A 230,686-nucleotide genomic window follows, 5' to 3' on the forward strand; every position below is an offset into this window, starting at 1 on the left:
GCTCGCGCGCTGTACGCCGAAATCGCCTCGGTCGAGGAGCAACATGTGACCCAGTACGGTTCGTTGCAGGACCCCAGCGAAACCTTCATGGAAAAGTGGCTGGTGCATGAGGCGATGGAGGTCTACACCTACGCCAGTTGCGCCGAGCAGGAAGAAAATCCGCGCATCAAGGCGCTCTGGGAACGCTTCGTCGACTATGAATTGGGACACCTGAACCTGGCCTGCGAGTTATTCAAGCAATATGAACGCCGCGATCCCGCCGAGGTATTGGCCGGCCCGCTGCCGCGCATGATCGAGTTCAAGAGCCAGCGCGATTTCGTGCGCGAGACCTTGTCTCGCGAGGTCGACCTGCGCGCCCATGGTATCAATTACTTACCAAAGGAAAGGGAAGGGCAGGCGTCTCTGGATCAACGCGCACGCCTTAACAGTGAGGGCGTTCCAGCCAACGTGGTGTCAGCTGGCTACGCCTTCAAACCGGGCACCGAACTCAACCCAGCGGGAGAACAGCAATGAGCGAACGTCAAGTGATCATCGGCACCAACCGCACCGGCGCGCAGATGTCGCCTGAAGGCACTGCACGCCAATTGGAAGCTACGCGCATGTTTCCCGCCGATGTCCCGGGCGACATGGGCGCCTACACCGCCGCGCGCGAGAGTGCTATTCGCGAAGCCGACCTGATCGGTTCGGTGCCGTCTCCAGGTAGCGCTAAGGGTGTGGTCAAGACTGCGCTGGACAAAACTATAGGCAAGGCGCCTGAAGTGCTGCTCGACAAGCTCGGCGAGCGCCTGGCTTTCGAGCGCACTGGCGTACGTTTATATGAAGCGATGGTGGCCAAGGCCATGTCCGCACCGGGCGCCAACCCCGCATTGGTGGGCACCCTGCGCCAGATCCAGGCCGAAGAACTAGAGCACATGGACCTGGTGCGCGAAGCCATCGAAACCCTGGGCGCCGACCCCACCGCCATGACGCCGTGCGCGGACGTGGCCGGGGTCAAGGCCATGGGTGTTCTGCAGGTACTGACTGACCCACGCACGACTGTGTCGCAGTCGATGAGTGCGATCCTGACCATTGAATTGGAGGACAACGCGGCGTGGGATTTGTTGATTGAGCTCGCCCGCGCAGGTGGCCATCCGCTGATTGCGAAGCGCTTCGAGCATGCGTTGCAGCAGGAGGAAACACACTTAGCGACGGTTAGCCAATTCATTCGCGACGACCTGCTTGCCCAAGTGAGCTGACGGTTTGCGCGATGCGTAGTTTCGCGCCGGACATGGGCGTGAAACTACGCGCACTGCCTCAGGGTTCATCGGATAGGTCAGTAGAAACGACGGGTCGAGCTCGCCTTTCTGGATGTGCTCAAACAGCATGGGTGCGCAACGCTGCCCTTGGTTGCTGCCCGTCTTCAGGGTTTATATCTTATTTGGAGCAGGAGGGCCGCATTTGACTCCCAGTTCACGAACGGCGCTACATTTGCAGGGAAATTGCGGAACCCAGTCCCACGCGCTTCGAGCCAAAAGATGACTTCTTGAGACATCTCCTCCATTCCAGCGCTGACTCCGGTGTGTCTGAATCAATGTTCCCTGCCAATGTGTGCGCTTCACTTTGTCTGCCAAATCGCCTTATGCTCACGCTGGTTGATTTGCCAGCGCCACGCGTCGTAGAGCATTTGCTCCAGTGAAAAGCGCGCTTGCCAGCCCAGCTCGTCGATGGACTTTTGGGGGTCGGCCCAGCAGCAGGCTATGTCGCCTGGGCGACGCGCTTCGAAATTCAGCGGGATCCTGACGCCGCTCACCTTTTCAAAGGCGTTGATCACATCCAGCACCGAATACCCGCGCCCCGTTCCCAGGTTCCAAATACTGACGCCACAGCGTTCGCGCAACGCTTCTAGCGCGCTGATATGCCCCAACGCTAGATCGACGACATGGATGTAATCGCGAACGCCGGTGCCGTCCGGGGTCGGGTAGTCCTTGCCGTACACTGACAACGCTTGCCGCTCGCCACTGGCAACCTGAAGCAGATAGGGCAATAGATTGTTCGGTGTGCTGGTCGGCGCTTCGCCCAGCAGGCCGGAGGCATGGGCACCGATTGGGTTAAAGTAGCGCAGCAGGCCTATCGACCAGCGCGGGTCAGAGCTAGCCACGCTTTTCATAACGTTTTCACACATCAGCTTCGACATCCCGTACGGGTTGGTCGGTTGCCCGGTGGCGCACGCTTCGTTGATTGGCATGCGGGTGCAATCCCCATACACCGTTGCGGATGAGCTGAACACCAACCGGAATACGCCGGCCTTTGCCATGGCCTGGCAAAGCACCACGCTGCCGCCGACATTGGTGTCGTAGTAGCGCAATGGCTCGCGCACGCTCTCGCCGACGGCTTTCAACCCCGCGCAATGCACTACGGCGTCGATGGGGTAGTCACGCAGCAGCCTGTCGAGCAACCGTCGATTACGCACGTCGCCATAAATGAACTCCGGCCGCTTGCCCGCCAAGGCGCTTACCCGGTCGATCGTCGAGCGACGGCTATTGCACAAATTATCCAGTATCAACACTTCTTCGCCTCGGACCATCAATTCCAATGCGACGTGCGCACCGATGTATCCCGCACCGCCCGTAATCAAAATCATGCGCTCGCCCTCGTTCGCCTGGCATCTACCCGATGCCTGTTTCCTCAGTTCGGTCAGCGCTGTTTGTGCAGCTGACTGTTCAAGGTAGGGGTCGCTTTCTAGGAGGAGTTCAAGCCGTTTGACTGATCGGTATATGCAGTTCATCGGCTGCGCTGATTCTTGCACTGAACGACCTGCGACGACCGTGCTTCCAACTTTCAAGAGCCGAATAGCCTGGATAAAGACTGTTGTGCACTTGCCGTATCGACACGGTATGGCCAAAGGGCTCGATGCATGAGCCGTCATCTTTTCGCTTGATAAGGACGTTGATATGAACCTTTCGGAACAGCCCGTGCCGTTTGCCCAAGTAAGTGGGCTAAGTCCTGTTGAATCCGCCAGCCAGGCCCGTCCTACGCTGGTGTGCCTATCCCATTTGCGCTGGGAGTTCGTCTACCAGCGTCCGCAGCATGTGATGTCGCGCCTGGCGAAAGACTACGACGTGATCTTCTTCGAAGAACCGGTGGTAGGCGGTGGCGAGCCTCCTCGCCTGGAAACGTCGAGCCCGGCGGCGGGCATCCGGGTGGTCGTCCCGCACCTGCCTGAGGGCCTGGGTGAGCAGGCGATGATCGAGGCGCAGCGACGGTTGCTGGATGAGCGTCTTGCCAAGGCCGTGCAAGGTGATCTTCTGCTCTGGTATTTCACGCCCATGAGCCTGGCGTTTACCGACCACCTCCAGGCGCGGGTCACGGTGTTCGACTGCATGGATGAGCTGTCTGCGTTCAAGGGCGCGCCGGCCCAACTGGTGCACATGGAGCGGCTGCTCATGGACAAGGCCGACGTGGTGTTCACTGGCGGTTTCAGCATCTGGGAGGTCAAGCAGCACCAGCACGGCAATGCGCACCCTGTGCCTAGCAGCGTCGACATTGGCCATTTTGCGCAGGCACGAAACGCGTTGGCGGACCCTGCCGACCAGGCGCCGGTCGCGCGGCCACGCCTAGGCTTTTTCGGTGTGATCGATGAGCGCTTCGACATCGAGCTGGTTGACCATGTGGCGGCGTTGCGTCCCGACTGGCAGATCGTATTGGTTGGGCCAGTGGTCAAGATCGATCCGCAGACCCTGCCGCGACGCCCCAATATTCATTATCTGGGCGGGCGGCAATACGCCGAGCTGCCAGCTTACCTGAACGGCTGGGACGCGGCCCTGATGCCGTTCGCGCTCAATGCGTCCACCCGTTTCATCAGCCCAACCAAGACCCCCGAGTACCTAGCCGGCGGCTGCCCCGTGGTCTCGACGCCGATACGCGATGTAGTCAATGGCTACGGCCAAAGCGGTGCCGTATTTATCGCCGACACTGCCGACGCGTTTGTCAGCGCCATCGAAGGCGCTCTGCGCCTGAAAGGCACGCCCGATTTCCTAAAACGTGCCGATGCGGCGCTTGAGGGGATGTCTTGGGACAACACGTGCCGCTTTATGAAGGAGCAGATCGAATGCCTCAGATAAACCTTGAAACCGCCAAGTCCGGACCGTCCTGCCAACCCGGGCGCGGGGTCTATGACTACCTGGTCGTCGGTGCCGGGTTTGCCGGCAGCGTCATCGCCGAACGGCTGGCCCAGGGGCTGGGGCGCAACGTGCTGTTGATCGACCGACGCGCGCATATCGCCGGCAACGCATACGATCACCCGGATGCGGCGGGGGTACTGGTGCATCGTTACGGTCCGCACATCTTTCACACCAACGCGCAGCGGATCGTCGACTACCTGTCGCGCTTTACCGAGTGGCGGCCCTATGAGCACCGTGTGCTGGCGCAGGTCGATGGGCAACTGGTGCCGATCCCCATCAATCTCACCACGCTTAACAAACTGTACGGTTTGTCGATGACGTCCGAGCAAGCCGAAGTGTTCTTGGCCGAGCGCGCGGAGCCGGTGGCCACGATTCGCACGTCGGAGGACGTGGTGGTCAATCAGATCGGGCGCACGCTCTACGAGAAATTCTTCCGTGGCTACACCCGCAAGCAATGGGGCCTGGACCCTTCCGCGCTGGACAAGTCGGTGACCTCGCGGATCCCCACGCGCACCAATGAAGACGACCGCTATTTCACCGACACCTTCCAGATGATGCCCCGCGATGGCTACACGCGCATGTTCGAGCAGATGCTCGATCACCCCCGGATCGACGTGCTGCTGGATACCGACTTCAAGGACGTGCGCGATGAGGTGAAATTCAACCACGTGATCTATTGCGGCCCGATCGACGAGTACTTTGATTTCCAGTTGGGACGCTTGCCCTACCGTTCGTTGCGGTTCGAGCACCAGACGCTCGAGCAGGAGCGCTATCAGCCGGTGGCGGTGGTCAACTTCCCGGACCCGGAGGTGCCCTACACGCGCATCACCGAGTACAAGCACCTGACCGGTCAGGTCCACCCCTGCACCAGCATTACTCGCGAGTTTCCCTGCGATGAGGGCGACCCTTATTACCCGGTTCCACGCGCCGAAAACGTCGAGCTGTACAAGCGGTACAAGGCCCTCGCGGAGCAGACGCCGAATGTGACGTTTCTCGGGCGCCTGGGTACTTACAAGTACTACAACATGGACCAAGTGGTGGGCCAGGCGCTTGCGTTGTACCGCGACATTGAAGCCGCGAGCAGCGAAGCCACCGTTGCAGCCGGGCTCGATGTGTTATGAGCGCGCCGCCGGAGCAGAGCCAGAGGGAGCCCCGCGAGCGCGGTCATCACGCGCTCTTCAACAGCTTCGTGATGGCGGGCTATGAGTGCTCCAGCCAGCGCCGCCAGGATGGTCGGCGCCTGGACTTGCTGGCCGCCACCGGGCACGCGCGCTGGGCACACAAGGACTACGCGCAACTGGCGGGCCTGAATGTGCGTTGCGCCCGTGACGGCCTGCGTTGGCACCTGATCGAGCGCAGCTCCGGTCGCTACGACTGGAGCAGTTTCCTGCCGATGCTCAGGGCTGCGCGCGATCACCAGGTGCAAGTGATCTGGGACCTTTGCCATTACGGGTATCCGGATGACCTGGACGTCTGGCGCCCGTCGTTTGTCGACCGGTTCGCACGTTTTGCCGGCGCGGTGGCAGGGCTGATGGCGGATGAAGGTATCAGCGTTCCGATCTATTCGCCGGTCAACGAGATATCGTTCTGGAGCTGGGCGGGGGGCGACGTCGGTTATTTCAACCCCAATGCCCACGGGCGCGGCCAGGAGCTCAAGCACCAGTTGGTGCGCGCCAGCATCGCCGCGATCGAGGCGATTCGCGAGCGCGCGCCGGCTGCGCGTTTCGTGCAGTGCGACCCGCTGATCAACGTGGTCTCCGAGTCGCAGCGCAGCGAGGACATTGAAAACGCCGAACGCTACCGGGTGGCCCAATTCGAGGCCTGGGACATGCTGATCGGGCGCCAGTGGCCGGGCCTGGGCGGGCAGGAGGATTACCTGGATATCATCGGCGCGAATTTCTATCCGCATAATCAGTGGTATTTCCACGGCGGGCGCATTGCGCTGGGTGAGTCGGATTACCGCCCACTCGCCGGTATGCTCAAAGAGTTGCACCAACGCTATCAGCGGCCGCTGCTGATCTCCGAAACCGGGGCGGAGGACCAGGAGCGTTTGCCCTGGTTGAGCTATGTCGTGGACCAGGTGCTGATGTCGCTGGAACGGGGGGTGCCGGTGCAAGGCATTTGTTGGTACCCGTTTCTCGATTACCCCGGCTGGGATGATGGCCGTTATTGCCCCACCGGCGTGTTTGGCTACGCCGACGGAGAGGGCGAACGCGCGCCTTTCCACCCGTTGCACCTGCAGCTCAAAGCCCTGCCCGAGCGTATCGAGGCACGCTTGCGCGAGCTTGATGCAAGGCGGGCGCAGAGGCTGCGCACATGATCTTCCAGCGCTTGCGCGACGAGCCTTTGCCGACGACAGCCAGCGCGTTTTTATGGCGCTACGTGAGGGTGCGCCCGCTGCATTTCAGCGCGATGTTGTCACTGGTGATCGGCGCGGCCTGCTGCGCGGTGGCGGTGCAGTACGGCATGAAGTTGCTGGTGGACGCCATGGCCGGAGAGTCGCAGGCCGACCAGGTGTGGCATGCGTTCAGTCTGTTCATTGGGTTGATCGTGTTGGAAAACGTGCTGTGGCGGTTGGGCGGTTGGGTCGGCTGCCATACCGTGGTGGGCAGTTGCGCCGACCTGCGCGTTGACCTTTTTCATCACCTGACCGGTCATCCGATGCGCTATTTCAACCGGCATTTCGCCGGCTCGCTGGCTAATCGAGTGTCGGCGGCCGGTGCCGCCGCCAACACGGTATACGGCGGCCTGGCCTGGCGCATCGTACCGCCGTGCGTGGATTTTATCGGTGCCGTAGTGGTGTTGTTCGCCGTGCGCGGCTCAATGGCATTGGCCCTGATCGCGTGTGTGGTGCTGGTGGCCGCGTTGATCACTGTGGTCGGCGTGCGTGGCAGGAACCGGCATATCGCCTTCGCCTCGCAGTCGGCGCAGGTCGGGGGCGAGATTGTCGACCTGGTGTCCAATGTCTGGACGATCAAGGCGTTCTCCGGGCGCGAGCGCGAGCGCGTCAGGCTGGAGCGGGAGATAGGCGTCGAGGCGGGCGCGCATCGGCGCAGTTGGATCTACCTGGAAAAGGCACGCGTGCTCCACGATATCTGCCTGTCCATCATGGCCGGGTCAATGCTGGGCTGGGCGATCCTGCTGTGGCGCCAGGGCCAGGTTACGGCGGGCGATGTGGTCATGGTCAGCGCGTTGACGTTTCGTATCCTCCACGGCTCGCGCGAATTGGCGCTGGCGCTGGTGGAAGCCAGCCAGCAGATGGGCGTCATCACCGAAACGCTCGGCATCATCGCGCAGCCGCACGAACTCAGCGATGCGCCGGAAGAACTCGCGCCGACCCGGGGCAGCATCAAATTGCTGGACGTCAGCTATGCATACCCCGGCGGGCGCCAGGTGTTCAACCATTTATTCCTGGACATTCCTGCGGGCCAGAGCGTCGGGATTGCCGGTACCTCGGGTTCGGGAAAATCCACGCTGCTCAGCTTGCTCCAGCGTCTGGACGATGTGCACAACGGCGCGATCCTGATCGACGACCGGGACATCCGCTCGGTCAGCCAGGACAGCCTGCGCCGGCAAATCGCCGTGGTACCCCAGGAGCCGGCGCTGTTCAATCGCAGCATCCTGGAAAACATCGGCTACGGCCAGCCGCGCGCGACTGAGCAACAGATTATTGATGCCGCCCGGCGAGCCTACTGCGATGAGTTCGTGCAGGCGCTGCCTGATGGTTATCACACGCTTGTGGGGGAACGTGGCGTGACGCTTTCCGGCGGGCAACGCCAGCGCCTGGGGCTGGCGCGGGCGTTCCTGAAGAACGCGCCAATCTTGATCCTCGACGAGGCGACCTCCGCACTGGATTCCGATTCCGAGGCCATCATCCAGTGCGCGCTGATGGACCTGATGCGCGGCAGGACGGTACTTGCGGTGGCTCACCGACTCTCGACCATCGCCAGCTTCGACCGGGTGCTGGTGCTGGAAGAGGGGAAGGTGGTTCAGGACGGTGCACCCGATGAACTGCGTCGCCGCCAGGGACGTTTCCGCACGCTCTGGCAGATGCAGACGATGGTCCAGGACCACTGATGCCTGAGCGTGCTCGGAGCGGAGTACGCCGTTGATCGGCCTGCGCCGTTTGCCGAACGAACGCGTGAGAATAGCCTCGGTTCGAACCTTACATGGCCGTTGACGCCCTTGGGCGAGCCTACTTTTCAGGACAGAAGAGGAATTGACCATGCTGGTACAGGTAGACAGTAATCATATTGAAGGCAGTGCCGATCTTCAGGCGTGGGTAGGCAGTACAGTGGTTGACGAGGTCGAGCGCTACAGCTCGATGCTGACGCGCGTGGAAATCCACGTGGGCGACGTGAATGCGCAGAAGTCCGGTCCGCAAGACAAACGTTGCCAGATCGAAGTGCGCCCCAAGGGCCACAGCTCGTTGTCCGTTACGCATCAGGCGGAAAGCCTGGAGCTGGCCGTCGCTGGCGCCGCGCGCAAAATCCACCACGCGCTGGAACATCTGATGGGACGCTTGTCGCCCAAAGTCGAATCCACCGGGCATCTGACGGCGCCTCCGGTCCAGGAAGAATCGCCGGCGCAAATCGACGCGCTGCTCGAAGACGATTTCCTGGCCAGGCAGGCTGATCTGGACAAACACTGAGGAGGCTCCCCATGGTCCACGTTCAAACCTTTACCCGCGACACTCTGGACACGCTTCTGGCCCTGGCGGATCGCACCAACCTGAGTGTCTACATGCCCGCCCAGCAGACGTTTCCCGAGCGCACGCAAAACCCGATTCGTTTGAAGAACCTCATCAAAGACCTCGAAGGCCTGCTGGCTGATCAGGCGCAGGCCGAGACGCTGCTTGCACCGTTTCATGACCTGGTGGCCGACACCGAATTCTGGAATAGCTGCCCGCCTTCGATCGCGATCTTTGGCGGCGCCGAGTATTTTCTGGTGGTGGGGTTGCATCGGATGGTCCAAGAAACCGCCATCGTCAACCGCCACCCCTATCTCAGGCCGCTGCTGCGCCAGGCGCCAATGACCGAACGCTACCAGGCGCTGTGCCTGACGCGGGACAGCGTGCGGGTTTACGAGGGTGCCGCGCAGACACTGCAGCAAGTCGAATTGCCGGAGGCGGTGCCCACTTCCCAGGCCGATGCCTTGGGCGATCAACTGACCTCCCGTGACCAGCAAGGCCACCCCGACGGGTTCAGCGGCGCGGGTGAGCGCGGCGATCCGATGATGCATGAGTCGGGCGGTGGCGGTAAGCAGGACGAAGTGAACCTGGACCGCGAGCGGTTCTTCCGTGCCGTCGACAAAGCGATCACCGAGCACTGTTCGCGCGTCTGCAAACTGCCGTTGGTGCTGGTGGCGCTGCCCGAGAACCAGGCCGTGTTCAGGGCGCTCAGTCACAACCCCTTCCTGCTGGCGGACGGCGTGCGTAAAGACCCCGCCACGCTCTCATCAACCGAGTTGGCGCAGGCCTGCACCGCCGTGATGAGCAAGCGCTACGAGGATTCGCTGAACACCGCGTTTGATCGATTTGGCGTGGCCGTAGGGCAGCGGCTTTATGCCTCGCGGCTGGTGGACATTGAGCATGCGACGCTGGAAGGCCGGGTGGCGTTGTTGCTGGTGGAGGCTGACGGCAGCGAGCCAGGCGCCCAGGTCGCCGAGGAAGACGCTGCGCTGGACGAGCTGATCCTGGCCGTTATCCGCCAGGGCGGCGAAGTGGTGGTGGTGCCTGCCGAGCGCTCGATGCCCACCGACACCCGCGCGGCGGCTGTATTGCGTTACTGAGGCGCACGGGCTTTTTACTCAGCAGGAGCGCGAGCATGGAAAAAAGCGAAAAAGCGATGGAGATTCGGGCCTGGCACCTTTTGCTTGAAGACGATAGCTACCGCCTGGATCAGCTTGACGACTTTTATCGGACCCTCATCAACCGCGCCGACGAGCTGGTGCTGCGCGAGATCATCAGCCTGGAGGAGTGGCAGCGGCTCAAGGACGCCGCAGACGCGGTCTACGCAAAAACGCTGCAAAGCCTTGCAGCCCAGGAACGTGATCGACTCGACACCGTGGCCATCGACCTGTGCATCGATGCGGCGCAGTCGACGTCCTCCCCGAAATAAACCGACCGTCGTGTCTTGGAGGCAACCATGAACAACCCGACACTCAAAGGGGCACTGACTGCCCTGGCCCTGTCGCTGGGCATCCCGCACGCGTATGCCGCCGAAACCAAGCGCGTCGATGTGATGCTGGTGGGGGCGGGATCATGAGTTCGACCCTGGCGGTGTGGCTCAGTGAATTGGAGCCGGGTTGGTCAATGGAGATGGTCGAGCGCCTGGACAAGGTCGCCGAGGAGAGCTCCAACGGCTGGAACAATGCCGGCACCGGCCACTCGGCGCTCGCCGAGCTGAACTACACCCCGGAAAAAGACGGCAAGATCGACATCACCAAGGCCGTGGAAATTAACGAAGCGTTCCAGATCACCCGGCAGTTCCTGGCCTGGCAAGTCAAAACCGGCGTGCTGCACAACCCGCGCTCGTTCATCAACTCCATGCCGCACATGAGTTTCGTGTGGGGCGACGACAACATCCGCTTCCTGAAAAAACGCTACGAGGCGTTGCAGGCCAGCCCGCTGTTCCGGCCGATGCAGTATTCCGAAGACCCGACTCAGATCAAACAATGGGTGCCGTTGATGATGGAGGGCCGCGATCCCTCGCAAAAATCGCCGCGACCTGGACGCCCATCGGCACTGACGTCAACTTCGGCGAGATCACCCGGCAATTCGTCAGCCACCTGCAAACCCGCCAGAACTCCGCCCTCAGGCTGTCGACGGAAGTGCGCGACAGCTAGCTAACTAATCTCCGAATGCTGGCATTAGGGTGGCAAGTAAGCGCTTGTTTGAATCTTCATCAGCGTTTTCATTGAATACATGGCGTTTATGGTCGATGGTATATGTTCGACTATTCATGGACGACCCGATATGTTTGCTAACTACGACGATCACAAGTGCATCAAATGTGATGCACCGCTCGAACTTGGCGAGAGCGAGGTCACCTACATGGTTCCATCCGCATCTGAACAGCGCTGCCCAAAGTGCCGACGCAAGTACTCCGTGCGGGTCATGAACACCGCACTTAGCCAAAGCGTTAAAAGGATGTACATCATGGTGGACAACCGAAAAAATTAGAACGCGTTATAGCTAAGCGCCATCAGTCATCGTGTAGTTGGGTCGCTTTCTCGCTCAAATCTGGTGGGGGCGGTACATATGCTTGGGCGATAAACGGGATATCACCCGACGGACGCCACCTCACGTTTGTAAGGCCGTACCGCTCACCCATTGGCTTGCTGATCCGTTTTATTTTTTCGTTCCGAAACCTAGGGATGATCCCTATCCCTACATCGCACGCTGCCCAGTGCCAAGCTTCCGCATTGTTCATGACCTCCGCTCTTACGATGAAAGATTTAGGTACGTCATGGATTTCGTATTCGATGATATATAAAGAATTTTTCATATCGCTTCTCCCTGAACTTTTTTGTTACTTCATCAGAAAGAAGGTTCAGAATTTTTGTGTTGTACAAAATAGTTCGGGTTGTACAATTCCGTCTCGCTTGTTATTCGCCGTTCGTCGACAGCGACAAATAAAAACTAAACTGACTCTGCATCCTTTGGCTCTCAATACTGAGCCTGTTCGCTCAATCAGTCTCAAGGTATTACTCCTGTTTTGCCCGCACTAAGTGCGGGCTTTTTTTAGGTTTTTATATGATGACTGAATCGTATGAAGTTAATGGCGGGTATCCATCAAGCCAATGCCCCCATCCCTATATCAGAAAGGGCTACTACCTAGGGTTGAGCCCGGATGTATACGTGTGCATGCGCTGCGGAGAACAGCGCAGGCGCGAACACTGGGAAGCTTTCGAACGTCGGCGCATGCCCCCTGCGGGATTACTCAACGTATCGGACGCAACGGTATCCCGCGGCTAACAACGCGAAGTATTCTGATATCGCCGCTTATGTTCAAAAGGCCCCCACACTTTGACCAGGTGCGCGGGCCTTTTTGTTTGCCTGCGTAAACCAGGCCCCGGCAGGCTGGTCTACCATTACCGCTGCGCTTGGTCGAAGCGTGCTTACTAAGGAAGAGCGACGTGTCGCTACCCATCACTGCGCGGCAGATGAATGCGCTAAAGGCGCTTCAGCGGCAGGACCCGGACCTGGGCGAACTGGCCATCGCTATCGCACAGGCCTTCGATGCCGCGAGGGTCGAAAACCCGGAGCTGGCCGTGTTGATCCTGGACAAGACCTGCCGGCGCATGGTCGCCCGTGAACCCGGCAGTCAAGAAGCAATGATCCAGCACCTGGCGACCTTCGGTAAGTTGAATTGCCTGATACCCACCCAGGTCAGCGACTTTACCGATCGAGTCAGGAGGCACGCTTAATCATGAACAACGGATTCAGGAAGAAGCACTGCGCGCCCTGATGGAGGCGGCGCGGTGCGCGATACGCTGGTCAGCCGACAAGAGGAAAAGTGGACGCTGGCTATCCGCCTAGGCGGCTCTGGCAGTAGCTGGTTGGCGGTACGCTCGCGCCGTGAGGCGTTGCGCATTTGGACCAGCCTGACGGCTGTAGGGCGCTTTGCCGATGGGATTGAGTTGCGTAGCTTTAATGTTGAGCTGTGACGGGCGAAAGCTTCAAGGCCAGTTGCAGCATACCCACCACGTCCGGGCCGTCCTCGTTGATCCATGTGCATAGTGCTGGCGGATCATGTGCTATTGGTGTGTCCCATCTGTTCGGCAATCCAGTCGATATAGGAATTGGCCGTGGTCGGCATTGACTGGCGTATGTGTACCGGCATTGGATAAGCCCTTGTGTAGTATCCTTTTGGCCGATTACTGCCGAAAAGTGGTCTATTACAGCCCGCTGCAGGACTTTCTCACACGCCGAGGATGGCTTGGAATGCCTAAACCTACAGGCCTGACAAAACGGAGCCATCAAGCATCCTTACCGCCACAATCCCACGCACCGAAGCCCGGTTCCTTTCTCTCTGGCTATAGCAACCTCGTGCATTACATTCAAGCAGTACGTTCTATCAAAGGTGTTTTTTGAACGTTGCCGCGGTGATAGCAGTTGCTATTCCGACCATCACCGCGCAAGGCAAGTAAATCGCCATGGGATTGAGCGAAAACGGTAGGAATAGGTAGATAATCCAGGGCACGATTAGCAGTGGTAACACTGCTCGCTTAGCACGGTGATAGACAAAACTGCTTTCTTGCCCAGCGCCAAATTTGCGCAGATCACGGCGCATTAATCCATCAACAAAACCAGTGAGCATGCTCAGTAAGAACAGCGGCGTGGCTAAGACCAGAATGGTCAGGCGCACTACGAAGGTGAAGGTAACGTACACCGCGGCCAGCACGAAATCCTCAATACTCACGTAGAGCTGATTGGTCCAGTGCCAGAACCCGTGTCCCTGGCTCGACACCCGGGCCTGATGAGCGAAGTCCGCAAATCCAGTTTTGACCAAAAGCCACTGGGTGAGGATATCCAGTATCTGGACAATCATCTGCCCGGGTTGTTGAAGAATGAGTGAAGATTTGAAGTGCGCGCTAAGCCACCCCAGTTCATTAGTCAGCATGCCTTGGCTGTGCCTCCAGCCTTGATCCCCCCAAAAGAAAAGCAGGCCAGCCCACTCGATCAAGATCGAGAACAGCAATGAGGCAATTAACAAACTGATAGTGCGCAGTACTAAGCCGATCGCCGAGATGAGCAATCCTGAGCGCTGGGTCTGTTGTGGCGGCGTGTTCCGGACGGAAGTCGCCATCGTTCACTCCATTGTGCTTTGCATTTGGTATCGTCACGAAACTTTCTGAATAGCTTGCTGCTGCATCGACTCCTGTGGTGAGACCGGGCTAGCCCACCTGATCCAAATCGAAGTTTGTAGTCGGGCCACCACCGCTAGCCCTCCACCATTGACCCGCCTGCTGGTTGTAAGTCGCCCGCATCATCTGAGTGAGCTCCTGCAGGTCCTTGGGCATGGCGTCGTCGTTAGAAGGTTTCGGTAACGGCATACGAACTTTCCAGAGCTGGCCACCGGCCTGGAAGGAGAACATCTGCCCTTTGGGCAAACTAACGATGTGTGCTGGCTCGATCAGCGGCACACTGGTGCTGCTGACACGGTCCTGTGAGGACGAGGTGAAGTCCGTGTTGGCCCCCGGATCGGAGGTGTCGGTCGCACCCGAGACCAGGGTCTTGGTCAGCACATTAACCTTGGGCAACTGCTGGGTGAGCAGTTCCGCGGTCGCGGTTTCGCGTACCCGTAGCATCTGTAGGGTGTTGAAATTGCCGACCACCTGGCCGGCCTTGGCGCGGTTGCCGATACGTGCTTCGATGTCGCTGAGGGTTTGGGTGTAGGCGGTTACCTGGATACCGGCACCGCCCCCCTTGTTGATCAGCGGAATGAACTCATCGCCCATCAACTCGTTGAACTCATCGGCATGCAGGTTGATTGGCAGTTTGTCACCAGCGTTGCCAGATTGAGGCAGCCCATGGTCAATGCCATGTTTGTAGATATGTCCCGCGACCGAGACCAAGTCGGCGAACATTGAATTGCCCACGGCGGCGGCCACTTCGGCATCAGTCAGCGCATCCAGGCCAACGTAGACGATGCCGCGTTTTCGGATGATCTGCATCCAGTCGAAGATCGGCCGCGGGTCATCCAGGTCGGTGTAGTTGGGAGCCAGTAACTGAGCGGTCTTGCCGGTGGTGAGTTTCTCCAGCAGCGGCAGTAGCGAGGCCACGATTTTGTCGAAGTAAGTGCGGTCGTAGCGCACCGCCGAACGCAGTCCGTCCATTACCGGATCAAATACACGCTTCACCGCCAGGTATTGCTCGATGGCCACCACCCGCTTTTCGCGTCCTATCATATGCCGGGGAATGTTCTTCTCTGTGAGCTTGCCTTCGAGCTGGACGATCACTTCCCACGCCTTCGGGTCGGTCTTGGCGAAAAACTGCTGGGCGTACTCGATGAACAGGGCGTCGATGTTAACCACATGTCGCTGGATCTGCAGGTAGTCCGGGCGCCGGCCCAGCTCGATCAGAGCGCGAGCTATGATGTTGACGAAACGCCAGGCGAACTCACGGAAGGCCGCCGAGTTGCCTTCACCGCTGAGCTGCCCGGCGATGCGCGACGCCACTTCCGAGATGCGCCCGAAACGTCCCACCGCGTTGTAGCGCGCGGAGATTTCTGGCCAGCCAAGATGGAAGACATAAAACTCTTTCTCCCGACCGGCGTGTTTGGCTTCGACGTACATGCGCTTGAGCAAGTCGGCATCGCCCTTCGGGTCGAAGACAATCACTACCTCATGTTCAACGCGGTGAATGTCTTGAGTGATGTATACCTCGGCGAGTCGCGTCTTGCCGACGCGGGTCGTGCCCAGCACCAGGGTGTGACCGACCCGTTCGCCCAGAGGTAGACTGACTTCCGTTTCATCGGGCTCGACCCCATGCAGCAGCGGTGAGCCTCCTACCGGAGGTAAAGGGCGCAATGGATTGAAGGCACTGTCCCAGGCAGTGACACGGGCCAATGTCGAGAGCGGAAACGGTGCCTGCTCAAGGGACCGTTCGAGTCCACGGGCTAGGCGATAACGGGCTGGTTGGTCGACATAATGGGCGACCGCTGGATCCTGAGCCTCGACCAAGCGCTGGGTGTGCAGGCGCGTCCAGCGAAATCCTCTGCCCATAAACAGACGCTTGCGGCTGACCGGGATTTCCCCACTAGTCAGTTCGTATCGGGGCAGTCTGCGAATATTGCGCCGATAGCGCAGTACCTCCCATGCTTGTCGCAGGCGTATCAGGCCGAATAGTGTATAGGCCAGCGCCGCAACCAGCCCGATCTCGGGTGACAGGGCCACAGCCCAGGGCGAGTACACGCACAACACCGCGGCGGCGATGCAGATCGCTACGGTGTACAACTCCACCGCCGGTCGGAGCTTGGACTCCATCGCATGCTCGGCCATGACCTGGACTCACTGTTCCAGTGAGGTGGCGGTGATCAAGACGGGGTAGTGCTCGATCTGCAAGCGGGTGGCGATGTCGTTACCGTTGACCGGCAGGATGGTGATGCCCGGCGCGGCGGCTCGAATCCGGGACAAAGCTTCGGTATCGGTTACTTCAACCGCTAGACCGGCTGCGCCCATTTCCTGCAGTTCAGGCGCGCGTTGACGCAACCAAGCCAGTGAGTGGGTATCCTCACCCACCAGGAAAAATGGCCGTAAGCCTGGCATGTTTAGGGCGCGAGACGTGATTTGGCCGGGGCTCAAGTGAGCGCTGCGAACGGGTAATATCCAGGTTTCATCGGCAAACGTGGATAAGTCCGCATGCATGGCGCGACCAGGCTGGAGATTGTTGTTCATGGGCGGCCTGGCAACTTGAAAATGGGGACGGTTGAAGCCGCCAAACTGGTCCTCTGCAACGGATTGTTTCGACTGGGCGAAAGCAGCCAAGAGCAGGGAGAAGTAATAGGTAATAGGAATTCGTTTCATGGTGGTGTGCCTTGTTCAGCGGAAGCTTGTAGCCGTGCGAGTTGCCGGGAGAATCCATCGCGGTAACGCGCTGCGGGTAAACCTCCCCTAGGGCGGTGATAACGCCCAGCGGCTGAAACCCAATCACCGGTGACCGCGTGATGCTCTTGCAGCAGGGCGGCAGTCACAGCCAGATTGCGGTAGGGTTCGAGAGCTTCGCAGGGACTGGAAAAACGTTGTCCGTGATAACCCAGGTTGGTTTGCCCAAGTCCGGCGTCGACCCGTTTAGCGTCATATTGTTTGAGCGCCTGGAGCAAGGCGTGACATGCGGCCTGGCGAGTGGCGAAACGGTAGGGTGTTCCGGCTATATTTAGGGTCCACGGCCACGGCAGCAGTCGACCACGGACGCGAATACCGCTCTCCTGTAAGGCAATCGCGAACAACACCGTAGACGGGATGTCGGCATCATGCGCCGCCAGTTGATAAGCCGGAGGCGGAAGTTCGTCAGCCCGAACCGCGTGCACTGCCAGTTGGAGCGCAATAGCAATCAATCGAGACTTTGCCATTGTCCATTCACCTGTTGAAATGTGACGGGTAATGGTCTTGGGGCGCCCAGGCTGAACCAGCGACCACGGTCATGGTTCAGGGTGATCTGCCGGCGTTGAACCTTGGCCGGATCAATGTCCGCTTGCCGAGCCCAGCTGCGGACGCGTTCATCCTCGCCTTGGCTGCCCACCAGGTAGATATCGAACGCCGTATCACTGCTTTGCAGACGCTGTGCTTCGGCGGTGCACGCAGAGCAGTGATCTTCGACAAACAGAGCTCGGCGCGGCTCTACCGGTGAGCTAGACGAGGGCGGGGATGCCATACCCTGAACCGGCAACAGCCCCGGAAACAGCTTGGCCCAGGCCGCTGTGTAAGCGTTTTGGTAGGCCAATTCACGCTCGGCGCGCTTGGCTTCCAGTGCTACCTGTAATTCGGCATATCGCTGGCGCTCTTGGTCGGTCTTGGACTCAACCCCGAGGGCGGTTAACGGATCGAGGTTCGGGCTCCAGAAACCGCGTGGACCGGCTTGGATCTGTTCGAAGCGTGTCCATTCCTGCTCGGTCAGGCCCCAACTCGCTGCCTGTTCAGAGTCAGAGCGCCCCAAGGGCGCGACCTGCGTGTCCTGGTTCCTTGACGGTGTCGTGACGGGGTTGCCCATCGCAGCGCCTATGGCCAGTAGCGAAGCGAGACAGACGATGGGGAGTAGTGAGGCTCTGTTCATGATCGCTTCTCAAGGGAGTTGCACTGTCTGGTCTGGCTGAGCAGCCACTGCGAAGATGGCCGCCTTCGGCTCCAGCACTTTCAGTCGCCATGTGCCAAGCTGCTCGCCGGTGTGCAGCAACCGGGTATCGTTGAGCGAGCGACTATCAGGAGGCGCGACCGCCAGAAAGCGCTCGCCACCACGGGACTCGACACTCAACACTGAGAATGGCGGCGGGAGCGGTACAGACTTGGGGCGAGAGGTTTTCTTCGGTTTGGCCGGGGAAGATGTCGGTGGAGGAAGTGTTGGCTGTGGCTTGAGGTCCAGGAGTTGCTGCTCGACGTGCTCAAGTCGTGCGCGTAGCGCGTTCATGTCGGCTGTGGTGGCTCGGTCTGCCAGACCGTCGCGTAGCTCCTGTATCTCTTGTGCCCATTGATCCAACATAGGGCCGAGTGTGTTGGCCTGTTGTTCACCGGAATCCACCATCTGCTTCAGGTCCTTCAGTGCATGCTGCAGCTTCTCCTGCGCGTCTTTGAGATCGCTCGAATCACGTTGCAAGGTTTGCAGGATCTGTAGGTGTTGGGCGTTCGCATTTCCCAGCTCGGTCACGCGTTGATACTGGTCATACAAACCACCACTCAGTCCGGAGACCGCCAGGCAAAGTAAGCCAACAATGATGGTTTGAAACGTCGAGGCTTTCATGGCCGTGCCTCCGTCTGATGGGACGAGTCTGGTTTAGCCGGCACGATGCCGACATCAGCTTTCTGCTGTTCGAAGCAGACCGAACGGCTGACCTCATTGGTCATGAGTTGCCAGGCGGAGCCAGCCAATACCTGTAGTGCGCTGCGTAACGGAACCGGGCCGAGCCGGTAATGGGCTGCAGGCAGAGGTCGAGTGAAAAGTGTCTTTACTGGTTCGGTGGCAGGGCAGAGCGAATAACCCGAGCGCTGCAGCGCGTAGTGCATCGCCTCCTGTACCGAGGGATTAAAGTTGGACGGTATGTTCACATCAATGATTTGAGCGAGAAGATCACGTTGCTCCGTGGTGGGCTCGGTGCTCACCAGCGTATAGCGACCATAACGGATTTCCGCCGGATGGCTTGCTTCGGCTGGGCTCCTTGATAACTGGGTCCGATTGGAACCACTGTCGATCTTTGGATTAGTCGGCAATGGGGTGGGGATTTGCGCGCTGCAGGCACTCAAAAAACCCAGCAGGCAGACAGGCGTAAAAAAACGCTCCATGAAAAAAACCTCATGTCAGATTCAGTGCAGAACCTGACATGAGGTGAAGGAGCGATTCAGTGAGAAAGTCGATTTATGGCGGGTCGTGTTAACGCTAAATGCGTTGCTATTCATCAAAAATGGCGAGCGTGTCCAAGACGGCAGCGTCGGGGTCGAAAATCAACAAGCGCACATCCGCCAATGCCGCCAGATACAGTACGTTGACCAAGGCTGCCGGTGTACCGGCATCGAGTTGCTGTTGCCTCAGCGATGAGTAAGAACAGCCCTCGATTTTGACCAGGTTATCGTCGGTCCAGGGCGTGCCGATCAGCTTACACCCGACGCCATTGCAGTCCTTCAGGGCAAAGGGTTCGAACAGCAGACCGGATGGTCTGGAGTCGAAATTGCCAGCCCGGCGCTCCACGTAACGCAATGCTTCTTCAGTGAGGTGTGTGGTACTGATCTCCCAGATTCGACTGTAGTGTCCTGTCTCGAAGCTCAAGCGACGGATCACAGCTTCGGCATCTTCCAGGGAGTACAGATCGCCGACATGATGCCGCTCGTTGAGCATTTCTCCCATTACGGCGTAGATCACTTGGCGCACCAGTCCGGTGGACTGACAGCGTTCTTCCAACTCATCCGGAATGGATTGACCTTCGCTGATCAAGGCGAAATCTTCATTGAAGATGCAGAGGAACATCTGTAGTTCATCGTCGGGCAAATGGACCTGTGAGTAGTGCAGGGGGCGAAAGCAGGGAGGGTAGTTGTTTTCGTAGGTGATCAGTAGCAGCCGTTCGATATGAAGGTTGTCATAACCGCGAGCAAATGGGTTTGAAGCCGGGAGCAGGGCTAGGGTTTGGTTCATGAGGGTTCTCCAGAATTGAAATGAACAAGGCGCCCGTAGGCGCCTGTGAGGGTTAAATCCAGCCGTATTCGGCAAGGGAGAGCGGGCGACCTTCACCCACGATGAAGTGATCCAGTACGCACACGTCGATCAATGCCAAGGCCTCTTTCAACCGTGCGGTCAAAACACGGTCCGCCTGGCTGGGCTCTGTGCACCCTGAGGGATGGTTGTGAACAAAAATGACGGCTGCAGCGTTATGCGCGAGGGAACGCTTAACGACTTGGCGGGGGTAAACGCTGGCGCCATCAATGCTGCCGTGAAAGAGGATTTCGAACGCCAGCACCCGGTGCTGGGCGTCAAAAAAATCACACCAAAGACTTCATGGTCTTGTTGCGCAAGACGCAGTTTTAGGTAAGCCGCCACGGTGTCAGGCGACGTCAGGATAGGCCCGCGGGCGAAAAACCGACGATCCAGAATATGCAGCGCTTCGTCGATCAGCTGGTTTTCTTGGACAATGCGATCAGCCTCGAAATCCGAGGTCTCAATCAGTGTGAGTTGGGGGCTCATGGCGCTACCTCCGAAGGGAATAATCAGGGGTACACGCCCGAGGGGAGTGGTATCCCCAGGGTGGGTATGGAGTTGCAGGCGTTTGCAGGTGATGCAGGTTTACAGCCGATTGTATCGGTGGCGTTGACCGTGCATAGGTGAACCACAACTGTCGCAAGGCAACGGAGAAAAGGCTCTTATGCCCCAGCCGGTTTCGGGATCGAAGTCGGCACTGATGGGCATTAAGCGAACCAGCCCACGATGTATCGCGGCGATGCGTTGTTCGATCTCATCTGGCGAGTGATACAGCGATAACGTGCTGTAGTCCTCGTAAGCCGCACCGAACAGGCAGTCGTCGCAAAGCCAGAAGCATTCCATATTGGTTCTCCTGTGCTGTTTGAAGAAAAGGCGCTCGATCGAGCGCCTTGATGTAAAAAGCGTGGATTGTTCAGGCGGACTGAACAGCACGTGTGGCGACACGGCGGGCCGTGCGGGGAGTGGTTGGAGATTCAGGTTCAATCCTGGGCTCTGTAGGGGTGTCGGTATCCTCAGCTTTGGCATCAGCCGACGTTGGAGAGGGTTCATTGATCGGCGCTGGCTCAGCAGGTGCTGTTGCTTCCTGCCTGGCGGGCGCTTTGTATTCGAACTTGCCATTGACCTTGATCCAGTCGATGAGCAGCAAACGACCTTTCAGACTGGCGCCCGGTTGGCCTTGTTTCGCGCCTTTCTCATAGAGAAATGGGTCGATCCACAGGTCACCAATACGGAACGACAGCAAGACCTTTTTCTCGGCCTTGACGGCGTCCATATAGAGACGAATCAAGCGGTCAGCTTCGCCACCAGCGACTTTGCAATCAAAGCGGGTGTACTCCACTGCATCGGAGGCACCATGCAAGGCTGCGATATCGCAGGCCATGAATGGCTGACCGCGGCGGACCTGTACTTCACGAACACGGTTGAGGTAGCCGATACCGACGGTGTGCAGGTTGAAGTAAGAGGTCGCTTCTTGGGATTGGTTGGCGTAGGCCATGGTGGTTCTCCAGTTTCAAGGGAAAACGGCGACGCACAGCCCCTGGCAGGGAAGTGAGCCCCGTCAGGGTGGGTAAGATGAAGGCGAGCGATGAACGACTCGCCACCGGCAAGCCGATGACCATCAGAATGAAGCTTCTGGGTGAGTAGCTGTGCAGCAGAGGAGAGTCTGCAGTGGTAACCCGCAGGCATGGAGTAGTCGGCATTCATTACCGCTTAAGCGGCAACCGCGCGAGCTTCCGAACGCTGATCGCACTTGGGTAAACCACCACGAACGTGGCGTAGCCTTGAAGGTTTTGGCTACCTGGGCTGTCAACGACAGCGAACCACGCCCTTTGTATAAGCCTGTCACCGGGGAGCGTCAAGACGCTACAACCCGATTTTTTAAGGCCGGAATACGGTGGTAGCCACTGGAGTTAAGAAAATGAAAAAAAAGAAGAGTGGGCCTGGCGGTGTGCCAGGCGAGGAAGAGAAAAACCACCTTTGACGGTCTTACGCAGTCGACAAGCTCCTCGCAAAACTTGGTTGAACTGCGCAATGATTCGCCAACCGACCCTTGTCGTGGCCTGGGTCGGAACATGCTGGCACGCATCCGCGCACAAAGGGTGCCCCTTGTTTCCCCGGTGGGCTCCGGGACTGAATACGATCGCCGAAGCGGATGACCGCTATTGCCGGGTAGAGGCAACAGTGGTCATCCGCCACCACAATCAGGTCGAGCACAAAACGGGAACGAGATCCCGCAGAAGAGGAGGCTCCGAACTCCGGGAGTCCGACCGAGCTACCCGGAGCGTATCGGTCTTGGGTTGCTGTTAGCGATCATCCGAAGGCACTACAGCAGACCGGGAAGGCTGACGTCAAGGCGTAATCGTCCGACGAACACACCTTCTAGATCTCAACGCTAAGCGCAAGGGTTTCCGCGGAGTTTACCCGATAGCGTCCAGATCAGAAGCGCGAGGGGCAGATAGCCCCAGACTGACTGTCCATCCCTGCCTTGGCCATGATTTGCGCGCGCACCCCTGAGCCAGATCGCTGGCTACAACCTGATAGAAACCTCAGCGACTAGCTTTTAACGTTTCAAGCATCGCCTCGGCGGCCAGAGTGTGGACTTTGCGGGTCGGGTGCCATTCATCCCAGTAGTAGTGGGCATCTGGATTTTTACACACGGGCTTGACGGCCGGATAGGTGGCTTGGCACGGGGTATCCAGATCCTTAAAACCCGCAACATCGGGCGCCGCGCGAAGCTTGTCGCTGAAGGCCAGGTGGTCAAAGTAACTAATACTGACATGATGGGTTTTAGCCAGTGTTGTTAGCACGTTTGGCAGTTTTTGTTCGAGTATCTGTTGGTATTCTGTTGCGCTCTTGACTTGATTGCCCTGCACCACAGCCGGCACATGACTCAAATCTGTAGTTCCCACGACCATCATGTGCTTGGCGCCTGCTGCAATCAGCGTCTCGGCGGCCCTCTGTATGTTCGCCACACTGTTCTGGCTTAACACGTCAATCGACTCTGGGTGCGAGAAGTCGGCCCATTCAAAAAAGTCGTTGGCTGAGATGAAAATGAAATAGAGCGAATTTGGATCCGCTTTGTGTGTTTTAGCGGCTTTCAGATGATCGGAGATTTGACCGAAAATCCCAGTGTCGCGATATTGCTCCATCCAGGCATAGTAGTTGCCGTTGCCGCTCTTGGCACCGCCAATCCCGTAGTCAGTCAAGGGGGTTTTCAAGGCGAGAGCCAAGTCCTCGACGGCGGTAGGGCCATTGCTCCAGCGCCCCTTCCAATACAACGCACCGGGTAACTCCTGCGCATCTTTGACCTTCTGCGTGGCCAATTGGCTAGTGAAGGTTTGACCCGCACCATTGTCAGAGTAGCTGTCACCGAAAGCATAGAGATGATCGTAGCTAGGGGCGCCAAAGGCGGTTGATGCAGTTAGTGTCAATAGAGCGGCTAAGCGAGCGCGTCGAGTCATTGAAAGTCTCCCTGGTTATCGCCTCAGACTACCGGCGGCGACATTCTTTCCTTGCCACGGTTGCGACGTATGTTTAGCCATGTGCGCAAAGACTGTCCTGTTCGCGACTGGTGTTGGCGGGTAGCGACAAGGCTGTCTATCGGCTCAAAGAAGATTCTGCTCACCTGAAAGCGTTTAATGAACTGGAGCAGATATGGGTTTCGACCGGCAATTCGCGTGATCAGTAAAGTGCGTTATGTACGACGCGTGCTTTTGCTGGTTGGCATTGTGCCCTTGCAGTCCGGATAGTCTGAGCATGACCAGAACGGCCCTGTTTTCCCTTTTCGCTTACACATGGAGGCGTTGCATATGGGGCAGGTTGGACCGGCTTCAACAGGCAACGCTAACGTAAGGGAGCTGCAATTTGCGATCAACTGTGCAATCCAACTCGCCTGCTTGGCGACGAACGCATCGAGGCTTAGACGTCCCGCCTCGATTTCATCCAGAGCCTGCTCCCAGATCGCGGTCATACCTGGATCCGTAACTGCAACGGGTACCGCCTCTATTAAGGTATGGGCCGCGGCGGAGGCCATTAAGGTGCGTTTTTTCTTGAGCAAATATCCGCGATCAATCAACCCTTTGATAATCCCGGCGCTTGTAGCTTCAGTACCGATACCGGTGGTGTCCCGAAGTTTCTGTTTCAGGCGTGGGTCGCTGACCAGTTTGGCCACGTTTTTCATCGCTTTGATCAGATCGCCCTCGGTGAGAGGGTTGGGAGCGGCAGTGCGCATGGACTTGAGTTCGACATCGTCCACGGCGCACTGAGTCCCCTGCTGCAAGCCGGGTAAAACTTGGGATTTATGCGTCGGCTCATTATCCTTGGGAGAGTCGGAGAGTATGCCTTTCCATCCCTGAACCAGTATCTGTTTGCCGACAGCGGTCAGCTGTTCTTCGCCACATTCCAGTTCGACTTGGGTTCGATCAAACTCATGATGCGGAAGAAACTGCGCAAGGTAGTGGCCACGGATAAGTTCGTAAACGTGGCGCTCGTGTTCCGACATTCGCGCAAGATTTGCCGGTTCGGTGGTAGGGATTATGGCGTGGTGAGCCGTGACCTTGGCATCGTTCCACGCTCGTGAGTGCAAGGATTGGTCTAGGTTTCCGAGCGCAGACTTTAGTGCGGGATCGGTTTGGCGCAGGGCATCGAATACTGTGCATACCTCGTTGAACATACTCTCTGGCAGATAGCGACAATCGCTGCGCGGATAGCTAGTGGCTTTATGGGTTTCATACAGGGATTGAGCGATGTTCAGGGTTTCCTGAGCGCCGAGTCCCAGTTTGCGTGAGCAGGCTTCTTGCAGAGTACTCAGGTCGAAGGGCAGGGGCGGCGCTTCCCGGAAATGCTCAGTTCGAAGAGAGAGTACTGTCGCGGTCTTGGTACCCGAAATTGCTTCGACGGTCTCACGGGCAAGCGCCTGTTGCAGGCAACGACCAGCATCATCTCGCGCGGAGTGGTGTGGTAGCCACGACGCGATGAATGGTTGCCCTTTTGAGGAAAGGTGCACATCCACTTCCCAGTAAGAAATTGAAACGAAGCTGGCAATCGCACGATCACGATCAACCACCAAACGTAACGTGGGTGTCTGGACACGTCCAACCGACAAGACACCGTCGTAACCCGCCCGCCGACCAAGAAGGGTAAACAAACGACTGAGGTTCATGCCGATCAGCCAGTCGGCACGGCTGCGGGCGAGGGCCGAGTGATAGAGCGGGAAGGTCTCCTGACCCGACTTCAGCGAGGTCAGCGCTTTGCGAATCGACGCCTCATTGAGTGCGGACAGCCAGAGGCGCTGAACAGGGCCTCGATATTGGCAGAGCTCCAGCAACTCGCGTGCAATCATCTCACCTTCGCGGTCGGCGTCGGTTGCGATGACAATGGTGGTAGCTTCGCTGAGCAGGCGTTTTATGATTTTGAACTGCGCGGCAGTCTTGGGTTTGACCTCCACTTGCCACTGCGCCGGAATGATCGGTAGATGATCCAACGACCAATTCTTGTACTGAGTGCCGTAGGCTTCAGGCGGGGCCATCTCCAGTAGGTGGCCGATACACCATGTGACAGTTGTCTCGGGGCCGATCAGGCAACCATCACCGCGCCGAGTGGCTCCGATAACCTTGGCGATGTCACGACCCTGGGAAGGTTTCTCGCAGAGGAAGAGGCGCATATATCTACTCCGGATTGAGTTCGGAGCAGCGTTGTTCGAAGTAGCAGGGGCGAGATATGAGAAACCTGAATGGCAGGTTCCTCATATTAGTCGGTGAGGGCGGCCTTGAATGAGCTGAAGCTGCTACCTTATTGGAGCGTTCGTAGCTGGGTGGGGGGCTTCATGAGCCGCGAGCAATGGCAGGCCTGGAACTTCGCGCAAAGGCGCAATTTTTATGCCTGAAGTCGTCAGGCCTTAGGTGATTGCCCTCTGTGTTTCTTGGGTTTCGACGTCGGCGAGCTGGCCTGCTCAGCATTTTGAGCGGCCGTCGGTTCACTGGAGCGTTCCCGCATGACCACGCTTTGTACCCGGTGAGGCAGGATGCCGACTCGACGGGCCTCGATCTTGAAGGTCACCCGCGCATTGTCTTCGCTGTCCTCCCACTCATCGCGCACCGTACGACCTTCGACCAACACGCGCATGCCTTTCTGGTACAGCGTGCTCCAGTGTTCAGCCTCACGGTGCCAGAGCTCAACCGGCGCCCAATAGCCGCCCCGATCTTCATAGCTGCCCTCGCGTGGGATGGGGTTGTCGAAGTACACATTCAGCCTTAGCAAGCGCCGTGGCTCGTCATTGCCTGAGGCGAACTCCTGGAACTCTGGCGCACTGCCGATATTGCCTTCGCCGACGAAAAAAGTACTCATCGTGTTGCCTCCACTGCGGGTGTGAACTGGCGCAGCAACTGTTCGGCACTGGCCATGTTGATCGCGCAGGTCGTAGCCTGGCGGTAGAGCGAATGCACCACACTCATCTGAAGGTTTAGTGCGATACGCGCGCATTCGAAACGGTGCAATTCATCTCGTACGATCTGCGGCAATGCTTTGTTGGAGATCTGACGTTCCCAAACCGCCACACCCATGCGAGCAAAATCACGGGTGCGCCAACGCAAAAATGTGGTGCCAGCACCGGTCTTCTGCAGTACCAATCGTATATCTAGTAGTGAATACGGCGGCTGCCCGGCTTGCTGCACCACAGCCTCCATCAGGCGACATAACTGCGCCTCGATTTCCCTCGCCACCTGCGCCAGGTGCTCCAACTCCCCCTTACCCTTAAAAGGTTTTAAAAGGCCTTTTAGGGAGGCAGCGTGTTCGAGCTGCCGGTAGGCATTCTGTGTCAACGCTTCGAAGGGCATTGGCTGAATCGGGATCATGGGATTCATACATCAGCCTCCGACTCATCTACGCTCGCAGACGGACCGTCCACTACCTCTGCCAAAGCGTCAGCGTCATCCACTGCTACAGCACCACGGCGAATGATCGGCGGCGCAAACTGAGAACGGCGATGACCCTCAAGGATGTCCATCGGGGGCAATCCATACTTCTCCACGGCCGCCAGGGCGCGGGCATTATTTGCGGCCATATCATCGCGTGTGACGCCGGCATGTCGATAACGTTGCGCCTGACCGAACAGGCTGCGTAGCAGATGGGCGCCGTCGTCGATCCAGGCTTCCATGTCTCTTCGACCGATCAAGGCGGTGTGATGGGCGAGTAGGGTATGGCGTACCAGCGTGTCGTAGTCGGTTAGCAGGTAAACCGCCAGAAAACCCAGTTGGCTGCCGATATACAACGGCAAAGTCACAGGGTGGATGTTGAGGTTGTCCCCCATGTCGATCTGTGTTGGCAGGTCCTGTCTGATTCGGTCCAGCTGTTGGGTCAGTTCTCCCATCCCGGCCTTCGCCTGCATCAATTTTTCTTCGAGCTGCACGATGGCCCAATCAGCATAGGGATCGTCCTGGGCGGCCGTTTGTTTGATCAGGTTGGTGACACTGATGTAACCGGCCATACCCATGATCGAGTGGACGCCTTCGCGTGCGGCTCGACCTTGCCAGATACGGGCTGCATGGTGGGTATGCAGGGTCAGGGTGATGCTGCTGCGCAATGAACCCAGATTGAGTTGATAGTGATCGGCCATGGTGTTGTCCTCGCATAGGCTTGGACGGGAAGTTGCGACAGATGAGGGGCAAGGGCAGCCAAAAAGCTGAACGCGGTCTGTTCGGTTTGATGAGAAAGAGAAATACATAACGTCTACGTTTAGTTGAGTACGTCCCGGTGTTCCTCTAAAAGCTCCATGGCCCGGTACGACATTTCGTAGACTGGAGCTCTATGGATTTGATGCCACTGGCATCAACTCTACTGAGTTCCACCGCGTGCACGCAGTTGGCGCAGCTCATTCAGACACGCTTGGGCGAGGGCTGATGCGGGTTCGCCCTTTTTCCGAGTCGGCCGCGAGGGAGCGGATGGGGGCGGCTCTGCGACGGGTGACGGTTCGACCTGACTTGCCCAAGGACGAAAGTCGCCTTTCAGCGCACGCTGGATCAGGCCCATCAGATAGGCCGCTGGCTTGCGGATACCGCCGGCCTTACAGCGTGCCCCCGCCTCGTTGAGCACAGCCTGCTGATCCGCTGGGTTAAGCTTGATCAGCGCCGCCGCGACGGCCTGACGTTCGCTGGGACTCAGGTGTAGCGCAGTGGGCCAGCGCAGGTTATCCACAGTAGAGGTCGCGCGCGGTACTGTACATTTACTTTCTTTTAATACAGTACAGGCAGCGTTCGGATTCCGAACGGTGCTGGAAACGTTAGGGTTCAAGCCTGATTCGGAATCCGAACGAGAGCCTGCACGATTCCGAACGCGGTGATCTTCCCTCTGTTCGGAATCGTGGAGTGCATCACCGGGTGGCTGATCCAAGCCTTGCTGCGTCCACTGTTCGCCCCAGCTGTCGAGCCGCGTCGGTAACCGACCCTGATCGATATTCGTGTCCTGTCGGACCTCCTCCACAATGTGTTGAGCGACAATCCGCACCGCCTTCGTCGCATGACCGAGGGCATGTCCGACCAGTTCTAGATAATCCTGATCCAGCTCCATGGCTTCGGCGGGGGTTAACGGCTCATCGTGCAGAACATACAAAGAACCTTGTAGCCGCCCGCTGATTTGATCGCGACCGCGGCTAACCAAGCTGAGCCAACGAGTGAGCCTGAGCATCGTCAACACGCGAGCAATGGTTTCACGCGAGGCTGACGCACCGTAGGGCACGCTCGAGAGGTAAGGCTGCAAATCCTCATAGCGCGGCGTGACCACGCCCTGGCCTTGCAGCATGAGTCGAAATACCTGCCAGGCATTTCGCTCCAATGGCGTCAGCCGATTGTCCAATAGCAGCCGACGTGGCACGACCTCGTGTGATTGGCCGCTAAACAGAAAGCCAGCCTGTAGAGCCTGGTTGGAGGGCTGTTCAGTGGTAGGGCGTGCTGGCCAGCGCTCATGCAGCTGCTGTGTGCATTGCTGCAGGACACGTTGCCAGCGACTGGCAGGACCAGCATTCATGTTTTGTTGCTGTACTGGTCGATTTGCTGCCAAACGATGGTCAAGCTGATCTGCTGTTCTTCGGCAAGCATCATCATGGCGTCGAGTTTATCCTCGGTGCCGTCCTCTGTTCGTATTTGTCGCCAACGTTGCCACAACGCATGCTCCTGCGCTTCGCTTAAATGTTGGGGGCGGCCTTTACGGGTTTCTATCTTGAGTAGACGCCGGCGCATGGCTGTTTCCGAATGCGCCAAGCCAAAACACTGGTACATAATGGTGCTGCTGGCGCCGAGTTTGAGCGCTCGGTTGATCAACCGTTCGTTCTGTTCGTCGCGTTCAGCTTGTTCAATCAAACGATGCAGCACTGGCGAGTCAATCTTGACCTCAAGCCAAGGGACTGTGGCATGGGCCAGGCGCGATAACGTGGTCGGTGGTAAGGATTGCAGCACGAAGATGTCATCCTCACTGAGTCCAAGTGCCTTGCAGCGTTGCAGGTTGCCCAGGCGTAGTTCGTGCAGTACCTGGGTTAGCATGGCTTGATTGAGCATATTGAAGGACAGGTTCATCTCAGCTCCTTCGGTAAGTTTTCTTCAGAGGTGAGCGTTAAGTCGATTAGTCTCCGGGCCAAGCGGATCAGGCGAAACAGTTTGATTAGCAGATTGTCAGGCAGTCGCTCCAGCCCCACGTCTGTGACTGGTCGATCTGGTAGAGGGAGTTGATAGACCCCTAACAACAGTTGCCCGAACAGTGCGGAAGGTATTTGCTTGCGATCTTCCCAGTTCACCTCGTCTTGAGCACGTAGCAGGGCCAGGAGCATTAGGTGAACGCCGGTCGAGCGAGGCGCTGAAAGATCGAGTCGCTCAATGTCCAACGCGAAGCCCAAGCCAAGCTTTTGATCAATGATGCACTCGGCATCTCCGGCATAGGCCGCCATTTCACGAGCCAGTCCGGCAATGGCTAAACGCAGTTGCTCGGGGGTATCCATCAGTGGTTTGATGATCCAAAGGTCGTCGATTGGGCAGGTTTCGACTGGGGACGTCGTTTCGGTGGCTATCTCGCGATCGATTTGCTCACGAATCTGTTGAACGCGTGATCGAGGACTGGCCGCTGGTAAAGCATTTGTTTCGGGTTCTGCGAGCAGTTCTTCTGAAATTGGCTCTATCCTGCTCTCGGCCTCGATTGATTTTGATTCCGCATCGGAGGAGGGCGGTTCTGCCGCGGCTTCATGCTCGCTTGGCGGATGACTGCTTTCTGAAGGCGTGGTGACGATAGCCCCAGGCGTGCGGGCGCCCCGTTGGGTATCGCTCAGCTCCAGGGCCAGCATACGGTAGGACTGTCCGAGCAAGCTGCTCATGCGTTCGAGCAGTTCGTCCTGGATCTGCTCAAGATCAAACGAGTCAGGATCACCATCGAAGTAGCCCATGGTTTCCAGCCAGAACTCTGCAAACGCAACTGTGGCAGTTGGATAACGGTTCCAGGTTCGTTCAGCCTGACTACGTAGACCGATCAGACGCTCTATCTGAGGCTTACCCAATCCGGCATACAGAGTTTGTGGAATGGCGGGTAATAAGTGTTCGAGGGTGTCCAGCATGCGGCTGATATGCGACTGCGAAATCGGATAGCCTCCAGCGGCAAGGCGTCGAGCCAGCTCCCGTTGTGAGAGCTCTGGGCCATCCGACTCAAGCATGGTTTTGAGTTTGGCTACCGCCAGAGCCCGTTCGATGAACGTGAGTTGACCGTGCAGATCGCTTTCAGCCAAATGACCGAGTAGGGCGGTGATTTCATTGCTCCAAGGTCGGAACAGGCAGTGGATCCGAAAGAAACGCTCGTCGCGAGTTTCCTGCCACAGCTCGCCGAGAATTGCCAAGCGCGTATTACCGCCGTTGCGGATGATGAAAGAGGTTTCACCCGGCCGGCGGGTAATCGGTGGCGGTTGATCCAGCCCGCGTTCACGGATCGATGCCTTGATATCGTCATAAAGCGGGTTACGTATGAAGCGTGGGTTGTGTTCGTAGGGACGTAACTGTTCCAGAGTGACCAACATGGGAGTGTCGATGACTGGATCGGACAGTCGCTCCAGTCCAGGACCTTGAGTGAAGTGGTCCTGGCGCAGCTTGTCGGTGATTTCCTCCTGACTGAGCTTCTTCATCGGAACCGCCTCGATTAACGCCGGCTACGCAAATGGTCACCGACCTCGAATTTCACGATTTCGGCAGTCCCTGAACCTTCGAAATGTTGGGAGAGTTCTGCGAGGAACCACACCATGGCCGAGCGCCCCCCTTGCAAATGAAAAACCACGGTGCAGTACTCCTCGCAAGCCGCGTCGCTGGGTCGAATGGAAGGCTGAACAACGATAGGAAACTGATCCAACATTAGAAAACTCCTTACCAAGCCCTGTTGGCTTCAAGGTCGATCAAACAAAAGTAATTGGGTGAAATGCTGATTGGGCAATTTGTTTTATTGAGGTTCCGCACACCTCATTACCGATGAGATCGCTTCGCGCCATTCCGGAAATAATTCGATGGCCAGCGCCTGCATGATTTCTAGCGCAGACTGCGAGCGTCGACGTTTACTCGACGGGCGTGTATCTATTCGGTGGACCGGTAAGCCGAGGGAGGCGGCATTGAGATAGGCCACTCGGTCCGGGATTACGGTGTCTAGCACCGAGATATTGGTAGCCTCTGCGAAAGTCTCGCGCAGGCTTCGGATGATCATCCGGGTGTCCACTCGATTGACGTTTACCTGGTTCAGTAAGAGCCGTAAGGGCGGCGGGTCGATGCCCAGGTGGCGAAACGGCTCGAGCTCACTCAATAGCTTCAAGGTGCCACGGCGCATTTCGCGGGCAGCGAGCATTTCTGGCGTGATGGGAGAGAGGGCGAGATCGGAGGCCAGGATGGCCATCTCCAGCAGTACACTGCGTGCTCCCTGAGTATCGATCAAAAGCAGGTCATAATTGAGACACAACTCGTTGAGCAAATTGTGCAGGCGTAGTCGTCCGTCAGGGGCATGCAGCAACAAGGTGCTCAGTCGACCTTGATCGTCGTTGGAGAAAATCAGGTCGAGACCGACGACTGCAGTCCTAGATATTATTCGCTCAGGTATTGTTAGCTTGAGTGCAATGAGTTCGTACGCACCTGCATGAGCTTTTTGGCTCAATGAGTAATAACTGGATAGGGTGGGTTGGCTATCTAGATCCAACAGCAGAACGCGCAAGCCAGCATCGGCCAACAGACCACCGAGATTGGCCGCTACTGTCGTTTTACCTACCCCGCCCTTAGTGGAAACCACCGATATCACGTGCATCCCCTCACTCCTGTTGCGAAAGGCGTTCTGCAATCCAGTGCTCGATTTCCAGTGAGTCCCAGCCAACTGCGCGCAGTCCGATACGCTTCGCCCGCGGAAACTTGCCTTCCTTCATCAGGTTGTAAATGTGCGCACGTTTGAAGCCGGTTTTTTGTTCAACCTCATCACGTCGCATGATGTGGCGTTGGGGTTGAGGTGCTTCAACTGAGGTGACAGATTGGTTGGACATGCTAGTCACTCCTGGCGCCGATTGGCGCGTGGTGGGAAGTGACATGGATTGAATCGCACAAGGCGGGATGAGTCATTGCATTGCAATCAAGCCTATTGCAACGCAATTGACTGGATCAGTTGTTTTTTTTGAGGCTACGATTGGCCACGGCAAACTTTTCATCCAGCGTGCGCTTGCTGAGGCCGGGCACATCTTTGTGACGAGCGACAATGGCATCAACGATGGCTGCTTGATTCGTGAATACCGAAAGAGGTTTTCCGGCGGGCGAATGGTCCAAGAGAAGGCTGACCAATGCCCCAATGATGTTGTGATAGGTCAGTTCGCTGCGCTCGCTGAGTTGACCATTCGTTTTGGCCAAGGCTTTGAGATCATCTCTCTCAAGTCCAATCGACTGGAGTTCTCCCAAGATTTCTTGAATGAGCTGCTGTTGCGCTTTGAACGCTCTCGATAACTCATCTCGATCTGCTTTCAACGAGAGAAAAGTTCCGAGGCTCACCTTTGCAGGTGCATCCTCACCGGACTCGAATAAAAAACTGGGCTTATGGTCGGGATAATGAATCTCCATCCAACGGCGTAAGTCTGAATGGCGGATGGTAAGCTGATAGGGCTCTACATAGCTTCCCAAAGGAACAGAAATGCCGAGGCAACCATAAGGCAGTTCTCCATTTCGTAAAGCATCACCGATCTTTTCTACGGCTGCCTGAAGACTTGGCCATCGACAAAACAGCTGAGGCAGGTTATTTGGCTGCAGCCAAGCGGCTTTCAATATTTCAGACTCATGATGAATAAGATTACACCAGCGCAGAGCCGCTTCTATGGGCCTATAGAAGAGCTTGGTTTGCGGATTAGAAAAGTTAGTAGGCATCTACTGGTAGACCTCCATTTCTGGATGGATGGGCCTCCCGTAGTACCTTCTTACATCGCGAACCTGCTAATAGCTGATTTGCAGCGACGGATTCACTCAAGTTGACTCGGTGAGGTCATTCCATTTGACTGATTATATTGCCGGCGCAGTTTTTATATCCCGATTTGAAAGTATAAGTTAGTTGGAACAGTTGCAGCGAGGATGTCTTATGCGCTACACCTCGGCCGATATCTAAGGGCACCGACCGGTAGCAACTGTTATTACATGCTCTACAGGGGGGTGGCGCATCCTGTGCTTGCATCGAGAAGGTTATTAATTCATAGCATGCGGCGCAACACATTGTTACGAGGGTCGCGGTCGAAGAGTCGGTGCTTGAGCGCACCCGCGATATGCAGCACGATCAACACCAGCAAGGTATAGGCCAGTACCTTGTGTAGCCATTGGAACACGACAAACCAATCGTCATTCTTTGTCAGCAGCTCCGGCAGGTTCACACCGAAAAAGAATACCCCGTCGCTCATGGTGTAGGTGCTTGACATCGAGTACCCCATCAACGGGACGGCCACGATCAGCACGTACATGGAGCGTTGTACAAACCGTGAGAGGAAACGCTCATGCGCCGCCAGTGTTTGCGGTGGCTGCGGAAGGGCGGGGGTGCGAACACGCAAGGCGATCTGTACTAACACCAGCAGAAACGCCAGCACGCCGAACGATTTGTGCCACGGGTAGTAGAGCGTGTATTTACTCACGACTTCATCATCGAGCCCGGTCATGTGCCAGCCGGCCCAGAGCAGCCCGGCTATGACGACGGCACGCACCCAGTGCAGGATGCGCAGGGACACGGGATACCGATCGATTGCCGTTTGTGTTTGGTTGTTCATCGCAGTCTCTTCATTGATCATCAAGGCGTTGAAAACGCACGATTGAATGCCACCCTCCGCGGCCATGGCCGCGAGGATGGCAAGTGCAGTGACTGCTCTCAGGCAGGCAGCAGCACGGTGATCACTTTCTCCTCGGTGTAGACCAGCGCGCCGCTCAGCCCGCCTTCGCGGCCGATGCCGCTGGCCTTGACGCCGCCCCACGGCAGGTTGGCGTCCAGCGGGCTCCAGCAGTTGACGCCGATGGCGCCGACCTTTACCGCTGCGGCCACGCGGTGCGCGCGCGCTAGGTCGGTGGTCCACACCGTGGCGGCCAGGCCGTAGGCGGAGTCGTTAGCCAGTGCCACGGCTTCTTCTTCGCTGTCGAAGGTGATCACCGTGCCGACAGGGCCGAAGATCTCGTCCTGGGCGATCGTCATGTCATTGCGGGCATTGGCGAAAATCGTTGGGCGTACGAACCAGCCCTGGTTAGGGGTGGATACGCCGCCGGCCAGCAGCGAGGCGCCTTGGTCGATACCGAGCTGGATGTAACGGTTGACGCGATCAAATTGCGCTTTCTTGGCCACCGGCCCCATCTGCACGTCAGGCTGGCGAGGATCGCCGACCTTGACCGCGCGCGCGGCGTCGGCCAGTGCACCAGCGAATCTCTCGGCGAGGCTGCGCTGGACCAGGATGCGCGAGCCGGCTGCACAGATCTGCCCCTGGTTGGCGAACAGGCCCAGGGTGCAGCCGAACAGCGCCTCATCGAAAGGCGCATCGTCGAACACGATCTGCGGGCTTTTGCCGCCCAGTTCGAGTGCCACACGCTTGAACAGCACACCCGCGGTGCGCTGGATCTCACGCCCAGCCTCGGGGCTGCCGGTGAAACTGATCTTGGCCACATGCGGGTGTTCGCATAAGGCGCGGCCTACCTGGGCACCGTAACCGGTGACTACGTTAATCACGCCGTCAGGAAATCCCGCTTCCTGCGCCAGCGCCGCCAGATGCAGGGCCGATTGCGGGGTTTCTTCCGAAGGTTTGATAACCACGGTGCAGCCCGCCGACAGCAATGCGGCGAGCTTCCACACGGTGATCATCAGCGGTGAGTTCCACGGCACGATGGCGCCCACGACTCCCACTGGCTCGCGTACGGTGTACGAGAGGGTCTTGCGACCGAAGTAGCCGCCGGTGGGAATGGTGCGTCCTTCAAGCTGGTTGGCCCAGCCGGCGGCGGCGCGCAGGTTGGCGATAGCGTTGGGCAGGTCCATCCGGCGCGGTTCGAGCGGTGAACGGCCGATGGCGTCGGCGTCCATGTCGGCCAGTGATTCGCTGTCGCGCTCCACCAGGTCAGCGAGTTTCGATAACAGCCGGCCGCGCTGGGCGCCGTCAAGCCGGCTCCAGGCGCCACCTTCCAGCTGGGCGCGCGCCGCTGTCACGGCCCGGTCCACATCCTCGGCGGTGCCGCTTGCGCAACTGCCGTACACCTGTTCGGTCACGGGATTGATAAGGGGGATGCGCGCGCCGTCGCTGGCTTCGAAGGGCGCGCCCTGGATAAAGTGGTTCAGGTGCTGAGTCATGTGGATGTCCATGCGTGATTGTTCGGAGGTGACACGCCTCATGCCTTGAGGGAAGCCAGCGCATCACCAAAGATGTCCAATGCCTTGAAGAACAGCGAGCGTGTGATCGTCAGCGAGGGCATCACACGCATCACGTTGCTGTAGCGCCCGCAAGGGATCATCAGTACGCCATGGTTCATCAGGTAGCCCATGAGTTGGCCAATCTTGGCGCCCTCGAGCGGTGTCTTGGTGGCGGCGTCTTCCACCAGCTCGATACCGATCATCAAACCGCGGCCGCGGACTTCGCCAACGAACGGGCTGTTGAACCCACGGATACGTTCCTGCGCTTCCAGCCCCAGGGTGTGGGCGCGATCGAGCAGACCGAGTTCCGGGTCCTGCAAGATACTGATATTGGTCAACGCCACGGCCGCAGACAACGAGTTGGCGGCGAAGGTATTAGGCATCGAGCCGTCGGGAATCTGGGCGGCGAGGTCCGAACGCATGATCAACCCGGCCATTGGCAAGTCGCTGCCAATGCCCTTGCCGAAGGTCAGCATGTCGGGTTTCACACCGGAGTGTTCGACCGCCCACATCTTGCCGGTGCGGCCCGCACCGGACTGTACTTCGTCAACGATCAGCAACGCGCCGGCGCGGTCGCAGGCCTTGCGCAACAGTTGCAGGAACTCGGGGGAGGGCGGCACGTAGCCGCCTTCGCCCTGCACCGGTTCCACAATCACCGCGGCCACGTCATCGGCGGCGGTGTAAGGACTGTTCAGCAGGTAGTCCACATAGTCGCCAGCAATTTGCTCGGCACTTTTTTGCCTGGTGTCGAAGGGAAAGCGGTAGGCGTATGGGTAGGGCGCGTGAATCACGCCGCCCATCATCGGGCCGTAGCCCTTGCGGTAGGCTGTGCCGGTGGTCAGGGCGCCGGAGGCGTTCCACACGCCGTGGTAGCCGCCGTGGAAGGCGAGGATCTGGTGGCGCCCGGTAATGCGTTTGGCGAACTTGATCGCAGCTTCCAGCGCATCGCTGCCGCTTTGCGTGAAGAACGTGATGCAGTCGCCGCGCAGGCCGTCGGGCGCGATCTCGGACATCTTGGCGGCCAGTTCGGTGCGGCGGGTGCTGTTGATTTCCAGGGCATGCATCAGCACTTCGGACTGTTCGCGGATGGCTTGCACGACTTTCGGGTGGCAACGACCGACGCTGCTGACGCCTACGCCCGCAGACAGGTCGATGAAGGTGTTGCCGTCGGGATCCTTGAAGGTCGCGCCGAACGCGCGGTCCATGGCGATAGGCATGCGGCCGCCGCCACGCGCCATTGATTCGGTGCTCGCCGACAACGCCAGGGCCTCGCGGGTCAGGGGGCCGGGCAGGGTGCTGGAAATAATTCGCGGGGCATCCGCGAAGTGCAGGGATTCTAGTTTGGACTCGATCATGACGCACTCTCTGGGGTAGCGGTTTCAGTGTGTGGATCATTCTCATGGAGTGTCCTTGACCGTTAGCCCGAATCGGCAAATAGATGAATCGGCCGTCCGCAGTTTTCGACAAAGGGGATTTGAGAAGAAATTTCGCGGGATTTGAACTTTGTGCGAATATCGCAAAGGAATGCGAACTAAAAACAAAAATTGGCAGAGGCTTTTCGCACATCATGAGAAACCACCACATAAGCCATTTTCGTGATATCCATGCCCATGCGGCCACCGTTCAGGAGTGGAACCAGGATTACAGCCAGTTAACCGCCGGTCTGGCCGAAAGTTCGCTGATGCAGCTGACCACTGCGCGTTGCCACGTTTTCCGCGAGCAGATCAACCAGCGGGTGGTGCAGCGCGGTGTGGCGCCGCGCGGCAAGATGTGCTTCGCCGTGCCGATCAGCGTGCCGGGTTCGACGCGCATGCAGGGGCGCGAAGTGGATGACAGCAGCCTGTTCTTTCTGCAGGGGGGCGAGGAGTTCATGTTCCATATGCCGATGGGCATGGAGCTGCTGTCCATCACTTTCGAACGCGATTGGTTCGAACAGGCGCTGGCGCAGACGGCGTCGGCCAGTGAGATCACTCGGTTGCTGCGCCAGCCAGTGATCCGAGTGTCCGCCCAGCGCTTCACCCAGGCTCGGCTTCGATTGCTCGCGATGCTTTCCCTGGCTGAGATCGATGACGAACTCGACAGCGTGCGCGAGCAGGGGCTGGAACGGGCCTTGCTCGGTGAGTTGTTGCAATTGCTTACCGACCCGGCCTGTGACAAGCAGCAACGCAGTCCGAGTTCCACGCGCAGCTTCATTGTCGAGAAATGCCACCGGCTGACGACTGCCGAAATGATCAACGTGCCCAGCGTTAACGAGTTGTGCCAACGCCTGCAGGTAAGTCGGCGCACCGTGCAAAACAGTTTCCGCTCGGTAGCCGAGACCACGCCGCTGAACTACTTGCGCTCGGTCCGGCTCAACGGTGTGCGCCGCACCCTGATGTGTACCCTCGCGTCCCACCTTTCGATTGGTGATGTCGCCGCTCAATGGGGTTTCTACCACCTCAGCCATTTTGCCGAAGAGTACCAGACGCTGTTTGCAGAGTTGCCGTCCCACACTCCTCGCGCTGCCATCCCCGTCTGCGCGCGCGCCTGAACACCAGCGCGGCGGTGGAGCTGAGCGTACGCCTGGCCGCGCAGTGCGGTCGATGCCCGCTACGTTCTAGGCGCGGAACTGGTCCATCAGTTTCATTTGCTGGTTGGCCCGTTCGTTGAGCTGACTGCTGATCTGCGCCGACTCGGCGGCCTGTTCAGTCAGTGTCTCGGTCACGCCGCGGATGGTCGAGACGTTGCGATTGACCTCCTCGGCCACCGCGCTCTGCTCTTCCGCCGCGCTTGCAATCTGCAGGTTCATGTCATTGATGACCGTAACCGCGTTGCTGATTTTACCGAGCGCCTCCACGGCCTGATGGATCTGGCTGGCGTTGCTCTGGGCTTGAGTCTGGCTTGAGTGCATGGTTGCCACTACGCCACGCGTACTGGTCTGGATACGCTCAATCACCAAACGGATTTCCTCTACCGAATCCTGAGTTCGCTTGGCAAGGTTGCGTACTTCGTCGGCAACCACCGCAAAACCCCGGCCGCTTTCCCCGGCCCGTGCGGCCTCGATCGCGGCGTTGAGGGCGAGCAGATTGGTCTGTTCGGCGATGCTACGGATCACTTCCAGCACCGAGCCGATCTGTTCGCTGTTGATCGCCAGAGCTTCGACTTCAGTTACGGCCTTGCTGACATCACTGGCCAGCGCGTTGATGTCACGGGTGCTTCGCTCAATGATGGTTATGCCTTCTTTGGACGCCTGGTCTGCGCCCCGGGCCGCCAGGGCTGCGTTTGACGCGCTGTTGGCGACTTCGTGCGCAGTAGCGCTCATTTCGTGGGAAGCGGTTGCCAATTGATCAATCTCGCGAAATTGTACCTGCATCCCTTCGCTGGTCTGGCGCGCGATTTCCGAAGACTGGTCGGCGGTGCCGCGCGCTGCGGTGATGCTCTGCTTGAGCTGCGCGATGGTGGGTTGCAGTTTGTCGAGAAACCGGTTGAACCAGTTCACCAGTTCGCCCAGTTCATCTTTCTTGCGGTAATCCAACCGCTGGGTCAGGTCGCCGTCGCCGCTGGCAATCGCCTTGAGCATTCGAGCGACACTGTTGATGGGGCGTGTCACACCGGAGGCGGTGAACCAGATTAGTAGCAGGCCCAACAACCCTGCGCCGATGGCGACCAGCAGCGACTCCAGTATGTCGCGGGTTTGCGTCTGGTCAAGCAAGGCCTGAAGCTTCATTGAGTCCGCCAGCAGGACGCCCTTCGGCAGGTCGATAGCCACTCCCCACGCCGCCGCTTCGGGCATTGGCGCAACGGGGTAGACAGCGCGAATCAGGTCATCACGTGCCAGCACTACCGGCTTTTGTTGTTTCAATGCGGTGAGCACTGCTTTGCCATCCTCTGCCAAAGGAACGCTGATGTTTTTTCCGATCTGACTCGCGTCCGCGCTGTAAGCGGCAAGTACACCACTGTCGGAAACAATCAGCATGCGCCCTGAACCGTTGAACAGCGTACGCTGAGCATCGCTGGCGGCAGCTTGCAGAGCGCCGAGCGCGAGATCGACCCCAAGGGTGCCGACGACCTTGCCATCGGCGATCAGGGGCATCGACAGCGTGGTCATCAGTTGAACCTGTCCGGCCTGGGTGTCGGCATAAGGGGCCATCAGGCAAGTGCTTCGGGTATCTCGTGGGCAGGTGTACCAACTGTTATAAGGCGTGCCGCTGATGCTCAGTTCGGTTTTCTGCAAGTCGCTTTCAGGGATCAGGATATTCATCGCTTCGCCTGCGCCGCGATTCCAGGCGCTGGCAAACCGTCCATCTTCGTTGGAGGCGCGTGCGGCGTCGTTGGCGAACTCACGGTCTTTTCCATCCAGCGCATCAGGTTCGTAAACCAGCCAAAGCCCTAGAACCTGCGGATTGCGTTCGAACGTCGTCTTGAGCGCCAGGTTAAGTTCCTCACGCAATGTAGCGGCCGCCAACCCCCGCTGGGCGGCCATGGTGCGTAAGTTGGCCGCCTGGTCGGAAAAAGCGCTGATGATCTGCAGGCTATTGCCGAAGACTCTTTGCAGGTTCGTTGCCTGCTCCGCGGCCCTGGCCAGCAGCAGGGTTTCGCCGCTTTCGGTCAGCATCCTGCTGCTCGAGGTGCTGATCAACCGGTTGTTCTGGTTACCCTGATAGAGGTTCATGCCGACGATCAGGCCGATCACGCCAAGCAGGCACAAACCGGACAAGAGGACGATTTTCAAGCGGATGGAAAGGGCGTCGAGCATTTGGCTATCTCACAGGTGAACAGCGTGTTGATCGATCATCGGTTGGTTTGGGACCACCGACTTTTTATTGGATGTGTCACTACATCGGCTGCTGTCACCTATTCATGACAACAGTTTACGTGGCCTGACCAGCAGCGCTGCCATTAGCAACAATGCCGCACAGGCCGCCAGCACGGCGACGAAACCTGCGTCGAACGCCGCACGGGCTAACTCGGTCAGCATCGTGACGTGTTCGGGCGAAGACGTCGCGGCAACCACCAGCGCATCGTCGAGGCTCTCGAAGATCATGGGATTCAGGGCCAGCCATGGCGCAATCGTCTGGCTCGCCGAGTACGTGTAGATTGCCGATAACAGGCTGCCCGCCAGCGTCACGCCCGCGGCGCCGCCCAGTTCAAAGGATACTTCCTCAAGGGAGGCGGCCATGCCGGCTTTGTCGGCGGGCACGCTGAGCATGATCGTGCTGGACGCTGCGGTCAGCGCTGCGCCCATCGTAAAGCCCAGCAGCGCAAGGCTGACGATCTGCACTGGCGCTGCGGCGTTGTGCGCCAGCAAATAGGTGAGCATCGCAGCGGCTGAGAGCAGCAGCGTCCAGAACAGCATACGCTGCTCTCCCAGGCGCGGCAGGTAATGCCCGGCAAGCGGTCCGGCGACGAACGAACCCAGCGGCAGCGGCAGGATGAACAGCGCCGCCTCCAGCGGCGACAGGCCCAGCACCAGTTGCAGGCGCTGGCTGAATACCAGTTCCATGCCGATCAAGGCGGCGGCTGATACCACTGCTGAAATCACTGCATTTCTGAAGCCTGACGCGCGGAACAGCGTCAGATCAAGCATCGGCTGATCGGCACGCCGCTGACGTCGAATGAAAAGCGTCAGAAATAACGTGCCCAAGACGAGCGCAATCAGCATGGCTTCGAAGGAGGGGTGCCGTTTACCCAGTTCCTTGACCGCATAAGCTACGCTGATCAAGCCGATCATGACCTGCAGCGAACCCAGCCAGTCCCAGCGTCTTTGCGCATTCCCCGGGTGATCGGGAATCACTGTCGCTGCGAGCAGCAGAGCCAGCAGCACAATCGGTACATTGATGAGAAACACCGAGCCCCACCAGAAATGCTCCAGCAAAAGCCCACCCACTACGGGGCCGAATGCGGCGCCCCCGGAGGCTACTGAGGCCCAGATACCGAACGCCATGGCTTGCTCGCGCGGGTCGGTAAACGTCAAACGCACCAGCGCCAACGTAGCGGGCATCATCATCGCTGCGCCGACCGCGAGGAAACCACGGGCGCCGATCAATACGCTGGCCGACGGCGAGAATGCAGCGATCAGCGAGAACAGGCCGAAAACGCCCAGGCCACCGATAAACAGGCGTTTGTGCCCAAGGCGGTCCCCGAGGGTGCCCATGCCCAACAACAGTCCGGCGGCGACCAGCGCGTAGATATTAATGATCCAGAGCTTTTGTGACGCCGTGGCCCCTAGCTCTCGTGTCAGTGTGGGCAAGGCGGTATACAGCACCGTCATGTCAATGACGATAAGCAGTAATGCGCTGGAGATTATGGCCAGTATCAGCCAGCGGCGCTTGGAGTCAGTAAAGGGCATGGCTGGCATCCAGAATAGGGGGCTGGACCTAGCATGCCTGAATGCAGAGGGGCTCCGTTATCCCAAATCGGTCCTGAAGGCCGGTATCTGTCGGTCTGATGTGACACCGGCGATGTTACCGATTTGGGATAGCGGGTTGTTCGTGGGGGGGCATAGCATCGAATACAGCGTGCAATCCCAAAAACAAAAGCGCTACCTGGTACCGATAGCGCCTTGATCGGACCTACACCACAGCGACTGCCTCATACAATAAGGTTAAGAACATGAGTCTATCTATCCCGGTCAACAGCTCCACGGAGCTCAAGCGTGGCGCCTTGGGTGTCGGCTTTATCATCTTCTTCGTGATTTCGGCGGCGAGTCCGCTCAGCGTCATCGCAGGAGGATTCCCGATTGGCATCATGCTGGGCAATGGTGCCGGTACCCCGGCGTTGTTGTTGCTCGCCTTGCTGGTGCTGGTGGCGTTCTCGGTCGGCTACACCACCATGGCTCGCCACGTCACCAACGCCGGTGGTTTCTACGCCTTTACCTCGCGTGGCTTGGGTGGCCTGGCCGGAGGGGCGGCGGGTGTGCTGGCGATGTTTGCCTATAACATCCTGCAAGTTGGCCTCTATGGCATGTTCGGTGGTGTGGTCAGTGGCACCATGGAGAGCGTGTACGGCTTGGTGTTGCCCTGGTGGTCCTACTCGCTGATGGCGATGGTCAGCATCGCGATCCTCGGCTATCGCAAGATCGATCTGTCGGCCCGCGTATTGTCGGTGGTGGTGATTGCCGAATACCTGGCGATCCTGACCCTGGATGTCGCGATTCTCAAGACCGGCGGCGACAGCGGTGTCAATCTCGACTCCTTCACCAGCCGGCACGTGTTCAGCGGTACTCCGTCGATCGGCCTGCTGTTCTGCTTCGCGGCCTTTATCGGCTTCGAGGCCACTACGATTTACGGCGAAGAAGCGAAAAACCCACACCGCACCATTCCGATTGCCACCTACAGCTCCGTGCTGCTGATCGGCGGGTTCTACGCGCTGTCAGTCTGGTCGATGGTGGTGGGCGTAGGATCGGATAAAATCGTGCCGATGCTGCAAGCCTTGCAGGACCCGACCACCTTCATCTACGGCATGTCGGACCACTTTGTCGGCCCCTATCTGACGCAAATTATCCGCGTGCTGTTCATGGTCAGCATCTACGCCGGGCTGCTGGCGTTTCATAACGCCGCGGCACGCTATTTCTACGCCATCGGCCGGGACGGTCTGCTGCACAGTTTGCTGGGTACCACCCACCGTGTGCACCAAAGCCCGCATATGGGTTCGGCGTTGCAAAGTCTGATCGCCGCAGTCGTGGTGCTGATCTTCGCCGCCATGGATGCGGATCCGATCCTGCAACTGTTCGCCTGGTTCTCCAACCTCGCCACGCTGTGCGTCATTTTGCTCATGGCGATGACTTCGATCTCGGTGTGTGTGTATTTCCACCGGCATCCCGAACTCAACGTCGGCATCTGGCGGGGGCGTATTCTGCCGATTTTCTCCTGCCTGGCCTTGCTGATGGTGCTGGTGCTGGCGGTGGTGCATTTCGATGTGCTTACCGGCGCGAGCCAGCTCTTGTCCTACGCCTTATGCGCAGTCATTCCAGCGGCGCTGCTGGGCGGGGTTTTTCTCGCCGCGCGACTGCGCAAGGTATCGCCGCAGCGTTTTCTGGCGCTGGGCAGCCACAAACTCTGAGGCATTGAGCGATACCGTCTCACTGCACCTTGCACACTATAGACTGTTCGCTTGCCGGTGTCCGGCAAGGCTCGCCAGCGTTAAAGGAAGATGACACATGCACCACTACAAGATGCTTATCAATGGGGTTCAGGTTGCCGGTGAAAACGGACAGTTCGAGGTGATCAATCCGGCCACCGGCGCCGCATTTGCCCAATGCCCGGCCGGCTCGCTGGCTCAACTGGACGATGCGGTGGCCGCCGCCCAGGCGGCTTTCAAGGAATGGCGTCATGTTTCGCATGCTCAGCGCTGCGAGCGTCTGTTGGCGATTGCCGAGGATATCGAGCAGGGCGCCGATGAGTTGGCCCGGTTGATCGTGCGCGAACAAGGTAAGCCGCTGGAGCTGGCATTTTCCGAAGTCATGGGCGCCGCCGCCTGGACCCGCTATGCCGCCGAACAGCAGATTGGCGTGGAACTGGTGGAAGAAACCCCGACCCAGCGCATTGAGCTGCACCGCAAACCCTTGGGTGTGGTGGCTTCCATCACTCCGTGGAACTGGCCGTTCATGATCGCCGTGTGGCACATCATGCCGGCACTGCGCGCCGGCAACTGCGTGATCAGCAAACCGTCGAGCCTGACGCCGCTGAGCACCCTGCGCCTGGTGGAAATCATTGCGCGGCATGTGCCCAACGGTGTGATCAACTGCGTGACCGGCGAGCAGGGGTTCGGCAGTGCGATCACCTCGCACCCGGGGATCCAGAAAATTGTCTTCACCGGTTCCACCGCCACCGGCCAGAGCGTAATGCGCGGCGCGGCCACCAATCTCAAGCGCCTGACCCTTGAACTGGGCGGCAACGACGCCGCGATCGTATTGCCCAGCACCCCGGTGGAGGAGGTGGCCGAGGAGATTTTTCAGGCCGCCTTCCTCAACATGGGCCAGACCTGCGCTGCGCTCAAGCGTTTGTACATTCACGAATCCCAGTACCAGGCCTTTGCCGATGCGCTCACGCTAATTGCTGAACGCCAGGTGGTGGGTGATGGCTTGGAGCCCGGCGTCAACTTTGGGCCGGTGCAGAACCTCGATCAATTGCAACTGGTTGAAGCCTTGGTCGCCGATGCACGGGCCCAGGGCGCACGGGTGTTGTGCGGCGGCGCACGTCTGGACCGTCCTGGGTTCTTTTATCCGCCTACGTTGGTCGCGGATGTGACCGACGGCCAGCGTCTGGTGGACGAGGAGCAATTCGGACCAGTGCTGCCGCTGATCGCTTACAGCGACGTCGAGGATGTGCTGCGCCGTGCCAACGCCGGTGACATGGGCCTGGGCGGCTCGGTATGGGGACCGGAAGTCGAACAGGCCCAGGCCTTGGCCAGTCGCTTGGAAAGCGGCGTGGCCTGGGTCAACTGCCACGCCCGGATCCAACCGAACACGCCGTTCGGCGGCAGCAAGATGTCCGGCTTCGGCGTCGAGTTCGGCCTTGAAGGTCTGTTGGAGTTCACCGGCCAGCAGTTGCTGTTCGTCAATAAGCGCGCGGGCGAGTAACGCCTCGGCGAACCTGGCGCAGCGCGGCTGCGCCCCTGTTATGCCAATTACCTGAGACAGCCTTTAAAGGCGCACTTCAAGGAGCTTCGATCATGCGGTATCCCTCCACTTCATTTCTCAACGGTACATTGGCCTGTACCCTGACGCTCTGCGCCATCAGCCAGGCCCAGGCCTACGAGCTGTACAGCGATGAGAGCCGCCATTTCAACGCAGACATGACCGCCGTATTCGGTATGTTCAACAGCCGCAAGAACTATGACGGCACGTCGGGTGGCTCAACCTGGCGCGAAGGCTTTATCAAATACGGCTTGAGCGGCGACCAGTCCCTGGCGGGCAACGGCACCGCCTATGGTGCGTTCGCCCTGCTCAGCTCCGCCACTTGGGGCGACGGCGACCCGGCCGGCAACACTCTGGGCACCGAACGCACCACCAAAATCGAAGACGCTTACCTAGGGTGGCGCTCCGGCGATCTGTTCCCGGCATTGGGCCAGGACGGTGTGGATATTTCCGGTGGGCGCCAAGTGGTCAAGCTCGGCAGTGGCTTCCTGATCAACGACGACGGGCCGAACCTGGGCAAGGGCCCGGCCGATGGCAAGCTGAACCGGGGCGGTGCTTACTACCTGGCGGCGCGCCATGCTTTCGATCAGACCGCGTTCCTGCGCTTGGGCGGCAAGGATGGCCTGCATGGCAGCCTGTTGTGGCTCAAGTCCGACAACCGCGCCCAGGCTGAAACCGAAGTGGCCGCCGGTACGCTCGATTACACCACCAAGCCCGGCACCCTGGGGTTGACCTGGGTGCGTGGCATTGATGTGAATGATCGCTGGGCGAGTGATTTTCAGCGCCAGCGCAAGGGTATGAATATCTATAGCGTGCGCGGCGAAGGCGATGCGGGCCTGCCGAACGTCAGCCTGGCATTCGAATACGCCTGGCAGGACAAAGACAGCGGACCGGAAAAAGCCTGGTACGGCGAAGCCGGTTATACCTTTGCCGATGTGGCCTGGGCACCGAAGGTTACCTATCGTTATGCCCGCTATTCACAAAAATGGGATTCGCTGTTTACAGGTCTGAGCTCCGGCTACGGCACCTGGCTGCAAGGCGAAGTCGCCGGCAACTATGCCGGGCCGTTCAACAGCAACACGCGCATCCAGCATGTGGGTCTCAAAGCCACGCCGCTGGAAAACCTGACCCTGGGTGCGTTGTACTTCGACTTCGACACGCTGCGCAAAAGCGATGCGCTGAATCTCAGTGCGCGGGAGCTGGACCTGTACGCCGAGTGGGCCGTCAACCCACACTTGATCATCACGCCGCTGATCGGTCTCTACAAGCCAAAACAGGACTCCACTACGGGCGGAAACCAGGCTGTCGGCAATCGCACCAACCTATACAGCCAGGTGACCGTCGCCGTACCGTTCTGATCCACCCTGGCTGTCGCGCCTCAACTTCAGGGCGCGGCGGCGCCCGGCTGATTGCGCATGTTCTCGGCAATCCGTCGCGTGGTGTCCATCACCATCTCGATCACGGTTTCCTGGCGCAGCAGCCTGAAGCTTTGAGTACTGCCGACGGCGGATAAGCTGCCCACCACTTCGTCCATATCCGGCTGGATGATCGGCGCCGCGATGCCGGTCAGGCCCAGGTTGAGTTCATCGTGGGTCAGGCAATAGCCGTCCTTGCGAATCTTCTTCGTGGCCTTTGCAAAGCTTGCCCAGTCATAGGCACTTTCCGGGTCGCCGGCCATATGTTCTTCGAACAGGCGTTGCAAGCGCCGACCTTTCTGATAGGCGATTAACACCTTGGATTGCGCACCGCGAAAAAACGGCAGCGGGTGCCCGCGCCCGAAGGAGAAGTGGTAAGTGTCAGTCGGTTCGGCGATGTAGGTGTTGATGATGCGCCCGTCATAGAAAACGCTGGCGAACACCGCAAGGCCGGTCTGCGTCGACAGTTCATGCATCAGTTCGCGCCCGGCGAGAAGGATGGGGTCGTACTGGCGCATCATCCAGTCCAGCTCGATCACGCGGGGCCCCAGGCCGTAACTGCCGGCGTCCACGCGCGTCAGCAGCCCGGCGTCACACAGGTCCTTGACGTAGCGATACGCCGTGGCGCGCGACAGGCTCATGCGCTCGGCGATGGTGTCCGGGTCGATCTTCAACGTCTGTGGACCGAACAGGTCCAGGACACTCAACAACTTACTCAGACTGCTCATTTCGTTCCTAGAGAAGGGGAGGCGTGCGGGTAAGCACTATAGGCGAAAACGCCCCAGATCCAATGTGGAGCGGGGCTTGCTCGCGAAAACGGTACTTCAGTGACGGCTGTGTGGACTGACATGCCGCTTTCGCGAGCAAGCCCGCCCCCACACGTCATCACTCTATATTGAGAACGTATTAATTGCATATAATCTCAAAATAAGAGATTTAACTTAAATTAAATCTTGTTATGAGTGTCTTTATATGTGATAAATCTCATCAAAGAAAACGCTCAAGTGAGAGGGCTGACAATGAATGGCGCACAACTAATAGTGAATGCGGCAGCGGCAAGTGGTATCGAATACTGCTTCGCCAACCCGGGAACCACCGAGATTCCGCTGGTGGCCGCCATGGCCAGTGCACCCGCCCTCAAGCCGGTGTTGTCGTTGTTCGAAGGGGTGTGCACCGGCGCGGCGGACGGTTACGGTCGTATCGCCGGCAAACCGGCAATGACCCTGACGCACCTGGGCCCGGGCTTTGCCAACGGCATCGCCAACCTGCACAACGCACGGCGCGCCAACACGCCCATCGTCAATGTGATCGGCGACCACGCGTCATGGCACGTCAATTACGACCCGCCTTTGGCCAGCGACATCCAGGCCCTGGCCGGTACTGTTTCCGGTTGGGTACGCACCTCGCGCACCGCGTCCGGTGTGGGCGAGGACTTGCAGGAAGCCATGCGCGCCGCCTGGCAAGCCAAAGGCCAGATCGCCAGCTTGATCCTGCCCATGGACCTGCAATCCAATACGGCGACCCACAATGGGCAGTTCAGCCCGCTACGTGCGCCGGTCCGGCGCTTTGCCGGCGACCGTATCGAAGCCGTGGCCCAGGCGCTGCGCGATGGCCAGCGCCTGGTCTTCATCGTCGGTGACCAAGGCTTGTCAGTGGCCGGCCTGGAAGCGGCGGGGCGCCTGGCGCAACTGCCCGGCGTGCGGATGTTTGCCGAGACTTTCCCGCGCCTGAGCTACCGCGGCGGCGGCTTGCCCGACCTGGATCGCTTGCCGTATTTCCCGGAAGTGGCAATTGAGATCCTCGAGCAATACGACAAGGTTGTGTGCGCCGGTGTCGTGGAGCCCATCAGTTATTTCGGCTACGAAGGTATTCCGTCACGGTTGGCTGAGCGTGAGCGTCTGCTGTCGCTGGCCGAAGTGGGCGACGATGTGGCCGGGGCGCTGACCGCGCTGGCCGATGCGCTGGATGCGCCGGCCTATGTACCGACGCCGCAGGACATCCAGCTGCCGCCGGGCGAGGCGGCTTTGAGCCCGCAGTCGGTGGGGCAAGTGTTGGCCGCCGCGCTGCCGGACGACTGCATTGTCTCGGTGGAGGGCGGCACCTGCGGCTATCCGTTTTTCACCGCTTCTGCCCGTGCCGCGCGGCACCGTGTATTGACCAATACCGGTGGCGCCATCGGCCAGGGCATTCCGGTGGGTTTTGGCGCCGCACTGGCCGAGCCTGGCAACCGGGTGTTTTGCCTGCAATCGGACGGCAGCGCCCAGTACACCATTCAGACCCTGTGGAGCATCGCCCGCGAGCAATTGCCGGTGGTGATCCTGATTGCCGCCAACCACCGCTACGCGATCCTGCAGAACGAACTGCGCCGTTTCGGCATGACCGAGCTCGACCCGCAGGCGCTCAAGCTGACCGTACTCGACAGTCCGCGTATCGATTGGAAGGCCCTGGCCAAAGGGTATGGCGTGCCGTCCTGCACCGTACACACCAACGCCGAATTGCAACGGGCGCTGGCCAACGCCGCCGCCAATGCCGGGCCTTGCCTGATCGAAATGGCGCTGTGAAGGAGTCGACCATGAACCTGCTCCAATTATTGCCTGCCGTCCAGGCGTTCCTGGACCAGCCCGGCCGCCTGTTTATCGGCGGTACCTGGCAGGACGCCGCCGGCGGTCGTCGCTTTGCCGTGGAAAATCCGGCCACTGAACAGACCCTGACTGAAGTCGCCCAGGGCGATGAGCGCGATGTGAATGCGGCCGTGGCAGCTGCCCGCGCAGCCTTCACCGGCGCCTGGGCCTTGCAGTCACCGGCGCAGCGCGGTTTGTTGCTGTTTCGCCTCGCCGATCTGTTGGACCAGCACCGCGAGGAGCTGGCGCAACTGATCACCCTGGAGAACGGCAAGCCGATCGCCAATGCGCGCGGTGAAGCGGCCAGCGCGGCGAACATCATTCGCTACTTCGCCGGCTGGCCCACCAAGATCGAAGGCAGCACGCTGCCCGTCTCGCCGGCCAGCGGCGCGCCGATGCTCAACTACACCCTGCGCGAGCCGGTGGGCGTGTGTGCGCTGATCGTGCCGTGGAACTTCCCGTTGACCATGTGCGTGTGGAAGCTCGGTCCGGCGCTGGCCACCGGTTGCGTGGCGGTGCTCAAGCCCGCCGAGCAGACGCCGCTGGTGGCGATTCGTCTGGTGCAACTGATTGAAGCGGCAGGCTTCCCGGCGGGCGTGGTCAACCTGATCACCGGCCTGGGCGTCGACACCGGCGCGCCACTGGCGCAGCACCCGGACGTCGACAAGATCGCCTTCACCGGCTCGACCCAGGTCGGTCGGCTGATCGCCCAGGCCGCCACCGGCAACATGAAAAAGGTGTCCCTGGAGCTGGGCGGCAAATCGCCGAACATCATCTTGCCCGACGCCGACATCGTGCGCGCCGCCAAGGGCGCCGCCGATGGGATTTTCTACAACCAGGGCCAGGTGTGCACGGCCGGTTCACGCCTGTATGTGCATGCCAGTGTGCTTGATCAGGTGCTCGAAGAACTGCAGCGTCATGCCGCCGCCCACGTACTCGGCGATGGCCTGGACCCGGCCAGCAGCATGGGCCCGCTGGTGTCCGCGCGGCAATTGAACACCGTCAAGGGTTACCTCCAGCGGGGCCAGGAAGAGGGCGCCGAACTGATCTGCGGCGGCGGCCGTCCCGAACACCTGGAGCGTGGTCACTTCATTGCTCCGAGCGTGTTTTTGGACCGCGCCGAGCGCGCCTGCGTGGCCCGCGAAGAAATCTTCGGCCCGGTGCTGACCGTGATGGCCTGGACCGAAATCGACGAACTGGTGCTGCGCGCCAACGACTCGCCCTATGGCCTTGCCGCCGGCCTGTGGACCCGCGACCTGCGCTCGGCGCACCGCGTGGCCGCGCAGCTCAAGGCCGGCTCGGTATGGATCAATTGTTGGAACGTGGTCGATCCGGCCTCGCCGTTCGGCGGCTACAAGCAATCCGGCTGGGGCCGGGAAATGGGCAAGAACGTGATCGACGCCTACACCGAGACCAAAAGCGTCTTCGTCGATCTCGCCTGAATCGAACAATCACAAGAGGAAATGGCAATGGATCTGGAATTGAAAGGCCGTGTGGCAATTGTGACCGGCGGCGGCATGGGCATCGGCAAGGAAGTCGCACGTTTTCTGTCCGAGGAAGGTTGCAAGGTGGTGATCTGCGCGCGGCGCATGGCGTTCCTGCAACTGGCTGCCGAAGAGATCACGGCACAGACCGGTAATGAAGTGCTGCCGCTGTTCTGTGACACCAATGACATGAAGGCCGTGTCGGAGATGGTCGATGCGGCGTACAAGCATTTCGGCCGCATCGACATCCTCGTCAACGGTGCTGCCGCGCCGTCTGGTGTGGTACGCAATGACATCGAGCACGCCGGCGACGAGGAGTTGCTGTCGGACCTCAACACCAAGGTGATCGGCTACTTCCGTTGCGCCAAGGCCGTGACCCCGCACATGAAGGCTGCCGGCTTCGGTCGCATCATCAACATCGGCGGGCTCACCGGGCGCAGCAGCAAAGTGCTCTCGGGCATGCGCAACCTGGCGATTGCCCACATGACCAAAACCCTGTCCGACCAGCTCGGTCCGTCGGGCATCACGGTCAACCTGATTCACCCCGGCGTGGTGGATACCCCGCATATCCAGGAGCTGTACGAGCGCGAAGCGGTCAAGCAAGGCAAGACCGCGGAACAGGTTGAACAGGCCTACATCGACGCGACGCCGATTCGCCGCACCCTGGCACCGATCGAAATGGGCTGGCTGATCGGCTTCCTGGCGTCGCCGAAGGCTGGCGCGGTAACCGGTGAGTCCATCGGCATCGACGGTGGTTTGACCCGTGGCATCTATATCTGAGGAGTATCAGAGATGAGTAACGGAACCCTTTTAGTCGCCACCGTCGGGCAGGCGGTGATTCGCAGTGCCGACGATGGCAAGACCTGGCATCGTCTGGGCCTGGGGCAAGACCTGGAATTCGACGCGATCACCCGCTCCTTGAGCGTGCATCCCGACACGCCCGAGCGAATCTATGCCGGCACCGACGTGGGCTTGTGTGTCAGCCACGACACCGGTGGGCACTGGCAGCGCGTCGATTCGCCGTTCAACGGCGAGACGGTGTGGAAGGTCGCGGTGGACCCGCAGGATGCCCAGCGGATCTTTGTCGGTACCGGTGCGCCCTCGCGCGCTGTGCTGTGGCGCACCCTGGACGGCGGCCTGAGCTGGGATCGCGCGCCGGTGGAGATCCCGGAATTCTGCGACGGCGTCAGTCGCCCACGTTTGCTGGCCTTCGCCTACGACCCCACCGACCGCAATCAGGTGTGGTTCGGCCTGGAGGAGGGTGGGCTGTTCCATTCCCGCGACGGTGGCGACAGCTGGACTCGGGTTGATGACCGCCTGCTGTGGGACTTCAACTCGGATATCCACAACATCCTGGTGCTGCCCAACCATGGCGAAAAAGTCATCGTGGTGGTGTGCGTCAACGCGGTCTACCGCAGCCTTGATGAAGGCTTGACCTGGACCGGCATTGTTGGCCGGGAAGCGTTCGGCCTGTACTACATACGCGCCATGAACGCGCCGCCGGGCACCGAGGACACGCTGTACCTGAGCATTTCCGACGGCACTCCCGGCACCACCAGCAAAATCCTGATTTCCCGTAACGCCGCCCTCAGTTGGGAGGTATTGCCGCTGCCGCAGCAACCCAACTCCTGCGTCTGGGCCATTGCCTTCAACCCGGCCAACCCGCGCCAGATCGTGGCGGGCACCAAGTATGGGCACTTGTTCACTTCTGACAATGGCGGGGACGGCTGGCAGAAGCACTGGCGTGAATTCAGTGAGATCGCGGATGTGCTCTGGACGCCTGCCGTGGCGCAGATCAAGGCCGGGCATCAATCCATCGTCAAGAAAAACTGAGGAAATCGGTGATGAAAGTCAAAATCCTTCGGACTCACTTATCGCTATTTGTGAGTGATCCTGATGTGTCGGCGCGCTGGTATGCCGACATCCTGGGCATGCACGAAAGTGCCCGGGGCGAAAGCTGGGTCATGATGGCGTTTGGCACCAAACATCACGACATCGCCTTGATTCGTGCAGAACCGGGCGCCCATCAGGGCGGCCTGGGCCTGCAGCACTACGGATTGGAAATCGAAGGTGACATGACCACCTTGCGCCAGCTCTACGGCATGTTGCTGAAGAAGGGGGTGGAGGTGGTGAAAATTACCGATCATGAAATCGGCAACGGCCTGTATTTCAACGACCCCGATTGCAATCGCATGGAATTCTTTCTCGAGACAGAGCATGACGATGCGTGCGGCAAGGCCCGCTTCAAGGCCGCCCGTGCGCCGAGTCGCAACATCACGCTTGACCCCCTTGACCCCCTTGACCCGATTTGAACCGAGGTTCACCTGATGAAAACCGCGAATTTTGCCAGCTATCACATCCGCAAATGGTACAGCTTCATCGAAGAAACCCTGGCCAACGAAAGTGGCCAACTGGCCGATGGCGAGCCGCTGTTCAAATACGCCGTGGCTGCCGTGATCGCCAACCCTTATGCCGGGCGCTACAGCGAGGACCTCTCGCAATTGACTGAGCCGTCGCCGCTGCTGGGCGAAGAGTTCGGCCGGCGCATCAAGGCATTGGCCGGCGCACATGAAATTGTCAGCTATGGCAAGGCCATCCTGGTGGGCAGCGCGGGAGAATACGAGCACGGCAACGCGTTCCTCACCAACCCGGCCGCCGATCCGATCCGCGTCGCCCTGGGCGGTGGCAAGTCGTGGGTGCCCTCGACCGGCAAACGCGGCGGGCCGGGTTCGACCATCGACGTACCGCTGGCCCACAAAGACGCGCTGTACGTGCGTTCGCATTACGACAGCTTCTCCCTGACGTTCGGTGACGGCCCTTCGGCTGATGAGGTAGTGGTGATTTGGGCGTTCGCCACCCGCGGCCGTTTGCATGCGCGGTTGGGCGGCCTGAAGGCCGAGGATGTAAAAGGTATTGACGGGCTGCACTGATAAAGGCGCAGCATCAAGCAGTATTGGATCAAAACCACAACAAGAAAGCGGTGAATAGCGATGAAGCAGGAGAAGACCCAGGTTGTCATCGTGGGCGGTGGCCCCAATGGCATCACGGCCGCGCACTATATGGGAATGTACGGTATCGACTGCATCGTCCTTGAACTGGCCGACGGCATCCTGCCTTATCCCCGTGCCGTGGGCATGGACGATGAGGCATTGCGTGTGTTGCAGGGCATCGGTATCGCCGAACTGGCGGTACGCGACATGATTTGCGATGTGCCGCTGCGCTACTACAACGCGCGCGGCGTGTGTTTCGCCGAGGTCAAGCCAAGTGCTGCCCACTACGGCTGGCCGATGCGCAATATTTTCATGCAGCAACTGCTCGAAGGCACCTTGCGTGAGCATCTCGGGCAGCGCGCCAGCGTCGAGTTGCGCCAGGGCCACGAACTGCTCGAACTTGCGCAGGACGATCAGGGCGTGACCCTGCAGGTGCGCGGTGCCGACGGCGAGACCTACCAGCTTCAAGCCGACTATGTGATCGGTGCCGACGGCGGTCGCTCCACGGTGCGTAAAAAACTCGGTATCGAACTGCTGGGGCTGACCCATCCACGCAAATGGGTGGTGGTCGATACAGCCAACGACACGCTGGACGCACCCTACACCGCGTTGCATGCCGATCCGCAGCGGCCTTTCGTGTGCATCTATTTGCCGTACCAGCAGCGGCGCTGGGAATTCATGCTGATGGAGGGCGAGGACGAAGCGAAAATGTGCGAAGAGGCAACGATTCGCAAGCTGATCCACGGGCATATCGGCGATGCCGTAAACGACCTCAATGTCATTCGCATTCGTGCCTATACCCACCACTCGCGCGTCGCGGCGCGCTTTGTCGAAGGGCGTGTGGCGCTGGTGGGTGATGCGGCGCATATTTCTCCGCCCTGGGCCGGGCAAGGCCTTAATTCCGGCCTGCGCGATGTGGCCAACGTGGCCTGGAAGCTCGCGGCGATTATCCAGGGGCGTGCGGCGCCCTCGATCCTGGCCAGTTACGACCAGGAACGCCGTGGTCACGCCACTGAACTGGTAGCCCTGGCCGACAATATGGGCGCCGTCCTTGGCTTGACCAACCCGCTGATGGCAGGCGTGCGCGACTGGCTGTTCCAGGCAGTCAACAGCGTCGACAACCTGCGTTCGCACTTGCTGGAGTTCAAGTTCAAACCCAAGGCGACCATCACCAAAGGGCTGGTCTATCACGAGCGGGCCGAATTGCGTGAGGATGATCTAGTCGGGCAACTGTTCATCCAACCGAATATCGAAGATGCGCAAGGTCAGCGCCGGCGCCTGGACGAAGTCCTCGGCAACAGCTATGCCGTGCTGGGTTACCGCGTGAATCCGCGCGAGCACCTCAGCGAACCGATGGCGGATTATTGGGCACGTTGGGGCACCTGTTTCATCCAGGTCAACCGGTCGCGCAGCGGCGTGGGCCGAAACCAGCCGTTGACGGCCAGCGACGCCGTGAGTGTGGAGGACGTGGATAACCGCCTGGGCGAATGGTTCTCCAAGGTGCGTGACTGCATCGTGGTGGTGCGTCCGGACCGATTTGTCGCGGCGATTACCACTCCGGAGCGGCTTGATGGCGTACTGCGCAAACTGGCGGAGCAACTTTCATGAGTGGCGCCAACGCACTGCTCGGCCAACTGTACGAGGCCTGGCGCACCGCCCAGCCCATTGCACCGTTGCCGCCCGAGGCGCTGGACCGGCTGGAAGGCTACGGTCTGCAGCTTCAGGGGCTGGCACGGCGCCAGGCCGGCGGCGAGCGGCTGAGCGGTTGGAAGGTCGCCTTTGCAGGCCGCGCGGCGCAAGCGCGCTTTGGCCTCGACGAGCCGGTGTATGGCGGCCTCACGGCGGTCATGGAGGTCGAGCCGGGCAGCACGGTGTCATTTGAGCGGTTGATTCAGCCCAAGCTTGAGGTCGAACTGGCGTTTGTGTTCGGGCGCACGCTGGTAGCGGGCGACTACGGGGATGAGGAGATTCTGGCGGCCATCGCCGAGGTGGCGCCGGCGTTCGAGATCGCCGACTGTCGCTGGCAGGGCTGGCATTTCGGGCTTGGCGCGTTCCTGGCCGATAACGCCGCCGCGGCACTGTACTGTGTAGGGCAGCCTGTGCCGTTCGATCCTGTCCGGCATGCGTGCGTGGCGTATCACTTGGAGCATGAGGGTGTGTATCTGGGCAGCGGCGATACCCAGGACCGAGAAGACAGCCCCCTGTTCAACCTGTGCTGGCTGGTGCGGCGCTTGCTGGCCGATGGTCATCGCGTAGAGGCCGGGCAGGTGGTGCTTTCCGGTGCGCTACTGGCGCCGATGGATATTCACCCAGGCACTTATCATCTGCACATGCTTGGCACGGAACTGGCTTTGGTTTTCCAGGCGGACGTTGCGCCTGTGTAACGCCAACCGATGTCACGGATGACTGAGCCACCTTCAGGCCAAAAGCAAGAACCCGGCCGCCGAGGAATGACGAATATGCTCGCTGAAGTCCGAACCTTCAATGACTCTCAACAGCACGCCGGCTCGATCCAGGGTTGGCAGCAGGTCTATGACCAGCTCGGTCGCGGCTGCCTGACCAGTGAGCTGCGGCAACTGACCGGTGATCGCTTCCAGATCTTCCAGGAGGTGCTGGACAAGCGGGTGGTGCAGCATGGCCGTTCGCCCCAGGGCCGCTTGTGCGCAGCCATGTCACTGGGCAACCCTCCGGTGGTCCAGGGGCAACGGGTAAGCGCGCAAAGCGTGGTGCTGCTGCGTGATGCCGAAGAGTTCGTGCTGCATGCGCCGCAAGGCACGCATTTTTTTGCATTCAACGTCGATGCCGTGCGTTTCGCCAAACTGGCGGCTTTCGAGTTATCCAATGATCAGCTCAAGCGTTTGACCAGCGTGCCCGCGCTTAACGTGGATGAACCGTCACTGCTGCGCATTCGTCAGCGCATTCACCTATTGTTTCGTCACTTTCTGGAACACGCGGACGCCATCAGCCCGGCGTCGGAAAAAATCCTGGAAGATGAGCTGCTCGGTGCGTTCCTCGATCTGTTCACCCACGCAGGCGACGAAGTGCGTGGCCGGCGTGGCAATTTCGCGGTCAGCGCCTATTTGGTCAGACGCAGCCAGGAATTGATCATTGCTAGTGGCGATACCCCGCTGAGCATCCTGGACCTTTGCGAGCAGTTGCGCGTCAGTCGCAGAACCCTGCAGAACAGTTTTCAGGCAGTGACCGGTATGCGGCCAGTAGAGTACTTGCGCAATTTGCGTCTCAACGCGGTCAGGCGACGCCTGATCGCAACCTGCCCGAGCAAGAAAAACGTCGGTGAAATCGCCGTGGCCATGGGTTTTTTTCACCTGAGCCATTTCGCCACGCATTACCGCGAGCTGTTCGGCGAATCGCCGTCGGAAACGCGCAGGTCACCGCGCTGAATCCGCCAGGCCTGGGTCCACCCGCTTGCCGATGTCCTTGAGCCGCGCCAGTTGGTCGATCATCGAAGGCGCTTCATCCAGGCAACTGACGAAGGTCCACAGGTAGGTCATCACCGCGTAGATATGCCCGGCTTTCACCGCTGGCGCCAAGGCCAGTTGGGTGATCGCGACCACGAACAGCAGCGCCGCCAGAATGCCAATGGACAGGAACGCCACTGCTTCACGGTCCGATAGCCCGATGCGCAGCCGCGACAGCACCTGATAGTGGCGGTGCAAGGTATGCGCCCCGACCGTTTCCACCAGGCCGATTTCCTTTTCCAGCCGATTGTTCAAGCGCTCATGCAAGCGTTGGTTGCGCCGCGCGAAGCCCGGCATGAGCGTGACGCATAGCAGCAACGCCAGCAGACAGGCCAGGCCGACCCAGGGCTCGATCACCAACAGCATGCCCGCCGCCCCGACGATCGACACCAGCGCGGTGGCGATTGTCGGCACGTGCTTTTCAAAAAAGTCGACGAAGTCGCGCGCCAGCACCACCCGCGCCGCCGCCTTGGAGGTGCTGTGGCGTTGCAGGCGCTGGTTGAGAATTACCGGTACCGCAAGGTCGGCGTAGATGCGCGTAAAGGTGCGCGTATCCAGCGCCCGCCGCGCCGCGCCAACCACCCAGAAGCCCAATACCACGGCGGCATACCACAATGCACTGGCGGCATCGCCGCGGATGATCGAGTCCACGGCAAACCCGGCGAACAGCGGGTAGGCCAGCAGCAGCGCATTTTCCAGTGCGACCAACGATAAGGTGCCGAACAATTTACCGGGATAGGCCCTGGCGATGGCCTTGAGGGTCTGGCTGGCAGATTGCTGTCCCAGTTTTTTACTTTCTTCGAGCAGAATCGGCGGTGTTACGGATGCCATGGTGCACCTGTGTCGCGCGTTGCGCGTTGATGAAAGTCGCGGGAGATGCCGAGCCGATGACGCGCTTCGTCGGTCATCAACAACAGATCGATCTGGACTTCTTCGATGATGATTTCCAGGGTGATCAGGATGCAGATGGTCGGCGCTGTCAGCAGCCAGTGATAATAGGATTGGGTTATCAGCGATGCACATACGCCCAACAGCCACAGGGCCAAGACACAAGAAGGCGCGTACTTTTGCAGGGGAATACAGAAGCGCTGCACCTTTTTGAGTTTGAATGTGTAGAGCGTCAGTGACGCTTCCAGTTGTTTAAGGGCGATAGGCATCCGCGCTGAATGCAGTGTCGGCATAACAGTTATCCACGTTGGAACGTTAAACAAGGGTGCCAGGCATTACACGGTGTGGCTGATCGCTGCCCGGCGTTCAAGGCCTGGCAGCGTTTGATTGAGCCAGGCGAGATTGACTGCTTCGACTTCCATCCATTCACCTCTGTTGGGGATTTCTTCGCAACTCATGAATGCGATACAACGTCCTTGTAGGTCCAGTAAGGCAAAGTGGCGATATTTAATTGCTCTTTTGAATAAAGAGATACGGAGACGCATGCCATCACCTTGGTGGGTGTTAATAGAGCAAACTTCGCTTCAAGGTTGTCAGGGTTCGATATTCAAAAGGGTTGCCGTTGGCCAACTGAGTTCAAATAAAGTGCCGCCATTTACAAGTGTTCGACAGGCCACGGCGCCGCCATGGGCCAGCGCGATCGAACGCACCACGGCCAGGCCCAGGCCACTGCCGCCCTGGGCGCGGGAACGCGAACTGTCGCCACGCTGAAACGCATCGAAAATAAGGGCGGCGAACGGCTCGTCGACACCCGGACCCTCATCCGCGACCCTCAGGAAATTGCCGCGCTCGTCACTGCCGAGCTGAACGCTGACGTTGCCCGGCGTGGCATGCCGGCGGATGTTGTCCAGCAGTGCCAGCAAGGCCTGGCGGATGCGGGCGGGATCGCAGTGCACGGGGCCCTTGCGCAGGTCCAGCAGCAGGACGAAACCGGCACTGTTCAGGCTGGGTTCGAACAACCGCGCTTCGGCCTCCAGCGCGTCGGCCAGCTCGACATGCTTGATTTCCAGCTTCAGGTAGCCGTTATCCCCCATGCCCACCACGCGCAGATCTTCAACCAGGCGCGTCAACCCTTCGACCTGGCTGAGGAGACTATAGAACTGCGAAGTGTCAGGCTTGAATACACCCTCGGCCAGGCCTTGCAGACGGCCGCGCAGGATGGTCAGCGGGGTGCGCAGTTCATGGGCAATCGCGGCGTTCCAGAAGGCTTGTTCTTCGGCCATGCGTTTCAATCGGTTCGCCATGCTATTGAAGTCATTCACCAGGCGGGCAGCTTCGCCCGGAGAAACGTCTGGCGCCACTGCCCGTGCATCCAGGTCGCCGTCGGCCAGGCTGCGCAGACTGGCCGCCACCGAGTTCAGCGGCATGAGAATGCGTCGGGACAATTTGACGGCCACCGCCACGCCGACGCCCAGGCTGACGCAGGTAATCAAGCTCATCCAGGCCCATTCTACGCCACTGGGCAACCATTCATCCGCCTCCAGCTCCAGCTGCGTCGGGGGCGACAGGGTCCAAAGCAATGCATAGAACACATAGGTGCCGACGACCGCGAGTGCGATTACACACAGCACCACGGCGGTCATCGACAAGATGATCTGCCGGCTCATGCTGTTGCTGACGTTCATGCCTGGCTCCCGAACCGGTAGCCGACGCCCCGGATGCTGGCCGGCACGCCGCGCATGCCGAGGTCTTCGATCTTGCGGCGCAATTTGCTGATATGGCTGTCGACCGTACGCTCCAGGCTGTCGCTCTCAGGTGAGCAGAGCACCAGCAGTTCGGCGCGGCTGAACACTCGACGCGGCGACTTTGCCAACTGCGCGAGCAACCTGAATTCGGTCACCGTCAGTTGCAACGGCTGTTTTTGCGTGCCGATGCGCACGCTTACCTCATGGTTGTCGATGTCGATCTCGAATGGGCCGACGCGCAGCACACTGTGGCCGCTGCCATGTCCCTGATCGGCGCATCGGCGCAGTACTGCCTGGACCCTGGCGATGACCTCCGCCGGGTTGAAGGGTTTGACGATGTAGTCATCGGCGCCTATGCGCAGCCCCATGAGCTTGTCCATGTCCTGATCCTGGGCCGTCAGCATGATCACCGGCGTGTTGCCGCGATGACGAACTTCCGCCAGCACCATCCAGCCGTCCAGCTTCGGCATCAGCACATCGAGCAGCACCAGATCGGGCTTGAGCGCCTGATGCAGCTCAAGCGCGCGCCGCCCGTCCTGCGCATGCACGGTTTTAAAGCCGGCGCGCTTGAGATAGGCCGCGAGGATATCGGCAATCTCCGGCTCGTCTTCGGCGATCAGGATCAGCGCCTGGTTGGCGCTCGATGCAAGGGATGATTCAGTCATGGTCTGCTCGGTCGATGTGCTATGCCGTGGCTCAATGCTGCAACGGTGCGCAGTTTTTCAGCAACGGATTGGATGATGCCTCATCAGCATGCACGTTCAGCGTAGGGTTTATGGAGAAATGATGGAGACCGAAACTTAATTTCCCGGCGAGGGAAGGGAGGGCGGGGTTTCAGGCGAAGCTGATGCGCTCGTTATAGGCGTTTCGCAGCATTGTGCGTTGGTATTCGCAGGGCGTTGTACTGACCAGTTTCTTGAAGTCGCGCAGGAAGTGCGACTGATCGGAAAAGCCCAGGTCCAGGGCGAGTTCCGAAAACGATACATCGTGCTGGGTATTCAGGGTTTCCAGAGCCGCCTGGCAGCGGATGATCCGGCAGAAGGTCTTGGGTGACAGGCCAGTGTCCTGGCTGAACTGGCGATGAATGCTACGGCTGGTGTAGCCACTGAGGTGTTCAAGCTGTTGGATGCGCAGGTCGCCGCGGTGGGCGAGCGCCTGTTGAATGACCATGGCCGTCAGCTTTGAGGTCCTGCCCATCAAGCGCGGGATCAGGTAGTCGTTGAACAGCTTCATTTGCTCCTGCAACTGCGGGGCCTGGACGATGCTCTCGAAAATGCGCTGGGCAAATGCAGACACTTCCAGCAGGTCCCATTCCTGTTCGGTCAGGTCCTCGGCCAAGACGTTGATGAAACCCGGAATCACCCCCGGCGAAAAGCGCACGCCGAAGTAATGATGACCCTGCAGCAACTGGACCCGCTGCGCCTCCAACGGCGTGCCACAAATCCTCACGGTGGGGCGCGTGGCATCACAGTCGAACACGATGTCCACACAGCCATCCGGGACCGCCAGCAGGTCGGCCGAGTCGGCAACGTCAAAGGCATAGAAATGCGAAATCGCCGGGTGATCGGAAGGCACTACCGAATACCGCGATGAGTTGAGCACGAACCAGGGTTGTTCGTACGCGGTGTGGTGCCGCAGCGTCGGCGCGCACAGGTTGACCATCATAGCACCTTCAAGTGGAGACATCCGGGAATAATCACGCATTTATCGCGCCAGTACGTGCGCGCGGAATGCACCGTGATGTCCGAAATTTACAATACCGCCGAAATTCGCCCGCTGATACTCAAGGTCGATAGCGTGGGAGCAGCGCCTACCGCAGCGATATTACCTCCAGTCCGAGAATAATTATGTCCATTACTAAAAAAATAGACTTCATCTACCTGTCCGAGCAGGACATGATCCGCGCTGGCGTGACCGACATGCTCGCCTGTGTGAACACCATGGAAGAGATGTTCGGCCTGCTGTATAGCGGCGACTATCGCATGGCCGGGCCGAACAATGATTCCCACGGCGCCATTGTGATATTCCCGAAGGATTCGCCGTTCCCGAACATGCCCAAGCCCACCGCTGACCGGCGCATGATGGCGATGCCGGCCTACCTGGGCGGCAATTTCTGCACTGCGGGCGTCAAATGGTACGGCTCCAATATTGCCAACCGCGAAAAAGGCCTGCCCCGCTCGATTCTGATGTTCACCCTCAACGACCCCGACACCGGCGCGCCGCTGGCGCATATGTCCGCCAACCTGCTGTCGGCCTATCGCACCGGCGCGATCCCCGGCGTGGGCGCGCGGCACCTGGCCCGCAAGGATTCAACGGTGGTCGGTCTGCTCGGCCCGGGTGTGATGGGCAAGACCACGCTCGCCGCATTCATCGCCGTTTGCCCGCAAATCGATACGTTAAAGATCAAGGGCCGAGGCGAGAAAAGCCTGAACGATTTTATCGCCTGGGTGAAGGAAACCTACCCCCAGGTAACCACGATTAAAGTGGTCGATAGCCTCGAAGAAGTGGTCCGTGATTCCGACCTTGTTACTTATTGTAGCTCCGGTAAGACGGGCGACCCCTCAATCTACCCAATCGTTAAACGCGAGTGGGTCAAACCGGGGGCCTTCATGGCGATGCCGGCATCCTGCTCCCTGGATGAAGGGATGGAGCGTGCCGACGTGCGCAAGGTGCTGGACAACACCGGCCTCTACGAAGCCTGGTTCGAAGAATTGCCCAAGCCTGCCCACCACTGCGTGCCGGTGATCGGGGTGCGTTTCATGGACATGATCGCCGAAGGCACGATGCAACCCGAACAGCTTGAAGACATCGGCAAGATCATTGCCGGCGATGCCCCAGGGCGCAGGAACGATGAAGAAATCATCATCATGTCGGTCGGCGGCATGCCCGTGGAAGACGTGGCCTGGGGCACCGTGGTGTACCGCAATGCAATCGAAAGAGGCATCGGCGTGAAACTGAATCTGTGGGAAACCCCGGAGCTGCGCTGAGCCATTTCCTATACAACTGAAGAGACCTTCGACATGACAAAAATCATCAAGCTCAAGACCGGTTCCCCGTTTGAAGACCAAGCCAGCTATTCGCGCCTGGTGGTGGTGGACAACTGGATCTATGTTTCCAACACCGCCGGCCGTAACCCTCAAACCAAATTGATCCCGGAAGACGTCCTCGAGCAGGCGCACCAGGTCTTCGCCAACATCGAAACCGCGCTGGCCGCCGTCGATGCCAGCCTGGCCGATGTGGTGTGCTCGCGCGTGTTCATCCAAGACCCCAAGGATGTGCCGGCGGTGATGGCCTTGATCGGCGAGAAGTTTCGCGGCGTCGATCCGGCCAGCACCGTTACGTGCCCGCCGCTGGGCTCGACGGTCTACAAGGTGGAATTGGAAGTGACGGCTTATCGCAACGCTTCCAAGGCGCAAGTCGACGTCATTCGCCTGTCGCAGTAACCCGTTACGTGGCTGTGCGCGTGCGCGGCTGACCTTAATTGCTTATCGAGTCTTGATCATGGCCCCGACGATTGCGCCCGTGGATACGTCCACCGTGTTTCCCACTGCGACCTGCGTCGTCATTATCGGCGGCGGCATCATCGGCTTGACGGCTGCACTGACGCTGGCCGAACGCAATATTCCGGTGGTGGTGCTGGAAAAAGGCCGTATTGCCGGCGAGCAGTCCTCGCGAAACCTGGGCTGGGTGCGCAAGACCAGCCGGCACGCGCACGATATACCGCTGGCCCTGGCCGCAGACCGCTTGTGGGCGCAAATGCCCGAGCGGGTGGGCGCGGATGTGGGCTATCGGCAAGAAGGCATCATGTTTGTCGCCCGCAACGACACGCAAATGGCCATGCATGAAGGTTGGCTCAAGTCGGTCGAGCATCTGTCCCTTGATTCTCGATTGCTGAGCAAACGCGAGATCGAACAATTGGTGCCGGGCGGCGAGGGCGACTGGGCCGGCGGGATCTACACGCCGTCCGACGCGCGTGCGGAGCCGACCCTGGCCAGCAGTGCGATTGCCAAGGCGGCCATGGCCCTGGGCGTGGTGATCATCGAGCAATGTGCGGTGCGTACGCTGCAGATGTCTGCCGGCAAAGTCAGTGGCGTGGTTACTGAAAAAGGCGAGATCCGCTGCGATCAGGTATTGCTCGCCGGCGGTATGTGGTCGCGGCGTTTTTTGGGCAACCTCGGTGTGTCCTTGCCGACGCTGGCCTTGACCTGCTCGGTGTTGCGTACCCATCCGATGCAGGGCCCTACTGAAATTGCCGTGGGCGCGCCGGACTTTTCGTTTCGCAAACACAAGGACGGCGGCTTCATCATTACCCAGCGTGGCAAGCTGGACGCCTTCCTGACCCTCGATCACCTGTTGCTTGCCAAGCAATACATGCCGCAATTTCGTGCGCAGCGCAGCGTGTTGAACGTGTCGCTGGGCAAGTATTTTTTCAACGACCTGGCGCTGCCCCGGCGTTGGTCGGCCGACAGCATCAGCCCGTTCGAGCGTGTACGCACGCAAGACCCCGCCGCCAACCCGCGGCTGAACAATGATGCGATGAACAACCTCAAGGCGGCCTGGCCGGTATTCGAGCAAGCCCGGATCGCTCAAGCCTGGGCAGGCACCATCGATGTGACCCCGGATTCCAACCCGGTAATAGGCCCGGTCGCGCAAATTCCCGGCCTGACCGTGGCCACCGGTTTTTCCGGGCACGGCTTTGGTACTTCACCGGCGGCGGGTCACCTGGCGGCGGATATTGTCAGCGGGCACGCGCCCATCATCGATCCCAGCCCTTATCGCTTCGATCGTTTCTAAGTCGATCCAGGCCCTGCACTCACGGAGCAAAATCATGTCCCCAGACAGCCGCTTTTTCACCAATCGCGCCGGCTTGCGTTTGCATTTTTTACGTTGGGGCGACCCGAGCGGCGTGCCGCTGGTGCTGTTGCATGGCTTGCGCGCCTATGCACAGACCTGGGAGTCGTTGGTCGAGGCGTTGGGGGGTGGTTATTGCATCTACGCCCTCGACCAGCGCGGTCGCGGGCTGAGTGACTGGGCCCCGGCCGCGAGCTACCACACGCAGTCTTATGTTGAGGATCTTGAGGACCTGATCGCCCATGTGGATCTGCAGCGTTTTGTCTTGCTGGGGCACTCATTGGGTGGGGCTAACGCTCTCGAGTATGCGCGGCAACATCCGGGTCGTTTGGATGGCTTAATCATCGAGGACATTGGCCCCGGCTCCTCAAGCCAAGGCGATGGCGCTGCGCGTATTCGCCGCGAGATGGGCCAGACGCCGTTGCACTTCGACAGTTGGGAGGCGGCCCGCGCATTCTGGAAGGCTTCACGCCCGGGCTTATCGGAGCAGGGCCTAGCGTCGAGGCTGACATATTCGATGCAAAAGTGTGACGGCGTGATTGCCTGGCGCCATGATCAGCAGGGGATCGCCGAGGCACGGCTGAGTATCGAACCGACGGATTTGTGGCCAGCGGTGCGCGCGCTGGATTGCCCAAGCTTGTTCATTCGCGGCAGCTGCTCGGACTTTCTGCCCCCCACGGCGCTGCAGGCGATGAGGGCCAGCAACTCGCACGTGCGGACGGTGGAGGTCGCCGACGCCAGTCACTATGTTCACGACGATCAAGGTGCTGTATTCAATGCGCTAGTTGCAGACTTTCTTGCAAGCCTTGCGCGCTCCGAATGAAGCCCACTTTGCGCTTGGTTGCTCTGCTGGCCTCGCTGACGGCCTTCGTGCCTTTTTCTATCGATACCTACCTGCCCAGCCTGCCGCGGATTGCTGTTGAACTGTCGAGCAGCACTGCTCACGTGCAATATACGATTAGCATTTTCCTCGCTGGCTTGTGCCTGGGCATGTTGTTTTATGGTCCGCTGTCGGACCGCTATGGGCGGCGCCCGTTGCTGCTGGGAAGCCTGGTGCTGTACGGTCTGGCGACGCTGGGTTGCCTGTTTGCTGCAAACATCGAGCAACTCATCGCCTGGCGCTTTATCCAGGCGCTTGGCGGGGCCGGTGCAATGGTGCTGGCCAGGACTGTGGCCAGAGATCTGTACGGCCTGGCGCAGGCCGCGAAGGTGCTGTCCTGGATGCAAATGCTGACGATGATGGCGACGCTGGTCGCACCAATGGTCGGCACCTGGCTGGTACTGATCGATGGTTGGCGCACCATATTCGCCGTGCTATTCCTACTATGTGGGCTGTGCCTGCTGATGGTCAGCGTGGGCTTAGAAGAGAGCCTGTCGCCGCAGGCTCGAAGCACCTCTGTGAAAGCGGCGTTTGCGGCCTATCCGAGTATTCTCCGTCAACCCCGGGCAGTGGCATTGATCCTATGTATGTCACTGACGTTTGGCGGTGTGTTCGCCTTTATCACCGCTTCGCCCTTTGTGTACGTGGAGTACTTCGGTGTGTCGCCGCGCACGTTCAGTGCGCTGTTTGGCCTAAATATTTTAGGCATCATCATGGTGAGCTTTATCAATGCCCACTGGGTCAATCGCCTGGGGCCACCACGTATGCTGGGGTTTGGCGCAGTTGTGGCGGGTGGAGCGGGGCTAGCGTTAATGGTCGCGGGATACACGCAGTGGGTCGGCCTGACCAGTATCGTGTTGTGCCTAATGCTGTACATGGGTGTCACCGGGTTGCTGGGGGCCAATTGCACGGCAAGCCTGATGAATATGTTCCCGACGCAGGCGGGGGCAAGCGTCGCACTGGGGATCTCAATGCAGTTCGCCTTCGGGGGGCTGGCGAGCCTGTGGGTCAGCCGCATAGCGGACGGCACGCCATGGCCGATGTGCCTGGTGGTGGGCTGTTGCGGGCTTGGCTGCCTTTTGGCATACGGCATTGCGCGGTGCGCGCCGGCGATGCCTGCTGACGCCGCATACCCGTTATCTGATCGTTATTGCCGAGATTGCACGGACGAAACCCGGTGCGTTGCTCATCAACACCGCGCACGTCCCGTTGGTGAATGACAACGCGGTGTCCGACGGCCTTGCAGCTGCCAGCGATTGCGCCTACCACGTAGGGCAGGGCGACGACAAAACCCAGAGCTCCACTGGAGATGCCCAGGCTTTTGATGATTTGCGGGAGCCAGATACCGATACCGACCGAGCCCACGATGCAGCAGAAGTTAATGGCCGCGAGCGTGAATACTTTCGGATTGGTCAGGGCTGCCCGCAACGTGTTGCCATGGGAGGCGCCAATTGCTTTTTGCTCTTCAGACAGGCGATTGTTGAGCCAGGTTTTTTCGCGATCCGATAACCACCGAGCCTTCAAGGGAGTGTCTACCAGCAAAAAGAGGCACGCGATGCCCAGAAGTACAGCGGGCAGCGCTTCGGTAATGAGCAGTAGCTGCCAGTTCTGTAACCCCAAAACGCCGTGTTGTTCGAGCAACCAACCCGACAGCGGTGAACCGACGATGTTCGCCACTGGTATGCCGAGCAGGAATGCGGCGGTCGCCTTGGCGCGCCACTTACCCGGGAACCAGTAGGTGAAGTACAGATAAACCCCTGGGGTGAATCCGGCCTCGGCAACCCCCAGCAGGAAGCGTGCAATGCTGAAGCTGATTGGGCCGGTAGCGAACGCCGTAGCCATGGAAATGAGGCCCCAGGTAATCATGATGCGAGCAATCCATATCCGCGCGCCAAAGCGTTGCATCAGGAGGTTGCTGGGGATTTCAAAAATGAAATAGCCAAAGAAGAATAGACCGGCGGCCCATCCAAACATCGTTGCGGTCAGCCCTAGATCCTTGTTCATGCTGATCGCCGCGAACCCTACGTTTGTGCGGTCGAGATAGCTGATGACATAGCAGATAAAAATGAACGGAACGACGCGCCACAGGATGCGGCGCATCAGGCGCTCACCCTCGGCGTCATCAAGCGGCGCAGAGTTGCTCTGATTGTCGTAAGTCATGTTGTCACGTCTCTTATAGTTGTTGTGTGAACTGCACTGCGGATTCAGGCATGGGAGTACATCGGCAATCCGGGTGCGGCGGTTTCGACTTGCAGAATGCTCCCGGTTTCGGACTCGACAATGAACAGCGTCTGACCGTCCTCGCCACCAAACGCCAGGTTGGTATTGCTGATGCCCGCGCAAGAAACGATGCGTTGCAGCGGTTCTGCCACTTTCGAAAGTTTCCAGACGGAACCGAAGCCCGTGTGCGCAATGTAGAGATTGCTTTCTGCATCAAGCGCCAGCCCATCGGGGCCGCCGAGGCCTCCGTGCAACTGGGCGAAGCCCCCGACCTTGCCAACGATTGATCCGTTGCCAAGCGGGATACGCCAAATCTGTTGGGCGCGAGTGACTGCAATCAGCAGGTGATTCAGGTTGGGGTCGTAGACGATGCCGTTGGGGCTCGGGACGGTATTGAGCAGGCAAGTCAGGTTGCCATTGATGTCGAGTTTGTAAACCCGACCGCTCGCATCCTGCAGGCCGGTTTGGCCTTGATCGGTGAAGTACAGGTCACCATTCGGCGCGAAGACGAGGTCATTCACGCCCTTGAACCCTTCGGACCCCGCCGACGCCAGAAATGGCTGAATATCGCCGGTTGTCGGATCGAGCACCATGATCCCGTGCTTGTAATCCGTGATGAAGATGCGCCCGTCCTGGTGGATTTTCAGGCCGTTCGGCCACCCGTCATAAGTGCATACCAGTTCCCATTCGCCGAGAGGGGAAACCCTGAAGATGCGCCCGTTGGGGATATCGGTCACATACAGGCGACCTTCTCGATCAAACGACGGCCCTTCCAGAAACGAATCTATTGCTCGACCTTGGCGGTTGGCATTCGCCCAGGCCGAGGGACGTGCGTTGCGAAAGTGGTCCGGCAGACGCGTGAACACGCTGGTCTGGAGGGTCGGTGGGGCGGCAAAAAAACTCATTTTCGCTCCTGGCGGCGGGATGGGCGTGGTCGCCCATGAATTGTTATTAATCTTGTTTAATGCAATGTCGTTTCAAAATAAAACAATTTCTGACGAAAGGCGATCTGTCTATGTCTAAAAAATAGAATTTAGATCAGGTAAATCCACGAGCTTGACGACGAGTTCGCTTTGTGTGCCATATAAAAAGAAATGGCATTTCAAAAAAACAAAAATAATGAGGTCGTCCGTATGCTCCGTTCGTTCCGGAAAAAGGGTTGTCGCCCTGCGTTATCCGCTTGCTTCGCCTCCATCACTTGCGCGCTTTTAGCTGGCCCCGCATGCGCTCAAACCGAGCAGGATAAAGTCACGCTCGCCATCCAGTACGGCTATGCCTACCTCCCGGTCACGGTCGCCGACAAGCTGGGTATGTTCCAGGCCCATGCCAAAGCCCATGGTCAAGCGCAAACCACCTTTGAAATCAAACGCATCAGCGGTTCGCCAGCTATCAATGATGCCTTGCTCAGCGGCAATGTGGACATCGGAGGTTATGGCCTTTCAGGGACTCTGGTGGCTTGGAGCAAGACCCGTACTTCACTGGATGTCCGCGTGCTCTGTGGCCTTGTGGCGGGTGACAACGGTCTTTTCGTCAATGATCCTTCTATCAAGTCCATTGCGGACTTCAAGCCCGACGACAAGATCGCGGTCAGCTCTCCAAGCGGTCAGCAGGCACTGTTGCTGCAAATGGCTGCGGAGCGCCAATTCGGCCCCGATGGGGTGCACCGATTGGACAACCTCATGGTAAGTCTGCCGCATCCCGATGCGACCTCGAGCTTGCTTAATAGAACAGGGGTCAAGGCTTACATCGGGCCAAACCCTTATAGCTATCAGCTTTCCCAGGACCCGCGTGTCAGCAAGCTTTTCGACTTTTCCACCGAACTGAACCTGCAAATGACCAGTGGCGTGCTGACCAGCACCGGGCGTTTCGTCAAGAAAAACCCAGAGCTTAGCGCTGCGGTAGTGGCCGCCATCAGCGAGGCCAACGATTACATCCGTAAAGAGCCGCGTAAGGCCGCAGAACTGTTTTTAGCCAGTGAGTCTTCAAGTCTTTCAGTTGACCAAGTGGAGGCGATGCTGCGTCAAGTGAGTGGCGAGTGGTCGGTGCAACCTCACGGCGTCATGGCGCTGGCAGACTTCATGGTGCGTTCGGGGGCGCTCAAAACCGCTCCAAGTGACTGGCGACAGGTGTTCTTCGCGCCAGTATCCGAAGGGGAGGGTAGCTGATATGGGGGCTCTCTCATCCCTTTCTCGTCCTGAGGTCGCGACCCGCGCGCTGCTCACCGTCGAGAACGTAACGTTGCAGTACAAGACGCGCGAACAGTTGATCACGGCTACTCATGGGGTATCTTTTAATGTGCAGCGCAATGATCGTTTTGTGCTGCTGGGACCGTCGGGTTGCGGTAAGTCGAGCCTGCTCAAGAGTGTGGGTGGGTTCATCGAGCCCGCCGCCGGGCAGATCTGCCTGGAGGGACAGGTTGTGCGCGAACCCGGTCCGGATCGGATGATGGTGTTTCAAGAGTTCGATCAACTGATGCCATGGAAGACCGTTCTTGACAACATCATGTTCCCGCTTCGGGTATCCGGCCGCTTTCCACGCAATGAGATTGTCGAGCGCGCCACGCGTGCAGCCATAAAGGTGGGGCTTGAAAAATTCAAGGATGCCTACCCGCATCAGCTCTCCGGAGGCATGAAGCAGCGTGTGGCTATTGCCCGAGCCCTGGCGATGGAGCCCGCCGTCTTGTTGATGGACGAGCCGTTTGCAGCGCTTGATGCGCTCACTCGACGGCGCATGCAGGAGGAACTCTTGGCGTTATGGGAGCAGGCGCCCTTCACGCTGATGTTCGTTACCCATTCCATTGACGAGGCCATCGTGCTGGGTTCGCGGATTCTAGTGCTGACCCCGCATCCCGGACAGGTGCGTGCCGAGCTCGACGCAAGTGCATTCGGCTTTGCCGAGCAGGGGTCGCCAGCCTTCGGGGCATTTCAGCAGCGTATCAATCGAATGCTCTTTGGTCACAGCGAGACTGCTCATGAATAAGCAAGTGATTCAAGCACGTCCAGATATCGAGTATGCCCCTGTCAGAACCGGACAGGTCGGTGATATTGCCCGTCGCCTGGGGCTGGTGGAGCGTCTTTACGCCAATGCTGGCGTGCGACGATCACTGGTATTGGTGGTGCTGGCGTTGATTTGGGAGGTCTATGCACGCTACCTGGGTAATTCCCTCATGTTTCCTACATTCAGCGAGACCGCTGTCGCAATGGCGCAGGATTTGGCCAGTGGGGTGTTGCCCTTGGCGGTGGCCAGTTCGCTCAAAGTACTGTTGATCAGCTACGCATTGGCTATTGCGCTGGCTGCTGTGCTCACCACATTGGCGGTCTCGACTCGGCTGGGTACTGACGTGCTGGCGACATTGACGGCCATGTTCAACCCTTTGCCAGCCATCGCCATTCTTCCATTGGCCATGCTGTGGTTTGGCCTGGGGATTCAAAGCTTGATGTTGGTGATCGTCCACTCCGTTCTCTGGGCCGTCTCACTCAATACGTATTCGGGGTTTCAGTCGGTGAGTCAAACGCAGCGCATGGCTGGGCGAAATTACGGTCTGCGTGGTCTGGGCCTTGTCCTCAGGATTCTGATTCCCGCGGCCGTACCTTCAATCCTTGCAGGCTTGAAGATTGGTTGGGCGTTTGCCTGGCGTACGCTGATTGCCGCGGAATTGGTGTTTGGTGTGTCGGGCAATTCAGGCGGGTTGGGCTGGTATGTTTTCCAGCATCGCAATGCATTGGAAACCCCCAACGTATTCGCGGGTTTACTGATGGTGATTGTCATCGGCCTAGTGGTTGAAGGGTTGGTGTTCCGCAGTATCGAAGTCCTCACCGTGCGTCGTTGGGGCATGCAGGGCTAATCAACAATAACGCCATAATAATTAACTCCGGGCGTCCACCAGGCGCTCGTTGGGAGCATTTGCCTTGAAAACCGTAATCACCTTCTCTCGACTGACGGTAGCCTTGTGTTGGGGTCTTGTTGGCGTGCATGCACATGCTGACTTTCTTAGAGATAGTCACGCCGATATGTCAATGCGTAACTTTTACTTCAACAGCGACAACCGGGACGGACCGGCCAAGCCTTCCATGATTGAGGAATGGGCCCAGGGCTTTCTGCTTGACTATCGCTCCGGTTACACACCTGGCGTTGTAGGGTTCGGTGTGGATGCCATGGGTATGCTCGGCATTACATTGGATAGCGGGCGTGGGCGTCATCCGGGCAGTTCGATGATTCCGTCCGATGGCGACGGGGCTGTAAATGAGTGGAGTCGGTTTGGCGCGACGGCCAAGTTGAAAATGAGCGAAACCGAGCTTCGGTATGGTCAGTTGATGCCAAAGATTCCGGTCCTTGTGGCGTCGGACGGCCGTCTGTTGCCGCAAACGTTCCAGGGCGTACAGATACAGTCCAGGGAGCTCAAGGACTTCACATTGATGGGTGGCGCGCTGGATCGTGCAACGGGGCGAGCCCCTACTGACCGCACCGGGCTGGCTGTGAGTGGGGGTACCCAGCAAAGCAACCGTTTTTACTTCGCCGGGGTCGATTATCGCGTTGATAAATCGCTCACGCTCCAGTACTACACCGGGCAGCTCGAGGACTATTACACGCAGAATTTTCTGGGGCTCAACCACAGTTGGAGTCTTGGCGATGTGGGTTCCCTGGCCACTGACCTGCGCTATTTCCGTACTCGCTCCGACGGGGCCAATGGCACCGCTGCCGGCCGCTCTCAAGGCTACGTGACCAGTGGCTACACGGCGGATGGGGACGGCGAGGTTGATAACAGTTTGTGGAGCGCGGCACTCACCTATCGCCTGGGTGGCCACGCTGTAACGCTGGGCTATCAGGATGTATCCGATAACAGCAATTTCGTTCAGATAAACCAGGGTTCCATCGATAAAGGCGCGGGAGGCAGCAGCCTGTATCTGTGGACCGACAAAATGCTGCTCAGTTTTACGCGTGCGGGTGAGCGCACCGGATTTGCGCAATACGCTTACGACTTTGCGGCTGCTGGTGTTCCAGGACTTAAAGCCTCTGTGATGTACCTCAAGGGGGACCATATTCAAACCGGAAGTGGAGCGGAGCAGTCAGAGTGGGAGCGAGACGTGTCGCTGGACTATGTTGTACAGACGGGCACCTTCAAAGGGGTCGGGTTCGCCTGGCGCAACGGTATGGCGCGCAGCGAGGCCGCGCGTAATGGTGATCAGAATCGCCTGATCGTCAACTACACACTGCCGTTATTCTAAACGTCCAGTCCTGGAGTGATCATGCAATCTCCCCATGCACCTGTACGACCGGATTGGCTTGCGCGGGTGCAAGAACCTATCCTCGACCCTGCTCGTTCTATTGTCGATGCGCACCATCATTTGTGGGAACGACCTGGGCAGCGATACTTGGCCGAAGACTATTTGGCCGATGTAACCGGCGGACATCGAGTGGTTGCGTCGGTTTACATTCAGTGTCGTTCGATGCTGTCCGTCGATGACGCTGAACCTGTTCAGACTTTGGGTGAGGTCGAGTACGCCAATGGCGTTGCGGCGCACAGTGCGAGTGGGCTGATGGGGGATTTACGCATGTGTGCAGCCATTGTCGGCGGTGCAAATCTTTTATTGGGTGATGATGTCGCGCCAGTCCTGGAGCTGATGCGGCACAGAGCAGGAAATCGATTCCGGGGTATACGCAATACCACCGCCTGGCATGCTGATCAGCGGCTTGTATCGAACCCGAAACCTGCGCCTCCCGGCTTGCTGCAAGTGCCGGCGTTTCGGCGGGGAGCCGCTCATTTGGCGCGACACGGTCTCAGCCTCGATGTATGGGCTTATCACACTCAGTTGGACGAGGTCGTAGAGTTGGCGAAGGCTTTCCCTGAACTCATCATTGTTGTGGATCACTTGGGCGGGCCGTTGGGCGCGGGCCCCTATGCTGGAAGACGGGATGAGGTCTTTGTTCATTGGGCTTCTATGCTGGTGCGGCTGGCGCGGTATCCGAACATAAGGATGAAACTCGGCGGTCTGGGCATGAGAGTGGCAGGTTTCGATCTGGATGCGCAGCTTGATCCTCCTGGCTCCTCTGAGCTTGCCCAACTCTGGAGACCCTACCTGATGCATGCGATCGAAACGTTCGGTGTCGAGCGCTGCATGTTCGAAAGCAATTTTCCGGTGGATAAAGGGATGTTCAGCTACCTTGTGTTGTGGAATGCCTTTAAGCGAGTGGTTTTCGACTTCACTGACGACCAGAAGGACAGGTTGTTCAGTGGAACGGCTGGCGAGGTGTACCTGGGGGAGGGCAACTGACGGCGGTATTCCAACTAAACGCTCGGTCATGCGTCCGCGACGCTTCACCATCGCACCGATGACGAAGATCAACCTGGCCCACGCATCACGGCATAGGTATTTACACAGCGTTCAAAGGCTGGAAAATCCCTCTGTGGTCAGCGGAAGGCCCCGCAGAAGTGCGGTGATCAGCAGCAGGGTGTTCTCCCCAAACGACTATTCCAGTACGACCAAACCCACCCTTGGCTACGCAATAGTCACGGGGATGGCGAGGAGACTATCGTTGTAAGATAATGGATTTTCCTGCCCTGACAGTTTTTCAGACGGGCCCAGCAATAGAGGTATATTCGATGGTAAAGGCGCGGCCGCGTCCAGCGGTGAACGGTGTGGCTTCGGCTGACCGAGTCTTGACCGTTCTGTCTGCATTTCGAATCGGCGATTCTGCGTTGAGTCTGGTTGAGCTGGTGGCACGAACGGGGCTCATCAAGAGCACGATCATGCGCTTGATGGTTTCGCTTGAAAACCAAGGCTACATCACGCGGATGACCGACGGGCGTTATCAGTTGGCCAGCGAGGTCATGAGGCTTAACGCGGTGTATCAGGAGTCGCTTGATCTTGAGCGTCATGTGATGCCGCGACTGCTGCACCTCTCCGGTCAAACGGGTGAGACCGTTTCTTTCTATGTTCGCCATGGCGCCTATCGGATGTGTCAGTACCGCGTGAATTCTTCACATCGCCTGCGACTCAATATGCAGCCTGGCGATATGCGTCCCATGGACGAGGCAGCTGGAGCCCAGGCGTTGCGGGCACCTTTTCATGTCGGCATTGCACTGGAAAAGCCTTACTATTCTCGCGGTGCGACGGATCCGCATGCGTCCTCTATCGCGCTGCCGATCTACGGGGGGCAGCAAGAGTTGATGGGCGCGCTCGTCATATCAGGGCCTGCCAGCCGACTGACAGAGGAGTGCGCCGATAACTTGAAGGACATTTTCTTCGAGGCTGCGCGCGACCTGATGCGCAGCCTGGGGCTAAAGCCGGCGGACGGCCAAACCGCCGGAGTGGAGTCAGAAGCCGTAAAGTGAGGTGGGGTTGTCGCGCAGAATCAATTCGCGTGTACCTGCGTCCGGAGCCCAGAACGCCAACAGATCCAGGATATTAGCGTCATCAGGTTTCTGGTCTATTGCAAGTGTCGGGTGGGGCCAGTCGCTCCCCCACAGCATACGTTCGGCGTTATGCTTGATCAGCGCGCTGGCTACCTTGCTGACGTCTTCATACCTCGGCGCCCCTGTCTTTGAACGCAAGTAAGGGGCGGACAGTTTGACCCAGGTTTTTTCATTATTCAGCAGCCGGGTGATCGAGGCGAAGGCGGCAGAGTTCAGTCCATCCGGTTGTGGCACATGTCCCATGTGATCGATGACCACCTTTGCCGCAAGCTTCGCCAATCGGGGCTCCAGATCGACCAGAAGCGGGCCGGGTGCAATCTGAACGTTCCAGCCCAGTTCATTCACGCGCAAGGCAAGCGATTCCAGGTCATTAAGTGCCGCACCGCCAACACTAAGATTAAACCGTATGCCGCGCACGCCGGCGCTGTCCAGGCGCGCCAACTCCCTGTCGGTGATTGAGCCATCGACAACCGCGACCCCGCGTGCATCGCCGCGGCTGCGAAGCAACCCATCGAGCAAAATGCGGTTGTCGGTGCCATACGTGGATGGCGTTACGATAACCATCCTTTTCATGCCCAGGCGTTTTTGCAGTTGACGATAATCTTCCAGTGAAGCATCGGGCGGGAACAAGGTTGCATTGGGTGCAGTGGGATAGTGGCCGTCATACAGGTGCATGTGGCAATCCACGCTGCCGGCCGGTGGCGTAAGCTTCGGCCTTTCATCCCCTTGGCTGAAAGGAACGTTTGCAAAAGCGCCCATGGACGCAGCAGCGCCCAGTGCACTGCCTGCTTGCAGAAAGCGGCGACGAGATAGAAGCATCGCAAAACCTCTTGTTATTATTTTTACATCGCGATACCAACGCTCCGATAGGGAAGCGCTGGCATCGTAGCCTTGATTAAGAAGTATCTACTTGGCGATCATGGACGCGCCCAGCTCGGCTTGTTCGCGCTGACGCTTGCGACCGACCACCAAAACCATGACTCCGGCCAATGTGCAGAGGGCTGCCAGCGGCATGAGCGCCAGGGCATAACTGCCGGTTGCATCGTGGATCGCACCGTAGGCATTCACCATCAGGCCGCCACCGATCAGGTTGGCCATCGCGCCGACTGCCGCGAGCCCTGCGGCGGCGGTGGAGGATGACAGCCAGCCGGAAACCAGTGCCCAGAATGGGCCTTTCATTGAGTATGCCCCGACCAGAACCATGGTGAGCATAATGACGGTCGCGATCAGCGAGGAGGTGAACAGCGTCATGAGCAACCCAGCCGCGATCAGCAACAAGGTCGTTGCCGTGTGCCAGCGACGTTCCCCGGTGCGATCGGAACTGCGTCCCCAAAAGATCATGAGTACCGAGGCGATGCCATAGGGAATGGCGTTCACCAGGCCAATCTCCAGGGAACTCAACCCGAAGGTCTTGAGCAGCTGAGGGGCCCATACGCTCATGGTGCTGCCAGCGGCGGACGCGCCCGAGTAAATCAGTGCGAGCACCCAGATGTCTTTATGGCGCAGCAGCTTCCACAAGGAGATATGCCCGATTGCAGTTTTTTTCGAGGCTTCTTCAGCCAGGCGTTTAGCCAACCAGCTACGCTGTTCATCAGTGAGCCACTTGGCTTGCTCGGGGCGATCCGTCAGCACAAACAGGCAGGCAAGTCCCAGCAATACAGCGGGTATGCCTTCTAGAATGAATAGCCAGTGCCACTCGCGCATCCCCATCCAGCCATCCAGGCTGAGCAAAAGGCCGGACAGTGGCGAGCCAATGAAGTTGGCCGCAGGAATAGCCACCATGAAGATCGCGACCATCCGTGCACGATAAGCGGAGGGCAGCCAGTAGGTGAGGTAAAGAAGTACGCCAGGGAAGAAGCCCGCCTCGGCGGCGCCGAGCAGAAATCGCATCACATACAGCGAATGGGCGCCCTGCACGAACGCTGTACCCGCAGAGATGAGCCCCCACGTGATCATGATCCTGGCGATCCAGATACGCGCGCCATATTTTTGCATGGCCAGGTTACTGGGTACTTCGAGGAGGAAATAAGCAACGAAGAACAAGCTGCTCGCGAAACCAAAAACTTTCGCCGTCAGGCCCAGGTCTCCGTTCATCTGCAGCGAAGCCATGCCGATATTGCCGCGGTCTATGATCGCGATCAAATAGCAGATGATCAGGAAGGGCAGGATTCGCCAGGCGACCCTGTGCATCGTACTGCGCTCTAGCTCGCTTATGGGGGACGTTGCTGTAGTCATGAGGCTCTCCGATTGTTATTTTTTCTGGAGTGTCGCGTTTCATTTTGAGGTTCCCGTTTTTCAGGGAAGACAGTGGGGATCACTCCACAGCTGAACAGACATCGAATAGGTGTCGGTTGACAACGCAGCGAGGATCCAGAGCCTTGCCCGCCCACACATCGAAAATCTGTTGAAGCGCAACGAGGCCTACGCGGTCGCGTGCCTCGGAGGTATTTGCGCCGACGTGTGGCGTGGCCACGAGTGTCGGCAGGCCCCAGAGTGGGCTGTCGGCAGGGGGCGGCTCCGGATTGAAGGTGTCCAGGCCGGCGCCGGCTATCTTGCGTTCGCTCAATGCCTTGACCAGTGCCCCGGTATCAATCAACTCGCCCCGGGCGGTGTTGATCAGGATGCTGCCCGGGCGCATGCGCGCCAGCTGTGCAGCCCCGATCAGATTGTGGCTGGAGTCGGTCAGAGGGCAATGCAGGCTGATGATATCGCTCTCGGCCAGGAGTCGATCGAAATCGTCCTCGCGCTCCACGTGAGCGCGTTGCGGTAGTTGCTTCAAGTAGGGGTCGTAGACCTTTACCTTCATGTTCAAAGGGGCAACCAGGTCCATCAGGATGCTGCCAATCGAGCCCAAGCCAACCAGTCCGAGCGTCTTGCCAAACAATTCAATGCCGTTCGCCGAGGACTTATCCCAGTGACCGTCGCGCATGCGTGCGTCCAGCAATGCGGTCTGGCGCGCCACGCTGAACATCAGCGCGAAGGCGAGTTCGGCCACGGACTGCGCGTTGGCGCCGGCAGCGATGCTGACCGGAATGCGATGGTCTGCGGCCGCCTGAATATCAATGGTGTTGTAACCCACGCCGTGCTTAGCAATAGATTTGAGGTTGGAGGACGCCTCAATCATGGCGCGGGTCAATTGCCCTTGGCGGACAATGATTGCATCGGGTTGCTCCGCACGGATTATCGCTTCCAGCTCTTCAGAAGAAAGGTAGGGTGTTGTGGGGATTACCCTGACGCCTTGGCTCGCGGCCAGGTTCATGGCGTCAGTGGCGAGTTCGGGCCCGGTAAGCAGGATGGTTCGGGTCATGACAGGTACCTTGTTTTTATGGTTGTGGCTGACGGTCGAAAATGATGCATTGCAGTGAGTCAACACTACCATAATGAAATGACGTTGCAATATTGATGATGAAAATACGAAGATGTGCAGATTGCTGGTGCGAATTTGATGTTGATTTTGAATAAATGAAATGTAATTCTGAAATTAAGGTTTGGCTGCTTGGCCAACGACTGCGAATAAATTCAATAAAACAACGTCAATAGAGGTAGGTCGCATGAGCATTGGATTCAGGGTTTTGGAACGTGCGCGCAAGGTCGATGCCGAGTGGGTCGCACGTTACCGGGAAGTTCCAGTGGCGAATGTCAGCGACTCAATGAACCGCATGACCGCCGGTGGCGCCAAGCTTCGTCCTATGCATCGTGCCGGTGTGCTGGCTGGCCCGGCGCTCACGGTCAAAGCCCGTCCGGGCGACAACCTCATGCTGCATTACGCACTGGATATAGCGGAGCCGGGTGATGTGGTGGTCGTCGATGCTGGGGGCGATCTATCCAATGCCTTGATCGGCGAAATGATGGTTGCTTACGCCATCAAGCGCGGTGTCGCGGGTATCGTTATCAATGGCGCGATTCGAGATTCGGCAGTCATCGGCGCGGATGATTTTCCCTTGTTCGCGGCAGGCATTTCACATCGCGGCCCTTACAAGGATGGTCCGGGTGAGATCAACGTGCCCATTGCGATCGATGGTATGGTGATTGAGCCCGGCGATCTGATTATTGGCGATGATGACGGCCTCTTGTGTGTGCCATTCGATCAAGTCGGCGAAGTCTATGAGTGGGCGGCTGCCAAGCATGCCGCCGAGAGCAAGCAGATGGAGCAGATTGCTATAGGCACCAACGACCGTACCTGGGTACTGGAATCGCTGAAGAAAAAAGGTTGCCTGCTGCCGTAATCTGCCATTGATGCGTGCGGGGCGGGCATTACTGTTACTTGTCAATCAGGAGCAATGACTTGCCTGACCCCCACACCACGCACCGTAGTCAGTGGCCTGCATCCGTGAGGGCGCTGGCACATCGCAATTTTCAAATCTATTTTGCAGGGCAAGCCGTTTCCACCCTAGGCAAGTGGGTTCAACAAGTCGCGTTGTCGTGGTTGACCTATCACCTGACAGGCTCGGCGGTGCTGCTCGGCGCTATTACCTTCCTCAGTCTGGCGCCACAGCTGCTGATTGGCCCTTTGGCAGGCGCCTGGACGGATAGGCACGACAAGCGTCGCCTGCTGATTATCGTGCAGACCGTCCTCGCTCTACAGTCCTTGGCACTGGCGATTCTCGCCTATGGGCAATGGATGAACGGCCTGACTATTGCGCTCATGGCTTTGCTGCTCGGATTGCTCAATGCCGTGGAGACTCCGCTCCGTCAGGCGTTGATCACAAGCTTTGTTCCTGATCCGGCCGACCTGCCCAATGCCCTCGTACTTAACGCCATGTTAATCAATGCGGCTCGCTTTGTCGGGCCACCCTTGGCCGGTGCCTTGATTGCCTTGGCGGGGGAGGCAGGCTGCTTTTTACTGACTGCCCTGGCGTTTCTGTGTCTGCTGATCGGGCTCATGAAAGTGCGCGTGACGCCAAGCCCAAGAGCCAGTGGCTCAACAGGTGAAGTGTTTCGAGAAGGGGTGCGTTATCTCTGGAGAACGCTTGAAGTTCGGCGGTTGATGGTCAGTGTCGTGATTATCAACCTCCTCGCGTCCTGCTATACCGCGTTGCTGCCCATTTTAGCCAAGACAGTTTATGAGGGGGATGCTCGCACGCTTGGGTGGCTATGGGGCGCTGCAGGTGCCGGCGCTTTCCTGGCGACCGTCGTGTTAGCGGTAAGCGGTTCAGCGTCGAGGTTGCAGCATTTTATATTGGCTGGAGCGGTGTTATGCGCAATGGGCTTGCTTGGGCTGGCTGTGCCTGGCCATCTACTGCTGGCGTTAGTGTGTTTGGCAGTCCTCGGGTTTGGGATCACCGTGAGTAATGTGAGCAGTAATATGCAACTGCAAAGTGGCGCGCCCAGCGCACTTCGCGGACGAGTCATTGCGTTTTACATCGCATTGCGTTTCGGTTTCGAGGCCATTGGGGGGCTGTTTGCGGGACTAATTGCGGCCCACCTGGGGGCGCCTTTGACGCTTGGCATAGCTGGTGGACTGTTGTTAATGATCGTTATTGGTCGTGAAATCGCCAATCGTGGGTAACGTGCCCTAGGGGCAGTCTGAAATAGAAGCTGGAGCGGGTCTGCGATGACACCCGGCGTATTGCTCAGGGGCAACGGCGCTGGTTGGGGATCGGATTCGCGCCGTCGACGCTGTACGGCGCGCTACCTGAGCTTATCCGACGCCTGCGCAGCGATGGCGGTATCGAGCTGGGCCTGTCGGAAATGGTCATGTTGCAGCAGGTCGAAGCCCTGAAAAGTGGGCGTATCGATATCGGTTTCGGGCGCATCCACATCGACGCCGCCGTGGTGCAAAAAAGTTATACATCAGGATCCCCTGGTCGTGGCGCTGCCCGCCGGGCACCACTTGCTGGGCGCGACGGTAAGCATGGAGCAATTGGCCCTCGAACCCTTTGTACTCTATCCTGGCAATATTCGCCCCAGCTATGCCGATCATGTGCTGCGGCTATCTGCCCGGCATGACTTGAAGGTCCGTGTGGCGCAAATGACCAATGAACTGCAGACCGCCATCGGGCTAGTAGCGGCGGGTATTGGCATTTCCCTGGTACCGGCTTCGGTGCAGCGTTTGCACCGCGACGATATTGGCTACTCGCCCTTGTTGGAACCTTTGGCGACTTCGCCGATTATTGTCAGTTACAGGGCAGGGGATGAGTCGGCGTTGCTGCAGCAGTGCCTGACGTGGATCGCCAAATTAGCTGCATCGATGTCGCTCGCCGCTGAAGTTCAACAGGAGACATCTTCGAGGCACCGGGATGTTGCGCATCAAACATCGGACCTGTAAGAGCGATCTGGAAGTTGGAACGACTTTCATCTGGACTCACATGGAGCGCATGTTCCAGCTCGGGTGCGCTGCTTCTTGGATTACCTTGTCGAACCCTTCCGATACTGAGACAGCGTTGGTTAAGGGGAACTGTTTACAGTGACAGCTAATGAGTACACAATTCAGGCCATAAAGAAACTGTTACATTCTGAAACCCTAAGACTTTCAAGAATTTGGAGGGTGAGTAATGGTCCCGTCCGCTGCGCCATATTTAGCTTCGAGGCCCTTGAACTCCTTGAAGCGAAAGAAAGCGACCTTAACAGGTCGCTTTTTTTGCTCTTTTTTCAGGTGCGGTACCACGGAAATAGCATCCGTGAGCCGCTTTTTTCGTTTTCCGAATTCCACTGAAATCCATCTCCAGCCACGGTTTTCAAGTACGTATTCAAGTACACCGCTGGCACAGCCCTTTACGATTCCTTGTGCATCAACTTTCGGATGGGTCCTTCTACCGCTGGGTTGTATTCCCTTGCTTGATGCGGCCAGGAGTGTTCGGGATTGCGGTGTGTCGCTCAGTCTATCTATTGACCGACACACCGCAATGCTGGGCAAGCAGGCTTATCTGCATTGTCAGTTCGGCGGGTGCTGTTCAGGATTGGCGCAGAGGCCTCGTTAGCAGCTCAACCGAATTGACTTGCCGATTCAACTGCGGTTTTTGGCTTCCTGCTACGTGTCAGCTGATAAGCAATTGCCAGCCATATGAACCACCCCGGCATGACCATCAAGGCAACGCGGGTGTCAGGTCTTAGTGCCAGCAGGCACAGAACGAAGCCCAAAAAAGCCAGTGAGAACCATGCCATCGGGACGCCGCCCGGCATCTTGTAAGACGACTTGGCGTGAAGCTCAGGATGCTTTTTGCGATAGGCAATGTGGGACGCGAGGATGGTCGACCACGTGAAGATCACCAGAATCGCTGACACGGTGGAAACGATGGTGAATGCCGTCATGACTTCCGGAACGATGAACAGCACGAGTACACCCGCCAGCATCAACAGGGTGGTGAAGGCCAGGCTCAGCAGCGGCACACTGTTGCCCGACAGTCGCCGAAAAATACCCGGGGCGTTGTCCTGATTCGCCAGCCCGAACAGCATACGGCTGGAGGAGAATAAGCCACTGTTGGCCGATGACGCGGCGGATGTCAGGACCACGAAGTTAACGATGCCGGCTGCTGCGGGAAAGCCGGCGACGAGGAAAAGTTCGACAAAAGGACTTTTTACAGGTGACACCTGTTGCCAGGACGTCACGGCAATAATGCAGCCCAATGCCAACACGTAGAACAGGATGATTCATAGCGGAATCGAGTTGATTGCCTTGGGTAGGGTCCGCTCCGGAGACCGGGTTTCTGCCGCAGCGGTGCCGATCAGTTCGGTGCGGGCAAAGGAAAATATCGCCATCTGGAAGCCGGCAAAGAAACCCAGCACGCCATGAGGGAATGCAGCCTGCTTATCCACCAGGTGGCCCAGGGACGCGGTAACGCCACTGGGGGATACGAACGAGCTGGCAATCAGCACGATGCTCACGCCGATAAGCGTCACCACGGCGATGATCTTGATGATCGCGAACCAGAATTCGACTTCACCGAAAAGCCTGACCGTCAGCACGTTCAGGGCGAACAGTGTCGCGAGCATCCCGATAGCCGGTATCCAGGCGGGCAGGTGGGGGAACCAGTACTGGAAAAAGCCTCCCACCACGACGGCATCGCCGATCACCGCAACGCTCCAGCTCAGCCAATACGACCAGCCGAGAAAAAATGCGGCGCGGGGCCCCAGGTAGGCGCCGGCGAAATCCGCAAAGGTCTTGAAATTCAAGTTGGAAAGCAGCATTTCGCCCATGGCACGCATGACGAAGTAAACGAACAGGCCAATGATCATGTAGATAAGGATGATCGAGGTGCCGGAGAGGGCGATGATCTTTCCGGAGCTCATGAACAAGCCCGTGCCAATGGCGCCGCCCATGGCCATTAACTGGATGTGACGATTGCTGAGCGTGCGCTGCAGCGCAGGCTGCTCAGCCCGCTCTGATGAATTCGATTTCATTTCAAAACCTCTTGATCTTATGTTTTTGAGTTTTGGCAGAAAAGTGGATATCCAGCGCCATTGTCAGGAGGCAATGGCGGGTGACGGTGTTGTTTTATGTGGACAGTGACGGCCCCCAGTTCAAATGCCGGGGGCGTCACTCGCAGGTCAACTGGCCGTGCGCAGATGGGCGGCTTTGGCCGGCTGCTGATCCGGCATCTGGAACAGGTTCTTTATATTTTCAGGCGTGGGGACCAGGTGGATGTGCCGACCGACCTGATGTTCGTGCGCCATCGCCTGCAGGTAGCGAAGCGACGAGAAATCCTCAAGGGCAAAGCCCACGGAATCGAAGACCGTCACCTGTTCATCGTTCTCGCGTCCCTGGACGTCGCCTTGCACGATTTGGAAAAACTCGACGACGGGCGAGTCAGCCTCCAGTTGCTGAATATCACCTTCAATCCGCGTTTGAGGTTCAAATTCCACGATGACCCGGGCGTTGCGCAGGATGTCGGCGTGCAGTTCGGTCTTGCCCGGGCAGTCGCCGCCGACGGCATTGATATGCATGCCGGGCTCGATCATCTCGGGCGTCAGGATCGTTGCGTAGGCCTTGTCGGCGGTCACGGTGGTGACAATGTGCGCGCCCTTGACCGCCTCCTGTATGGAGTCGACGTGAATCACGTTGATCGTCGGGAAAGCCGCCAGGTTACGCAGCAGCTTGAGTGAGGCATCGCGATCAATATCGAAGATGCGGATTTCGCTGATGCCCAGCATTTCATGGAAGGCAAGCGCCTGAAACTCGCTCTGAGCGCCATTGCCAATGAGCGCCGGTGCCGGTGTGGATCGGCGGGAGGCCGGGCTTGCGCAAGGTCAGTTGCAGGTCGGGGCTGATCCGCACCCACCAGCCCTCGCGCAGCGCCATCAGATCAAGCGGCGCAGGCGGCGCGGCAAACGATTAATGTCCATGCGGGCGTCCTCCACGACCAGTGACCGTGGCGAAACGCTCCATCCAGGCCGGGAACAGTTCACCCGCCAATGCGCGCATTGTTTCCAAAGCAGCGGGGGCAGCGCGGCCTGACGGCTTACGGTATTCGACCCGATGCACCGGCCACTGCTGGGTAGCGGCGCGCGGATAGGCATCAATCGCCGGCACCGCCGTGTGCAGCACCTGGACCCCGCCGCTATGGCCGAACACCTGGCGCAGTGCCCGTTGAATTTGCCGCGCATCGGCCGAGACCGGGTGCACACGGTTGATCAACAACCGCAGCGGCGGCGGCTGGATGCCCAAGTGACGGTAGGGCGCAATATCGTCCAGCAACTGCAAGGTGCCCCGGCGCAGTGCGCGCGCTGCGAGGATCTCCGGGGTCACCGACGACAGCGCCAGGTCTGCCGCCAGCACCGCCATCTCCAGCAGCACACTGCGCGCGCCCTGGGTGTCGATCAGCAGCAGATCGTAATACGCTTCAAAAGTCGGCAACAGGTTGCGCAACCGCAAGCGCCCATCGGGGGCATGCAACAGCAAGGTGCCGAGCTGCCCCAATTCGTCGTTGGAGAGGATCAGATCCAGGCCGGGAATGCTGTGCGCGACACCAACCGCTGCAGGTCATGCTCGTTCAAGGCCAGCAACTCATAAGCGCCGGCACATGCTTGGCGAGTCAGGGCAAAGTAGCTGGACAGGGTCGGCTGCACATCCAGATCCAGCAGCAACACGCGCAAGCCGGCGTCGGCGACAAAGCCGCCGAGATTAGCCGCCGTGGTGGTCTTGCCGACACCGCCTTTGGTGGAAATCAGGGACACAACACGCATGGTCATCTCCCCTCAGTTGCGCTCGGCGCGGCGTTCGGCGATCCACTGTTCAACCTCCAGCGAATCCCAGCCCACCGCACGGATGCCCAGTGGAATGCTTTTAGGGAAGCGCCCGGTACGCATCAGAGCGTACAAGTGAGCGCGCTTGAGGCCGGTTTTATGCTCGACATCCACCCGGCGCAGTACCCGGCGCTCGGCGTGGGAGGCTATGGAGGTGTTATCAGTCATGGTGATCACTCCGGAAGGCTTGTATAGGGTGATCGGTATTCAATAGCCTGCCTCAGCCGACGGCTACCGCAACTACGGCGCGTCCCACCGCAAGTGCGGCACCGGCCAGCAGGCTCAAGCGGCCAAGCTGCGGCGAGCGGCCGCGAAATGCTTTTGCATCGTGCGCTCGGTAATACTCACCCGCCCGCCGTGGTAGGTCATGACTGTCTGGATGATCGCCGCGTCACTGTCGAACTGGCTGTAACGCTGGCCACCGGGCGAGCTGCCGCGCAGCGCCGTCAGCAGGCCGTCGATGATGTTCAACAGTGCGGAGCGGCCGCGATCACTGAGTTCCTCGCCGGGCGGCGGCAAGCGCCGGATCTCGGCTAAACTACGTTTGAGCAGGGTATTGCGTTCCTTCAACTGCGCGGTTTTATCAGCGCACATGTCGAGCTGCACTTTCAGTGCCGTGTGATTAGCGGACATCTCCTGCAATGCCGCCCAACTCAGGCCACGGCGTTCGGCCGGGCCATACAGGAAACGCGGTTTTTCTTCCGGGTAGTTTTGCTGCATCCACGCCTTCAGATGCACCTCGCATACGCACAGGCCCGGGTCATCGAGTAGGCTCACGTCCCGGCAAATGACGCCGTGTTTGCCGAAGGGCAGATCACCGTTGTGCAGCCCGCAATAAAGCCGCTCGCTATTCAAATACAGGGTTGGCCAGCGTGGAAAGTCGTCCTGGGTCGGGCGCAGACGGTTACCGAGTTGGGCCAGGATCAAGGGTTCGAAGCGGTGCAGGTTGCTCCAGCGGATCGCCGCTTCAATCGGGTGGTAATAGGCTTTGATTAACGGAGTAGGTAGTTTTCGCATGATCAATACCTTGCATGAAAAGTGAAGTCATCAATCAATTCCTAGTTTGGGCGGCCATGCTGACAATGAAATAAACGAGGCGTGTGCCAGCAGCCGTCGCGGGTAGCATCTAACGAAACGGTGGAGTTTGGGGGGCGAAATACCGGCCAACGCCAAATACGCGCCCGGTAGACATGCTCGAAGAGCCGATACCCCTGGCGGCATCTGGAAGTGCAGGTTTTCCACACGGCAGCGCATGGAAAAGTTGCCGTAGGACCACACCGACGCCAACCGCGAATCCGCGCCGATGCGTGTCAGCGGCCGGTCACCTGGCTCGCCACAGCTATCATCCTGCGGGCGTGGCGGTGGCCAGGACGCAACATCGTCTGACGGGGCGCACGGGAATGGGGCAAGAGAATAGGGTGATGACTCCATTCGGCACCCTAGGAGTAGGACGAAAACGGGCGCGGTGCCTGGCTGAACCGCAGCGCCCCCCGTCAGGCAGGGGCTCAAGGTCTGGAGGGACAATCGGTTGTCCGATTAGGGCGTGACGGACCACAGCATCAGGCGGGTCGCTGTTGCGGTCAGTTCAAGATCGTCCTCACCGTTGAGGATGCGTGTGAACGCCCCCCACTGAGGGTCGAAATATTCCCCGAAATCGTCGCCGCCGAGCTCGTTGCGGGCCAACGCCCACCAGTCGTCGAACGCGTCGATATCGGGATTGCAGCCGACCGCGTAGGCAATCACTTTTTGGCGTCCATCGGCTTGGCGCTCGCCCCGCTCGGCGAGCCAGTAGACACCTTGGTCCTTGACCAAAATGATGCAGCATTGATTGGCGATGGCCTCTACCAGCACCGGCTTCAGATCGCTGCCTTTGAAGAACAATGACATGGAGGTCTCCTTGCAACAGCGGGACCTCCTACCGCAAGGGTGGGCGTCCCTTGGGTTGACGGAAGGATGAAGGTATGAGGCGGCCGATACGCCATTGACGCACCGCGGTCTTGAAGGCTTTGACCGCCTGGGACGTTGCTGGCGATGCCAGCGAACATGGCGGCAGCGTGGTCGGGGTGAGTGGCAGCCGGCATCCGTTAAACCGCATGAGGGACGTACCGGTTTATGGCGGTCAGTACTCATCTAGCAGGAACACTTCGGTAAAGTTCCGGGCTGATTCGGTGAAGATACGGAGGTCGAATCCATCGCCGACGGCGTAGGACGACAGCAGGTAGCCGCCGAGGGCCACGGCCGCACCGTTGTAGCGTCGATGCTCTTCGCGCACATCGTCCCAATCACCGCAGATATGTCGGCGCACATAGGGTAGCGGGTCGAGCCGGTCCTGTCGGATCAGGGCGTCCACAGAGCTGGAAAAGCTCAGGCCGTCCAAGGAAAAACGGGGCTTGGGGGAGCGCACATGGCGCTGCGCAAACACTCCGTGGTGCTGGGTCTCGGTACTTTAGCAGGGCAAATATCCCGACGCGGCGGTCAGCGTCACACTCGCGCCGGGGGAGGCCGGCTCTCCGCACGTATCCAATCCAATGGGGACACTTTGTTCGTTGAAGGTAACTGCGCCACTCCTGCTGCGTTGTGCGTTCGGAACGGTTGGTTTCCTTGACCGCAAATAGCAGGTAGCGCACCGCTTCAGGATAACGACGTATTTGGCATGGCGTTTGTTCTTCATGAGGTGCGTGTTGGAACCGTGAGGCTTTTGCCAAAATTATCTAATACATAGCGTTTATCGATGAGGTGATAGCTGCGAAGGCCAACGCTATTTCATCGCGGTCGTGTCTATCAATGCGATACGGCGTGCCGGTAATCGCTTTCAGCGCCGAGAGGACCATTGGCATATTCCGGCATATGCTCGGGTCATCTGCAAATGTCTCAGGCGGGTGAGGATGGCCGTAGGATGTCTGCAACCATGGGGATCCCCTGGGCGCATTGATATCGCCCTTGCTGGCGAATATTGGATCTATGGGCAACGCAGTGGTGCGAGCGATTGCCTGTGGCGATGTAATTATTGTGCGCTACATGCCATGTACGTGCTGGCGAGTTTCCTAGTGCTCTTTTTGGGACTGTCTCGCCGTCAAGACGATTGGTTCAGGGGCTGATCACTGCTGGGGATATATGTCCTAGCGATAATCAGGTTTGTGCATCTGCTTGAGCAGGAGGTAGAACGGCCGGTACGAAAAATCACAGCTCCCGTTATCGTAGATGATCAGGTCCCTTTTATTGTTTGGCTAGGGCAAATGCCTGATGTGAGGCTTTGTTTTAGCCTGGCCCGTACCGAATTGAATCTGCTTCAGCAGTTTTTATCCATTGACCTGTTGCAAATATCTCTAAGCTTAAGTCGAGCGGGGAGAGAAGAATATTTGATTTCAGGTGTGTGATTTCCTGACGGGTAGGAGCATTTTTATACATGACGTCTAGTTAGTTGGCCAGCCGTTCTCAGTTGAGATATTTTGCCTTCAATCTGAGTCCGGCCTGCCGCAGGAGCGTAATGGGTGAGCGCGAACCAGGCTGACGCTAAACGATCTTAATCCTGTGGTATACAGAGCTCAGACTGCTCAGACCTCGACGTGCAATCATTCGGTTTTGTGAGTGAAGAAGATATGCCTCTTCAACTCCAATTCTAGCGAAGGCTTAACTGGCTAGTTCAGCTCGTTTTTTAATTAGATTGCTTGAGGTCGTGTCAGGTTTGTGATTTGGCACGTTCGGTAAGCTCAGCGCTTCTTGTGAGAATACATTAAATTTGTCGCTTGATTTAATGCCGGAAATGGCGATATTTATTTCTTTAGCCTTAGCAAGCTGCGCCTGCATAGTGTTTTCAATATTTGATTTTAATTTTAGAATTTTATTGTTTGTGAGTTCTAGGATCGTATTGGTATCGGTGATAACTTTATTTGTCATATGTAACAGCTGTATATGATCGATTCTATCAGCGAGTTCGACCGCATTCTCACGTTGGTTTTGTAGTTCAATAATACTCTTTTCAATAAGATTGGCTTTATATGGAATAGACTGCAGCTCCGAAAAATTTGATTTATATGAGTTTACCAGTGGCTGGGTATTGTCACTAACGAGATCTTTCCTGCGTTCGGCAACCGTAATAACTGAGAGCGCTAAAACTTCTCGGTGATCTAGCAGGCTACTTTCCAGAGTCTTGATTTCGGTATTTTTCCTTGACATCTTCCCCTCAAGCGCTGAAATGCTTCTATCGGCATTACCCCAGGCTGGCGACAGTGAGCCCCGCTCACCATACATGTCGATTATGTTGCTTTTAGTTTTTTGATGCGAAGCTATTTTTTGCTTAATAGCATATTTATCCCCATTCAAGTTATTGATTTTTTCTTCTAGTTTAAGGATGTTGGAAAAACCACTACCCAACTCATTCAAAACCCCCCCAACTTCAGCTCTGAATTCAATACCTATATTGTTGTGAAGAATAGAATTTGAAATTTTCTGCACATGCTCATGGTGCCCATTCATCATTTTCTGCAGTCCAGTCAGTTCATTTTTCGCTTGGGTTATTCCTTTGTTGTATATTTCTACAGCGCTAAGTGCATGCGTCTTCGCAAGATTTGTATTGACCTCTTGAGGCATAAACTGCTTCAGTTCAGGGTGCTTTCCAACTTTCCTCGAAAGTAACTTTACGATTTTTTCGGGAATGTTTTGTGTTTCTTTCAGGCCCTCAGCAATACGTAACGTTCTGCCTGAAGAAATGTTGCCTCCCGTTATATTGTGAAACTTGATGCTGATACGATCTGTGACACTTAGCGACATAAATTCCCACTTGTTCGATTCGTTAATTGATGAGCCAGGCAAGTACTAAACTATTTAAATTTCTCCAATATTTCAGTAATAGAGTTAAGTCCATATGCTTGGCTGTGGCGAAGCAGCATTAAATTGTGTTTTGGGGCCTGGGTAGAGTATAAAATCGCATAGGTCAGTAAATTCCGTCAGGTATTTTCTATTGTGTCAGCCAAAAAACTTAAAGTTGCATAAAGCGATTCAGCTAGCATTGCTCTTGCGTCTAGTTAAACCTCGGTTTTTAATACCTGCATGAATGATGCGTATGAATGAAATCATCCTTGAGGATGTGGGATTTCTAACGCGGTTCAATTTTTGAGTAGTGCCTTCGCTAAGAGTATGAGACGCTTCTCGATTCAGCAAGGAAATTTCTATATAGTGCATGGAGGTTTCTGTGGGCTCGCATGTTCATAGCAGCACAGGTCTGTGCATAATCACACTTTGGAAAATATGACATCTAACTCCTCGTAACATGTGTCCATTCTAATTTTTTATTCGTGTGCGGAAGGGGTGCGATTGTTCTATTGGTGGAATACGTCCGCTGCAGTTGCAGTTGTGATAACTGCTCCCCTGAGACGTCTGCGTTGAAATTTCTCATGGGGCAAGGGAAATTTCCGAAGCGATTATAGGGGTTTCTCGATAGAGCGGCAGGTATTTGCATGCAATAATTAATGAGCTGGCCGATGGTGTATTGTTAACGTTGCTTATGGCCGCCGTCAGGAGCAACAAGGTGAAAGCTGCCTCTACGGTTAGAGAGCGGTCGAGCAATGATTTAGTAATCTCTTAATTATGTGTTCAGGTTCCCCGGGGAAGAATTGTTTCGTATCTTGCGGATGGGTGGGGGCAGGTTTCAGTGATGGACGAGCTGGGTAGATCATCATACTTTTTTGGTGCCATCATAATCTACTCAAGTTTTATTGCTGATTAATAAGTATGCTTATGTTTGCTTAGGTTGATGGGTATCAATATGTCTATATATGAAGGTTCTTCCGTACGTACGGGAAGCTCATGGCCTACAGATTTCGCATCGGTCAAAGATGGGCTTTTTGCTTGGCGTTTGACTGTCGGGACTGAAGACATATCCCTAATCAATGTTTCATCTGAGGACGCATGCCAAGAGCACTACGATTTTTCCGCCGGGTGGCACGGCTTGCTGGTCGGCACCGGGTTTGAGGTGATTTGCGGTGCAGGCCATGTGCAGTCTGTGAGCCTCGCTACGTTGGCTCGATTGCAGTTGTTCATTGATCAGTCGGGAGTGCTGCCTGGCGAAGATGTAATTACATCGCAGTCGTTTAATTCTATTGCCCTGGAAATTACCAACTGGCAATCAGATATTGAGTCTTGGTACCTAGAGCAAGGTTGGTGTGCTTCGCACAGTTATTTGCGGTTGGCGGCCTACCTGCGCCGAACGGAGGCCTATGGGTTGGTCAGCTTTTTATGGGGTAGTGGCACCGGTGCCGAAAAGTTGCACAGTTTGGCCAAGCGTTATGGGGTGTCAGTGCCTCATTTTCGCCGCTTATGCCGTCGAGTTATTGGGAAAACCACCAAAACCCAATTGCGTGATTGGCGTCTTGCCCGTGCATTAATGGATTTGACAGAAGGTAAACATACGCTTGTCGAGATTGCTTTGAATCACGGCTTTTCTTCTTCCGCACATTTTTCTCGGGAAATGAGTGAGCTGCTTGGGGTGTCACCGCGAGGCTTGTCTGATATCACCAAGTTGGCAGCTAAATGAACAGTGTTATAATGAAGTTACATACTAGATTAGGCTTGGGGTTTTTGTTTTTTCTAACCTCGGTTACCAGTGTATATGCCGCTGACGGGTACGTTGCGCGGCAAGATAATTTGCGAACCTTTTTTGAGGCCTTCTCAGGCGAGCTGGGGAAGCCGGTGGTCGTGAGTAAAGGCGCTGCACGCCGAACAATTACCGGAGAGTTCGTATTCAAGCAGCCTGAGGTTTTGCTAGGAAAGCTGTCTCGACAAATGGGCTTGATCTGGTATGACGATGGTCAATCGATCTATTTGTATGAGGCCTCTGAGGCAAAGAGAGCGGTTGTTTCCTTGCATAATATAACAGTGACGAAGCTCAATGCTTTTCTGCGACGTTCTGGCCTGGATGATGCGCGGTTCCCTTTACGCAGCGATGGCCTACGTACTTTTTATATTTCCGGGCCACCCATTTACGTAGATTTGATTAGCCAAGCTGCCAAGCTGATGGATGAGAACAGCTCGGATCTTGAACTGGGGCGACAGCGTATTGGCGTGATTCGTCTGCAGAATACATTCGTCGGCGACCGCTCGTATGCGCTGCGTGACAACAATGTGGTTATTCCCGGTATGGCAACCGTTATTGAGGGTTTGTTGCGTAATGAACAGCGGGCGGTTGAGGGGGTGGATTCGACCCGACCGGGCTCAACAAAGCTGTCGGATTTTACGCTGAAGGAGCTGGCAGAGAAAGCTCCGCAAGACGCGAGCGAACTGCCCCGTATTATTCCAAGGGAACTAGCGGCCGGGAATATTCGTGTCATGGCTTATCCAGATAATAACAGCCTTTTGGTCAAGGGCTTGCCTGAACAAGTGCGCTTTATAGAAAATCTTGTAGGGGCCCTAGATGAAGAGAAACGCCATGTTGAACTTGCGTTGTGGATTATTGATCTGCAAAAAGAAGATCTTGATCAGTTAGGCGTGAGCTGGCAGGGCTCGGCAAACTTAGGTGGGAATATCTCTGTTTCCCTAAATGGAGGTTCTCTCAGTACCCTAGATGGTCAGAGCTTCGTCGCATCGGTGCTTGCACTGGAGCGAAAAGACCGGGCTCGTGTGGTTTCACGTCCCGTGTTACTTACCCAGGAAAATACGCCGGCCATCTTTGATAATAATCGTACGTTCTATACGCAGCTGATCGGTGAACGCAGTGTGGAGCTGCAGCACATAACGTACGGTACCTTGGTCAGCGTGTTGCCACGGTTCTCTGCTGATAATCAGATCGAAATGTCGTTGAGTATTGAAGACGGCAATGAAGTTAAGCAGGCAGAAAACGGAACCCAAGGTGCTATTTTACCTACAGTAGGGCGCACCCATATCAGTACAGTGGCGCGTGTGCCTGCTGGTAAAAGCCTGTTGGTGGGTGGTTACACTCGAGACGAGAGCGGTGAGCAAATAGGGCGGATCCCTGTGCTCGGTTCTATTCCGTTTATTGGGCGCTTGTTTAGTTATCGGCAGTCCCGGCAAACGAATACTGTTCGGGTCTTTTTGATCGAACCGAAGGAAATCACTTCCCCTCTTGAATCACATGGAGATGTGCTGACTGGGACAGCGAACTCCGGGCGTTGGGGTGCAGAGGATGCCAAGCTTCTGAAGGCGTTAGGCCGCTGATGGTTACCTCTATACCCTCGGCCGGGCGCTCTCCTCAGCATCAACAGCAACTGCATATCAAGCGAGAAAGCCGAGAAGCGAAAGCGCAACAGTCTCAGGCAGCGGCCGAGAATGGAGCTGATTCCCAGATTGAGGACACCTCGCCAGGCGCGCAACTGCAAAAATTTATGCAGAGCGTTGATGAGCTTTCAACAGGGATGCGCAGTTTGTTGAATCGTCGTCGCTTTGAGAGCAAAGGAGAAAGTCTTAGCGATAGTTTTGAGCGTGTACTCGAAGAAGACCTTCTTCCGAGGGTCCAACAGATTTTAAGTATTGCCAAATCGGGCGGGCAGTCGCTTGAACTATTGCTTCAAAAAGCACGTAGCCTGTTCGCTGATGACAGCGACCTGGCGCTGGTTCTGAGTGAATTATTGCGGCGTCGAAATCTGGATAAGGCTCAGCGCAAACAGCTTGAGCAGATGCTGGAAACATTGGTGGTCCAAGCGCCGCCCAAGCGTCTGCGGGCGGGTATCAATTGCGCGTTGAAGGCAAAACTGTTTGGCAAGGCAATGGCTCTCAAGCCGGGTTTTTTGCGCCAAAGCTACCGTGAGTTTCTTGAAAATGAACATGGGCCAGTCTTGGACTATGAAAATTGGATCGCGCTGTATGGTTATACGCAGCGTACCGTCGTGCTGGATTTTATCGAGGCGGCGCTGTTAACCGATATAGATGCTCAGGAACCGAGCTGTTCTAAAACTGAGTTTGGCGAGCTACTGAAGAAGCTGAATCAACTCAAATGCCTACGCTCGGCTGATCTTCTATTCGTGGGACGGATGCTCGGAGACGAAATAACCAGGCGTTACAACGGCTGCGAGTCTGACTGGTTGCTGTTCCTTATTGGCTTGTTGCAGGCGCCCGAAGAGTTGGACGAATTGCTGTATGGAGTGCTAGGGGAGGCGGTGATTCTGGCTGAACCGCATCAACGCGCGGCTTTACTGGGGGCGGTGCGACGCGGATGTTCTCTTTTGCCGCCAGCTTTATACGAGGATGACGAGATACCTGGTTTGCTGCAAGAGCGGTTTGAGGTCTTGATGAGCATCGCTTTTGAAACGGAAGTTTTAGCCCGGCGGCGCTGCTGCCCCGACAGTTTATAACGTGGAAGCACTACGCTCTTATGCTTAATTCTTTGCTACGCAATATTCAGTCGCGTCCGGAATTGTTGATCCTGACATTGATGATCATGATCATCGCCATGTTGATCATTCCATTGCCAACACCGTTGGTGGACTTTCTAATTGGCTTGAATATCGTCATTTCCATTTTGGTGTTCATGGGTTCTTTCTATATTGAGAGGATTCTTAATTACTCGACATTCCCTTCGTTGCTGTTGATTACAACCTTGTTTCGCTTGGCGTTGTCCATCAGCACCAGTCGCTTGATTCTCACGCAGGCTGACGCAGGCGATATCGTTGCGTCGTTCGGCCAGTTTGTGATTGGCGACAGCCTAGTGGTGGGGTTCGTCATTTTCTCAATTGTGACGGTGGTGCAGTTCATCGTCATTACAAAGGGTTCGGAGCGGGTTGCAGAGGTTGCAGCGCGGTTTTCCCTTGATGCGATGCCTGGCAAGCAAATGAGTATCGACGGCGATCTTAAGGCCGGGGCAATCACCTCTGACGAGGCGAGCGAACGAAGAAGTGTGCTGGAGCGTGAAAGTCAGCTGTATGGCTCATTTGACGGCGCCATGAAGTTTATCAAAGGCGATGCTATCGCCGGGATAATCATCATTTTCGTCAACTTCATCGGCGGTATCGCCGTCGGTATGGCGCAGCTGGGGATGGACCTTTCAACCGCGCTTTCGACATTCACCATGCTGACCATCGGCGATGGATTAGTCGCCCAAATACCGGCTTTGCTCATCGCTATCAGCGCTGGCTTTATTGTGACCCGCGTCAATGGTGATGATGCGAATCTAGGCCGAAACATTGTTGCCCAGGTACTTGGCCATCCATTTGTGATCGGCGTAACTGCGGTGTTGGCCCTGGCTGTAGGCTTGCTTCCTGGTTTCCCTACACTGACATTTGCCGTACTGGCACTGGCGCTGGGGTTATTACTTTTTTTCCGTCACAGGGCTACGCTCAAGGCGCAGACCGGTACCTCATCCGATTCGGGTACGGCAGAGGGTAGTGCCAGAGAGGAAGGTGCACTGGGTTTGATCGAAGATTTGGAAGCCACTGCGAGTGAAACCGTTCCTCTTATTCTCTTGGTCGCACCGACGCAAATAGAAGACTTGCGCGTGCACCGCCTTGGAGAGCGCATACGTAGCCAGTTCTTTATCGATTATGGAGTGCGTATCCCCGACTTGAGCCTGCGAAGTGTCGAAAATATGCCCGTTGACCAAGTATGTGTACTGATCAACGAGGTGCGCGCAGATCAGTTCGATATTCATTTTGAGCGGTTGCGCGTCCTTAACCATTCTGATGAGCTTGAAGGTCTGGGGCTGGACCTTACGGTGGGTCAGGACAGTAATAAGCAGGTCTCGATTTGGGCGGGGATGGAAGACAAGACACGTCTCGTCGCGCTGGGTTACGACCTGAGGCCTGCCTACGATGAAACCTATCATTGCCTGGTTGCGCTTTTGGCGCGCAACGTCAACGAGTTCTTTGGCGTGCAGGAAACCAAGACATTACTTGACCAGTTAGAGGCTAAATATCCCGACTTGCTCAAGGAAGTCTATCGGCATGCCAGCGTGCAGAAAATCGCTGAAATCCTACAGCGTTTGCTCTCTGAGCGTATTTCAGTACGCAATATGAAGCTCATTTTGGAAAGCATCGCCCACTGGGCCTCTCGAGAAAAAGATGTATTGACGTTAGTGGAACACGTACGTGGGGCATTGGCGCGTTACATCAGTAATAAATTTACCGTGCAGGGTAAGTTGCGGGCCCTGATGTTATCGGCAGACTTTGAGGATGTAGTGCGTAAGGGCATTCGGCAAACGTCAAATGGTTCTTTCCTAAACTTGGAGCCCACCGACAGTGATGGATTGTTGGATCGCCTTGTGCTGTCCATGGATCGAGTTAAAATTCCGCACAAGGATATGGTGATTCTCTGTTCTGTCGACGTGCGTCGCTATATTAAGCGTCTCGTTGAAGCGCGTTATCGGGAATTAGATGTTATGTCCTTTGGTGAAATTTCCGATAGTGTGTCGGTTGATGTTCTACAACAGATATAAGGATAAGTCATGAATTTAGATATTGGTGTGCTCGTACGAGGAGCATTGGAACATAGTGGCTGTACTGGGGGCCAGATCGGTAATTTTGATGGTTACTCTACTATTGCCTTGGAGCTGGACGGGCTGCCGAGCGTTTATATTGGTTCAGAAAATAATGACTTTTGGATCTGGTCTGAACTGGGTGAGTTTTCTGCTTCCCAGATATCCTACTGTTCGGATGCGCTGCTGACTGAGTTGATGCGTCCTTGCGACTATGCGCGTCCTCGGCAGGCACAGCTGCTGAATCTTGATGGTGTGTTGGAACTGCGAGTATTGCTCGGTGAGATGGCATTGGGCGATCCCCAACATATGGCCGCGGCGCTCGATCAATTCCTAGAAAGTCTTACAAATTGCAGTGAAGCTCTTCGTCAGTGAAGCGTAGGACAATACTGCGCTGCGGCGCTCATCCACAACGAGCCGCGGGGCCGATCCTAGAGGCGCGTTTACGCAATGTGGTTATTGGCGAGCTCTGTGAGGTGCGGCGACACTGGTTGGATGAGACGTCCGTCGCTAAGGCGCAAGTCATAGGCTTTCGCGCGGATACGGTTTTACTGAGCCTGTTGGGTGAAGCGCGAGGTTTATCCCGCGAATCCATCTTATTGCCCACGGGAGGGGGCGCCCAGCTCAATTGCAGCGCGCAATTATTGGGCACGGTCATTGACGCCAGTGGTCAAGTTGTCGAACGTCTGTCGGAGCCGGCAAGCGGCAGGGAGAGCGTGCTTCTACCACTGGATGCTGACCCTCCGCCTTACTTTCAGCGCCGATCAGTGCGTGAACCGCTGATAACCGGCATACGCACGATCGATGGCGTTTTAACCTGCGGTGTCGGGCAACGCGTGGGCATTTTTGCATCCGCCGGTTCGGGTAAGACTTCCTTGATGAATATGTTAATTGAACATTGTCAGGCGGATGTCTTCGTCATCGGTTTGATCGGCGAGCGAGGTCGTGAAGTGACGGAGTTTGTCGAGGCATTGCGCCTTTCACCCAAGCGCAGTCGCTGCATAGTCGTTTATGCAACCTCTGATCAAGCATCCGTTGATCGCTGTAATGCTGCGCTGCTGGCAACCACCGTTGCCGAATACTTTCGCGATCAAGGGGGGAGGGTAGTGTTGTTCCAAGACTCCATGACACGTTATGCCAGGGCTAGGCGAGACCTGGCACTGGCGGCGGGTGAGGCACCCGCTCGGCGGGGTTATCCAGCCTCTGTATTCGATTGTTTACCGCGCCTGCTGGAACGGCCAGGCGTAACAGAGAGCGGTAGCATCACGGCCTTTTGCACGGTACTGCTGGAAAGCGATGACGAACCTGATCCTATTGCTGAGGAGATCCGCTCTATCCTCGACGGTCATATCTACCTCAGCCGTACACTTGCGGAAAAAGGCCAGTACCCCGCGATCGATTTATTACGCAGTGCCAGTCGGGTTGCGGCTCAAGTTACTGATACCGACCATCAGCGCTTGGCAGCGAAATTGCGGGAGATGCTCGGGCGTCTTGACGATCTGCAGATACTGATCGATCTAGGCGAGTACAAGCCTGGGCTCGATGCTAAAAATGATTTCGTCATGGACCGTTCGGAGGCAATACGCGAATGGTTGTCCCAACCTATGGCTGAAGAGTGTGCGTGGAGCGAGACACTGGATAGTTTGCAACGCTTGGTGAGTTGATGTTCCCCAATCAATATCCAATCAAGACTTAAAGCGGCTTGACCCCCCAGTATTAGCTGCCGAGAAAGGCGGATACAGGAGCAGCTGTGAGCCATATTCATGGTATGACCCGCTTGCTGCGAGGTGTGGCGCAGCGCCAACGGCGCCACGAGGCCAACATGGCTCGGATTAGTGAGCGCATAACGCGTCTTTCAAGGCAAGTAGATGAAATGGATGAGCGTGTATGTAGTTTGAAGGCGTTATTAGCTTCTCATGATCCGAGCTCAAAACGGCTGGACAGGGGAGAGCTGTTCGAGGTCCAGCGCCGCCAAGCAGTTATTCGTCGCCAGATGCATGTGCTCGCCTTAGAGCGTTCTCGGTTGCTGGCCGATAAGCAGATAGTAGAACCGGAACTGGCCAACGCCCGTGAAGCGTACCTAGTGTGTGTGAAAAAGCAGCAGAAATACCAACATCGGCTGGTGCAACTTAAGCGTGCGCGTAGGCTCGCCGCATTGTGCCGTGATGAACTAGAACAGGAGGAGCTAACCCCATGGGCGAAGTAAATATCCCCCCGTCCCTCAGCATTAAAGTGGTCCCACTGTCTGTTGAGGATGACGCTATTGCGGATCAGCTCGACCAAGCTCTAGAGTTCGCAGTTAGGGAGGATGACTTGATAAAAGACCAAGTTGATCAACTGCCGGAAACATTGAGAGCGCTGTTGGCGCATGTCCCTGTTGTCTTCGCGGGCGGCGACCAAAATATGCTGGATAAGGCGCAAAAAGTACAGGTGAGTGTCGATGTACAAAAGAGTCCATTGAGCTCGATAAAAGCACCGGCAAATACGCAAGCACTGGAATCAGATGTTCACCACTCAAAGTTCGCAGTAGATTCGTTCCAACAGGTGGAGAGCCCAGCGCCGCGCTTGAAGTTTCATCGGCCAGCGCTTGAAGGTTTTGTAGAGGCGGGCGCTGCCGCCTCTAAGGTGAAAAGGATCGCCGTGGAAAAGCCAGTACATGAGCGAGTTTCGGCAGCGATACCAGTAATGAATGGCCCGGTGGAACGGGCATCGGGTGACCAGGTGGTTATTCACCAAGGCCTCGACGTCTGGAGCTTAGCCACAGCGCAAACCGCGACTAATGACACCCCATCACAACCTGAGCTTGTCCAGTCGATCCCTGCTGCGCGGTCAGGCGCTTACTTGAGTATTGGAAGTACTCCCTCCGAAATCGTCGGGCCTCAGCCGCGTACGCAGCTCCCAGGGGAGCAGCGCATACAAACGGAAGCTGCACCGATCGAAGGGGGGAGCAAACTCGTTTATGAGTTCAACTCTCCAAAAGCGTTTGGCCAAGTGGTGGTGCAACGACAGGAGCATGATTCCGGCATGCGGCTACAGATCAGTAGCAATGATCCAGGGCTTCATCGTGAGCTATTACACCACTTTCCGGCGGCGCGTGAGCCCTCCTGGCGATTGACTCAGGATCAAGGCCAGGGCGGAGGAAACGGGCATCGCTACGAAGAAGAAGAGTCGGCCGAGGAGCAAAGCGGATGAGACAATTGTCCTTGCGTCGTTACGATCCGAAAGAGCGCAACGACGAGCGTCTACTTGCACTTTGGGGTTCTGCTGGTAATGAGTTGAAGGCCGCTTCACTGTGCTCTGCTACGCAGTATTTGCATTTCGAGGCCGAGGCGCTGCAAGGCCGCTGGCGTGGTCTGTTGGAACCCCGTGAATGGCTGGCTGCGGCAGTACCTGGCCTCGCAGGCTATGCGCCGCAGGGGGTAACTAACGAACGTATTGTTGAATTATTTGCTGCATCGCCCCAACCGCTGGACTTGCCGTTTAATGAGTTGGCGATTAAACGTGTTATTTCGTGCGAGATACAAAGAGGAGCGGACTACGGCGTTAAAAAATTACCCAGTATACAGACCCCATTTGGTCAACTTTGGTTATCGGCCTTGCCTGAGATATTCACACCGATGAATAACTCGCTTGAGCGCAGACTAACGAAATTATCTTTTCCTATAAGTGTGGTACTTGGCTATACCGACGTGAGTATGCCCATCCTGCGTCGATTGGCTAAGGGCGGCGTACTGTTACTGGCCGATAAGGCGCAATACTTCACCATGGCGGGCCGTCGCCTTGGCCACTTTGATCTAACCGGAGAGGGAATACACGTGCACACGCTCGAAAAGACACATGAAAAAAACAGGCTTAATTCGGTCGTTGATCTGGGGCATTTACCGGTGCGCCTGGAGTTTGTGCTGCAAGAAAGCGTACTTGACCTCAGCGAGCTGAAAGCACTGAACGAAGGAGGGATTCTGCCCCTCGTGCCAGGTGCTGAGCGGAGTGTTGAGCTGCGAGCCAATGGCCTTCGCTTGGCGCGAGGAGAATTAGTTCAACTCGATGGCAGCCTGGGCGTTGAGTTAATGGAGTTGTTTATTGAAGGTAACGAGCATGTCGAATGACATCTCAATGATTGCACTGCTGTCGTTCGCGACACTGTTGCCATTTCTGATTGCGTCAGGAACCTGCTATATAAAGTTTTCGATCGTTTTCGTCATGCTGCGTAACGCCTTAGGGTTGCAACAAGTACCCTCAAATATGACATTGAACGGCGTCGCGTTGCTGCTCTCGTTTTTCGTAATGATGCCAGTGGTGCATTCAGCTTATAGCTATTACCAGGAGCACCCGGTTAGTTTCAACAGCGTCGACGCAGTCGTCGAGTTCACCGATACCGGTCTGCAGGAATACCGTGTCTATTTGGAAAAACACACCGATCCTGAGTTAACGCAATTTTTTGAACGCGCCCAGCTTGAGCGAGAGGATCGAGTAGAGAGAGAGCAAGGTTATGCCGACGCCGAGGCGCCGCGTGCCTCTTTATTTTCGTTGTTGCCAGCTTATGCGCTAAGCGAAATAAAAAGTGCCTTTAAAATCGGATTTTATTTGTATCTTCCCTTTGTCATTGTTGATCTTGTAATTTCAAGTATCTTGCTGGCATTGGGGATGATGATGATGAGTCCGGTAATTATATCGGTCCCGATAAAGCTCATTCTATTCGTTGCATTGGATGGCTGGACCCTGCTTTCCACAGGGCTAATTGGTCAATATCTTGAATTGACTTTTTAGGGAGACGCCCAATGAACGATTTGGTATTTGTCGGGAACAAAACGCTTTATTTGATCCTCATGCTTTCTGCCCCTCCCGTGATTGCCGCGACGGTGGTGGGGTTGCTGGTTGGTTTGTTCCAGACAGTGACCCAGTTGCAAGAACAGACGCTCCCCTTCGGTTTCAAATTGCTGACGGTCAGTTTATGTATGTTTATGTTGTCTGGCTGGTACGGGCAAACGTTGCTCAACTTTTCTCGTGAAGCGTTCCGCTTGGCGTTGCGCCATACAGGTTAATGTATGGTATTGCCCTTATTCTTCGATTTACATCTCTGGTTGGCCGGGGCGGCCCTTGGGTTTGCACGATTGGCCCCGGTGTTTTTCATGCTGCCATTCCTCAATAGCGGTGTGCTATCCGGTGTGGCTCGTAACGCTGTAATTGTGCTGGTGGCATTTGCGCTTTGGCCGTATTCCGCTGCTGAGTTGCCGGCCATGGATAGCTTGCACTACATGGGGTTGATGCTGCGTGAGGCAGGCGTCGGCGTGCTCCTCGGCTGCTTGCTTTGCTGGCCGTTCTGGGCATTGCATGCCCTCGGTTGTCTGATTGATAACCAGCGCGGGGCCATGCTGAGCAGTACTGTAGACCCCGCTAATGGTGTGGATACCTCAGAACTGGCGAACTTCTTCAATTTATTTGCAGCGGCGGTTTACCTTGAAGGTGGCGGCTTGCTGCTGATGGTTGAAACGTTGAAAGCAAGTTATCAGCTCTGCGATCCTTTGGGGGCATGCCTGCCTGGCCTCCCGCCTGTATTAGGAATGCTTGACGGCTTGGTCACCCGTAGCCTGTTATTGAGTGCACCCGTCGTAACCGTACTATTGCTCAGTGAAGTCGTGCTCGGCTTGTTGTCGCGTTTTGCACCTCAGATGAACGCTTTCTCAGTGTCGCTGACGATTAAAGGCAGTATCGCACTATTGATGGTTCTGTTGTATTTCGGTGCTTACTTGCCAGATGAAATTCTCCGACTCGCTCATAATTCACTTGGGTTTGCTTCTTGGATAGACGCGGGAGTCGATTAAATGTCTGCGTCTTCAAAAACCGAGAAGCCCACAGCAAAACGCCTACGGGACGCGGCAAAGCGCGGCCAGACATTTAAGTCCAAAGACTTGGTGACTACCTGTTTGATGCTGTGCGGCATTGCCTTTTTAGTGGGCAGCGTATCGTTGCTGGAATTAATGGCGCTCTACCGGCGCTATATTCAAAGCGGTTTCAGCCTGGACCCATCGGTCTATATAATGGGGCTTGCTTTACACGCGTTTAAAGTTGTGGCGCCTATCATACTGGTTTGCTTGCTTGCATCCGGCCTGCCGAGTTTATTGCTCAGCGGGTTCCAGTTAGCCTCCGAAGCGCTGAAGTTGAACCTGGGGGCCCTCAACCCAGTAAATGGTTTTAAAAAGCTATTCAGCCTGCGTACCGTCAAGGAAGCGATTAAATCGCTGTTATACCTCATCAGCTTTGTTGTCGCGGTAAGCGTTACTTGGCAGGTTGTACGTGATCGGATTTTTTCGCTCGTCTATGCGCCTATCGGTGGGCTATTTGCCGTATGGGGTAGTCTCTTACTCTCGTTGATGCTGATATGGCTCGCCTGCATTCTGCTGATCGTACTGTTGGATATGCTGATCGAATATTTCCTGTTCATCAAGGAACATCGAATGGATAAGCAGTCGGTAAAAAATGAGCATAAGGAGCAAGAAGGCAGCCCTGAAACGAAAGGTCGGCGCCGGGAACTGCATCGAGAGTTACTGTCCGAGCAGATCAAGTCAGATATACGCAACTCCAAGGTAGTCATTGCTAACCCTACCCATATTGCGGTGGGTATTTATATGAACCCAGAAGTACTGCCCATTCCTTTTATCTCCGTGATGGAAACCAATCAGCGAGCCTTGGCGGTGCGTGGTTATGCTGAAAAAGTGGGGGTGCCAGTGGTGGCTGATGTGGCGTTGGCGCGGCGTATCTTCAAAACGCACACGCGTTACAGCCTGATCAAACTGGACGAGGTCGAGCAAGTGCTGCGGCTGTTGCTGTGGCTTGAGCAGGTGGAAAACGCCTGAGCCCTACGTATGAGTGATTTGTGAATGAACCAAAAGCTAGAGCTTGGCTTAATGAACCTGTCCGGCGAACCGGCAAAGGAGTTACGTAAATGAGTTCGCAGATGTCAGATGATGACGAAGTAGCAGCGGATGTAATGCAAGCCGTTCTGGAGGGCGCAACCCTGCAGGACCTGCATGGTATTTCAGAAGGGCAAATGGAGAGCCTCTACGGCTATGCCTATGATTTTTACTGTCAGGGACGATTGGAAGACGCGGAAAAGTTTTTCCGGTTCCTGTGCATTTATAACTTTAACAATACCGATTACTGGATGGGGCTCGCCGCTGTATACCAAATGCAGAAGCGCTTCGAAAAAGCCTTGGATATGTACACGGTAGTGTTTGCACAAAGCAAAGCTGATTACAGCTCGATGCTGCATGCAGGGCAATGTCAACTTTCCTTGAGAAGAGTGGGCAAGGCTCGACGATGTTTTGAACTGGTCATTGAGCGAGGAACCGCTGAGTTGTGCGCAAAGGCACAGATCTATCTGGACGCGATGCGCCAGGCTGCAGCTACCAGCGCTAACGAGGACGATGATGAATAATATCAATGCGGTGAGAGATACGCGGGTTTTGGGTGCATACCTGAATCAGGAGCAGCGTGTGGACACCGAGAAAGCAAGTTTCGCCAGTCCGGACTTTGTCCGGCGGGCGCAAGACTCGGCGCAGCAATTGGCGACTGTGGTCTTGGGCCAGTCCACGGAGCAAGGCCGATTTGATCCGTCTGCACCGATGCTGCGTATGCCGGTACAAAATGAAAAAAAAGAAGGCATGAGTTCCCAGGAGCATTTCATGCTCGTGCTCGCGGCTGTCATGGAGCTTGTCGAGGGGGTCACCACGGCTACCCTTAAGCGCAATCTGGAAATCCTGCGATCGTTCGCCGCCGCGCACGCAGAAAGTAGCACCAAGCGTTCCGAGGAGTTTCAAGGCGCCGTGGACGCTGCGTCCGAAGCAATAACGGATGCCGAACAAACTGAAAAAAACCTGAACAGCGCACTCGGCGCTCAGAAAACGGCCCAGGGTGCGCTGGATCATGCGCAAGCCGAATTGGATGCAATGGATCCGGATGATCCGCTGTATGCAGCGGCGCAGGCCAAGCGTGATAACGCAGCCAAGCAACTGAGCCAGGCAAGCGGTCAAGTTAAAGCGGCTACCTCTGCGCACAACGATGCTTTGGTGAAGGCAAATGCCAAGCAGGCTGAAGCTGAAGCACTGAAAGAGCAACTGAAAGGAAAGCAAAGCCTGACAGGGCCAGACAGTGCCAACGCTGAAAAAACCTTAAATAATACCGGGCTCTTGCTTAAGTTGATGTTGAGCGTTGCGCAAATCATGTCGGAGGCGATCGAGGCGGACAACCAGGCGCAGTTTGAACTTAACAAATCAATGAGCAAGGCACGCCAAGCCTATCTGGAGAAAAAGTCCGACGAGTACCTGGAAGAGGTACGCAAGGCCGAAGAAATGCAAAAGGCCATGGGGTGCCTGGGGAAAGTCTTGGGTGGGATCCTTACGGCAATTAGTGTCGTGGGCGCGGTATTCACAGGTGGCGCGAGTCTGGCAGTCGCAGCTGTAGGGCTCGCACTCATGGCCGGCGATATGGTGAGCAAGGCACTGTTTGACTTCTCCTTTATGGAGGCCGCACTCAATCCAATCATGGAGCATGTGTTCAACCCTATCGTTCAAGCGTTGGGCAAAGGTATCACCGAGTTATTAAAAGCTGTGGGTGTGGATTCGGCGGCAGCCGAGATGATCGGCATGATTACCGGCGCCATTCTCGCTGCGGCAGCAATGGTGGGCGCTGTCGTCCTGGGCGGCGCTGCTGCCGGCAAAGTAGGGGCGAAGATAGCCCAGAGCAGCATCAAGAAGAGCATTGAGCAAGCCCTTGGCAAATTGATGGATAAGCTGGTACCGGACCTAGTCAAGCAATTCGCGCGTGGGGCCGGGCGTGGCATGGGCCACGCTGTAAGTAAGGTCGGCACCCAGGCGCGTGAGTTTTTTGGGCTCAAGAGTGATGCGGCTTCAATACAGCGATATTCGAAAATACTTGATGGTATGAGCACGGGCGTTCAAACCGTAGGCGCGACCTCTACGGCATCAATGAATGTCGTCAAGGGGCACAGTGAAATGAAGGCTGCTGAAGCCTTGTCTGAAGTTGAGTTGAGTCGCGCGGATATTGAGAAACTTCAACAGATGCTGACTAAATTGATCCAAATGATCCACGAGGCTGTCCAGGACGTGCAGCGTCAGTTTATGAAAGCGATCGATAATCTGGAAAATCAGTTCGCAGTGGCGCACTCAGTCGTTAATAAAATTAACCGTTCGGTTTAATGAGGTTTGTCTATGTCTATTAATATTGGATCCGCCTCTCAAGGGCCCATTGTAAACACCAAAGCGGTTGATGCGAGCCGACATAACGAAAGCCGTCTTGCGATCGCTGAGACGCTTTCTTCCGATGCAGTAGTCTCTGGTGCACAGGTAACTGTCGAAAATCCGCAAATAGAAAAAATACTGAACTTCATCAAGGAAGCCGGACTCGCTGAGCTACCCACACTGGCTGAGCAACAAAAGCTCAGGATTGCATTGTATGAGATGGTGCCTGAGGCTTTACGACTGGCCGACAAGCTCGGCCCTAAAACCGGGAATGTCGGGGAAATCAGCCAGGCAACCGAGGTATCCATCGAGAGCAATTTTGCAGAAGCCGTTCGCGCCGCAACTGAGAAACCGGAAAAAACTGAGGCGTTCCTTGACCCGCTGACGCTGACGGGGCGACAAGCGCTGCTGTATCAACTGTTATTGTTTGTCGAGTTCGAGGCGAGGGCCGCAAAAGGTAAACAAAAATCAGCCTATGCGATCATGTCTTTCGAACAGATGCTGTCAAAGGCAGCGGCCAAAGTTCAAGAAGGTAAACAACTGTTTCATGCCGCCATTGCCAACAGTGCAACGTCGCTTTCGATGACGGTGGGTGGTGCTGTCGCTTCTGCTAAAGCCATTCATACAGAAAGTGTCACACTGAAAAAGAATAAAATGCCCGCGAATGACCTGGGGCTGAAGATTCAAAATAAGAATCTGACCATTGATTCCGGCGGACTTCAAATTAATCCCCAAGATAATCTTAAATCATTAACTCGTCACAAAGGAGCGGGCACCGAAGAAATGCAACTCGCGCCGAGCGGGCACCAGACGACAACGGAAGAGCGAGCAATCATGAAGCGCGACCTGCTGGATGATCAGGCGCGTGTTAATGAACTGGAGCAGATGCACCAGCAAGTCATGCTCAAAGCGGAAAAGCTAAAGCTGGTAGCGCAAACGCTGATGAGTAGTGGGCAAGTGCTGGGTATGACTATGAACAGCGCACTACAGATTGAAGCCATGGCCCTGCAGGCAGATCAGATGATTAAAGAAGCGGCCAGTTCGGTGATGAGCTCGCTGTCGCAGTCGTCTGGTACGGAAGAAGGCTATAGCCGCGATCTGATCAAGAAATTACTTGAACTTTATGACAGTTATCGTAAAGCAGATGTGGCGGCTTTGAATCATATTGCTAGCAAAATCTAAATTTAATTTCGCTATCGGCCGGTATGGTCAAAATTAGGATACGTATGTTTGGTATAGCCGTTGTTACGGGGGCTTCGATACGCCCTTCGAGTGTGTATGGGTTAAGTGAGTCAGGTTCAGTGCGAGAGGATACGGTCAGCGCCAAATTAACGACGGGTGTGGAAAAAGACCGGACTGAGAAGAATCGACACGACCTTCTGCGCAGTGTTCAGCTATGGTCGAATAGCGTCGAAGCACTTCAGCTCAAACTTAGAATGGTCGATATCAATAAGGGCGATGGTTCTCGAAAGCTAAGGGAATTGCTGGAGGAGGCGCTTGTGTCTAAAACCAGCGCGTTGTTAGACGTAAAGAAGGCGTTGTTTTCTGGTGCTTTTGATTTGGTGAGGCTTGAGGGGTGTCTAAGGCCAATAAATACAGCGTTGCAGTTAAATTCTACGGTACCGCCAGATATGAGGCGGAGCGGGGAGGTTGAGAAAAGTTTAGAAGATAAAATTGTAGAACTCATTGAGCAGTTAGATAAAGAATATCAAGCGTCTTATTTTTTTGTTGTTGAGCAATATGCCGCCTTGTATTCCGATTTTAATAAGAATATCACTGCGGAAATGTCTGGTTGGATCGATGCTGATGACAAAACAGTTTATGTCTGGGTTGGTGAGATTGAGGCAGCATTGGAGGACATACTCGCTAAGTACAAGCGCCATCCTACAGGTGTTTTGTATCCGCCTCAGGAAGATGGTCATGTGAGTGTGGTAAGCCGCGAAGAAGCGGAGAAATGGGTCCAAGAACTTGGCTCCGGTGTTATCGTTGAGAATGACGATGGGGGCTGCATCATAATGATGGATTTAAGCCCTATACAAAAAATGATAGACACGTTGCCAGATGATACCGCAGGAAGTGACTACGCCTTTTTGGATCACGCGAAGTATTCAGCTTGGCAAACAGGTTTTGGTAGCCAAGAGGAAGAGCTAAAAAACACGCTTCAACAGTTCACAAACAAACTGGACTCTGCAGCAAGCTTGGTGAGAAGCTTTATTCAAACGTTGTCATCAAGCATTAGCGCAATTGAGCAGACCAATAATCAGATTATGAATAATTTGAAGTAGGCAGCTGATATGAGATCAACTTCTCCTTCAAATATTGCCATACCGTTTCGCAGGGCTAATTCTCTTATCCGAAATCATTTGGATGGAAAGGTGGTTAAAGGAGGTAATGCAGACAAGCAAGTACAATTTTTATCAAGGGCTGACACTGCGGCGCGTCAACATTATTTAAGAAATGCAGTGGGTGCTGGATCATTGGACTCATTACTTGGAAAGCACAATAGTTTGAAGGGTGCTTTGGATGAGTTGGCATCGAACTATAGGGAAGCACATTTTTCCTCCAGAGCCAATAGTTGTTACCAAGAACTTAGCGCTTCGCAATTGCGTGAAATTAATGATTTGCAGCGGGTGGTAATTGTGAGTGCTGCCAATATGCCATCGATCGCCGTGACGTTGTTTGGCGAGCTTAATACCTTTTTGGAGGATAATGCAGGTAAACTAAAAGAAGGAATTTCGCTTATCGCGTCTGACTCAAAGTCTGCCTCGCTGGTTAAAAGTTTTGACGCTTTAAAACAGTCTGTGGCGAAGCAGGTACGTTATGAAGAAGCCTACGGGTTTTATGCTGATGTTAACAAAAATTTTGGTAAGCCTGCTATCTCCGCATATTTGAAAAATAGGGAGGTTTCCATTCCTACTGGTTCCGTATTGCCTGAAGGTAAAATCATGAGCCAGTCGGCCGCTGAGACGATGGCTGATCTGAGAAGAACGAATACAGAGGGTAAAACAGGCGGTGTGCTGGATTTCGTTTCACTTTCTGAGGTGGTAAAGTTCGTAATGACCGAAGTGGATCTTCGCCGTCCACTGATTGAGAAATCGCCGAAAGAGCTGGTGGGCGACGGTGGCTCTGGGACCGATCGCTCGACCTCCGCGCCCGAAAGAAGAGGCCGAAATGCGCCAGGCACACCAGGAATCACGAACTCAAATGTGCAGAACATTAATATTAGCGCAGATTTATTGAGAGCTCTGGCAGGCGCGGCAAATAGCCATGAGCCAACTGCCATAAATAAAAAAACTTCAGAGCAGAGCGTGCCTGATGAATCAATACCTGCTGGAACTGATGCGCTAGACATGCCGCAGGACGTTAACGATAAGTCGAATGTTGCAGAGCTGAATTCGCTACCGCCGCCGCCGCCGCCGTCACAGTCGCCGTTGAATCGTCAAAGTTCAGTTAGTGCGCTGATTAAAAAGTTTGACGGAGATCGAAATGATACCCTTGATCGGGAGACTCTCAACAGCCCTGAACACGATAAAAAAAATGATGATGTTGAACTCCGACATAAACTCAATCCAAACTCGCCAGCGAGTGTATTGAGTTTTGGAAATGTAACATACGTACCTTGGACTGATCGGGACTTTAGTAAACGCGGCAGCATTATGCTCGATGCGCGCGAGAGCCTGGCTGCAATACTCAAGGCTGTGAGTTACTCTTTGCAGGTTTCTAGTGCTGACACGAAGAATCAACGGCATGCTGTTAACCTGCTTAAGCGAGATTTGAGTAATTTTGACGATACCCAAAGTCTTTCCAGTGCCAGTTTTGAGACGTTAAGTCAAATGCTGAACAGCGGCCGCATGAATAAATTTGCATTGGATCTGAAAAGTGGATTGAAGTCATTTGAAAATAACAATATTAAAATGCGACGTAACTATGAAAACGTGAGGCAAACAATGGAAAAACTGCAAGCATTATTCGCGTTCATTGAGTGATCAACTTCACGGCTTGTTCAAGCGCAGTAATATGAGGTGGAGGGCGTGGGGTGAATGAAATTGATCCAGAATTTAGTATGCTACGAGCACTATTAGCCTATCACTTCAGGCTTGCTCAAGAAAAGATAACTAGCAAGACACTAATTATTGAGCAGCTTATGGCGGATTCGTTAGACTTGATTGATATAGGCTTGCAGTTGAATGAGGTATTTAATATTGATTTGAATGTGTCGCTGGTAGCGACTAGTCATAGCGTGGAGGATATGTATTTGCACGTTAGAACAGCGCTCGCGCTGAACGAAAATACGTAAAGTAATGCCGTAAAGCGTCCTAAAAAAATAAAAAATCCAATTATGCAACTTAAGCATCAATCATTCTATGAGCCTGTGCGCTACTAGCGCGTCAGAAATTTCTTGTGTCGTGCTGGATGTTTCCGGCGCTATTGTGGTCGTTTCTTATCCACCCGGCGCCTTTCTTGCCTCTAGTATAGCTCCATCGATTTTGGGTAGTCGTTTTGGCGGCGCATTATACTGGCGAGGTTAGAAAAGTGACTGACATAGTTAATCCTTCTTTTACTGAAGATGTGGCATTTGGAAAGTGGGTTTGGAGAAAAAACAGAGGTCTTTGGTTAGGCAGTGAGTGTGTGCATTTGCCTCCTAAAGAATCCAGGCTCCTTGAACTATTGCTTGCCTCTGAGGGGCGGGAGCTGAGCAAGGATAGGTTGCTGGATAGTATCTGGCCACATCAGGCGGTGGGGGAGGAGTCTCTTAGCCGTTGTATTTATATCTTGCGCAAAATACTGCGCTCTTCAGATAGCAAAAGTTATATCGCAACCATCTATGGCAAAGGCTATCGGTTTGTTCGGCCTGTTATATCCATACCTGAAACCACGCACTCGATCGCGATTGCGCACTCTGTGAAGTTAACCCCGAATGGTGCCAGTAGTGGTCGTTCAGATTCCGCTCACGCGCCGTCTAGTGTCACCGCACTTATCTGCGACACTCAAATGCTGGATGAGCTGGGTGGATTGCAGAACGGTCGACGTATGTGTTTAGAGCTGGTCAACCAATGCGGCACCTTGACACTGCGCCGATTGAATCCCTCCGCTCCAGAGCCTATTGAACGGTTCACTTCTGGGGCGAGTCGGAGTGCTGCCTAAGCATGAGAATATATAAAAAAGTTGAACTTGCAGTCCATTCGAGCGCCGCACCATTGTCCGGTGGATCCAGGTTTTTTGAAGAGTGTCCTGTTTGTCTTGTCAGCCAAAGACGCCTGCGAGAGTCGGCCAGGTTCGCGGGGAGGCTGCTTTGACCCGATATCTCTTGGTCGGCCTGCTACTGTTGACAAGGCCTTCTTGGGCGGATGCTTTCTGCTGGGAACAGGTGGGAGCGTCCTACGATATTGAACCAGAGCTTCTTTTTGCTATAGCACAAGTCGAGTCTTCGCTGCGAACAGATGCGCTGAATCATAACCATGATGGTTCGCGGGATATTGGTTTAATGCAAATCAATAGTCGCCATCTACCGTGGCTCAGTGAGATGGGTATCGACGAAGGCCGACTATTAAATGACCCCTGCTTGAGCATCGCTGTGGGTGCCTCAATACTGAAAGAGTTTATTGGGCGCTTTGGCTATAGCTGGGAAGCTGTCGGCGCTTACAACGCTGGAGGTTCTGCTTCTAGGGCAACGTCACGGCAGCGTTATGCCAAGCGTGTCCAGGAGCGTTATCACATGATGCGCAGTGATTTGAATCTTGATGGATAATACTTCTATCCATCAAGATTTAATATCGAGTTGGCATTAATCTATGTCCATATCGCGCGATGTAAAACGGTGGAAGGGCAATATGTTGTTAGGCGAAAAAGAGCAAGGCACCACGAACTTCGGTTGCGTGCTACGTGTTCTGGATGGGCCGCTGTGCGGCTGTGAGTATGAGTTGCGTGATAAACAAAACCTGTTCGTCGTCGGTATGGAAAGAGAATTTTTCAACGATGAATCAGCCGTTTCCTTTCCTGAGCACTCATTTTATATACCGCTGGAGGGCAGTAGTAGTAATTTTGAAGTGCTTGTTGAAGAAACTGCACAGTCTGGCGTCATGGTGCGTATATTCGGTGAGGAAGTAGTAGAGCGATCTTTAACTTATCAAGTCATTCACCGTGTAGGTAGTTTGCGTATTGCTTTACGTCCGATGGATGCAGACTGGGTTGACGGTTTGTTTGACGAGCCTGCGCCCGAAACGTTTGCACGGACAATTTCTAATAGGCTCTCGGTGAAGAGCGTAATAGCGATGCTACTAAGTGGCGTAGTATTGATCGCCTGCTTCTGGTGGGAAAGCCGGCCAACGCCAGTGGTGAGTGTGAAGTCTGTCGTTGGCGGGGTCAGCAGCCCTTACAGAATTATTAAAGGCCGCGATGACAAGATTTACATGTTTGCTTCAAGCGAGCGCGAGCTGAGCTGGGGGCGACAGGTCATGATGCGAAACAATAGTACTGGCATCGATGTGAGGTCGATACGCGAGGAAGCAAAGCGTGTTGAAGGCGAGTTGCTTCGTCATTACACCGGTTTAGCATTCCATCGACTCGATCTGAATAATCCTGAATTTCCCCGTCTGGTTCTGAGTAAGGAGCGTGCTCACTTAGACCTGGCCGCTGGCGAGGCGCTTAGGACTTTCTTGTTAAAGGACATGCCTTATGTGCAGTCAGTAAAAATCGAGCGACGCAGCGACCTGGAGCTAGAGGCACTGGCAAAAGATGGTTTGCAGCGCTTGGCTGTTCCATTTGAACGAATGCATCACCCGGCTGGCGTCACGTTTAAGGTTAGAGGTGCGTTGAATGACGGTGAACTAAATAACGTACGCGAGCTGGTTGAGTCGTTTTATCAGCAATGGGGAGGACGTTATGTTTCATTTGCGCTAGAACTCGATGACGATTGGTTGAAAGGCAAGTCCTATCAGCTAGGTTCACAAGGTTATATAAAAATGAGTCCGTCTTCTTGGTATTTTCCCGCACCGACTTAATAAATTTGAGGTAATAAAACATGGCAAACACTAATAGCCCTAAACCGGCAGCGCCTAGTGGCTGGTTGACCGAAGTTTCACAAGATTTCGATGAGTCGGTGACGGATCTTAAAAAGGAATTGGATGCTTCATTGGATAAGCTAAAGGGTGATGCTTCAGATCCCTCCCTACTTGCTGATTATCAAGCTCGGTTGTCGGAGTATAATTTGTTTCGTAACGCACAATCGAACACCGTAAAGGTATTCAAAGATATTGATGCTGCGATTATTCAAAACTTCCGTTAGTGCTTAATTGATCTCCTTTTTTCACATCTTGGGGCCCCGTACCGGGGCTGGTTAAGTTTAGAGTGTATTTATGTCCGGCTTAGAACTAATCGCTTCTCCTAGCGCACAGGTGAGCTTTTTAAACAACCCCGCCAGTGATGCGTCAGAATCTTTGGAGGGCCGGCTTATCCAGGCCTTTTCTGAAAAAAGCGTGGAAGCAGAACACTATGTATCCGCAATCAACTCAATTTTGTCGCGTCCGGGAATGCTCAGCGACCCAGAGGTTCTCTTCGAACTGCAACAGCAAACCGCGAATTATAATCTCGATATCTCCATGGTCAGTACACTTACACGTAAGGCCGTGGGGGCCGTTGAGGCATTGATGCGCTCATGATGCTGCGGTGGCTATTACTCGGATTGGTGTTCTTGGGGTTGGTAGGCTGTCGTCAGGCGGATCTGCTGGACGGATTAGATCAGCACCAGATAAATGCTGTTATCGCTGTACTGCAGCGTAACAATATTGAGGCGGTCAAAGTCGATCAGGGCAAGAATGGTTATAGCGTCCACGTCCGCCAGTTGGATTTTACCGCTGCAGTTGACTTGTTACAATTGCATGACCTGCCACCCAAGCCTCGGCTTGAGGTTGCACAAATGTTCCCACAGGATTCGCTGGTTGCTTCGCCCCGAGCAGAGAAAGCCAGATTGTTCTCAGCCTTGGAGCAACGCCTGGAACAAACATTGGCCACACTGGAAAAGATTGTCCGGGCCAGGGTGCACGTCAGTTATGACCTAGATGCCGGGGAAGGAGGCCGTAAGGCTTCGCCCATACATCTTTCTGCCCTGATCGTGCATGAGCGGGGTGTAGACTCACAACTATTGATCGGTGATATCAAGCGGTTTTTGAAAAACAGTTTTTCGGATGTCAGTTACGACGATATTTCAGTTGTGCTTTCACCTAAAAGCGAAATTCAGCACTTTGCGCCTTCAGCGGCACCCACGAATCATAATAAGAATTACCTGCTGGGCGGTCTGATTCTGATGGTCTTATTAGGCGGCCTATCGAGTGCTTATTGGTATTGGTCAGTAAAGCGGCGCCAAACTAAGGCGGACCTATGATGGATTTTGCCCCGCGGTTGAGACATATCATGTTTGATCCTTTGGCCTACCTACATCCAAGTCGTCTGAGCAGGACAATCAATCTTAGTTCTGCGCGGCAACGGAGCGCGCTTAATGGGATTTTTCTTGACGCACTACCCAATGCGATGCCGGCTACGCCGGAGGTTGATTCTGTGTATGCGCATTGGGTGAGATATTGGCACCGCCTGCCTCATATTGCTCTGGCTCTGGGGGCGCAGCAATTGCGTCAATACCTGGCGCAAGGAGGGACTTGGTTATGCCTGCCTGAGCAAGCCCAGGCCTTCGCAGCCTATAAGCTTCGTGAAGCCCGCGAAGAGGAAAAAACGTCTTTGGTGTCTGTGGCCCAAGTCCAGGCATGTGGGCTTTCCGCATTGCTGGCGTGGAGAGAGTGGGTGCCTGAGGCACTGGTAGCACGGCTGCCGCTACTCTTCCCTGAGAAAATAGTCGAGCTGCAGGGAACCCAGCCGATACCTTCTGCTGATCTATTAATTTTTAAATTGGCTCTACAAAATGATCAGAATTATTCCCATTCACGATAACCTTCTGATTGAGGATAGCGTCTGGGTCGCCTCAGTGCATCTGCAGAAGCAAACGCAGGCCGTCGACATTCTTGACCAGGCGATTGCTCAAGCCAATAGCCGTATCCACGCGGCTCAGTGCGAAGCGGATGCAATTCATCAGCATGCTTTTCGCCAAGGGTATGACAAGGGCGTCTGCGTCCTGGCGCAAGATGTCGTGCATGCAGTGGGCCAAGCAAGTGCTCTTCAGAAGCGTCTAGAGGTGATCTTGCATCGTACTGCTGTTGATTTAGTCGCGGACTTGCTGGGCCGGCCTGAGTGTTTGGAGGCCATGTTTGCCAGATGGCTGAAAGAGAGCAGAGCCGACGCCAGCTCGGACCAAGCTATGACCGTGGTATTGCCTCAACGCTTGGATGCGTGTGGTGAGGAGTTTGTGGCTCGTCTACGCTTGCATTGGAGTGGCACAATGAATGTCGAATTCGTCGACGGGGAATATTACCGATTTCGTTGTGACCAACAATTTGCCGAGCTGAATGGTCGGGCTATCGGCGAAGAACTGGCCCCGGAATTGATGGTGAAATTAGGCCTATTGACGGAGCAGTGCGGGCGGATTTCTGGCGAGGTCCGGTCTGCTATTTTGCGGTTTACCGGGTTGGATGAGTCGATTTGTTTGAATAAAGGGATCATGGAATGAACATTGGTGCCATTCGCCCCGCTGGTAGCCAAGCCGTGCTCGCCGCTCAAGAAGCGATCCTTGATCTGGATCAGCGTGTGCTTGAAGTTGGTGCGCTATCCAAAACCTCTTTGGATGATCCTAATTTCGAAGCGTTCTACCAGAGGTTATTGGCTATAGCAGACGATGGTTTGAGCGGCGCAACAGTTTATGAGTGCTTACGCGCGTTTGAGGCTGATGGAGCGCATCCTTATCGCACCACTGAAACCCAGGCTGCAGTTTTGGCCTTGACCCTGCAGCGCCTAAAAGAGGATAGTCTTCAAGATACAGCGCTATATAAGAGTGTCACAGAGGCTCAATCTCGTGTTTTTTCGGCGAAATTTATGGTTCAGGAATATATGCAGCAAATATTCATGGTGGCTGAAGAGCTGCCCGAATGGTGAGCTCACAATGTGGACGACATCGCGCCTGATCACTTCAGAGGTCGCGGGCGCAGTCAATCTTTTAATACCATTATCAGGTGTAGACAGTGGGAAAAATACTGATTGTTGATGATCATCCGATACTACGATTAGCTGTTCGTTTGTTGTTGGAGCGTGACGGGCACGAGGTGGTGGGGGAGGCGGACAATGGGGTCGATGGTGTCAGTTTAGCTCGAGAGCTGAATCCTGGCCTGGTGCTGCTTGATATAGGTATTCCGAACCTCGATGGGTTGGAGGTAATCGCTCGTATCCAGACATTGGCAACGCCGCCAAAAGTCCTGGTACTAAGTGCACAGGAACCTGCTTACCTTGCCCACAGGTGCATGCGGGCTGGGGCTGCCGGTTTTGTGTTTAAGCAGGAGGATCCAGCGGAGCTACTCGCTGGTGTGCGTGCAGTGTTGTCGGGCTACAGTTTTTTTCCTAGCCAAACGCTCAATGACGTTCGCAATGACGCAGGGAAATCTGACGAGGCTACATTGCTAAGTACGCTGACCGATCGAGAGCTCACCGTTCTTCGTTATCTGGCGTTGGGATACACGAATAAACAAATAGCTGATGAGTTACTGATCAGCAACAAAACGATCAGCTCTTATAAAATACGCTTGCTTGAAAAATTGAACGCCTCTAGCCTTGTAAGCTTGGCTGAACTGGCGAAAAGAAATTCACTGGTATGAACGTTTAAACAACCGCTTGCGGTAGAGCACTCTGTCATGAGCGCTATTTGAAAGCCTGCTTCAGACGCTATTGATACTTTCGGGTCTCATTTGGCGTCTTGAGGCAAAATAAATGAATGTTAAAAACGTTGGCGCCGGGTCAGCGCCAGTAGGCGTGTTTCCCAGAACGACTTCAGATCTGCCAGTGCGAACATCGTGCAGTATTCGTAATGTACTAGGGATTTCCAGCCGCCAGCTAGATGAGTTTTGTTCCGAACATTTTGGAAATATTCTTACGTTGTGTGCATCGTATAGGCAAGCATCAGCGATCATGGCGGGCCACTTAGAGAACTTACTGGAACAAGTACGCGAAGTCACGCCCGACCAATGTGATAAACATAAAATTGTCAGCAGCCTCACAAATAATTTGCTGGCCAGTCTGACTCATATCGACTTGGAACAAGCGCAGCGCGCTATAGAAAAAATCCAAAGTCATTTCGATCAGAGCGCATTAGATGGCGCTCTGAATGCGTTGCGTCTGTCTTATCACAAAGCTACCCATTCAAGCGGTCGAATGGCGCACGCACAAGAAATGCAGAGTGACGTACTGCATTTTTTCCAAGGGCATTCTTTCGAGCGTCTAGCCGGTTTTCTCGCATATTTTCATGATCACGTTCAAATACTACAAAAAGATGGCACTGGCATTGGCAATCAACAGCATTGGGGGCTGAATGAGATAGCCACGGCTGCGGCCTTGGGGACCTTGGCCGAAGAGGCAACGGTCGACGTTACGGGGCAAGAAAGTCTTTGCCGGGTTGCGGCTGCGGTTATTCCCAGCGGCACAGCTTTCGATTTTATGCCAAATATAGGTAGAGACGGAAAACCCGGGCTTGGTACTGTCATTGAAGGCCTGTTGAGAAGTGGTGCACTTTCAATTCCGGATAATGCAGCATGCGAGGATATCGTGGCGATGGCGTACACTCTTGCCATTTGCGATACACAGCGTAACAACCTATCCGGTCTCGCTAGGCCCACGAATAAAATTGTGTACACAGTGGCGCCTGCAGTTTATAGGCTGTTGATGGAGTGCGCACAAGAAGATCCCCTGAAATTCGGTACTCTATTTTTTGACAACGGGCGGCTTAGCGAGGCCGGCCTTGCTCTGTGCAGCAAATTGACAACTACGGTTGAAGTGTTTGAAGAGTTTGCGCCTTATACGGATGCCACAGCTAAGAATGAGAAAGGGGGGCCTAACAATCCGCTCAGCGTGATTTATACCGAGGGGACTCTGACTGCGCACGAAAAACAGCGTGCAGTACTTGAACTTTTAGGTGGAAATGGTTTCTTTGGTTCCGCCAATGTGGCAGAGGATATTGAGGGGTTCTCAAAAACATTCCGTCATCCCGTCCTAGAAAAAATAAGAAGACGTTCCATAATGCCCGATCCGCGAGAAAGTTATATATATGGGTACGCAAAGCTCTCAGAAAAGCTTGGAGCTGAATGTCATGCAGGAAGAGTTAAACTGGATGCTGTGCTTGGGGAAATCAAGGCTATGGGCGGGTCTGTGTTAGACCGAGAAAAAACAACTGAGAATATCCTATGCTTGCCCTGCTGATGTAGTCCAAGCAATCCATTACATAATTTCTCGCGTACCTTGTCTTCATGGCATGGGGCGCGAGTAATACCCATCCAGCTCTGTCAACTGAACTCTAGATTATTTCGTTGCTGGGGTTGGACCAAGCTTGACGCTGCCATAATATGGAAAATAATCGTAACCGGCGAAGATTGCTTCGATTGCGTTAAGGAAGTCGCGTATGCCTGCGCGCTTACTGACAAAACCGGAGGCGCCGGCCCGTAAACAATATTCTGCGCAAGGCACTGCGGGATATGTACAAAAAATTAACATGCTAGGAGCATTCGATAACGAAGACATTTGTTTGATAATTGCTAACCCCTCTGTTTGATTTTGGCCAATATCAAAAGTTACAAGATCGGGATGATACAGGTTCGCAAGTCTTAGACCGTCTACTCCGTCGCTGATGTCGGCCAGAACTTTAATGCCTCGTCTTTCTAACACCGCTCTGATTGCCAGTCGCACGATCGGGTGTTTATCAATAATTATCACACTGTTCGAGTCTATCATGCGTCTACACCTTAGTTGGAATAAGAATTCTACAAGAACTCGTAAGACTTAACCATGGCGGAAGGGGCTGAAAGACAGTAGGAAAATTCTAGGCGCGCTAATTGTGTCGCGCGGCGGAAAGATAATAGCGCCAGTTGTAGGCAGGGTTTATACAACGTTTAAGGTGCCTTTAAGCGGTAAGGCGGGCAAACAATTGGCCGCCTATATCCAAGGATCGGCGTTACGGCCGTAATGAGTACATCGCGGGAGAGGGTGCTTCAGTCCACCTACTCAAAGTGTTTTTTTCTCTGGCGAATCAGATCGCGTTCTAATCCTACCATTGCCTGATCAAGGGCTAGGACCACGGCCGGTAAATTAGAATCTGACGGGTCAAGGTGACAGGAAGCTTCCAAAGCTTCACAGTGCTTGATCAGACTGCGAACCTTAACAACGCGAGCACTGCCCTTGATTTTATGAGCAAGCTCGGATAAGCCACGCAGATTGTCGTTTTTATTAAGCCGTCGTAATTCCTCTAAATCATCGGTGATACTATTAATTAATCCATCCAGCACACGCTTTAATATGTTGAGGTCTCCACCGGTAAGGTGCTCAAGGGTATTCAAGTCAAATTTATTGGATTCAGAATAATTAATTTCGTCATGAATGGCTATTGCGGAGCGTTTGATGAAACGCTCTAAGGTATCCAGCTCCACTGGTTTAAATAGGCAGTCATCCATGCCAGCCGATATGCACCGCTCGCGCTCCTCACGTTGAGCATTAGCAGTAAATCCTAAAATGATAGAGCGCACCCGGTTTTGAGCGCTCTCAATCACGCGTATTGCTTTCGCAAGCTCATATCCGCTCATCACTGGCATATTGCAGTCGGTAATGATGACGTCAAATATTTTCTGTTTCCATAATGCAAGGCCTTCAGCACCATTTTCAGCAAGATGCACGGAGTGCCCCAAGTATATTAGCTGTTCACTCAACAGCAATCGATTGGCGTAGTTGTCGTCAACCACTAATACACCTAAAATTGGAGCCGGGTTGGCTGCGGAGCTGTTTAATACTTCGGCCTTCTTTTCCTGCCGTGGTTCGAGCACGTTCAGTGTCAGTCGGCCAATGGCTTGTGTGCCCTGATCGATTTCGCTGTCGAGCTCCAATTGGCCTCCCATCATTTCACATAGATTACGGGAAATCATTAATCCTAATCCTGTACCAGAGCGGGCGTGCTGTCTCGTTCCACCTATCTGGGTAAATGGCTGGAATAAGCGCGCTATATCGTTAGCAGATATACCAATACCGGTGTCATTGACCGAAAATTCGACCTGTAATTGATCATCTGCTAATAAGCAAGAATGAACAACCACATCGACCCCGCCGTTTTCGGTAAACTTAATCGCATTACTGATTAAGTTGGAAAGTACTTGTTTAAAGCGCAGCGGGTCAACCAATACGTCGTAATTTATACTTTCGTTAATGTCTAACTTTAGAGTTAGGTTCTTTTGCTTGGCCAGTCCACTGAATACTCGAATAACAGATTCTACTAGGTCCTTTAGGTTGGCCCGCTCTTGATTCAGACTAAGGTGACCTGTCTCTATACGGGCAATGTCGAGTATATCACCAATTAAATCAAGCAAGCCGCGGGCGGAATGATAGGCGACTTCTATTGATGAGCGGTCATATTTTTCTTTATCGCGTTTCAAGCTTAATTCCAGCAATCCTATGATCGCATTCATAGGTGTTCTGATTTCATGGCTCATAGTCGCAAGGAATGTAGTTTTGGTCCGATTAGCCTCATCAGCATCATTTTTGGCTTGTTTGAGCTCCTCCAGAAGCAAGTGCCGCTCAGTTATATCTATCCAACCTCCGATTAAGCCTTGATTGGCACCTTCAGAGTTAGAGAAAGGTAGCATCCAGTGATAGATAGTTTGATGACGTCCAGCAATGTAAACTTCTCGATCACGCAAAAGAGGTTGGCCTGTCTGCAATACAGTTTGGCAATCCTTTTCATAGGCCGCCGACCTTTCCAATGAGGTTTTTGCTGAACTTAAACCACGAGCAATATCACCCTCGTTTGAAAGCGATTTTACGTAACTGTCATTGCAAATTAATAGGCGATTTTCTAAATCCCGCACGTAAATTGGATGCGGCGTGCCGTTTATCAGGGCTTCCATAAAGTGAAGCTGATTGCTGAGTTCTCTTTCGGCTGCTCTGCGTTGCATGATTTGCCGACGTAAGTAAATTCCCCAACCCAATGCGATAGTCAATAGTGTGATAGTGCCAACTACGGATTTAAATATAATCTGACGATAGTCGCGCCATGATGGGGGCGCAATAACTGCGTTTGTGCGCCACCGGTTGGTAACAGAATCAATAACATCTGGCGGGATGCTTCTTATGGTTTTATCGAGAATTGCGTAAAGCTGACCTTGCCCCTTAAGTACACTGAGCGACGCTGTCGCAGGTGCAGAGTTTATAATCGATGCAATTTTCAGTGAGTTATCGCGGCTACGCAAATTGTAGCTGGCAATAGGTGCAGGTAGGATTGTTGCATCTACTGAGCCATCCTCTACCCAAGCAAGGGCCTCAAAATTATTCTCTGCGTTCTTTAAACGAATGAGCGGGTAATGTTCGCGTAACATCGGCAGAAGCGCATGGCCTGGCGCAACGCTTAACGTCCTGCCTGCCAGAGCCTCCAGCGTATCTGGGTATGCACTTTGATTGCGTACTACAAGTGCATAAGGTGCGATTAAATAAGGACGTCCAAATAAAAAAGATTGCATGTTTTCCTGGTTTTTAGGCAGGTCCGTTGCGATTTGCACTCTTCCCGCTTTTAAGCTTTCCTGCATTTCTCTAATGTTGGGGTGAGGTTGTATGTTGAATTTTAAGCCCGTTTTTCTCTCAATTAACTTAAGCAAGTCTCGTGTAATACCAAAATAATTACCATGGATGTCGAAATATGAAACGGGTGCCAGGTACCGGCTCACTGCTATATTTACCACAGGGTTTTTCTTGATCCAATCTTTCTCGTCTGCACTTAAATCCAGTGGCTGGAGCGTGAATAAGAGTTTTTCGCTCCAGCGTGTTTGTATTTCAGTTTTTACCTGTTCTGGCACGGCCCCTAGGGCGGTATTGATAAGGTTCAGCAAACGCGGGTTATCAGCGTTAATGGCAAAGCTGAAGCCTTCTTGTGCCGGGGGGGCGATATCCAAAATATCGAGATGGCTGGAATAATTTCGCGAAATAAGGTATTGAGAGGATATAGCATCCCCTAAAAATGCATCAGCTTGTCCAAAGGCGACTGCCGCGATAGCATTTTCTGTCGATGTGAACACTTCTATGTTTGCTTGAGGAAACATCCGCCGAGCCGCAGCCTCACTAATATAGTCGGAGTCAATTGCCAAGCGAATACGCGCGACTTTATCGTCGAAAGACAGGCTAATGCCTATGCGGCCGATTAGAGCGAGTCGATCATCGAGGTAGTTGTTGCTCAGTGCCAAATCTATTCTATTTTTTTCTCTTCGATTAGCGCTGCCCAATAAATCTATTTCGCCAGTTTTCAGTGCTTCCACGGCTTCCATATGAGTAGCGTAACGGCGAACGTCCACGGTTACACCAAGATAACCAGAAATTATCTGCATGTAATCTGCTGTGATACCCTCATAGTCACGATTGGAACTTGATATGTCCAACGGCGGATAATCAGGAAGCGACGTACCCAGTACCAAAGTCTTCTTTTTCTTTAGCCAGCGCCAACCGTTGTAGTCTAAATTTAACTTCTGGTGATCTTCATTGGTGTGGCTGAAGAGTTCTAAATTGTCCACACGACTAGCATGGGCTTCTGGCCCGGCGAATAGCGCGATCCAAAGCGCCGCACAGATATTGAGCGACAGCGTCTTCCTGAATATGTATTTTGGTGTTGGTTTTTTTTTAATTTGCACGCTTAGGTGAATCGATTTCATGGTAACCCCTCTACAAATGTAGAACAGTACTTGAATATTTGGATGGTTGAGGCTTTGTTGCAGGATCGCTTTTTGAAATACTACTATAGCCTATTGCTGTAGGTTTTGTGTGTATAGCGATGCCTTTCTTTTGAATTGGGAATTGTAACTTGGCCAGTATTTGAGGAGTAGTGTAATGAGTGGTTTTGAGAGCGTTAGTGTTAGTAGCAGCGGGGAACAATTGGCGGTGCGAATTTATCCTAGCACATCAGTGATCCCGGCACCTGTTCTGGTGCTGTGCCATGGGTTTTGTGGCATCCAGAACGTTGTTCTGCCTGAGTTTGCTTTCGCTTTTGCTCAGGCTGGCTACAATGTCATTACCTTTGACTATCGAGGTTTCGGTGAAAGTGGAGGTGAGCGCGGCAGGCTTCAGACCAAAATGCAGATAGAAGATATTCATGCCGTTGTTAACTGGGTAAGCCAGCAACCGTCATTTGATACGTCACGCATTGGTCTGTGGGGAACATCACTAGGTGGCTGTCATGTCATTACGGTTGGGGCGCAGAACCCGCTGGTCAAATGCATCATCAGCCAAACAGCCTTTGCTGACGGGGAAATATTAATCACTAGCGCAATGAGTATTAAAGAGGAAAGTAAGCTATTTTCGACATTAAATCGGATGCAGGAGAAGAAAGAATCAAGCGGTAGGGAGTTATTTGTGCCTCCGTTAATGGTGCTGGATGATGAGCAGTCTCGAGTGTTTTTCGAAAAGCATCAAAAGTTTAATCCTCAGCTAAATACAAAAATACCCTTTTTAACCGTCCGGGAAATCATAAACTACAAACCGGTTATCATGGCCATGAGCGTTCGTCAGCCTGTATTGGTTGTCGCTGCCGAACACGACATTGTTAATCCCCCGGATCAAGCAGTCCGATTGTATGAAGCGCTGCATGCTGAAAAGACAATCATTATGCTTGAAGGTGCTGGGCATTATGATGTCTATGAAGGTGACACTCATTTTAAAGTTTTAAGACATCAAATTAACTGGCTGGGAATGTATCTTTAACCGCCACACCTACAGCAAGGAAGAACTATGGAACCTGTGGCTGCAATTAATGAGATTTTACTGAGTAACGAGCGGACTGTGATTGGGCGTGAAGATACTCGTAGATTTTTGCGTCTTGTAAGCGATGTGCATAATACCACTGCCGAATTAGTTTTTTCTGGTAAGACGCCGACCGTTGGTGCTACGATTTTTCGATTAGTTACTTTAGCGCTATCCTCAATATCGTTATCAGCAGGCTCTTGGTTAGGTCCGCCCGGAGCGCTTGCCACGCCATTATCGAACCCATTGTCAGACGATTTATTCAAAACACATATCGAATCTTTTGGGTTTGATGTTGTGTCAAAAGGCTTCGAGAGTCTAGAAGGGGCTAAGCGGGAATTTCTCACGCGAACTATTAATAACGGGATCTCTGTGGTTACTTCAGTAATAGAGTCTCTAAAAGGTATTGATGATCCGACATTTGATGCCAAGCTTACTGAGTGGGGAGTGGATCCCAGTATACGTCCGAGACTGTTGGAGAATTACAGAGCGATGCAGTCAATGTTGCTTTGGATGACGGAAGAGGGCGGGCAAGATATTTATCTTGTGGAACCGTATGACAATTCCGATCCCACTGCCGCCATTAACTTGGTTCAAGACGGCGAGCAAAGGATTGCGTTTTCTCTACAATTCTTTAAGAAATGCGCCATTCCCGCTGTTAATGCGCTTTTGCATGAGGTGGCGCATCTCTGCTGTAATAAATTTGATTTCTATTATTTTTCTCGTGAAAAGTCTTGCTTGGATGATCAGTATGCTGAACTGCCTTTGCATAGACAGATAAAAGATTTCGCCAGAGGTTTTGAGCAATCCTCCAAGCTTGTGGCAGAGCATATTGAAGGTGAGGAATTTCTTTCCGCTATTGCTCCCCAAGATAACACAAAGACGCTCACGCAACTTTATAATGAAGATGCTGACACCAAAGTAATGGTGAACTTTATGAATGCCGATTCGGTTAGCGCGTTGGCGATCGTTATTGCAGACTATAATTTACACCATGATGGCAATGTCCCTTTAAAGGAAACGTCATCCTTTAAATCTCCACCGGAAGCGGGTCTATATGTGGAGAGTTGAGATTCGTTTCAATCATTGATTTGTAGGATCTCGCACTGTTTCGTAAGCAGTGCGAGCTGGTTTTGTTGCGGGTGGTACTAAGGATAACGAAGAGTCCGTAATACATCGGAGGTTTGGCTTAAAATAGCATCCGCTTATAGCGAGATATAAAAGTGGCGCCGAATTCCAAACGTCATACAGTTGCAGAGTTTGTATCGGTAGTTATTGTCATACCGCAATAGCTGCATGTGTAACTGGTTATCGAACCATAAAGGGCAAAAAATAGTTTTTTTTCGTGCAGAATCTCAGAGGTAAGAAAGTTCCTCGTCCGACGAGGAAGATTCTTGCCGCTGCATTGAGCGGTCTGATGTTGTGGTGCATCTCGATGTGAAAAAATTATAGACAGTTGGAACGAGCCCGTAGGCTAAAAGTGTGATCCAACCTATTTCTCATCGTGACTGCGTGGTTGTCCCTAACTTTGCCGCCGGAGCAGGTCTGGTTCCGGTTGGAGTAAAGCGTCGGGTAGCTCCCATGTGCCTTCCAGTCATTTAGTGCGTTCTTTAAGGGCATAAAGGAGCAATGCCTGTTTAAAAAGGCGCCCTGAATAATTCAGTAAGAAAATTTACTGTTGATATCTGCCGTTAGTAGTGAGAGAGCACATCAAGCATGTTTTACGAGAGCAATATTATGTGTTGCGATGATATGTTAAGGCTCGGCGATTTTGAGTTTTATAATGGTACATTAAAAGAGGTTTGTTGTGGTGATGCGTTCGATAGTATTAGCAGCGTTGATTTTTTTCTCACATCAGGCCTTAGCAACCTGTAGCATAAGTGGTGCAGGCGAATTTAAACTTGGAAAGGATATAGCGCTTTCGAGTAATGTTCCTGTAGGTACTGTACTAAGTAGTCATCGTCAGGTTATTACATACGGGGGGTGTCGGGCGGACGGGGTTGCATATTTGGAGGTGCCTCAAAAGCTACAAGTCGGAAGTGGACTATCAGTTGTTTTTTATTACGACGAGAAGCCAATAAATGGGACTACTGCAAGGCTGGGATTTTTCAATTCTCGCACCGCTAATCACTACTTTGTGTCTTTTGATTTGGTCCGCAGCGCGGGTCCTGTAGCGGCTGGTGATTTACATGCCGGCGGGATTCGGGCTAAACAGCTAGATTCTGATGGTGTCTCGCTAGGACCAGACCAACCAGGCGCAGTAATTGGTAGTGCTATTCTCGGAACGTGCGTTGTTACAACCCCAAATATACTTGTTCCTTTGCCGGCGGTAACCAGCTCTGAACTTTCTAGCATAGGCGCAACATTTGGTGAGGTATTCTTCACTATGGCTGTCAGCTGTAACAGCTCGAGTAAGGTATACGCCGAATTCACTGACTCGAACAATGTATCTAACAGTGGTGAGTCTTTGGAATTAGGAGCGGGCTCGACGGCAAAAGGGATTAGGTTTCAGATGTTGCTTGACGGCTCTTTGGTAAGGTATAAGCAAAGAAGGGGCTTGGGCGATATTCAGTCGGATGGCCTAATTCCCATGTCAGTTCGTTATATTCGAGACGGTAATCTCATTCCGGGTAGGGCTGTTGCGCAGTCTACTTATATAATCAGTTATGATTAAATTCTTGACTAAGCCATCTTTTTTTCTCCAGGTGTTTCGAGAAAACCGCTGTCGAACAATAATAGAGCCGTTGAATGTGCTCTTTGAATGCGATACTCAGTTGTGGTTGATGATTAAAATTGTAATGCCCCCTACACTCGTGCCTACTGCGATTTGTCAGTAAGCAATGGTGTTGGCGAGCCAATTAAAATTCATATATAAACTAAGCCGCGCTCTTTATTCTGCACTCTGTGTTGCTGCTGCAGTCAGCAAGGATGTTCATGGGGTGTTAGGAGGCGGATTGTAGGAGGGGCATAGGGTTGCTGCCCCGCTGAAATAGTTTCTGCCATGGCGACGGCGGCAACCAGCTTTGGTGGTTAGATGCTTGGCTCCGATCGTTTATTGGGTGAGAGGGCCAAAGGCCCTCTCACCTTGTCCTATTTCCGGCGCTTTGATTTGGATAAATGAAATGGTATCTGCCTCCAATAATACCAGTCCACTTCCTTGCGCGCTAAAGTCTGCTACATTATCCGGACAAGTCATTTCCTTTTGGGGTGAAGTAAGGATAAAGGCGTTCGATATTTCACGAAGTTGTCCATCTGATTCAGCCTAATATACTGCTATTCGAAGCCGGATGCAGCGGTTCTTCAATCCCAGCGGGTCGTCGATTTTAGTGCTGCTGGCATTGATTCGACTGGCGCTCTTGGAATGGGCGGGGCGGGGTAAATAAAATCTAACGGGCTCATTTTGGGTCCATGTTCGCTCGTGTCATTAGGTGTGGGGTTCAGTCTTTCTCGAGTGAGCTTTATATCCTTATCATAAAAAATGCTCTTAGCATGATCATCTTCTCTCATACAGCGTTTGTTCACAGCGCTGTCGTTGGCGGGCAGGGTTTCGATTGCTGGCTTGGATAGTGCCTTTACAGGTTGCTCAGGCCTAGCGCACTTGGAGTGTATAGTATTGTGGTGGTAAACATAATTTTTCTGACCTCTTGCTTGAAGCGCTGACCAGCTGTATTCCCGTTTGAATTTCATCCCTATTAAACAGCTTGTATAATCGGCTGATTTTTCTGCTGGAGTCCGCATCGTTAATGTTTCTAAATCCTTGAGTAGTTCGGTTTTCCTCCTCAATGCCTTAGAATTTTGTGTATAAAGGATTTCGCGGATGTGTTTGACAAATTCTCTTGCTTCGTTTTTTTTCGCGGAGTTGTATAGCTTTATATGGCTGTTCCGTACTATTTTAATGGTTTTTTTTAAGTCCCCGCTTTTGACTCTTTGATTAACTATTGTTTTGGCTGTTAAGCTCGATATTGCATGATGCTGATTTTTCGGATATTTTCATAGAACGTCAAATAGTGATGGTTGTAGTTTGGTTTTCCGTATTTTGGCGTGAGAAAGTTTAGAGTTGCAATTTTCAGGTGTTTTAGGCCTTACAGGTGCGCTCAGTGGACCTTAGTATTGGGCTTGATACTAAATATACAATTTATGTAGGGGGCTTAATTTCAAAAAACGCTCTCAGGGTCTACGCATTTAGGGCCGGCACCGGTCGCCGGCTACCAGGCAATGTGGCCTACAAAACCTTAGAAGCCAGAGCAATTCGGACGGAGAGGGCATGCAGATTTTGGTGGGGAGCTAGAAGCAATTCATCCCGCTCCGAGAAAATTCTGGTCTAGGGCGAGCGAATTCTGACTTGAAATGAGAGCGTGCTGATGTGACGGGCTTACGGCCGAGTTTAAGATTTTCTGCCCTGTCAGGTATCGCAGCACCTAAATATCTGAAGGCTAAAAAACTCAGTTTATTCTAACTTGGCTATTGCGAGACCCGCATAAATGAACTTCAAAGTGTTTTCTGTTGCTGTCTGTTTTGTCAGCCTAAATCTGCCCGTCCTTGCTCTCGCCGCCCAGACTGGACAGATCAACATCACTGGCAGAATTATCGAAACGAGTTGCGTACTTGATGCTTCTTCCACCAATGTCAACGTTGTACTGCCGACCGTGGACAAAAGTCAGCTCGCTGGCGCTCAGAGCGCTACCGGTCGTACCGGCTTCACGCTGCAGGTGACCGACTGCCCGGAGGATGCCAAGGTTTCTGCTGCATTTCTGCCTGATTCCAATGTTAATCCCTACGGCAACTTGGTAAACAACGCTGTAAACAAAGCCTCCAACGTCGAGGTTCAACTGCTCGATCAAAATCATACCGTCATCAATATCAATACCGATGACAATGCTTCCCAGGCTTCACGTGCCGTGGATATCAACGGAAAAGGCAGCTTGCAGTACTTCGCGCAGTACTTCTCCCAAGAGGGGAGCGCGGGTGGCGGTGATGTTTCCGTCATGGCCAATTTCATGCTGACCTACGAGTAATCGACTCGCCCGGGGTGTTCACCTCGGGCACCACTGAGGTACCCCCTGATGTCACCTGTCTCCGCTCGACACTTGCCCTCTTTGATGGCAGGGCTGTTCCTTGCTGCATGCTCGATGTCCAGTGCTGTTGCCGGTGTCATGATCGATGGCACCCGTGTGATCTATTCCGCGAAGGAACGAGAAGTCACCGTAAAGCTGACCAACAAGGGCCAGAGCCCCGGGCTCCTGCAAGTCTGGATTGATCGTGGCGACGCCCAGAGCCGACTTCAAGATGCAGACGCGCCCTTTCTCGTTACGCCACCCATTTTCAGGTTGGACCCACAAAAAGGCCAGAGTGTACGCATTGTGTTCACCGGTGAAACGCTGCCTCAGGACAGGGAAAGCTTGTTTTGGTTCAACGCCCTGGAAATCCCACCTATTCCTCAAGGTGCCAGTGCTGGGGCGAACATGATGCAAATCGCTGTGCGTTCACGCCTGAAGATGTTCTATCGCCCGGTCGCTCTGTCCGGCGATGTTCGTAGCTCCGTGAGTCGGATGAAGTGGTCTGTGCAGCGAGTCGATAAGGGCTATGTCCTGCGCGGTGATAACCCGACGCCTTATCACCTGTCGTTTGGTGAGCTGTCAGTGAAGCAGGGCGACAAACGCTACGAAACCGGCGGCGGCATGATTGCTCCCTTCAGTCAGCAGGATTTTTCTCTCGCCGGTCATACCGGCAGTACTGGTGGCCAGGTGCTCTACCGCTGGATCGGTGATTTTGGCACCACCGCCGAACAGAGCATCACACTGAACTGAAATTGACGAGCTGATGTGCCGACAGGTATCACCTCGATACGCGTGCTCAGGTAATCCCATGTTTTTGACGACTCATGCACCGCATTATGCCGGCCGTTTTTTTGCTGCCCGGCATTGGCTATTTGTTACGACGCTCGGCGCGGTTCTGCCCGACAACCTCGCACAAGCCGAGGAAAGCAATGCTGCTCTCGCGTTGTTTAATCCGGCCTTTCTACAAGGCCAGGAAAGAAGTCTGGATATGTCGCGCTTCGAACGCGGGAACGGGGCCATGCCAGGCTCATATCGCCTCGATGTCTACGTCAACCAGCAGTGGATGGGACGCCAGGACATTCGGGTGCGTGACGGCGGCGATGGGAAACCGTCGCGAATTTGCTTTACTCCCGCGCAGGTCTCCAGCCTGGGCATTGACCTCAAGCGCCTGCCTGAAAGCCACGCCCTTGAAAGCGATGACTGCGCGGATATCGGCCTCTGGGTCCCTGATGCCCATATCGACATGGACCTGGGGGCATTGCGCCTGGACTTGAGCATTGCCCAGACTTACCTGAACCGCGCAGCACGAGGCTACGTTGATCCAGGTGACTGGGACCGGGGCGTGACTGCTGCGTTCGTTGACTACAACAGCAATGCCTTTCATAACGATTCACGCGGCTCCAACAGCACAGAGTTCTACACGGGTATCAATAGCGGTTTGAACCTGGGGGACTGGCGTCTGCGCCACAACGCAAGCTACAACCGCAGCAGTAGTGTTGGCGAATCCCGGAGTAAGTACAGCGCGCTGAGCACCTATGCACAGCGCGACCTGACCACGCTCAAATCACAAATTACCCTGGGGGATTACTACACGCCATCCGAGCTGTTCGACAGCGTATCTTTCACCGGTGTGCAAGTGGCGTCCGATGATCGCATGCTGCCTGATTCCCAGCGTGGATTTGCGCCCTCCATCCGAGGCATGGCGCAAAGCAACTCTCGAGTGACCGTGCGTCAAGCTGGCAACATACTTTACGAAACCAGCGTGGCGCCCGGCCCGTTTGTCATCGACGACCTCTACAGTACTGGCTATTCCGGTGACCTAGATGTCACGGTGACCGAGGCTGACGGCCGTATCCACAGCTTCATTGTGCCCTTTGCTTCGGTGGCACAATTGCTGCGCCCAGGGACCTCGCGCTACAGCGTCTCTGCCGGTCAATACCGTGATGACCGCTTGCGCAAAGTGCCAACATTCGTCCAGGCAACCTATCAGCGTGGCATTTCCAACCAGGCGACGGCCTACACTGGCAGCGTCGTCGCCGACCAGTATCTGGCGGTACAGGGCGGTATGGCGTTGAGTACTTCGGTGGGAGCGTTCGCGTTCGATGTCACACAGTCCAACGCTTCTGGTCTGCAGTCAAGCGATGAGGGTACTGACCCACTCGATAGCACCGCTAGCGGAAGGAGTTATCGACTGAGCTACAGCAAGCTCGTCGATAGCACCAAGACTAACTTCGTCGTGGCAGCTTACCGTTTCTCCAGCGAGGGCTACCTGTCCTTTAGCGATTATGCCCGAGCGCAAGACCTGACTGGTCCGGCACCTAACCGCCAGCGCAGTCGGCTTCAAGTGAACATCAACCAGCCATTGCCTGGCGATGCCGGCAGCCTGTACCTGAGCGGGTCGTCGCAGAATCACTGGAATAACGCCAAGAGCCGCGATACCAGCTTCCAGGCCGGGTATTCCAATAGCTATAGCTGGGGAAACCTGAGTCTTTCAGCCAGCCGTACCCAGGGTAGCAATAACAAGGACGATACCCAGTACATGCTGACGCTCTCGATGCCACTTGGCAGAGATCGCCATACCTCATACCTCACCAGCTCCACGACTTATTCGGGTAAAGGTGATGTGGGGACTCAGGTTGGGCTGTCTGGCTCTGTGGGGGAGCAGAGCGAACTTAGTTATGGGGTGTATGGCTCGCATGATCGTGCCTTCGGAGCCAGCAATAGCTCTACGGGGGCCAATGCCCAATACCGTATGGCCAAGACCAATCTATCGGGAAGTATTGGACAGGGGGAAGAGTACAAGCAAGTCGGTATCGGCCTTTCCGGCAGCATCGTGGCCCATCCTGGCGGCGTGACCTTCAGTCAGTCCAAAGGTGAAACGCGTGTCATTGTGGAGGCCAGGGGGGCACAAGGCGCGAGTCTGCTCAACAGCAATGGAGGCGCAATCAGCAGCAGCGGGTATGGAGTGGTGAGCGGCCTGATACCTTATCGTCATAATGAAGTTGTCATCGACCCGAAAGGTATGGCGGCGGACGTTGAGCTGGAAATGAGTTCGCAGAATATCGCACCGCGTCATGGCGCAATCGTGATGCTGAAATATCCAACCACTCAGGGGGCGCCGGTTCTGCTTAACCTGCGTGACGAGGCGGGTAATGCGTTGCCGACGGGGGCCGAAGTACTGGACGCTGAGGGCAATAGCCTGACCTTGGTTGGGCAAATGAGCCGAGCATTCATTCGTGCAGCGGAGCCGAAAGGTGAGCTGATAGTGCGTTGGGGAGACACGCTCGACGGTCAATGTCGCGTTTTGTACACCCTGTCAGCTGCAGCACGCAAAGATAAAGTGGATTTCGAAAAAGTCGACGCGTTGTGCACTAAACAATCAAGCACTTCCGTGGCGCTTAGGTAATGGCTACCGTTGAACTATAAGGTTAAATATGAGTCGCTGTCTGCTTGTTTTCTATTTCGTCAATTTCCAAGGCCGATGTCGGCATCCCGCTCACAGCGCAATTTTTGCACGGGATAAGGCGATTGGTTCTACCACTAACTGGAAAGAAAACACAAACTCTCAGCGCGTAGGGATGCTATGCCAGTACATGGGCGGGCGTAATGTCGGCATAGTGAATGGCACGCTTGTATCTGGATACTCAGATGCCTATCAGCCCAGTAATCCCGGTATAGGTATCCGTTTCAGAGCAACTACTTGGTATTCAGCTTCACAGCAAAGAGCGCTTCCATTTGATATTCCTGGGAATGGGCCCTCCGACTGCTAACCTTGCGTCACCATAATAAAAAATATGAGGGCTTCTGCACAGCTCGTCGTGGTGGGGCAGGTCTGTGCAGGCATTATTATGTCATTTCCAACCGCCCGCATCAGCTATTATGATTCTTAAGAGAGGGGGCCAATGAACGTGAAAATCAGCACGTTTCCAAGTATTATAGAAGCATCGTCCTGTAACGTAGATGGCGACATTATTGCCACAATGCCCAGGATTGAAATAAATCGACTCCCAAGCGTCGGAGCGGTCGCTGAAAGGACGCCTTTCACTATTGGAATGAATTGCGATTCTTCGATTGCTGTTCATATGGTCATCACTGATGCACTTAATCCGGGTAACATTGGGAATGTGCTGACGCTCAGTTCCGACTCGGAGGCAATGGGTGTGGGGTATCAGATTCTACGCGACAACAGCCCGATCAATTTCGGTCATGCCTCGTCTATTGCGGGCGCTTTAAATCAATTCAAGATTGTAAGTTCTACAGGTGGCACCGGGGGCCGGTTCCTGATTCCGTTTGATATCCAATATCAACGAACGGCGTCTTCGAGGCCGAAAACAGGCACGGCCAATGCCGTTGCGGTGTTTACCATGTCTTATCAGTAGTATTCAAATCGCACAATTAAGCGTCAGTACTGTGCGGTGAAAAGGAATGAATTGACTGAAGTTTCGCTCTAGCGAGGCAAAACCTAAAAGGTTGAATGATGAATCTTTATATACTCCCGCTGGTATTTTTGGGGGCTTTCTCGTCTCTATCAATTGCCGCTGTAAATATTCCCCTCGATAGCGCTGTTTTCGCGCGCGATAGGGAAGTCGGCTCGACCACCAACTGGAAAGCCAGTACTGGTTCTCAGGGCGTATGGGCGAAGTGTTCATACGAGGTGCGCAGCATAGGAACGGTTAATGGCCCTCTTGTTCCAGGCTTTTCGGATGTTTATCAGACTAATAATCCTGGCATTGGCGTGCGTTTTCGGGCGACGTCGTGGGATGCAGTTTCAGTACAGCGTACTCTTCCGTTCGATGTTTCTGGTGTTGGAGCTAGCTGTAAACCCAATCAGGATGTATTAAAACACATGAAAGCGACTGCGCAACTCGTGATAGTCGGCCCCGTCAGCTCTGGAACGATAACTGCATTTCCGTCCGCCAATGTGACCTATATTGATAAGGTTAAGAGAGGCGTAATGGATATCAAGATTAGCACTGCTCCAACCATAAAGGCGTCGACCTGTGATGTTGATGGCAATATTGATGTCAAGATGCCAAACATTGGGCTAAATCGCCTTCTGGAAGTTGGATCGGTTGCCGGCAGAACGCCTTTTAATATTGGAATGAATTGCGATCCTTCGATTTCTGTTCATATGGTTATGACCGACGCACAGAACCCGGGAAACACTAGCAATGTGCTGTCGCTCAGTCCCGGCTCGGATGCAACGGGTGTAGGGTATCAAATTTTACGCGACAACAGCCCAATCAATTTAGGTCCTGCCTCGTCTATCGCGGGCGCTTTAAATCAATTCAAGGTTTTAAGTTCCACAGGCAGCGCCGGAGGTAGGTATCTCATTCCGTTTTATATTCAATATCAACGCACAGCGTCTTCCAAACCGGGATCCGGTACGGCCAATGCAAATGCAGTGTTCACGATGTCTTATCAGTAGCCTCCAGAGTGGTTAGTCCAGACCTCCTAGTCTATTGCGAAACCCCAGGTAAAAAATTAGCCAATTTCTAATCAATCGAGGCCGGCCTGAAATTTCCCAAGGTGCATGGGAAATTTCCAGGGTGATCGCAGGGCTTTCCAATAGGCTCGCACTCGTTCGCGTGTAAAAATTTACATGCTGGCCGGCTGGATGCGGATAACGCTATTTGGTTGATATCAGTCTTATTGGATGCGAGGATCGAAGCTATGAAATTTCTTTGGGGTGTATCTGCGTTAACTTGCGTTCTACTTGGTGGGGTGGGTGTGGCGCATGCAGCAAGTAGTGGAAAAATTGAATTCTCTGGCGAGCTGATTGCGGCAAGCTGTACGGTCGCACCGGGTGCTGGTTCGTCAGGTAGCAATGGCAATATTAACGTAGATCTTGGGAAGGTTTCACTCAGTGATGTTGGTGATCCCGGTGTGGGCGTCACTGCAGCTACTCATATCAACTTGGACATTGATTGTTCATCGGGTGTGGGTGGCTTGAGTACAGTAAAAGTAAAGTTTGACCCGCTTTCTGGCTCTGGAATTGATAGTGCTGACGGTCGCCTGCTTAAACTGCAAAGTAGTGAAAAGGCGGCAAAAGGTGTCGCCATTGCAATTCTCAATGACAACAATCAAGTTCTAAACCTGAGTGCCAACGAAACGATCGATGCAGCGCTGAAGGTTGACGAGGGGAAAGCTACCGCTAACCTGAGCATGCGCGCTGCTTATGCGCTTAATGGGGCATCAGATGATGTTAAAGCTGGTGTTGGGAATGCGACCCTGCCTTTTACCCTGACTTACGAATAAAAAATTGCGATGGGGAGGATGATCTCCCCATTTGTAGCTTCGTGGAGGCGAATCAGGTGTTTAATAAGGCGCTATTTAGTTTTTCATTATTTCTATTAACCTTCTTTGTCAATCATTCGCAGGCAGCCATCTCATTGGGTGCCACTCGAGTGATTTTCGACGCTAAGCATCAAGAAGCTTCGTTGTCTGTGCTAAATCAAGGTGGTGAGGATGTACTGGTCCAGTCTTGGCTAGAGTCTGACTCAGCAGATTTTAACATTTCATCCTTTGCGGTCACTCCACCGTTATCCCGCCTATCGAAAGAGGGTCGTCAACAACTAAGGATACTTTACAGTGGAGAGGGAGTTCCATTGGATCGAGAGTCAATTGCTTGGCTGAACGTACAGGAAATCCCACAAAAAGTTAATGGGGAAAGTGTTCTGCAGCTTGCGGTACGCCAGCGGATTAAAGTGTTTTTTCGACCGCCTGGGTTGCCGGGTAGTGCGGTAGAGGCACCGACTCAGCTTAAATGGACGTTAAATAAACGTTCTCAGACTGCCGTACTGAAGGTTGAGAACCCAAGTCGATTTCATGTGTCGTTGACTGGATTGAGTTTGAGAGGCGCTGGTTACAATGATTTTCTAATGGGGGAGGGGCGTATGGTCGCCCCTAGTGAGAATGTAGAAATACCAGTCAATCCAATGGCTTCGGCTGCCAGTCTCAAATTGAATTTCAACGTCATTAATGATTACGGCGGACAGAACTCATATACGGCTGATCTATATATAGATAAAGTCAGTTCCGCTACGCCGAATACATTGGCTGACAAATAATTTTTATTCGCCAAGTTCTGTTGTACTGTCGAAAGGTTTGTTCTTGTGTTTTTTATGAAAAAAATCAGTGCTGAAAATCGCTCGGGTCTGTCCGCGCGCGTGCAGGAAAGCACGGCGGCACCTCACGACTTGGCGGATAAAGGTTTTAGACTTCGTAAGCTCGCTCTTGCAGTTGCCTTAGCGTTACCGGGGGCGGCCTATGCTAATTCCACGGGGAGCGAAGCAAATATTCCAGAGTTCGACCTTGCCTTTATTCAGGGCGGAGGCGAACAGCTTGACCTAGCCGAGTTTCTCAGGCAGGACAATGTTGCGCCTGGAACCTATCGTGTTGATATTTATGTGAACCGAGCTCTGACTGGGCGCAGAGATATTCGTTTTGATATCATTGATAAGTCAGGTAGGACTAAACCCTGTTTGACTCTGGAAGTGCTCGAAAAACTTGGCGTGGATGTGGAAAAGCTTAAGCGTAATGGTGTGATTGACACGGGCCTGCCGGACCGCTGTTATGACGCGAGTGAGTTAATCGACAAAGCCAGCGTTGAATACGATGCTGCTCGACTTCAACTGCATATTGGCATACCTCAAGCGGCTATGCTGCGAAGTGCCAGGGGCTATGTTGATCCTGCCCTTTGGGACTATGGTGTCAATGCTGGCTTCGTAAACTATCAATTCAGTGGACGTCGCAGTGAAAACTCAGGTAGCACGAGTGACTATTACAGTTTGGGATTGCGTAATGGCTTAAATATCGGTCAGTGGCGTCTGCGTAACGAGTCATCTTTGTCGGATGGCAGTGGAAATAAACGGCGCTTTACCAGCAACCGTATTTTTGCCGAGCGCGACATCACGTCGTTGAAAAGCCAATTGACACTGGGGGAAACTTACACCAGCTCTCAAACATTTGACAGTGTGCGTTTTCTCGGCATCCAACTGAGTTCAGACGAAGCCATGCTTCCCGATAGCCAACGGGGCTATGCGCCCGTTATCCACGGGACTGCGCAAACCAACGCGACCGTTGAAGTGAGCCAGAATGGTTACTTGCTATATAGCACTACGGTTTCCCCCGGGCCATTCGAAATTAGTGATATCTATCCCAGCGGATCAAATGGAGATCTTGAAATCACCGTGATCGAGGCGGATGGGAGTCGCAGTAGTTTCACCCAGGTTTACGCATCTCTACCACAGATGGTACGACGCGGAATGCTGCGCTATAACGCTGCCGCTGGCGAGTATGCGAGTAACAATCCTGATGACGCAGCGCCTTCACTGGCGACCTTAGGGTTTGCCTACGGCCTGACCAACGCCACAACCCTTGTGGGGGGCGTGCAGTGGGCTGAGGACTACAGGGCAACGAATGTTGGCGTCACACAGAACACGCCTCTTGGCGCCTTCGCGATAGATGTCACCCAATCAAATAGTGAAACCCGACAGCAGCGAAACCGAGGGCAAAGCCTCAGGTTGAACTATGCGAAAACACTCGCCGCTACCAATACGACTTTTACCCTAGCTACTTACCGTTATTCGACTGAAGACTATCGGACATTGGGCGACCATGTCACCGACCTGCGATTCATGGACGGTAACCACAGAGGGCGTGCGAAAAACCGTTTTGATATAACGATAAATCAGAGTTTGGGCTCGAGGGGAGGATCGTTTTATCTGAATGGCACTGAACAGCGTTACTGGAATTTACCCGGCAGTTCTCAGCAACTTCGCGTCGGCTATAGCAATAACTGGGGCTCGATCAATTATAATATTGACACCTCCTTTAGCCGTAACGATGCCTCTAATTATAAAAATGATAAAAAGCAGGTTGCTCTGTCGATCTCTATGCCTTTGGGAAGTTCACAGCGATCGTCGCGTGTCAGCTCCAATCTGAATTATGACAATCAAGGGCGTCATTCAACACAGATGGGGCTTAATGGCAATCTTCCGGGGCAAGATGATGCTTATTACAACCTCCAGGCAGGGCATGACAGCAGCGGGGGGGGCTCAGGGTCCGCAAGCCTGAGTGCGGTCACCTCAGTGGCTCGGGTGAATGCTGGTTACAGTCAAGGTCGTGATTATCAGACTTTTAGTGCTGGCGCTTCCGGTTCGGTAGTAGCGCATGCCGGAGGAATTAATCTAGGTCAACCCGTGGGCGACACATTTACCCTTGCAGAGGTGTCTGGGGTATCTAATGCAAAATTTTCCAGCCACGCCGGGGTTATCACCGGAAGGAACGGCTACGCGGTAGTACCCAGCGCTCAGATATATCGGACCAACTGGCTTACTCTGGATGCCCGTGACCTCGGGGCGGATACTGAGCTGCTGACCACCGCCCAACAACTGGTTCCCCGTCGCGGTTCCATAACACTAGCTAGCTTCGCGGCGGAAAGTGGGCGCCGAGTACAATTTGAGTTTCGAAGCGTAGACGGTAGCCCTATACCCTTTGGGGCTAGTGTTCAGGATGAAAATGGCAAAGTGCTAGGCGTTCTAGATCCAAAAGGTATGGCGCTTGCCTTAGTTGACCAGGAAGAATCGACTCTGATTGTAAAATGGAAAAGCGATAGTTGCCAGGCACATTATATTCTAGCACCACGAAAGCTCGATACAAGATTTGATAAAGTTCAGTTAGCATGCAAATGAGGGGAGTAAATTTAGGCGTTATTGCCAGTCTCTATTTTTGTTGAAGGTGTTAATCAGTCATCTCGACAGATATTAAATGTTTAGGGGGTTAATATGGGAAGCGAAATTATCGGTTGCTTAATTTGTGGTGCTATTATTTTGATCGGAGTGCTTATGCACTTCGCAAAGTGGAAGGTATAAGGCACGCCGCTTTATCAGCTCATCTGTCAGGTCGCAGCTAGTTATCAGACTATTGAGCGGTAATCGCAGTCAGCAGTTAATTGGTATTTTACAGAGAGAGTTACTTGAATAACCGAAGTGAGCAGTCGTTGCTCCAACAATCTACCGTCATGATGTTAGCAGTAGCGATCGCTGGGATTGCTACTGGTTTCGTTACGGGCGCTCAATCCGTCCTGTTCGATGGTTTTTTCTCGTTGATTGCAACCTTTATCAAAGTATTAATGCTGATTACAGCCAAACTGATCGCCAAGGAAAGTAATCACCGGTTCCAGTTTGGCTTCTGGCATTTGGAACCCATGGTGTTACTGATCGAAGGCAGCTTTCTGTTTTTGATCGCAATCTATGCATTTCTTAACGGAGTGTCTGGATTCATCAACGGCGGTCGTGAGATTGAATTAGGGATGCTGATCATCTATGCGGCAGTGTTTACAGTCGTCGAGTTCGCCTATTTTTTCTACATCCGTTATCGAAACCGTGAGCTTAAATCAACGCTGATTCAGTTCGATAACATTAGCTGGTTGGTAGATGCGATGTTATCGGTAGGACTGCTTGTCAGCTTTCTCACTGCGTTGTTGCTCACGTCACGGGGCTATGGTCATTTGGCCGTATATGCCGATCCGCTGATTTTGATCTTGCTGGCACTGAGTATATTGCCTCCCGCTTTCAATATACTGCGTCCGGCCTTGCGTGATGTGTTGGGCATGGCGCCAGACCAATTGGACAACAAAGTGCGACAGGTGATGGACGCGATTAAAATCGAGTACGGCTTCGAGCATTACGTTTCTTATGTACAGAAGCATGGGCGAGCGCGATTTATCGAGATCCATATTGTGCTCTCGACTGATTATCACGTGGAAGCGGTCGGGAACCTGGATACGTTACGTGACGAAATCTCGGCGAGATTGGGCCACGCAGATTCGGCACGGTGGCTGACGATTTGTTTTACGGGGGACCGGAAGTGGATTGTTTGATCTCTACGTGGTCGTCACTGAAGTGGGCAAGTTGCAAGGTGGACGTAATCAGCGGGAATGCGAGTGAGTTTGAGCGATAGTGCGTTTACCTTCTACGATGTTGCTGGTGACCGGGTCCGCACGGGCAAGCTGTGGTCGGTGCTGTCCGACAAGTTCGATCTGGAGCGGCGGTTATGGATCATACCGGCGGAGGTGATGAACAACTCCAGTTAGTGGTACGAAAACCAGGTAACTCCCTTTCTGAAGATCTGCGAGGTGCAGGTCATCAGGTGGGGCGTTCCATGGCTCTGAGCTTGATGAAGAAGGTCGGGATCGCCAGCCGCCAACGCAGGCCCCACAAGTCTTCAGACGTCGAGTCTTTGGTGGCTGAGCAGAGCTGGAGCGTGAGGTTTACGTAGCTAATACCGTTCGCGGACGTCACCTATATCCAGCTCGGTAAGCGCTGGATCCGCGCTCGGTAGTTTTGGATCCGTTTGCGGCCGAATGGCGGGATGGGCGTATTCATTGGGCGCCGATGCGGCACTGGCAAATGAGGCGGAGGGCTGTTGAATTGATAGGGCGGCCTGAGGGCGTGCCGTTTCATTCTCACCAAGGCTGTCAGTACAATAGTCAAATAATTCAGGGCTGAACTGCAAGCACATAAGCTGAAGCAGCGCATGTGTCGAAAAGGGCAGTGTTGGGATAACGCATGATTGAGCTTTTTTGGCAGTTTGAAGTCCGAATGGGTACCCTAGAGAGGTTATAGCCCGGAGTATAAGGCCCCGGTAGACATCAACCTATATGTGGTGCACTGCAACAGCGCAAGGCGCTACGGTTACAAGAGCTATCGCTCGCCGATGGTGGCGGAAGAGCTAGCGGTGTGAGAACCGAAAAAACTATCTGCAATTACTGGATCAGTCCAATGCGACAAACCCCTTAATCCGCTGCTCTCTTGCGGGGGATTAAGGGGATTAAGGTTTAACGGACAAATGCGACGCCGTTACTGCTCTCCTTGATATTCTCGATGATAAGTTCGAAGCGATAGTCCTTTCGTTTGACCAGCTTCCAGCCTGCCGGGAAAGTTTCAGGATAAGTGATGAAATTTAGAGAATCTGTCGGCGCATCATACATAAAATAGGCTGCGCCAATTTCCATCGGAACCTTGTTTTTATCAAACAGGATGACAGACGTGACATACATTCTTCCATCATTGGGGATAAGCCCGACAATCTGGAAATCATCATTTACAAGAATATTTACCGGATTATCGATGGTATATGTCTGGACGAAAACATAATCTAGCGCTGTGTTTTCTGAACTGTTCGTTAGTTTAATCGACAGAAGTTGCGTATTTTTCGGTGCCACAACAAATTTGGAAAGTCCCTGAATTTCAGTGATGTCCGATGTGGACTCTGTCCATACTTTATAAATTTGATCAGCTTGTGAGTCCCGAAAGTGTCGCCATCCATGAACCAGACTTTGTTTGCCAATTTTAACAGAGAGAAAAGTATCATTCAGTTCCGATGGAAGCTCATAAACTACTTCCCTTTCTTTATACTCATGCGGCGTACCACTGAAATTTTTTTGTTGATAAAATGTGGCGCCGATTGAGCTATTTTTTTGATCCTTCATATAACGCTCCTTTTTGAGTAAATCTTCCAGATATTAACCTAGCAGGGAATTGGATAAAGCGCAAGAAAAGGCACTGGAAGAAGAGTGCTTTACCCAGGAAGTGGAAAACGGTTGCCATATCGAAGTCAGGGCCCGGGAGCGCGAAGACGCCGATATCGAAGTGTTGGTCAGCGTCTATACCGCGACGGGGCAATGCGTGGTCGAACGCACAAGGCAACTGCCCGGCGCCGAATGGACCGTGCACGACGGGCTCAAACGCGGCATCGATCAGGCGGAACGGATTGCCGGCGGGGAATCGGGACGCTTGCCCTGCGCTGACGCGCATTTGCACGACGACGATTGACGGAGGCGCTGCGCTGGTCTCCCAGCGGAAAACGGAACTTTGGCGGCGCGGGCATTTCCCATTGTAGATAGCCCTGCGTCAGCCGGCCCGCGCCGGATGATCGCTCATTGCAACCCACGCCAGAGCCGCCCATGCCCGTATCCAGCCTGACCCAAGGCGCACCCTCCAAACCGTCCTTGCGCCGCGCCGTGACGGGGCCGATGTTGTTTCTGTTCATCCTCGGCGATGTGCTCGGCGCCGGTGTGTATGCACTGGCCGGCACCATCGCCGGCGAGGTGGGTGGGGCGATCTGGGTGCCGTTGCTGGTGGCGTTGTTTTTTGCCATGCTCACGGCAGGCTCGTACGCGGAACTGGTGACCAAGTACCCCCATGCTGGCGCCGCTTCGGTGTTCGCCGAGAGGGCATTCAAGTCACCGCTGATTTCATTCCTGGTCGGCTTCAGCATGCTTGCGGCCGCCGTCACCAGCGCAGCGGGGCTGTCCCTGGCGTTTGCCGGCGACTACCTGGCGGCGTTCATCGAGGTGTCACCGCACCTGGCCGCGCTGATATTCCTGGCAGTGATAGCGCTTCTGAATGCGCGCGGTATCAAGGAGTCGCTGGGCGCCAACATGGTCATGACCTGCGTCGAACTGTCCGGGCTGCTGTTGGTGGTGGTGGCCGCGGCCTGGTGCATACAGTCCGGCGAAGCCAACCTCGGCCGCGCGCTGGAGTTCAAGGCCGGAGTCAACCCGATGCTTGCCGTACTGGGCGCGGCATTGCTGGCGTTCTATTCGTTCGTCGGTTTTGAAACGTCGGCCAACCTGGCCGAAGAAATACGCGGCGTGCGCAAAGTGTATCCGCGTGCGCTGTTTGCTGCGCTGGTGACGGCGGGCGTCGTATATATGGCGGTCGGTGTCGCCGCTTCGGTGGTGCTGCCGATGGACAAGCTGACGGCCACATCCGCGCCGTTGCTCGAAGTGGTGCGTGCCTCGGGCTTGAGCATCCCGCCCCAGCTCTTCGCCTTCATCGCGCTGGTGGCGGTCGCCAACGGTGCGCTGCTGACCATGGTAATGGCCAGCCGCCTGGCCTATGGCATGGCCCGCATGGGCCTGTTGCCGGAGCCACTTTCGCACGTGCTGCCCAAGCGGCGTACGCCTTGGGTCGCGATCATCGCCAGCACCCTGGTGGCCATCGCCCTGACCTTGACGGGTACCCTCGCGGCGCTGGCCGAGACGGTCGTGCTGTTGCTGCTCTTCGTGTTCCTCAGCACCAACCTGGCGGTGCTGGTACTGCGCCGCGACACCATCACCGAACAGCATTTTCGCGTGCCGACCTGGGTGCCGGTGCTGGCAATTGTTTCGTGCTTGATCCTGCTCAGCCAGCAAAGCCTGGACACCTGGCTGCGCGGTGGCGCGCTGATGCTGCTGGGCATGGCGCTGTACGCATGCAACCGCTTGGCGACACCGGCTGTAGGCCCAGGCTAACCACTCATCTGATCTATATCCCCGGCTGAAAAATCCCTGTAGTGCCCTTAGGGCTTGAACACCGCCAGCAGGCAATTATCGGCCTGGAAGACATCCCTGACGAGGATTGGCTAAAGACCTTTAACGTTAACGTCACTGCGATGTTTCGCATCTGCAAGGCCGCGCTGCCGCACATGGTCCAAGGCAGTTCGATCATCAACACCAGCTCGGTCAATTCCGATGCGCCCAACCCCACGCTGTTGCCGTATGCGGCGACCAAAGGCGCGATCGCCAACTTCACTGCGGGCCTAGCGCAGATGCTCGGCAAGCGCGGTATTCGCGTCAACAGTGTGGCGCCCGGGCCAATCTGGACGCGATTGATCGTATCGACGATGACCGAGGACTCCGTGAAGAGTTTTGGTGGCAATACGCCGCTGGGGCGCCCCGGCCAGCCAGCCGAAGTCTCGCCCATCTATGTGCTGCTGGCGTCGGATGAGGGCAGTTATATCTCCGGTGAACGTTACGGCGTGACAGGTGGCAAGCCTATTCTTTAAATGAAGCGAGGCATTCGATAACGACGACGTAGGCGACTTTCTGGTTGAGCGGCTCAGCCAACGGGGGGGGGCGATGCCGCAGAGGCACTAGCAGCGCTGTTACCGTTGTCCATCACACCATGTACCGTCCGCTTGCTGGTCAGCTTGGATGCTGTCCGCCTGATGGCGATGGACAGGATGAAACGGCACAGCCGGGATCCTGCTTTCTAGGCCTTGATACTCCCAGAAAACAAGTCCAGAATTAAGTCTTTTCCTGCCCAGGAAAGAAAAGAAACCCCTTAGATTTCAATGAGTCGGACGCCAGATACGAGTCTCGTTTCCCGCTCCAAATATCGATCTACAGAGTTCCATGGAATTCTGTAAGTCATTAAAAATAGACGCTTAGGCGTCTTTTTTTGTTCCGCCAAAATCCATCGAAAGCCACGGATATCTGATCTTGAGCGAGGGCTGTGGGCCATTCCGTGCCCCTGTCGACCCAGGCGGTGGAGGTGGTGCGCCAATTGTTGAAGAAGGTGCGTCCCGCTCAACGCCACTTGTTGTCCCATCGCAGTAACCTAGGCCAGCGGATCAGTGAAAACACCCTCAATGGCGCCCTGCGTCGGATGGGCTGTATCGATCAACTGACGGGCCACGTATCCGGTGCCACGCTGTCTACCGCGTTGCATGACATTGGCTACCCCAAGCCTTGGATTGACGCCCAGTTGTCCCATGCGGATCCGGACAATCCCTATTCAGAGTTTTCAGCCCAAGTTGCTCTTCAGGTGGAAGGCAAAGCCAGCCAAGAGAAACTTGCGCAGTCCTTTGCGTAGCACACTCTTACGGTCATCATTGAAAAAGACAGCAATATGGTTACTCGCGAGCCGTCGATAAAATTGGCACAACTTGCCATCCGTGCATGCTCTAAAATTTTGGTGCTATGGGGCTGCGTTGCCTTCCAGCGCCCATTCCAAGCTTCCAGTTGGGCTGGGTGGGGTATCCAGCTGGCGACCCAAGCGACTGATCAATAACGCTGTGGAATCGGCATTGCTCAAGATACTGATCACCCTTCGCAGTGGATCAGTGCTAAAAATCTGCCGGGCATCGTCAAGGGTCTGTCCGCCGGTGACCCTTAAAATGTGATGTAGAAGCGAGCCTTCGGGGTCTATCAGGGTCGAGGCTGTTGAGTCGAGGACCTGAAACAACTCATTCGGCGGTGTGTTGCTGGACAGGGGCGCGTTCTGACTCCGCTCCACGAACGCCTTAGCAATTCGGCCTTGTGGCGTGTGGGTATCAATCAGATCTGGATAGGGGTGTACCGACTCTAGATAAGCGATGTCGTGGGTTCCGCTGACATGGTGGGTGAGTTCATGAATGAGGGTGACCGCACGCGCATGGACGTTGACGTAAAACGGTTCTCTCAGCAAGTTGTTGTAATTGAGTGTCGGTTTGAAAAACGCTGCGGTCAGGTAGATGATGTTATGAGTGTCTGGAACCAACGTAAACGCCAACACCTGTTCGGTTCCAGGAGGGGGAGTCATGCGTGACTCCCCTATGACAAAACGGATTGACTGGGCGTTAGTCAATGATGGCTCTGTGAGAGCGTTGTAGATCAGATCAACAGCAAACTGTATGCGTATCAGGTGATCGGTTTCAACCGTCTGGAGTCCGAAGAATTTCTTGATGTGCGTGAGCGAGCGTGTCAGCGCTTGGGGAGCATTGGCCAATAGACGTAAGTTGTCTCTGGCGTTTTTTGCATAGTAGGTGGCCAACGTCAGGGCTTCAGTGATCATCAGCGCTTGTACAGGGTAAAGCGTTCGGATGGCCTGCATGCCGGAGGCCTGGATGTTCATGCTTTGTCGTGCAAAGGGCGATGAGTAGAACCGGTTACTCAGGCGTGATAACGCTCGGCGTGCAGAGCGCAACGGTACCGGGCTGCTGAGCATCCACTGTTCTCGGGTGTTTTTGTACACGTAAGGGCCGATCTCGCGGCCATGACTGATCCGCCACCGTTCACCCTGTTTGGTGACTTGGACGACCTTACCCTCGACGGGAGCGTAATAGTGATTCTGCTCGGATTGGTAGAGTCCAAGGCGGTCAATCTTATTCAGGTCTTGCAGGGCCCTGTCGGTCAATGCATAAGCTTGCAACTCTGTTCGTTCGGGGGCGGTAATATCAAGGGCAGGCCATTTCGCCACAGCTTCGCTTGCGGTGCTGTTGGGAGGAGTGGACAGGATTGTTTCTGGCGAAGAACGGGAAACCTGTTCGCCGGTTTCAGGCATCGATTGGCGCAGCATGGCCAGCTCTGCCACACCACTGATGAAATTATCCATCGCTTCACGCCAATGATGGCCCTGCAAATTCTCGGCAGAAGCCATGAACAGTTTGAAGCTCTGCCAGACGATCCAGGGGTAGGCCAGTTTTCCGGCAAGAAACAGAACCCCTTGGTAAATTGCGCTTTTGAAGATGTCTATTACCCAGTTCCAGTGCGCGTGCGCATTGGTAATAAATTGACAGCCCAATAACATCGTAAGCACTTCAAGATTATCGGTAAACAGGCGGTTGAACAGTGGGCCGGTGATGGGGTTGGAAGTCAAACGCAAAGTGCTTGCTGTATTGGCCGACTGAACGAAAAAGCTAGTCAGCGTCGTTTGGTGTGCGTCCCCAAGCAGCCTGAAAATCCAAGTTTGCAGTTCGCCAGGCCGACTCAGCTCAGTCAGCAGACTCGCTTCGTCCAGGTACTCTTTAAAGTCATGGCTTTGACTGTAGGGGGCATACAGAATATGCGGTCCCTGGCCGGTTGTTGGGCTGATCAGATAGACGCCCGTCACTTTAATCGCAGTACTGGCGGCAGAGGTCAGAAATTCCAGTGGCCGAATAGTAGCGTTGGTATCAATCACGGCGGCACGGGCGATCGCATCCGGCATGTCGAAGACCTGCTGAATAAACCCGAAGGCGGTTTCACTGAGGTTCTTTTGGAGCATTTGCGCATGAGCGTATTGTAAAAGTTGCCAAGGCAGTTGCCTTGCAAATAGTTGCTGGCGTTCTGCTTGTCCTGGAGTTCCGGCGCCCAGCATTGTCTTCAAGTAGGTTTGATAGTCACTACCCAGTGTCAGCGCCTGGAGCTGAATGTTCAGTGTTCTCCCGTCGACCATTGTGGAAAAGAGTTGTGCGCCAGTCGACGTGAAACGTGGGGGAACGATGGCCCTTTGGTCGCGATGGAGCAACGCATAGTTAACTAATGTCACCGTTCGTTGGGCGCCGGCGTTGGAAGTCGTGAACGTTACGTTGATCTGATCAGGGGTCAAGGCGCTTTGAGGGGCAATGCTCCGTAACAGGGTGGAGAGTTTTTTCCGAGTAAAGCTTTGGATGGATTCGATGCCGTGCAGATAATCCTGATTGTCCTGCACATTGTTTCGGTACTGCTCCAGGAGTTCGACGTGTAGCTGTTGGTCTCGCTCAGGGGCCATACCAAGCCATTGAGGCAATGATTGTTGAAAAATCAGGGCTTTGGCAATCGCCATGGCGCGCTTGAGATTGTTCGCCGGTACGCTCTGCGTGATGTGGACTTGCCAAATATTGCGCAGTTGTTGGCTGGACAGTGTTGAACCCAGTATTTGGTTTTGTTCCCATCTCTTTTGATCGGCCCAAGTTTGCTGGTGATGTGCGCCGAGGTTATCTTCAATGAGTTGGAGCGCGCCGAGTGTATAACGATGGCTGGGGAGCTGTAGCGATGGTGCCAGATGCTCTATCAATGCCAAGCGTTCATCAGCGTCAGCCAGGCGTTCAGCCAACTCGGTCTTGGCATGGGCCAATGAGTCGAATGTTTCCAGCCCCAGGGCCGATGTCCAAAGGATGGCGCGGCCGGAATACAACACGTCTTGTCCGCCTCGTTCTGTCAGCAAGAAGCAGCCAGTTAATGTCACGGGGGCTGTCAGCTCTTGGCTGTTCAGCGTCAAGGCAAATGCGTCAGGTCTAAAGCCGTTCAGACTGCGGCGCATGTCGCGCTTGTAACTATTCAGAACCTCGAGTATGACCGCCTGGTCAACGGGCAGCAGCGATTGGTTCAGCCCCCTGAGTAGGACTTCCCCCCTCAATCCGCCAGTCAGCGCTGTTTCAAACAGGGTCGAGAGGTCAGGGAAGATATTATGGATGCGCCGCAGATAGTCTGGAAACTGCTTTAAGGCGCTGTCGATCAGTGCGTTAAAGGTTCGTATGTCCAGATTGGAGAGCTTTGTGGCCACACCTGCGGAGATTGCTGTAAATAGCCCGTAATGAGGGGTATTGGGTGCAACCTCCGCCTCTGCACAAAGTCGTTGAAGAAAATACTCCACCATGCTGATGGAAGTCGTCGGTGAGCGCCCCTCAATCTCACTTGGCGGGCCAGGGTACTGGTTTAGAAAAATATTCGAGGCGTGCAGATTACCTCGTTGTGCGTTTGCCATTAGCGAATTGAGCAAGGCTGCGGCGCATTGTTGCAACGTTGGACGGGTTGCGACTTTGCTGTTCACTTCGTTGTCGATACGTTCGAGTTTTTGTAGTTCAGCCTGAGCGGCTGGCAGAACCGAGGGGGGCGGTGACGGGTGCCATGAGGCTGACAATTGAGTGCTCCAGCGACCTTGGGCGTCGAGCTCCAGCAATTGGCGATCAATCATGGCGCGCACATCAAGAAGATTATCGATTGTAGCGTTGATGTCGATTGTGCCCTTGCTTTGGCGGTACAGGTCGAGAGCGAACTCCAGGTTCTGAGCCTGCTTTTCGATGATGCTCTGCACTAGGCCAGGAAATAGGGCTTCGGTGGTGGGCGCGGTGATGATGGACAATCGGACGAAGTCAATGATGGAGTAGCGTTGTGGTCGAGAGAGGTAGCCCATCCATAGATCCGGCTTTCTCACTGTATTCAACATGTTCAACAAATAAGATTTGAGTCGCGTAAGGTCGTTGAACGTCTGGAAACCCTGGGATTGTGTGTAGAGAAGAATGGCCTGTGGGTTGGAAGTGCTTTCTTGCTGGCTGAACACCAAGGTGCCCGCGAGCTCGACATAGGTCATATCCGAGGACCCCAGCAACGTTTTTTCGATCTTGATGGTAGGCGAGGATGTCATTTTTTCTGTAAGAGGGAGCGCTTGCAGCGCAAGGCGTTGCTGGGGCGACAGATAGTTTTGCTGCTGTTGGTCGAGTAACGCAGCCCGAAATTTGTCGGCCATGGCAATAGCTATCAGGTTCAGCCGTGATAAGCCCGTTTGGCTCTCAGACTTCCAGAATGTGCTGAGTTGTTGGGTGATATGGTATTTCAAGCCGTGGGCAAGTTCTTGTACGGCTCTCTCCCAGTGAAGTTGGTCGTCGGTATGGCTAGCGGTTTGTTCTGTGGAGGTGGGCCATTCTGGATGGCTGTACTGCCTGGTTTCACCCACGGGCCAACTGTTGGCCACAAAATAATCAAGGACAGTCACGCTTAGTGAGCGGCTCGCAATGGGCCGTTTGGTCGATGTCAGCGTGCCGTTCGGTGCCCGTGTGGTTTCGGTGGTGTAGCTGTTTACGCGGGTTTTGCGCTGATCCAGATCTGGAAATCGTATGCGCAATGTTTCGGTTAAATATTGGTCGAGCATTGAAGTAAAACTGGGCAGCATGCCCAGTTCATCGAGAATTTGCTGTGCATTGTCGACCTGATTGTATGCAATGGTACGGTGCAGTGCTTCGAAGACAGCGCCCACGATGGGATGGACGGTGATTGTCAACGCATCATTATTTTTCAGAGTTTGCCGCTGCGCGATGGATAAGTAGCCCGCCAATGCTTCTTGCTGCTCGGAGGGCTTCAACCAGGTACTCAGTTGCGCGAGGACTGTGGCTCGACTCTCAAACTTCTCCAATCCCCGACTAGGCGTGTACAGGAAAACACTGCCATCAGGAGAAGGACTCAACAGACATGCACCTGCGAGCTCAATCGGTGGGGCCCCGAAAGGGGTCACGGCGATAGCTTCGACGTGCATCGGCTGCGGCTGGCCAATACGAGCCGCGTCGTCGGCAAGATAGACATTGTCAAGCCAGGCCAAGTCCTCCAGCGTAAATTTTCGCGCCCGCTGGCGTTCGGTCAGGTGTTCTCTTGTAGCTAGCGTTTCAGTGAAGAAGTACGGTAAATCGTTGTCGTCCATGGTCATTGGCTCAAAGCAGTAAGGGGCGCGGCTCTTGAACCGTTTCCGTTCGGATGAGCGAGAGATTGTCCACACAACTTTGCGAGCCTGAGCAGTACATATTTAGTCCGAAAACCATAGCGACGGCGTTGACCGGACTGGTCTTCCACCCCCAGATCGGTGATCAGCTTGCCGATGTCGATTATGACCGGGTTTCTGCAAGGTCTTTATCGCCTCGACAATCGGTTGCACGCGCAGCCCAACGGCGGTGCGACAATTCGACAAGCCCGCTCGCCACAATAGCCCTATCTGCCGGGCGTTCAGCGTAGAGCCAAAGTTGTAAAGACACCTATACCTTTGGTGCTCAGGCTCACTTATACAAAATCGCCTGATGAATATTCTCCAACGCCATGATGCGCTGGGCGGCGTTGAGCTTGATGGCTTCCTTGGGCATGCCGAACACCACGCAACTGGCTTCGTCCTGGGCTACCGTGGCGGCGCCGGCTTCGAGCATTTCCTTTAGCCCGCGTGCGCCGTCGTCGCCCATGCCGGTCATGATGATGCCGGTGGCGTTCTTGCCGGCGAATTTGGCTACCGAGCGGAACAGCACGTCCACCGACGGGCGATGGCGGTTGACCAGTGGGCCGTCGATGACCTGGGCGTGATAATAGGCGCCGCTGCGGGTCACCATCAGGTGTTTGCCGCCGGGAGCGATCAGGGCGAGGCCGGGCAGGATGCGGTCGTTGTTGCGCGCTTCGCGCACTTCGATCTGGCACACGCTGTTGAGGCGCTCGGCAAAGGAGGCGGTGAATTTTTCGGGCATGTGCTGCACGATCACCATGCCAGGGCACACCCTCGGTAGAGCAGTCAACACGGCCTCCAAGGCCTGGGTTCCGCCGGTGGAGGTGCCGATGGCGACGATGCGTTCGGTGGTCTGGGCCATGGCGTGGCCGTTGGCGGCGGGCAGGATTGCGTCTGCGCTGAGCTTGCCGGGTGGCGCGAGGGCGGGTGTTGGTTGGACGGTTCGTTTGCCCAGGTTCTTGACGTTGGAGTTCGCCGCCGCGCGGATGGCCGCGACCAGCTCGGCCGCCGATTCGATCAGGAAATTCTTCAGCCCGGTGGTGGGTTTGGTGATGATTTCCACTGCTCCGGCCGACAATGCCTGCAGGGAGGTTTCGGCGCCTTTCTGGGTCAGCGAGGAACAGATCACCACCGGTGTCGGCCGCTCGCTCATGATTTTGCGCAGGAAGGTGATGCCGTCCATACGCGGCATTTCGACATCCAGCACGATCACGTCTGGCCATTCCCGAGCCAGTTTATCCATGGCGAAAATCGGGTCGGACGCGGCGCCCATCACATGGATGTCCGGCGTGTCGTTGAAGATCGCCAGCAGCACTTGCCGTACTACGGCCGAATCATCGACCAACAGCACGCTGATTTTTTTGGTAGGCATTTTTTTTGAATGTTCCCATTGGTTGGTGCCGGACCCAGACGTTGCCGTTCCACAGGTCGAACACAATATTGCGATAGCCGGTACTGCCCATGTCCTGAGCGGTCAGGTGCAGGTGATGGCGCTCGGCCAGGGCCAGCGCTGCGCGAATATTCAGGCTGGCCACGTCCTGCGCCGGGAGGGGGCGCGGCTGTTCGGGGAACATCTCGCCGCCGCCGAACAGCTTGACCTGATAGTCCTGGGCCTGCGTGCCGTTGGCATGAGCGTGGCGCAGCAGCAATTCGAGCGCCTCGTCGGCATATTTGCCATCCAGGGGCTGACCTTTGCGCGAGCGCGCCGGCAACATGAAATGGCACATGCCGCCGATCAGCCGTTGCGGATGCCAGAAGGTGATCGCCACACAGGACCCGAGCAAGGTACGCAAGCGTGTCGGCCGCGTCGCAAAACTGACTTGGCCCGGCGCCAGCACCACTTCGACCACATCGGCAGGCTTTTTCATGGCTTGCGATAAATCGACGGCGCGACCAGCTTCAACGTGTCGTTGACGCCGTTGAGGCTTTCGGAGTGGCTGATGATGAAGTAACCGCCGGATTTGAGCAGCGGCAGCAGCCTGGCGACCACCTGGCTTTTGGTCTGCTGGTCGAAATAGATCATCACGTTGCGCAAGAAGATCACATCGAACTCGCCCAGGCCGGGCAGCGGTTCGTTCAGGTTGACCTGGATAAAGTTGACCCGGTTGCGCAGGGCCTTTTCGATCAGGAAAGTCCCGTGCTGGCGCCCTGTTCCCTTGAGGCAATATTTGACCAGCAGCGGCTGGGCCAGGGTGCCGGCGCGCTCCATGGAGTAATGCCCGTTGCGTGCCTTGGCCAGCACCTGGGTGCTGATGTCCGAACCGATGACTTCCCACGGCGTGGTGCCCAGGTTCTCCGCCAGCGTCATCGCCAGGCTGTAGGGTTCTTCGCCCGAAGAGCTGGCCGCGCTCCACACGCGAAACAGTTTGCCCGGCGGCGCCTTGGGCAGCACCTGCTGGCGCAGGAAGTCGAAGTGCTTGGGCTCGCGGAAAAAGTAGGTCTCGTTGGTGGTCAGCAGGTCCAGCGCAACTTGCAGCTCACCCTTGCGCTGGTCGCTCATGATCAGCTTGAAGTACTCGCCGTAGCTCTGCAGTTCGTAGTGTTTGAGGCGTTTGAACAGCCGCCCGGCCACCAGGGCTTTCTTGGCGGGCGACAGGTTGATGCCGGCCGCGCGGTACAGCCAGGACTGGAACTGGCCGAATTCACGATCATCGAGTGGGCTGGTGCCTGGCATGATCGAGCCTCAACGCGCGTCGAGGTCGAGAGCCAGCGCCTGGCCAGTCTCGGCCAGGCTGGACATCTCGTCGATGGACAGCACTTTGTCCACCTCAAGCACAATCACGAACTTACCATCGACCTTGGCCATGCCGCTGATGAAATCCGCGCGGATGCGTGCGCCGAAGTTGGGTGGCGGTTCGATCTGTGTCGCCGGGATTTCCTGCACGGCGGAAACGGTGTCGACCAACAGCCCGATATCCTGCGGCTGGCCGTCTTCGGTGATGGCCTCAATGATGATCACGCACGAACGCCGGGTGATCGACGAGTTCGGCCGGCCAAAGCGCGCCGACAGATCGACCACCGGCACCACGGCGCCGCGCAGGTTGATCACGCCGCGCACGAAGGCGGGCATCATCGGCACCACGGTCAGGCTGCCGTATTCGATAATTTCCTTGATGCCCAGAATGCCGATGGCGAACATCTCGCCACCGAGCATAAAGGTCAGGTATTGCGCATCCTCGCCTGCCGCGACGGCGGTATGGCGGGTAGTCATCACTGCGCCCATGTCATTCTCCCTGTGAGCCCGCATCGAGTCTTGCGATCAGAAGCGGGTGAATTCCGATTCGTCCGGGGCGCTGGCCACGTTATAGGCGAAGGCTTTGCGCGGTACCTGCTGCTCCGCGCGTGGCGGCTGGCGGTCAGGCTTGCCGGCGCTGCCCACGCTGCGGCCTTGAACCGCGGCCTTGGGGCCGGAGTCCAGCACGAAAAAGCTCATGGCCTGTTGCAGCTGCTCGGCCTGGCTGCTCATTTCTTCGGCGGTGGCGGCCAGTTCCTCGCTGCTCGAGGCATTTTGCTGGGTCACCTGGTTGAGCTGGGTCATTGCGGTGTTGATCTGCGCGACACCGGCGGCCTGTTCCTCGGACGCGGCACTGATTTCCTGCACCAGGTCGGAAGTTTTATTGATGGAGGGCACCATTTCGTCGAGCAACTTGCCGGCTTTCTCGGCCATGTCCACGCTGCTGGAAGACAGTTCGCCGATTTCCTGAGCGGCTACCTGGCTGCGCTCGGCCAGCTTGCGCACCTCGGCGGCCACCACGGCAAACCCCTTGCCGTGCTCGCCGGCCCGGGCGGCCTCGATGGCGGCGTTGAGGGCCAGCAGATTGGTCTGGTAGGCGATGTCATCGATGATGCTGATGCGCTGGGCGATTTTCTTCATCGCCACCACCGTCTGCTGTACCGATTCGCCGCCTTCGGTGGCTTCCTTGGCGGCCTTGCTGGCCATGCCATCGGTGACCTTGGCGTTTTCGGTGTTCTGGTTGATGCTGGCGCTCATCTGTTCGACCGACGCACTGGTTTCCTCGACGCTGGCGGCTTGTTCACTGGTGGCCTGGCTCATCGATTGCGCGGTGGCGCTGACTTGCTCGGAAGCACTGGCCAGGTTATCGGCGGCGTTGCGCACCTCACCGATGATATGCGCCAGCTTGCCGACCATGTTGCGCATGGCGTTGAGCACCATGCCGGTTTCATCCTTGGCACCCGGTTCGATGTGCGCGTTGAGGTTGCCTTCGGCCAATTGCCCGGCGGCGGTGGCGGCTTGTCGCAACGGGCGGGAAATGATCCGCGCGATGAACAGGGCCAGGCCAATGCCGATCAACAGGGCGACGACCAGCGCCGCGATGATTGACAAGCGTGCGTTTTCATACAGCGACGCGCCCTTGTCACCGGCGACGGTGGCGCCGGCGTCATTGAGTTCGACCATCTTCTGCAGGCGGCTGGTCACCTCATCGAAATGCGTCTTGGACTCTCCCCTGAGCAAACCGCGAGCCTGGGCTTCCTGGTTCTGCCGGGAAAATTCCAGCACCTGCTTGCTGGCTGCCAGGTAGGCGGACCAGGCACTGTTCACGCTGGCCAGGAGCTGGCGGTCTTCATCATTGGACAGCAATTTTTCGTAGGTGCCCATGCGGGTTTCGAACTGCTGGCGCGCGTCGTCGGCTTCCCGTTCGGCCTGCGCCTTCTCCTCGGCGATCTCGGTGCCGATGTGGCGGTTTTCCTTCAAGCGATAGTTGGCGGCAAAAAAGCGCATGCCGGCCGCTGCGCGCATGGAGGGCATCCAGTTGCCCTTGATGTCCTGGGCCGCCTGATTGACTGCACCGAGCTGGTGAATGGCGAAGCCGCCCATGGCCGCGGTAAGCGCCAGGACCACCAGGAATGAGCTGATCAGCTTGGTGGAAATTTTCAAATCGTAGAACCATTTCATCGGGGAACCTCCATGGAATTGCAAATACGTCAGCGAGCAGCGACCGGGGGCGACTGAGGCGCCTGGGCCGTGCGAGCTTCCAGTTGTACGATTTGGTTGAGCAGTGCCGGTATATCCAGGATCAGGGCCACTGCGCCGCTGCCCAAGATGGTCGAACCGCTGATGCCGCGCAGTGCGCCGAACAGCTTGCCCAGGGGTTTGATCACGGTCTGGAACTCACCGAGCAGGTCATCCACCACCAGCCCGGCCTTGTGCTCGGCGTAACGCACCACCACCACATTCTGGCGGCGGGCGGCCGGGCCTTCGTGGCTGAAGTGATGGCGCAGGTCCACCAGCGGCAACACTTCGCCACGCAGGTCCAGATACCCCTGGTCGCGGCTGGAATGGCGCTGGTGATCATCCAGTTCGATGCATTCCTGAACCATGTCCAGCGGAATCACGTAGGTGGATTGGTCGATGCCGACCAAAAAGCCATTGATGATCGCCAGGGTCAGCGGCAAGCGAATGCGCACCACGGTGCCCTGGCCGGGACGGCTGTCCAGGTCGACGGTGCCGCGCAACAACGTGATATTGCGCTTGACCACGTCCATGCCAACACCACGCCCGGACAGATTGGTCACCGCCTCGGCGGTCGAGAAACCGGCTTCGAAGATCAGGTTGTAGATCTCCTGGTCGGTGAGCACCGCGCCGCTGGCCACCAGCCCGCGTTCCTGGGCCTTTGCCAGGATACGTTCGCGGTTGAGCCCGGCGCCGTCGTCGGCGATTTCGATGACGATGCTGCCCGAGTCATGATAGGCATTGAGGCTCAGGTGGCCTTTGGTCAACTTGCCGGCCGCGCGCCGCGCCTCGGCGCTTTCGATACCATGGTCCATGGCGTTGCGCAGCAGGTGCATCAGCGGATCGCCGATCTTCTCGACCACCGTCTTATCCAGTTCGGTTTCCGCGCCGCTGATGATCAGGTCGATGTCCTTGCCCAATTCCTGGCTGACATCGCGCACCACGCGGCGAAAGCGGTTGAACGTGTCGCCGATGGGGATCATGCGCAAGTGCAGGGCGCCATCGAGTATTTCTTCCACCAGCCCTGATACCGTCGAGGTGGCCTCTTGCAGCGGGTCGTTATTACAGGAGCGGGCCAGCAGGCTCGCGCCGGCGCTGGCGATAACCAGCTCGCCGACCAGGTTGATCAGTTCGTCGAGCTTGTCGGCGTTGACCCGCACGTAATTGCCATCCCGGTTTTTTTCGCCGGCCGCCGCCACGCGCTGCTGCGCGGGCGGGGCAAATTCAGCGCGGGGGGCCACCTCGGTCGCGGGGCAGGCAGGGGTGTCGACGGGGTCGTCGACGGCGCTGATGCTGACTTCACAGTCGTCACGCACAAAGTCGAACACTTCGTTGAGGGTGGCGTGGCTGGCCGTCGAGCGCAGGTCGATTTCGAACCCCAGGTAGCAGCTTTCCGGGTCCCAGCTGTCCACGGCCGGAATGCCGTCGGTCAGGGTGGTGACCTGCAACAGCGTGCCCAGGGTGTCGAGGTAGCGCAGGAAGGACAACGGGTCCATGCCGTTGCGAAAGACATCCACGCCGAAGCGCAGGGAAATATGCCAAAGCACTGCGTCCGCCGTGGCGTCGTCCACCGCCGCGGTTTCGACGCGGGCAGTCGCGGTCTGCAGCGGCTGATAGGCACTCAGCGCCTCGCGCAATACCTCACCGCGCTCCAGCGCGGCAGGCGTGGGCGCCTCACCGCGGCTGGCGACCACATCGATCAGTTCGAGCATGTGGTCGCCGCACTTGAGCAGCAGCGCGATCAATGCGGCGTCCACCGCTACACTGCCGTCGCGCAGGCGGTCGAGCACATCTTCGACGATATGCGTGAACCCCACGATCGACGCCAGACCGAACAGGCCCGCCGACCCCTTGATGGTGTGCGCGGCGCGGAATATCGCGCCGATGGCATCCTGATCGCCGGGCTCGCTTTCCAGTTGCAGCAGGGATTGCTCCATGGCCTGCAACAGTTCGCGTGCCTCGACGATGAATGTCTGCTGTGCCTGATCGAGATTGATGCTCACCTGGACCTTCCTTGTCGATCAATGAGAGTGGGCAGCGCTGGCTACAACGCGGCGTTGCGACACAGTTCAAGCGCCTGGGTGACCGCTTGGCTCTGGCCGGTCACGCTCAAGGCGGTGCCGGCAATGCCGGCTTCACGCTGGATGACCGCGAGCAACTGCAAGCCGGCGCCATCCATCTCGGTGACCTGTGACAGGTCCAGCTCCAGGCGAGGCGTCGCGCCCGTTTGCGGCAGCAACGCGCTCGCCAGTTCGGCCACGGTGTAAATCGTGAGTTCGCCGTCAACGCCCACGCGGGCGGTGTCGTCGAGTGTTTCGCACGTTATCGGCATGGGGGCCTCCCGGGTGTCAGGGCAGGATCAGTTTGGATACAGCTGCCAGCATTTGCGCCGGCTGGAACGGCTTGACCACCCACGCCTTGGCGCCAGCAGCCTGGCCTTCGGCCTTTTTCGATTCCTGGGACTCGGTGGTCAACATGATTATCGGGGTGAACTTATAGTTGGCCAGCTTCTTGACCTCCTTGACGAAGGTGATGCCGTCCATGTTGGGCATGTTCACGTCGCTGATGATCAGGTGCACTTTCTGCCCGTTGAGCTTGCTCAGGGCATCCCTGCCGTCGCTGGCCTCGATTACGTCGTAACCGGCGCTTTTCAAGGCAATGCCGACCACTTGCCGCACGCTGCTGGAGTCGTCGACCACTAGTACATTCTTCGCCATGAGGGGCTCCTTAAAAAAACGTGATGTCTTGAGAATTCTGTTGCACGGAGGCCGCGCCATGGTGCGTGCGCCGTTGCTCATCAGTGGCGTAGGTGGCTTCCATGCGCGCCAGCCACTGCCGGGCGTCGACGGCCACGGCCTGGTCCGGGGACTGGCGGGTCTGCATAAGGTGCTCATGCAAGGCGTGCATGTTGTCTCGCACATGGCTGAGGATCTGGCTGACCCGGTCCTGGAATTGCAGGTTGACCAGTACTTCAGTCATCTCATCACGAATGCCGTGGCTTTCCTGCTTGAGCAGGTCGGCGGAGTCGGCCAGGCGCCCGGTGATGTTCTGGAAGCGTTCGAGCACCAATTGAATGCTGTTTTCAGAGGCGGCCACCGAGTTGCTGTCCTGGTCGGCACTGCTGGAGGCGGCCTGCACCAACTGGGTGATGGCGTTATTGATGATGTCGACCTTGGCCGACATCTGCTGGCCGGTTTCGCTGGATTTGCTCGACAGGCTGCGCACGGCATCGGCCACCACCGCGAAGCCGCGACCGGCTTCACCGGCCCGCGCCGCCTCGATGGCCGCATTGAGCGCCAGCAGGTTGGTTTGTGCGGCAATCGCGGCCACGTCGGCGGCCATGGTGCGCAGTTCGCCGGTATAGGCGGTCAGGCTGCGTACTTGGGCGAGCGTCTGGTCACGGCTGGTTTGAGTGGCCTTGAGTGAGTTGATCACCTGGCTCAGCTCGCTGTCGCTGCGCGCCAGCACCTCCAGCGCGCCGTCGGCGGCCTTGCCGTCCAGTTCGCCGGCAGCCTGCTGCGAGGCTTGTACCGTGTCCTGCAATCGCGCAGCTATCCCGGTAAATCGGTTGGCCAGGCTCACAATCGCGTCTTCGGTCTGCTGACGCGAGCTTTCCACCTGCTTGGCCCAGATCGGCATGGCGCCCAGCAACACTTCATCAAGCTGTGCCCGTGAGGCCATGCCGCTATGCGCCGCCTGCGCGCCTGACTGATCCGCCAGCGCCCACGCGGTGGCTCGCAGCACTGCGTCACGCTGCGAACCGGCGCTCCAGGCGCACGCACCGAGGCCGATCAGCACCACTACCGCGCAGGCCGCCAGGCTGGCCACAGAGGTTGACTGCAATAGGATCCATATAACGGCGGGCACCACCGGAATGAAAGCGAACCAAAGAAAGCGCGGATGACCAGGAAGGGGGGCGTGGCTGGATTGACGCTGGGTCATGAGTTCGGTCCTTGAACAGTCTTGCGGATATAAACAACATAGGGGTTATCTGCTGTATATAGAATAGCTTTAGCCTGCCGCTGTACCGTCCGTCCGATTGATGATAATTATGTTACTTACTTAGAGAGATATTGGTGGTAGTAAGTAGAAGGAGATGGGTAGGGTTCTAGTGTCCGCGTACGTCTTGATGTTTATCGATTAATCGGGCAGGCAGATTCAAAGTGACAATTTAGTTGAATCGTCGGAAAGTTCGTACCAAAGCGGCTTTATATTTATTGCATTTATTATTATCGCATCGGTTATTGCTACCGTTATTCTCGCGGTGCTGTTGACCAAGAGTATTGTTCGGCCTCTCTCTTAGTTGATTCTTTTACAAATGAACCTACATTGAACGAATTGATTCGAGAGACGAATCCGGTATTGCTCAAGTCGTTGAATGACCCAATGATTGCTTTCTGCCAGTGGTGCTTTGGGGCAGCGGCCAAGAGGGCGGGGGTCTCACAGGTGATTTCTTATTTTTGTGATCGTGGTAGGTCATCCTATGACCGTGCCTGAACGACAGCAATAGCTGCTTTTCTCAGGATTGAAACATATGCCGTGGCTCAGGCGCAGCGTTTGCGTGAATTTGACCCGGTTCAATATCATTTCTACAGCCCGACGCCTCCGCTTTCTGCTGCTGAAACATTTATAAACACTCTCGTTTAAGAATTGTTGTACGACGTCGTATCTATCGTGTTCGACTGCGCTCGTTCTCACAAAAAAAATAAATGGAGATACCCTCTATGACGAGCATTCGTTCCGTCGAAGGCCAGGCTGCGGCGCCCGCGCAAAATCGATTTTCCCGAATACTCAAACTGCTGGGCCCCGGAATCATCGCGGTACTGTCATGGCTGGGCGCAGGTGACCTGATCACGTCGTCCGTGGCCGGTGCCAATTACGGTTACGCAATGATGTGGGTGCTGGCGGTCTCGCTGCTCCTGAGATACCTGATCGTAAACATCATCGCGCGCTTCCAGCTGTGCAATAACCAGGGCATGACCATCCTGCAGGGCTATGCCCAACTGAATCCCTTTTTTGCCTGGTTCATGCTCGTGTACGCCCTGTTGATGGGGCACTTGATGAACGCCTACATGATCAAAGGGGCGGGTGAGTCGCTGGCAATGCTGTTTAAAAGCGACCAGCCACTGCTGTGTTCATTGGCGGTGGTACTCGCGGTGTGGATGCTGGTGGGGCGTAATATCTATTCGATGATCGAAGGCGTGATGAAAGTGCTGTTGGCGATCATGACCCTGGCCTTCATTGCCTTGGCCGTGATGTCGGGTCCTGATGTGGTCGGCATCGTCAAGGGCACCATCGGCTTCAGCATCCCACCGGATGAAGGCGTGCATGGCGCGCTGCTGGTGGCGGTATCGGTTATCGGCGCGGTTGCAGGCTCCATCGCCAACTTCGTGCATCCGTATGTCATGCGCCAAAAGGGCTGGGTCGGGCCGCAGCACAAGCGTGTTCAACGCAACGATCTGCTGTTTGCAGTGTTCGTCGGGATCGTCATCAACCTGGCCATCTGGATTGTCGGCGCGGAAATCCTGCGGCCCAACGGCATCGAGGTGAAGACCTTGGGCGATCTGGGCAAGGCCCTGGAAATGTTCTTCGGCCCGGTGGGTTGGTATGTGTTCTTCATCGGCGTGTTCGCCACCTTGTTTGCCAGCATTTCCGGCAAGACCACCGCGTTCCCGATGCTGATTACCGATGCCTTCCAACACGTTCGTCCTGAACGTCGCGAAAAGTACGGCAAGGAGTTTCATCATGACCCGATGCACAAATGGTTCATGCTGTTCATCCTGGTCACACCGTTGATCTGGTCGCTGCCAGGCATGCCGGATTTCGTGACCCTGACCATTGGCGTCAGCGCGTTGAACATCATTGGCTTGCCGGTTATTTCCCTGGGCCTGCTGATCATGTCCAACCAGAAGTCGCTGCTGGACAAGCAATATCGCAACAACCTGTTTGAAAACATCGCGTTGCTCTTCGCTACAGGCCTTGCGCTGTGGGTTGCCTTCCAGTTGAGCGTCGATCTGTTTACCTGACAAAGAGCCACCGTGGGACGCAATGTCCCTCGGTGGCTAACCTGGGCGCGCATGTGTGTAGCGAACCAGGTAGCCAGCCAGCGCAGCCGCCTGATCTTTGCTAAAGAACCCTGCCAGATAGCCATCCGGCCTGACCAACACGGCGCAGCCTTCACCGAGGGCGTAGAACCGCGCGAACTGACCCAGGTGATCTTCGATCTCCAACCCGGGCCCGACGCTGTGAATGTGCAAGCCTGCGCTTGGCGCGAAGTCCGAGGAGCCATTGACCAGCAAGGTCCAATGGGTGCCTTGGAACAGGTTGAACAAACGCGCTGGGCTGCCGCTTGCGCCTCGCACGATGGCATCAGGTGCACGATCGCCTGGCGCGAGCGCGCTTTTGGCAACTTGCGACGCGAGCGATAACGGCGAGTGCGGATAACCGATATCCAACTGCTGAGCTTCACGGGGCCGTCGGTTGTCGCCAGTTTTGAAACCTGCAAGCAGCCGCGTGGACAGGCCGAGCACATCCGCCGCCACTGGCCGGCGCTCAGCTTCGTAGGTGTCGAGTAGCGTCTCTGGTGCGCCGGCCAATACGGCGGCCAGCTTCCAGCCCAGGTTGTAGGCGTCCTGAACGCTGGTGTTGAGCCCTTGCCCGCCGGTTGGCGGATGGACATGCGCCGCATCGCCGACCAGCAACACCGGCCCCTCCCGGTAACGCTCGGCGAGCCTGGCATTCATGCTGTAAGTGGAGGACCAGGCGACTGAACGGACCGTGATGTCTGTACGCCCGGTGTGCAGGGCAACACGTTCGGTCAGCGCCGCCGCACAAAGGTCAATCTCGCCCTCCAGGGGAACAGGCGCCTGGATCTGGAACAGGTCGGTGCCTGCCAACGGGCAGATAGCCAATGGGCCTGAGCCCGCACCCTCGAACTGGTGCCACACGTCGCGCGACAATCCAGCCAATTCCACATCGGCCACGATCGCTCGCACGCCCAGGGTCTTGCCCGCAAAGCCAATCCCCAAGGTACCGCGCACGAAGCTGCGCCCACCATCGGCGCCCACCAGGTACCGGGCCTTGAGTGTCTGCTCGCCATCAGGGGTTGCGAGTACGGCGTTGATCCCCTCGGACCCGACCACCATTGCAGTCAGCTCGACACCAAACGCTGGGGCATGCCCCAGTTCGATCAAGCGCTCGCGCAAGATCGCTTCGGTCTTGAACTGGGGAATCATCAACGCAAGGCAATACGGCTCTGCAGGTGTGGGCTCGGCAACGCTCGTTACCGGCTGGTCAGCGTGACTGCCATCGGGCGCGTATTTGCGAATAGCCGGGTAGATACCCCCTGCGGCCCTGACCCGGTCCAGGATCCCGAGATCTTCGAAGACCTCCTGGGTACGAGGCTGTATGCCTTTGCCGCGCGAGCCCGAAAAGGGGGAGGGGCGCTTTTCGATGAGGGCAAAACTCACCCCGCGCCGGGCCAAGTCGATTGCCAGGGTCAGGCCAGCGGCACCGGCACCACAAATCAGGACGTCAACAGAGTCACGCATTTCACTTCCCCTAAGAATGTGTAAGATGCACATAACAGGGAGCAGCTTATGACTACGAAAAATAAAGTGCAAGATACACATATATCGGTGCAGATGAAGGATCTGCACCGGTCCTTGATCTCGATCGTGAGCGTGATGAACCGGCCTCGCAACGACGAGCGACTGATCGCGGAAGCGGGTGTCCATCTGGATCAGGCGCTCTTTCGCCTGCTGGTGGTCATCGAGCGGGTAGGACCGATTGGCGTCGTGGATCTGGCAGGTCGCCTTGGCCGGGACTACACGACCATCAGCCGCCAGGTCTCCAAGCTTGAACGCATGGAGTTGGTAATTCGGCATGAGAACTCTGAAGATCGCCGGATGCGCGAGGCGGTGGTGTCTGAGAAAGGCAAGGCAGTCACCGACAAGATCGACCAGGCGCGTGAGCGCCTGGCCCGGGAAATTTTTCAGGACTGGGCTGCCGAAGACATCACCTCCCTGGTGCGCCTGATGCGTCAATTCGCGCAGGCCCTGGAGCAGGGCACAGAAGTTGGCTAGCGTCAGCAGCTTACGACGTGCGTTGCCTCATGCGCTGCCGGTCTCACACGCCAGCGCTTCATCCTGATGTGAAATCGGCAGCACCGCCAGGTGCGGCGATTCGTCGAAGTACTCGATCAGCAGTTCGGTGAGGACGCGTATTCGCACAATCGGCCTTGCGCACTACGGCTCCTGCTGCAGCAGTTCCCGCGCGTTGCCTTGGCTGATCTGCCGCGCCCGCTCACTGCCGATGCCCATTTTTTCAAACCACAGCAAGCTGTCTACCTGCCATTCTTCGATATCCGGTTGAGAGGTCTGGCCCAGGTCGGAACTGTACAGCGCCCTGGGAACGTCGCACAGGACGCTGCTCAAGTCTTCCCATGGCTGGTAGCCGAGCAGGTAGGTCAGGGCAGTTTGTTCGGTGTACACCATGGGTGCTTGAGCCAATTCCAGCAGGGCACTGGCGTCCAACCCGGTCAAGGGGTTGGCCGGCTGATTGAGCATCAATCTGGGCACATCCAGCCGTACCGCCGCGTCTATCAGCAAGCGAACCTCCTGAGCGTCGGCATGACCGGTAGAAATGACGATGGGGTAGTCTCGGGCCATCCGCAGCACATCCAGGGTTTGCTCAGTCAATTTCCCTTCATGGCTGACGGTCAGCGGCCGGATGGGGTATTTATCCAGGATCCAATGACCACTGTTGCGTTTGAGGCGGGACTGGTGGGTGCGGCCCGTGACGGTGGGCAGGTGCACGATCAGCCGCGCTTCGCTGTCTCCGTGATGGCACAGCGAACGTTGTACCACCCTGAAATCGATACCGCCGGCGATTTCGTTGAGGACCACCGAGCCGGAGACGGGAAGCCCTTCTTGTCGAGCCTCCCAGGCTTGTGAAGCGCTGCAGCCCAGATGATTCTTCAACACCACCCAGCCATTCAACACGCTGTAGCGCCGACCGGCCTCCATTACGCCATGGCGCCGCAGGTAGGCGTCGGGACCGGCGTGATAATGCACGTCGATAAAGGCAACCTCGGATAAACGCGGCGGGTGGCTCATGCGGCCATCTCCAGGTTGATGCCCAAGTGGTCGCGCACGGTGCGCATGACCAATGCCGGCGCATCGAGCAATGGGCGCATGCCGCCATCGGGTATCGGTAACCGGTAATGGCGGGCCTTTTCGTTGACATGCACATTGATACCGCGCACCAGCTGTGACTGTTCGCCATAGACGGTCAATAACCCGCCAGGGAAGCTGTGGCTGGCTTGCCGCAGGTCGAGGCCATTGAGCAGCCGGAAACCCAGGTGCAGGCGCCTTGATTGGAGTGCGGCGCTAGCCTGGTCGATATCGATTGGGCCGCTGGGGCGTATGCGGGTCGCCGGTTGCACGAGTCGATCGAGTAGTTGGAGGGCTTGTTCCAGATCGCCGAGCAGGGCCAGGTCAGCCATTTTTCCAAGGCGGCCGTCGAGAATGCCATCCGCCAGGGCAGGCGAGGACAGCAGCAGCACGTTACTGACATGGGCAGCAAGGCTGCTGCCGAGCAGTGCCTGGACAACCGCGCCACCCAAAGCCGAGCCTACCAGCAGATCAATCTGGCCCAGCGCCGACAACACATGCATCCAACGTTGCGAAAACACCTCAAGCGATTCGTGTTCGTCGGTCAGTAGCGATAAAGTGTCGAATATGACCACCCGATAACCCGCTTTTACCAGTGGTGCGATCATGGGCTGGAAGAACTGCCCTTCATCCCATACGGGCATGACGGGTGACATGACCACCGCCAGCTGATGGCCGTTGCCCCATTGGCTGCTGATTGCATTGGACGTTTGCATAAACCTTCTCCGGATCATCAGGCAATTTTACCGAGAGCCAGCAGTTGCTGGCTGTTGCGCAAGATTCGCGTGGTTTCGCTCAACAGGTCATGGACGATCTGGCGTGCGGGCTTGATGTCGCCTACCAGATCCAGAACTTCACCGGCCCAGATCGCACGCTGGTCGAGATCATCAGCAAGGACTGCCTTGGCGTAGTCCTGGCGGATCGACTCCGGCGCTTCTTGCAGTGCCTCGTCGCGGCCCAGCCAAGCCTGCGAAAAGCGGTTGGCAATGGCCCGGCCGCTGTAGTTTTCAGGCCATTCGATGCCGCGCACCCGATCGAAAATCCGCGTGCGCACCGTGTCCGACGTACTGGATTCGATCAGGCGCTTTTTGAACGCGGCCGAGGGCAGGGCCTCCTCGGACGCGAGGAACCGTGTGCCCAACATGACCCCGTCGGCACCCAGCACCAGCGCCGCTGCGACGCCACGCCCATCTGCGATGCCTCCGGCTGCAATCAGCGGGATCTTGTCCCCGAACCGATCCTGCACGGCGGGCAACAGTGGCATCAGGCCGCGACGCAAACTGTGCCCGCCGGCCTCGGCGCCTTGGACGATCAATGCATCGGCGCCGGCATCCAGGGCCGCACTGGCCTGGTCCAGCTCATGGATCTGTACGATGGCTTTCGCGCCGGCCCGATGGATGATCGGCACGAATGCGGCAGGATCGCCAAATGACAAGGCGACGACGTTGGGTCCGTATTCCAGTGCCAGGTCCAGCAGCGCCATGTTTCGGGCCACGGTGAACATCACCAGGCCGACGCCCCATGGCTGCTTCAATGCCTGCATGGGCGCCAGTTCAGTGCGCATCCACTGCTCGTCGCCATAGCTGGCGCCGACCAGTCCCAACCCTCCGGCCCTGGATACCGCAGTGGCCAGTTTTGCCCCCGAAGCCCCTCCCATGGGCGCGAGGACGATAGGGTGGGAAATATTGAAGCTTTGTGTAAAGCGCGTATTGAGGCCAGCCATATCGATACTCCTGTTCTCGTGCGGGCAGGCCGGTTCGGGCCTGCCCGCTTCGGCTTCTGTGTTCACTCAGCGATGAGTGCCGTGGTCAGCGCCTGGGGGATGAAATCGCTCACCTGATAAAGGTGAAATTCCCAGGTCCCGGTTTCCTTGAGCCCCGAATAACGCGACGTGAATGACTCGTCCTGAAACAACGAGTCAAAGGCATCCTTGCTGCTCCATTGCGCCTGGTTGATGACCGTTTTCCCGTCGAGGCTTTTGTACAGCCGGCTCCATTGGAAGGCCGGGTAATTCTGCGCCACGTACTGGACGGTATCGCGCAGGACGGCGAGGGCGGCATCTTGCTGGCCTGGATTCACATGGACGACGTTCACCAGAAAAATGGCCTGGTCTTCGCCCGATTGTGGTGCCTGGAAGTGTTCGATCTGAGTCATGCGTCATTCTCCTGGGGGGGGCAGGTTATTGCGTCAGCCGAGCGGATATCGCCGGGCTGCCGTTTTCCCAAAGCAGTGGATTGATAGGCTCGGCGAACTGGACCGCGTCGACGCGGCCGATGATCACATCGTGGGTGCCGTAGCCGAGGCGTTTGTCCAGGGTGCAAATAAGGCACGATTGCGCATCCGCCAGGCAGGGCAAGCCCTGGATGTCTTCCCAGTGGCCATGGGCGAAACGTTCGGCGCCTTTGACCTGGCCGGCGAATACCGGCACCAGGTCGCTATGGGCCGTGCTCAGCAGGTTGACGCTGAAGCGTCCGGACAGCATGAGCGGGCTGTGGAGGCTGGCGGAGCGGTTGATACAAATCAGCAGCGCGGGAGGGCTAGTGCTGACTGAGACCACCGCCGTCGCGACCATGCCCACCGGGTCATCGCCGTCGCGGCTGGCAATGATCGCCACGCTTGACGTCAACCGGCGCATGGCGTTTTTGAACTGGTCCGCCAATTCGACGGATTCAACGCCGGTGGTGACCGGCAAGACCGTGAGATTGCCCGAAGCATTGCGGGCCTGGGAATATCCGTTCATGCCACCGCCTCCATGATCCGGCCAGGTTTGTGCGGTGCGCGTTGACCGGCTTGCTCCATCAAGGGCAGCACTTCCTTGACGAAGCGCTGAAGCCCGCTTTGATAGTCCAGCCAGGTCAGGTTGATGCCGTCCACGCCCAGGTCGGACCAGCGCTGCATCTGGTCGACGATCATCTGGGAGGTGCCCACCAATGGCACGCCGGCAAAGCCCGCTTTGAAATGGAAGCGGAAACGCTCGGCATCGGCGGCGTCCTTGAACATGCCACTCTGTACGCCGATTTCACGGGTCACGTTGTCCAGCGCGGCGTCGTCGCCATGCTGGGTCACGTAGTAGTCGAGCTGCTGGTGCGCCTGGTCCAGAGTGTCTTCGTGAACGACATAGGCGTACACCCAGATTTGCAGTTCGCGGCCATGTTCCAGGCGTGCCAGGTCGCGATAGGCGTTGATCTGCGCGCGGATGGTGTCGTCGTCGTCTTCGTGCTTGAGGATCAGGAACGCGGCGTCACAATGTTTGGCACAGAACTGGCGACCCCTTGGCGAACCACCGGCGTTCATCAGGAACGGCCGGTTGATCGGTTTGGGTTCGGCGTAGCCTTGCTTGACGTTGAAGAACTCGCCCTCATAGTCAAAGTACCCGTTGGCCTCCCATGCCGTTTTAGCGATCTCTACCCACTCATCGGCATGGTCGTAGCGTTTGTCATGGTCACGCTGATGACCATTGAACATGCCCATTTCCTGGCCGAACCAACCGCAGATCATGTTCAACCCGAAACGGCCGCCGCTGATGTGATCGATGGTCGCCGCCTGCTTGGCGGCAAACAATGGGTGGACGGTGGACACATGCGACGTGGCGAACAGCGCGATCTGCTCGGTGACCGAGGCGAGGCCGGCCGCCCAGGTGTAGGTTTCGTAGGAAACGCCCATCGGATTGCTGGCGCCTTCCCAGCCGCGCCAACGGCCCACGGGCAGCAAGAGCTCAAGGCCTGCGCGATCGGCCAGGGTGGCGATTGCCAAGTTGCTTTGCCAGTCAGCCGCTCGGTGGCGCTCCGGGGCGGTGGTCAGCGTGCAGCCGCCTTCAATGTTGAAACCGAACACGCCGAGTTTGATTTTGTTCTGGCTGTCGCGCACAGGGTTAGGCTTGCGAATGGACGCCTTTGCAGTAGTCATGTCGTGAATACTCTTTCAAATGAATGGAATAAGTCGCAACTCAAACGTCGGCTTGCTTTTCCTTGGGTGACAGCCAGGGCTGGTCGTAGCGGTGCAGGGCGCGGGCCTGTTCCAGGGTGGAGCCAGCATTCACACTCTGGATAATGTCCTTCTCGGTCCGCTCGACGGCCTGGGCGCGCTGGATGACCTGTTCGGCCTTGTCGGCAGGTATGGCCAGGCAACCGCTGCTGTCGCAGATCACCAGGTCGCCCGGATTGACCGTGACCCCGGATATCTGCACGGGTACCTGGGTTGCTTTGAGCTGCACCCGGTTTTTCGCTGACTGCATGAAGCGGGCGCGACTGAACAGCGGGTACTTCAGGCGCTCGACCGTATTGATATCCCGCGCGGCACCGTCGATCAGCGTGCCGCGAATGCCCCGGCTTATCGCGACGTGGGTCAGGATGTCGCCCCAGGTTGTGCAGTCGGTACGCCCAGGGTTGCTGGAGACAATGACCGCGTCGGGCGGCACCTCATCGATGTAGTTGGCGGCGGTCCTGAAGCCGCTTCGTTCTGGCACAGGCTCGTACAGCACCGTGTAGGCGAAGCCTGCGCAGCGGGTTCCCGGCACCTGCTGGTTAAGACCTGCCAGCCCCCCGGCCAGCCCCAGGCTGTCGAGTGCATCCGACAGGCTGGCGGTGTCAAGTGCCTCGCAGGCTTTGAGCAGCGCATCGTTGTTTTGCACAGTGGCAGACATGATCGCGTTCATGCGTGGGCTCCTTTTTCCAGGGCGTGCTTGTCCAGGTTTCCGAACGGCTGGGATGTGGGCACGTCAAGCGACGCCGCCCACTCGAGGGTTCGCTCGATAATTGCCGCCGCCACTTCGAAGGTGCTGGCCGTTCCACCCAGGTCGTAGGTGCGGCAATCACTGCGTGCCACCTGGGCAACAGCGTTGCGAGTCGCTTGCGCGGCGTGCACGTGTCCGAGGTGTTCAAGCATCAGCGCAACTGACAGGAACATCGCGCTCGGGTTGGCCCGGTGTTGCCCTGCATAGGCGGGTGCGCTGCCGTGCACCGGTTCGAAGTAGGCGCCCTGGGCCCCGATGTTTGCGCTGGGAGCCAGGCCCAGGCCACCCATGACCCCGGCCCCGAGGTCGGAAAGAATGTCGCCGAACATGTTTTCCGCCACGATCACCCCGAAGCGCTCCGGCCGTCGGACCATCCACAACGCAACGGCATCGACGTTATCGATGCTGCATTGGATGTCGGGGAAGTCCGTGGCTACCGATTCCAGGATCTCCCGCGCAAACGCACCGCTGTGCCGCAGGACGTTGGGTTTATCCGCCAGCGTGACGCGGTCATAGCCTTGCTGGCGCGCATGCTCGAAAGCAAAACGGAACAGCCGCAAAAGCCCGGCGCGTGTTTGCAGGCGCACCGTCATCGTGGCATCGGTGCAACTCTCACGCGTCCACGGCGCGCCATTGCGTTCGCGCTCAGCCAGTATCGGTTCGAAAGCATGGGGAATGCTGGCAAAATCCAGCCCTGCATAAAGGCCCTCGGTGTTCTCCCGAATCACCGAAAAACGATAGCGATTATCGCCCATTACATCTGTAACGGGCCGCACATTGGCAAATAGCCCGAGTTTCTGGCGAAGCTGGATGACGGGCGAAACATAGTCTCGCCCGGTCCTCCTGAGTGCTGATGGAAGTTCTGCTTCTGCCTCACGGAGCGGCTTGCTGGTAATGGCGCCCAAGAGTGTTGCATGACTGTCGTTTATTAAACTCCAGGTTTTATCAGGAATGCAGTTTCCCTCTGTTTGCCAGCAACGCCAGCCAATCTCTCCAAACATAAGATCGATGGGTAAGTTTAAGGCATCGAATAACGGCAGTACTGCCTCGGTCACTTCGACGCCAATGCCGTCGCCGGCCAATACACATACTTGTTGGCGCGGGCTCATTAGCGAATACCTCCATGTGCCAGGGAGGGCGACAGGGTTGTCGGTAATGGCTTTATAGACTTTTCCGGTTTGCGGTTACCTTGTTCGTGCAATATCTGCAAGGCGTGAAAAATTGAAGCGGGGCTGTGCACCTTTATCACTTCATCCAGGCGTTGCTGAACATCAAAGGGCATGTTGTAAGTGCCCATCATGACATCCGTCAGTGACAGCGGAAGGCTGCTGGCGGGCACGGTGTCGGCGGTGACCTGGGATAAGTGCAGGGCACTCACCAGATCGTAGTCATTGCGAAGACCGGCACGGTGCAGGTACGCGACAAACACACCCAGGTGCAGGTTGCCGGCACCCTTACCCATGCCGCAAATGGACGCATCGATGTATTCGGCCCCGGCATTCATGGCGGCGATCGAGTTGGAAAGCGCCAGGGAAAGGTTGTTGTGGGCATGAAAGCCCAGGGGAATCAGGACCCGGCTGGAGATTCGCGTGATCAGCCGGTCGACATCGGCCGGAATCATATTGCCGTTGGAGTCTGCGAACACCAGCAAGTCTGCCCCGGCGTTTTCCGCGCGCAAACTCATGTCGGAAATTTCTCCAGGCCCCAGCGTCGTGACATGGGTGATATTGGCGCTTACCTGAAAGCCGTAGGCCTTGGCCAGCCTCAGGGTGGCTAACCCGTCCTCAAGGCGGTCGCGGCGCAGGCACACCCTGATCATCGACACGCCATGTTCCTGAAGCAATTGGAAGTCACTGGCATCGACGTTGTGCGGATGCACCATGACGCACAAATCGATACGACCCGCGGCGGCGGCATGGACCGCGCTCAGGTACTCGGCATCGACAGCGCTGGTCAGCCCATGCTCGTGCTTGCGCAGGAATGAGCCGTTGCGATAACCGATTTCGCAATACGGAATACCGGCTTCTATCATTTGAGAAATTGCAGACTGGGCGTAATCAACGGTGAAGTTGAAATCATTACGGTACCCTCCGTCTCGCAGCGTGACATCGATAATCTTTATCTGGCTCATGAATACAGTCCCTTTATCATGTTTCGAAGGCACGCAAGTGTGCCGTTTTAACTTCGAATAAGCAGAGGCAACCGGGATTACAATGTCTGGCGCAACCGAATACGTATAACGATCTACCCACAAAGGGTGGCGTTATTTTATCGTACGGACAGGGGGATTATTATTATAGGAGTGTGGCGGTTATGGCAGTGTACAAGGTCATGGTTGAGCTAATAATTGTTTTCCTGACCTGGTTCGATAGTGGGCAATATCCTACAAGTTGTAAACAGGTTGTTTTTAACAGCGGCTGTTAAAAATTTCCCGGCTGAGCCAAACCGTGCATTAACGATGATGCTGTGCAAAGCATTGAATGACGAAGTCCATCATTGCCCGTATTCCGGGGGCAGTTCGCATGTCGCGATGGACCACCAGCCACAGTTCAGCATGCAACGGCTGCTCTTCGATCGGCACCCTTTGCAAAGCGCCTGAGGCATCGGCCATGAAGACGGGCAGCAACGCGATACCCGCCCCCGCCCTGGCCGCTTCGGCCTGCACATCGAAGGATTTGACCCTTAGCACCACGGGCCGCTGGCCTGCGGCATTTTCCAGCCAGATGCGTTGGGGGGAGGGCTCCTGTTCATCGTCGTGGGCGATGAATTCATAGGCTGGGGCGGTGCGGTTCTGGAGATAGGAGGGTGCAGCGAAGAAGCCGAAGTCCAGGGTGCCGATCTTGCGCACGACCAGGTCCGTCTCGGTCGGTCGTCCGACGCTGATCGCGATGTCAGCTTCGCGCCTGGCCATGGAGGCCATGCGCGGGGTGGACAGGATGCGCACGTTAACGTCCGGGCATTGCTCCCGTAATCGACCCAGCTGGGGCGCAATGAAATGCGTTGTCAGGTGCGGCGGCGCGCTGAGGGTAATGTCTGCGACTTTATCGGTGCGGATCGCGCAGACCGCGCGACTCAGAGCGCAGGCGGTTTCCTGCATACGGTTACCCAGCTGGGCGATCCGTTCGCCATTTTCGGTCAGCTCGTATCGGTGGCTACGCCGGTCCACCAAGCGTATTTTCAGCGCGGTTTCAAGGGCGGCAATGCGCCGTGATACGGTCGCGTGTTCGACATTCAGTGAACGTGCGGCGGCGGCAAGCGAGCGTATCCTGGCGAAGGTAATGAAATACCGAAGGTTCTCCCAGTCAAACTGGGTGCTGTCCACAGGGAAATCGACGAGCTGCGTGGCTGAGAGTGATGTGCTGCTAACATCCATATCGTGACTCCGTCCGAGTGGTTATGACCGATAAAAACTCCGTAACGTGCAAGAAAAGACCGCGGCTTGCCGCGGTCCCAGGGAATGACTCTAGTGCAAAATCGCTTGGACTTCCGGCGCAAGTTCCGGTTGCCTTGCTCCATATATCAGTACCTTGGCCATTATCACCACCGCTGCCAGCGCGCAGAAAACCAGGCCACTGACGATGGTTCCCTCCATGCCCATGCGCGCGAGGAACCATCCGCCCGCTGTTGCCCCGAGCGTTACGCCCAAATTGATGAATGAAATATAGAGACCGGTGACAAACTCTGGCGCTTCCGGGGCCTCGGAGGTCAGCCAAACCTGGGTCACGATCAGTCCACTGGTATGGGTTGCACCCCACAGAACCACGATCAGAACCATTGGCAAAATGGCCGGGCTGGCAAAGAAGTGGAGGATCAGGTACGACGCTCCCAGCATGATCGGGTGCATCAGCGTGGTCACTGTCTTGTTCTTTGACAGCAGGCGACCTGCCAGCAAATTACCGGCCACACCGCCTACACCGAACAGGATCAACATGGCGCTGATCACTTCACCGCTCATGCCGACTTCGCGCGACAGGTACTCGGCGCTGTAGGAGTACACCGAAAACATCGCACCGAATATCAGCGTCGAAGCCAGTATGTTAAGCCACAGTGTAGGCTTGCGCAGGATGGCCAGTTGTTCACCATAAGGCGTCCGCTGGCCGGCGAAGGTATCGGGTAACCGGGCAATGATGCCCAGGCCGGCGATGACGTTGACGGCGGTGCAGAACAGGAACGCCGCTTCGTAGGAAAAACGTGCCGCGATCCAGGTGGTGATAGGGACGCCGAGTACCATGCCCATGCTGGTGCCGACAAACGCCTTGGCCGTGGCCTGCGTGGCTTGCTCTTTGGGATAGAGGGAGACCACAGCGACAAACGCCAGCGAGAAATACACCGGATGGAAGAACGCGGGAATGATCCGCAGGATCGCGAGTGTTCCGTAGGTGGGCGCATAAGCCGACAAAGCGCTGGCGCCGGCAAAAATGAACAGCGAGAGGGTCAGGATCCGCTTGCGGTTGTAGCGCGAGAACAGCAGCACCATGAAGGGACCGAATACCGCGATGATCAGAGCGAACAAACCTACCAGGTAACCCGCCTCGGACGCGCTGACGCTGTAGCGTTCGATGATCACCGGCAAAATACCGACCACGCCGAATTCGATGGTATAGACGCCGAACAGGCCCAAGGCAATGAAAAACAACGGGTTGAACAGTTTCATGGTCGGTCCTCCAGGGTCACGATGACTTTGCCCAATTGCTCACCGGCTTCCAGGTATCGGTGGGCTTCTACGATTTCCTCGAAGGCAAAGGTCCTGGCGATCACCGGGGACAGGCTGCCATCGACCAGGCCGCTGGACACGAACGCCTTGCCTTGGGCAAACAGGACGGGATCGTTGACGATTTCGTGCAGCAGGTAACCGCGCAGCGTGAGGCTTTTCCCCAGCACGGTGAACAGCGGGAAGGGCGATGGCTCGCTGCTCAGGGCGCCGTACTCAATGATGATTCCGCCACGACGCGTGGCGTCCGCCAGTTGCTCGATAGCCGGGCCGCCGACTGGGTCGAAGACAACCCGCACGCCATTCCCGGACGTAATGTGCGCGACACGTTCCGCCAGATCTTCCTCGTCGCTGACAATCACATGGACGGCACCGGCGGCCAACAGTTTTCGCACTTTTTCCTCGCCCCGGGTCACCGCGATGGGGATCGCTCCCACGCGGTTGGCAATCTGGATGGCCGCCAGGCCGACGCTGCTCGAGGCAGCGGTAATGAGTATGAAGTCTCCAACGGCCAGCCCGGCGACGGGCAACAAGGCGCCCCACGCCGTGAGGTATTGCATCCAGACCCCGGCGGCCTGTTCCATGCTCAGGGTGTCCGGATGCCGCACCAGCATTGCCGCCGGCACCACCGCCTGCTCGGCATAGGTTCCCCATTGCGCGATGCTCGAAGGGGGAACGAGGCTGACGGGGTCACCTATCTGAAAGTCGCGTACGGCTTCGCCCACGGCTTCGACAAAACCGGCGGCTTCATACCCCAGCCGGCTGGGAAACTCGGCTTGTTCAAGGTACTGGCCACGCCTGAACATCGACTCGGCTCGGTTGAGGCCGATGGCCCTCACGCGGATGCGGACCTCATCAGGGCCTGGCTGGGGGACCGGTAAATCCTCGATCCGCAAGACCTCTGGATCACCATACTCATAGAACCGAACGACACGTGTCATGGCATTTCTCGCAAGGATTAGGAACGTTTGCAGTCTAGAGGCGCGTCCGATGCAGAAAAACGCGCTGGAGTTCCGGTATTAACGGATAGATGTGTCCGCAATGAACATCGATTGGCCCTGGCGCACACGGCGGCCGACACTGCGAACCAGCACATAGAAGAGCGGGGTGAAGATGAGCCCGAATGCGGTCACGCCCAACATGCCGAAGAACACCGCGATGCCCATTGCCTGGCGCATTTCCGCACCGGCACCGGTGGAAATCACCAAAGGGACGACCCCCATGACGAAGGCGATCGAGGTCATCAGGATCGGTCGAAGCCTCAGTTTGCTGGCCTCCCAGGCGGCGCTCTGTGGGGTATGGCCCTGGCTCTCCAGATCCCGTGCAAATTCGACGATCAGGATGGCGTTCTTCGACGCCAGGCCCACCAGCACCATCAGGCCGATCTGGGTGAAGATATTGTTGTCGCCTCCGGTCAGCCAGACGCCCGCCAACGCCGAGAGCACACCCATTGGCACGATCAGGATTACCGCCAGCGGCAACAAAAGGCTTTCATACAAGGCCGCCAGCACCAGGAATACCAGCAATGTGCTGACTGCCAGTACCCAGCCTGTCGCGTCACCGGCCAGCCGCTGCTGGTAGGTCAGGTCGGTCCATTCCATGCGTATGCCCTGAGGCAGGGTCTGCCGGGCGATGCGCTCGATGGCCGCTTCTGCCTGGCCCGAAGAGTAACCTGGGGCGGGCGCGCCGTTGACGTCTGCCGCTGTGAACGCGTTGTAATGCACGACCATTTCCGGGCCGTAACCTGGCTTGACCGACAGCAATGTCGACAGCGGCACCATGTCGCCGTATGTATTGCGTACCTTCAAGCGCGTGATGTCTTCCGGGTTGGCCCTGAACGCCGCATCCGCCTGCGCACGGACTTGGTAGACACGTCCGAACTGATTGAAATCATTGACATACAACGAACCCAGGTAAATCTGCAGGGTCTCGAACACGTCCGTCACCGAGACACCGAGCTGCTTGGCTTTGACCCGGTCCAGATCAACATCCAGCTGGGGCACGTTAATCTGGTAGCTGGAGAACAGCGGCCCCAGCTCCGGTGCCTTGGCGGCCTCGCTCATGAAGGCCTTGACCGCGCTGTCGAGTGCGACATAACCCAGGCTCGCCCGGTCTTCGATTTGCAATTTGAAACCGCCAAGGGTGCCCAGTCCCAGGACGGGCGGCGGCGGGAAAACAGCCGTGAACGATTGGGCAATAGCGCTGAATTGGCGATTGAGGTCCGCCGCGATCTGGTTCGCCCCCAGCGCCTTGCCGGAACGTTCGGCAAAAGGTTTGAGAATCACGAAGATGATGCCCGAGCTGGAAGAGTTCATCAGGCCGTTGACGGACATGCCGGGAAACTCAAGGGTATGCGCAACGCCAGGGTGTTTGAGCGCGATATCGTTCATTTGCTGGATGACCTGCTCGGTGCGATCCAGAGAGGCTGCGGCGGGTAATTGGGCGAAGCCCACCAGGAACTCTTTGTCCTGGGCTGGAACGAACCCCGTTGGCAACGTGTGGCTGAGCCATACGCAGGCACCCAGCAGAACGCCGAATAACGCCAGCGTCCTGCCCTTACGCGCCAGAACTCCACGCACGCCGGCGCCATAGCGGTCTTCGGCCCGCTTGAAGCGGCGATTGAACCCCCTGAAAAAACGCCCCAGCACCTTGTCGATGCCGCGCTCCAGCATATCCTTCGGGGCGCCGTGCGGCTTGAGCAGCAGAGCGCAAAGGGCGGGGGACAAGGTCAGTGAATTGAATGCCGAAATCACGGTGGAAATGGCGATGGTCAACGCGAACTGGCGGTAGAAACCGCCCGAGAGACCGGGCATGAACGCCAATGGAATGAACACGCAGACCAGCGTGAGGGTAATGGCGATGATCGGTTTGCTGACCTCTGTCATCGCCTTGTGCGTTGCCTGATGCGGCGTTAATCCCTGAGAGATATTGCGTTCGACGTTTTCCACCACCACGATTGCGTCGTCCACGACGATGCCGATGGCCAATACCAGGCCAAACAGTGACAACGCGTTGATGGAAAAACCAAACGCCAGCAAAAATGCCAGGGTGCCCACGATGGATATCGGCACTGCCAGCAGTGGTATGACGGACGCGCGCCAGGTTTGCAGGAATACGATGACCACCAGCACCACCAGTACAATGGCTTCGAACAGGGTCGTGATCACCGCATCGATGCTGGAGCGAACGAACTGAGTCGGGTCGAAAACAATCTTGTAATCGACGCCTGCCGGCATATCTGATTTGGCTTCAGCCATGATTTCACGGGCGCGGGCAGAGATGTCCAGCGCGTTGCCGCCTGCCATCTGGAAGACCCCGAAGCCCACTGCCGGCTGCCCGTCCACCAGCGAGCGAAGCGCGTAGGTCGAGGCCGCCAGTTCGATCCGGGCCACATCACGCAAATAGGTCACAGCCCCATCAGGCACTGTCTTGACGACGATGTTGCCGAACTCCTCTTCGGTTTTCAGCCGTCCCTGGGCATTGACCGAGAGCTGAAGCGGGACGCCGGCCCGCATGGGCGAAGCACCAATCACGCCGGCCGCGACCTGGATGTTCTGCTCGCGGATTGCCTGGACCACTTCGCCGGCAGTGAGCCCCCGCTGCACCACGCTGTCGGGGTTGATCCAGATACGCATGGCATAGTCGCCGCCGCCCCAGATGCGCACCTCGCCGACACCGGGGATGCGTTCGAGCTGGCTCTTGATATTCAGAATGCCGTAATTGCGCAGGTAGTTGGCGTCGTATTCGTTGCCGGGTGACACCAGGTGGATCGCCAGTGTCTGAGTCGACGACGACTTGCTGGTGGTGACGCCCAAGCTCAGTACATCGGCCGGCAGGCGCGGCAATGCTTCCGAAACGCGGTTCTGCACCAGTTGCTGGGCCTTGTCAGGGTCGGTGCCCAAGGCGAATGTCACGTTGATCGCCAACGTACCATCACTGTTGGTCTGGGATTGCATATACAGCATGCCCTCCACGCCATTGATGCGCTCTTCCAGCGGTGCGGCGACGCTTTCAGCCACCACCTTGGGATTGGCGCCCGGATATTGGGCGTTCACCACGACCAATGGCGGCACCACGTCGGGGTACTCCGACACGGGCAGCCGCGTCAGCGAGAGCAGGCCGGCGAGCAATACCAGGGCGCTGAGAACGCCTGAAAAAATCGGACGGTCGATAAAAAATCCGGAAATATTCATCACTGCGCCGCCTGTGGTTGTGACGGCGCGCGTACGGGGGCGACTTGAGTGCCCGGTGTCGCCAGGTGCAAGGAACTCACCACCACTTGTTCCTCAGGTTCGATGCCTTGGTCAATGACGCGTAGCGCACCCTGGCGTATCCCAGGCTTGACCTGACGGTACTGGACGCGCCCCTCGGCGTTGACCACGAGCACGTACTTCTTGTCCTGGTCGGTGCCGATGGCGCTGTCCTCGACCAGGGTGGCGGAGCGGCTGGCACTGCTCGGCAGGAGAACCCTGGCAAAAAGGCCCGGGCGCAGTTCCCCATTGCGGTTGTCGAAACTGGCCCTGACCCGGATGGTGGCTGACCGGGTGTCCAGCCGGTTGTCCAGTGAACTCAGGCTTCCTTTGCGTGGGTAGCCTTCCTCGTGGGCCAATCCCAGCATCACCGGGATCGAATCGCCGGCCGGGCGGTTGCCCAGGTAGCGCAGGAAGGTCTGCTCATCCACCTCGAAGTCGGCATAGATTGGCGAGATCGATACCAGGTTCGTCAGGGCTGTGGAGCGTTCCCCTACATCGACGATATTTCCCGGCGTCACCTCCACGCGCGAGGCTCGGCCATCGAACGGTGCGAGGATGCGCGTGTGCTCCAGATCGAGCCGTGCCAACTCGACCCTGGCCTGGGCTTCATTCACCATGGCCTGGGCTTCGTTGGCGCTCTGTACGCGCTTGTCCAGGTCGGTTTTGGCGATGGCATTGCTGGTAATCAAGTGCTCATAGCGCTGCAGTTCTTTCTGAGCAAACAGACTCATCGACCTGGCAGCCACCAGCGCGGCTTGGGCTTGCTGCAGCGTCGCCGCATACGGCCGAGGGTCGATCTCGAACATCAGGTCGCCTTTGCGCAGCAGCGCTCCGTCCTTGAAATGTACGCTGACGAGCGTGCCTGCCACCAAAGGCTTGATGATCACGGTATCGGTAGCAACCAATCGGCCGGTGTAGCTGTGCCAGTCGACGACATCACGCTTGACCGCGGCCATCACCTGCACTTGCGGCAGCGGCGCGGGTTCGGTCTTTGCCTGGGCAACCGGCGAGCGCGTGCTGATCGCCAACCCGGCAATGGCCGTCAGCACCAATACGCCCAGGGCCCAAGCGGGCACGCGGGTTAACTTGCGAATAAACGAAGACATGGCAAGCATCCTTTCTAATGGGGAAAATCAGAGCTGAGGGACGCCCAATGGCCGCTCAAGGGGGGCCGCCTTGCCCCAGCGCCTCATGGCGGGCCGCTCAACGCATGCGAAAAGCAGCCAGCCACCCAAGAGCGACAGACAGAACGTGGCGGCAAGAATGAGAAAGGCCGGAGCAATAGCGAAACGTTGTCCGTCCAGCAGCGAGGTCACGCACATCATGATCAACAGATGGATCATGTAGAAACCGAACGAAATCTCCCCCAGCCAGACCATGCGCGGGTGACGAAACCAGGAGCTGCGTTGCGCGACATCGGCGGCAGCCAGGCTGGTGATCAGGAAGGCGATCGGGATGACGGTGGTGAGTGTCAGGCTGTAGATAAAGGGCATTTCACCCGCGACGAAATACGCCGCTGCCATCAAGGCCAGGGCTGGCGCGACCGGTATGGCCGGCCAACGTCCGGCCATCAGGATCCGTGCCATCAACATCCCGATAACGAACTCGAACAGCCGCAGCGGTGGAAAGTAGTAGGCCAGCCACCATTGATTCAAGGCGATCGGGTATTCGACGATTTGCGGCGCGCCGGTGACAAACTCGGCGATGAGCCACTGTGTCGCCGCCATCGCGCAAACCACCAGGCCTGCGATCGGCCAGAGCCGATCTGCAGGAACTTTCCACAACGCGCGCAAAAGAAATGGGAACGCCAGGTAGAAAACCAATTCGCAACACAACGACCAGGACGGCCCGTTGACACTCAGGAACACCGACATGTCCGGCACCCAGGCATGAATCAGGAGCAAGTTGGGCAACCAGGCGCTGACGGCCGTCAGCGGTACGGCGAACAGGATCATCGCCAGGGCGAAAGTGACCAGATGGTTGGGGTAGATCTTGACCAGGCGCCGGCGCCAGAAGGCCCCGAGCGTATCGTTCTGGCGGGCCGACCAGGTAATGACGAAACCACTGAGCACGAAAAAAAACGACACCCCGATCCAACCGCCCACGCTGAACAACCGCTGGAAGCCGGCGATGATGTCTTGGTCGGCAAATGGATTGAATCCGATGATTTTCGTCAGTGAGGCATGGAAGAAGAACACCAGCGCCGCTGCGACAAAGCGAAATCCTGTCAGGGAGTCCAGGCGCACATGGGTGTAGTTGTGATACAGGCTTGAATGCGTCATGAGTCGATACCTTTCAATAAAGATCCGCGGCACGGTCGAGGTTCGAGGTGCCTGGTCAATTCCATGGGCAGGTAGCCAAAACAAAACTGAACAACTCAAATGGCATTCGCATGAAGGCCGGCCTTCAAGCCGGTCTTCTCGTCATGTCTCTTTATCGCAACGCAGGTTCTGCGTTATTCAAACGCCATAGACGGCGTTGCACAGATCAACGGTGAATTGGCCGAACATGCCTTCGAAGGCGGTATTGGTGAACGCCACCACGGACAGCTGCTGTGCCGGGTCGACGAACCAGGAATGACCAAACGCTCCTCCCAGGCGCCAGGTGCCCGCTGACTCCGGCACCTGCGCTGCTTGCGGATCGGTCAGTACGGTGAACCCCAGGCCGAAACCGCGTCCTGGCCAATTGGCCAGTTCCAAATCGCCGGTCTGGACGGTCCCCATTTCCTTGGCCAGGTTCGCTGGCATAAGCGCGCCACCCCCCTGGCGCAGGGTTTCGAGCAGCGTCAGGAATTCCTCGGCGGAGCCGATCATGCCGGAGCCGCCTGAAGGGTAGGCGCTGTCGTCAAGGGCACGGTCCGCGTCCATGCGGATGCCCGCGGTGTTTTCGAAAACCTCGATCACTTCCACGCCGTTCATGCGTCGTGGGGCAGGATCCGCATTGAGATAGGCGGCCGTCAGGCGAGACGTGTCGACCACGTTGAAACGGGTATCGGACAGGCCGAGCGGCTCGCACACCAATTGGTTGATCGCGTCGGCCAAGCTGCTGTCACACACCCTGGCAATGAGTGCGCCCAACACATCGGTGGCTATCGAATACCCCCAGTCGGCGCCAGGACGGTACAGCAGCGGCGCGGTCGCCAGTCGCCGGATGTTTTCTTCCAGCGTCAGCGGCGCGTTTTCCAGCCCGTCACACACACCAGCACGCGCATAGGCGCCGCCACCTTTGGCTTCGAGGAAGCCGTAACCCAGGCCGGCTGTATGGCTGAGCAAGTGGCGTACGGTGATCGACGCGCGGGAACCGTCCACCAGGGATGGCTGAAATTCCGGTAGCCAGCGGGCGACGGGGTCGTCCAGGCCAATGCGGCCTTGGGCAACCAAGGCCAGCGCGGCGGCGGAGGTAATCGGTTTGGTGACTGAGGAGAGACGGAACAAGGCGTCGGTGCGCATCGGTAAACCGGCCTCTCGATCAGCCAGCCCCACGGCGTTGCGATAGGTGATTTCGCCGCGACGGGCGACCAGCACGACGGCCCCCACCAGGCGCTTGTCTTCGATGGCGCTGTGCAGTGCCGCGTCGATTCGCGCCTGCATGGGGTCGGTGGCGATAGCGCTGGATAATTGAATGGTTTCTTTGGCGGTCATGTTCGCGATTCCCTGCTGGTAGTAGACGTCGCCATGCTAGGGCGCAGACGGCAGGGGAAACAGAGGCTAGAATTCCGGACACATCGGACGTTTCGTTCCGCAATTCAAGGCGCAGAACTCAAGGAGAGTGCGTGGACAACCTCAGCGGAATCTCGGTTTTCGTGCAGGTTGCCGAAACTCGCAGCTTTGTAGCCGCGGGCCGGCAATTGGGCGTGTCATCGTCGGCGATTGGCAAAAGCATCGCGCGCCTGGAACAGCGCCTGGGCGTCAGGCTGTTTCATCGCAGCACCCGCAGCATCAACCTGACGGCGGAGGGCATGCTGTTCCTGAACCGCTGCCGGCGCGTGCTCAATGAGCTGGAGGCGGCGGAACTTGAGCTGTCGAACACCAGCAGCGAGCCACGTGGCACGCTGCGCGTGAGCCTGCCCTTGGCCGGGCAGTTCTTGTTCACGTTGTTATCCAGCTTTGCCAAGCGATACCCGGACATTCATCTGGAACTGGATTTCAGCGACCGACTGGTGGATGTCGTGGAGGAGGGCTTTGATGCGGTGGTCAGGACCGGTGAGTTGAATGACTCCCGTCTAGTGGCGCGACGCTTGGGTGCTTTCCGTTTCCTGCTGGTGGGCGCCCCGACCTATTTCCAGAACCAGGGTGCGCCCCTGGATGCCGGCGACTTGAGCAACCATGACTGTTTGCTGTACCGGGTGCCATCCACCGGCAAGCTCGAGCGCTGGCCGCTACCGGACAAAGCTCACAACGGCGCGCAGGACCTGCGGGCCGTGCTGATCAGCAACAACATCGACATGCTCTTCAACGCCGCCATGGAGGGGCGAGGCATTGCATGCCTGCCGGAATTTGCCGTGAAGGATGCTCTGGAGGCTGGAGCATTGCAGGCCGTACTGACTGAAGAGGTCACCCGCACCATTCACTTCAGCGTGCTGTGGCCGCCAAACCGCTTCATCACGCCCAAGCTGCGCTGTTTTGTGGATTTCATCTCCTTGCATATGTGAGTGTGCGAGTGGCGTCGAATGCGGGCGGGCGCATTGATGAAGTCGCCGGCGTATTTTTTCGGTCGCTCACTGTAGCAACCCGATAGGGCACAGCAGTTCGAAGTGCTGGGTAAAGTCGACACACACACCTGTCGCTATACACCGAGGCCTTCATGCTGACCCGTTGTTTTATCCCTCTTCTATTACTTGTTGCACCCTTTATTCCCGGACAATCCCATGGCAGAGATCTGGCGCAAGGACTGACCAATCAGGGCCCGTCCGCAGCCTTGCAGAACCACGACCAGCAGTATGGGCTGTGGTCCGGAATTGGCCTGATGAAAAATGCAATCGGCCAAAGCTGCAATGCGGTGCTCCTGGACACCCGTGACCGCCAGAACAAAGCCGTCGGCCCGGCTTATGTATTGACCAGTGGGCATTGCGTGTATTTCAGCTACGGCACGGCCGCGATCAACCAAGCCATAGAGGCGAACATCACGTTTAATTATTTCCACGATACGCCCGTGCAACACCGCAGTTTTCTGATTAAAAAGGCGCATTGGAGCAGTATGGTCGGTACTGATCTGGCGATTCTTGAACTCGATACCTCACTGGCCGCGCTCGTTGCAAAAGGCATCGTGCCACTCAAGCTCGCAGCTCATCAGCAGGCAGGAGAACGAGAGGTAATAAATGTCGGATCCCCGAGCGGGTTTCGCGAAAAAGGCTTGCGTATGAGTGCGTGCAAGGAAACGGCAACCAACAGCTTTGTCGAACATCCCGGTGTATTTCCTGGCGCCACCAAAAATCGTTGCCAGGATCTTCAGTACGGGAGTTCCGGGAGCCCGATGCTGGACCGGCGTACCAACGAAATCACCGGTATTGTCAGTAAGGTCGCGGCTGTCATCAAAAAGGACATCCTCAGCAATTGTCAGAATACCTCCGCGTGTGAAGCGGCCAAATTCAACTACAGCTATCCAGCCAACGACCTTCATCATTGTTTTGTCGATGGCCGGTTCTTGAATAACACGCTGAACTGCCAGCTAAAATCCGTCGAACTTGTCCTTGAAGAACCCTGGAAGCTCAATCCCTATGTGCATTTGCAGCAGGGCGCGACGGGGCTGAGTGTTCGACCCACCTGGAATATCCGGTTCTCGATCCTTGATCCCTTCTATCGATTCAAGTCCGTGCGCGACGTCAAGGAGTGCCGATTCCCCAACGGCTATTACAGCGCCGTCGCCTCGGCAGAGGGTTACATCAATCAAGAAATCGGACCGGCGTTGGGTCCCCATGTGTTGTGCATCATCGGGATACAAAGCCGCAGCGAACCGCTGACGCCGGCGCTGCTTCACAATGTTTTCACACACGCCGTCTTCTTGACCGCCCCAACGCCCGCACCTCAGATCAGCCTGAACTACAACGTCAACTGGGACGACCAACACACAGACTTCACCCAACATTACTTCTATGTCGATACTTCCCAAGGGGCTTTGTGCCAAGACATCGATGATGTCCGCTATGCATTTGCCAACGGCAGCGCTACTTATGAAATATCACAGCTTCCCATTACGTTGTGCAGCTACGCACGCAATTCTGCTGGCCAACCGTCCGCCGTGCGTACGGATGTGATCGAAATATCAAGGTATCTTCCTACCACGCAAATGCTGGAGCCGTCAGCGTCGCTGCGATAAGACCTCATCCGAACCGGCTACATTCCTGTCGCCAGTTCGCAATGAGGCAGGCGTATCAGCAACGGGTTCTCATCGAACTCAAACCCGTTGCCTCAAAGCCCTGTAGCGCTTTACTTGAGGGTGACGTCAAGCATCGGTGGGATGTAACCGTAGTCATATTCGGCGACTACGAATGTTTGCTGCCCCTTGATCTTGATGCCCACCGTTGGTGCCTCGGTGCCGCCGATACGCATCGTTGTCCCGCTTTCGCCGGTAGGTACGCTGTCGATAAAGGAAGTCACCAGGCCGTTGGGCATCACGCAGTGGGAGTAGGTCTGGAAGGGCTGGGACGACGGGTTGCCCAGCACCAGGCCGGAACCGTTCAAGGGCACGTAAGGGCCGAACAGCGAGTCTGCGACAAAACCGTACACCCCGTCTGGCCCGGTTACCCCGTCGGCATAGGTGAAGGTGTGGCTGATGGTGAACAGGTAGTACTTGCCGTCCTGGAACACGAAGTGCGGACGTTCGGTCTGGTCATTGACGCCGACTGCGGTCAGCAGCGGCGGCAGCATTTCCCAGTCGTCTCCATCCTCATCACGGGCCACAGCGATACCGACACAAGCCGTCTGGAAGCGCGAGTTGCCGACGTCTTCATAGCCCGGCGGCACATCGCCGATTTCCGCCTTACCCACTGTGTGCGAGCCACGCTCGCCAGCCACGTTGCCCTCGAACAGCATGTACAGCTTGCCGTCCTTCGGGTCGCGGAACGGCCACGGATCGCGGAACCCCCAGAACGCATTCTGCGCTTCGGTCTGGTACATCTTGCCGTCGGCCTCGAACAGCGGCTTGACCTTCTCGAAGCCCACCAGGCTGACGCCATGCTCGGTGGTCACCACGCGGCCACGCACCTTGACGATGGTCGCGCCTGGCGTGACTGCGGTGTAGTACAGGTCCACTTCACCCTGTTCGTTCAACAGGATCGGCGTGCCAGCCCATTCGCGGACGGTGGGCGAAACCCCTTCAGCCATGACCCGGCCGCCGAGTTTCCAGTCCTTGCCGGTGCGGGAAAACCAGTAGTACATCTTTGCCCGACCATGGCGATCGTTCCAGTCGCGGGTGATGTCGTAGTTGCCATTCTGATCGAGGTATTGCGGGTCGGTCGGGTGGCGGTCTGCGGTCAGGGTGAAGATCACCGACCAACCATCGACGGAGGTGATGTTGCCGTCGATATCACGCAGCGGCATGGTGTCCCAGATAAACACCTTGTCGCTCAGTACCGGGAAGTCGGCACTCACCAGTGGCTGGGTGGTGGTGGGGTCGTCTGCGCGGACTTTCAGCGCATCGGCGCGGGTCCACAGGCTGGGTTGATGGGGCGTTTTGCCAAATTTCGCGGTGATGCTTTTCATAAGGTAAACCTCGTCCATGAAGGTAGATAAATACTGTATTCATATACAGTGATTTGACTTTAGAAGACTCTATCCTTCGGGTCAAGGACAAAAATGCATTTATGCATAATTAAGGTTTTTCGGTGAGCTGATACGTTTCATCTTGAGGCTTTTACGGAAGTTAGGCGCTGTGTAGGCGCGTTCTGCGCTTCACCGGCCCTCGGTTTGAATGGACGACGCAGAGAAGCGCTGCACTTGCCACTCACATGAGCCAACGCTCATGCTCAGCGTTTTCCAACCACTCGCCGGACACCCGCCCATGAGAGACCTGCCGCCGACCGCCACACTGCGCGCGTTTGAAGTTGCCACCCGGCACCCGACCTTTACGGCGGCCGCGCAGGAACTGCATGTCACCCAGAGCGCGGTCAGCCATCAGCTCAGGCATCTGGAGGCGTTGTGGGGGCTGCAGTTGTTCGAACGCGGCAAGGCATTACGCCTCACGGCGGCAGGGGCCACGCTGGCGCCTATCGTGCGGGAGTTCTTCATGAGCCTGGAGGCGACCCTCGGCGATCTGCGCGAGCAAAAAGGCAGGGTGCGCCTGAGCGTCAGCACCACCTACTCCTTCGCGTTGAAATGGCTGCTGCCACGCTTGCCGAACCTCGCTCGCCAGCACCCCGAGCTGTTGGTGTCGCTACACACCACGGACGACATCATCCACTTTTCCGGCAACCAGGCCGATGTTGCGATCCGGCTGGGCAAGGGCAATTACCCGGGGCTGCATACAGAGTTCTTGTTTGGCGAGCAGGTGTTTCCGGTGGCCAGCCCCGAATTGCTGCGGCGTATGGGTACACCGCGCAACCCGGAAGAACTGTTGCAGTTTCCGCTGCTGATCCGCGACGGCGCCGAGCTGGCGCCGAAATGGGAGGTCTGGTTTGACAGTGTCGGGCTGGCCTTTTCGCCGCTCAAGGAAAGTGTCAGGTTTGGCGACACCAACATGACGGTCGAGGCCGCCTTGCTCGGCCACGGCGTGGCGTTGGTGCGCAGTCGGCATGTGGAGAACGAAATCAGCGATGGCCGCCTGGTGCGGCTGTTCGATGTGCCGTTCCCATCGCCACTGGCCTACTATTTCGTGTGCCCCAAGGGCATCGAAGCGCAGCCGCATATCGTCAACTTTCGCCGTTGGTTGAGCAGTGAGGCGCTGAAAGTGCAATGAGCCGGGTCTGAGGATTTGCTCATGCTGCGATGAAGAGACTTCGCTGAAGGCAGGGCGTTGGATTGCTAGGATGGCGCATGCCTATTCATTTGATCTGCCTGGTACTTTTCGCCGCGCTGCTGCATGCCAGTTGGAATGCACTGCTGCGTGGCGGTGCTGATCGACTCTGGTCTATGACGGTGATGTGCATCGCCATCGCGATCACCTGCGTCGTCGCCGCTGCGTTTCTGGTGCCGCCCGCCATTGAAAGCTGGGGCTATGCGCTGCTGTCGGCATTGCTGCATGTGGGCTACAACCTGTTTCTGGTGCGCAGTTACCGAGTCGGTGACCTCGGGCAGATCTACCCGATATCCCGTGGCTCGTCGCCGGTGCTGATCACGCTTGGAGCTGCCGTTTTCGCCGGCGAAAGCATCACCCCCGGCGAGTTGTTCGGTATTGCGCTGGTGTCAGGCGGGATTATTTCCCTGGCGTTCCGAGGCCGCAGGCTGTCGGTGCCCAGCTTGCCCTATGCGCTGGGCACTGGCTGCTTCATCGCCGCCTATAGCGTGGTTGACGGCATTGGCGCCAGGCTCTCCGGCGCGCCGCTCGGCTACACGGTGTGGATGTGCGCGTTGTGGGGCGTGCTGATGCCAGTGGTGTACATCGGCCTGCGCGACGCCCGCAGCTTGTTCCGCGTGCGGCCCGGCACACTGACCGCTGTGGTCGGCGGGCTGGTCTCGTTGCTCGCCTATGGGATTGTCATCTATGCCATGAACGAAGCGCCGTTGGGCGCGGTGTCGGCATTGCGCGAAACCAGTGTGTTGTTCGCGGCGTTGATCGGCTACCTGTTCCTCGGCGAGACGCTCACGGCACGGCGGGTCCTGGCGTGCGCAGTGATCGCCAGCGGCATCCTCATTATCGGTTGACAGGGCTGACGGCTCAGGAGGTATTTCAATGGTTAACGTCTCACAGGCACCGCTTATTCTGATAACCGGTGGCAGTCGCGGAGTGGGCGCAGCCACCGCCCGGCTGGCTGCCGCAAGAGGCTACGATGTCGCGATCAGCTACGTGGCCAACCAGCCTGCGGCCCTCGCAGTGGTGGCGCAGGTCGAAGCATTCGGGCGCCGAGCCTTGGCCATGCAGGCCGACAGTGCCGACCCGGCACAGGTCGCCGAGTTGTTCAGCGCCATCGACCGTACGTTCGGGCGAATCGATGTGCTGGTCAATAACGCCGGGGTACTGGCGACTCAGTCACGCCTGGAAGACCTGGGCTTCGAACGCATGCAGCGCATCTTTGCGGTCAATGCCATAGGGCCGATCCTCTGTGCCCAGCAGGCGGTGAAGCGCATGGCTTACCGGCACAACGGTCCGGGCGGCGTGGTGATCAATGTTTCTTCGGCATCGGCGCGCCTCGGCAGCCCCGGCGAATACGTGGACTATGCGGCGTCAAAGGGCGCGCTGGAGACGTTTACCATCGGCTTGGCCAAGGAGGTCGCGCGGGAGGGCATACGCGTTAACGGTGTTCGCCCAGGGCATATCTATACCGACATGCACGCCAGCGGCGGCGAGCCGGGACGGGTCGATCGCGTCAAGGATTCGATTCCCATGGGCCGTGGCGGTCAGCCGGAGGAAGTGGCACAGGCCATTCTTTGGTTGGCCAGCGCAGAGGCATCGTTCGTTACGGGTACGTTCCTTGATGTGACGGGGGGTAAATAAAAAGCCTGCCTATGTTTTATTCGCACTTTCCTGAGTCGCAGCAACACGCCAGCGCAACAAGTAGTCAGTGACAGTTGTTAATTAAAATAGTGTGCGCAGACAAACTAACGATGCCTGGCCTGACATAGGGCTCGTTGTGTGCGCGCCAACAAGGAAGTTCAAACGATCAGCGCAATGAACGGCAATTGCGTGAATTGAAGGGGCAGCGAGGCTGCCCCTTCCACTCTCACTCAAGAGCCCGACTTCCGGCCGCCGCCATGGCTGTTCTGCCCGCCTTTACGGCCCGCCTCGGACGCTTTGTCACGGTCATTGGCGAAGTTGCCGCCCGACGATTGGCCGCCTTTTTTCCCTGCTTCGGATGCTTTTTCGCGATCGTTGGCAAAGTTGCCTGGGTTTTTATTGCCTGTGGTCATGACAGTTCTCCAGTCGCTAAGTTAGCGTTTCGTTAGTTGCCCGTTATGGCAGCGGGCATCTATTCCGATAGTGACGCCAGCAGAAATGTTTTACTGATTTTTATAACAGGCGACGAACGGCAGATAAGCCGGAAAAGTTGTACAAGTTCGCCGTCTTAACGCCGCTTCGTATAAGTTTTGCCCGTTGCTGCATGCCGGCAATAACAGCGCTCACGCCATTCGTCTTTTTCGTTGCACTTGAACTCCATGGGCCGGCTCAAACGAAGTTCCCCCTCTTTGTGAACTGGAGATTTTTTGCCATGAACCATGACCCATCCAACTCACAGCGCCGACCAGTTGAACCGCTCGATAAGCCGAATGACGATGGTTGCGTGATCGGCACCGCCGGACGTGACGAAGACCCAAACGCAACCACTGACTGGGACCACCCCGACAGCCATGCGACCGCTATCGAGGCCACCGTGACGCCGCCTAACGGCACGCCCGGGATCGACACCGTTCCAGAAGCGGATGATGCCAGCTGAGCAGCAGCGCCGCCGTTTCGCTTGTTGTACAACGGTTAACCGCTCGTCGTGATGCGCAAATTAATTTTGAAATTTTTCACGCGCCGCTCGCTTCCCATGAAAGGTAGGCGCGCATCCACGAGATGCCGCCACTTTCAGTATGCCTGAGGAGATTTGTTGATGTTTCTACATAACAAGCGACTTCAATACACCGTACGTGTGGCCGAGCCTAACCCAGGCCTGGCGAACCTTTTGCTCGAACAGTTTGGTGGCGCTCAAGGTGAGTTGGCGGCCGCATCCCGTTATTTCACCCAGGCCTTGGCTGAGGACGATCCAGGGCGCAAAGACCTGTTGATGGACATCGCCACCGAAGAACTCAGCCACCTGGAGATCGTCGGCTCGATCATTGTGATGCTCAACAAGGGCGCCAAGGGCCGAATGGCCGAAGGCGTGGAGGAGGAGGGCGAGTTGTATCGCTCACTCAACGGCGCCGGCAATGATTCCCACATCACCAGCCTGTTGTACGGTGCGGGGGCGCCGCTGATCAACTCGGCCGGGGTGCCCTGGACAGCGGCTTACATCGACACCATCGGTGAGCCCACGGCGGATATGCGCTCCAATATCGCCGCCGAAGCACGCGCCAAAATCGTTTATGAACGGCTGATGAACGTCACCGACGATCCAGGCGTGAAAGATGCCCTCGGGTTCCTGATGACCCGTGAAATTGCGCATCAGATGTCCTTTGAAAAGGCTCTGCATTCAATTCAACCGAATTTCCCCCAAGGCAAGTTGCCAGGCAAGCCGGAGTTCACTCAGGTGTACTACAACATGTCCCAGGGCGCGGAAGACCTGCGTGGTCCTTGGAACCAGGGCGATGAATGGGAGTTCGTGGAGAGCCCGCAACCTGCGGTCGATGGCGGGGATGGCACGGCCAGCGTGCAGTTGGACGCTGACGACGAAGCAGTGCTGAGCGCGATGAAAATCCGCACGGCCTCCGACCCTACCAGCGACCCCATCACCGGCGCTGACCTGGGCTCGGGCCTTCAGCCCAAGCCTGATCTTTGATGCGCGCCAGCCGCACGCCCAGAGGCGTGCGGCTTTTTTATTGGCTTGAAGAGGAGTAACAAGATGGCAACCCCACAGGAAAACCTGCTCGACTGGCTACGCGATGCCCATGCCATGGAGCAACAGGCCGAGAAAATGCTCAAGGCACAATCGGAGCGACTGGAACATTACCCGAAGCTCAAAGCCCGGATCGACGAGCATATTCAGGAAACTCTCGGCCAGCAGGCGCTCATTGATGAATGCCTGGCGCGCCTGGGCGGCAGCGCGTCGACCTTGAAAGACATGGGCGGCAAATTGATGGCGTTCGGGCAGGCGGTTGGTGGCTCACTGATGAGTGACGAGGTGATCAAGGGCGCGATGGCCGGCTATGTGTTCGAAAATATGGAGATTGCCAGCTACACGGCGCTCATAGCGGCCGCGAAAGTAGCCGGAGACGCCGAGACACAAGCGGCCTGCGAAAAGATCCTGCCCCAGGAAATTGCAATGGCCGAGTGGCTGCTCGAGCATCTGCCCGAGCTCACCCAGGCATTTCTGGAGCGCTCTGCAGCGCCCGACACAGAGGCCAAACGCTGAGATTGCGCGCGGCGCCCCGTCGGCGCCGCGCGTGATTGGGCGCAGCCTCGCACTCCGCTGCATTTTCACGGTCAATGGATCACGCACCACTTATCTGGAGGTGAACCGTGGACACAAAGAAAAAGCCCACAGTCGGCGCTGAGGCGTTGGCGGTGCTGTCTTCCGACCGTAAAGATCTGTTCTTCGCCGCCATGCAAGCCAGCCACAGTGCAATGATCGTGACCGACCCCGCGCAGCCCGACAACCCGATCATCTTCGCCAACCCGGCGTTTCTTGCGCTGACCGGGTTTGAGCATGACGAGGTCATCGGACGCAATTGCCGGTTGCTGCAAGGGCCAGAAACCGACAAGAGTGCTCTGCGGCAGGTGCAGCGTGCGCTTGAGGGCCACCATGAGGCCTGTGTCGAGGTGCTTAATTACCGCAAGGACGGCTCGACCTTCTGGAATGAGATATTCATCTCGCCGTTGTTCAACGAGCGCGGCCAACTGGTGTACTTTTTTGCCTCCCAGCTGGACGTGAGCCGGCGGCACGACGCGGAACTGCGCGTGCGCCGCGTCCAGGACCTTGAAGCGCTGGGGCAACTGACGGGTGGCATCGCTCATGACTTCAATAACCTGCTGCAGGTGATGGTCGGGTACCTGGAGCTGATCCAGCAGAGCGCCAAGCGCCCCGGCAGCGACCCGCAGCGCATCGTCAACAGTGCCAGCCGTGCCCGGGCGGCCGCTGAAAAAGCGCAAACCCTGACCCAGCAATTGCTGGCGTTTTCGCGCAAGCAGCGGCTCGACAGCCGTGTGATCAATCTGAACAGCGTGTTGAGTCGGCCCGACTTCAGGAGCGTACTGCATGACGTCGAGCTGCACATAGAACTCGCCGACGATCTGTGGAACTGCTGCATTGACCCTGCCCAGGCAGAGCTGGCGGTGCGGCACTTGCTGTCGAATGCCCAGGATGCATTGCAAGGGTGCAGCGAGCCAGCAGTGACGGTTAAAACCCTCAACATCCAGGTGCCGGGCGAGGTCGGTGCTGAACGTGATGGCCTGGCCGAGGGCCGCTACGTCAGCATCTCGGTGTCAGATAATGGCAGCGGCATCACCGAGGGTATTCAGGATAAAGTCATGCAGCCGTTCTTCACCACCAAGGAAGAAGGCAAGGGCTCGGGCCTTGGACTGTCGATGGTGTATGGCTTCGTCAAGCAATCGGGCGGCACGGCGCGGATCCATTCCTATCCCGGTGTCGGTACCACCATACGTCTGTACTTTCCGGCCGATGATAGTCAGCCCTGGGTCGAGCAAACATCCGCCACCGCCTCACTGCAGGGCCACGAGAACATCCTGATTGTAGAGGACCGGCCCGAGGTGGCCGAGTTGGCGCAAGTGATCTTGTCTGACTACGGTTACCGGACCGGCATCGCGCACACCGCCGCCGAAGCATTGAGCATGCTCCAGAGCGTCCCGTATGACCTGGTGTTCAGTGACTTGATCATGCCGGGCGCGATGAATGGGGCGGTACTCGCCCGTGAGGTTTCGCGCTTGTATCCGCACGTCAGGATCCTGCTCACGACCGGCTATGCAAAAGACGCATTGGAGCGCGCGGAAATACAGGTGCATGAATTCGAGCTGATTCAAAAGCCCTATCAACCCACGGACCTGCCCCGAAAAATCCGCGCGGTGCTGGATGCCGGATCTACGGGGACAGCGGACACGGTTAGCGGAGTACTGCCAGCGACAGGTTGAGTACCAGCACCAGCAGAATCGAGCATCCAAATACCCTGCGCGCCCAGCCAGGCGGGTCCGTCAGGCGCGTGGCGCTGGCAGCGAGCGCCATCCAGTAACCGCAGAACCCGAGCATCAGCGCGAAGTACAAGGCGTTCATCTGCGCAACCACGCCCAGCGCCATGGTGCTGGCGAGGAATGCCAGCATGTACGCGTGTATCTGTCGGTGGGCCTCGGGCAGGCTCAGCAGGGGCAAGCGCGCGGCGCGAAAGTCCTCGCGACGCATCACGGTGATGGCATGGGAGTGAGGCATCTGCCAACAGCAGAACACCAGCACCAGCAGCATCGCCGTGGCGTCGAACCGACCGCTTACCGCGCAATACCCGATCACCGGCGGCATTGCCCCGGAAAGGCTGCCAATCAGGGTTGCCCAGTGGGAGCGCCGCTTCAGCCAGTAGGTATAAACGCCTGCATAAACGACCAGCCCAACCAGTGCCAGAGTGCAGGCCAGCATATTGCTGCCAGCCCACAGCAAACCGAAGCCGGTGACACCCAGGGCGATGGCGTAGCTGACGGCGGCGGGCACGCTGATGGCGCGCAGTGCCAGCGCGCGGTGGCAGGTACGCACCATGCGTCGGTCGATATCCCGGTCGGCACAATTGTTGATGACACAGCCGCAGCCGATCACCAGTGCGGTGCCAATCAGGGTGGCCAGCAAGTGGGCGGGATTCGCCAGATGGCCGCTGCCCGCGAGGAAGTAGCCCCCCAGCACCGACGCGAGATTGCCGAAAATAATCCCCGGCTTGGTCAGTTGAACCCCGACATTGAACAGCCCCAGCCAGTGTTTCAGTGAGCCAGCATGTTGTGATGAATACTGTTCATGATCCATAGCGAAAGTCCTACCAGCAGAAGGATGATGACCGCCGAGAAAATCAGCGCAATCAGGTTCCAGCGTTGCTCCTCGGCGGTATCCAGATGCAGGAAGAACTTCAAGTGGACCACGATTTGTATCGTGCCCAGCGCCACCACCAGCCAGGCGGTGGTGGTGCGTGGCAGTGTCGGGAACATCACCATGGCGAACGGGATCAGGGTGAGCAGCACCGACACCAGAAAGCCGACCAGGTAGGAGCGGCTGCTGCCATGGCTGCTACCTGCGCTGCTGTGAACCGAACTTTGTTTGTACATGTCACACCACCCCCAACAGATAGACCACGGTAAAGACGCAGATCCACACCACGTCCAGGAAATGCCAGAACAGGCTCATGCAACTGAGCCGGGTGGCGTTGGTGCTGGTCAGGCCACGCTGGTGCACCTGCACCATCAGCACCGCCATCCACACCAACCCCGTCAGGACGTGCGCGCCGTGGGTGCCGACGAGGGTGAAGAACGCGGTCAGGAAGCCACTGCGGTCCGGCCCATGGCCCTCTGCAATCAACTGATGGAATTCGTTGATTTCCATAGCGATAAACCCGGCGCCCAGCACGAAGGTGAGCCCCAGCCAGCGCAGAACCTGGGACTGCTGGCCACGGTTCATCGCCAGCATCGCGTAGCCGTAGGTGATGCTGCTCAAGAGCAGCAGCATGGTTTCACCCAGCACATAGGGCGGCTCGAAAATGTCCGCACTTGAAGGGCCGCCCGCCACGCTGTCGCGCAACACCGCATAGCCAGCGAACAAGGTCGCGAACAGGATGCAGTCGGTCATCAAGTAGATCCAGAACCCGAACAGGCTCAGGGAACCGGCGTCTTCATGCCCTTGTTCGTGGGTGTGGGCGATGTCTTTTTCGATCACGATATTGGACATAAGAGTCAAGCCTCTGCCAGGTCTTTGAGACGGGCCGTTTCGATGCGCGCCACCTCTTCTGCGGGCACGAAGTAGTCAGTGTCTTCGTCGTAACTGCGCACCACGAACGCAACCACCGACGCCACCAGACCGAACGCCGCCAACCACCAGATATGCCACACCAGGGCGAAGCTGCAGATCAGCGCGAACACACTGATAACCAGGCCCGACGCGGTGTTGCGTGGCATATGGATGCTGCGATAGTCGGTGTGGCTCAGGGTGCTCACGCCGCGCTCCTTCATGCCCCAATAGGCGTCCAGGTCGTCAACCTTGGGTTGCTCGGCGAAGTTGTACAGCGGCGGCGGAGAGGAGGTGGCCCACTCCAGCGTGCGCCCGTCCCACGGATCGCCGGTGAGGTCGCGATACTGGGGGCTGTGGCGGTTGCGGATGCTGACGAACAGTTGCAGTGCCTGAGCGGCCACGCCGCAGAGGATGATCGCCACCCCGACCAACTCCAGCAGCAACCAGGGCCGCCATTCCGGGTTGTCGAAGTGGTTGAGGCGCCGGGTCATGCCCATGAAGCCCAGCACGTACGACGGCATAAAGGCGAAGTAGAAGCCGATCAACCAGCACCAGAACGCGATGCGTCCCAGCTTGTCGTTCAAGCGGAAGCCGAAGGCCTTGGGGAACCAGTAGGTCAGGCCCGCCATGTAGCCGAACACCGCGCCGCCTATGATCACGTTGTGAAAGTGCGCGATCAGGAACAGGCTGTTGTGCAGCAGGAAGTCGGCGCCGGGAACTGCCAGCAGTACCCCGGTCATCCCGCCGATGCTGAAGGTCACGATAAAGCCCATGGTCCACAGCATCGGGGTTTCAAAGCGCACTCGGCCACGGTACATGGTGAACAGCCAGGTGAAGATCTTCACCCCGGTCGGCACGGCGATGATCATCGTCATGATGCCGAAGAACGCGTTGACGTTGGCCCCCGCGCCCATGGTGAAGAAATGGTGCAGCCACACGATGAACGACAACACGGTAATCGCGATCGTTGCCCATACCAGCGACACATAGCCGAACAGCCGTTTACTGCTGAACGTGGCGGCAACCTCCGAAAACACCCCGAACGCTGGCAGGATCAGGATGTACACCTCCGGATGCCCCCAGGCCCAGATCAGGTTGACGTACATCATCGGGTTGCCGCCGGCTTCGTTGGTAAAGAAATGCATGCCCAGGTAACGATCCAGGCTCAGCATCAGCAGGGTGGCGGTCAGGATCGGAAACGACGCCAGGATCAACACCGAAGTGCAGAGCGCATTCCAGGTGAACACCGGCATCTTGAACAGGGTCATGCCTTGGGTCCGCATCTTCAAAATCGTGACGAAGAAATTCACCCCCGTCAGTAGCGTGCCAATGCCGGATATCTGCAAGGACCAGATGTAGTAATCCACCCCCACACCGGGGCTGTACGCTAACCCGGATAACGGCGGGTAGGCGACCCAACCGGTTCGCGCAAACTCACCGATCCCCAGTGAGACGTTGACCAACGCGGCACCGGCCACGAACAGCCAGAAGCTCAGCGCGTTGAGAAACGGGTAGGCCACATCGCGTGCGCCGATCTGCAACGGCACCACAACGTTCATCAAGCCGACCACGAAGGGCATGGCCACGAAAAAAATCATGATCACGCCATGGGCGGTGAAGATCTGGTCGTAGTGTTCCGGCGGCAGATAACCCGGCCCGCCACTGGCGGCCATGGCTTGCTGGGTGCGCATCATGATCGCGTCGGAAAAACCGCGCAGCAGCATCACCAGTGCAACGATGATGTACATGCAGCCGATCTTCTTATGGTCCACCGAGGTGAACCACTCGCGCCACAAATAGCCCCATTTGCGCTTCCAGGTAATGGTCCCCACCATCGCCACACCGATCAGGCCGATAATGGCCAAGGTGTACATCACGATGGGTTCAGTGGTTGGAATCGCGTCCCACGACAGTTTTCCGAACATTGTTACCGCTCCTCAGCCAGCAGACTCGGGTGTTGATCGGCGCGCGTTTCAACGCCGCTCACGGGTGCGCGCTTGGGTTTATTGGCCTTGTTCATGCCTTCGTATTTATCGACGATGTCCAGGAACAGCCGCTCCTGAACCGCCGAGTAGTAGGTCACCGGGTGCTTGATGGTGGGCTTGGCCAATTGCGCATAGCTCGTCTGGTCCAGCGGCGTTGCCGCGCCCTTGACCTTGCTCACCCAGCTTTGGAAGTCGGCGGGGCTCAGCGACAGGGTGGAGAAATGCATGTCGGAAAAACCGGGGCCGTTGTAGTTGGCGGCGATGCCCTTGAATTCGCCGGTCTCGTTGGCGATCAGGTGCAGCTTGGTCTGCATGCCGGCCATGGCGTAGATCTGCCCGCCCAACGCCGGGATGAAGAAGGAGGTCATGGCCGCATCGGACGTGATGGTGAAACTCACCGGCGTGTGCACCGGCAGGGCCAGTTCGTTGACGCTGGCGATACCCAGGTCGGGGTAGATGAACAGCCACTTCCAGTCAGTGGCCACCACTTGCACATTGATCGGCGGCGTGTCCGAGTCGAGCGGGCGATAGGGGTCGAGGGCGTGGGTGGTTTTCCAGGTCACCCAGCCCAAGGCGATGATGATCAGCAGCGGCACGCCCCACACCACCGCTTCGATCTTGTGGGAGCTGGCCCAGCGTGGCGAGTAACGCGCCTTTTTATTGGTGGCACGGTAGCGGTAGGCGAATACAAACATCAGCACGATCACCGGCACCACCACCAATAACATCAGGCCCGTGGCGAGGATAATCAGGTCACGTTCATCGGTTGCAACCTGCCCCTTGGGATTGAACACCACGAGGTTGCAGCCGGTTAATAAGAAAGTGCTGGCGAAATAGGCCAGGCAATAACTCATCGTTCGTTTCATGCCTTGCTCCTGTCGTGAAAACATCCGTGATTGCGCTGTCGAACAATTTGAATGGGCCCCTCAGGGGTTGGTTTAACAAAATGTTACGTCGCCTGACGAACGGTTTAACAAGCGAAACGCTAATGAGGCTTCTATAAAGTTCGCCTTGGAAAAAACACGGAATCCCTGCTAAAGAGTTCAGGTCTTAGTTGAAAGACCAACTCCTAATGGTCTTGGAGAACAGCTATGTTCATTCGCGGCAATACCTATAACGCCTGGGCCGCAACAGCACTGGACGAAGAGTGCTTTACCCAGGAAGTGGAAAACGGCTGCCATATCGAAGTCAGGGCCCGCGAGCGGGAGGATGCCGATATCGAAGTGCTGCTGTGCGTTTACACCGCTACGGGCCAATGTGTCGCTGAGCGCACCAAGCAGCTACCGGGCGCGGAGTGGACAGTGCAGGACGCGCTCAAGCGTGGTATCGACCAGGCCGAAAGGATTGCCGGCGGCGAATCCGGTCGATTGCCTTGCGCCGACGCACACGGTCACGACGACGACTGACGAGGCGCCTGCGCTGGATTCGCACGAATAAAGGAACTTTGGTGACGCGGGCATTTTCCATTGTAGATAGCCCTGCCTCATCCGGCCCACGCCGGCTGATCGCTGATCGCAAACCGCCGCCAGAGCTGCCCATGACCGAATCCACCCTCAGCCACGCCGAACCTTCCAAGCCGTCCTTGCGCCGCGCCGTCACCGGCCCGATGTTGTTCCTGTTCATCCTGGGCGATGTGCTCGGCGCAGGCGTGTATGCGCTGGCCGGCACCATCGCCGGCCAGGTGGGCGGGGCGATCTGGGTGCCGTTGCTGGTGGCGCTGTTCTTCGCCATGCTCACGGCCGGCTCCTACGCCGAGCTGGTGACCAAGTACCCGCACGCCGGCGCCGCTTCGGTGTTCGCCGAGAAGGCGTTCAAGTCACCGCTGGTCTCGTTCCTGGTGGGCTTTTGCATGCTCGCAGCGGCCGTGACCAGCGCGGCCGGGTTGTCGCTGGCGTTTGCCGGGGACTACCTGGCGGCGTTTATCGACGTCTCCCCCCATGTGGCGGCGCTGGTCTTCCTGGTGGTGATTGCGCTGTTGAATGCCCGTGGGATCAAGGAGTCGCTTGGGGCCAATATGGTCATGACGTGCGTGGAACTGTCCGGGCTGTTGTTGGTGGTTGTCGCTGCGGCGTGGTGCTTCCAGGCCGGTGAAGCCAACCTGGGGCGGGCGTTTGAATTCAAGCCTGGCGTCAATCCCATGCTGGCGGTGCTGGGGGCTGCGTTATTGGCGTTCTATTCGTTTGTCGGCTTTGAGACGTCGGCTAACTTGGCGGAAGAAATCCGTGGGGTGCGCAAGATTTACCCACGTGCCTTGTTCGCCGCGTTGATCACGGCCGGTATCGTGTATATGGCGGTCGGTGTCGCTGCATCGGTGGTGTTGCCGATGGATAAGTTGACGGCCACTTCGGCGCCGTTGCTCGAAGTTGTGCGGGCCTCGGGCTTGAACATTCCACCCCAGCTGTTTGCCTTCATTGCCTTGGTTGCGGTGGCTAATGGCGCTTTACTGACGATGGTCATGGCCAGTCGCCTGACCTACGGCATGGCGCGCATGGGCCTGCTGCCGGAGCCGTTGTCGCGGGTACTGTCCAAGCGCCGTACACCTTGGGTGGCGATCATCGCCAGCACTGCGGTGGCGATTGCGCTGACCTTGACCGGCACGCTGGCGGCGTTGGCTGAGACGGTGGTGTTGTTGCTGCTGTTTGTGTTTCTCAGTACCAACCTGGCGGTGTTGGTGCTGCGCCGTGACCGGGTCGAAGAGCGGCATTTTCGTGTGCCGAGTTGGGTGCCGGTGTTGGCGATTGTGTCGTGTCTGATCCTGCTTAGTCAGCAGAGTCTGGATACTTGGCTGCGGGGTGGGGCGTTGATGGTGCTGGGGGTGGTGTTGTATGGGTGCAATCGGTTGGTGGCGCCTGCTGTTCAGGAGCCAAAGCCTCTCTAACTGACGCGCCGCGTTCCAATGATGCTGGATCAGAACGAGTCCATATCCGTTGCCGCGGTAACGGATATGGACTCAGTCAACCCCACCGCCCATCAGGGCCTGAACACTACCCGCATACATGCATCCGACTTCTCCTTGAACATCGCGTATCCCTGCGCGCCATCTTCCAGACTCATCGGATGGGTCAACAGATAAGCAGGATCCAACTCGCCTTTCTGAATATGCTCAAACAAGGTCGTCGCATAACGCTGCCCCGGCTGCTGCCCGGCTTTCAACGTCAGGGCCTTGTTGACGATCGCCCCCATGGGAAACTTATCGAGCAGCCCCCCATACACCCCGACTACCGACACCGTACCGCCTTTGCGACACGCGCGTATGGCCTGCCTGAGCACACTGCCGCGTTCGGTGTGCAGCCTGAGCAATTGCTTGGCCTTGTCATAGGCATAGTCGATCTCGGTACCGTGCGCCTCCATGCCCACGCAGTCGATGCAGCGGTCCGGCCCGCGGCCACCGGTCAGTTCCAGCAAAGCGTCGTGCACATTGGTGTGCTCGTAATTGAGCGGAATCGCCTTGCCGCGCTCTTGTGCCAGGCGCAGCCGGTCGGGGTAACGGTCGATCGCGATGACCCGTTCTGCGCCCAACAGATAGGCGCTGCAAATAGCCATCTGGCCTACGCCGCCGCAGCCCCACACCGCCACGGTGTCGCCGGGCTGAATGCCGGCATTGTCCGCCGCGAAGTAACCGGTCGGCGCTGCGTCCGACACGAACAGCGCCTGCTCGTCGCTGACCCCGTCGGGCACCTTGAACAGGTTGACGTCGGCGAACGGCACCCGCACGTAGGTGGCGTGGCTGCCGGGGTAGCCACCGAAGGCATGGCTGTAGCCGAGGATGCCACAGCACGGCTGGCCGTACAGGAGGTCCGTCGCAGAAGGGTTGGGGTTGGAGTTATCGCAACAGGAGAAATCGCTGCGTTGGCACGGTTCGCAATTGCCGCAGCCAATGATCGAAATGGTGATCACTTTGTCACCCTGGCGCAGGTCCGTGATGCCTTTGCCCACCTCGACGACTTCCCCCATGAATTCGTGGCCGATGATATCTCCAGGCTTCATCGCCGGTACGTAGCCGCCAAGCAAATGGAGGTCGGAACCGCATACGGAAGACAGCGTGACGCGAATGATCGCGTCACGCGGGTTGAGGATCGTCGGGTCGGGAACGTTGTCGACTTGCAGTGTATTCGGTGCTTGCCAAGTGAGTGCGCGCATCAGTGATTTCCCCCTTCAATGGCGACGCCGGTTTTGACTGCCGGGTGATCGGTGGTTAGCTGGTCGTCGGCGGCGTGTACGTAAAAAAAGTCGTCGTCCTGTTCCGGTCTGAGGCGGTTGTTGCTGACCTCGCCGGTTTCCAGTTGCTGTTTCACCGCCTGCAATGCATTGAGCAAGGCCTTGTCACTGAACAGGCTGATTGCACGAGCGAGGCCATAGCCCAACTTGCCCATGGCCGGCTTGCAGACCACCACCGCTTTGACTTGCGTGCCACGGCCGGCGGGAGCGGAGGTCAGTGAGACGGTAATGTCGTGCGCCCAGCGCGCATCGCCTGGGGTTTTCCAATGCAACACGGCCGGCTCCTGGGTTTGGGTTTGGGTTTGGATCAGCGTGCACTGCACGCGTTTGCCGACGGGAGCGCGGAGCGTCCAGCGCGTGGTGTCCGGCAACAATTGTTCGATGCTGTCGACCCAGCGCAGCAGCGGGCCAATCTGCTCGGGCCGGGCGAGGAAAGCAGACACTTCTTCGAGCGGGCGACCTATTGTGATACTGCGCGTGATCGCCTCGCTGATCGGCCAGTGATGCTCGCGACTGAACTGCTGTTCGAAGGGGGTTGGCGTCAGTGCCTGCTTCAGCGTGCAATGGCCGGCCGTACCGCGAACCAAGGCGTAGGCGCCTGCTGCAGTCTGCAATGCGCCGGCCAATCCGCCGGTGCGCCAGCCGTTCAGCAGCAGGGCTGCGCCGGCCGTCAGCGAAAGTGTGCGTTCGGCCTTGGTCAGCGTGCCGCGTCGGTGGGTGTCTTCAGAGGTATGGTTCGCTATCAGTGGATGCTCAGTCATGTTGCAGTCCTCCAACGGGTGTGTGTGCGGTAGAAAATCCGCCGCCGTTTGAGGTTCCACAACATTTTGCGTAGGGGGATGAAAGGTGTCAGCGCCTAGGGAGGGTTCAGAAGTCCGCGAGGCGGCATGCGGCGACGCGCGAAGTCGTCCCAGCGCTCAGGCTCACGCTGTTCGCCACAGCGCATGCACGCATATACATCCGGTTCTAGGCCCAGATAGTAGCCCTTGCGTATATAAGGATGATCGCACGCAACTGGCCGATAGCCTTGGCCCGTCCGACTACACTGCTTAGTCATATAAACTGCCCTGAAAAAAAGCCCGCACTAAGTACGGGCAAGACAGGAGTTTTTACCAAGAGCCTGGAGTGAACAGACTCACTATTGAGAATCCAAAAAAGCCGACGCGGTTTTATTTTTTTCGTAACTGCCGACGAATGGTCGTTGGCCGATACAAACAAGAAAACTGTGCAGGCTGGTCAGTTAGCCAAGAAAAATTCTGAACCTTCGTTCTGATCAAACAACAAAAAGATCAGAAGGAGCGGCTATGAAAAATTCTTTATATATCATTGAGTACGACTACCACCATGAGCCGAAGTCTTTCATTATAAGAGCGGAGGTCATGAACAATACGGAGGCATGGCATTGGGCATGTTGCGATGCAGGGATCGGCATTATTCCAAGGTCGCGCAATGAAAAGATCAAACGAATGAGCAAGCCACTCGCCGAGCGTTACGGCATTGAACATGTAAGGTGGCGTCCGTCCGGCAGTGTTCCGTTTATTGCACAGCCCTACGTCCCACCTCCGCCTGAATAAAGGCGAGTTTAATGGGGCATCCAGTCGCCCTTTGTTCAGAACTTACTGGTTTTCTCGGCGAGTTTGCAGGGCATATAACTTTTGCACACTGCGTTGAAGTGCATCTTTCATAAGTTCGGCCGCGTACAGTTGCCTGCACGTCGGGCAGAGCATTTCAGAGGCTGTCGCCACCAGGTACTCAGGTTCGTCCGTGGTCGGTTCATAGGTTGTCTTGCATTGAACACAACGGCGGTTCGCTTGTAGATGGGGCACATCGATTCCTCCCTGAATGGAGTGCCACCATTCATCATCGGGCGGATGTTTTCAACCGCTAAACGGGAAAATTTCAAACAAGCGATTAGTTGATATTTTAATGCCAGTATCCTGAGTCGACAGCGCATCGTGTCCGGGCGAAAGGCTAGGAGTGGATGAAGCTGCTCACGAACTCCGCCTTGATGACCGGCAGTTCGATGCCGTGGATCAAGCCGGCGGCCAGCGCCTGGTGAGGGTCGAGAATGCGCGGTGCGGCGATCAGGTACTTTTCCGTTTCCAACGGTTCGCTGGCAGCGGCGGTGCGTTCGGCCACGATGCGTGCATACAGTTGCAAGTCGTAATCGAGGCTCATCGCGTATTCGGACATGCGCGAATGATCGACCGCGCCTTGTACGTGCCAATGAAACGGGTGGAACAGAAATTTGCTGTGGGTGCAGGCGGTGCGGCGTTCACCGGCGAGAAAAATGATATTGCCCATCGATTCCACCGTGCCCAGGTTATGGGTATGCACCGGGATCGGCAGCGACATCAGGAAGTTGTACATCGTAAAACCATAGCTGCATTCGCCGCCCATGGTCGCGATGTTCAATACCAGGCCCGAAGCATCTTGCTGCACGGCCAACGAGGCTTTTTCGATCAGTTGGCTGCAGGTCGAGGCGGTGACAGGGCCGGTAAAATTAATAATGTGTAAAGGCATGGTGTCCCTCATCAATGAAAGCAGGGGAGCACTGCTCCCCTGCGTCAAGCACATTAACTATTGCGGCCGCCACCATGGCTGTTTTCGCCGCCTTTACGTCCGGCTTCCGAGGCTTTCTCCCGGTCGTTGGCGAAATTCCCGCCACTGTTCTGGCCGCCTTTGCTACCGGCTTCAGCGGCGCGCTCGGGATCATTCTTGAAGTTGCCGCCGCTGTTCTGACCGCCTTTGCTACCGGCTTCAGCGGCGCGTTCAGGATCGTTCTTGAAATTCCCGCCACTGTTTTGGCCGCCCTTGCTGCCGATCTCTTGATAGAACTCTTTATCATGAGAAGCAGACGTGGCTTCGCCACCTTTTTTACCGGCTTCGTTGACACTCATTTGGCCTTTTTTGTCTTGAGTACTCATGTTCAGTTACCTCGTCGTTATGTCGGTTATACAACGTTCATTTCGATCTTGCAGGGAACTTGCACTCAGTCTGCGAGTGCGCTGGCTATAAGTTTCTCTCGCACAACGGTGGTGTTTGCGTCGCGCCGACAGTTGCTTCGGCTAGTTCGGAAACTTGCCGGCGTTCGTAACAGGGAGTCGTGCTTGAACGCGCAACGGTCTTTGCCTCAGTTCGCACTTCCATCACCGGCTGGCGATGGAGCTCGCCACGCTGATAATCAATTGACGCTCGCATGATTGATGCCCTTCGTTATGACTTGCGTCCACCACCATGGCTATTCTGGCCGCCTTTACGACCGGCTTCCGAGGCTTTCTCGCGGTCGTTGGCAAAGTTGCCCCCTGACGACTGGCCGCCTTTTTTTCCGGCTTCCGAAGCTTTTTCGCGGTCGTTAGCGAAGTTGCCAGGATTTTTATTACTCGTGGTCATAACAATACTCCAAGTTAAATTGTCGTTTCGCTAGTTGCCCATTTATGCAACGGACATCTACTCCGATAAGAGCAGGCGGGCAGTGGTTTTGAATTTTTTTAGAAACGCCGATGAACGGTAGTGAGTAGCCAGAAACTTATACAAATCGTCGCTTGGCAAGCCGCTTCGTATAACTTTTCAGAGGGAGGTTGATATTGAAATAATGGCGTTGCTGACCATTCGGCTTAGTTTCAAGTGTGTGTTTCTGAAGGCGGAATAAGCGTGGCTGATCTTTGTCGGCGTTACTCCTTGCTTGGCGCCGTCTGCGGCCAAAGCTGGCCTTTTCACACGCTATTGCTGCAGCCCCGCCAGACTGCTTGTATGCTTGTGCCCCGGAACCGGTGGCCCCTGTGAGTACCGACGTTCGATTGATGGCTGGAATGGAACCGGACTTCCTTTAAGGTGCTGACGTGAAGCGTGATACCCGCCTCGTGATGCTTTTGCTGTTGGTGATCAGCTGTTCCCTGACTTCGTTGACGATCTGGAAAGTCCTGTCTTCCCGTGAGCGCGCGCTGGCGGAAGTGAACGTGCATGGCTTGAACCTCACCCAGGCGCTCACGACCTACACCGAAGGTATCGTGCGCCAAAGCGCGCTGCTGTTGCTGGGCCTGGTCGAGCGTCTGGAAACCGAAGGCAGTGGCCCGGCGCAGATCGAGCGCATCAGCGCGTTGATACGTCGCCAGCAGCCGGTGATGCCGCAACTCAGCGGCATCACCGTCTATGACCGGCAGGGTGGCTGGCTGATGTCGTCCAACCGCGTGATTCCGGCGGGCGCCAACAGCAGCGCACGCGCCTATTTCATCCATCACCGCGACGATCCGAGCCGTGAGCCCTTCATCGGCCCGCCGATTCAGAGCCACACCACCCAGGAATGGGTGGTTACCATCAGCCGCCGCTTCGATGACGCGGCCGGCAACTTTGCCGGGGTGGTGGCCGTGACCCTGGGCGTGGAGAACTTTCTGCGCGTGTTCGGCACACTCGACGTCGGCCAGGACGGCGCGATCGGTTTGTCGTATACCGATGGCACCTTGCTGGTGCGCTATCCCTTCCGCGAGCAGGACATGGGCCGCAACTTTTCCACCTCGCCGATCTATTCCCAGTATCTGGTCGACCGCTCCGTCGGCACCGCTGCATACACCTCCAGCCTGGATGGGGTAGAGCGGCTGTATGCCTTCCGCAAAAGCGAGAGCCTGCCGCTGATTACCACCGTCGCCCTGGGCAAGCACGAAGCGCTTGCGGCCTGGCGCATTGAAGCCGCGTTGTCGGCGGTGGTGGTGACGGGGCTGCTGGGGCTGACCGGTTTGATCGGTTGGTTTCTGATCCTTGATATCCGCCGGCGAACCGAGGCCGAAGAGGCGCTGCGTATCGCCCAGCAGCAGTTGCTCGACTCTAATCGGCAGCTTGAATTACTGGCGATGAAGGACGCGCTGACCGGCCTGGCCAACCGACGCTGTTTTGATGAGACCCTGGCCCTGGAAGCGCGCCGGGCGCAACGCGACGGCACGACGCTGGCCTTGCTGATGATCGACGTCGACTATTTCAAACGTTACAACGACGCCCTCGGTCATGTCGCGGGCGATGCCTGCCTGCAGAGGATCAGCGCACTGTTGGAGACATGCGTGCGGCGCCCTTCGGACCTGGTGGCGCGTTACGGCGGCGAAGAAATAGCGATCATCATGCCCGCGACCGACGGCGAAGGCGCTGCAGTGGTGGCGCAATTGATCCTGGATCGACTACTGCACGCCGATATCGCTCATCCGGGCAGCCCATTCGGGCGTGTGAGTGTGAGTATCGGGGTGGCGGCGGGTGCAGGTGCTGAGCTGGAGCCTGCGCTCGGCTTGATCGAAGCGGCGGACCAGGCGCTTTATAACGCGAAGTCTGCAGGGCGTAATGGATTTGCGCTGTGCTGAGGAGCCGGACGCGAATTAACTGCCTGATCGCGTTCCAAATGTGAGAGGGGCTTGCTCCCGATAGCGGTGTATCAGATGACCTTGAGCTGAATGACACTCCGCCATCGGGGGCAAGCCCCCTCCCACATGGATGACTTCAATCGGCACCTACCAAGGCGGGCCGACGACCGCCGAGTTTGCGCAGGTGCTCCACCGGTGTATTCGCTATTGCCTCCTCATGCAATGCGGTTTCCAGCGCTTCCAGATGCCGCGACAGGATCTTGACCGAGCCGCTCGGGTTGGCAGGGTCGAACGGGATCTTGCCATTGGCGACCAAAACCATGGCCAGTTCCCAGGCCCGCTGCGAGTTGTTCATTACGCCACCTCCTTTTTTCAACAGGTTCAGATAAGGCTGTGACCCGCCTGCAAGGAGACGGTATCAATTTGGTTGCTTCTGAAATATTGATCAATTCAACGATTCAGTTCCGTCGGAACTATCGTTTATTTAGATTCGGCGCCTGTCAGCGCAAAAATTCTGAACCCTGCCGCCGCCCCGCCAACCTAATGCTGCATAACCGGGAGGTGCACCATGGAACTGACGTATTTCTGGATTGGCTTGATGATCATCCTGTTGTTGCTCGACCTGTGGGTCCTCAACAGCGTGTGGCGTAGCGAAAACTCTTCGGGGAGCAAGGCAGGGTGGACCGCCGTGGTCGTCTTGCTGCCGTTGCTGGGCGCGGTGATATGGGCGGTATACGGTCCGCGCGGCGTGACCAAGGGTCCGTCCTCGCCGGAGCACAGCAAGGGCTGAGAGAGGGCTGGCTATGCGCGAGTTAGAGCCTGATGACCTGCACAGCCGCAACTATCCGGTACGCGAAGACATGCCTTTGCAACGCAAAGTCTGGCGCTTCGAGCGTCTGGGCTGGTACGGGCTGGTCGTGCTTATTGTACTGACGCTGGCGGGGCTGTTTTCCAAGGGGCCGTTGAGCACCACCGAGGTGCGCAGCGCCGACGGCCAGTTACGCGTCGAATACCAGCGCTTCCTGCGCAATGGTTCCTCCGATGCGTTGGTGATTCATCTGCAGGGCGCCGCACGCAAGCCGTTGGAAGTCGAAATCAACGGCGAGCTGTTGCAGGGCTTCAACGTGGAGATGCTCCAACCCCAGCCCCTCAAGGCCAGTGCGGCGGGAGAGGGCGTAAAGCTGTGGACGCTGAGCGACGATCAGGGGCGGGCCACGCTGTATCTGAGCTTGCGCAGTGATGGCGTCGGCAATTTCGACACTCGGGTTTCGCTGGCCAACGGCGCAACCGTGGACGTATCCCAGTTCATTTATCCCTAGGGAGCAAGCATGGACTCCGTCTTGCGGGCAGCCGCGATTTACCTGGTATTGATGATCCTGTTCAAGGTCGCCGGCCGGCGCTCCCTCGCCGAACTCAACACCTTCGACCTGGTGCTGCTGATGGTGATCGGCGAGGCCACTCAGCAGGCCCTGCTGGGGGATGATTTCTCGCTGACCAATGCGGTGCTGGTCATCGTCACGCTGATCGCTATCGACATCGGCCTGTCATTGCTCAAGCAACGTTCGCTGTGGTTTTCACGGGTGCTCGATGGCGGGCCGACAGTGGTGGTCGAAGAGGGCCGAGTCCTGCACGAACGCCTCAAGCGTGCCCGCCTGGATGAAGACGATATCCTTGAGGCGGCCCGGTCGGCCCAGGGCATCCTGGAGATCAAGCACATCCGCTTCGCGATCCTCGAGCGCAACGGCAAGATCTCGGTGATTCCTTACCAATAACCGCGCCTAGCGCCGTGCGCGGCACAGGCTCTGGATTAAGCTGATCAACGCATCATGGGTGACGGGTTTGCTCACATGGGTGCTGAAGCCCGAGTCGGTGGCCTTCTTCTGGTCACTGCTGGCACCGTAACCCGTCAACGCGATGGCGGGCACCTGCTGGAGGTGGCTGATCTGGCGCAAGTGCTGCATCAGCTCATGGCCGTTCATGTTCGGCATGCCAATGTCCGAGACAATCAGGTCGAAAGGCGTGTCGCCGGCCACTTGCAGTGCAGCGAGCGGGTCATCGAACGCACTCACCTCGGCGCCTTCCATCTCCAGCAGCATATTCAGCACTTCCAGCACATCGGCCGAGTCGTCCACCAGCAGCACTTTGACTCCGCTCAAGCGCTCGTCCGAAGCGTCCGCAGCATTGGCGCGGGGCAGGCGGTCCTGTTGCTTGGAAAGTGGCAGCGCTATCGAGAAGGTGCTGCCAAAGCCAAGCCCCTCGGAGTGAACGCTGACCGTGCCACCGTGAGCTTCCACCAGTTGCCGCACCAGAGACAGGCCGATACCCAGGCCTTCGCGCTGATGGGTCTGGTGTTGGTTTTCCGCCTGGCCGAACAGGTCGAAAATCTTCTCCAGGCTGTCTTCGGCGAGCCCGGCGCCGCTGTCGATCACGTCCAGCCGCGCGTACCCCTCGGTACGGCTGACCTCCAACTGTACGCGGCCGTCGCTGGGGGTGAATTTCAGCGCGTTGTTGACCAGGTTCCAGATCACCTGTTCGAGGCGCGTAGGGTCGGCGTCGACGAACAAGGCTGCCGGCGCCGTCGGTTTTTGCAGGGCCACCTGGCACCGATGGCCGTCGGCGAGCACCACTGCATGGATATCCTCAAGCGTGCGGATCAGGTCGATCGGTTGCTTCTTCAGCTTGAGCTTGCCGGTGCGCACCCTGGCCACGTCCAGCAGGTCGTCGATGATGCGCGCCTGGCTCGATACCGCTTCGCAGATGGTGTTCACGGCCTTGGTTGCCTGGCCGGTGGCCTTGGTCGCCGGCAGGCGCCGCAGCAATTCGGCATTCAGTTGAATCAGGTTCAACGGGTGCTTGAGTTCGTGGGACATCACCGCGAAGAACTCATCCTTGAGGTGGCTGTTGGTCTGGGTCTCCATCAAGCGTTGACTCTGTTCATCCTGGGTGCGCTTATGGCCGGTGAGGTCACGGGCGATCTTGACGTAGCCCTGCAGGTTGTTACTGGTCAGCAGGGTGACTTCGCCGCTGCAATAAAACCGGCTGCCGTCCTTGCGTACGTGCCAGCGTTCGTCTTCGCCGCGCCCGTGTTCGCGGGCGGCGCGCAGCTCGCTTTCGGGGATGCCGGCGGTGCGGTCTTCAGGGGAGAAGATCAAGTCGTAATAGGCGCCGAGCACCTCGTCCTTGGTATAGCCGAAGATCAACTCGGCACCGGTGTTCCAGTCGGTGATGGCGCCATGGTCATCCAGAATGATGATGGCAAAATCATGGGTGCTGTCCGCGACCAGGCGCATGCGCTCTTCACCCAGGCGCAGTTCTTCTTCGGCCTGGCGCCGCTTGGTGATATCGATAAAGGTCAGCACCGTGCCATCGATATGGTCTTCGCTGGAGCGGTACGGCAGCAGGCGTGCGATGTACCAGCGGTCGTCCTTGCTGCTGATTTCGCGTTCGATCATGCTCAACGATTCGAACACTGTGGTGGCGTCTTCGGTCATTTCCGGGTAGTTGAGCCGGTGGGTGATGTCCATCAACGAGCGCCCGGTGTCCACCGGCAGCATGCTGAAAATATCCGTGGCCCGTGGCGTGAACCAGCGGATGCGCATGTTGCGGTCGACGAAGACCGTGGCGATATCGGTGGAGGCGATCAGGTTGGTCAGGTAGTCATTGACCTTGTCGGTCTCTTCAACCTTGGTCTTGAGTTCGAAATTGACCGTCAGCAGTTCTTCGTTGATCGACTGCAACTCTTCCTTGCTTGTTTCCAACTCTTCGGTGGCCGAGCGCAACTCTTCGTTGACCGCCTGCATTTCTTCGTTGGACGCCTTGAGTTCTTCGCTGGAGACCTCGGCCTGCTCGATGGTGTCCTGCAGGTGCAACTTGGTCCGCTGCAGTTCGCGCTCCAGGTTGCTCATCATCTGGTTTTCGGCTTGGCTGATGGCGGTTTCTTCGGCGTGCCGGGGGTCGACTTCAGTTTCCTGGAAAATCACCAGGACATAATCGCTCTCGGTGAGATCGTCCTGGTAGGGCAGGGCGGTGACATCGACCACGTAGGGCACGTGATCGCGCTCGATGCGCACTTTGCGCGACGTCACCGCAAGGCCCGACTGCTGGGCCTGGAACAGCGTGGTACGAATGTCCAGGCGCAGGTCCGGGTGCACCAGGGCCAGCAGGTTGCGCGTCATCTCCCCGGCCACATGGCGCAGGAAGCGCGCCGCGCCTTCACTCATGTGCAGGATGTCGGCGTGTATATCCACGATGACACTGGGCGGCGCGGCCTTCTCCAGCGCGCGCAGGTGAATGTCGGCGAACGAGACCTTGTTCGGTACCTTGACCTGGGCGGCAGCGGTGGTGGCGCTGGGCCGCAGGTAGCCACCGCGCGGCATGCTGGGCGCGCGGCGCATGGCCGCTGAACCGGCCCGCACGCGGAAAATGCGGTTGCGCTTGTCCACCGGCACGAACAGGTCCAGGCAGCCGTCGGCCGACTCCGAGGAGCCCAGGAACAGGTAGCCGCCGGGGCGCAGCGCAAAGTGGAACATCTGCAGGATGTCGCGCTGCACCTCGCGGTCCAGGTAGATCAACAGGTTGCGACAGACGATCAGGTCGATCTGCGAGAAGGGCGGGTCGCTCAGCAGGCTGTGCTTGGCGAACAGGACTTTTTCACGAATTTCCTTGCGCACCCGATAGTGCTGGTTTTTTTCCTTGGCAAAGTGCTGGCGCAGGCGTGAGGGCGGCACGTCGGTAATGATCGCTTCCGGGTAAACGCCGTTACGCCCATGGTTGATCGCGCGCTCGTCGATATCGGTGGCGAACACCTGCATTTTTGCATCGCTGCCATCTACCGCCAGTTGCTCGGCGACCAGCATGCCCAGGCTATAGGCCTCTTCGCCGGTGGAGCAGCCGGCCGACCAGATGCGCACCTCTTCGCGTTTGGGCACGCTGTCTTCCAGTGACTTCACCAGGTTGGGCACCACATCGCGCTCGAGCGCTTCGAAGGCCTCGCGGTCACGGAAAAAGTTGGTCACGCCGATCAGCATGTCGCCGAGCAATGCCTTGGTTTCTTCCGGGTGCGCCTGGAGATATTCGTAGTAGCTGGCCAGATCCGGTTGGGCGGTGACCTGCAGGCGGCGTTCGATGCGGCGCAGTACGGTAGCGCGCTTGTAGTGCTTGAAGTCGTGGCCGGTGGTGAGCCGCAGTTGTATCAGGATATCCAGCAGCAACTGTTCGGCGACCGCCGCGTCACGTTCAGTTGCAGGCGGCGTGGTTTTGATCTCGGGGTCATTGGCGGTAGGCAGGGTGATGGAGCGGGCGTTGCGCCATAGCTCCAGCAATTTTTGCGGCATCTCCACCACGGGCAACACCAGGTCGACCATCTGGGTTTCGATGGCCGCCAGTGGCATGCCGTCGAATTCCGCGTCTTCCGGGGTTTGCACCAGGGTGACGCCGCCCTGTTCCTTGATGCGCGAAAGCCCCACCGCGCCGTCCGAACCGGTGCCGGACAATACCAGGCAAAACGCGTGCTCTTTATGGGCATCTGCCAGGTCGCGAAAGAACAGGTCGATGGCAATATGCGAGCCGCCTTCGCGCGCCGACGGCAAGACGGCCAGGTAGCCATCATTCATTGCCAAGTGCTGCGCCGGCGAAATCACGTACACCCGGTTCTTCTCGATGGGCGTCGTCTCGGTGACCTGCAGCACCGGCAGCCGGGTCGACTCCTGGATGATCCTGTCCGCGACGCTTTGATGGTCGGGGGACAGGTGCAGGATCACCACAAAAGCCATGCCGCAGTCTTGGGGCATGTGTTCGAAAAATGCCTTCACCGCCTGCAACCCGCCCGCCGACGCGCCGATACCCACCACTGGAAAATTCAGGGTGCTGGGGATCAGATCCTTGCGTTGCGGGACATTGGGTGACCGCGGGGGGGCAGACTTCATAAACACCAACCTTGGTTAACTGCGCAGGGCAAGAATTCGAAACGGGATGAGGGATAAACGAATAGCGGAATATAGCTGAAAAGCGACCTGTAACAGAACGCTTCGACACCACTCGATACCCCAACGGGCGTTCACCCTTCGGTTGAGAGGCGTACTTTGCAAAGGTTTATTCCATCGGACGAGCGGCGCAGCCGTGCGGGTACGGTCATCCGGTTTTCTGAAAATTGCTCTGAACTATCGGGCGCGGCCGACCCTCGCAACACTAACCACACACAGGAGGGAATCCGATGAGTAACTACCCAAAACCACCCTTCAAGCCACAGCAGCAGCCTGTACCCGGCGACCAGCGCAAGATGGAGCCGATGCCCGATTGCGGTGAGCAGACCTACAAAGGCTCGGGCCGGCTCGCCAACAAGATTGCCTTGATTACCGGCGCCGACAGCGGCATCGGGCGTGCGGTGGCGATCGCCTTTGCCCGCGAAGGCGCGGACGTTGCCGTGTCGTATCTGGACGAGCATGAGGACGCCAAGGAGACCCAGCGCTGGGTCGAGGCGGCGGGGCGCCAGTGCCTGCTGTTGCCGGGCGATCTGGGCGACGCGGCGCAGTGCAGCGCAATCGTCAACGACACCGTGAAGGAGTTCGGGCGTATCGACGTGCTGGTCAACAACGCGGCGTTCCAGATGACCTATAAATCCCTGGAAGACATTCCCGACGAGGACTGGGTCAAGACCTTCAACATCAACATCACCGCGATGTTCAGGATCTGCAAGGCGGCGCTGCCGCATATGGCCGAGGGCAGTTCGATCATCAACACCACGTCGGTCAATTCCGACATGCCCAACCCGTCGCTGTTGCCTTATGCGGCCACCAAGGGCGCAATCGCCAACTTCACCGCCGGCCTGGCGCAGATGCTGGGTGAGCGCGGGATTCGCGTGAACAGCGTGGCGCCGGGGCCGATCTGGACGCCATTGATCGTGTCGACGATGACCGACGACATGGTGGAAAACTTCGGTGGCAACACGCCGCTGGGGCGTCCTGGCCAGCCGGTGGAAGTGGCGCCTATCTATGTGCTGCTGGCGTCGGATGAAGGCAGTTATATCTCTGGCGAGCGCTACGGCGTGACGGGGGGTAAACCGATCCTCTGAACAGACGCATGCCCCTGATATTCAGGGGCATGCCTCATGTTACTTTTTCCTGGCGCGGTGAATGCGCATCCACTCTTGATAAGCGGCGGTCCGTTGCGCGTCCGCCAGCTTCTTCGCCTCGGTGAAGCGCGCCCAGGTCGCGGTATCGCCGCTGTAGTGTTCGATGATCTTATAGGCCTGGGCATCCAATCGGTCCGCTTCGTAGAACATCTGGGTGTTCTGTGCGACTTCGTCGTCCGACGTTTGCCTGGCTGTGTAATCCAGCACCTGACTGTTCATGATGTAATGCCCTCTGCCCACTGAATCGCTGCCGCACCGCACCAGCGCACATCCGTAATGCCGTATTTTTCCGCCATCGGCTTGGAGACGCGCTTGAGGTTGTTTTGCCCGAACCTGGGGATGACCGCCACGCCGGCATCGCAACTGGCCCAGTGCCAGGCTTCAGCGTTATTCATGCGCGCTGCACGCACGATGAACGACCTGGGCTCGCCGTGAAGTTGATACCTGATGGTGAATAACTCGTTGTTTTTCATGAGGACTCCCTATGCTCATGAAGTACAGATATTTGACGTCAAAAATAATTCAAATAAGTTGTCGGACAATGCGATGGCCTGCTCGCAGGCTCAATCGTCCACCGTAAAGGTGACCCAACCTGGCCCGTCAGCCGGGCGTTCCAAGGCCACGATCACACCGCTGACAGACGTGCCGTCGGGCACGTTGACGGTGACGAAGTTGGGGTTGCCGGGCCAGGTCAGCGGGGTATCGAAATCCAGGCGAACGATGGTGGGCTTGCCGCTGCTGGTCATTTTTATGTTGGCGTTTTCGTTCAGGCATTCATCGTCTTCGGTGCCCAGATGGCGGGAAGCGGTAATGACGCTGGCAGGGCCTTGATGGTCGTAAGACATAGTTGAACTCCTCATGCGCGGGGCAGCTGATGCGCCCCTTTCCTATGTGGCAAGCGCCGGCAAATAATCGTTCAATCCAAATGACCAGCTGCCGCTGTCAGTGCTGGTGGGCTGCCTGGGTGGGGTCTTCGATCTGGATGACAGTGCCCTGGCGCCAGGCGTCCGCGCCGGGTGCTATGGCCGGAGCGGGGATGTCGGCGCGCGCCTGCTTTTTCCTGGCGCTGTCGACGCCCAGCCGCTGGTCCCGTTCGGCGACCATCTTCGGATCGGCTTGGCCATCGGCGGTAAAGCCCATCATCAATTGCGGAACACCCAGCGGCAGGCGCTTGTTGAGGTCGGTGTGCCAGGTGTGCCAGGTCTTGCCGTAGGTATGCACCAGTTTTTCCATCAAGGCATGCTCGGCCACCGCAGGAATACCAGGCGCTACCAGCTGGCCCGACTTCACCTCATGCACATGGCTGTGCCACAACGCCTTCTCGGGCGCAGGCAGGCTGTTGAACAGCTGTTCGCTGATGATGTACTCCACGCCCATCAACTTGGCGTCCTTGCGGTTGCCGTCGTAGATCACACACTGGATCACTTCCTCATTGAGAATCGCGCAATAGTGATGGGCTTCCATTTGCACGTCGGGATGGCCGTTGTAGAAGTGGAAGCCGTCCAGGTAGGCATTGAGCGCATCGATGGGCGGGCGCGATTGCAGCAGGGCGGCGCCGGTGTCGAGAGTGCGCGTGGTGGGTGATTTGGCCTCACCGGGCGCGACGACGTTGGAGGCTGAGTCGTTGCCGGCGCAGGCGGTCAGCGCGGCCATCGACATCGCCAGGCACAGCGAAGGCAAGGCGGGTTGCAGGCTGTTGATGTTCATTGGGGACTCCCTCCGTGGGGTGGTGTTGGAACACATCTAGAAAGCCTGCCGCAGTGGGTGTTCAACCGGATTTCAGTGCACGACCAAGAAGATTTGTGGAACAACCGTTCGGCGTGCCAGGTCATTTTTCATAAGTGTTCAATAGCGCGAATGGAGACCCCGGATGCAACCCCAGCCAAACGATGCCCGACCCGATGTCCCTCAGTTGCTTCACCAACTGTTGCTCGCCCGTGGCCCTGGCGGCCAGGAGGATGAGGTGCGCGCCATTTGCCTGGAGCATTTGCGGCCACTGTGTGACGACACCTGGGTGGACCCTGCCGGCAATGTCGTCGGCCTGATCAAAGGCGTGCAGGACGATGGCGAGCCCCGCCGCGCGGTGCGGGTCATGGCGCATATGGATGAGATCGCCATGGTGGTCAAGCATGTGGACGCCGACGGCACGTTGCGCGTGACCGCGTTGGGCGGTGCCAACCCGGTGAATTTCGGCATGTGCCCGGTGGACATACTCGGTGATCACCAATTCATTCCGGGGGTGCTGTCCTTTGGTTCGATGCATGCCACCGCCAACGCGCCCCAGGGTGCCGATGTGTTGTCAGGGGACGTGCACTGGAATGACGTGCATGTAATCACCCGTTGCTCCGTCGAAACCTTGCGTGACTACGGCGTACGCCCCGGCAGCCGCGTCACGCTGAGCCGCCATTGGCGTGCGCCGTTCCGGGTGGGTGACGCGATTGCCGCGCACTTCCTGGATGACCGCGCGCCCATCGCCGCGGTACTTCATAGCGTGAAGCGCCTGCACCAACGCCGACAGGCGCTGACGTGCGATGTGTATTTCGTCTTCACCACCCTGGAAGAAGAGTGCAACGCCGGGGCGATGTATGCGGCGCAGACACTGCCGGGCGATACCACCATCGCAGTGGAAGTCGGCCCGGTGATGAGCGAGTACGGCACCCGCCTGAGCGTCGATCCGATCATCAATACCGGTGACCTCAAAGGCTATTACACCCGTTCCGTGGTCACCGGCCTGGCAGACGCCGCACAGCGCTGCGGTTATGCGCCTCAATATGCGCTGCTGGTGGATTTTGCCTCGGATGCCAGTGCCGTCATGAGTAACGGCACGTCGGCGCGCGGCGGTTGCCTGGCGATTCCAACGGAAAACACCCACGGCTACGAGCTGATTGTGGACGGCGCAATTGAGGCCTGTGCGCTGACATTGGCCGACTACCTTGCAACCTTTTGAACGCGGGAGATTGTCATCATGGATATAGCCGCAGCCACTATCGATTACCTGAAACACCACCAGCTCACCCTCACCAGCGCCGAGTCGTGTACGGCAGGCAAGATCATCACGCTGCTGTCGGAGGTCAGGGGCGGCGGGTCATGTATTGAAAGTGGTTATGTCGTGTACTCGCCCGAGGCCAAACAGCGCTTGCTGGGCGTACGCGCGTATACGATCGATACCTTCAACCTCACCAGTTGTGAAGTCGCTCGCGAGATGGCCGAAGGCGCGTTGCGTGACAGCCCGGCCGGGGTTGCCGTTGCCACCACCGGCCTGCTTGGCCCGGATGACATGGACGGCATTCCGGCCGGAACCATATGTTTTGCCTGGGCTTATCGAATCGAAAACCGGCTGAGCATCTTCAGCCGGAAGGAGCGCTTCATGGGCTCCCGTGAGCAGGTGCAGCTGGATGCGACGCTGCATGCCTTGAAGTGGCTGGCGCATTTTCACCAGCGTGCGTTGGCGGGTGAGCGGGGTTAATGACCTGCCGCGCCCGGCCGTTCCGGCTGAAGTTCAATGTTCAACACCAACTCATCGGTGCCCGATGCCTGGGCATCCACGAGCACGCCATGATAAGTGCGGTTCTCAACCTTGATCGATACGGTATGTGCCTTCGGCAGCTCCTTCGGCCACGGCCCTGGGATGTGCAGCGATAGGCGCTCGCCGGCCTGGGTAATCCGCGCCATGCATGCATGGGAGAGCGGGTTGACGCCGAGCAGTGTGTCTTGAAGGTAATCGATGGTGCAGCGTTGCGACGGTGCAGCGGTGGAATCCGGCATGGAAAGCCTCGTTCTGTTTTTAAGCGTATTTACCCCACGGATGAAAGGCGGGAGGTTTTTCGGGAAACTACCATGTCTTCCATGATTTCCCGTACGAGCCGGTTGATACCTGACTCGCCGTGGTAGCGGGCGCGGTTGATATTGGCGATGGTGAACTGATTGGCGTCAGGCGCAAGTACCGTGACGGACAAGCTGCTGTCTGCATTGATCGTGCAAGAGACACGGCAATTGCGCAGTCGCTGTGCAAGAGCATGCTCGATTTGCGCTTTGGTCAACGTGTCCATGGGATCACCGGCTAACAGGCTTTAACGGGTCAAGGTTAGCCCAAATATGCCGTACGTAAATGCTAGCTAATTAATGGCAAACCATTCGTCAGCCTCACGGCCTGTGCAGGGAACGTTCGTGTCCGGAAACTGGCCACATGCAGCACAGGCTGATGAATAGGTTTAACAGGAGATCTTATGAAAAAGCTGTCTATGTGCTTGGGTTTTTGCAGCATGTTCCTGCTGCACGGCTGTTTCGACAATTCCGATAACACGACCAAGGGCAACACCAGCGGCAGCAAGTCTTCGGTGCAGATGCAGGAGGGCAAGGCTGACGAGAGCAAGTAGGTCCAACTTGGCCAAATGTGGGAGGGGGCTTGCCCCCGATGGCGGTGTGTCAATGAATGCATGTGTAACTGACACACCGAATCGGGGGCAAGCCCCCTCCCACATGTGATCACCTATATCAAAGAGACCGCGCTCCGGCCTCAACGCATATGCAAAATGATCGGGCTGCTGCTGGCCGGGTCGGTATGCCCGCGCAGTTTGCCCACCGCCTGGGCGTCCACCGCGCCACCCTGGTTGCCCCAGGTACTGCGCACGTAGGTCAGCACCTGGGCGATGTCCTGGTCGGACAATTGCGCACGGAACGCCGGCATGCGATAGGCGTCGGGTATGCTGGCGGCCACCACCCGTTGCGAGCCGTTGAGGGTGATGTTGATCGCCGAGGCGCTTTCCTTGGCCAGTGCCGAGGTGGCGCCGGCCAGTGGCGGCATCCACTCCGGCTGGCCCTTGCCGTCCAGGCCATGGCAGGAGGCGCAGCGGGTAGCGTAGGTATGGGCACCGGGGGCATCCGCACGCGCGTCGGCGGCCACGGCCTGATACTGCCAAGGCGTGCCATCGCGCTGTGGGTCGCCGGACAGGGACTTGAGGTAACGGGCGATGGCGGCCAGGTCGTCGTCAGCCATGAACTGTGTGGAGTTGTTGAACGCTTCGGTCATCGAGCCGTAGACCACCGCATGCTGGTTGCGCCCGGTCTTGAGGAACTGCACGATCTGCGCCTCGCTCCAGCGGCCCAGGCCGGTGTTGGGGTCTTGGCGCAGGCTCGGTGCGTACCAGCCGTCGAGCAGCGCACCGGCCAGGAACGGCGCGCCGGATTGGTCCAGGGCTTTCTCGTTGAAGGCCAGGCCGCGCGGCGTATGGCAGCTGCCGCAGTGGCCAGGGCCTTGCACGATATAAGCGCCACGGTTCCACAGGGCGTCCTGGCTGGGGTTGGCGGCGTAGGCGGCGGTGGGCGCAAATACACCATTCCACAGGGCGATGGGCCAGCGCAGATTCAGCGGCCAGGGAATATCACTGGGGATGTTCGGCTGGTTGGCCGGCTGCACGCCCTTCATGAAGAACGCATACAGCGCTTTTATGTCGTCGTCGCTGAGTTTCACGTAAGACGGGTAGGGCATCGCCGGGTACAGCCGCCGCCCACCCGGCGCCACGCCGTGGCGTACGGCGCGGTCGAAGTCAGCAAGGCTGTAATTGCCAATGCCATGCTCGCGGTCGGGGGTGATGTTGGTGGCATGAATCGCCCCCAGCGGCGTGGCCATTTCCAGGCCACCGGCAAACGGCGCCTTGCCCGCCAGGCTGTGACAGGCCACGCAGTCGCTCAGACGCGCGACATACTCGCCGCGACTGACCAGTGCCGGGTCAAAGCTGGCGGTTTTTTCCTGTTCGAACGGCGAGGCGGGCTCGCGGGTGACGTACCAGGCCAGCAGGCCTGCCACGACTAGGCAGGGCAGCGCCAGCCAGCCTGCGGTTCTTGCGAATCGGCGGTTGTTCATGGGCATTCCCTGTGCATTAACTGAAGGTGTAGCGGCTCAATGGCAAGCTGCGGATACGCTGGCCGGTCAACTGTGCCACCGCGTTGGCCACTGCTGGCGCCACGGCGGGCAACGGTGGTTCGCCGATACCGCCCATTTTTTCGCCGCTCTCGACGATCTTCACGTGTACCCGCGCCATCCGCGAGGGCGGCAGGATCGGATACAGGTCGTAGTTGCGCGCCCGCGGCTTACCGTCCACGTACACCGCTTCCTCCAGCAAGGTTTGCGACAAGCCCAAGGCCACGGCGCCGTTGACCTGGGCTTCAATGATCGCCGGGTTGACGATGCTGCCCGGGTCGATGGCCTGCCAGATGTCATGCACCTTGACTTGGCCGTTGTCGATCGACACTTCGGCGATCACCGCCGCATGAGAGCCAAACGGTGAAGCCATGGCCACGCCTCGGGCTCGTCGGCTACCGTCTTCGGCGGTGAACGGCCCGCGCTTCCACCCGCCGGACAGTTCGCCCACCGCTTGCAGCAGAGTGGTCAGCCGCGCATTGTCGCGCAGCAGGTGCAGGCGCAGTTCGTACGGGTCATGGCCGCCCTTGTCGGCCAGTTCATCGAGGAACGCTTCATAGAAGAAGTCGTTCAACGAATTGCCCACCGAACGCCAGTAACCGAGCATGGCCGGGCCCTTGACGTAAATCTGTGCGATGCGCTTGTTGGGGATCGCATAATTTTTTCCGGACAAGCCTTCGAGGGCGGTGGGGTCGAGAGCATCGCCCTGTTTGCCGGCAATCGCTTCGGTGGGGCCTTCGGTGGCGCTCACCGCTTCGATGGCCACAGGCAGGCCTTTGTCATCCAGCGCGGCGCGGAACTTGACCACCGCGACCGGGCGCAGCACATCGCGCACGAACTCTTCCTCACGGCTCCAGATCAGCTTGATCGGCCGGCCGACGGCCTTGGCCAGGGCGATAGCCTGCGGGTAGGGGTTGGCCGAGTCATACAAAAAATGTCGCCCGAAAAAGCCGCCCAGCAGCGGCGAATGCAGGGTGATTTGCTCAACGGCAAGGCCGGTGCGCTTGGCGATGTCGGCGCGGAACATATCCGGCGCCTGGTTCGGCAGCCACACCTCCAGCGTGCCGTCGGGGTTATAGCGCGCCAGTGCCGAAGGCGGCTCGAGCTGGGCATGGTTGAGGTACTGGTTATGATAGGTGGCGTCGACGCGGGTCTTGGCGCTGGCCAGCGCGGCGGCCACGTCGCCCTGGTTTTCGTCGTCGCGGGCCGGGCCTTGCTGGGCGGCGAGAAAGTCGCGGTATTTATCGCTGGAAAAATCCGCCGGCATCGCGCGCACGGCAGAGTCGGCGGCGGCTTCGAGCCATTCCACCTGGATCGCTTCCACGGCCCGCTTGGCGTGCCACCAGCGTTCGGCAACCACCGCCACGGCGCCGGGCAGAGTGTGCACCGAATGCACGCCCTTCATGGCCTCGACCTGGGCCTGGTTGCGCAGGCTGCCCACCGTCATGCCCAGGCGCGGTGCGTGCTGCACCGCGGCGTGGAGCATGCCGTCGACTTTGAGGTCGATGCTGTACTGCGCCTTGCCGGTGGATTTGTCATAGGCATCCAGGCGTTTGACCGGCTTGCCGATCCAGCGGAACTGGCTCGGGTCGCGCAGGGTGATACTGGCGGGGTCGGGCACGGGCATGTCCAGGGCGCGGCCGGCCAACTCGCCATAACCCAGCGAGCGGCCCGACGCGGCATGCACCACGCGGCCGGGCTGGGTGCTCAGTTGCGCCACGGGCACACCGAGCTGTTCGGCGCCCGCCTGCATCAGCATGGCGCGGGCGAGGGCGCCGAGGCGGCGCATGGTCGGGTAGCTCATGCGCACCGACATGCTGCCGCCGGTGATGCGCAGGCCATTTTCCATCACCACGTAGGCTTCACCGGGCGGTGCCGCTTCGACCACGAAGGTGGCAGGGTCGGCATCCAGCTCCTCGCCGATGATCTGCGCCATGGCGGTGTGCGTGCCCTGGCCGCCTTCCATGAAGGGGCTGAGCAGGCGCACGCTGCCGTCCGGGCGAATCTCCAGGAACGCCGGCACCTGGGTGCCGCGTTCAGCGGCGGCGGCCGTGGCAGCCTGCACCCTGGACGCGCCGAGGGGCAGGCCGAAGCCGACGACCAATGCACCGACGGCGGTGCTCGCCAGAAAGCGTCGGCGCGACAGGTTGATCGGGGCGTCCAGGGTCACACCGGGCAGAATCTCGGGCGTCTTCATCAAGCGGTCTCCTTGCCGGCGGCCAAGTCATCCATGGCGGCGTAGATGGCATTGTAGGTGCCGCAGCGGCACAGGTTGATCATGGCCGCGTTGATCTGCTCTTTCGACGGTGCAGGGGTGTGCTTGAGCAGCGCCGTGGCCGCCATCACCTGCCCGGACTGGCAGTAACCGCATTGCGCCACCTGGCGCTCGACCCAGGCCGCCACCACGCGCTTGCCCACGTCATCGGCTTCAATCGCCTCGATGGTGGTGATCTCGCGGCCGACCAGCGCCGCCACCGGCGTGACGCACGAGCGCACCACGTTGCCGTCCACCAGCACCGAACACGCGCCGCACTGGGCCAGGCCGCAGCCGTACTTGGTGCCGGTCAGGCCCAGGTCGTCGCGGATCACCCACAGCAACGGCGTGTCGGCGTCGGCATCGACCTGATAGGCCTTTTGGTTAATACGTAATTCCATGGCGGCTCACCTGCTGATCATCGGTTGGTGGTGCTGAGTTCTTAGCGTTCTTATAAGAGAGGTGCGACCGCAGGTCGCCCATCGTCGAACTCTAGACCAGCGCGCAAGGGCCATCTATGCAATAGCCCACAAGTTCAGAGGATCAGGCAAGTATTCAACAGGATTGGGTCAATGGGGCGCCAGCAAGCTCGCTCCCGCAGCGCTGCGGATACCTTCCAGGAGCATGGTGAACGCCGGGTTGTCGTTGTGCTCGCGCCAGATCAGGTGCAGTTCGCTCTGCGCGCCTTCGCCCAGGTCGATGTCGCGGAACACCACGTTCTTGAACACCACGCTGCTGGCGCAACGCGGCACCAGGGCCAGGCCCATACCGGCGTTGACCAGGGCGAGGATGGTCAGGGACGAGCCCAGCCACTGCACGTACTGGGGCGCGACACGGGCCGAGCGCAGCAGGCCGGTGAGCAACTCGTTGAACGGTGGGTAAGCGGAATGGGCGTACATCAGGAACGGCTGCGCATCCAGGTCTTGCACGCTGACGGTCTCCGCCTGGGCCAGCCGATGACTGCTCGGCACCGCCAGCACGAACGGCTCGCGCACCAGGCATTCGGTGGCGTAACCGGGCTCCAGCAGCGGCGCGCGGACGATGCCCAGGTCGATGCGCCGGGCGCGCAAGGCTTCATATTGCTGGTAGGTGTTCATCTCGGACAGGTCGATCCTGACGTGGGGCTGTTTGAGACGCGCCTCGGCAATCACCTTGGGCAAAAACTCGTACACCGCGCTGCCGACGAAGCTGATATTGACCGTACCGATATCGCCCTCGGCAAAGCGCCGCGCGGTCACCGCCGCTTGTTGGGCACGCTCGAGCAGGTTTTGCGCCTCGACGAAAAAAGCCCGCCCGGCGGCGGTCAGGGCGACGCTGCGGGTGGTGCGGGTAAACAGCTCCACGCCCAGGTGATGCTCGAGCAACTGGATCTGCCGGCTGAGGGGCGGTTGCGTCATGTTCAAGCGTTCGGCCGCCCGCCGGAAACTCAGTTCGGTGGCCACGGTGGTGAAGCAGCGCAGTTGGGTCAGTTCGAACATTGATCTAATTCCGGTATCAATCGAATGCCAGGTTAGATTAGACGGGAACAATCCTTGGCGTTTATCATCGGTCTGCTCCTAAAAAACTATCCCTAAAAAAACGATCCCTAAAAAAACAATGACTGGGAGTTGCCCGTGGATACCCTTCAGAATCTGCCAGACCCGAGCGTGCTCGCCCGCGCTGCCGCCAAGGTCAAGCGCCATGTCCTGCCGCTGTTCGTGGTGATGTTCATCGTCAACTACATCGATCGGGTCAATATCGGCTTCGTGCGCAGCCATATGGAAACCGACCTGGGCATTGGCGCGGCGGCCTATGGCTTGGGTGCCGGGCTGTTCTTCATTGGCTATGCGATTTTCGAAGTGCCGTCCAATTTGCTGCTGCAACGCTACGGCGCGCGTGCCTGGCTGACGCGCATCATGTTCACCTGGGGCGCCGCCGCGATGGGCATGGCCTTTGTGCAGGGGGAAACCAGTTTCTATGTGTTGCGCTTTGTGCTCGGCGCGGCCGAAGCCGGGTTCTTTCCCGGCATCATCTACTACTTCACCCAGTGGCTGCCGGCCAGCGAGCGCGGCAAGGCCATGGCGGTTTTCCTCAGCGGTTCGGCCATTGCCTCGGTGATCTCCGGGCCGGTGTCGGGCGCGCTGCTGAATGTCAGCGGGTTGAGCCTGCATGGCTGGCAATGGATGTTCCTGATCGAAGGCTTCGCCTCCATCGTGCTCTGCGGGTTTGTGTGGTTCTGGTTGCAGTCCCATCCCCATCAGGCCAAGTGGCTCAGTGACGAGGAAAAACACGCGCTGGTCAGTGCCATTGCGCTGGAGCAGCAGGCGCGCGAGGCGAGCCAGTGCGTGCGGCCGTCGATGTTCAAGCTGTTGGCCGACAAACAGATCGCGCTGTTCTGCTTTATCTACTTCTCCATCGCCCTGACCATCTACGGCGCCACCTTCTGGCTGCCGAGCATGATCAAGAAAATGGGCAATCTGGGTGACTTCCAGGTGGGCTTGTTCAATGCCATTCCGTGGTTGATTTCCATCGTCGCCATGTACGGCTTCGCGGCGCTGGCCAGCAAGTGGAAGCACCAGCAAGCCTGGGTGTCGCTGATGCTGGTGATCGCGGCGTTCGGCATGTTCATGTCTACCCTGGGCGGGCCGGTGTTTGCGTTTGTCGCCATCTGTTTTGCCGCGATTGGCTTCAAGGCCGCGTCGGCGCTGTTCTGGCCGATTCCCCAGGGCTACCTGGATGCGCGGATCGCGGCGGCGGTGATTGCCTTGATCAATTCGGTGGGCAACCTGGGCGGGTTCGTCGCGCCTACTACCTTCGGTTTGCTGGAGCAGACCACCGGGTCCATCGAGGGCGGGCTCTACGGCCTGGCCGCCACTTCGCTGGTGGCGGCGGTGGTGGTGTTCTTTGCCCGCACCGCACCGCGTGGCGGTACACCGTCCAACCCATCCACCGCGCCTCACGCTTTGTCTTCAGATCCACAGGGAGCCGTCTCTTGAAAATTATCCGCGTCACCGTCACCCCGATTGCCTTTCGCGACCCGCCGCTGTTGAACGCCAGCGGTATCCACGAGCCTTTCGCGCTGCGCTCGATCATCGAGATTGAAAGTGACACCGGCTACATCGGCCTCGGCGAAAGCTATGGCGATGCCCCGGCACTGGCGATCCAGCAACAGGTACAGCAACAGCTGATCGGCCTGGACCCGTTCAACCTCAATGGCCTGCGCGCTATCGTGCAGGCCACCGTGGCCGCGCATAAACCGCTGAGCGTGGCCGGTGCGGAACTGGCGCCGGGCTCCCATGCCAGCAAAGCCGTGAGCAATGCCTATTCGGCGTTCGAAGTGGCGTTTCTCGACCTGCAGGCGCATTCGCTGAATGTACCGCTGGTGGACCTGCTCGGCGGCGCGATCCGTGACCAGATCCCGTTCAGCGCCTACCTGTTTTTCAAATACGCCGAACACATCGATTCGCCCTACAAGCCCGACAGCTGGGGCGAAGCCCTGACTGAAGTGCAGATCGTTGCCCAGGCCCGACGCATGCTCGAGACCTACGGTTTCAAAAGCATCAAGCTCAAGGCCGGCGCACTGGAACCCGGGCATGAAGTGCGCTGCATCAAGGCGCTGAAAAAGGCCTTTCCCGGTGTGCCGCTGCGTATCGACCCGAACGCTAACTGGTCCCTGGAGACCTCGATTCGCATGGCCGAACTGCTCGGCGATGACCTGCAATATTACGAAGACCCGACCCCCGGCCTGGAGGGCATGGCCGAGCTGCACAAGCGAACCGGCTTGCCCCTGGCGACCAATATGGTGGTCACCGATTTTGACGAGTTCCGCCGCAGCGTGGCGTTGAACAGCGTGCAGATCGTGCTGGCGGACCATCATTACTGGGGTGGCCTGCGCGACACCCAGGTGCTGGCGAAAATGTGCCACACCTTCGGCTTGGGCGTGTCGATGCACTCCAACTCACACCTGGGCATCAGCCTGATGGCCATGGCCCACGTCGCGGCGTCGGTGCCCAACCTCGACTATGCCTGCGATACGCATTACCCATGGCAGGAGCCAGACGAAGAAGTGATCAAGGGCGGCAAGCTGCCCATCGTCGACGGCTGCGTGAGCATCACCCGCGCGCCGGGGCTGGGCCTGGAGCTGGACCACGATCAGTTGGGCAAGCTGCATGACCAATACCTCAGTTGCGGTATCCGCCAGCGTGACGATGTGAAACAGATGCAGCGCTATCAACCGCAGTGGAAAACCGTCAAGCCACGTTTCTGAAGCCGGTCGCTTCGCTTTGCCCGGTGACGCATCCGCTTGCGTCGCCGGGCCTTTTTTTGTGCGCCGCCTCAGCCGTCGAATCGAAACCCTCCCGCCAGCTGCGCCTTTAAAAAACCTACCAGCGCGTTCACTGCCTTCGGCACATGGGGCGAGTAGGGGCGGATCAGGTAGATTTCATCGGCAAATGCGCCCTTGAGCGTCCACCCCTTCAATACCTGCACCAGCTTGCCCTCGGCCAGCGCCGCATGGGCGCTGAAATCCGGCAGCAGGGCGATGCCCAAGTGATTGAGCGCCGCGTCGCGCAGGGCTTCGCTGTTGTTGGTGGCGAAGCTGCCGGCGATGGGCACGGTCAGGCGTTCGAGGTGTTTGCTGCCGCGTTCGAAGGTCCAGGCCGGCTGGTCGGCGCCCCGTGGGTAAAACAGACAGTTGTGCGCCGACAGGTCACCCGGCTCGCGGGGTTCGCCATGGCGCTGCAGGTAATCGCGGGTGGCGACCAGCACCGAGGCGGTGTCGCAGAGCTTCCAGGCCACATGGGTCTCGGGTATCTGGAAACCATGGCGCACGGCCAGGTCGTAACCTTCGGCGGCCAGTGAACTTAAGGCGTCGGACACGTCCAGCTGGATGCGCACCTGCGGGTATTGCTGCAGGAATTGCGGCAGATGCGGCACCAGCTGTTGCCGAGCGAACGCCACCGGCGCGGTCAGCCGCACCAGGCCACGCACTTCGCCGGCCAGGTCACGCACCGCAGAGAAACTGCGGGCGATGTGTTCATAGGCGCTGCGCACCTCGCGGGTCAACGACAGCCCCGCATCGGTCAGCCGTACGCTGCGCGTGGTGCGCGTCACCAGGCGGGTGCCGGTGGCTTTTTCCAGGTCGGAAATCCGCTGGCTCACCGCCGACTTGCTCACCCCAAGGCGCGCGGCAGCGGCGGTGTAGGTGCCGTGTTCTTCCAGCACTGACAGCCAATGGATGTGAGTCCACAGCCCTTCGATCTCAGCTTTTTCCATGGGGATATTGTTCGCCAGAATGCACAATAAGTTCAGGATTCTGCTCTGGTTCGGAACAAAGCGAAAGCCTAAGGTGTGTACCAACGCCAACCACCTGGATCGCCTGCCATGCCGATTACCCTTGAGCACTACATCAATGACCAGCGCGTGAGCCGCGATGATCGCTATCAGGACGTCTACAACCCGGCCACCGGCGCAGTCACCGCGCGCGTGGCCCTGGCCAGCCGCCAGACCGTGGCCGAAGCCGTCGACGCCGCCCAGGCCGCCTTTGCCGACTGGGCCGACACCCCGCCGATCCGCCGCGCCCGTGTGCTGTTTCAATACCTGCACCTGCTGCGTGAGCGCAAGGACGACCTGGCGCGCATTATCGTCGCCGAACACGGCAAGGTGTTTACCGATGCCCAGGGCGAAGTCGACCGGGGTATCGACATCCTCGAATTCGCCTGCGGCATTCCCAACCTGCTCAAGGGCGAACATTCCGACCAGGTTTCCCGTGGCATGGACAACTGGACAATGCGCCAGCCGCTGGGCGTGGTGGCCGGCGTCACGCCGTTCAACTTCCCGGTGATGGTGCCCATGTGGATGTACCCGATCGCGATTGCGGCGGGTAATACCTTCATTCTCAAGCCCAGCCCCACCGACCCGAGCGCCTCGTTGTTCATGGCCGAGCTGCTGCGCGAAGCGGGCCTGCCCAAGGGCGTGTTCAATGTGGTGCAGGGCGACAAGGAAGCGGTGGACGCGCTGATCGAACACCCGGACGTCAAGGCCGTGAGCTTTGTCGGTTCCACGCCGATTGCCCAGTACATCTACGAAAGCGGTGCGCGTAACGGCAAACGCGTGCAAGGCCTGGGCGGCGCGAAAAACCATATGGTGGTGATGCCCGACGCGGATATCGAGCGCACCGTCGACGCCCTGATGGGCGCCGCCTACGGCAGTGCCGGCGAGCGTTGCATGGCAATCTCGGTGGCGGTGCTGGTGGGCGATGTGGGTGACAAGGTCATCGCTGCCTTGACCGAACGCGCCAAGCAACTGCGCATTACCGATGGCCGCGATCTCAAGGCCGAAATGGGCCCGATCGTGTCCCGCGCTGCCCTGGAGCGGATCAGCGGCTATATCGAGCAAGGCGTTCAAGCCGGTGCGCAACTGCTGCTTGATGGCCGCGACTATGTACCCTCCGAGCCCGGCCTGGAAAACGGTTTCTGGCTCGGCGCTACCTTGTTCGACCATGTGACCCGAGACATGAGCATCTACCGCGAAGAAATCTTCGGCCCGGTGCTGGCCTGTGTACGTGTGGATGATTTCGCCGCCGCAGTGAAACTGGTCAACGACCACGAGTTCGGCAACGGCGTCAGCTGCTTCACCCGCGACGGCAACATTGCCCGCGAATTTGCGCGGCGCATCGAAGTGGGCATGGTCGGCATCAACGTTCCGATTCCGGTGCCAATGGCCTGGCATGGGTTTGGTGGCTGGAAAAAAAGCCTGTTTGGCGACATGCATGCCTATGGCACCGAGGGCGTGCGTTTTTACACCAAGCAGAAATCGATCATGCAGCGTTGGTCGGAGAGCATCGAGCAGGGCGCGGAGTTTGCGATGCCGGTGTCGAGGTAAGGTTTACCCTGCTCCAAAAAAAATGCGCCCAATCGGGCGCATTTTTTTTTCGGTCAGCTATCGCCGGTCAGGCAATCGCATCCCAGGCCCGATCACCGTGCTCGTCTTTGATCCGAGTCGGCAAGCCCATCACGTCCAGCGCTTTGAGGAACGGCTCAGCCGGCAGTTCCTCGACGTTGGCCATGTGTTTCACATCCCACTCGCCGCGCGCCACCAGCAGCGCAGCGGCTACCGGTGGGACGCCTGCGGTGTACGAGATGCCTTGGCTGTCGGTCTCGGCAAAGGCTTCTTCGTGATCAGCCACGTTGTAGATGAACATCTCGCGCGGCTGGCCGTTTTGGGTGCCTTTGACCAGGTCACCAATGCAGGTTTTGCCGGTATAGCCCGGTGCGAGCGATGACGGGTCGGGCAGTACCGCCTTGACCACTTTCAACGGCACCACTTCCAGGCCTTCAGCGGTTTTGACGGGCTTCTCGGAAAGCAGGCCGAGGTTTTTCAGTACGGTGAATACGTTGATGTAGTGTTCACCGAAGCTCATCCAGAAACGCACATTGGGCACGTCGAGGTTTTTCGACAGCGAGTGCACTTCATCGTGGCCGGTGAGGTAGAGGTTCTGCGAACCGACTACCGGCAGGTCGTCGGTGCGTTTGACTTCGAACATGGTGTTGCTGGTCCACTGGCTGTTCTGCCAGCTCCACACCTGTCCGGTGAACTCGCGGAAGTTGATTTCCGGGTCGAAATTGGTGGCGAAGTATTTGCCGTGGGAGCCGGCATTGACGTCGAGAATGTCGATCGAATCAATGCGGTCGAAATGCTGTTGCTGCGCCAGCGCGGCGTACGCGTTGACGACACCCGGGTCGAAGCCCACGCCAAGGATGGCCGTGATGTTCTTCTGTTTGCATTCTTCCAGGTGGTTCCATTCGTAGTTGCCGTACCACGGCGGGGTCTCGCAGACCTTGCCCGGCTCTTCGTGGATGGCGGTGTCGAGGTAAGCCACGCCCGTATCGATGCAGGCACGCAGCACCGACATGTTGAGAAACGCGGAACCCACGTTGATGACGATCTGCGAGTCGGTCTCGCGGATCAGGGCTTTGGTCGCTTCCACGTCCAGAGCGTTCAGCGCGAAGGCCTGGATGTCGGCGGGTACCTTGAGGCTACCCTTGGCCTTGACGCTGTCGATGATGGCCTGGCATTTGGAGATGTTGCGCGACGCGATAGCAATACGACCGAGTTCGTCGTTGTGCTGCGCGCACTTGTGGGCCACCACCTTGGCGACACCTCCTGCACCAATGATAAGAACGTTCTTTTTCAATTGCTTTATTTCTCCTATATCCGCCAGCTTACGAAAGGCTGGACAGGTAGTCGTCGTAACCAAATTCACGAACCACTTCGACTGTACCGTCGAGTTGTTTCACTACGATGGACGGCATTTTCAGGCCGTTGAACCAGTTTTTCTTGACCATGGTGTAACCAGCGGTGTCGATGAACGACAGCCGATCGCCGATGGCCAGCGGACGATCAAATTGATACTCGCCGAAGATGTCGCCGGCCAGGCAGGATTTGCCGCACACCATATAGGTATGCTCACCCTCGCTCGGCGCCAGCTTGGCGTTGAGGCGGTAGATCAGCAGGTCCAGCAGGTGGGCTTCGATGGAGCTGTCGACCACGGCGAGGTTTTTACCGTTGTAGAGCGTGTCGAGCACGGTGACTTCCAGGGACGCGCTGTTGGTGATCGCCGCTTCGCCGGGCTCCAGGTACACCTGCACGCCGTACTTCTCGGAGAATGCCTTCAACCGTGCGCAAAACGCATCCAACGCATAGCCTTCACCGGTGAAATGGATGCCGCCGCCGAGGCTGACCCACTTGACCTTGTGCAGCAGCGCGCCGAAGCGTTCTTCGATGGTGCCGAGCATGCTGTCGAACAGGCTGAAATCGCCGTTCTCGCAGTTGTTGTGGAACATGAAACCGGAGATTTGATCGATCACGCCGTCGATCTTCACCGGGTCCCACTCGCCCAGGCGGCTGAACGGACGCGCC

The 230,686-nt window shown here is 57.1% G+C and carries 208 protein-coding genes and 12 pseudogenes (2 of these 220 running past the window's edge); 111 read left to right on the forward strand and 109 right to left on the reverse strand.

The window, feature by feature from the left end; all coding sequences use genetic code 11:
• Positions 1-513, forward strand: the 3' end of a protein-coding gene (locus C4J90_RS09735) for a hypothetical protein (protein ID WP_124403710.1). 663 nt of this gene lie to the left of the window's left edge; the window shows 513 of its 1,176 coding nt (coding positions 664-1,176); its start codon lies beyond the left edge, outside the window; the stop codon is at positions 511-513.
• Positions 510-1,235 carry a ferritin-like domain-containing protein gene (locus C4J90_RS09740; RefSeq protein WP_124362185.1) on the forward strand — a complete coding sequence of 242 codons (726 nt, stop codon included), beginning with the start codon at positions 510-512 and terminating at the stop codon, positions 1,233-1,235. The genes C4J90_RS09735 and C4J90_RS09740 overlap by 4 nt, the downstream gene beginning before the upstream one ends.
• A 359-nt stretch (positions 1,236-1,594) precedes the next feature.
• Here C4J90_RS09740 and galE read toward each other — a convergent pair whose 3' ends face one another.
• The gene (gene galE / locus C4J90_RS09745) at positions 1,595-2,620 is read right to left on the reverse strand and encodes a UDP-glucose 4-epimerase GalE (RefSeq protein WP_124362186.1); all 1,026 of its coding nucleotides are present in this window, start codon (positions 2,618-2,620) and stop codon (positions 1,595-1,597) included.
• A gap of 310 nt (positions 2,621-2,930) precedes the next feature.
• On the opposite strand from galE, the gene C4J90_RS09750 reads away from it, so the two are divergent.
• The 8 genes and pseudogenes from C4J90_RS09750 to C4J90_RS09785 all read left to right on the forward strand — a co-directional run.
• Complete coding sequence (locus C4J90_RS09750; protein WP_124362187.1) at positions 2,931-4,100, forward strand: glycosyltransferase family 1 protein; 1,170 nt, start codon at positions 2,931-2,933, stop codon at positions 4,098-4,100.
• Positions 4,088-5,281: a UDP-galactopyranose mutase gene (glf, locus tag C4J90_RS09755; RefSeq protein ID WP_124362188.1), complete on the forward strand. Its 1,194-nt coding sequence runs from the start codon at positions 4,088-4,090 to the stop codon at positions 5,279-5,281. The genes C4J90_RS09750 and glf overlap by 13 nt, the downstream gene beginning before the upstream one ends.
• Complete coding sequence (locus tag C4J90_RS09760) at positions 5,278-6,480, forward strand: beta-glucosidase (RefSeq protein ID WP_124362189.1); 1,203 nt, start codon at positions 5,278-5,280, stop codon at positions 6,478-6,480. Before glf ends, C4J90_RS09760 begins: the two co-directional genes overlap by 4 nt.
• Positions 6,477-8,237: an ABC transporter ATP-binding protein gene (locus tag C4J90_RS09765; protein ID WP_124362190.1), complete on the forward strand. Its 1,761-nt coding sequence runs from the start codon at positions 6,477-6,479 to the stop codon at positions 8,235-8,237. Before C4J90_RS09760 ends, C4J90_RS09765 begins: the two co-directional genes overlap by 4 nt.
• A gap of 148 nt (positions 8,238-8,385) precedes the next feature.
• Positions 8,386-8,811 (forward strand): HPF/RaiA family ribosome-associated protein, encoded by a 426-nt coding sequence (locus C4J90_RS09770; RefSeq protein WP_124403711.1) that lies wholly within the window; start codon positions 8,386-8,388, stop codon positions 8,809-8,811.
• A gap of 11 nt (positions 8,812-8,822) precedes the next feature.
• Entirely contained in the window at positions 8,823-9,950 is a 1,128-nt protein-coding gene (locus C4J90_RS09775) for a hypothetical protein (protein WP_124362192.1), read from the forward strand.
• 35 nt (positions 9,951-9,985) lie between these two features.
• The gene (locus tag C4J90_RS09780) at positions 9,986-10,279 is read left to right on the forward strand and encodes a hypothetical protein (RefSeq protein WP_124362193.1); all 294 of its coding nucleotides are present in this window, start codon (positions 9,986-9,988) and stop codon (positions 10,277-10,279) included.
• Positions 10,280-10,306: 27 nt separating this feature from the next.
• Positions 10,307-11,000 (forward strand): annotated as a pseudogene (locus C4J90_RS09785) (malate:quinone oxidoreductase); the annotation flags it as partial.
• Positions 11,001-11,365: 365 nt separating this feature from the next.
• On the opposite strand, the gene C4J90_RS09790 reads toward C4J90_RS09785, so the two are convergent.
• A complete protein-coding gene (locus C4J90_RS09790; protein ID WP_124362194.1) occupies positions 11,366-11,668 on the reverse strand; it encodes a DUF6555 family protein in 303 nt (100 codons plus the stop codon).
• Positions 11,669-12,299: 631 nt separating this feature from the next.
• Here C4J90_RS09790 and C4J90_RS09795 point away from each other — a divergent pair.
• Both C4J90_RS09795 and C4J90_RS09800 read left to right on the forward strand, forming a co-directional pair.
• Positions 12,300-12,590, forward strand: coding sequence for a hypothetical protein (locus C4J90_RS09795; protein WP_124362195.1), 291 nt, complete (start codon positions 12,300-12,302; stop codon positions 12,588-12,590).
• A gap of 40 nt (positions 12,591-12,630) precedes the next feature.
• A pseudogene (locus tag C4J90_RS09800) lies at positions 12,631-12,830 on the forward strand (hypothetical protein).
• On the opposite strand, the pseudogene C4J90_RS27070 reads toward C4J90_RS09800, so the two are convergent.
• The 27 genes and pseudogenes from C4J90_RS27070 to C4J90_RS09935 all read right to left on the reverse strand — a co-directional run.
• A pseudogene (locus C4J90_RS27070) lies at positions 12,814-13,008 on the reverse strand (site-specific integrase); the annotation flags it as partial. The pseudogenes C4J90_RS09800 and C4J90_RS27070 overlap by 17 nt on opposite strands.
• A gap of 232 nt (positions 13,009-13,240) precedes the next feature.
• Complete coding sequence (locus C4J90_RS09810; RefSeq protein WP_124362196.1) at positions 13,241-13,972, reverse strand: TIGR03747 family integrating conjugative element membrane protein; 732 nt, start codon at positions 13,970-13,972, stop codon at positions 13,241-13,243.
• A gap of 88 nt (positions 13,973-14,060) precedes the next feature.
• Complete coding sequence (gene traD, locus C4J90_RS09815; protein ID WP_124362197.1) at positions 14,061-16,166, reverse strand: type IV conjugative transfer system coupling protein TraD; 2,106 nt, start codon at positions 16,164-16,166, stop codon at positions 14,061-14,063.
• Positions 16,167-16,175: 9 nt separating this feature from the next.
• Positions 16,176-16,691, reverse strand: a complete 516-nt coding sequence (locus C4J90_RS09820; RefSeq protein WP_124362198.1) for an integrating conjugative element protein — start codon at positions 16,689-16,691, stop codon at positions 16,176-16,178.
• A complete protein-coding gene (locus C4J90_RS09825; protein WP_124362199.1) occupies positions 16,688-17,236 on the reverse strand; it encodes a lytic transglycosylase in 549 nt (182 codons plus the stop codon). Before C4J90_RS09825 ends, C4J90_RS09820 begins: the two co-directional genes overlap by 4 nt.
• On the reverse strand, positions 17,218-17,937 hold the full coding sequence (locus tag C4J90_RS09830; RefSeq protein ID WP_124362200.1) for a TIGR03759 family integrating conjugative element protein: 720 nt from the start codon (positions 17,935-17,937) through the stop codon (positions 17,218-17,220). Before C4J90_RS09830 ends, C4J90_RS09825 begins: the two co-directional genes overlap by 19 nt.
• A gap of 9 nt (positions 17,938-17,946) precedes the next feature.
• Positions 17,947-18,618, reverse strand: coding sequence for a chemotaxis protein (locus C4J90_RS09835; RefSeq protein WP_124403714.1), 672 nt, complete (start codon positions 18,616-18,618; stop codon positions 17,947-17,949).
• Complete coding sequence (locus C4J90_RS09840) at positions 18,615-19,157, reverse strand: PilL N-terminal domain-containing protein (RefSeq protein WP_124403715.1); 543 nt, start codon at positions 19,155-19,157, stop codon at positions 18,615-18,617. Before C4J90_RS09840 ends, C4J90_RS09835 begins: the two co-directional genes overlap by 4 nt.
• A 106-nt stretch (positions 19,158-19,263) precedes the next feature.
• On the reverse strand, positions 19,264-20,001 hold the full coding sequence (locus tag C4J90_RS09845) for an ABC transporter substrate-binding protein (protein ID WP_124419695.1): 738 nt from the start codon (positions 19,999-20,001) through the stop codon (positions 19,264-19,266).
• Between the two features lie 52 nt (positions 20,002-20,053).
• Positions 20,054-20,547, reverse strand: a pseudogene (gene radC / locus C4J90_RS09850) (DNA repair protein RadC).
• Positions 20,548-20,646: 99 nt separating this feature from the next.
• Positions 20,647-20,904, reverse strand: coding sequence for a hypothetical protein (locus C4J90_RS09855; RefSeq protein WP_124403718.1), 258 nt, complete (start codon positions 20,902-20,904; stop codon positions 20,647-20,649).
• A 70-nt stretch (positions 20,905-20,974) separates the two neighbouring features.
• Complete coding sequence (locus tag C4J90_RS09860) at positions 20,975-21,556, reverse strand: STY4534 family ICE replication protein (protein ID WP_124403719.1); 582 nt, start codon at positions 21,554-21,556, stop codon at positions 20,975-20,977.
• Between the two features lie 1,051 nt (positions 21,557-22,607).
• A complete protein-coding gene (locus tag C4J90_RS09865; protein ID WP_124403720.1) occupies positions 22,608-23,522 on the reverse strand; it encodes an SGNH/GDSL hydrolase family protein in 915 nt (304 codons plus the stop codon).
• Between the two features lie 233 nt (positions 23,523-23,755).
• The gene (locus C4J90_RS09870) at positions 23,756-25,723 is read right to left on the reverse strand and encodes a DNA topoisomerase III (RefSeq protein WP_124419696.1); all 1,968 of its coding nucleotides are present in this window, start codon (positions 25,721-25,723) and stop codon (positions 23,756-23,758) included.
• Between the two features lie 227 nt (positions 25,724-25,950).
• Positions 25,951-26,406 (reverse strand): single-stranded DNA-binding protein, encoded by a 456-nt coding sequence (locus tag C4J90_RS09875; protein WP_124362207.1) that lies wholly within the window; start codon positions 26,404-26,406, stop codon positions 25,951-25,953.
• The gene (locus C4J90_RS09880; RefSeq protein ID WP_124406842.1) at positions 26,403-26,921 is read right to left on the reverse strand and encodes a DUF3158 family protein; all 519 of its coding nucleotides are present in this window, start codon (positions 26,919-26,921) and stop codon (positions 26,403-26,405) included. The genes C4J90_RS09875 and C4J90_RS09880 overlap by 4 nt, the downstream gene beginning before the upstream one ends.
• Positions 26,918-27,673 (reverse strand): PFL_4669 family integrating conjugative element protein, encoded by a 756-nt coding sequence (locus C4J90_RS09885; RefSeq protein WP_124406843.1) that lies wholly within the window; start codon positions 27,671-27,673, stop codon positions 26,918-26,920. Before C4J90_RS09885 ends, C4J90_RS09880 begins: the two co-directional genes overlap by 4 nt.
• A 218-nt stretch (positions 27,674-27,891) precedes the next feature.
• Positions 27,892-29,079, reverse strand: coding sequence for an STY4528 family pathogenicity island replication protein (locus tag C4J90_RS09890; protein WP_124419697.1), 1,188 nt, complete (start codon positions 29,077-29,079; stop codon positions 27,892-27,894).
• Entirely contained in the window at positions 29,076-29,624 is a 549-nt protein-coding gene (locus C4J90_RS09895) for a DUF2857 domain-containing protein (protein ID WP_124403724.1), read from the reverse strand. The genes C4J90_RS09890 and C4J90_RS09895 overlap by 4 nt, the downstream gene beginning before the upstream one ends.
• Positions 29,621-31,207, reverse strand: coding sequence for a ParB family protein (locus C4J90_RS09900; RefSeq protein ID WP_124406844.1), 1,587 nt, complete (start codon positions 31,205-31,207; stop codon positions 29,621-29,623). The genes C4J90_RS09895 and C4J90_RS09900 overlap by 4 nt, the downstream gene beginning before the upstream one ends.
• A 14-nt stretch (positions 31,208-31,221) precedes the next feature.
• Positions 31,222-31,431 (reverse strand): hypothetical protein, encoded by a 210-nt coding sequence (locus C4J90_RS09905; RefSeq protein WP_124403725.1) that lies wholly within the window; start codon positions 31,429-31,431, stop codon positions 31,222-31,224.
• An 84-nt stretch (positions 31,432-31,515) separates the two neighbouring features.
• Positions 31,516-32,361: a ParA family protein gene (locus C4J90_RS09910; protein ID WP_124362214.1), complete on the reverse strand. Its 846-nt coding sequence runs from the start codon at positions 32,359-32,361 to the stop codon at positions 31,516-31,518.
• A gap of 4 nt (positions 32,362-32,365) precedes the next feature.
• On the reverse strand, positions 32,366-32,590 hold the full coding sequence (locus C4J90_RS09915; protein ID WP_124362215.1) for an AlpA family transcriptional regulator: 225 nt from the start codon (positions 32,588-32,590) through the stop codon (positions 32,366-32,368).
• A gap of 115 nt (positions 32,591-32,705) precedes the next feature.
• Positions 32,706-33,455: a hypothetical protein gene (locus C4J90_RS09920; RefSeq protein ID WP_124362216.1), complete on the reverse strand. Its 750-nt coding sequence runs from the start codon at positions 33,453-33,455 to the stop codon at positions 32,706-32,708.
• A gap of 317 nt (positions 33,456-33,772) precedes the next feature.
• Positions 33,773-34,336: a cytochrome b gene (locus tag C4J90_RS09925; RefSeq protein WP_124362217.1), complete on the reverse strand. Its 564-nt coding sequence runs from the start codon at positions 34,334-34,336 to the stop codon at positions 33,773-33,775.
• A gap of 98 nt (positions 34,337-34,434) precedes the next feature.
• The gene (locus tag C4J90_RS09930) at positions 34,435-35,889 is read right to left on the reverse strand and encodes an aldehyde dehydrogenase (protein ID WP_124362218.1); all 1,455 of its coding nucleotides are present in this window, start codon (positions 35,887-35,889) and stop codon (positions 34,435-34,437) included.
• Positions 35,890-35,927: 38 nt separating this feature from the next.
• Positions 35,928-37,304, reverse strand: a complete 1,377-nt coding sequence (locus C4J90_RS09935) for an aspartate aminotransferase family protein (protein ID WP_124362219.1) — start codon at positions 37,302-37,304, stop codon at positions 35,928-35,930.
• Positions 37,305-37,516: 212 nt separating this feature from the next.
• Here C4J90_RS09935 and C4J90_RS09940 point away from each other — a divergent pair, with 212 nt between their 5' ends.
• Positions 37,517-38,479 carry a helix-turn-helix domain-containing protein gene (locus C4J90_RS09940; protein ID WP_124403726.1) on the forward strand — a complete coding sequence of 321 codons (963 nt, stop codon included), beginning with the start codon at positions 37,517-37,519 and terminating at the stop codon, positions 38,477-38,479.
• A gap of 66 nt (positions 38,480-38,545) precedes the next feature.
• Here the strand turns inward: C4J90_RS09940 and C4J90_RS27395 are convergent, their stop codons facing one another.
• From C4J90_RS27395 to C4J90_RS09950, 3 genes and pseudogenes are all read right to left on the reverse strand, one after another.
• Positions 38,546-39,301: a methyl-accepting chemotaxis protein gene (locus C4J90_RS27395; RefSeq protein WP_372237495.1), complete on the reverse strand. Its 756-nt coding sequence runs from the start codon at positions 39,299-39,301 to the stop codon at positions 38,546-38,548.
• 102 nt (positions 39,302-39,403) lie between these two features.
• Positions 39,404-40,684, reverse strand: a pseudogene (locus tag C4J90_RS27400) (HAMP domain-containing protein); the annotation flags it as partial.
• Positions 40,685-40,786: 102 nt separating this feature from the next.
• Positions 40,787-42,277, reverse strand: a complete 1,491-nt coding sequence (locus tag C4J90_RS09950; protein WP_124362222.1) for an MFS transporter — start codon at positions 42,275-42,277, stop codon at positions 40,787-40,789.
• Between the two features lie 263 nt (positions 42,278-42,540).
• On the opposite strand from C4J90_RS09950, the gene C4J90_RS09955 reads away from it, so the two are divergent.
• The 3 genes from C4J90_RS09955 to C4J90_RS09965 all read left to right on the forward strand — a co-directional run bounded on the left by C4J90_RS09955 (position 42,541) and on the right by C4J90_RS09965 (position 46,923).
• Positions 42,541-43,989, forward strand: a complete 1,449-nt coding sequence (locus C4J90_RS09955; RefSeq protein ID WP_124362223.1) for an APC family permease — start codon at positions 42,541-42,543, stop codon at positions 43,987-43,989.
• 97 nt (positions 43,990-44,086) lie between these two features.
• Positions 44,087-45,508 (forward strand): aldehyde dehydrogenase family protein, encoded by a 1,422-nt coding sequence (locus C4J90_RS09960; RefSeq protein ID WP_124403728.1) that lies wholly within the window; start codon positions 44,087-44,089, stop codon positions 45,506-45,508.
• A 92-nt stretch (positions 45,509-45,600) separates the two neighbouring features.
• Entirely contained in the window at positions 45,601-46,923 is a 1,323-nt protein-coding gene (locus C4J90_RS09965) for a hypothetical protein (RefSeq protein ID WP_177413397.1), read from the forward strand.
• Positions 46,924-46,949: 26 nt separating this feature from the next.
• On the opposite strand, the gene C4J90_RS09970 is transcribed toward C4J90_RS09965, so the two are convergent.
• Complete coding sequence (locus C4J90_RS09970; RefSeq protein WP_124362225.1) at positions 46,950-47,708, reverse strand: IclR family transcriptional regulator; 759 nt, start codon at positions 47,706-47,708, stop codon at positions 46,950-46,952.
• Positions 47,709-47,999: 291 nt separating this feature from the next.
• On the opposite strand from C4J90_RS09970, the gene C4J90_RS09975 reads away from it, so the two are divergent.
• The 9 genes from C4J90_RS09975 (at position 48,000) to C4J90_RS10015 (ending at position 57,476) form a co-directional block, all read left to right on the forward strand.
• Positions 48,000-49,541, forward strand: coding sequence for an acetolactate synthase large subunit (locus C4J90_RS09975; RefSeq protein WP_124362226.1), 1,542 nt, complete (start codon positions 48,000-48,002; stop codon positions 49,539-49,541).
• 11 nt (positions 49,542-49,552) lie between these two features.
• On the forward strand, positions 49,553-51,043 hold the full coding sequence (locus C4J90_RS09980) for an aldehyde dehydrogenase family protein (protein WP_124362227.1): 1,491 nt from the start codon (positions 49,553-49,555) through the stop codon (positions 51,041-51,043).
• Positions 51,044-51,070: 27 nt separating this feature from the next.
• On the forward strand, positions 51,071-51,865 hold the full coding sequence (locus C4J90_RS09985; protein WP_124362228.1) for an SDR family NAD(P)-dependent oxidoreductase: 795 nt from the start codon (positions 51,071-51,073) through the stop codon (positions 51,863-51,865).
• A gap of 12 nt (positions 51,866-51,877) precedes the next feature.
• On the forward strand, positions 51,878-52,918 hold the full coding sequence (locus C4J90_RS09990; RefSeq protein ID WP_124362229.1) for a YCF48-related protein: 1,041 nt from the start codon (positions 51,878-51,880) through the stop codon (positions 52,916-52,918).
• An 11-nt stretch (positions 52,919-52,929) separates the two neighbouring features.
• On the forward strand, positions 52,930-53,397 hold the full coding sequence (locus tag C4J90_RS09995; RefSeq protein ID WP_124362230.1) for a VOC family protein: 468 nt from the start codon (positions 52,930-52,932) through the stop codon (positions 53,395-53,397).
• 15 nt (positions 53,398-53,412) lie between these two features.
• A complete protein-coding gene (locus C4J90_RS10000) occupies positions 53,413-54,015 on the forward strand; it encodes an amino acid synthesis family protein (RefSeq protein ID WP_124362231.1) in 603 nt (200 codons plus the stop codon).
• A 60-nt stretch (positions 54,016-54,075) separates the two neighbouring features.
• Entirely contained in the window at positions 54,076-55,683 is a 1,608-nt protein-coding gene (locus C4J90_RS10005) for a bifunctional 3-(3-hydroxy-phenyl)propionate/3-hydroxycinnamic acid hydroxylase (protein WP_124403729.1), read from the forward strand.
• On the forward strand, positions 55,680-56,459 hold the full coding sequence (locus C4J90_RS10010; RefSeq protein WP_124362233.1) for a 2-keto-4-pentenoate hydratase: 780 nt from the start codon (positions 55,680-55,682) through the stop codon (positions 56,457-56,459). Before C4J90_RS10005 ends, C4J90_RS10010 begins: the two co-directional genes overlap by 4 nt.
• Positions 56,460-56,534: 75 nt before the next feature.
• Positions 56,535-57,476, forward strand: coding sequence for a helix-turn-helix domain-containing protein (locus tag C4J90_RS10015; protein ID WP_124362234.1), 942 nt, complete (start codon positions 56,535-56,537; stop codon positions 57,474-57,476).
• Here the strand turns inward: C4J90_RS10015 and C4J90_RS10020 are convergent.
• From C4J90_RS10020 to C4J90_RS10045, 6 genes are all read right to left on the reverse strand, one after another.
• On the reverse strand, positions 57,465-58,385 hold the full coding sequence (locus C4J90_RS10020) for an ABC transporter six-transmembrane domain-containing protein (RefSeq protein WP_124362235.1): 921 nt from the start codon (positions 58,383-58,385) through the stop codon (positions 57,465-57,467). The genes C4J90_RS10015 and C4J90_RS10020 overlap by 12 nt on opposite strands.
• A complete protein-coding gene (locus C4J90_RS10025) occupies positions 58,373-58,735 on the reverse strand; it encodes a hypothetical protein (RefSeq protein WP_124362236.1) in 363 nt (120 codons plus the stop codon). The genes C4J90_RS10020 and C4J90_RS10025 overlap by 13 nt, the downstream gene beginning before the upstream one ends.
• A 42-nt stretch (positions 58,736-58,777) precedes the next feature.
• A complete protein-coding gene (locus C4J90_RS10030) occupies positions 58,778-58,987 on the reverse strand; it encodes a hypothetical protein (RefSeq protein ID WP_124362237.1) in 210 nt (69 codons plus the stop codon).
• Between the two features lie 48 nt (positions 58,988-59,035).
• Positions 59,036-60,127: an ATP-binding protein gene (locus tag C4J90_RS10035; RefSeq protein ID WP_124362238.1), complete on the reverse strand. Its 1,092-nt coding sequence runs from the start codon at positions 60,125-60,127 to the stop codon at positions 59,036-59,038.
• Positions 60,124-60,852 (reverse strand): response regulator, encoded by a 729-nt coding sequence (locus C4J90_RS10040; protein WP_124362239.1) that lies wholly within the window; start codon positions 60,850-60,852, stop codon positions 60,124-60,126. Before C4J90_RS10040 ends, C4J90_RS10035 begins: the two co-directional genes overlap by 4 nt.
• Before the next feature lie 169 nt (positions 60,853-61,021).
• A complete protein-coding gene (locus tag C4J90_RS10045; protein WP_124408606.1) occupies positions 61,022-61,849 on the reverse strand; it encodes a helix-turn-helix domain-containing protein in 828 nt (275 codons plus the stop codon).
• Positions 61,850-62,034: 185 nt separating this feature from the next.
• Here C4J90_RS10045 and C4J90_RS10050 point away from each other — a divergent pair, with 185 nt between their 5' ends.
• Genes C4J90_RS10050 through C4J90_RS10070 form a run of 5 tightly spaced genes read left to right on the forward strand, consistent with a single transcriptional unit; the run spans position 62,035 to position 67,138 of the window.
• On the forward strand, positions 62,035-63,174 hold the full coding sequence (locus C4J90_RS10050) for a tyramine oxidase subunit B (protein ID WP_124403730.1): 1,140 nt from the start codon (positions 62,035-62,037) through the stop codon (positions 63,172-63,174).
• Positions 63,175-63,207: 33 nt separating this feature from the next.
• Entirely contained in the window at positions 63,208-63,630 is a 423-nt protein-coding gene (locus tag C4J90_RS10055) for a RidA family protein (RefSeq protein WP_124362241.1), read from the forward strand.
• Between the two features lie 58 nt (positions 63,631-63,688).
• A complete protein-coding gene (locus C4J90_RS10060) occupies positions 63,689-64,981 on the forward strand; it encodes an FAD-binding oxidoreductase (protein ID WP_124362242.1) in 1,293 nt (430 codons plus the stop codon).
• 34 nt (positions 64,982-65,015) lie between these two features.
• The gene (locus C4J90_RS10065; protein ID WP_124362243.1) at positions 65,016-65,861 is read left to right on the forward strand and encodes an alpha/beta fold hydrolase; all 846 of its coding nucleotides are present in this window, start codon (positions 65,016-65,018) and stop codon (positions 65,859-65,861) included.
• On the forward strand, positions 65,858-67,138 hold the full coding sequence (locus C4J90_RS10070) for a multidrug effflux MFS transporter (protein WP_124362244.1): 1,281 nt from the start codon (positions 65,858-65,860) through the stop codon (positions 67,136-67,138). Before C4J90_RS10065 ends, C4J90_RS10070 begins: the two co-directional genes overlap by 4 nt.
• An 88-nt stretch (positions 67,139-67,226) precedes the next feature.
• On the opposite strand, the pseudogene C4J90_RS10075 reads toward C4J90_RS10070, so the two are convergent.
• Together C4J90_RS10075 and C4J90_RS10080 are read right to left on the reverse strand one after the other, a co-directional pair.
• A pseudogene (locus tag C4J90_RS10075) lies at positions 67,227-68,078 on the reverse strand (MFS transporter); the annotation flags it as partial.
• Between the two features lie 44 nt (positions 68,079-68,122).
• The gene (locus tag C4J90_RS10080; protein WP_124403731.1) at positions 68,123-69,043 is read right to left on the reverse strand and encodes an SMP-30/gluconolactonase/LRE family protein; all 921 of its coding nucleotides are present in this window, start codon (positions 69,041-69,043) and stop codon (positions 68,123-68,125) included.
• Between the two features lie 228 nt (positions 69,044-69,271).
• Between C4J90_RS10080 and C4J90_RS10085 the strand changes: the two genes are divergently transcribed.
• From C4J90_RS10085 to C4J90_RS10110, 6 genes are all read left to right on the forward strand, one after another.
• A complete protein-coding gene (locus tag C4J90_RS10085; RefSeq protein ID WP_164487526.1) occupies positions 69,272-70,303 on the forward strand; it encodes an ABC transporter substrate-binding protein in 1,032 nt (343 codons plus the stop codon).
• A gap of 1 nt (position 70,304) precedes the next feature.
• Positions 70,305-71,117 (forward strand): ABC transporter ATP-binding protein, encoded by an 813-nt coding sequence (locus tag C4J90_RS10090; protein WP_124403733.1) that lies wholly within the window; start codon positions 70,305-70,307, stop codon positions 71,115-71,117.
• The gene (locus C4J90_RS10095; RefSeq protein ID WP_124403734.1) at positions 71,110-71,982 is read left to right on the forward strand and encodes an ABC transporter permease; all 873 of its coding nucleotides are present in this window, start codon (positions 71,110-71,112) and stop codon (positions 71,980-71,982) included. The genes C4J90_RS10090 and C4J90_RS10095 overlap by 8 nt, the downstream gene beginning before the upstream one ends.
• Before the next feature lie 91 nt (positions 71,983-72,073).
• Entirely contained in the window at positions 72,074-73,363 is a 1,290-nt protein-coding gene (locus C4J90_RS10100) for an OprD family porin (RefSeq protein WP_372237496.1), read from the forward strand.
• Between the two features lie 21 nt (positions 73,364-73,384).
• Complete coding sequence (locus tag C4J90_RS10105; protein ID WP_124403736.1) at positions 73,385-74,410, forward strand: amidohydrolase; 1,026 nt, start codon at positions 73,385-73,387, stop codon at positions 74,408-74,410.
• Between the two features lie 329 nt (positions 74,411-74,739).
• Positions 74,740-75,471, forward strand: coding sequence for an IclR family transcriptional regulator (locus C4J90_RS10110; RefSeq protein ID WP_124406848.1), 732 nt, complete (start codon positions 74,740-74,742; stop codon positions 75,469-75,471).
• Here the strand turns inward: C4J90_RS10110 and C4J90_RS10115 are convergent.
• From C4J90_RS10115 to C4J90_RS10125, 3 genes are all read right to left on the reverse strand, one after another.
• Entirely contained in the window at positions 75,454-76,371 is a 918-nt protein-coding gene (locus tag C4J90_RS10115) for an amidohydrolase family protein (RefSeq protein ID WP_124403737.1), read from the reverse strand. The two genes, C4J90_RS10110 and C4J90_RS10115, sit on opposite strands and share 18 nt — an antisense overlap.
• Before the next feature lie 87 nt (positions 76,372-76,458).
• Entirely contained in the window at positions 76,459-77,787 is a 1,329-nt protein-coding gene (locus C4J90_RS10120; RefSeq protein WP_124403738.1) for an MFS transporter, read from the reverse strand.
• 79 nt (positions 77,788-77,866) lie between these two features.
• Positions 77,867-78,859 (reverse strand): hydroxyacid dehydrogenase, encoded by a 993-nt coding sequence (locus C4J90_RS10125; protein ID WP_124403739.1) that lies wholly within the window; start codon positions 78,857-78,859, stop codon positions 77,867-77,869.
• A 244-nt stretch (positions 78,860-79,103) separates the two neighbouring features.
• Here C4J90_RS10125 and C4J90_RS10130 point away from each other — a divergent pair, with 244 nt between their 5' ends.
• The 3 genes and pseudogenes from C4J90_RS10130 to C4J90_RS10140 all read left to right on the forward strand — a co-directional run.
• The gene (locus tag C4J90_RS10130; RefSeq protein ID WP_124406849.1) at positions 79,104-79,778 is read left to right on the forward strand and encodes an RraA family protein; all 675 of its coding nucleotides are present in this window, start codon (positions 79,104-79,106) and stop codon (positions 79,776-79,778) included.
• Between the two features lie 59 nt (positions 79,779-79,837).
• Positions 79,838-81,061 (forward strand): MFS transporter, encoded by a 1,224-nt coding sequence (locus C4J90_RS10135; protein WP_256657472.1) that lies wholly within the window; start codon positions 79,838-79,840, stop codon positions 81,059-81,061.
• 26 nt (positions 81,062-81,087) lie between these two features.
• Positions 81,088-81,820 (forward strand): annotated as a pseudogene (locus C4J90_RS10140) (LysR substrate-binding domain-containing protein); the annotation flags it as partial.
• A gap of 656 nt (positions 81,821-82,476) precedes the next feature.
• Here the strand turns inward: C4J90_RS10140 and C4J90_RS10145 are convergent.
• The 8 genes and pseudogenes from C4J90_RS10145 to C4J90_RS10180 form a co-directional block, all read right to left on the reverse strand.
• A pseudogene (locus C4J90_RS10145) lies at positions 82,477-83,892 on the reverse strand (amino acid permease).
• 147 nt (positions 83,893-84,039) lie between these two features.
• A pseudogene (locus tag C4J90_RS10150) lies at positions 84,040-84,732 on the reverse strand (ornithine cyclodeaminase); the annotation flags it as partial.
• A gap of 91 nt (positions 84,733-84,823) precedes the next feature.
• A pseudogene (locus tag C4J90_RS10155) lies at positions 84,824-85,674 on the reverse strand (ParA family protein).
• A gap of 12 nt (positions 85,675-85,686) precedes the next feature.
• Positions 85,687-85,902 (reverse strand): AlpA family transcriptional regulator, encoded by a 216-nt coding sequence (locus tag C4J90_RS10160; protein ID WP_124362248.1) that lies wholly within the window; start codon positions 85,900-85,902, stop codon positions 85,687-85,689.
• Positions 85,903-86,016: 114 nt separating this feature from the next.
• Positions 86,017-86,751 (reverse strand): hypothetical protein, encoded by a 735-nt coding sequence (locus C4J90_RS10165; RefSeq protein WP_124403742.1) that lies wholly within the window; start codon positions 86,749-86,751, stop codon positions 86,017-86,019.
• Between the two features lie 519 nt (positions 86,752-87,270).
• Positions 87,271-87,621 carry a DUF3085 domain-containing protein gene (locus C4J90_RS10170; RefSeq protein WP_124403743.1) on the reverse strand — a complete coding sequence of 117 codons (351 nt, stop codon included), beginning with the start codon at positions 87,619-87,621 and terminating at the stop codon, positions 87,271-87,273.
• 232 nt (positions 87,622-87,853) lie between these two features.
• Positions 87,854-88,039 (reverse strand): hypothetical protein, encoded by a 186-nt coding sequence (locus C4J90_RS26980; protein WP_124362251.1) that lies wholly within the window; start codon positions 88,037-88,039, stop codon positions 87,854-87,856.
• 1,325 nt (positions 88,040-89,364) lie between these two features.
• Complete coding sequence (locus tag C4J90_RS10180) at positions 89,365-90,504, reverse strand: hypothetical protein (protein WP_124406851.1); 1,140 nt, start codon at positions 90,502-90,504, stop codon at positions 89,365-89,367.
• Positions 90,505-91,498: 994 nt separating this feature from the next.
• Here C4J90_RS10180 and C4J90_RS10185 point away from each other — a divergent pair.
• From C4J90_RS10185 to C4J90_RS10330, 30 genes are all read left to right on the forward strand, one after another.
• The gene (locus C4J90_RS10185; protein WP_164484526.1) at positions 91,499-92,266 is read left to right on the forward strand and encodes a helix-turn-helix domain-containing protein; all 768 of its coding nucleotides are present in this window, start codon (positions 91,499-91,501) and stop codon (positions 92,264-92,266) included.
• An 11-nt stretch (positions 92,267-92,277) separates the two neighbouring features.
• Complete coding sequence (gene sctC / locus C4J90_RS10190; protein ID WP_124362254.1) at positions 92,278-93,903, forward strand: type III secretion system outer membrane ring subunit SctC; 1,626 nt, start codon at positions 92,278-92,280, stop codon at positions 93,901-93,903.
• Complete coding sequence (sctW, locus tag C4J90_RS10195; RefSeq protein ID WP_256657473.1) at positions 93,903-95,036, forward strand: type III secretion system gatekeeper subunit SctW; 1,134 nt, start codon at positions 93,903-93,905, stop codon at positions 95,034-95,036. The genes sctC and sctW overlap by 1 nt, the downstream gene beginning before the upstream one ends.
• Before the next feature lie 20 nt (positions 95,037-95,056).
• Entirely contained in the window at positions 95,057-97,111 is a 2,055-nt protein-coding gene (locus C4J90_RS10200) for an EscV/YscV/HrcV family type III secretion system export apparatus protein (protein ID WP_124403747.1), read from the forward strand.
• 9 nt (positions 97,112-97,120) lie between these two features.
• Positions 97,121-97,525 (forward strand): hypothetical protein, encoded by a 405-nt coding sequence (locus C4J90_RS10205; protein WP_124403748.1) that lies wholly within the window; start codon positions 97,121-97,123, stop codon positions 97,523-97,525.
• Positions 97,522-98,814 carry a type III secretion system ATPase SctN gene (gene sctN, locus C4J90_RS10210; protein ID WP_124403749.1) on the forward strand — a complete coding sequence of 431 codons (1,293 nt, stop codon included), beginning with the start codon at positions 97,522-97,524 and terminating at the stop codon, positions 98,812-98,814. The genes C4J90_RS10205 and sctN overlap by 4 nt, the downstream gene beginning before the upstream one ends.
• A gap of 86 nt (positions 98,815-98,900) precedes the next feature.
• Positions 98,901-99,356 carry a hypothetical protein gene (locus tag C4J90_RS10215; protein ID WP_124362258.1) on the forward strand — a complete coding sequence of 152 codons (456 nt, stop codon included), beginning with the start codon at positions 98,901-98,903 and terminating at the stop codon, positions 99,354-99,356.
• Positions 99,344-100,342 (forward strand): hypothetical protein, encoded by a 999-nt coding sequence (locus tag C4J90_RS10220; protein ID WP_124406852.1) that lies wholly within the window; start codon positions 99,344-99,346, stop codon positions 100,340-100,342. The genes C4J90_RS10215 and C4J90_RS10220 overlap by 13 nt, the downstream gene beginning before the upstream one ends.
• Positions 100,339-101,256, forward strand: coding sequence for a FliM/FliN family flagellar motor switch protein (locus tag C4J90_RS10225; RefSeq protein ID WP_124403751.1), 918 nt, complete (start codon positions 100,339-100,341; stop codon positions 101,254-101,256). Before C4J90_RS10220 ends, C4J90_RS10225 begins: the two co-directional genes overlap by 4 nt.
• Complete coding sequence (locus C4J90_RS10230) at positions 101,246-101,917, forward strand: EscR/YscR/HrcR family type III secretion system export apparatus protein (RefSeq protein ID WP_124403752.1); 672 nt, start codon at positions 101,246-101,248, stop codon at positions 101,915-101,917. Before C4J90_RS10225 ends, C4J90_RS10230 begins: the two co-directional genes overlap by 11 nt.
• A gap of 11 nt (positions 101,918-101,928) precedes the next feature.
• Positions 101,929-102,192 carry an EscS/YscS/HrcS family type III secretion system export apparatus protein gene (locus C4J90_RS10235; protein ID WP_124362262.1) on the forward strand — a complete coding sequence of 88 codons (264 nt, stop codon included), beginning with the start codon at positions 101,929-101,931 and terminating at the stop codon, positions 102,190-102,192.
• Positions 102,193-102,195: 3 nt separating this feature from the next.
• Positions 102,196-102,972, forward strand: a complete 777-nt coding sequence (gene sctT, locus C4J90_RS10240) for a type III secretion system export apparatus subunit SctT (RefSeq protein WP_124403753.1) — start codon at positions 102,196-102,198, stop codon at positions 102,970-102,972.
• Positions 102,973-104,004, forward strand: a complete 1,032-nt coding sequence (locus C4J90_RS10245) for an EscU/YscU/HrcU family type III secretion system export apparatus switch protein (RefSeq protein WP_124403754.1) — start codon at positions 102,973-102,975, stop codon at positions 104,002-104,004.
• An 89-nt stretch (positions 104,005-104,093) separates the two neighbouring features.
• Positions 104,094-104,585: a type III secretion system translocator chaperone SicA gene (gene sicA, locus C4J90_RS10250; protein ID WP_124403755.1), complete on the forward strand. Its 492-nt coding sequence runs from the start codon at positions 104,094-104,096 to the stop codon at positions 104,583-104,585.
• A complete protein-coding gene (gene sctE / locus C4J90_RS10255) occupies positions 104,578-106,365 on the forward strand; it encodes a type III secretion system translocon subunit SctE (protein WP_164488013.1) in 1,788 nt (595 codons plus the stop codon). Before sicA ends, sctE begins: the two co-directional genes overlap by 8 nt.
• A gap of 12 nt (positions 106,366-106,377) precedes the next feature.
• The gene (locus tag C4J90_RS10260) at positions 106,378-107,589 is read left to right on the forward strand and encodes an IpaC/SipC family type III secretion system effector (RefSeq protein ID WP_124403757.1); all 1,212 of its coding nucleotides are present in this window, start codon (positions 106,378-106,380) and stop codon (positions 107,587-107,589) included.
• A gap of 44 nt (positions 107,590-107,633) precedes the next feature.
• Positions 107,634-108,692 (forward strand): IpaD/SipD/SspD family type III secretion system needle tip protein, encoded by a 1,059-nt coding sequence (locus C4J90_RS10265; protein ID WP_164487594.1) that lies wholly within the window; start codon positions 107,634-107,636, stop codon positions 108,690-108,692.
• A gap of 9 nt (positions 108,693-108,701) precedes the next feature.
• A complete protein-coding gene (locus C4J90_RS10270; RefSeq protein ID WP_124403759.1) occupies positions 108,702-110,393 on the forward strand; it encodes a hypothetical protein in 1,692 nt (563 codons plus the stop codon).
• 50 nt (positions 110,394-110,443) lie between these two features.
• Positions 110,444-110,704, forward strand: a complete 261-nt coding sequence (locus tag C4J90_RS10275) for a phosphopantetheine-binding protein (protein WP_124406854.1) — start codon at positions 110,444-110,446, stop codon at positions 110,702-110,704.
• A gap of 236 nt (positions 110,705-110,940) precedes the next feature.
• Positions 110,941-111,552, forward strand: coding sequence for a winged helix-turn-helix domain-containing protein (locus tag C4J90_RS10280; protein ID WP_256657474.1), 612 nt, complete (start codon positions 110,941-110,943; stop codon positions 111,550-111,552).
• Positions 111,553-111,700: 148 nt separating this feature from the next.
• Positions 111,701-112,156: a transglycosylase SLT domain-containing protein gene (locus C4J90_RS10285; protein ID WP_124362271.1), complete on the forward strand. Its 456-nt coding sequence runs from the start codon at positions 111,701-111,703 to the stop codon at positions 112,154-112,156.
• Between the two features lie 82 nt (positions 112,157-112,238).
• Positions 112,239-113,408 carry a PrgH/EprH family type III secretion apparatus protein gene (locus C4J90_RS10290; RefSeq protein WP_164487529.1) on the forward strand — a complete coding sequence of 390 codons (1,170 nt, stop codon included), beginning with the start codon at positions 112,239-112,241 and terminating at the stop codon, positions 113,406-113,408.
• A 20-nt stretch (positions 113,409-113,428) separates the two neighbouring features.
• The gene (locus tag C4J90_RS10295) at positions 113,429-113,692 is read left to right on the forward strand and encodes a type III secretion system needle complex protein (RefSeq protein ID WP_124406855.1); all 264 of its coding nucleotides are present in this window, start codon (positions 113,429-113,431) and stop codon (positions 113,690-113,692) included.
• A gap of 70 nt (positions 113,693-113,762) precedes the next feature.
• Positions 113,763-114,065: a type III secretion system inner rod subunit SctI gene (gene sctI, locus C4J90_RS10300; RefSeq protein WP_124403762.1), complete on the forward strand. Its 303-nt coding sequence runs from the start codon at positions 113,763-113,765 to the stop codon at positions 114,063-114,065.
• A complete protein-coding gene (locus C4J90_RS10305) occupies positions 114,065-114,787 on the forward strand; it encodes an EscJ/YscJ/HrcJ family type III secretion inner membrane ring protein (RefSeq protein ID WP_124405789.1) in 723 nt (240 codons plus the stop codon). The genes sctI and C4J90_RS10305 overlap by 1 nt, the downstream gene beginning before the upstream one ends.
• Entirely contained in the window at positions 114,784-115,347 is a 564-nt protein-coding gene (locus C4J90_RS10310) for a secretion system protein (RefSeq protein ID WP_124403763.1), read from the forward strand. Before C4J90_RS10305 ends, C4J90_RS10310 begins: the two co-directional genes overlap by 4 nt.
• Positions 115,319-116,020 (forward strand): hypothetical protein, encoded by a 702-nt coding sequence (locus C4J90_RS10315; RefSeq protein WP_124403764.1) that lies wholly within the window; start codon positions 115,319-115,321, stop codon positions 116,018-116,020. The genes C4J90_RS10310 and C4J90_RS10315 overlap by 29 nt, the downstream gene beginning before the upstream one ends.
• Positions 116,017-116,442 (forward strand): hypothetical protein, encoded by a 426-nt coding sequence (locus C4J90_RS10320; protein WP_124403765.1) that lies wholly within the window; start codon positions 116,017-116,019, stop codon positions 116,440-116,442. Before C4J90_RS10315 ends, C4J90_RS10320 begins: the two co-directional genes overlap by 4 nt.
• A gap of 86 nt (positions 116,443-116,528) precedes the next feature.
• A complete protein-coding gene (locus C4J90_RS10325; RefSeq protein WP_124362279.1) occupies positions 116,529-117,155 on the forward strand; it encodes a response regulator transcription factor in 627 nt (208 codons plus the stop codon).
• A gap of 112 nt (positions 117,156-117,267) precedes the next feature.
• Complete coding sequence (locus tag C4J90_RS10330; RefSeq protein ID WP_124406856.1) at positions 117,268-118,749, forward strand: hypothetical protein; 1,482 nt, start codon at positions 117,268-117,270, stop codon at positions 118,747-118,749.
• A gap of 99 nt (positions 118,750-118,848) precedes the next feature.
• Here the strand turns inward: C4J90_RS10330 and C4J90_RS10335 are convergent, their stop codons facing one another.
• The gene (locus C4J90_RS10335) at positions 118,849-119,277 is read right to left on the reverse strand and encodes a response regulator (RefSeq protein WP_124403768.1); all 429 of its coding nucleotides are present in this window, start codon (positions 119,275-119,277) and stop codon (positions 118,849-118,851) included.
• Positions 119,278-119,543: 266 nt separating this feature from the next.
• Positions 119,544-123,221 (reverse strand): ATP-binding protein, encoded by a 3,678-nt coding sequence (locus C4J90_RS10340; protein ID WP_124403769.1) that lies wholly within the window; start codon positions 123,219-123,221, stop codon positions 119,544-119,546.
• Between the two features lie 175 nt (positions 123,222-123,396).
• Between C4J90_RS10340 and C4J90_RS10345 the strand changes: the two genes are divergently transcribed.
• The 13 genes from C4J90_RS10345 to C4J90_RS26875 all read left to right on the forward strand — a co-directional run bounded on the left by C4J90_RS10345 (position 123,397) and on the right by C4J90_RS26875 (position 140,460).
• A complete protein-coding gene (locus C4J90_RS10345) occupies positions 123,397-124,266 on the forward strand; it encodes an alpha/beta hydrolase (protein ID WP_124406858.1) in 870 nt (289 codons plus the stop codon).
• A 27-nt stretch (positions 124,267-124,293) separates the two neighbouring features.
• Complete coding sequence (locus C4J90_RS10350; protein WP_124419699.1) at positions 124,294-125,376, forward strand: hypothetical protein; 1,083 nt, start codon at positions 124,294-124,296, stop codon at positions 125,374-125,376.
• Between the two features lie 742 nt (positions 125,377-126,118).
• Positions 126,119-126,979: a fimbrial protein gene (locus tag C4J90_RS27405; RefSeq protein ID WP_370881259.1), complete on the forward strand. Its 861-nt coding sequence runs from the start codon at positions 126,119-126,121 to the stop codon at positions 126,977-126,979.
• Between the two features lie 1,807 nt (positions 126,980-128,786).
• The gene (locus C4J90_RS10355) at positions 128,787-129,320 is read left to right on the forward strand and encodes a fimbrial protein (protein ID WP_124403773.1); all 534 of its coding nucleotides are present in this window, start codon (positions 128,787-128,789) and stop codon (positions 129,318-129,320) included.
• 48 nt (positions 129,321-129,368) lie between these two features.
• Positions 129,369-130,112 (forward strand): molecular chaperone, encoded by a 744-nt coding sequence (locus tag C4J90_RS10360; protein WP_218565847.1) that lies wholly within the window; start codon positions 129,369-129,371, stop codon positions 130,110-130,112.
• A 58-nt stretch (positions 130,113-130,170) separates the two neighbouring features.
• Positions 130,171-132,768: a fimbria/pilus outer membrane usher protein gene (locus tag C4J90_RS10365; RefSeq protein ID WP_124403774.1), complete on the forward strand. Its 2,598-nt coding sequence runs from the start codon at positions 130,171-130,173 to the stop codon at positions 132,766-132,768.
• A gap of 496 nt (positions 132,769-133,264) precedes the next feature.
• On the forward strand, positions 133,265-133,741 hold the full coding sequence (locus tag C4J90_RS10370) for a fimbrial protein (RefSeq protein ID WP_124403775.1): 477 nt from the start codon (positions 133,265-133,267) through the stop codon (positions 133,739-133,741).
• A gap of 98 nt (positions 133,742-133,839) precedes the next feature.
• On the forward strand, positions 133,840-134,790 hold the full coding sequence (locus C4J90_RS10375) for a fimbrial protein (protein ID WP_164485248.1): 951 nt from the start codon (positions 133,840-133,842) through the stop codon (positions 134,788-134,790).
• A 245-nt stretch (positions 134,791-135,035) separates the two neighbouring features.
• On the forward strand, positions 135,036-135,620 hold the full coding sequence (locus C4J90_RS10380; RefSeq protein ID WP_124403777.1) for a fimbrial protein: 585 nt from the start codon (positions 135,036-135,038) through the stop codon (positions 135,618-135,620).
• Positions 135,621-135,676: 56 nt separating this feature from the next.
• Positions 135,677-136,432, forward strand: a complete 756-nt coding sequence (locus C4J90_RS10385; protein WP_124403778.1) for a molecular chaperone — start codon at positions 135,677-135,679, stop codon at positions 136,430-136,432.
• A gap of 54 nt (positions 136,433-136,486) precedes the next feature.
• On the forward strand, positions 136,487-139,057 hold the full coding sequence (locus tag C4J90_RS10390; protein ID WP_124414354.1) for a fimbria/pilus outer membrane usher protein: 2,571 nt from the start codon (positions 136,487-136,489) through the stop codon (positions 139,055-139,057).
• A 284-nt stretch (positions 139,058-139,341) separates the two neighbouring features.
• Positions 139,342-140,247 carry a cation diffusion facilitator family transporter gene (locus C4J90_RS10395; RefSeq protein ID WP_124403780.1) on the forward strand — a complete coding sequence of 302 codons (906 nt, stop codon included), beginning with the start codon at positions 139,342-139,344 and terminating at the stop codon, positions 140,245-140,247.
• 63 nt (positions 140,248-140,310) lie between these two features.
• On the forward strand, positions 140,311-140,460 hold the full coding sequence (locus C4J90_RS26875; protein ID WP_164485249.1) for a hypothetical protein: 150 nt from the start codon (positions 140,311-140,313) through the stop codon (positions 140,458-140,460).
• A gap of 744 nt (positions 140,461-141,204) precedes the next feature.
• On the opposite strand, the gene C4J90_RS10400 is transcribed toward C4J90_RS26875, so the two are convergent.
• Positions 141,205-141,858, reverse strand: coding sequence for a beta/gamma crystallin domain-containing protein (locus tag C4J90_RS10400; protein WP_124403781.1), 654 nt, complete (start codon positions 141,856-141,858; stop codon positions 141,205-141,207).
• A gap of 49 nt (positions 141,859-141,907) precedes the next feature.
• Between C4J90_RS10400 and C4J90_RS10405 the strand changes: the two genes are divergently transcribed.
• The 4 genes and pseudogenes from C4J90_RS10405 to C4J90_RS10420 form a co-directional block, all read left to right on the forward strand.
• Positions 141,908-142,201 carry a hypothetical protein gene (locus C4J90_RS10405; protein ID WP_124403782.1) on the forward strand — a complete coding sequence of 98 codons (294 nt, stop codon included), beginning with the start codon at positions 141,908-141,910 and terminating at the stop codon, positions 142,199-142,201.
• Positions 142,202-142,332: 131 nt separating this feature from the next.
• Positions 142,333-143,664, forward strand: a complete 1,332-nt coding sequence (locus tag C4J90_RS10410) for an APC family permease (protein WP_256657896.1) — start codon at positions 142,333-142,335, stop codon at positions 143,662-143,664.
• Positions 143,665-143,747: 83 nt separating this feature from the next.
• Positions 143,748-144,197, forward strand: a pseudogene (locus tag C4J90_RS10415) (SDR family oxidoreductase); the annotation flags it as partial.
• A gap of 461 nt (positions 144,198-144,658) precedes the next feature.
• Positions 144,659-144,919 (forward strand): annotated as a pseudogene (locus C4J90_RS10420) (integrase); the annotation flags it as partial.
• Between the two features lie 192 nt (positions 144,920-145,111).
• Here C4J90_RS10420 and C4J90_RS10425 read toward each other — a convergent pair.
• The 10 genes from C4J90_RS10425 to C4J90_RS10470 form a co-directional block, all read right to left on the reverse strand.
• The gene (locus tag C4J90_RS10425) at positions 145,112-150,325 is read right to left on the reverse strand and encodes a dermonecrotic toxin domain-containing protein (protein WP_124419700.1); all 5,214 of its coding nucleotides are present in this window, start codon (positions 150,323-150,325) and stop codon (positions 145,112-145,114) included.
• Between the two features lie 349 nt (positions 150,326-150,674).
• Positions 150,675-151,757 carry a chemotaxis response regulator protein-glutamate methylesterase gene (locus C4J90_RS10430; RefSeq protein WP_124362297.1) on the reverse strand — a complete coding sequence of 361 codons (1,083 nt, stop codon included), beginning with the start codon at positions 151,755-151,757 and terminating at the stop codon, positions 150,675-150,677.
• Positions 151,720-152,253 (reverse strand): chemoreceptor glutamine deamidase CheD, encoded by a 534-nt coding sequence (gene cheD, locus C4J90_RS10435; protein ID WP_124362298.1) that lies wholly within the window; start codon positions 152,251-152,253, stop codon positions 151,720-151,722. Before cheD ends, C4J90_RS10430 begins: the two co-directional genes overlap by 38 nt.
• Positions 152,250-153,059, reverse strand: coding sequence for a protein-glutamate O-methyltransferase CheR (locus tag C4J90_RS10440; RefSeq protein WP_124419701.1), 810 nt, complete (start codon positions 153,057-153,059; stop codon positions 152,250-152,252). The genes cheD and C4J90_RS10440 overlap by 4 nt, the downstream gene beginning before the upstream one ends.
• Positions 153,060-153,068: 9 nt before the next feature.
• Positions 153,069-153,608 carry a chemotaxis protein CheW gene (locus C4J90_RS10445; RefSeq protein ID WP_124366576.1) on the reverse strand — a complete coding sequence of 180 codons (540 nt, stop codon included), beginning with the start codon at positions 153,606-153,608 and terminating at the stop codon, positions 153,069-153,071.
• A gap of 36 nt (positions 153,609-153,644) precedes the next feature.
• Positions 153,645-155,300: a methyl-accepting chemotaxis protein gene (locus C4J90_RS10450; RefSeq protein WP_124419702.1), complete on the reverse strand. Its 1,656-nt coding sequence runs from the start codon at positions 155,298-155,300 to the stop codon at positions 153,645-153,647.
• A gap of 29 nt (positions 155,301-155,329) precedes the next feature.
• The gene (locus tag C4J90_RS10455; RefSeq protein WP_124419703.1) at positions 155,330-157,360 is read right to left on the reverse strand and encodes a chemotaxis protein CheA; all 2,031 of its coding nucleotides are present in this window, start codon (positions 157,358-157,360) and stop codon (positions 155,330-155,332) included.
• Positions 157,361-157,401: 41 nt separating this feature from the next.
• The gene (locus tag C4J90_RS10460; protein ID WP_124414359.1) at positions 157,402-157,689 is read right to left on the reverse strand and encodes a lipid asymmetry maintenance protein MlaB; all 288 of its coding nucleotides are present in this window, start codon (positions 157,687-157,689) and stop codon (positions 157,402-157,404) included.
• A 16-nt stretch (positions 157,690-157,705) separates the two neighbouring features.
• The gene (locus C4J90_RS10465) at positions 157,706-158,074 is read right to left on the reverse strand and encodes a response regulator (protein WP_124366580.1); all 369 of its coding nucleotides are present in this window, start codon (positions 158,072-158,074) and stop codon (positions 157,706-157,708) included.
• A 10-nt stretch (positions 158,075-158,084) separates the two neighbouring features.
• Positions 158,085-159,299 carry a methyl-accepting chemotaxis protein gene (locus C4J90_RS10470; protein WP_124419704.1) on the reverse strand — a complete coding sequence of 405 codons (1,215 nt, stop codon included), beginning with the start codon at positions 159,297-159,299 and terminating at the stop codon, positions 158,085-158,087.
• A gap of 782 nt (positions 159,300-160,081) precedes the next feature.
• On the opposite strand from C4J90_RS10470, the gene C4J90_RS10475 reads away from it, so the two are divergent.
• A complete protein-coding gene (locus C4J90_RS10475; protein WP_124362306.1) occupies positions 160,082-161,383 on the forward strand; it encodes an Nramp family divalent metal transporter in 1,302 nt (433 codons plus the stop codon).
• Positions 161,384-161,419: 36 nt separating this feature from the next.
• Here the strand turns inward: C4J90_RS10475 and C4J90_RS10480 are convergent, their stop codons facing one another.
• Entirely contained in the window at positions 161,420-162,907 is a 1,488-nt protein-coding gene (locus C4J90_RS10480; protein ID WP_124419705.1) for an FAD-dependent oxidoreductase, read from the reverse strand.
• A gap of 48 nt (positions 162,908-162,955) precedes the next feature.
• Between C4J90_RS10480 and C4J90_RS10485 the strand changes: the two genes are divergently transcribed.
• The gene (locus tag C4J90_RS10485; protein ID WP_124362308.1) at positions 162,956-163,441 is read left to right on the forward strand and encodes a MarR family winged helix-turn-helix transcriptional regulator; all 486 of its coding nucleotides are present in this window, start codon (positions 162,956-162,958) and stop codon (positions 163,439-163,441) included.
• 162 nt (positions 163,442-163,603) lie between these two features.
• On the opposite strand, the gene C4J90_RS10490 is transcribed toward C4J90_RS10485, so the two are convergent.
• The 16 genes from C4J90_RS10490 to C4J90_RS10565 form a co-directional block, all read right to left on the reverse strand.
• Positions 163,604-164,473: a DUF6282 family protein gene (locus C4J90_RS10490; RefSeq protein WP_124419706.1), complete on the reverse strand. Its 870-nt coding sequence runs from the start codon at positions 164,471-164,473 to the stop codon at positions 163,604-163,606.
• Complete coding sequence (locus C4J90_RS10495) at positions 164,470-165,246, reverse strand: alpha/beta hydrolase (RefSeq protein ID WP_124362310.1); 777 nt, start codon at positions 165,244-165,246, stop codon at positions 164,470-164,472. The genes C4J90_RS10490 and C4J90_RS10495 overlap by 4 nt, the downstream gene beginning before the upstream one ends.
• Before the next feature lie 17 nt (positions 165,247-165,263).
• Positions 165,264-166,253, reverse strand: coding sequence for a nitronate monooxygenase family protein (locus C4J90_RS10500; protein WP_124362311.1), 990 nt, complete (start codon positions 166,251-166,253; stop codon positions 165,264-165,266).
• A 62-nt stretch (positions 166,254-166,315) separates the two neighbouring features.
• Positions 166,316-166,684 (reverse strand): antibiotic biosynthesis monooxygenase, encoded by a 369-nt coding sequence (locus tag C4J90_RS10505; RefSeq protein ID WP_124362312.1) that lies wholly within the window; start codon positions 166,682-166,684, stop codon positions 166,316-166,318.
• A 25-nt stretch (positions 166,685-166,709) separates the two neighbouring features.
• Positions 166,710-167,270 carry a flavin reductase family protein gene (locus C4J90_RS10510; protein ID WP_124362313.1) on the reverse strand — a complete coding sequence of 187 codons (561 nt, stop codon included), beginning with the start codon at positions 167,268-167,270 and terminating at the stop codon, positions 166,710-166,712.
• Complete coding sequence (locus tag C4J90_RS10515) at positions 167,267-168,436, reverse strand: LLM class flavin-dependent oxidoreductase (RefSeq protein WP_124362314.1); 1,170 nt, start codon at positions 168,434-168,436, stop codon at positions 167,267-167,269. Before C4J90_RS10515 ends, C4J90_RS10510 begins: the two co-directional genes overlap by 4 nt.
• Before the next feature lie 40 nt (positions 168,437-168,476).
• Positions 168,477-169,184 (reverse strand): RraA family protein, encoded by a 708-nt coding sequence (locus tag C4J90_RS10520; RefSeq protein WP_124362315.1) that lies wholly within the window; start codon positions 169,182-169,184, stop codon positions 168,477-168,479.
• Positions 169,181-170,371: an isocitrate/isopropylmalate dehydrogenase family protein gene (locus C4J90_RS10525; protein WP_124362316.1), complete on the reverse strand. Its 1,191-nt coding sequence runs from the start codon at positions 170,369-170,371 to the stop codon at positions 169,181-169,183. Before C4J90_RS10525 ends, C4J90_RS10520 begins: the two co-directional genes overlap by 4 nt.
• Positions 170,371-171,426, reverse strand: a complete 1,056-nt coding sequence (locus C4J90_RS10530) for an aldolase catalytic domain-containing protein (RefSeq protein ID WP_256658947.1) — start codon at positions 171,424-171,426, stop codon at positions 170,371-170,373. Before C4J90_RS10530 ends, C4J90_RS10525 begins: the two co-directional genes overlap by 1 nt.
• 288 nt (positions 171,427-171,714) lie before the next feature.
• Positions 171,715-172,635, reverse strand: a complete 921-nt coding sequence (locus C4J90_RS10535) for a LysR family transcriptional regulator (RefSeq protein WP_124419707.1) — start codon at positions 172,633-172,635, stop codon at positions 171,715-171,717.
• A gap of 90 nt (positions 172,636-172,725) precedes the next feature.
• Positions 172,726-173,916 carry an MFS transporter gene (locus tag C4J90_RS10540; RefSeq protein WP_124362319.1) on the reverse strand — a complete coding sequence of 397 codons (1,191 nt, stop codon included), beginning with the start codon at positions 173,914-173,916 and terminating at the stop codon, positions 172,726-172,728.
• Positions 173,913-174,914, reverse strand: a complete 1,002-nt coding sequence (locus C4J90_RS10545; protein ID WP_124419708.1) for a zinc-dependent alcohol dehydrogenase family protein — start codon at positions 174,912-174,914, stop codon at positions 173,913-173,915. Before C4J90_RS10545 ends, C4J90_RS10540 begins: the two co-directional genes overlap by 4 nt.
• 78 nt (positions 174,915-174,992) lie before the next feature.
• Positions 174,993-178,166 (reverse strand): efflux RND transporter permease subunit, encoded by a 3,174-nt coding sequence (locus tag C4J90_RS10550; RefSeq protein ID WP_124419709.1) that lies wholly within the window; start codon positions 178,164-178,166, stop codon positions 174,993-174,995.
• Complete coding sequence (locus C4J90_RS10555) at positions 178,166-179,332, reverse strand: efflux RND transporter periplasmic adaptor subunit (protein WP_124419710.1); 1,167 nt, start codon at positions 179,330-179,332, stop codon at positions 178,166-178,168. The genes C4J90_RS10550 and C4J90_RS10555 overlap by 1 nt, the downstream gene beginning before the upstream one ends.
• A 27-nt stretch (positions 179,333-179,359) precedes the next feature.
• Positions 179,360-180,541 carry an acyltransferase gene (locus tag C4J90_RS10560; protein ID WP_256658948.1) on the reverse strand — a complete coding sequence of 394 codons (1,182 nt, stop codon included), beginning with the start codon at positions 180,539-180,541 and terminating at the stop codon, positions 179,360-179,362.
• A 144-nt stretch (positions 180,542-180,685) separates the two neighbouring features.
• A complete protein-coding gene (locus C4J90_RS10565; RefSeq protein WP_124362323.1) occupies positions 180,686-181,867 on the reverse strand; it encodes a serine hydrolase in 1,182 nt (393 codons plus the stop codon).
• A 131-nt stretch (positions 181,868-181,998) separates the two neighbouring features.
• Here C4J90_RS10565 and C4J90_RS10570 point away from each other — a divergent pair, with 131 nt between their 5' ends.
• Together C4J90_RS10570 and C4J90_RS10575 are read left to right on the forward strand one after the other, a co-directional pair.
• Complete coding sequence (locus tag C4J90_RS10570) at positions 181,999-182,877, forward strand: LysR family transcriptional regulator (RefSeq protein ID WP_124362324.1); 879 nt, start codon at positions 181,999-182,001, stop codon at positions 182,875-182,877.
• A 152-nt stretch (positions 182,878-183,029) separates the two neighbouring features.
• Positions 183,030-184,541 carry a serine protease gene (locus tag C4J90_RS10575; protein ID WP_124419711.1) on the forward strand — a complete coding sequence of 504 codons (1,512 nt, stop codon included), beginning with the start codon at positions 183,030-183,032 and terminating at the stop codon, positions 184,539-184,541.
• 110 nt (positions 184,542-184,651) lie between these two features.
• On the opposite strand, the gene C4J90_RS10580 is transcribed toward C4J90_RS10575, so the two are convergent.
• The gene (locus C4J90_RS10580; RefSeq protein ID WP_124362326.1) at positions 184,652-185,926 is read right to left on the reverse strand and encodes a glycoside hydrolase family 68 protein; all 1,275 of its coding nucleotides are present in this window, start codon (positions 185,924-185,926) and stop codon (positions 184,652-184,654) included.
• A 298-nt stretch (positions 185,927-186,224) separates the two neighbouring features.
• Here C4J90_RS10580 and gcvA point away from each other — a divergent pair, with 298 nt between their 5' ends.
• The 3 genes from gcvA to C4J90_RS10595 all read left to right on the forward strand — a co-directional run bounded on the left by gcvA (position 186,225) and on the right by C4J90_RS10595 (position 188,813).
• Complete coding sequence (gcvA, locus tag C4J90_RS10585; protein WP_124419712.1) at positions 186,225-187,118, forward strand: transcriptional regulator GcvA; 894 nt, start codon at positions 186,225-186,227, stop codon at positions 187,116-187,118.
• A gap of 77 nt (positions 187,119-187,195) precedes the next feature.
• Positions 187,196-188,023 carry a DMT family transporter gene (locus C4J90_RS10590; protein ID WP_124419713.1) on the forward strand — a complete coding sequence of 276 codons (828 nt, stop codon included), beginning with the start codon at positions 187,196-187,198 and terminating at the stop codon, positions 188,021-188,023.
• A gap of 28 nt (positions 188,024-188,051) precedes the next feature.
• Positions 188,052-188,813, forward strand: coding sequence for an SDR family oxidoreductase (locus tag C4J90_RS10595; protein WP_124414370.1), 762 nt, complete (start codon positions 188,052-188,054; stop codon positions 188,811-188,813).
• A 230-nt stretch (positions 188,814-189,043) separates the two neighbouring features.
• Here the strand turns inward: C4J90_RS10595 and C4J90_RS10600 are convergent, their stop codons facing one another.
• Positions 189,044-189,226, reverse strand: a complete 183-nt coding sequence (locus tag C4J90_RS10600; RefSeq protein WP_124366593.1) for a general stress protein — start codon at positions 189,224-189,226, stop codon at positions 189,044-189,046.
• Positions 189,227-189,525: 299 nt separating this feature from the next.
• On the opposite strand from C4J90_RS10600, the gene C4J90_RS10605 reads away from it, so the two are divergent.
• The 4 genes from C4J90_RS10605 (at position 189,526) to C4J90_RS10620 (ending at position 193,100) form a co-directional block, all read left to right on the forward strand.
• Positions 189,526-189,750, forward strand: a complete 225-nt coding sequence (locus C4J90_RS10605) for a hypothetical protein (RefSeq protein ID WP_124419714.1) — start codon at positions 189,526-189,528, stop codon at positions 189,748-189,750.
• Between the two features lie 159 nt (positions 189,751-189,909).
• Positions 189,910-190,794 carry a manganese catalase family protein gene (locus C4J90_RS10610; RefSeq protein ID WP_124419715.1) on the forward strand — a complete coding sequence of 295 codons (885 nt, stop codon included), beginning with the start codon at positions 189,910-189,912 and terminating at the stop codon, positions 190,792-190,794.
• Positions 190,795-190,857: 63 nt separating this feature from the next.
• Positions 190,858-191,367: a ferritin-like domain-containing protein gene (locus C4J90_RS10615; RefSeq protein WP_124362333.1), complete on the forward strand. Its 510-nt coding sequence runs from the start codon at positions 190,858-190,860 to the stop codon at positions 191,365-191,367.
• A gap of 107 nt (positions 191,368-191,474) precedes the next feature.
• On the forward strand, positions 191,475-193,100 hold the full coding sequence (locus C4J90_RS10620) for a histidine kinase famiy protein (RefSeq protein WP_124419716.1): 1,626 nt from the start codon (positions 191,475-191,477) through the stop codon (positions 193,098-193,100).
• Here C4J90_RS10620 and cyoE read toward each other — a convergent pair.
• From cyoE to cyoA, 5 genes are read right to left on the reverse strand one after another with little or no spacing between them, the layout of a single operon-like run.
• Positions 193,072-193,968: a heme o synthase gene (gene cyoE / locus C4J90_RS10625; RefSeq protein ID WP_124419717.1), complete on the reverse strand. Its 897-nt coding sequence runs from the start codon at positions 193,966-193,968 to the stop codon at positions 193,072-193,074. The two genes, C4J90_RS10620 and cyoE, sit on opposite strands and share 29 nt — an antisense overlap.
• A complete protein-coding gene (cyoD, locus tag C4J90_RS10630) occupies positions 193,926-194,264 on the reverse strand; it encodes a cytochrome o ubiquinol oxidase subunit IV (RefSeq protein ID WP_124419718.1) in 339 nt (112 codons plus the stop codon). Before cyoD ends, cyoE begins: the two co-directional genes overlap by 43 nt.
• Position 194,265: 1 nt before the next feature.
• The gene (gene cyoC / locus C4J90_RS10635; RefSeq protein WP_124419719.1) at positions 194,266-194,880 is read right to left on the reverse strand and encodes a cytochrome o ubiquinol oxidase subunit III; all 615 of its coding nucleotides are present in this window, start codon (positions 194,878-194,880) and stop codon (positions 194,266-194,268) included.
• A gap of 5 nt (positions 194,881-194,885) precedes the next feature.
• Positions 194,886-196,865 (reverse strand): cytochrome o ubiquinol oxidase subunit I, encoded by a 1,980-nt coding sequence (cyoB, locus tag C4J90_RS10640; protein WP_124419720.1) that lies wholly within the window; start codon positions 196,863-196,865, stop codon positions 194,886-194,888.
• Between the two features lie 2 nt (positions 196,866-196,867).
• Positions 196,868-197,791, reverse strand: coding sequence for a ubiquinol oxidase subunit II (cyoA, locus tag C4J90_RS10645; protein WP_256658950.1), 924 nt, complete (start codon positions 197,789-197,791; stop codon positions 196,868-196,870).
• 225 nt (positions 197,792-198,016) lie between these two features.
• Here cyoA and C4J90_RS10650 point away from each other — a divergent pair, with 225 nt between their 5' ends.
• Positions 198,017-198,331: a hypothetical protein gene (locus C4J90_RS10650; protein ID WP_124419721.1), complete on the forward strand. Its 315-nt coding sequence runs from the start codon at positions 198,017-198,019 to the stop codon at positions 198,329-198,331.
• Between the two features lie 131 nt (positions 198,332-198,462).
• Positions 198,463-199,803: an APC family permease gene (locus C4J90_RS10655; protein ID WP_256658951.1), complete on the forward strand. Its 1,341-nt coding sequence runs from the start codon at positions 198,463-198,465 to the stop codon at positions 199,801-199,803.
• Positions 199,804-199,895: 92 nt separating this feature from the next.
• Here C4J90_RS10655 and C4J90_RS10660 read toward each other — a convergent pair whose 3' ends face one another.
• The gene (locus tag C4J90_RS10660) at positions 199,896-201,065 is read right to left on the reverse strand and encodes a zinc-dependent alcohol dehydrogenase (RefSeq protein WP_124419722.1); all 1,170 of its coding nucleotides are present in this window, start codon (positions 201,063-201,065) and stop codon (positions 199,896-199,898) included.
• Positions 201,065-201,904, reverse strand: a complete 840-nt coding sequence (locus C4J90_RS10665; RefSeq protein WP_124419723.1) for an SRPBCC family protein — start codon at positions 201,902-201,904, stop codon at positions 201,065-201,067. The genes C4J90_RS10660 and C4J90_RS10665 overlap by 1 nt, the downstream gene beginning before the upstream one ends.
• A 543-nt stretch (positions 201,905-202,447) precedes the next feature.
• Between C4J90_RS10665 and C4J90_RS10670 the strand changes: the two genes are divergently transcribed.
• Positions 202,448-202,717 (forward strand): DUF6555 family protein, encoded by a 270-nt coding sequence (locus tag C4J90_RS10670; protein ID WP_124362343.1) that lies wholly within the window; start codon positions 202,448-202,450, stop codon positions 202,715-202,717.
• A gap of 397 nt (positions 202,718-203,114) precedes the next feature.
• On the opposite strand, the gene C4J90_RS10680 is transcribed toward C4J90_RS10670, so the two are convergent.
• From C4J90_RS10680 to C4J90_RS10690, 3 genes are all read right to left on the reverse strand, one after another.
• Positions 203,115-203,666: an ATP-dependent Clp protease proteolytic subunit gene (locus C4J90_RS10680; RefSeq protein WP_124366605.1), complete on the reverse strand. Its 552-nt coding sequence runs from the start codon at positions 203,664-203,666 to the stop codon at positions 203,115-203,117.
• A 53-nt stretch (positions 203,667-203,719) separates the two neighbouring features.
• On the reverse strand, positions 203,720-204,070 hold the full coding sequence (locus tag C4J90_RS10685) for a general stress protein (RefSeq protein WP_124362346.1): 351 nt from the start codon (positions 204,068-204,070) through the stop codon (positions 203,720-203,722).
• Between the two features lie 289 nt (positions 204,071-204,359).
• Positions 204,360-204,536, reverse strand: coding sequence for a general stress protein (locus C4J90_RS10690; RefSeq protein ID WP_076954923.1), 177 nt, complete (start codon positions 204,534-204,536; stop codon positions 204,360-204,362).
• Positions 204,537-204,985: 449 nt separating this feature from the next.
• Between C4J90_RS10690 and C4J90_RS10695 the strand changes: the two genes are divergently transcribed.
• Positions 204,986-206,485, forward strand: a complete 1,500-nt coding sequence (locus C4J90_RS10695; protein ID WP_124419724.1) for a sensor domain-containing diguanylate cyclase — start codon at positions 204,986-204,988, stop codon at positions 206,483-206,485.
• Between the two features lie 136 nt (positions 206,486-206,621).
• Here C4J90_RS10695 and C4J90_RS10700 read toward each other — a convergent pair whose 3' ends face one another.
• The gene (locus C4J90_RS10700) at positions 206,622-206,840 is read right to left on the reverse strand and encodes a hypothetical protein (protein ID WP_124362348.1); all 219 of its coding nucleotides are present in this window, start codon (positions 206,838-206,840) and stop codon (positions 206,622-206,624) included.
• A 213-nt stretch (positions 206,841-207,053) separates the two neighbouring features.
• Between C4J90_RS10700 and C4J90_RS10705 the strand changes: the two genes are divergently transcribed.
• The 3 genes from C4J90_RS10705 to C4J90_RS10715 are packed head-to-tail and all read left to right on the forward strand — an operon-like array spanning position 207,054 to position 208,257.
• Positions 207,054-207,275: a PLDc N-terminal domain-containing protein gene (locus C4J90_RS10705; protein ID WP_124362349.1), complete on the forward strand. Its 222-nt coding sequence runs from the start codon at positions 207,054-207,056 to the stop codon at positions 207,273-207,275.
• 13 nt (positions 207,276-207,288) lie between these two features.
• Positions 207,289-207,804: a hypothetical protein gene (locus tag C4J90_RS10710; protein WP_124366608.1), complete on the forward strand. Its 516-nt coding sequence runs from the start codon at positions 207,289-207,291 to the stop codon at positions 207,802-207,804.
• A 9-nt stretch (positions 207,805-207,813) separates the two neighbouring features.
• Entirely contained in the window at positions 207,814-208,257 is a 444-nt protein-coding gene (locus tag C4J90_RS10715; RefSeq protein ID WP_124362351.1) for a DUF421 domain-containing protein, read from the forward strand.
• Between the two features lie 6 nt (positions 208,258-208,263).
• On the opposite strand, the gene C4J90_RS10720 is transcribed toward C4J90_RS10715, so the two are convergent.
• Positions 208,264-212,409 carry a CheR family methyltransferase gene (locus tag C4J90_RS10720; RefSeq protein ID WP_124419725.1) on the reverse strand — a complete coding sequence of 1,382 codons (4,146 nt, stop codon included), beginning with the start codon at positions 212,407-212,409 and terminating at the stop codon, positions 208,264-208,266.
• Positions 212,410-212,696: 287 nt separating this feature from the next.
• Between C4J90_RS10720 and C4J90_RS10725 the strand changes: the two genes are divergently transcribed.
• Positions 212,697-213,554, forward strand: a complete 858-nt coding sequence (locus C4J90_RS10725; protein ID WP_124419726.1) for an SDR family oxidoreductase — start codon at positions 212,697-212,699, stop codon at positions 213,552-213,554.
• 39 nt (positions 213,555-213,593) lie between these two features.
• On the opposite strand, the gene C4J90_RS10730 is transcribed toward C4J90_RS10725, so the two are convergent.
• The 4 genes from C4J90_RS10730 to C4J90_RS10745 form a co-directional block, all read right to left on the reverse strand.
• Positions 213,594-213,833: a hypothetical protein gene (locus C4J90_RS10730; RefSeq protein ID WP_124419727.1), complete on the reverse strand. Its 240-nt coding sequence runs from the start codon at positions 213,831-213,833 to the stop codon at positions 213,594-213,596.
• Positions 213,830-214,087 carry a DUF6555 family protein gene (locus C4J90_RS10735; protein ID WP_124419728.1) on the reverse strand — a complete coding sequence of 86 codons (258 nt, stop codon included), beginning with the start codon at positions 214,085-214,087 and terminating at the stop codon, positions 213,830-213,832. The genes C4J90_RS10730 and C4J90_RS10735 overlap by 4 nt, the downstream gene beginning before the upstream one ends.
• Positions 214,088-214,177: 90 nt before the next feature.
• Positions 214,178-214,459, reverse strand: coding sequence for a hypothetical protein (locus C4J90_RS10740; protein WP_124362356.1), 282 nt, complete (start codon positions 214,457-214,459; stop codon positions 214,178-214,180).
• Positions 214,460-214,556: 97 nt separating this feature from the next.
• Positions 214,557-215,321, reverse strand: a complete 765-nt coding sequence (locus C4J90_RS10745) for an OBAP family protein (RefSeq protein WP_124414384.1) — start codon at positions 215,319-215,321, stop codon at positions 214,557-214,559.
• A 163-nt stretch (positions 215,322-215,484) separates the two neighbouring features.
• Here C4J90_RS10745 and C4J90_RS10750 point away from each other — a divergent pair, with 163 nt between their 5' ends.
• On the forward strand, positions 215,485-216,561 hold the full coding sequence (locus C4J90_RS10750; protein ID WP_124419729.1) for a M42 family peptidase: 1,077 nt from the start codon (positions 215,485-215,487) through the stop codon (positions 216,559-216,561).
• A gap of 18 nt (positions 216,562-216,579) precedes the next feature.
• The gene (locus tag C4J90_RS10755; RefSeq protein ID WP_124362359.1) at positions 216,580-217,080 is read left to right on the forward strand and encodes a CinA family protein; all 501 of its coding nucleotides are present in this window, start codon (positions 216,580-216,582) and stop codon (positions 217,078-217,080) included.
• Here the strand turns inward: C4J90_RS10755 and C4J90_RS10760 are convergent.
• Together C4J90_RS10760 and C4J90_RS10765 are read right to left on the reverse strand one after the other, a co-directional pair.
• On the reverse strand, positions 217,077-217,379 hold the full coding sequence (locus tag C4J90_RS10760) for a hypothetical protein (protein ID WP_124419730.1): 303 nt from the start codon (positions 217,377-217,379) through the stop codon (positions 217,077-217,079). The genes C4J90_RS10755 and C4J90_RS10760 overlap by 4 nt on opposite strands.
• 29 nt (positions 217,380-217,408) lie before the next feature.
• Positions 217,409-217,663 (reverse strand): hypothetical protein, encoded by a 255-nt coding sequence (locus tag C4J90_RS10765; RefSeq protein WP_124414387.1) that lies wholly within the window; start codon positions 217,661-217,663, stop codon positions 217,409-217,411.
• Between the two features lie 177 nt (positions 217,664-217,840).
• Here C4J90_RS10765 and C4J90_RS26880 point away from each other — a divergent pair, with 177 nt between their 5' ends.
• Positions 217,841-217,990, forward strand: a complete 150-nt coding sequence (locus tag C4J90_RS26880; protein ID WP_164488014.1) for a hypothetical protein — start codon at positions 217,841-217,843, stop codon at positions 217,988-217,990.
• Between the two features lie 140 nt (positions 217,991-218,130).
• Here C4J90_RS26880 and C4J90_RS10770 read toward each other — a convergent pair whose 3' ends face one another.
• From C4J90_RS10770 to C4J90_RS10785, 4 genes are all read right to left on the reverse strand, one after another.
• Positions 218,131-219,477 carry a cytochrome c gene (locus C4J90_RS10770; protein ID WP_124419731.1) on the reverse strand — a complete coding sequence of 449 codons (1,347 nt, stop codon included), beginning with the start codon at positions 219,475-219,477 and terminating at the stop codon, positions 218,131-218,133.
• A 16-nt stretch (positions 219,478-219,493) separates the two neighbouring features.
• Positions 219,494-221,731 (reverse strand): molybdopterin cofactor-binding domain-containing protein, encoded by a 2,238-nt coding sequence (locus C4J90_RS10775; RefSeq protein ID WP_124419732.1) that lies wholly within the window; start codon positions 221,729-221,731, stop codon positions 219,494-219,496.
• Positions 221,731-222,189 carry a (2Fe-2S)-binding protein gene (locus tag C4J90_RS10780; protein WP_124419733.1) on the reverse strand — a complete coding sequence of 153 codons (459 nt, stop codon included), beginning with the start codon at positions 222,187-222,189 and terminating at the stop codon, positions 221,731-221,733. Before C4J90_RS10780 ends, C4J90_RS10775 begins: the two co-directional genes overlap by 1 nt.
• Positions 222,190-222,357: 168 nt before the next feature.
• Positions 222,358-223,266: a LysR family transcriptional regulator gene (locus C4J90_RS10785; protein ID WP_124419734.1), complete on the reverse strand. Its 909-nt coding sequence runs from the start codon at positions 223,264-223,266 to the stop codon at positions 222,358-222,360.
• A gap of 135 nt (positions 223,267-223,401) precedes the next feature.
• Between C4J90_RS10785 and C4J90_RS10790 the strand changes: the two genes are divergently transcribed.
• Together C4J90_RS10790 and C4J90_RS10795 are read left to right on the forward strand one after the other, a co-directional pair.
• Positions 223,402-224,763 (forward strand): MFS transporter, encoded by a 1,362-nt coding sequence (locus C4J90_RS10790; RefSeq protein WP_124419735.1) that lies wholly within the window; start codon positions 223,402-223,404, stop codon positions 224,761-224,763.
• On the forward strand, positions 224,760-226,034 hold the full coding sequence (locus tag C4J90_RS10795; RefSeq protein WP_124419736.1) for a glucarate dehydratase family protein: 1,275 nt from the start codon (positions 224,760-224,762) through the stop codon (positions 226,032-226,034). Before C4J90_RS10790 ends, C4J90_RS10795 begins: the two co-directional genes overlap by 4 nt.
• A gap of 68 nt (positions 226,035-226,102) precedes the next feature.
• On the opposite strand, the gene C4J90_RS10800 is transcribed toward C4J90_RS10795, so the two are convergent.
• Positions 226,103-227,041: a LysR family transcriptional regulator gene (locus C4J90_RS10800; protein ID WP_124419737.1), complete on the reverse strand. Its 939-nt coding sequence runs from the start codon at positions 227,039-227,041 to the stop codon at positions 226,103-226,105.
• Positions 227,042-227,149: 108 nt separating this feature from the next.
• On the opposite strand from C4J90_RS10800, the gene C4J90_RS10805 reads away from it, so the two are divergent.
• A complete protein-coding gene (locus C4J90_RS10805; RefSeq protein ID WP_124419738.1) occupies positions 227,150-228,649 on the forward strand; it encodes a CoA-acylating methylmalonate-semialdehyde dehydrogenase in 1,500 nt (499 codons plus the stop codon).
• 67 nt (positions 228,650-228,716) lie between these two features.
• Here the strand turns inward: C4J90_RS10805 and C4J90_RS10810 are convergent, their stop codons facing one another.
• Entirely contained in the window at positions 228,717-229,961 is a 1,245-nt protein-coding gene (locus tag C4J90_RS10810; RefSeq protein WP_124414395.1) for a saccharopine dehydrogenase family protein, read from the reverse strand.
• Between the two features lie 28 nt (positions 229,962-229,989).
• On the reverse strand, positions 229,990-230,686 hold the 3' portion of the coding sequence (locus tag C4J90_RS10815; RefSeq protein ID WP_124409552.1) for a carboxynorspermidine decarboxylase. It continues 401 nt past the right edge of the window; 697 of the gene's 1,098 nt are visible here — the last part of the coding sequence; its start codon lies off the right edge, out of view; its stop codon occupies positions 229,990-229,992.

This window comes from Pseudomonas sp. R2-60-08W (assembly GCF_003852335.1).
GTDB lineage: Bacteria > Pseudomonadota > Gammaproteobacteria > Pseudomonadales > Pseudomonadaceae > Aquipseudomonas.

Coding starts and splice junctions, on each gene's coding strand:
- C4J90_RS10160 (WP_124362248.1), bottom strand. CDS start 85,902: ATGACTGATAACACCTCCATAGCCTCCCACGCCGAGCGCCGGGTACTG.
- C4J90_RS09925 (WP_124362217.1), bottom strand. CDS start 34,336: ATGAACAACCAAACACAAACGGCAATCGATCGGTATCCCGTGTCCCTG.
- C4J90_RS09915 (WP_124362215.1), bottom strand. CDS start 32,590: ATGTCCAACCAATCTGTCACCTCAGTTGAAGCACCTCAACCCCAACGC.
- gcvA (WP_124419712.1), top strand. CDS start 186,225: ATGAGAGACCTGCCGCCGACCGCCACACTGCGCGCGTTTGAAGTTGCC.
- C4J90_RS10410 (WP_256657896.1), top strand. CDS start 142,333: ATGCCCGTATCCAGCCTGACCCAAGGCGCACCCTCCAAACCGTCCTTG.
- C4J90_RS10010 (WP_124362233.1), top strand. CDS start 55,680: ATGAGTGGCGCCAACGCACTGCTCGGCCAACTGTACGAGGCCTGGCGC.
- C4J90_RS10610 (WP_124419715.1), top strand. CDS start 189,910: ATGTTTCTACATAACAAGCGACTTCAATACACCGTACGTGTGGCCGAG.
- C4J90_RS10715 (WP_124362351.1), top strand. CDS start 207,814: ATGGACTCCGTCTTGCGGGCAGCCGCGATTTACCTGGTATTGATGATC.
- C4J90_RS10095 (WP_124403734.1), top strand. CDS start 71,110: ATGAATAAGCAAGTGATTCAAGCACGTCCAGATATCGAGTATGCCCCT.
- C4J90_RS10590 (WP_124419713.1), top strand. CDS start 187,196: ATGCCTATTCATTTGATCTGCCTGGTACTTTTCGCCGCGCTGCTGCAT.
- C4J90_RS10490 (WP_124419706.1), bottom strand. CDS start 164,473: ATGAGCCACCCGCCGCGTTTATCCGAGGTTGCCTTTATCGACGTGCAT.
- C4J90_RS10110 (WP_124406848.1), top strand. CDS start 74,740: ATGGTAAAGGCGCGGCCGCGTCCAGCGGTGAACGGTGTGGCTTCGGCT.
- sctT (WP_124403753.1), top strand. CDS start 102,196: ATGGTATTGCCCTTATTCTTCGATTTACATCTCTGGTTGGCCGGGGCG.
- C4J90_RS10445 (WP_124366576.1), bottom strand. CDS start 153,608: ATGGGCGCAGTGATGACTACCCGCCATACCGCCGTCGCGGCAGGCGAG.
- C4J90_RS10485 (WP_124362308.1), top strand. CDS start 162,956: ATGACTACGAAAAATAAAGTGCAAGATACACATATATCGGTGCAGATG.
- C4J90_RS10660 (WP_124419722.1), bottom strand. CDS start 201,065: ATGCGCGCACTCACTTGGCAAGCACCGAATACACTGCAAGTCGACAAC.
- C4J90_RS09890 (WP_124419697.1), bottom strand. CDS start 29,079: ATGAATGCTGGTCCTGCCAGTCGCTGGCAACGTGTCCTGCAGCAATGC.
- C4J90_RS10475 (WP_124362306.1), top strand. CDS start 160,082: ATGACGAGCATTCGTTCCGTCGAAGGCCAGGCTGCGGCGCCCGCGCAA.
- C4J90_RS10290 (WP_164487529.1), top strand. CDS start 112,239: ATGTTGTTAGGCGAAAAAGAGCAAGGCACCACGAACTTCGGTTGCGTG.
- glf (WP_124362188.1), top strand. CDS start 4,088: ATGCCTCAGATAAACCTTGAAACCGCCAAGTCCGGACCGTCCTGCCAA.
- C4J90_RS10515 (WP_124362314.1), bottom strand. CDS start 168,436: ATGACTACTGCAAAGGCGTCCATTCGCAAGCCTAACCCTGTGCGCGAC.
- C4J90_RS10710 (WP_124366608.1), top strand. CDS start 207,289: ATGCGCGAGTTAGAGCCTGATGACCTGCACAGCCGCAACTATCCGGTA.
- C4J90_RS09980 (WP_124362227.1), top strand. CDS start 49,553: ATGAACCTGCTCCAATTATTGCCTGCCGTCCAGGCGTTCCTGGACCAG.
- C4J90_RS10315 (WP_124403764.1), top strand. CDS start 115,319: ATGATCAGAATTATTCCCATTCACGATAACCTTCTGATTGAGGATAGC.
- C4J90_RS10770 (WP_124419731.1), bottom strand. CDS start 219,477: ATGAACAACCGCCGATTCGCAAGAACCGCAGGCTGGCTGGCGCTGCCC.
- C4J90_RS09845 (WP_124419695.1), bottom strand. CDS start 20,001: ATGAACCAAACCCTAGCCCTGCTCCCGGCTTCAAACCCATTTGCTCGC.
- C4J90_RS10115 (WP_124403737.1), bottom strand. CDS start 76,371: ATGCTTCTATCTCGTCGCCGCTTTCTGCAAGCAGGCAGTGCACTGGGC.
- C4J90_RS10615 (WP_124362333.1), top strand. CDS start 190,858: ATGGCAACCCCACAGGAAAACCTGCTCGACTGGCTACGCGATGCCCAT.
- C4J90_RS10725 (WP_124419726.1), top strand. CDS start 212,697: ATGAGTAACTACCCAAAACCACCCTTCAAGCCACAGCAGCAGCCTGTA.
- C4J90_RS09935 (WP_124362219.1), bottom strand. CDS start 37,304: ATGATCGAGTCCAAACTAGAATCCCTGCACTTCGCGGATGCCCCGCGA.
- C4J90_RS10230 (WP_124403752.1), top strand. CDS start 101,246: ATGTCGAATGACATCTCAATGATTGCACTGCTGTCGTTCGCGACACTG.
- C4J90_RS09825 (WP_124362199.1), bottom strand. CDS start 17,236: ATGGCAAAGTCTCGATTGATTGCTATTGCGCTCCAACTGGCAGTGCAC.
- C4J90_RS10085 (WP_164487526.1), top strand. CDS start 69,272: ATGCTCCGTTCGTTCCGGAAAAAGGGTTGTCGCCCTGCGTTATCCGCT.
- C4J90_RS09765 (WP_124362190.1), top strand. CDS start 6,477: ATGATCTTCCAGCGCTTGCGCGACGAGCCTTTGCCGACGACAGCCAGC.
- C4J90_RS10545 (WP_124419708.1), bottom strand. CDS start 174,914: ATGACACGTGTCGTTCGGTTCTATGAGTATGGTGATCCAGAGGTCTTG.
- C4J90_RS09990 (WP_124362229.1), top strand. CDS start 51,878: ATGAGTAACGGAACCCTTTTAGTCGCCACCGTCGGGCAGGCGGTGATT.
- C4J90_RS09900 (WP_124406844.1), bottom strand. CDS start 31,207: ATGAAGAAGCTCAGTCAGGAGGAAATCACCGACAAGCTGCGCCAGGAC.
- C4J90_RS10745 (WP_124414384.1), bottom strand. CDS start 215,321: ATGAACATCAACAGCCTGCAACCCGCCTTGCCTTCGCTGTGCCTGGCG.
- traD (WP_124362197.1), bottom strand. CDS start 16,166: ATGGCCGAGCATGCGATGGAGTCCAAGCTCCGACCGGCGGTGGAGTTG.
- C4J90_RS10340 (WP_124403769.1), bottom strand. CDS start 123,221: ATGAAATCGATTCACCTAAGCGTGCAAATTAAAAAAAAACCAACACCA.
- C4J90_RS10735 (WP_124419728.1), bottom strand. CDS start 214,087: ATGAAAAACAACGAGTTATTCACCATCAGGTATCAACTTCACGGCGAG.
- C4J90_RS10495 (WP_124362310.1), bottom strand. CDS start 165,246: ATGCAAACGTCCAATGCAATCAGCAGCCAATGGGGCAACGGCCATCAG.
- C4J90_RS10050 (WP_124403730.1), top strand. CDS start 62,035: ATGTCCATTACTAAAAAAATAGACTTCATCTACCTGTCCGAGCAGGAC.
- C4J90_RS10440 (WP_124419701.1), bottom strand. CDS start 153,059: ATGCCAGGCACCAGCCCACTCGATGATCGTGAATTCGGCCAGTTCCAG.
- C4J90_RS10705 (WP_124362349.1), top strand. CDS start 207,054: ATGGAACTGACGTATTTCTGGATTGGCTTGATGATCATCCTGTTGTTG.
- C4J90_RS09960 (WP_124403728.1), top strand. CDS start 44,087: ATGCACCACTACAAGATGCTTATCAATGGGGTTCAGGTTGCCGGTGAA.
- C4J90_RS09905 (WP_124403725.1), bottom strand. CDS start 31,431: ATGTTGGATCAGTTTCCTATCGTTGTTCAGCCTTCCATTCGACCCAGC.
- C4J90_RS10005 (WP_124403729.1), top strand. CDS start 54,076: ATGAAGCAGGAGAAGACCCAGGTTGTCATCGTGGGCGGTGGCCCCAAT.
- C4J90_RS10465 (WP_124366580.1), bottom strand. CDS start 158,074: ATGGCGAAGAATGTACTAGTGGTCGACGACTCCAGCAGCGTGCGGCAA.
- C4J90_RS26880 (WP_164488014.1), top strand. CDS start 217,841: ATGAAAAAGCTGTCTATGTGCTTGGGTTTTTGCAGCATGTTCCTGCTG.
- C4J90_RS10120 (WP_124403738.1), bottom strand. CDS start 77,787: ATGACTACAGCAACGTCCCCCATAAGCGAGCTAGAGCGCAGTACGATG.
- C4J90_RS10750 (WP_124419729.1), top strand. CDS start 215,485: ATGCAACCCCAGCCAAACGATGCCCGACCCGATGTCCCTCAGTTGCTT.
- C4J90_RS10370 (WP_124403775.1), top strand. CDS start 133,265: ATGAACGTGAAAATCAGCACGTTTCCAAGTATTATAGAAGCATCGTCC.
- C4J90_RS10470 (WP_124419704.1), bottom strand. CDS start 159,299: ATGACCCAGCGTCAATCCAGCCACGCCCCCCTTCCTGGTCATCCGCGC.
- C4J90_RS10060 (WP_124362242.1), top strand. CDS start 63,689: ATGGCCCCGACGATTGCGCCCGTGGATACGTCCACCGTGTTTCCCACT.
- C4J90_RS10265 (WP_164487594.1), top strand. CDS start 107,634: ATGTTTGGTATAGCCGTTGTTACGGGGGCTTCGATACGCCCTTCGAGT.
- C4J90_RS10220 (WP_124406852.1), top strand. CDS start 99,344: ATGGGCGAAGTAAATATCCCCCCGTCCCTCAGCATTAAAGTGGTCCCA.
- C4J90_RS09965 (WP_177413397.1), top strand. CDS start 45,601: ATGCGGTATCCCTCCACTTCATTTCTCAACGGTACATTGGCCTGTACC.
- C4J90_RS09910 (WP_124362214.1), bottom strand. CDS start 32,361: ATGCACGTGATATCGGTGGTTTCCACTAAGGGCGGGGTAGGTAAAACG.
- C4J90_RS10775 (WP_124419732.1), bottom strand. CDS start 221,731: ATGAAGACGCCCGAGATTCTGCCCGGTGTGACCCTGGACGCCCCGATC.
- C4J90_RS10260 (WP_124403757.1), top strand. CDS start 106,378: ATGTCTATTAATATTGGATCCGCCTCTCAAGGGCCCATTGTAAACACC.
- C4J90_RS10380 (WP_124403777.1), top strand. CDS start 135,036: ATGAAATTTCTTTGGGGTGTATCTGCGTTAACTTGCGTTCTACTTGGT.
- C4J90_RS10730 (WP_124419727.1), bottom strand. CDS start 213,833: ATGAACAGTCAGGTGCTGGATTACACAGCCAGGCAAACGTCGGACGAC.
- C4J90_RS10600 (WP_124366593.1), bottom strand. CDS start 189,226: ATGACCACAGGCAATAAAAACCCAGGCAACTTTGCCAACGATCGCGAA.
- C4J90_RS10555 (WP_124419710.1), bottom strand. CDS start 179,332: ATGTCTTCGTTTATTCGCAAGTTAACCCGCGTGCCCGCTTGGGCCCTG.
- C4J90_RS10245 (WP_124403754.1), top strand. CDS start 102,973: ATGTCTGCGTCTTCAAAAACCGAGAAGCCCACAGCAAAACGCCTACGG.
- C4J90_RS09930 (WP_124362218.1), bottom strand. CDS start 35,889: ATGACTCAGCACCTGAACCACTTTATCCAGGGCGCGCCCTTCGAAGCC.
- cyoB (WP_124419720.1), bottom strand. CDS start 196,865: ATGTTCGGAAAACTGTCGTGGGACGCGATTCCAACCACTGAACCCATC.
- cheD (WP_124362298.1), bottom strand. CDS start 152,253: ATGAAAAAGCCTGCCGATGTGGTCGAAGTGGTGCTGGCGCCGGGCCAA.
- C4J90_RS09895 (WP_124403724.1), bottom strand. CDS start 29,624: ATGAACCTGTCCTTCAATATGCTCAATCAAGCCATGCTAACCCAGGTA.
- sctE (WP_164488013.1), top strand. CDS start 104,578: ATGAATAATATCAATGCGGTGAGAGATACGCGGGTTTTGGGTGCATAC.
- C4J90_RS09740 (WP_124362185.1), top strand. CDS start 510: ATGAGCGAACGTCAAGTGATCATCGGCACCAACCGCACCGGCGCGCAG.
- C4J90_RS09985 (WP_124362228.1), top strand. CDS start 51,071: ATGGATCTGGAATTGAAAGGCCGTGTGGCAATTGTGACCGGCGGCGGC.
- C4J90_RS10780 (WP_124419733.1), bottom strand. CDS start 222,189: ATGGAATTACGTATTAACCAAAAGGCCTATCAGGTCGATGCCGACGCC.
- C4J90_RS09920 (WP_124362216.1), bottom strand. CDS start 33,455: ATGCCTACTAACTTTTCTAATCCGCAAACCAAGCTCTTCTATAGGCCC.
- C4J90_RS10650 (WP_124419721.1), top strand. CDS start 198,017: ATGTTCATTCGCGGCAATACCTATAACGCCTGGGCCGCAACAGCACTG.
- C4J90_RS10690 (WP_076954923.1), bottom strand. CDS start 204,536: ATGACCACGAGTAATAAAAATCCTGGCAACTTCGCTAACGACCGCGAA.
- sctW (WP_256657473.1), top strand. CDS start 93,903: ATGGTTACCTCTATACCCTCGGCCGGGCGCTCTCCTCAGCATCAACAG.
- C4J90_RS10000 (WP_124362231.1), top strand. CDS start 53,413: ATGAAAACCGCGAATTTTGCCAGCTATCACATCCGCAAATGGTACAGC.
- C4J90_RS10760 (WP_124419730.1), bottom strand. CDS start 217,379: ATGCCGGATTCCACCGCTGCACCGTCGCAACGCTGCACCATCGATTAC.
- C4J90_RS10655 (WP_256658951.1), top strand. CDS start 198,463: ATGACCGAATCCACCCTCAGCCACGCCGAACCTTCCAAGCCGTCCTTG.
- C4J90_RS10205 (WP_124403748.1), top strand. CDS start 97,121: ATGAATTTAGATATTGGTGTGCTCGTACGAGGAGCATTGGAACATAGT.
- C4J90_RS10235 (WP_124362262.1), top strand. CDS start 101,929: ATGAACGATTTGGTATTTGTCGGGAACAAAACGCTTTATTTGATCCTC.
- C4J90_RS09820 (WP_124362198.1), bottom strand. CDS start 16,691: ATGAAACGAATTCCTATTACCTATTACTTCTCCCTGCTCTTGGCTGCT.
- C4J90_RS10335 (WP_124403768.1), bottom strand. CDS start 119,277: ATGATAGACTCGAACAGTGTGATAATTATTGATAAACACCCGATCGTG.
- C4J90_RS09975 (WP_124362226.1), top strand. CDS start 48,000: ATGAATGGCGCACAACTAATAGTGAATGCGGCAGCGGCAAGTGGTATC.
- C4J90_RS10805 (WP_124419738.1), top strand. CDS start 227,150: ATGCCGATTACCCTTGAGCACTACATCAATGACCAGCGCGTGAGCCGC.
- C4J90_RS10400 (WP_124403781.1), bottom strand. CDS start 141,858: ATGAAGGATCAAAAAAATAGCTCAATCGGCGCCACATTTTATCAACAA.
- C4J90_RS10165 (WP_124403742.1), bottom strand. CDS start 86,751: ATGCGAAAACTACCTACTCCGTTAATCAAAGCCTATTACCACCCGATT.
- C4J90_RS09875 (WP_124362207.1), bottom strand. CDS start 26,406: ATGAGTACTTTTTTCGTCGGCGAAGGCAATATCGGCAGTGCGCCAGAG.
- C4J90_RS10040 (WP_124362239.1), bottom strand. CDS start 60,852: ATGACTGAATCATCCCTTGCATCGAGCGCCAACCAGGCGCTGATCCTG.
- C4J90_RS10430 (WP_124362297.1), bottom strand. CDS start 151,757: ATGCCTACCAAAAAAATCAGCGTGCTGTTGGTCGATGATTCGGCCGTA.
- C4J90_RS10015 (WP_124362234.1), top strand. CDS start 56,535: ATGCTCGCTGAAGTCCGAACCTTCAATGACTCTCAACAGCACGCCGGC.
- C4J90_RS10785 (WP_124419734.1), bottom strand. CDS start 223,266: ATGTTCGAACTGACCCAACTGCGCTGCTTCACCACCGTGGCCACCGAA.
- C4J90_RS10020 (WP_124362235.1), bottom strand. CDS start 58,385: ATGGCATCCGTAACACCGCCGATTCTGCTCGAAGAAAGTAAAAAACTG.
- C4J90_RS10800 (WP_124419737.1), bottom strand. CDS start 227,041: ATGGAAAAAGCTGAGATCGAAGGGCTGTGGACTCACATCCATTGGCTG.
- C4J90_RS10670 (WP_124362343.1), top strand. CDS start 202,448: ATGAAAAATTCTTTATATATCATTGAGTACGACTACCACCATGAGCCG.
- C4J90_RS10765 (WP_124414387.1), bottom strand. CDS start 217,663: ATGGACACGTTGACCAAAGCGCAAATCGAGCATGCTCTTGCACAGCGA.
- C4J90_RS10200 (WP_124403747.1), top strand. CDS start 95,057: ATGCTTAATTCTTTGCTACGCAATATTCAGTCGCGTCCGGAATTGTTG.
- C4J90_RS09840 (WP_124403715.1), bottom strand. CDS start 19,157: ATGGAGCGTTTTTTTACGCCTGTCTGCCTGCTGGGTTTTTTGAGTGCC.
- C4J90_RS10375 (WP_164485248.1), top strand. CDS start 133,840: ATGAATCTTTATATACTCCCGCTGGTATTTTTGGGGGCTTTCTCGTCT.
- C4J90_RS09855 (WP_124403718.1), bottom strand. CDS start 20,904: ATGGAATGCTTCTGGCTTTGCGACGACTGCCTGTTCGGTGCGGCTTAC.
- C4J90_RS10505 (WP_124362312.1), bottom strand. CDS start 166,684: ATGACTCAGATCGAACACTTCCAGGCACCACAATCGGGCGAAGACCAG.
- cyoA (WP_256658950.1), bottom strand. CDS start 197,791: ATGAAACGAACGATGAGTTATTGCCTGGCCTATTTCGCCAGCACTTTC.
- C4J90_RS09995 (WP_124362230.1), top strand. CDS start 52,930: ATGAAAGTCAAAATCCTTCGGACTCACTTATCGCTATTTGTGAGTGAT.
- C4J90_RS10035 (WP_124362238.1), bottom strand. CDS start 60,127: ATGAACGTCAGCAACAGCATGAGCCGGCAGATCATCTTGTCGATGACC.
- C4J90_RS09940 (WP_124403726.1), top strand. CDS start 37,517: ATGAGAAACCACCACATAAGCCATTTTCGTGATATCCATGCCCATGCG.
- C4J90_RS10080 (WP_124403731.1), bottom strand. CDS start 69,043: ATGAGTTTTTTTGCCGCCCCACCGACCCTCCAGACCAGCGTGTTCACG.
- C4J90_RS10355 (WP_124403773.1), top strand. CDS start 128,787: ATGAACTTCAAAGTGTTTTCTGTTGCTGTCTGTTTTGTCAGCCTAAAT.
- C4J90_RS09790 (WP_124362194.1), bottom strand. CDS start 11,668: ATGAAAAATTCTTTATATATCATCGAATACGAAATCCATGACGTACCT.
- sicA (WP_124403755.1), top strand. CDS start 104,094: ATGAGTTCGCAGATGTCAGATGATGACGAAGTAGCAGCGGATGTAATG.
- galE (WP_124362186.1), bottom strand. CDS start 2,620: ATGATTTTGATTACGGGCGGTGCGGGATACATCGGTGCGCACGTCGCA.
- C4J90_RS10680 (WP_124366605.1), bottom strand. CDS start 203,666: ATGCCTTTACACATTATTAATTTTACCGGCCCTGTCACCGCCTCGACC.
- C4J90_RS09835 (WP_124403714.1), bottom strand. CDS start 18,618: ATGAAAGCCTCGACGTTTCAAACCATCATTGTTGGCTTACTTTGCCTG.
- C4J90_RS10105 (WP_124403736.1), top strand. CDS start 73,385: ATGCAATCTCCCCATGCACCTGTACGACCGGATTGGCTTGCGCGGGTG.
- C4J90_RS09955 (WP_124362223.1), top strand. CDS start 42,541: ATGAGTCTATCTATCCCGGTCAACAGCTCCACGGAGCTCAAGCGTGGC.
- C4J90_RS10320 (WP_124403765.1), top strand. CDS start 116,017: ATGAACATTGGTGCCATTCGCCCCGCTGGTAGCCAAGCCGTGCTCGCC.
- C4J90_RS09860 (WP_124403719.1), bottom strand. CDS start 21,556: ATGGCCTACGCCAACCAATCCCAAGAAGCGACCTCTTACTTCAACCTG.
- cyoD (WP_124419718.1), bottom strand. CDS start 194,264: ATGTACAAACAAAGTTCGGTTCACAGCAGCGCAGGTAGCAGCCATGGC.
- C4J90_RS09780 (WP_124362193.1), top strand. CDS start 9,986: ATGGAAAAAAGCGAAAAAGCGATGGAGATTCGGGCCTGGCACCTTTTG.
- C4J90_RS10700 (WP_124362348.1), bottom strand. CDS start 206,840: ATGAACAACTCGCAGCGGGCCTGGGAACTGGCCATGGTTTTGGTCGCC.
- C4J90_RS10310 (WP_124403763.1), top strand. CDS start 114,784: ATGATGGATTTTGCCCCGCGGTTGAGACATATCATGTTTGATCCTTTG.
- C4J90_RS10305 (WP_124405789.1), top strand. CDS start 114,065: ATGCTGCGGTGGCTATTACTCGGATTGGTGTTCTTGGGGTTGGTAGGC.
- C4J90_RS27405 (WP_370881259.1), top strand. CDS start 126,119: ATGCGTTCGATAGTATTAGCAGCGTTGATTTTTTTCTCACATCAGGCC.
- cyoE (WP_124419717.1), bottom strand. CDS start 193,968: ATGGATCATGAACAGTATTCATCACAACATGCTGGCTCACTGAAACAC.
- C4J90_RS10065 (WP_124362243.1), top strand. CDS start 65,016: ATGTCCCCAGACAGCCGCTTTTTCACCAATCGCGCCGGCTTGCGTTTG.
- C4J90_RS10565 (WP_124362323.1), bottom strand. CDS start 181,867: ATGACCGCCAAAGAAACCATTCAATTATCCAGCGCTATCGCCACCGAC.
- C4J90_RS10720 (WP_124419725.1), bottom strand. CDS start 212,409: ATGAAGTCTGCCCCCCCGCGGTCACCCAATGTCCCGCAACGCAAGGAT.
- C4J90_RS10330 (WP_124406856.1), top strand. CDS start 117,268: ATGAATGTTAAAAACGTTGGCGCCGGGTCAGCGCCAGTAGGCGTGTTT.
- C4J90_RS10350 (WP_124419699.1), top strand. CDS start 124,294: ATGGAACCTGTGGCTGCAATTAATGAGATTTTACTGAGTAACGAGCGG.
- C4J90_RS10575 (WP_124419711.1), top strand. CDS start 183,030: ATGCTGACCCGTTGTTTTATCCCTCTTCTATTACTTGTTGCACCCTTT.
- C4J90_RS09770 (WP_124403711.1), top strand. CDS start 8,386: ATGCTGGTACAGGTAGACAGTAATCATATTGAAGGCAGTGCCGATCTT.
- C4J90_RS10740 (WP_124362356.1), bottom strand. CDS start 214,459: ATGTCTTACGACCATCAAGGCCCTGCCAGCGTCATTACCGCTTCCCGC.
- C4J90_RS10295 (WP_124406855.1), top strand. CDS start 113,429: ATGGCAAACACTAATAGCCCTAAACCGGCAGCGCCTAGTGGCTGGTTG.
- sctI (WP_124403762.1), top strand. CDS start 113,763: ATGTCCGGCTTAGAACTAATCGCTTCTCCTAGCGCACAGGTGAGCTTT.
- C4J90_RS10180 (WP_124406851.1), bottom strand. CDS start 90,504: ATGTCGCTAAGTGTCACAGATCGTATCAGCATCAAGTTTCACAATATA.
- C4J90_RS10055 (WP_124362241.1), top strand. CDS start 63,208: ATGACAAAAATCATCAAGCTCAAGACCGGTTCCCCGTTTGAAGACCAA.
- C4J90_RS10535 (WP_124419707.1), bottom strand. CDS start 172,635: ATGGATGTTAGCAGCACATCACTCTCAGCCACGCAGCTCGTCGATTTC.
- C4J90_RS10550 (WP_124419709.1), bottom strand. CDS start 178,166: ATGAATATTTCCGGATTTTTTATCGACCGTCCGATTTTTTCAGGCGTT.
- C4J90_RS10605 (WP_124419714.1), top strand. CDS start 189,526: ATGAACCATGACCCATCCAACTCACAGCGCCGACCAGTTGAACCGCTC.
- C4J90_RS10130 (WP_124406849.1), top strand. CDS start 79,104: ATGAGCATTGGATTCAGGGTTTTGGAACGTGCGCGCAAGGTCGATGCC.
- C4J90_RS10580 (WP_124362326.1), bottom strand. CDS start 185,926: ATGAAAAGCATCACCGCGAAATTTGGCAAAACGCCCCATCAACCCAGC.
- C4J90_RS09775 (WP_124362192.1), top strand. CDS start 8,823: ATGGTCCACGTTCAAACCTTTACCCGCGACACTCTGGACACGCTTCTG.
- C4J90_RS10460 (WP_124414359.1), bottom strand. CDS start 157,689: ATGCCGATAACGTGCGAAACACTCGACGACACCGCCCGCGTGGGCGTT.
- sctC (WP_124362254.1), top strand. CDS start 92,278: ATGAAGTTACATACTAGATTAGGCTTGGGGTTTTTGTTTTTTCTAACC.
- C4J90_RS10520 (WP_124362315.1), bottom strand. CDS start 169,184: ATGAACGCGATCATGTCTGCCACTGTGCAAAACAACGATGCGCTGCTC.
- C4J90_RS09760 (WP_124362189.1), top strand. CDS start 5,278: ATGAGCGCGCCGCCGGAGCAGAGCCAGAGGGAGCCCCGCGAGCGCGGT.
- C4J90_RS09970 (WP_124362225.1), bottom strand. CDS start 47,708: ATGAGCAGTCTGAGTAAGTTGTTGAGTGTCCTGGACCTGTTCGGTCCA.
- C4J90_RS09750 (WP_124362187.1), top strand. CDS start 2,931: ATGAACCTTTCGGAACAGCCCGTGCCGTTTGCCCAAGTAAGTGGGCTA.
- C4J90_RS10755 (WP_124362359.1), top strand. CDS start 216,580: ATGGATATAGCCGCAGCCACTATCGATTACCTGAAACACCACCAGCTC.
- cyoC (WP_124419719.1), bottom strand. CDS start 194,880: ATGTCCAATATCGTGATCGAAAAAGACATCGCCCACACCCACGAACAA.
- C4J90_RS09865 (WP_124403720.1), bottom strand. CDS start 23,522: ATGACTCGACGCGCTCGCTTAGCCGCTCTATTGACACTAACTGCATCA.
- C4J90_RS09880 (WP_124406842.1), bottom strand. CDS start 26,921: ATGAATCCCATGATCCCGATTCAGCCAATGCCCTTCGAAGCGTTGACA.
- C4J90_RS10360 (WP_218565847.1), top strand. CDS start 129,369: ATGTCACCTGTCTCCGCTCGACACTTGCCCTCTTTGATGGCAGGGCTG.
- C4J90_RS10390 (WP_124414354.1), top strand. CDS start 136,487: ATGAAAAAAATCAGTGCTGAAAATCGCTCGGGTCTGTCCGCGCGCGTG.
- C4J90_RS10025 (WP_124362236.1), bottom strand. CDS start 58,735: ATGCCGACACTGCATTCAGCGCGGATGCCTATCGCCCTTAAACAACTG.
- C4J90_RS10225 (WP_124403751.1), top strand. CDS start 100,339: ATGAGACAATTGTCCTTGCGTCGTTACGATCCGAAAGAGCGCAACGAC.
- C4J90_RS09830 (WP_124362200.1), bottom strand. CDS start 17,937: ATGAACAGAGCCTCACTACTCCCCATCGTCTGTCTCGCTTCGCTACTG.
- C4J90_RS10070 (WP_124362244.1), top strand. CDS start 65,858: ATGAAGCCCACTTTGCGCTTGGTTGCTCTGCTGGCCTCGCTGACGGCC.
- C4J90_RS10425 (WP_124419700.1), bottom strand. CDS start 150,325: ATGGACGACAACGATTTACCGTACTTCTTCACTGAAACGCTAGCTACA.
- C4J90_RS10345 (WP_124406858.1), top strand. CDS start 123,397: ATGAGTGGTTTTGAGAGCGTTAGTGTTAGTAGCAGCGGGGAACAATTG.
- C4J90_RS10525 (WP_124362316.1), bottom strand. CDS start 170,371: ATGAGCCCGCGCCAACAAGTATGTGTATTGGCCGGCGACGGCATTGGC.
- C4J90_RS10030 (WP_124362237.1), bottom strand. CDS start 58,987: ATGCGTCTCCGTATCTCTTTATTCAAAAGAGCAATTAAATATCGCCAC.
- C4J90_RS10665 (WP_124419723.1), bottom strand. CDS start 201,904: ATGACTGAGCATCCACTGATAGCGAACCATACCTCTGAAGACACCCAC.
- C4J90_RS09870 (WP_124419696.1), bottom strand. CDS start 25,723: ATGCGCCTCTTCCTCTGCGAGAAACCTTCCCAGGGTCGTGACATCGCC.
- C4J90_RS10540 (WP_124362319.1), bottom strand. CDS start 173,916: ATGAAACTGTTCAACCCGTTGTTTTTCATTGCCTTGGGCCTGTTCGGC.
- C4J90_RS27395 (WP_372237495.1), bottom strand. CDS start 39,301: ATGCAGGTACAATTTCGCGAGATTGATCAATTGGCAACCGCTTCCCAC.
- C4J90_RS10510 (WP_124362313.1), bottom strand. CDS start 167,270: ATGAACGGATATTCCCAGGCCCGCAATGCTTCGGGCAATCTCACGGTC.
- C4J90_RS10595 (WP_124414370.1), top strand. CDS start 188,052: ATGGTTAACGTCTCACAGGCACCGCTTATTCTGATAACCGGTGGCAGT.
- C4J90_RS10185 (WP_164484526.1), top strand. CDS start 91,499: ATGTCTATATATGAAGGTTCTTCCGTACGTACGGGAAGCTCATGGCCT.
- C4J90_RS10450 (WP_124419702.1), bottom strand. CDS start 155,300: ATGAAATGGTTCTACGATTTGAAAATTTCCACCAAGCTGATCAGCTCA.
- C4J90_RS10685 (WP_124362346.1), bottom strand. CDS start 204,070: ATGAGTACTCAAGACAAAAAAGGCCAAATGAGTGTCAACGAAGCCGGT.
- C4J90_RS10170 (WP_124403743.1), bottom strand. CDS start 87,621: ATGTCATTGTTCTTCAAAGGCAGCGATCTGAAGCCGGTGCTGGTAGAG.
- C4J90_RS10045 (WP_124408606.1), bottom strand. CDS start 61,849: ATGGTCAACCTGTGCGCGCCGACGCTGCGGCACCACACCGCGTACGAA.
- C4J90_RS10090 (WP_124403733.1), top strand. CDS start 70,305: ATGGGGGCTCTCTCATCCCTTTCTCGTCCTGAGGTCGCGACCCGCGCG.
- C4J90_RS10125 (WP_124403739.1), bottom strand. CDS start 78,859: ATGACCCGAACCATCCTGCTTACCGGGCCCGAACTCGCCACTGACGCC.
- C4J90_RS09810 (WP_124362196.1), bottom strand. CDS start 13,972: ATGGCGACTTCCGTCCGGAACACGCCGCCACAACAGACCCAGCGCTCA.
- C4J90_RS10500 (WP_124362311.1), bottom strand. CDS start 166,253: ATGGCTGGCCTCAATACGCGCTTTACACAAAGCTTCAATATTTCCCAC.
- C4J90_RS10365 (WP_124403774.1), top strand. CDS start 130,171: ATGTTTTTGACGACTCATGCACCGCATTATGCCGGCCGTTTTTTTGCT.
- C4J90_RS10480 (WP_124419705.1), bottom strand. CDS start 162,907: ATGCGTGACTCTGTTGACGTCCTGATTTGTGGTGCCGGTGCCGCTGGC.
- C4J90_RS09885 (WP_124406843.1), bottom strand. CDS start 27,673: ATGGCCGATCACTATCAACTCAATCTGGGTTCATTGCGCAGCAGCATC.
- C4J90_RS09950 (WP_124362222.1), bottom strand. CDS start 42,277: ATGCCCTTTACTGACTCCAAGCGCCGCTGGCTGATACTGGCCATAATC.
- C4J90_RS10270 (WP_124403759.1), top strand. CDS start 108,702: ATGAGATCAACTTCTCCTTCAAATATTGCCATACCGTTTCGCAGGGCT.